Annotated in this window: 222 protein-coding genes and 1 pseudogene (2 of these 223 running past the window's edge); 110 read left to right on the top strand and 113 right to left on the bottom strand. The window is 70.6% G+C overall.

What is annotated here, in order from left to right; all coding sequences use genetic code 11:
* On the bottom strand, window positions 1-157 hold the 5' portion of the coding sequence (locus tag AFR_RS29205; protein ID WP_023560415.1) for a FadR/GntR family transcriptional regulator. Its footprint begins 599 nt before the window's first position; the window shows 157 of its 756 coding nt (coding positions 1-157); its start codon is at window positions 155-157; its stop codon lies off the left edge, out of view.
* A gap of 61 nt (window positions 158-218) precedes the next feature.
* Between AFR_RS29205 and pdxY the strand changes: the two genes are divergently transcribed.
* Window positions 219-1070 carry a pyridoxal kinase PdxY gene (gene pdxY, locus AFR_RS29200; protein WP_023560414.1) on the top strand — a complete coding sequence of 284 codons (852 nt, stop codon included), beginning with the start codon at window positions 219-221 and terminating at the stop codon, window positions 1068-1070.
* Window positions 1071-1122: 52 nt separating this feature from the next.
* Here pdxY and AFR_RS29195 read toward each other — a convergent pair whose 3' ends face one another.
* Both AFR_RS29195 and AFR_RS47510 read right to left on the bottom strand, forming a co-directional pair.
* Window positions 1123-2562 (bottom strand): DUF1996 domain-containing protein, encoded by a 1440-nt coding sequence (locus AFR_RS29195; RefSeq protein WP_238547150.1) that lies wholly within the window; start codon window positions 2560-2562, stop codon window positions 1123-1125.
* A gap of 229 nt (window positions 2563-2791) precedes the next feature.
* Window positions 2792-4384, bottom strand: a complete 1593-nt coding sequence (locus AFR_RS47510; RefSeq protein WP_084298181.1) for a serine/threonine-protein kinase — start codon at window positions 4382-4384, stop codon at window positions 2792-2794.
* 41 nt (window positions 4385-4425) lie between these two features.
* Between AFR_RS47510 and AFR_RS29185 the strand changes: the two genes are divergently transcribed.
* Window positions 4426-6096, top strand: a complete 1671-nt coding sequence (locus AFR_RS29185) for a serine/threonine protein kinase (RefSeq protein ID WP_041841227.1) — start codon at window positions 4426-4428, stop codon at window positions 6094-6096.
* A 41-nt stretch (window positions 6097-6137) separates the two neighbouring features.
* Window positions 6138-7493 (top strand): BNR repeat-containing protein, encoded by a 1356-nt coding sequence (locus AFR_RS44075; RefSeq protein ID WP_158510581.1) that lies wholly within the window; start codon window positions 6138-6140, stop codon window positions 7491-7493.
* A gap of 149 nt (window positions 7494-7642) precedes the next feature.
* Here AFR_RS44075 and AFR_RS29175 read toward each other — a convergent pair whose 3' ends face one another.
* The gene (locus AFR_RS29175; protein WP_148308088.1) at window positions 7643-8356 is read right to left on the bottom strand and encodes a hypothetical protein; all 714 of its coding nucleotides are present in this window, start codon (window positions 8354-8356) and stop codon (window positions 7643-7645) included.
* A 167-nt stretch (window positions 8357-8523) separates the two neighbouring features.
* Between AFR_RS29175 and AFR_RS29170 the strand changes: the two genes are divergently transcribed.
* The 4 genes from AFR_RS29170 to AFR_RS29155 all read left to right on the top strand — a co-directional run bounded on the left by AFR_RS29170 (window position 8524) and on the right by AFR_RS29155 (window position 11786).
* Window positions 8524-9144, top strand: a complete 621-nt coding sequence (locus tag AFR_RS29170) for a DedA family protein (protein ID WP_238547149.1) — start codon at window positions 8524-8526, stop codon at window positions 9142-9144.
* 168 nt (window positions 9145-9312) lie between these two features.
* Window positions 9313-10947, top strand: coding sequence for a methyl-accepting chemotaxis protein (locus AFR_RS29165; protein WP_023560407.1), 1635 nt, complete (start codon window positions 9313-9315; stop codon window positions 10945-10947).
* Window positions 10948-10977: 30 nt separating this feature from the next.
* Window positions 10978-11265 (top strand): hypothetical protein, encoded by a 288-nt coding sequence (locus AFR_RS29160; RefSeq protein WP_023560406.1) that lies wholly within the window; start codon window positions 10978-10980, stop codon window positions 11263-11265.
* 2 nt (window positions 11266-11267) lie between these two features.
* A complete protein-coding gene (locus tag AFR_RS29155) occupies window positions 11268-11786 on the top strand; it encodes a GAF domain-containing protein (RefSeq protein WP_023560405.1) in 519 nt (172 codons plus the stop codon).
* Here the strand turns inward: AFR_RS29155 and AFR_RS29150 are convergent.
* Entirely contained in the window at window positions 11755-12660 is a 906-nt protein-coding gene (locus AFR_RS29150) for a tetratricopeptide repeat protein (RefSeq protein WP_148308087.1), read from the bottom strand. The two genes, AFR_RS29155 and AFR_RS29150, sit on opposite strands and share 32 nt — an antisense overlap.
* A gap of 12 nt (window positions 12661-12672) precedes the next feature.
* On the opposite strand from AFR_RS29150, the gene AFR_RS29145 reads away from it, so the two are divergent.
* Both AFR_RS29145 and AFR_RS29140 read left to right on the top strand, forming a co-directional pair.
* On the top strand, window positions 12673-13149 hold the full coding sequence (locus tag AFR_RS29145; RefSeq protein ID WP_084298179.1) for a glycosyltransferase: 477 nt from the start codon (window positions 12673-12675) through the stop codon (window positions 13147-13149).
* A 66-nt stretch (window positions 13150-13215) separates the two neighbouring features.
* Window positions 13216-14124, top strand: coding sequence for a YihY/virulence factor BrkB family protein (locus AFR_RS29140; RefSeq protein WP_023560402.1), 909 nt, complete (start codon window positions 13216-13218; stop codon window positions 14122-14124).
* Window positions 14125-14128: 4 nt separating this feature from the next.
* Here AFR_RS29140 and AFR_RS29135 read toward each other — a convergent pair whose 3' ends face one another.
* Window positions 14129-14602 carry a MarR family winged helix-turn-helix transcriptional regulator gene (locus AFR_RS29135; protein WP_023560401.1) on the bottom strand — a complete coding sequence of 158 codons (474 nt, stop codon included), beginning with the start codon at window positions 14600-14602 and terminating at the stop codon, window positions 14129-14131.
* Between the two features lie 90 nt (window positions 14603-14692).
* Between AFR_RS29135 and AFR_RS29130 the strand changes: the two genes are divergently transcribed.
* Window positions 14693-15562, top strand: coding sequence for an alpha/beta fold hydrolase (locus AFR_RS29130; protein WP_023560400.1), 870 nt, complete (start codon window positions 14693-14695; stop codon window positions 15560-15562).
* 6 nt (window positions 15563-15568) lie between these two features.
* Here the strand turns inward: AFR_RS29130 and AFR_RS29125 are convergent, their stop codons facing one another.
* Window positions 15569-16372, bottom strand: coding sequence for a class I SAM-dependent methyltransferase (locus AFR_RS29125; RefSeq protein WP_023560399.1), 804 nt, complete (start codon window positions 16370-16372; stop codon window positions 15569-15571).
* A 186-nt stretch (window positions 16373-16558) separates the two neighbouring features.
* Between AFR_RS29125 and AFR_RS29120 the strand changes: the two genes are divergently transcribed.
* Window positions 16559-17482: an SDR family NAD(P)-dependent oxidoreductase gene (locus tag AFR_RS29120; RefSeq protein WP_023560398.1), complete on the top strand. Its 924-nt coding sequence runs from the start codon at window positions 16559-16561 to the stop codon at window positions 17480-17482.
* A 9-nt stretch (window positions 17483-17491) separates the two neighbouring features.
* Here AFR_RS29120 and AFR_RS29115 read toward each other — a convergent pair whose 3' ends face one another.
* The 6 genes from AFR_RS29115 to AFR_RS29090 all read right to left on the bottom strand — a co-directional run bounded on the left by AFR_RS29115 (window position 17492) and on the right by AFR_RS29090 (window position 22365).
* A complete protein-coding gene (locus AFR_RS29115; protein ID WP_023560397.1) occupies window positions 17492-18304 on the bottom strand; it encodes an SLAC1 family transporter in 813 nt (270 codons plus the stop codon).
* Between the two features lie 198 nt (window positions 18305-18502).
* Window positions 18503-19471 carry an alpha/beta fold hydrolase gene (locus AFR_RS29110; protein WP_023560396.1) on the bottom strand — a complete coding sequence of 323 codons (969 nt, stop codon included), beginning with the start codon at window positions 19469-19471 and terminating at the stop codon, window positions 18503-18505.
* Complete coding sequence (locus AFR_RS29105) at window positions 19468-20202, bottom strand: alpha/beta fold hydrolase (RefSeq protein WP_023560395.1); 735 nt, start codon at window positions 20200-20202, stop codon at window positions 19468-19470. The genes AFR_RS29110 and AFR_RS29105 overlap by 4 nt, the downstream gene beginning before the upstream one ends.
* Window positions 20203-20224: 22 nt before the next feature.
* Entirely contained in the window at window positions 20225-20584 is a 360-nt protein-coding gene (locus tag AFR_RS29100; protein WP_023560394.1) for a cupin domain-containing protein, read from the bottom strand.
* 15 nt (window positions 20585-20599) lie between these two features.
* Window positions 20600-21508, bottom strand: a complete 909-nt coding sequence (locus AFR_RS29095) for an alpha/beta fold hydrolase (RefSeq protein WP_023560393.1) — start codon at window positions 21506-21508, stop codon at window positions 20600-20602.
* 11 nt (window positions 21509-21519) lie between these two features.
* Window positions 21520-22365, bottom strand: coding sequence for an alpha/beta fold hydrolase (locus AFR_RS29090; protein ID WP_023560392.1), 846 nt, complete (start codon window positions 22363-22365; stop codon window positions 21520-21522).
* A 173-nt stretch (window positions 22366-22538) separates the two neighbouring features.
* Here AFR_RS29090 and AFR_RS29085 point away from each other — a divergent pair, with 173 nt between their 5' ends.
* From AFR_RS29085 to AFR_RS29075, 3 genes are read left to right on the top strand one after another with little or no spacing between them, the layout of a single operon-like run.
* Complete coding sequence (locus AFR_RS29085; protein WP_023560391.1) at window positions 22539-22913, top strand: response regulator; 375 nt, start codon at window positions 22539-22541, stop codon at window positions 22911-22913.
* Complete coding sequence (locus AFR_RS29080) at window positions 22900-23586, top strand: response regulator transcription factor (protein ID WP_023560390.1); 687 nt, start codon at window positions 22900-22902, stop codon at window positions 23584-23586. The genes AFR_RS29085 and AFR_RS29080 overlap by 14 nt, the downstream gene beginning before the upstream one ends.
* Window positions 23587-23595: 9 nt before the next feature.
* Entirely contained in the window at window positions 23596-25737 is a 2142-nt protein-coding gene (locus AFR_RS29075; RefSeq protein WP_023560389.1) for a GAF domain-containing protein, read from the top strand.
* On the opposite strand, the gene AFR_RS45410 is transcribed toward AFR_RS29075, so the two are convergent.
* Window positions 25703-28195: a GAF domain-containing protein gene (locus tag AFR_RS45410; protein ID WP_052359496.1), complete on the bottom strand. Its 2493-nt coding sequence runs from the start codon at window positions 28193-28195 to the stop codon at window positions 25703-25705. The genes AFR_RS29075 and AFR_RS45410 overlap by 35 nt on opposite strands.
* A 459-nt stretch (window positions 28196-28654) precedes the next feature.
* Between AFR_RS45410 and AFR_RS29065 the strand changes: the two genes are divergently transcribed.
* From AFR_RS29065 to AFR_RS48625, 3 genes and pseudogenes are all read left to right on the top strand, one after another.
* Window positions 28655-29044 (top strand): DUF4760 domain-containing protein, encoded by a 390-nt coding sequence (locus tag AFR_RS29065; protein ID WP_158510580.1) that lies wholly within the window; start codon window positions 28655-28657, stop codon window positions 29042-29044.
* A gap of 69 nt (window positions 29045-29113) precedes the next feature.
* Window positions 29114-30580, top strand: a complete 1467-nt coding sequence (locus AFR_RS29060) for an alpha/beta hydrolase (RefSeq protein ID WP_041841223.1) — start codon at window positions 29114-29116, stop codon at window positions 30578-30580.
* A pseudogene (locus AFR_RS48625) lies at window positions 30577-31242 on the top strand (CPBP family intramembrane glutamic endopeptidase); the annotation flags it as partial. The gene AFR_RS29060 and the pseudogene AFR_RS48625, both read left to right, overlap by 4 nt.
* 228 nt (window positions 31243-31470) lie before the next feature.
* Here the strand turns inward: AFR_RS48625 and AFR_RS48620 are convergent.
* Window positions 31471-32133 carry a PhzF family phenazine biosynthesis protein gene (locus tag AFR_RS48620; RefSeq protein WP_041841222.1) on the bottom strand — a complete coding sequence of 221 codons (663 nt, stop codon included), beginning with the start codon at window positions 32131-32133 and terminating at the stop codon, window positions 31471-31473.
* A gap of 122 nt (window positions 32134-32255) precedes the next feature.
* Here AFR_RS48620 and AFR_RS29045 point away from each other — a divergent pair, with 122 nt between their 5' ends.
* A complete protein-coding gene (locus AFR_RS29045) occupies window positions 32256-34988 on the top strand; it encodes a helix-turn-helix transcriptional regulator (protein ID WP_023560382.1) in 2733 nt (910 codons plus the stop codon).
* On the opposite strand, the gene AFR_RS29040 is transcribed toward AFR_RS29045, so the two are convergent.
* Window positions 34965-35909 carry a DUF5996 family protein gene (locus tag AFR_RS29040; protein WP_023560381.1) on the bottom strand — a complete coding sequence of 315 codons (945 nt, stop codon included), beginning with the start codon at window positions 35907-35909 and terminating at the stop codon, window positions 34965-34967. The two genes, AFR_RS29045 and AFR_RS29040, sit on opposite strands and share 24 nt — an antisense overlap.
* Window positions 35910-35997: 88 nt before the next feature.
* Window positions 35998-36603, bottom strand: a complete 606-nt coding sequence (locus tag AFR_RS29035) for a TetR/AcrR family transcriptional regulator (RefSeq protein WP_041841221.1) — start codon at window positions 36601-36603, stop codon at window positions 35998-36000.
* 107 nt (window positions 36604-36710) lie between these two features.
* Between AFR_RS29035 and AFR_RS29030 the strand changes: the two genes are divergently transcribed.
* The gene (locus tag AFR_RS29030) at window positions 36711-37478 is read left to right on the top strand and encodes an SDR family NAD(P)-dependent oxidoreductase (protein ID WP_023560379.1); all 768 of its coding nucleotides are present in this window, start codon (window positions 36711-36713) and stop codon (window positions 37476-37478) included.
* 9 nt (window positions 37479-37487) lie between these two features.
* On the opposite strand, the gene AFR_RS29025 is transcribed toward AFR_RS29030, so the two are convergent.
* The gene (locus AFR_RS29025) at window positions 37488-38246 is read right to left on the bottom strand and encodes a helix-turn-helix domain-containing protein (protein WP_023560378.1); all 759 of its coding nucleotides are present in this window, start codon (window positions 38244-38246) and stop codon (window positions 37488-37490) included.
* Window positions 38218-38664 (bottom strand): MarR family winged helix-turn-helix transcriptional regulator, encoded by a 447-nt coding sequence (locus AFR_RS29020; protein WP_023560377.1) that lies wholly within the window; start codon window positions 38662-38664, stop codon window positions 38218-38220. Before AFR_RS29020 ends, AFR_RS29025 begins: the two co-directional genes overlap by 29 nt.
* Before the next feature lie 98 nt (window positions 38665-38762).
* Here AFR_RS29020 and AFR_RS29015 point away from each other — a divergent pair, with 98 nt between their 5' ends.
* A complete protein-coding gene (locus AFR_RS29015) occupies window positions 38763-39671 on the top strand; it encodes an alpha/beta hydrolase (protein WP_023560376.1) in 909 nt (302 codons plus the stop codon).
* Between the two features lie 42 nt (window positions 39672-39713).
* On the opposite strand, the gene AFR_RS29010 is transcribed toward AFR_RS29015, so the two are convergent.
* The 4 genes from AFR_RS29010 to AFR_RS28995 are packed head-to-tail and all read right to left on the bottom strand — an operon-like array spanning window position 39714 to window position 42648.
* Window positions 39714-40022 carry a GNAT family N-acetyltransferase gene (locus AFR_RS29010; protein WP_023560375.1) on the bottom strand — a complete coding sequence of 103 codons (309 nt, stop codon included), beginning with the start codon at window positions 40020-40022 and terminating at the stop codon, window positions 39714-39716.
* Window positions 40023-40044: 22 nt separating this feature from the next.
* Window positions 40045-41040 carry a zinc-dependent alcohol dehydrogenase family protein gene (locus AFR_RS29005; protein ID WP_023560374.1) on the bottom strand — a complete coding sequence of 332 codons (996 nt, stop codon included), beginning with the start codon at window positions 41038-41040 and terminating at the stop codon, window positions 40045-40047.
* Window positions 41037-41756 carry an ABC transporter permease gene (locus AFR_RS29000; protein ID WP_023560373.1) on the bottom strand — a complete coding sequence of 240 codons (720 nt, stop codon included), beginning with the start codon at window positions 41754-41756 and terminating at the stop codon, window positions 41037-41039. Before AFR_RS29000 ends, AFR_RS29005 begins: the two co-directional genes overlap by 4 nt.
* Before the next feature lie 10 nt (window positions 41757-41766).
* Window positions 41767-42648 carry an ABC transporter ATP-binding protein gene (locus tag AFR_RS28995; protein WP_238547148.1) on the bottom strand — a complete coding sequence of 294 codons (882 nt, stop codon included), beginning with the start codon at window positions 42646-42648 and terminating at the stop codon, window positions 41767-41769.
* Between the two features lie 205 nt (window positions 42649-42853).
* Here AFR_RS28995 and AFR_RS28990 point away from each other — a divergent pair, with 205 nt between their 5' ends.
* The 6 genes from AFR_RS28990 to AFR_RS28965 all read left to right on the top strand — a co-directional run bounded on the left by AFR_RS28990 (window position 42854) and on the right by AFR_RS28965 (window position 47759).
* The gene (locus tag AFR_RS28990; RefSeq protein WP_023560371.1) at window positions 42854-44449 is read left to right on the top strand and encodes an alpha/beta hydrolase; all 1596 of its coding nucleotides are present in this window, start codon (window positions 42854-42856) and stop codon (window positions 44447-44449) included.
* A gap of 101 nt (window positions 44450-44550) precedes the next feature.
* Window positions 44551-44862, top strand: coding sequence for a MoaF-related domain-containing protein (locus AFR_RS28985; protein ID WP_023560370.1), 312 nt, complete (start codon window positions 44551-44553; stop codon window positions 44860-44862).
* A 2-nt stretch (window positions 44863-44864) separates the two neighbouring features.
* A complete protein-coding gene (locus AFR_RS28980) occupies window positions 44865-45260 on the top strand; it encodes a nuclear transport factor 2 family protein (RefSeq protein WP_023560369.1) in 396 nt (131 codons plus the stop codon).
* A 16-nt stretch (window positions 45261-45276) separates the two neighbouring features.
* The gene (locus tag AFR_RS28975; protein ID WP_023560368.1) at window positions 45277-45741 is read left to right on the top strand and encodes a MarR family winged helix-turn-helix transcriptional regulator; all 465 of its coding nucleotides are present in this window, start codon (window positions 45277-45279) and stop codon (window positions 45739-45741) included.
* 95 nt (window positions 45742-45836) lie between these two features.
* Complete coding sequence (locus AFR_RS28970) at window positions 45837-46541, top strand: alpha/beta fold hydrolase (protein WP_023560367.1); 705 nt, start codon at window positions 45837-45839, stop codon at window positions 46539-46541.
* A gap of 18 nt (window positions 46542-46559) precedes the next feature.
* Window positions 46560-47759, top strand: a complete 1200-nt coding sequence (locus tag AFR_RS28965; RefSeq protein ID WP_023560366.1) for a low temperature requirement protein A — start codon at window positions 46560-46562, stop codon at window positions 47757-47759.
* On the opposite strand, the gene AFR_RS28960 is transcribed toward AFR_RS28965, so the two are convergent.
* The 8 genes from AFR_RS28960 to AFR_RS28925 all read right to left on the bottom strand — a co-directional run bounded on the left by AFR_RS28960 (window position 47754) and on the right by AFR_RS28925 (window position 54380).
* Window positions 47754-48131, bottom strand: coding sequence for a MerR family transcriptional regulator (locus AFR_RS28960; protein WP_023560365.1), 378 nt, complete (start codon window positions 48129-48131; stop codon window positions 47754-47756). The genes AFR_RS28965 and AFR_RS28960 overlap by 6 nt on opposite strands.
* A 38-nt stretch (window positions 48132-48169) precedes the next feature.
* Window positions 48170-48826 (bottom strand): response regulator, encoded by a 657-nt coding sequence (locus tag AFR_RS28955; protein ID WP_023560364.1) that lies wholly within the window; start codon window positions 48824-48826, stop codon window positions 48170-48172.
* Entirely contained in the window at window positions 48823-49977 is a 1155-nt protein-coding gene (locus AFR_RS28950; protein ID WP_238547147.1) for a sensor histidine kinase, read from the bottom strand. Before AFR_RS28950 ends, AFR_RS28955 begins: the two co-directional genes overlap by 4 nt.
* Before the next feature lie 15 nt (window positions 49978-49992).
* Window positions 49993-50742, bottom strand: a complete 750-nt coding sequence (locus tag AFR_RS28945) for an ABC transporter permease subunit (RefSeq protein ID WP_023560362.1) — start codon at window positions 50740-50742, stop codon at window positions 49993-49995.
* The gene (locus AFR_RS28940; protein WP_041842862.1) at window positions 50739-51638 is read right to left on the bottom strand and encodes an ABC transporter ATP-binding protein; all 900 of its coding nucleotides are present in this window, start codon (window positions 51636-51638) and stop codon (window positions 50739-50741) included. The genes AFR_RS28945 and AFR_RS28940 overlap by 4 nt, the downstream gene beginning before the upstream one ends.
* A gap of 90 nt (window positions 51639-51728) precedes the next feature.
* Window positions 51729-52370 (bottom strand): hypothetical protein, encoded by a 642-nt coding sequence (locus AFR_RS28935; protein ID WP_041842861.1) that lies wholly within the window; start codon window positions 52368-52370, stop codon window positions 51729-51731.
* 5 nt (window positions 52371-52375) lie between these two features.
* Window positions 52376-53851 carry an alpha/beta hydrolase gene (locus AFR_RS28930; protein WP_148308085.1) on the bottom strand — a complete coding sequence of 492 codons (1476 nt, stop codon included), beginning with the start codon at window positions 53849-53851 and terminating at the stop codon, window positions 52376-52378.
* Window positions 53852-53924: 73 nt separating this feature from the next.
* Window positions 53925-54380: a response regulator transcription factor gene (locus AFR_RS28925; protein ID WP_023560358.1), complete on the bottom strand. Its 456-nt coding sequence runs from the start codon at window positions 54378-54380 to the stop codon at window positions 53925-53927.
* 86 nt (window positions 54381-54466) lie between these two features.
* Here AFR_RS28925 and AFR_RS28920 point away from each other — a divergent pair, with 86 nt between their 5' ends.
* Window positions 54467-54922 carry a hypothetical protein gene (locus AFR_RS28920; protein WP_023560357.1) on the top strand — a complete coding sequence of 152 codons (456 nt, stop codon included), beginning with the start codon at window positions 54467-54469 and terminating at the stop codon, window positions 54920-54922.
* A 9-nt stretch (window positions 54923-54931) separates the two neighbouring features.
* On the opposite strand, the gene AFR_RS28915 is transcribed toward AFR_RS28920, so the two are convergent.
* From AFR_RS28915 to AFR_RS28905, 3 genes are all read right to left on the bottom strand, one after another.
* Window positions 54932-55309: a hypothetical protein gene (locus tag AFR_RS28915; RefSeq protein ID WP_041841217.1), complete on the bottom strand. Its 378-nt coding sequence runs from the start codon at window positions 55307-55309 to the stop codon at window positions 54932-54934.
* A 111-nt stretch (window positions 55310-55420) separates the two neighbouring features.
* Entirely contained in the window at window positions 55421-55645 is a 225-nt protein-coding gene (locus AFR_RS28910) for a hypothetical protein (protein WP_023560355.1), read from the bottom strand.
* Between the two features lie 109 nt (window positions 55646-55754).
* Entirely contained in the window at window positions 55755-57143 is a 1389-nt protein-coding gene (locus AFR_RS28905; protein WP_023560354.1) for a serine/threonine-protein kinase, read from the bottom strand.
* A gap of 255 nt (window positions 57144-57398) precedes the next feature.
* On the opposite strand from AFR_RS28905, the gene AFR_RS44065 reads away from it, so the two are divergent.
* From AFR_RS44065 to AFR_RS28890, 3 genes are all read left to right on the top strand, one after another.
* Window positions 57399-58568: a sensor histidine kinase gene (locus tag AFR_RS44065; protein ID WP_023560353.1), complete on the top strand. Its 1170-nt coding sequence runs from the start codon at window positions 57399-57401 to the stop codon at window positions 58566-58568.
* A complete protein-coding gene (locus AFR_RS28895) occupies window positions 58565-59227 on the top strand; it encodes a response regulator (protein ID WP_023560352.1) in 663 nt (220 codons plus the stop codon). Before AFR_RS44065 ends, AFR_RS28895 begins: the two co-directional genes overlap by 4 nt.
* 63 nt (window positions 59228-59290) lie before the next feature.
* Window positions 59291-60388 (top strand): acyltransferase family protein, encoded by a 1098-nt coding sequence (locus tag AFR_RS28890; RefSeq protein WP_023560351.1) that lies wholly within the window; start codon window positions 59291-59293, stop codon window positions 60386-60388.
* On the opposite strand, the gene AFR_RS28885 is transcribed toward AFR_RS28890, so the two are convergent.
* From AFR_RS28885 to AFR_RS28860, 6 genes are all read right to left on the bottom strand, one after another.
* Window positions 60360-61775 carry a sugar porter family MFS transporter gene (locus AFR_RS28885; protein WP_023560350.1) on the bottom strand — a complete coding sequence of 472 codons (1416 nt, stop codon included), beginning with the start codon at window positions 61773-61775 and terminating at the stop codon, window positions 60360-60362. The two genes, AFR_RS28890 and AFR_RS28885, sit on opposite strands and share 29 nt — an antisense overlap.
* Before the next feature lie 86 nt (window positions 61776-61861).
* Window positions 61862-62092 carry a hypothetical protein gene (locus tag AFR_RS28880; RefSeq protein ID WP_148308084.1) on the bottom strand — a complete coding sequence of 77 codons (231 nt, stop codon included), beginning with the start codon at window positions 62090-62092 and terminating at the stop codon, window positions 61862-61864.
* Window positions 62093-62106: 14 nt separating this feature from the next.
* Window positions 62107-62700 (bottom strand): hypothetical protein, encoded by a 594-nt coding sequence (locus tag AFR_RS28875; protein ID WP_023560348.1) that lies wholly within the window; start codon window positions 62698-62700, stop codon window positions 62107-62109.
* 10 nt (window positions 62701-62710) lie between these two features.
* Window positions 62711-63850, bottom strand: a complete 1140-nt coding sequence (locus AFR_RS28870) for a zinc-dependent alcohol dehydrogenase (RefSeq protein ID WP_238547399.1) — start codon at window positions 63848-63850, stop codon at window positions 62711-62713.
* Window positions 63851-63880: 30 nt separating this feature from the next.
* Window positions 63881-64342, bottom strand: coding sequence for an EVE domain-containing protein (locus AFR_RS28865; RefSeq protein ID WP_023560346.1), 462 nt, complete (start codon window positions 64340-64342; stop codon window positions 63881-63883).
* Window positions 64339-64878 carry a hypothetical protein gene (locus AFR_RS28860; protein ID WP_023560345.1) on the bottom strand — a complete coding sequence of 180 codons (540 nt, stop codon included), beginning with the start codon at window positions 64876-64878 and terminating at the stop codon, window positions 64339-64341. Before AFR_RS28860 ends, AFR_RS28865 begins: the two co-directional genes overlap by 4 nt.
* Window positions 64879-64974: 96 nt before the next feature.
* Here AFR_RS28860 and AFR_RS28855 point away from each other — a divergent pair, with 96 nt between their 5' ends.
* Entirely contained in the window at window positions 64975-65409 is a 435-nt protein-coding gene (locus AFR_RS28855; RefSeq protein WP_023560344.1) for a hypothetical protein, read from the top strand.
* Complete coding sequence (locus AFR_RS28850) at window positions 65406-65708, top strand: transcriptional regulator (protein ID WP_023560343.1); 303 nt, start codon at window positions 65406-65408, stop codon at window positions 65706-65708. The genes AFR_RS28855 and AFR_RS28850 overlap by 4 nt, the downstream gene beginning before the upstream one ends.
* Before the next feature lie 30 nt (window positions 65709-65738).
* Here the strand turns inward: AFR_RS28850 and AFR_RS28845 are convergent, their stop codons facing one another.
* The gene (locus tag AFR_RS28845; RefSeq protein ID WP_023560342.1) at window positions 65739-66614 is read right to left on the bottom strand and encodes a helix-turn-helix domain-containing protein; all 876 of its coding nucleotides are present in this window, start codon (window positions 66612-66614) and stop codon (window positions 65739-65741) included.
* A 148-nt stretch (window positions 66615-66762) separates the two neighbouring features.
* Between AFR_RS28845 and AFR_RS28840 the strand changes: the two genes are divergently transcribed.
* The 8 genes from AFR_RS28840 (at window position 66763) to AFR_RS44055 (ending at window position 76849) form a co-directional block, all read left to right on the top strand.
* Complete coding sequence (locus AFR_RS28840) at window positions 66763-67602, top strand: SDR family oxidoreductase (RefSeq protein ID WP_023560341.1); 840 nt, start codon at window positions 66763-66765, stop codon at window positions 67600-67602.
* 247 nt (window positions 67603-67849) lie between these two features.
* Window positions 67850-68935 (top strand): metallophosphoesterase, encoded by a 1086-nt coding sequence (locus AFR_RS28835; RefSeq protein WP_238547146.1) that lies wholly within the window; start codon window positions 67850-67852, stop codon window positions 68933-68935.
* Between the two features lie 95 nt (window positions 68936-69030).
* On the top strand, window positions 69031-72108 hold the full coding sequence (locus tag AFR_RS28830; RefSeq protein ID WP_023560339.1) for a hybrid sensor histidine kinase/response regulator: 3078 nt from the start codon (window positions 69031-69033) through the stop codon (window positions 72106-72108).
* Between the two features lie 283 nt (window positions 72109-72391).
* Complete coding sequence (locus AFR_RS44060) at window positions 72392-72769, top strand: ATP-binding protein (RefSeq protein WP_023560338.1); 378 nt, start codon at window positions 72392-72394, stop codon at window positions 72767-72769.
* 18 nt (window positions 72770-72787) lie between these two features.
* On the top strand, window positions 72788-73033 hold the full coding sequence (locus AFR_RS28820) for a metallophosphoesterase family protein (protein WP_023560337.1): 246 nt from the start codon (window positions 72788-72790) through the stop codon (window positions 73031-73033).
* Between the two features lie 80 nt (window positions 73034-73113).
* Window positions 73114-74400: an NYN domain-containing protein gene (locus AFR_RS28815; protein ID WP_023560336.1), complete on the top strand. Its 1287-nt coding sequence runs from the start codon at window positions 73114-73116 to the stop codon at window positions 74398-74400.
* Window positions 74401-74565: 165 nt separating this feature from the next.
* Window positions 74566-74934: an effector-associated constant component EACC1 gene (locus tag AFR_RS28810; protein ID WP_023560335.1), complete on the top strand. Its 369-nt coding sequence runs from the start codon at window positions 74566-74568 to the stop codon at window positions 74932-74934.
* A complete protein-coding gene (locus tag AFR_RS44055) occupies window positions 74921-76849 on the top strand; it encodes a caspase family protein (RefSeq protein WP_023560334.1) in 1929 nt (642 codons plus the stop codon). Before AFR_RS28810 ends, AFR_RS44055 begins: the two co-directional genes overlap by 14 nt.
* Before the next feature lie 48 nt (window positions 76850-76897).
* Here the strand turns inward: AFR_RS44055 and AFR_RS28800 are convergent, their stop codons facing one another.
* Window positions 76898-77656, bottom strand: coding sequence for a FadR/GntR family transcriptional regulator (locus AFR_RS28800; protein WP_202963959.1), 759 nt, complete (start codon window positions 77654-77656; stop codon window positions 76898-76900).
* Window positions 77657-77670: 14 nt separating this feature from the next.
* Window positions 77671-78525, bottom strand: coding sequence for an alpha/beta fold hydrolase (locus AFR_RS28795; RefSeq protein ID WP_023560332.1), 855 nt, complete (start codon window positions 78523-78525; stop codon window positions 77671-77673).
* 113 nt (window positions 78526-78638) lie between these two features.
* Here AFR_RS28795 and AFR_RS28790 point away from each other — a divergent pair, with 113 nt between their 5' ends.
* From AFR_RS28790 to AFR_RS28775, 4 genes are all read left to right on the top strand, one after another.
* Window positions 78639-78974 (top strand): 2Fe-2S iron-sulfur cluster-binding protein, encoded by a 336-nt coding sequence (locus AFR_RS28790; protein ID WP_023560331.1) that lies wholly within the window; start codon window positions 78639-78641, stop codon window positions 78972-78974.
* A gap of 7 nt (window positions 78975-78981) precedes the next feature.
* Window positions 78982-79896 (top strand): catechol 2,3-dioxygenase, encoded by a 915-nt coding sequence (locus AFR_RS28785; protein ID WP_023560330.1) that lies wholly within the window; start codon window positions 78982-78984, stop codon window positions 79894-79896.
* Between the two features lie 61 nt (window positions 79897-79957).
* A complete protein-coding gene (locus tag AFR_RS28780) occupies window positions 79958-80353 on the top strand; it encodes a DUF3592 domain-containing protein (RefSeq protein WP_023560329.1) in 396 nt (131 codons plus the stop codon).
* 41 nt (window positions 80354-80394) lie between these two features.
* Window positions 80395-80679 (top strand): hypothetical protein, encoded by a 285-nt coding sequence (locus tag AFR_RS28775; protein WP_041841215.1) that lies wholly within the window; start codon window positions 80395-80397, stop codon window positions 80677-80679.
* Between the two features lie 26 nt (window positions 80680-80705).
* Here AFR_RS28775 and AFR_RS48055 read toward each other — a convergent pair whose 3' ends face one another.
* Both AFR_RS48055 and AFR_RS28765 read right to left on the bottom strand, forming a co-directional pair.
* Window positions 80706-80981, bottom strand: coding sequence for a hypothetical protein (locus AFR_RS48055; RefSeq protein ID WP_238547145.1), 276 nt, complete (start codon window positions 80979-80981; stop codon window positions 80706-80708).
* A 135-nt stretch (window positions 80982-81116) separates the two neighbouring features.
* A complete protein-coding gene (locus tag AFR_RS28765) occupies window positions 81117-81623 on the bottom strand; it encodes a helix-turn-helix domain-containing protein (RefSeq protein ID WP_023560326.1) in 507 nt (168 codons plus the stop codon).
* Between the two features lie 366 nt (window positions 81624-81989).
* Between AFR_RS28765 and AFR_RS28760 the strand changes: the two genes are divergently transcribed.
* The 4 genes from AFR_RS28760 to AFR_RS28745 all read left to right on the top strand — a co-directional run bounded on the left by AFR_RS28760 (window position 81990) and on the right by AFR_RS28745 (window position 85975).
* Window positions 81990-82964, top strand: coding sequence for a glycosyltransferase family 2 protein (locus tag AFR_RS28760; RefSeq protein WP_023560325.1), 975 nt, complete (start codon window positions 81990-81992; stop codon window positions 82962-82964).
* Window positions 82961-84169: a mannosyltransferase family protein gene (locus AFR_RS44050; protein ID WP_023560324.1), complete on the top strand. Its 1209-nt coding sequence runs from the start codon at window positions 82961-82963 to the stop codon at window positions 84167-84169. Before AFR_RS28760 ends, AFR_RS44050 begins: the two co-directional genes overlap by 4 nt.
* A 62-nt stretch (window positions 84170-84231) precedes the next feature.
* Window positions 84232-84894, top strand: a complete 663-nt coding sequence (locus AFR_RS28750) for a response regulator transcription factor (protein ID WP_023560323.1) — start codon at window positions 84232-84234, stop codon at window positions 84892-84894.
* 28 nt (window positions 84895-84922) lie between these two features.
* Window positions 84923-85975: a sensor histidine kinase gene (locus tag AFR_RS28745; RefSeq protein WP_023560322.1), complete on the top strand. Its 1053-nt coding sequence runs from the start codon at window positions 84923-84925 to the stop codon at window positions 85973-85975.
* A 25-nt stretch (window positions 85976-86000) separates the two neighbouring features.
* Here AFR_RS28745 and AFR_RS28740 read toward each other — a convergent pair whose 3' ends face one another.
* Entirely contained in the window at window positions 86001-87749 is a 1749-nt protein-coding gene (locus AFR_RS28740) for a sensor histidine kinase (RefSeq protein ID WP_023560321.1), read from the bottom strand.
* Window positions 87746-88438, bottom strand: coding sequence for a response regulator (locus AFR_RS28735; RefSeq protein ID WP_041841214.1), 693 nt, complete (start codon window positions 88436-88438; stop codon window positions 87746-87748). The genes AFR_RS28740 and AFR_RS28735 overlap by 4 nt, the downstream gene beginning before the upstream one ends.
* Before the next feature lie 101 nt (window positions 88439-88539).
* On the opposite strand from AFR_RS28735, the gene AFR_RS28730 reads away from it, so the two are divergent.
* The 5 genes from AFR_RS28730 to AFR_RS28710 are packed head-to-tail and all read left to right on the top strand — an operon-like array spanning window position 88540 to window position 93343.
* Window positions 88540-89601 carry a peptidoglycan-binding domain-containing protein gene (locus AFR_RS28730; RefSeq protein ID WP_023560319.1) on the top strand — a complete coding sequence of 354 codons (1062 nt, stop codon included), beginning with the start codon at window positions 88540-88542 and terminating at the stop codon, window positions 89599-89601.
* A 32-nt stretch (window positions 89602-89633) separates the two neighbouring features.
* Window positions 89634-90278, top strand: coding sequence for an ABC transporter ATP-binding protein (locus AFR_RS28725; protein WP_052359836.1), 645 nt, complete (start codon window positions 89634-89636; stop codon window positions 90276-90278).
* The gene (locus AFR_RS28720) at window positions 90275-91444 is read left to right on the top strand and encodes an ABC transporter permease (protein ID WP_023560317.1); all 1170 of its coding nucleotides are present in this window, start codon (window positions 90275-90277) and stop codon (window positions 91442-91444) included. The genes AFR_RS28725 and AFR_RS28720 overlap by 4 nt, the downstream gene beginning before the upstream one ends.
* A gap of 17 nt (window positions 91445-91461) precedes the next feature.
* Window positions 91462-92016, top strand: coding sequence for a hypothetical protein (locus AFR_RS28715; protein WP_023560316.1), 555 nt, complete (start codon window positions 91462-91464; stop codon window positions 92014-92016).
* A gap of 28 nt (window positions 92017-92044) precedes the next feature.
* Window positions 92045-93343, top strand: coding sequence for a PP2C family protein-serine/threonine phosphatase (locus tag AFR_RS28710; RefSeq protein ID WP_238547144.1), 1299 nt, complete (start codon window positions 92045-92047; stop codon window positions 93341-93343).
* Window positions 93344-93388: 45 nt separating this feature from the next.
* On the opposite strand, the gene AFR_RS28705 is transcribed toward AFR_RS28710, so the two are convergent.
* A complete protein-coding gene (locus tag AFR_RS28705) occupies window positions 93389-94267 on the bottom strand; it encodes an alpha/beta fold hydrolase (protein WP_023560314.1) in 879 nt (292 codons plus the stop codon).
* A 49-nt stretch (window positions 94268-94316) separates the two neighbouring features.
* Between AFR_RS28705 and AFR_RS28700 the strand changes: the two genes are divergently transcribed.
* Entirely contained in the window at window positions 94317-94946 is a 630-nt protein-coding gene (locus tag AFR_RS28700; RefSeq protein WP_023560313.1) for a TetR/AcrR family transcriptional regulator, read from the top strand.
* Between the two features lie 242 nt (window positions 94947-95188).
* Window positions 95189-96358 (top strand): non-homologous end-joining DNA ligase, encoded by a 1170-nt coding sequence (gene ligD, locus AFR_RS28695; protein WP_023560312.1) that lies wholly within the window; start codon window positions 95189-95191, stop codon window positions 96356-96358.
* Window positions 96359-96374: 16 nt separating this feature from the next.
* Here ligD and AFR_RS28690 read toward each other — a convergent pair whose 3' ends face one another.
* Window positions 96375-97010, bottom strand: a complete 636-nt coding sequence (locus AFR_RS28690) for a TetR/AcrR family transcriptional regulator (RefSeq protein WP_023560311.1) — start codon at window positions 97008-97010, stop codon at window positions 96375-96377.
* A gap of 94 nt (window positions 97011-97104) precedes the next feature.
* On the opposite strand from AFR_RS28690, the gene AFR_RS28685 reads away from it, so the two are divergent.
* Window positions 97105-97578, top strand: coding sequence for an ester cyclase (locus AFR_RS28685; protein WP_023560310.1), 474 nt, complete (start codon window positions 97105-97107; stop codon window positions 97576-97578).
* A gap of 15 nt (window positions 97579-97593) precedes the next feature.
* Here AFR_RS28685 and AFR_RS46300 read toward each other — a convergent pair whose 3' ends face one another.
* Window positions 97594-98340: a hypothetical protein gene (locus AFR_RS46300; protein WP_148308083.1), complete on the bottom strand. Its 747-nt coding sequence runs from the start codon at window positions 98338-98340 to the stop codon at window positions 97594-97596.
* A gap of 63 nt (window positions 98341-98403) precedes the next feature.
* Here AFR_RS46300 and AFR_RS28675 point away from each other — a divergent pair, with 63 nt between their 5' ends.
* The 4 genes from AFR_RS28675 (at window position 98404) to AFR_RS28660 (ending at window position 101476) form a co-directional block, all read left to right on the top strand.
* Window positions 98404-99357, top strand: a complete 954-nt coding sequence (locus tag AFR_RS28675) for an AraC-like ligand-binding domain-containing protein (protein ID WP_023560308.1) — start codon at window positions 98404-98406, stop codon at window positions 99355-99357.
* A gap of 14 nt (window positions 99358-99371) precedes the next feature.
* Window positions 99372-99833, top strand: coding sequence for a cupin domain-containing protein (locus tag AFR_RS28670; protein ID WP_023560307.1), 462 nt, complete (start codon window positions 99372-99374; stop codon window positions 99831-99833).
* Window positions 99830-100744, top strand: coding sequence for an NADP-dependent oxidoreductase (locus tag AFR_RS28665; protein WP_023560306.1), 915 nt, complete (start codon window positions 99830-99832; stop codon window positions 100742-100744). The genes AFR_RS28670 and AFR_RS28665 overlap by 4 nt, the downstream gene beginning before the upstream one ends.
* 147 nt (window positions 100745-100891) lie before the next feature.
* Entirely contained in the window at window positions 100892-101476 is a 585-nt protein-coding gene (locus AFR_RS28660) for a transglutaminase-like domain-containing protein (protein ID WP_023560305.1), read from the top strand.
* A gap of 140 nt (window positions 101477-101616) precedes the next feature.
* On the opposite strand, the gene bluB is transcribed toward AFR_RS28660, so the two are convergent.
* The 5 genes from bluB to AFR_RS28635 all read right to left on the bottom strand — a co-directional run bounded on the left by bluB (window position 101617) and on the right by AFR_RS28635 (window position 104684).
* Window positions 101617-102273 carry a 5,6-dimethylbenzimidazole synthase gene (bluB, locus tag AFR_RS28655; protein ID WP_023560304.1) on the bottom strand — a complete coding sequence of 219 codons (657 nt, stop codon included), beginning with the start codon at window positions 102271-102273 and terminating at the stop codon, window positions 101617-101619.
* A 94-nt stretch (window positions 102274-102367) separates the two neighbouring features.
* Complete coding sequence (locus tag AFR_RS28650) at window positions 102368-102934, bottom strand: dihydrofolate reductase family protein (RefSeq protein WP_023560303.1); 567 nt, start codon at window positions 102932-102934, stop codon at window positions 102368-102370.
* On the bottom strand, window positions 102931-103419 hold the full coding sequence (locus AFR_RS28645; protein WP_023560302.1) for an SRPBCC domain-containing protein: 489 nt from the start codon (window positions 103417-103419) through the stop codon (window positions 102931-102933). The genes AFR_RS28650 and AFR_RS28645 overlap by 4 nt, the downstream gene beginning before the upstream one ends.
* On the bottom strand, window positions 103416-103760 hold the full coding sequence (locus AFR_RS28640; protein ID WP_023560301.1) for an ArsR/SmtB family transcription factor: 345 nt from the start codon (window positions 103758-103760) through the stop codon (window positions 103416-103418). The genes AFR_RS28645 and AFR_RS28640 overlap by 4 nt, the downstream gene beginning before the upstream one ends.
* A 42-nt stretch (window positions 103761-103802) precedes the next feature.
* Window positions 103803-104684, bottom strand: coding sequence for a S1 family peptidase (locus tag AFR_RS28635; protein ID WP_023560300.1), 882 nt, complete (start codon window positions 104682-104684; stop codon window positions 103803-103805).
* Between the two features lie 144 nt (window positions 104685-104828).
* On the opposite strand from AFR_RS28635, the gene AFR_RS28630 reads away from it, so the two are divergent.
* A complete protein-coding gene (locus tag AFR_RS28630; protein WP_023560299.1) occupies window positions 104829-105488 on the top strand; it encodes a response regulator transcription factor in 660 nt (219 codons plus the stop codon).
* On the top strand, window positions 105485-106597 hold the full coding sequence (locus tag AFR_RS28625; RefSeq protein WP_041841210.1) for a HAMP domain-containing sensor histidine kinase: 1113 nt from the start codon (window positions 105485-105487) through the stop codon (window positions 106595-106597). The genes AFR_RS28630 and AFR_RS28625 overlap by 4 nt, the downstream gene beginning before the upstream one ends.
* Window positions 106598-106610: 13 nt before the next feature.
* On the opposite strand, the gene AFR_RS28620 is transcribed toward AFR_RS28625, so the two are convergent.
* Window positions 106611-107069 carry a hypothetical protein gene (locus AFR_RS28620; RefSeq protein ID WP_023560297.1) on the bottom strand — a complete coding sequence of 153 codons (459 nt, stop codon included), beginning with the start codon at window positions 107067-107069 and terminating at the stop codon, window positions 106611-106613.
* A gap of 168 nt (window positions 107070-107237) precedes the next feature.
* Between AFR_RS28620 and AFR_RS28615 the strand changes: the two genes are divergently transcribed.
* The 5 genes from AFR_RS28615 (at window position 107238) to AFR_RS28595 (ending at window position 117758) form a co-directional block, all read left to right on the top strand.
* The gene (locus tag AFR_RS28615; RefSeq protein ID WP_023560296.1) at window positions 107238-109310 is read left to right on the top strand and encodes a PQQ-dependent sugar dehydrogenase; all 2073 of its coding nucleotides are present in this window, start codon (window positions 107238-107240) and stop codon (window positions 109308-109310) included.
* A gap of 20 nt (window positions 109311-109330) precedes the next feature.
* Window positions 109331-111538, top strand: coding sequence for a glycoside hydrolase family 97 protein (locus AFR_RS28610; RefSeq protein ID WP_023560295.1), 2208 nt, complete (start codon window positions 109331-109333; stop codon window positions 111536-111538).
* A gap of 83 nt (window positions 111539-111621) precedes the next feature.
* Window positions 111622-116316 carry a diguanylate cyclase gene (locus AFR_RS28605; protein WP_023560294.1) on the top strand — a complete coding sequence of 1565 codons (4695 nt, stop codon included), beginning with the start codon at window positions 111622-111624 and terminating at the stop codon, window positions 116314-116316.
* A 9-nt stretch (window positions 116317-116325) separates the two neighbouring features.
* Window positions 116326-117291, top strand: a complete 966-nt coding sequence (locus AFR_RS28600; RefSeq protein WP_023560293.1) for a sigma-70 family RNA polymerase sigma factor — start codon at window positions 116326-116328, stop codon at window positions 117289-117291.
* 74 nt (window positions 117292-117365) lie between these two features.
* Window positions 117366-117758 carry an SgcJ/EcaC family oxidoreductase gene (locus tag AFR_RS28595; RefSeq protein ID WP_023560292.1) on the top strand — a complete coding sequence of 131 codons (393 nt, stop codon included), beginning with the start codon at window positions 117366-117368 and terminating at the stop codon, window positions 117756-117758.
* On the opposite strand, the gene AFR_RS28590 is transcribed toward AFR_RS28595, so the two are convergent.
* On the bottom strand, window positions 117743-118081 hold the full coding sequence (locus AFR_RS28590) for a hypothetical protein (protein WP_041842846.1): 339 nt from the start codon (window positions 118079-118081) through the stop codon (window positions 117743-117745). The two genes, AFR_RS28595 and AFR_RS28590, sit on opposite strands and share 16 nt — an antisense overlap.
* 81 nt (window positions 118082-118162) lie before the next feature.
* On the opposite strand from AFR_RS28590, the gene AFR_RS28585 reads away from it, so the two are divergent.
* Window positions 118163-118558 carry an Imm1 family immunity protein gene (locus AFR_RS28585; RefSeq protein WP_023560290.1) on the top strand — a complete coding sequence of 132 codons (396 nt, stop codon included), beginning with the start codon at window positions 118163-118165 and terminating at the stop codon, window positions 118556-118558.
* Between the two features lie 59 nt (window positions 118559-118617).
* Window positions 118618-119079 (top strand): hypothetical protein, encoded by a 462-nt coding sequence (locus tag AFR_RS28580; RefSeq protein ID WP_023560289.1) that lies wholly within the window; start codon window positions 118618-118620, stop codon window positions 119077-119079.
* 66 nt (window positions 119080-119145) lie between these two features.
* Here the strand turns inward: AFR_RS28580 and AFR_RS28575 are convergent, their stop codons facing one another.
* The gene (locus AFR_RS28575) at window positions 119146-121950 is read right to left on the bottom strand and encodes a TIM-barrel domain-containing protein (protein ID WP_041841208.1); all 2805 of its coding nucleotides are present in this window, start codon (window positions 121948-121950) and stop codon (window positions 119146-119148) included.
* Between the two features lie 118 nt (window positions 121951-122068).
* Between AFR_RS28575 and AFR_RS28570 the strand changes: the two genes are divergently transcribed.
* Window positions 122069-123751 carry a CocE/NonD family hydrolase gene (locus tag AFR_RS28570; protein ID WP_023560287.1) on the top strand — a complete coding sequence of 561 codons (1683 nt, stop codon included), beginning with the start codon at window positions 122069-122071 and terminating at the stop codon, window positions 123749-123751.
* Here AFR_RS28570 and AFR_RS28565 read toward each other — a convergent pair.
* On the bottom strand, window positions 123734-124141 hold the full coding sequence (locus tag AFR_RS28565; protein WP_023560286.1) for an SRPBCC family protein: 408 nt from the start codon (window positions 124139-124141) through the stop codon (window positions 123734-123736). The two genes, AFR_RS28570 and AFR_RS28565, sit on opposite strands and share 18 nt — an antisense overlap.
* Before the next feature lie 81 nt (window positions 124142-124222).
* On the opposite strand from AFR_RS28565, the gene AFR_RS28560 reads away from it, so the two are divergent.
* Window positions 124223-124579 carry a PRC-barrel domain-containing protein gene (locus AFR_RS28560; protein WP_041842843.1) on the top strand — a complete coding sequence of 119 codons (357 nt, stop codon included), beginning with the start codon at window positions 124223-124225 and terminating at the stop codon, window positions 124577-124579.
* Window positions 124580-124645: 66 nt separating this feature from the next.
* Window positions 124646-126118 carry a sulfatase family protein gene (locus tag AFR_RS28555; RefSeq protein WP_041841207.1) on the top strand — a complete coding sequence of 491 codons (1473 nt, stop codon included), beginning with the start codon at window positions 124646-124648 and terminating at the stop codon, window positions 126116-126118.
* An 11-nt stretch (window positions 126119-126129) separates the two neighbouring features.
* Here the strand turns inward: AFR_RS28555 and AFR_RS44045 are convergent, their stop codons facing one another.
* A complete protein-coding gene (locus AFR_RS44045) occupies window positions 126130-126666 on the bottom strand; it encodes a DUF2267 domain-containing protein (protein WP_023560283.1) in 537 nt (178 codons plus the stop codon).
* 154 nt (window positions 126667-126820) lie between these two features.
* On the opposite strand from AFR_RS44045, the gene AFR_RS28545 reads away from it, so the two are divergent.
* Window positions 126821-127117, top strand: a complete 297-nt coding sequence (locus AFR_RS28545; protein WP_023560282.1) for a hypothetical protein — start codon at window positions 126821-126823, stop codon at window positions 127115-127117.
* Here AFR_RS28545 and AFR_RS28540 read toward each other — a convergent pair.
* A complete protein-coding gene (locus AFR_RS28540) occupies window positions 127099-127962 on the bottom strand; it encodes an MBL fold metallo-hydrolase (RefSeq protein WP_052359492.1) in 864 nt (287 codons plus the stop codon). The genes AFR_RS28545 and AFR_RS28540 overlap by 19 nt on opposite strands.
* A 126-nt stretch (window positions 127963-128088) precedes the next feature.
* Between AFR_RS28540 and AFR_RS47015 the strand changes: the two genes are divergently transcribed.
* Both AFR_RS47015 and AFR_RS47010 read left to right on the top strand, forming a co-directional pair.
* Window positions 128089-128568 (top strand): hypothetical protein, encoded by a 480-nt coding sequence (locus AFR_RS47015; RefSeq protein WP_023560280.1) that lies wholly within the window; start codon window positions 128089-128091, stop codon window positions 128566-128568.
* Between the two features lie 4 nt (window positions 128569-128572).
* Complete coding sequence (locus AFR_RS47010; RefSeq protein ID WP_023560279.1) at window positions 128573-129025, top strand: hypothetical protein; 453 nt, start codon at window positions 128573-128575, stop codon at window positions 129023-129025.
* A gap of 7 nt (window positions 129026-129032) precedes the next feature.
* Here the strand turns inward: AFR_RS47010 and AFR_RS48050 are convergent, their stop codons facing one another.
* The 5 genes from AFR_RS48050 to AFR_RS28505 are packed head-to-tail and all read right to left on the bottom strand — an operon-like array spanning window position 129033 to window position 135163.
* Window positions 129033-129323 carry a hypothetical protein gene (locus AFR_RS48050; protein ID WP_023560278.1) on the bottom strand — a complete coding sequence of 97 codons (291 nt, stop codon included), beginning with the start codon at window positions 129321-129323 and terminating at the stop codon, window positions 129033-129035.
* A gap of 30 nt (window positions 129324-129353) precedes the next feature.
* The gene (locus AFR_RS28520) at window positions 129354-129947 is read right to left on the bottom strand and encodes a TetR/AcrR family transcriptional regulator (RefSeq protein ID WP_023560277.1); all 594 of its coding nucleotides are present in this window, start codon (window positions 129945-129947) and stop codon (window positions 129354-129356) included.
* Window positions 129934-131871: an acetyl/propionyl/methylcrotonyl-CoA carboxylase subunit alpha gene (locus tag AFR_RS28515; protein ID WP_023560276.1), complete on the bottom strand. Its 1938-nt coding sequence runs from the start codon at window positions 131869-131871 to the stop codon at window positions 129934-129936. The genes AFR_RS28520 and AFR_RS28515 overlap by 14 nt, the downstream gene beginning before the upstream one ends.
* Window positions 131872-131876: 5 nt before the next feature.
* Window positions 131877-133475 (bottom strand): acyl-CoA carboxylase subunit beta, encoded by a 1599-nt coding sequence (locus AFR_RS28510; protein ID WP_023560275.1) that lies wholly within the window; start codon window positions 133473-133475, stop codon window positions 131877-131879.
* On the bottom strand, window positions 133472-135163 hold the full coding sequence (locus tag AFR_RS28505; RefSeq protein WP_023560274.1) for an acyclic terpene utilization AtuA family protein: 1692 nt from the start codon (window positions 135161-135163) through the stop codon (window positions 133472-133474). Before AFR_RS28505 ends, AFR_RS28510 begins: the two co-directional genes overlap by 4 nt.
* Window positions 135164-135242: 79 nt before the next feature.
* On the opposite strand from AFR_RS28505, the gene AFR_RS28500 reads away from it, so the two are divergent.
* Together AFR_RS28500 and AFR_RS28495 are read left to right on the top strand one after the other, a co-directional pair.
* Complete coding sequence (locus AFR_RS28500) at window positions 135243-136388, top strand: acyl-CoA dehydrogenase family protein (RefSeq protein WP_041841206.1); 1146 nt, start codon at window positions 135243-135245, stop codon at window positions 136386-136388.
* Window positions 136389-136473: 85 nt separating this feature from the next.
* A complete protein-coding gene (locus AFR_RS28495) occupies window positions 136474-136779 on the top strand; it encodes an STAS domain-containing protein (protein ID WP_052359491.1) in 306 nt (101 codons plus the stop codon).
* A 40-nt stretch (window positions 136780-136819) separates the two neighbouring features.
* Here the strand turns inward: AFR_RS28495 and AFR_RS28490 are convergent, their stop codons facing one another.
* The 10 genes from AFR_RS28490 to AFR_RS28450 all read right to left on the bottom strand — a co-directional run bounded on the left by AFR_RS28490 (window position 136820) and on the right by AFR_RS28450 (window position 147270).
* Window positions 136820-138100: a cytochrome P450 gene (locus AFR_RS28490; RefSeq protein ID WP_052359490.1), complete on the bottom strand. Its 1281-nt coding sequence runs from the start codon at window positions 138098-138100 to the stop codon at window positions 136820-136822.
* A gap of 43 nt (window positions 138101-138143) precedes the next feature.
* A complete protein-coding gene (locus AFR_RS28485; protein ID WP_023560270.1) occupies window positions 138144-139553 on the bottom strand; it encodes an NADP-dependent succinic semialdehyde dehydrogenase in 1410 nt (469 codons plus the stop codon).
* A 10-nt stretch (window positions 139554-139563) separates the two neighbouring features.
* Window positions 139564-140010, bottom strand: a complete 447-nt coding sequence (locus tag AFR_RS28480; protein WP_084298171.1) for an STAS domain-containing protein — start codon at window positions 140008-140010, stop codon at window positions 139564-139566.
* A 136-nt stretch (window positions 140011-140146) separates the two neighbouring features.
* Window positions 140147-140311, bottom strand: a complete 165-nt coding sequence (locus AFR_RS46885; protein WP_158510579.1) for a hypothetical protein — start codon at window positions 140309-140311, stop codon at window positions 140147-140149.
* Between the two features lie 110 nt (window positions 140312-140421).
* Window positions 140422-140967 (bottom strand): hypothetical protein, encoded by a 546-nt coding sequence (locus tag AFR_RS28475; protein WP_023560268.1) that lies wholly within the window; start codon window positions 140965-140967, stop codon window positions 140422-140424.
* A 95-nt stretch (window positions 140968-141062) separates the two neighbouring features.
* The gene (locus AFR_RS28470; RefSeq protein WP_023560267.1) at window positions 141063-142232 is read right to left on the bottom strand and encodes a hypothetical protein; all 1170 of its coding nucleotides are present in this window, start codon (window positions 142230-142232) and stop codon (window positions 141063-141065) included.
* Between the two features lie 66 nt (window positions 142233-142298).
* Window positions 142299-145118 carry a helix-turn-helix transcriptional regulator gene (locus AFR_RS28465; RefSeq protein ID WP_158510578.1) on the bottom strand — a complete coding sequence of 940 codons (2820 nt, stop codon included), beginning with the start codon at window positions 145116-145118 and terminating at the stop codon, window positions 142299-142301.
* Window positions 145119-145217: 99 nt separating this feature from the next.
* Window positions 145218-145871 carry a beta/alpha barrel domain-containing protein gene (locus tag AFR_RS28460; protein WP_148308081.1) on the bottom strand — a complete coding sequence of 218 codons (654 nt, stop codon included), beginning with the start codon at window positions 145869-145871 and terminating at the stop codon, window positions 145218-145220.
* Window positions 145868-146344, bottom strand: a complete 477-nt coding sequence (locus AFR_RS28455; RefSeq protein WP_023560264.1) for a GNAT family N-acetyltransferase — start codon at window positions 146342-146344, stop codon at window positions 145868-145870. Before AFR_RS28455 ends, AFR_RS28460 begins: the two co-directional genes overlap by 4 nt.
* Window positions 146345-146361: 17 nt before the next feature.
* Window positions 146362-147270 (bottom strand): serine hydrolase domain-containing protein, encoded by a 909-nt coding sequence (locus tag AFR_RS28450; protein ID WP_158510577.1) that lies wholly within the window; start codon window positions 147268-147270, stop codon window positions 146362-146364.
* A 59-nt stretch (window positions 147271-147329) separates the two neighbouring features.
* On the opposite strand from AFR_RS28450, the gene AFR_RS28445 reads away from it, so the two are divergent.
* A complete protein-coding gene (locus AFR_RS28445; RefSeq protein WP_023560262.1) occupies window positions 147330-147962 on the top strand; it encodes a TetR/AcrR family transcriptional regulator in 633 nt (210 codons plus the stop codon).
* Here the strand turns inward: AFR_RS28445 and AFR_RS28440 are convergent, their stop codons facing one another.
* Window positions 147963-150983 carry an EAL domain-containing protein gene (locus tag AFR_RS28440; RefSeq protein WP_023560261.1) on the bottom strand — a complete coding sequence of 1007 codons (3021 nt, stop codon included), beginning with the start codon at window positions 150981-150983 and terminating at the stop codon, window positions 147963-147965.
* Window positions 150984-151169: 186 nt separating this feature from the next.
* On the opposite strand from AFR_RS28440, the gene AFR_RS28435 reads away from it, so the two are divergent.
* Complete coding sequence (locus AFR_RS28435; RefSeq protein WP_023560260.1) at window positions 151170-152780, top strand: chitinase; 1611 nt, start codon at window positions 151170-151172, stop codon at window positions 152778-152780.
* Here AFR_RS28435 and AFR_RS28430 read toward each other — a convergent pair.
* On the bottom strand, window positions 152770-154122 hold the full coding sequence (locus AFR_RS28430; RefSeq protein WP_023560259.1) for a sugar efflux transporter: 1353 nt from the start codon (window positions 154120-154122) through the stop codon (window positions 152770-152772). The two genes, AFR_RS28435 and AFR_RS28430, sit on opposite strands and share 11 nt — an antisense overlap.
* Before the next feature lie 214 nt (window positions 154123-154336).
* On the opposite strand from AFR_RS28430, the gene AFR_RS28425 reads away from it, so the two are divergent.
* On the top strand, window positions 154337-155251 hold the full coding sequence (locus AFR_RS28425) for an SPFH domain-containing protein (RefSeq protein WP_158510576.1): 915 nt from the start codon (window positions 154337-154339) through the stop codon (window positions 155249-155251).
* A 16-nt stretch (window positions 155252-155267) separates the two neighbouring features.
* Here the strand turns inward: AFR_RS28425 and AFR_RS28420 are convergent, their stop codons facing one another.
* Together AFR_RS28420 and AFR_RS46880 are read right to left on the bottom strand one after the other, a co-directional pair.
* Window positions 155268-156488 carry an outer membrane protein assembly factor BamB family protein gene (locus AFR_RS28420; RefSeq protein ID WP_023560257.1) on the bottom strand — a complete coding sequence of 407 codons (1221 nt, stop codon included), beginning with the start codon at window positions 156486-156488 and terminating at the stop codon, window positions 155268-155270.
* Between the two features lie 661 nt (window positions 156489-157149).
* Window positions 157150-158535, bottom strand: a complete 1386-nt coding sequence (locus tag AFR_RS46880) for a hypothetical protein (protein WP_023560256.1) — start codon at window positions 158533-158535, stop codon at window positions 157150-157152.
* A gap of 223 nt (window positions 158536-158758) precedes the next feature.
* On the opposite strand from AFR_RS46880, the gene AFR_RS28410 reads away from it, so the two are divergent.
* Both AFR_RS28410 and AFR_RS28405 read left to right on the top strand, forming a co-directional pair.
* The gene (locus AFR_RS28410; RefSeq protein ID WP_023560255.1) at window positions 158759-159754 is read left to right on the top strand and encodes a DUF8094 domain-containing protein; all 996 of its coding nucleotides are present in this window, start codon (window positions 158759-158761) and stop codon (window positions 159752-159754) included.
* A 64-nt stretch (window positions 159755-159818) separates the two neighbouring features.
* A complete protein-coding gene (locus AFR_RS28405) occupies window positions 159819-160676 on the top strand; it encodes a hypothetical protein (RefSeq protein WP_162181497.1) in 858 nt (285 codons plus the stop codon).
* 4 nt (window positions 160677-160680) lie between these two features.
* Here AFR_RS28405 and AFR_RS28400 read toward each other — a convergent pair whose 3' ends face one another.
* The 3 genes from AFR_RS28400 to AFR_RS28390 are packed head-to-tail and all read right to left on the bottom strand — an operon-like array spanning window position 160681 to window position 164033.
* Window positions 160681-162360, bottom strand: a complete 1680-nt coding sequence (locus AFR_RS28400; protein WP_023560253.1) for a protein adenylyltransferase SelO — start codon at window positions 162358-162360, stop codon at window positions 160681-160683.
* A 16-nt stretch (window positions 162361-162376) separates the two neighbouring features.
* Complete coding sequence (locus AFR_RS28395; protein ID WP_023560252.1) at window positions 162377-163522, bottom strand: hypothetical protein; 1146 nt, start codon at window positions 163520-163522, stop codon at window positions 162377-162379.
* Window positions 163515-164033 carry a SigE family RNA polymerase sigma factor gene (locus AFR_RS28390; protein ID WP_023560251.1) on the bottom strand — a complete coding sequence of 173 codons (519 nt, stop codon included), beginning with the start codon at window positions 164031-164033 and terminating at the stop codon, window positions 163515-163517. The genes AFR_RS28395 and AFR_RS28390 overlap by 8 nt, the downstream gene beginning before the upstream one ends.
* A 140-nt stretch (window positions 164034-164173) precedes the next feature.
* Here AFR_RS28390 and AFR_RS28385 point away from each other — a divergent pair, with 140 nt between their 5' ends.
* The 3 genes from AFR_RS28385 (at window position 164174) to AFR_RS28375 (ending at window position 168110) form a co-directional block, all read left to right on the top strand.
* Window positions 164174-166198: a cellulose binding domain-containing protein gene (locus tag AFR_RS28385; RefSeq protein ID WP_023560250.1), complete on the top strand. Its 2025-nt coding sequence runs from the start codon at window positions 164174-164176 to the stop codon at window positions 166196-166198.
* Between the two features lie 52 nt (window positions 166199-166250).
* Window positions 166251-166610: an MmcQ/YjbR family DNA-binding protein gene (locus tag AFR_RS28380; RefSeq protein WP_023560249.1), complete on the top strand. Its 360-nt coding sequence runs from the start codon at window positions 166251-166253 to the stop codon at window positions 166608-166610.
* Window positions 166611-166691: 81 nt separating this feature from the next.
* Window positions 166692-168110: a hypothetical protein gene (locus AFR_RS28375; RefSeq protein WP_023560248.1), complete on the top strand. Its 1419-nt coding sequence runs from the start codon at window positions 166692-166694 to the stop codon at window positions 168108-168110.
* Here AFR_RS28375 and AFR_RS28370 read toward each other — a convergent pair.
* A complete protein-coding gene (locus AFR_RS28370; RefSeq protein WP_023560247.1) occupies window positions 168073-168699 on the bottom strand; it encodes an MFS transporter in 627 nt (208 codons plus the stop codon). The genes AFR_RS28375 and AFR_RS28370 overlap by 38 nt on opposite strands.
* 131 nt (window positions 168700-168830) lie before the next feature.
* Between AFR_RS28370 and AFR_RS28365 the strand changes: the two genes are divergently transcribed.
* The gene (locus AFR_RS28365; RefSeq protein ID WP_023560246.1) at window positions 168831-169130 is read left to right on the top strand and encodes a winged helix-turn-helix transcriptional regulator; all 300 of its coding nucleotides are present in this window, start codon (window positions 168831-168833) and stop codon (window positions 169128-169130) included.
* On the opposite strand, the gene AFR_RS28360 is transcribed toward AFR_RS28365, so the two are convergent.
* From AFR_RS28360 to AFR_RS28350, 3 genes are read right to left on the bottom strand one after another with little or no spacing between them, the layout of a single operon-like run.
* On the bottom strand, window positions 169115-169768 hold the full coding sequence (locus tag AFR_RS28360; protein WP_023560245.1) for a response regulator transcription factor: 654 nt from the start codon (window positions 169766-169768) through the stop codon (window positions 169115-169117). The genes AFR_RS28365 and AFR_RS28360 overlap by 16 nt on opposite strands.
* Before the next feature lie 4 nt (window positions 169769-169772).
* Entirely contained in the window at window positions 169773-170396 is a 624-nt protein-coding gene (locus AFR_RS28355; RefSeq protein ID WP_023560244.1) for a helix-turn-helix transcriptional regulator, read from the bottom strand.
* On the bottom strand, window positions 170393-172024 hold the full coding sequence (locus AFR_RS28350) for an AfsR/SARP family transcriptional regulator (RefSeq protein ID WP_023560243.1): 1632 nt from the start codon (window positions 172022-172024) through the stop codon (window positions 170393-170395). The genes AFR_RS28355 and AFR_RS28350 overlap by 4 nt, the downstream gene beginning before the upstream one ends.
* A 70-nt stretch (window positions 172025-172094) precedes the next feature.
* Between AFR_RS28350 and AFR_RS28345 the strand changes: the two genes are divergently transcribed.
* The 6 genes from AFR_RS28345 to AFR_RS28320 are packed head-to-tail and all read left to right on the top strand — an operon-like array spanning window position 172095 to window position 180061.
* Window positions 172095-172745, top strand: coding sequence for a response regulator transcription factor (locus AFR_RS28345; RefSeq protein ID WP_041841203.1), 651 nt, complete (start codon window positions 172095-172097; stop codon window positions 172743-172745).
* Window positions 172742-173989, top strand: coding sequence for a sensor histidine kinase (locus AFR_RS28340; RefSeq protein WP_023560241.1), 1248 nt, complete (start codon window positions 172742-172744; stop codon window positions 173987-173989). Before AFR_RS28345 ends, AFR_RS28340 begins: the two co-directional genes overlap by 4 nt.
* A 51-nt stretch (window positions 173990-174040) precedes the next feature.
* The gene (locus AFR_RS28335; protein ID WP_202963957.1) at window positions 174041-175930 is read left to right on the top strand and encodes a fibronectin type III domain-containing protein; all 1890 of its coding nucleotides are present in this window, start codon (window positions 174041-174043) and stop codon (window positions 175928-175930) included.
* On the top strand, window positions 175927-176883 hold the full coding sequence (locus AFR_RS28330; RefSeq protein WP_023560239.1) for an AAA family ATPase: 957 nt from the start codon (window positions 175927-175929) through the stop codon (window positions 176881-176883). Before AFR_RS28335 ends, AFR_RS28330 begins: the two co-directional genes overlap by 4 nt.
* A 2-nt stretch (window positions 176884-176885) precedes the next feature.
* Complete coding sequence (locus tag AFR_RS28325; RefSeq protein ID WP_023560238.1) at window positions 176886-177995, top strand: DUF58 domain-containing protein; 1110 nt, start codon at window positions 176886-176888, stop codon at window positions 177993-177995.
* Window positions 177992-180061, top strand: coding sequence for a transglutaminase-like domain-containing protein (locus tag AFR_RS28320; RefSeq protein ID WP_023560237.1), 2070 nt, complete (start codon window positions 177992-177994; stop codon window positions 180059-180061). The genes AFR_RS28325 and AFR_RS28320 overlap by 4 nt, the downstream gene beginning before the upstream one ends.
* Here the strand turns inward: AFR_RS28320 and AFR_RS44040 are convergent.
* Genes AFR_RS44040 through AFR_RS28305 form a run of 3 tightly spaced genes read right to left on the bottom strand, consistent with a single transcriptional unit; the run spans window position 180034 to window position 182138 of the window.
* A complete protein-coding gene (locus AFR_RS44040; protein ID WP_023560236.1) occupies window positions 180034-181305 on the bottom strand; it encodes a protein kinase domain-containing protein in 1272 nt (423 codons plus the stop codon). The two genes, AFR_RS28320 and AFR_RS44040, sit on opposite strands and share 28 nt — an antisense overlap.
* A 30-nt stretch (window positions 181306-181335) precedes the next feature.
* Window positions 181336-181803, bottom strand: a complete 468-nt coding sequence (locus AFR_RS44035) for a hypothetical protein (protein WP_023560235.1) — start codon at window positions 181801-181803, stop codon at window positions 181336-181338.
* A complete protein-coding gene (locus AFR_RS28305) occupies window positions 181800-182138 on the bottom strand; it encodes a DUF805 domain-containing protein (RefSeq protein ID WP_023560234.1) in 339 nt (112 codons plus the stop codon). The genes AFR_RS44035 and AFR_RS28305 overlap by 4 nt, the downstream gene beginning before the upstream one ends.
* Before the next feature lie 256 nt (window positions 182139-182394).
* Between AFR_RS28305 and AFR_RS28300 the strand changes: the two genes are divergently transcribed.
* From AFR_RS28300 to AFR_RS28270, 7 genes are read left to right on the top strand one after another with little or no spacing between them, the layout of a single operon-like run.
* Window positions 182395-184626, top strand: a complete 2232-nt coding sequence (locus AFR_RS28300; protein ID WP_148308080.1) for a hypothetical protein — start codon at window positions 182395-182397, stop codon at window positions 184624-184626.
* The gene (locus AFR_RS28295; RefSeq protein ID WP_023560232.1) at window positions 184623-185768 is read left to right on the top strand and encodes a hypothetical protein; all 1146 of its coding nucleotides are present in this window, start codon (window positions 184623-184625) and stop codon (window positions 185766-185768) included. The genes AFR_RS28300 and AFR_RS28295 overlap by 4 nt, the downstream gene beginning before the upstream one ends.
* The gene (locus AFR_RS28290) at window positions 185765-186553 is read left to right on the top strand and encodes a hypothetical protein (RefSeq protein ID WP_041841201.1); all 789 of its coding nucleotides are present in this window, start codon (window positions 185765-185767) and stop codon (window positions 186551-186553) included. The genes AFR_RS28295 and AFR_RS28290 overlap by 4 nt, the downstream gene beginning before the upstream one ends.
* Complete coding sequence (locus AFR_RS28285; RefSeq protein ID WP_023560230.1) at window positions 186529-186921, top strand: hypothetical protein; 393 nt, start codon at window positions 186529-186531, stop codon at window positions 186919-186921. Before AFR_RS28290 ends, AFR_RS28285 begins: the two co-directional genes overlap by 25 nt.
* Before the next feature lie 8 nt (window positions 186922-186929).
* A complete protein-coding gene (locus AFR_RS28280) occupies window positions 186930-187277 on the top strand; it encodes a hypothetical protein (RefSeq protein ID WP_023560229.1) in 348 nt (115 codons plus the stop codon).
* 2 nt (window positions 187278-187279) lie between these two features.
* The gene (locus AFR_RS28275) at window positions 187280-188689 is read left to right on the top strand and encodes a hypothetical protein (RefSeq protein WP_041841200.1); all 1410 of its coding nucleotides are present in this window, start codon (window positions 187280-187282) and stop codon (window positions 188687-188689) included.
* Complete coding sequence (locus tag AFR_RS28270) at window positions 188679-190181, top strand: GGDEF domain-containing protein (protein WP_023560227.1); 1503 nt, start codon at window positions 188679-188681, stop codon at window positions 190179-190181. The genes AFR_RS28275 and AFR_RS28270 overlap by 11 nt, the downstream gene beginning before the upstream one ends.
* Before the next feature lie 4 nt (window positions 190182-190185).
* On the opposite strand, the gene AFR_RS28265 is transcribed toward AFR_RS28270, so the two are convergent.
* Genes AFR_RS28265 through AFR_RS28245 form a run of 5 tightly spaced genes read right to left on the bottom strand, consistent with a single transcriptional unit; the run spans window position 190186 to window position 195122 of the window.
* Complete coding sequence (locus AFR_RS28265) at window positions 190186-191139, bottom strand: ABC transporter substrate-binding protein (protein ID WP_023560226.1); 954 nt, start codon at window positions 191137-191139, stop codon at window positions 190186-190188.
* A 26-nt stretch (window positions 191140-191165) separates the two neighbouring features.
* Window positions 191166-191783: a GTP-binding protein gene (locus AFR_RS28260; protein WP_084298164.1), complete on the bottom strand. Its 618-nt coding sequence runs from the start codon at window positions 191781-191783 to the stop codon at window positions 191166-191168.
* A complete protein-coding gene (locus AFR_RS28255) occupies window positions 191764-192165 on the bottom strand; it encodes a DUF742 domain-containing protein (RefSeq protein WP_238547143.1) in 402 nt (133 codons plus the stop codon). Before AFR_RS28255 ends, AFR_RS28260 begins: the two co-directional genes overlap by 20 nt.
* 32 nt (window positions 192166-192197) lie before the next feature.
* On the bottom strand, window positions 192198-192623 hold the full coding sequence (locus AFR_RS28250) for a roadblock/LC7 domain-containing protein (RefSeq protein WP_023560223.1): 426 nt from the start codon (window positions 192621-192623) through the stop codon (window positions 192198-192200).
* Window positions 192624-192653: 30 nt separating this feature from the next.
* Window positions 192654-195122 (bottom strand): sensor histidine kinase, encoded by a 2469-nt coding sequence (locus tag AFR_RS28245; RefSeq protein WP_023560222.1) that lies wholly within the window; start codon window positions 195120-195122, stop codon window positions 192654-192656.
* A gap of 276 nt (window positions 195123-195398) precedes the next feature.
* Between AFR_RS28245 and AFR_RS48490 the strand changes: the two genes are divergently transcribed.
* A complete protein-coding gene (locus tag AFR_RS48490) occupies window positions 195399-195533 on the top strand; it encodes a hypothetical protein (RefSeq protein WP_274519438.1) in 135 nt (44 codons plus the stop codon).
* Between the two features lie 6 nt (window positions 195534-195539).
* Here AFR_RS48490 and AFR_RS28240 read toward each other — a convergent pair whose 3' ends face one another.
* Window positions 195540-196499: an ABC transporter substrate-binding protein gene (locus AFR_RS28240; protein ID WP_023560221.1), complete on the bottom strand. Its 960-nt coding sequence runs from the start codon at window positions 196497-196499 to the stop codon at window positions 195540-195542.
* A gap of 283 nt (window positions 196500-196782) precedes the next feature.
* Here AFR_RS28240 and AFR_RS28235 point away from each other — a divergent pair, with 283 nt between their 5' ends.
* Both AFR_RS28235 and AFR_RS47325 read left to right on the top strand, forming a co-directional pair.
* Entirely contained in the window at window positions 196783-199320 is a 2538-nt protein-coding gene (locus AFR_RS28235) for a M14 family zinc carboxypeptidase (RefSeq protein WP_023560220.1), read from the top strand.
* Between the two features lie 70 nt (window positions 199321-199390).
* On the top strand, window positions 199391-199903 hold the full coding sequence (locus AFR_RS47325; RefSeq protein ID WP_023560219.1) for a hypothetical protein: 513 nt from the start codon (window positions 199391-199393) through the stop codon (window positions 199901-199903).
* Here AFR_RS47325 and AFR_RS28225 read toward each other — a convergent pair.
* Window positions 199874-201001, bottom strand: coding sequence for a hypothetical protein (locus AFR_RS28225; protein WP_148308078.1), 1128 nt, complete (start codon window positions 200999-201001; stop codon window positions 199874-199876). The two genes, AFR_RS47325 and AFR_RS28225, sit on opposite strands and share 30 nt — an antisense overlap.
* A 66-nt stretch (window positions 201002-201067) precedes the next feature.
* Here AFR_RS28225 and AFR_RS28220 point away from each other — a divergent pair, with 66 nt between their 5' ends.
* Window positions 201068-202027 (top strand): hypothetical protein, encoded by a 960-nt coding sequence (locus tag AFR_RS28220; protein ID WP_063749636.1) that lies wholly within the window; start codon window positions 201068-201070, stop codon window positions 202025-202027.
* A complete protein-coding gene (locus tag AFR_RS28215; protein ID WP_023560216.1) occupies window positions 202024-203730 on the top strand; it encodes a peptidase M16 family protein in 1707 nt (568 codons plus the stop codon). The genes AFR_RS28220 and AFR_RS28215 overlap by 4 nt, the downstream gene beginning before the upstream one ends.
* A 336-nt stretch (window positions 203731-204066) precedes the next feature.
* Here AFR_RS28215 and AFR_RS28210 read toward each other — a convergent pair whose 3' ends face one another.
* The 8 genes from AFR_RS28210 to AFR_RS28175 all read right to left on the bottom strand — a co-directional run bounded on the left by AFR_RS28210 (window position 204067) and on the right by AFR_RS28175 (window position 210825).
* Complete coding sequence (locus tag AFR_RS28210) at window positions 204067-204252, bottom strand: hypothetical protein (protein ID WP_023560215.1); 186 nt, start codon at window positions 204250-204252, stop codon at window positions 204067-204069.
* Between the two features lie 45 nt (window positions 204253-204297).
* Entirely contained in the window at window positions 204298-205089 is a 792-nt protein-coding gene (locus AFR_RS28205) for a DUF1684 domain-containing protein (RefSeq protein WP_041841198.1), read from the bottom strand.
* 15 nt (window positions 205090-205104) lie between these two features.
* Entirely contained in the window at window positions 205105-205563 is a 459-nt protein-coding gene (locus tag AFR_RS28200; protein WP_023560213.1) for a hypothetical protein, read from the bottom strand.
* Between the two features lie 90 nt (window positions 205564-205653).
* The gene (locus AFR_RS28195) at window positions 205654-206769 is read right to left on the bottom strand and encodes an alpha/beta fold hydrolase (protein ID WP_023560212.1); all 1116 of its coding nucleotides are present in this window, start codon (window positions 206767-206769) and stop codon (window positions 205654-205656) included.
* Window positions 206770-206856: 87 nt separating this feature from the next.
* A complete protein-coding gene (locus AFR_RS28190) occupies window positions 206857-208038 on the bottom strand; it encodes a serine hydrolase domain-containing protein (protein WP_023560211.1) in 1182 nt (393 codons plus the stop codon).
* A 1-nt stretch (window position 208039) separates the two neighbouring features.
* Entirely contained in the window at window positions 208040-208948 is a 909-nt protein-coding gene (locus AFR_RS28185) for a hypothetical protein (protein ID WP_023560210.1), read from the bottom strand.
* Window positions 208949-209076: 128 nt separating this feature from the next.
* Window positions 209077-210102 carry an SMP-30/gluconolactonase/LRE family protein gene (locus AFR_RS28180; protein WP_023560209.1) on the bottom strand — a complete coding sequence of 342 codons (1026 nt, stop codon included), beginning with the start codon at window positions 210100-210102 and terminating at the stop codon, window positions 209077-209079.
* A gap of 39 nt (window positions 210103-210141) precedes the next feature.
* Entirely contained in the window at window positions 210142-210825 is a 684-nt protein-coding gene (locus AFR_RS28175; RefSeq protein ID WP_023560208.1) for a hypothetical protein, read from the bottom strand.
* 279 nt (window positions 210826-211104) lie between these two features.
* Here AFR_RS28175 and AFR_RS28170 point away from each other — a divergent pair, with 279 nt between their 5' ends.
* Complete coding sequence (locus tag AFR_RS28170) at window positions 211105-213321, top strand: MMPL family transporter (RefSeq protein WP_041841197.1); 2217 nt, start codon at window positions 211105-211107, stop codon at window positions 213319-213321.
* A gap of 91 nt (window positions 213322-213412) precedes the next feature.
* Here the strand turns inward: AFR_RS28170 and AFR_RS28165 are convergent, their stop codons facing one another.
* Window positions 213413-214384 (bottom strand): hypothetical protein, encoded by a 972-nt coding sequence (locus tag AFR_RS28165; protein WP_023560206.1) that lies wholly within the window; start codon window positions 214382-214384, stop codon window positions 213413-213415.
* A gap of 52 nt (window positions 214385-214436) precedes the next feature.
* Complete coding sequence (locus AFR_RS28160) at window positions 214437-216689, bottom strand: putative bifunctional diguanylate cyclase/phosphodiesterase (protein WP_023560205.1); 2253 nt, start codon at window positions 216687-216689, stop codon at window positions 214437-214439.
* Between the two features lie 71 nt (window positions 216690-216760).
* On the opposite strand from AFR_RS28160, the gene AFR_RS28155 reads away from it, so the two are divergent.
* Window positions 216761-217648 (top strand): LLM class flavin-dependent oxidoreductase, encoded by an 888-nt coding sequence (locus AFR_RS28155; RefSeq protein ID WP_023560204.1) that lies wholly within the window; start codon window positions 216761-216763, stop codon window positions 217646-217648.
* On the opposite strand, the gene AFR_RS28150 is transcribed toward AFR_RS28155, so the two are convergent.
* The gene (locus AFR_RS28150; protein ID WP_023560203.1) at window positions 217593-218225 is read right to left on the bottom strand and encodes a TetR/AcrR family transcriptional regulator; all 633 of its coding nucleotides are present in this window, start codon (window positions 218223-218225) and stop codon (window positions 217593-217595) included. The two genes, AFR_RS28155 and AFR_RS28150, sit on opposite strands and share 56 nt — an antisense overlap.
* 60 nt (window positions 218226-218285) lie before the next feature.
* Between AFR_RS28150 and AFR_RS28145 the strand changes: the two genes are divergently transcribed.
* Window positions 218286-219416 (top strand): FAD-dependent oxidoreductase, encoded by a 1131-nt coding sequence (locus AFR_RS28145; protein ID WP_041842817.1) that lies wholly within the window; start codon window positions 218286-218288, stop codon window positions 219414-219416.
* Here the strand turns inward: AFR_RS28145 and AFR_RS28140 are convergent.
* Entirely contained in the window at window positions 219413-220306 is an 894-nt protein-coding gene (locus tag AFR_RS28140) for a restriction endonuclease (protein ID WP_023560201.1), read from the bottom strand. The two genes, AFR_RS28145 and AFR_RS28140, sit on opposite strands and share 4 nt — an antisense overlap.
* 76 nt (window positions 220307-220382) lie before the next feature.
* Window positions 220383-221060: a laminin G domain-containing protein gene (locus AFR_RS28135; protein ID WP_169739460.1), complete on the bottom strand. Its 678-nt coding sequence runs from the start codon at window positions 221058-221060 to the stop codon at window positions 220383-220385.
* Between the two features lie 237 nt (window positions 221061-221297).
* On the opposite strand from AFR_RS28135, the gene AFR_RS28130 reads away from it, so the two are divergent.
* From AFR_RS28130 to AFR_RS28120, 3 genes are all read left to right on the top strand, one after another.
* Window positions 221298-222506, top strand: a complete 1209-nt coding sequence (locus tag AFR_RS28130) for a cytochrome P450 (RefSeq protein ID WP_023560199.1) — start codon at window positions 221298-221300, stop codon at window positions 222504-222506.
* Complete coding sequence (locus AFR_RS28125) at window positions 222503-222727, top strand: ferredoxin (RefSeq protein ID WP_023560198.1); 225 nt, start codon at window positions 222503-222505, stop codon at window positions 222725-222727. The genes AFR_RS28130 and AFR_RS28125 overlap by 4 nt, the downstream gene beginning before the upstream one ends.
* Window positions 222728-222918: 191 nt before the next feature.
* On the top strand, window positions 222919-223701 hold the full coding sequence (locus AFR_RS28120) for a hypothetical protein (protein ID WP_023560197.1): 783 nt from the start codon (window positions 222919-222921) through the stop codon (window positions 223699-223701).
* Between the two features lie 4 nt (window positions 223702-223705).
* Here AFR_RS28120 and AFR_RS28115 read toward each other — a convergent pair whose 3' ends face one another.
* The 3 genes from AFR_RS28115 to AFR_RS28105 form a co-directional block, all read right to left on the bottom strand.
* The gene (locus AFR_RS28115) at window positions 223706-225079 is read right to left on the bottom strand and encodes an acyl-CoA synthetase (protein WP_023560196.1); all 1374 of its coding nucleotides are present in this window, start codon (window positions 225077-225079) and stop codon (window positions 223706-223708) included.
* Complete coding sequence (locus AFR_RS28110; protein WP_023560195.1) at window positions 225070-225648, bottom strand: ANTAR domain-containing protein; 579 nt, start codon at window positions 225646-225648, stop codon at window positions 225070-225072. Before AFR_RS28110 ends, AFR_RS28115 begins: the two co-directional genes overlap by 10 nt.
* A gap of 77 nt (window positions 225649-225725) precedes the next feature.
* Window positions 225726-226278, bottom strand: partial view of a GAF and ANTAR domain-containing protein gene (locus AFR_RS28105; protein WP_023560194.1) — the 3' portion only. Its footprint extends 167 nt past the window's final position; the window shows 553 of its 720 coding nt (coding positions 168-720); its start codon lies off the right edge, out of view; the stop codon is at window positions 225726-225728.

Below are 226278 nucleotides of genomic sequence, written 5' to 3'. Positions count from 1 at the left end.
CGAAGTGATCGCTGAGCGGACCCTCCGGAGGCAGCATGGTGCCCTCGGGAATCTCCCCGGTCACGATGAGCTCGACAAGTTCGTGCGTCACCGCCACCCCGAGCCGCTCGGAACGGCGGCGCGGCGGAAAGGCGAACTTGTCGGACCCGGCTGTCATGAGGGCAATATACGTCGTATCTTTCGGCGCCCGGTGTCACTCCGGTCCTTAGGCTGGGGGCATGAAGATCCTGTCCATCCAGTCGGCGGTCGCCTACGGCCACGTGGGTAATTCCGCGGCCGTCTTCCCGCTCCAGCGCATCGGTGTCGAGGTCATCCCGGTACCCACGGTCAACTTCTCCAATCACACCGGGTACGGCGCCTGGCGAGGCCCACTCATCCCGCCGCCGGACGTGGCCGAGATCATCCTCGGTGTGGAGGAGCGTGGTGTGTTCCCGCAGATCGACGCGGTGCTGTCCGGGTACCAGGGTGGGGTCGGCATCGGCGACGTCATCGTCGACGCCGTACGCCGGGTGAAAGCGGCGAACCCTTCAGCGCTCTACGCGTGCGACCCGGTCATGGGTAACGCCAAGTCCGGCTGTTTTGTCGCCCCCGAGATTCCCGACCTGCTCCGGGACCGGGTCGTGCCGGTGGCCGACATCATCACGCCGAACCAGTTCGAGCTGGGCTATCTGACCGGCACCGAGCCGGCGAGCATCGAGTCGACCCTCGCCTCGGCCGACCTCGCCCGTGCCGCTGGTCCCTCGACCGTGCTGGTCACCAGCGTGGAGCGACCGGACCGGGAGGAAGGCACGATCGAGATGCTCGTCGTCGACCCCACCGGCGCCTGGCTCGTGACCACCCCGCACCTGCCGTTCAAGGCGAACGGGTCCGGTGACGTCACGGCCGCCCTGTTCACCGCCCACTACGTGGCGAGCAGGAACGCGGCGGTGTCGCTGGAGCGGACCGCCTCGAGCATCTTCGACCTGATCGACACCACCTACCGGTCCGGCGAACGGGAACTGCAGCTGGTGCAGGCCCAGGAGTTCTACGCCACGCCGCGCCTGCAGTTCAGCGCCCGGCAGGTGCGCTGAAAAAGCGTCGTGGCCCCCGGCGGATGCCGGGGGCCACGCGTGTGGTTCTGGGTCAGTTGTTGCCGGCGGAGTTGCACTTCACGGACTGGTCGATGCAGTTGCGGACCCGGGCGGCCTGGGCGGCGGGCTGCCAGGCGTTCATGAAGTCGCCGTGCATCGACGACGCCATTCCGGAGGCCAGGGTGAAGCCGGCCGGGGTGCCGTGGACGGGGTAGTCGATGACGAAGGACAGCGACGGGATCGTCACCGGGAATCGGCCGCTGGCGCAGGTGCCGTCCGGGCCGGTGGGTCCGACGTGGTCCTTGTGGTTGGGGCTGTCGAGGTGCACGCCGTCCCAGCAGTCGGGGAAGACGAGCTGGTAGGTCAGGTTGGCGGTCTGGGCGCAGATCGGCCAGTTGCCGTCGGTGCTGCGGCCGGTCTGGCCGCCGGGGCCGGCGCACCAGAACTGGTTGCCGCTGCTGGGGACCTGGAGTTTGGCGTCACCGGCGATCATCCGGAAGCCGGGCGGGAACGGCTGGGTCTTGCTCGGGTCCTGCAGGCGTGAGCCGTAGTAGACGGTGACGCCGGCCGGGTCGATGACCGTGCCGTTCTGCAGCAGCGAGGGGATCCAGTACGCGGAGAGGTCCTCGGCCGGGGCGCAGGTGGTCACGGTGTGCCCGAGCAGGGACTGGTTGGTCGAGTTCGCGTTGGTGCTGGTGTTGCCGAAGAACGTGTGTGCGTGCGACGCGCCGGCCATCCCGGGGAAGATGATCGGGTCGTCGTTGAGGTGGTGGCTGACCGTGCAGCCGGCGTTGAACTCCGGCACCCGCACCACGGGGCCGGTGATCGGCCGGGGTGTGAGGGCGAAGAACGCCGCCGTGTCGGCTGCCTGCTGTGCCGCGTTCACGGTGGGCCAGCCGGGCCCGGATGTTCCGGTGGGAGCCGGGGTGGTGGGGGTGGTGCCGCCGCCCGAGGTGACCGAGAACCAGTTCAGGTTGGCGAAGTTGCCCGCCTGCGAGCTGGCCAGGGTGAGGAAGACGGTCTGCGCGCCGGTCGGGTGCGTGTTGGCCACCGCGGTCGAGGTCCTCCAGGTCTGCCAGCCGCCGGTCGAGGTCACCGGGATGCTGGCCAGCACGGTTCCGGTCGCCGATCCGGTACGGACCTGGATGCTGCCGGTGGTGCCGCTGTCGGACGCCACCCGCGCGCCGAGCGTGATCGCCCCGGACGCGCCGAGGTCCACGTTGTCGTACCGCAGCCAGTCGCCGTTGGCCAGGTAGCCGACGTTCTGCCCGCCGCCGGTGTCGGCGGTCGTTTCCAGCTGGGCTCCGGACTGGGCGGCGTACGACTCGGCCTGGACGGTGACGGTGGTGGCCGCCGAGGCGGACCCCGAGGCGGCGGCGAGGCCACCGGTCACGAGGGCGCCGGTGATCGCCACACCGAGAGCGGCACGGCGTACGGTGCGGCCCCGTCCGGCGGGCGCGGGTTGCGCTGGTGGGTGCTGGGGGGATCTCACGAGGCTGCTCCTTGGGGGATCGGGGATGTGTCGGAGCTGTTGCAGAAGTTGAGCGCCATCGGGGGAAGCGCTTCCTATGCGGCTCACTGTGAACTGTCTGTTAACGACTGTCAATGCCTGGTGTCGGCCGGGGAAGCGCTTCCCCATGGGGCCGGCGCGCGTCTGTGCAGTTCACGGCCTCGGGTGTGGATCGCCGACCCCGGTGGGCCGGTCCGTCAGCAGATTGCTGTCACTTCACCGTGATGCGGGCGTCGCGGAAGGTGACCTTGATCGCGGGGCCGCCGCCCCCGGAGGCGCCGAAGGTGACCTTGCCCTTGGTGTGGCGGGCGCCGGCGGGCTTGCCGCGGGACAGGTCGCTGGTCAGCACCGTCTTACCGTCCACCGAAAGCTTGGCGGTGCTCTTGACCACGTCCACTCCGAGCAGGTGCGAGCCGTCTTCCTCGATATCGAGCGGTTTCATGGTGCCGTCGACCACGCTGCGGTTGTCCGTGTCCTCGAGGAAACCGTTCAGAAAGGCCACCGCCACCTCGCGGGCGCAGAACTCCGCGAAGTAGCCGTTGCTGCCGTCCTCGCTGAGGCGGAAGTAGACGATCGCGCACGACCGCAGGCTCAGCTGCGCCTCGACCCGGATCTTCAGGTCACCGGCGAAGATCTGGTCGGGCCCGTTCGCACAATCGATCATGAATTCGGTACGCACGACCAGGCCACCGTCGAAGTCGCAGCCCTCTTCGGCCGGCCCCGAGGGCGCCCACAGGCTCGACGAGGTGAGGGGGTCGAAAAGTTCCTTCTTGGACTGCCGGGCCAGCGCCGGGTCCGGGGCGGCGGCAGACGACGACGCACGGGGAGCGACCGCTGCGGCCGGCTGGTCCTGTCCCTCGGCGCCGAGTCGAGCGCCGGCCCAGACCCCCGCGACGGTCAGGAGCACAACGGCGGCCGCGGCGGCGGCCACGGCGGGCCGTCGACGGCGGCGCGGGCGCACCTTGGCCGCGACCGCTGCGGTGGTGCCCGTACCGGAGACCAGCTCGAAGAGCAGCTCCTGCGCCGTCGGCCGCTGCTCGGGGTCCTTGGCCAGGGCACGACCGATGATCCCGGCCAGCTCCGCGGGTACGCCGTCCAGCTGCGGCGGCTGGGTCAGGATGCGGCCCGCGGTCGCCGCGGGGCTGTCCGCCGCGAACGGCGTGCGGCCGGTCGCCGCGAACGCGATGACGGCACCCCAGGCGAAGATGTCGGCCGCCGGAGTCAAGGTGCGGTTCGCGTCCGCCGCCAGCCGCTCCGGCGCCATGTAGGACACGGTGCCGACCGTGTCCTGCGTACGGGTGTGGTGGGTGGTGGCTTCGAGGGCCTTGGCGATGCCGAAGTCGATCACCTTGGGGGAGCCCGCCGCGAGCAGCACGTTGCCCGGCTTCAGGTCGCGGTGCACGACACCCGTGCTGTGGATGGCCGTCAGCGCCGTCGCCACCCCCACCGCGATGCTGTGCAGGCTGCCGCCGCGCAACGGCCCCTGCTCGCGGACGAGTTCGGCCAGGCTGGGCCCGTCGACGTACTCGATCACCAGGTACGGGGTCCGGTGGTCGGGATCGGCGTCGAGCACCTCGGCCGTACAGAAGGCAGGAACCTCCCGGGCCCGGTTGACCTCGCTGCGGAACCGCGCCCGGAAGCCCTCGTCGCGGGCGTACTCGGCTTTGATGATCTTGACGGCGACGAGCCGGCCGGCCGGCTCGCGGCCGAGGAAGACCGCGCCCATCCCGCCCTCGCCGAGGCGGCCGACCAGCTCGTAGCGGCCGACAAAGCGGGGATCGCCAGGACGCAGAGAAGAAGCCACGCGGGCACTGTAATGCCGATAGGGTGTCGCGGTCGTCCACCATGGATCGCGGAGGCGAGTTGAACGTGCCCGGCACCCGGCTGTTACCGCACGACCCCTCGCGCATCGGGCCGTACGAGCTCGTCCGGCGGCTCGGCTCGGGCGGCATGGGAGTGGTGTACGAGGCGCGGGACCGCGACGGCCGCCGGGTGGCGGTCAAGGTGGTGCACGCCGAGCTCGCCGGCGACCAGCAGTTCCGGGCGCGGTTCCGCAGCGAGGTCAACCGGGCCCGCCAGGTGCCACCCTTCTGTACGGCCGAGGTGCTCGACGCCGACCCGGACGCCCCGTGGCCCTGGCTCGCGGTCGAGTTCGTGGACGGGCCGTCGCTGGCCGAGGAGGTCGCGCGGTACGGGCCGCTGAGCCCGGCCAACCTGCACGGGCTGGCGATCGGCGTCGCCACCGCGCTGGTCGCGATCCACGATGCGGGCGTCATCCACCGCGACCTCAAGCCGGGCAACGTGCTGCTCGCGGCCGGGGCGCCCAAGGTGATCGACTTCGGCATCGCCCAGGCACTGGACCCGACGTCGCAGCACACGCGTACCGGTCACATGGTCGGGACCGTCAACTACATGGCGCCGGAGCGCTTCGGCGCCCCCGGCGCACCGGTGACCTCGGCGGCGGACATCTTCGCCTGGGGTTGTGTGGTCGCGTACGCGGGTCAGGGCCGTGCGCCCTTCGACGCCGACTCCCCGCTGGGGGTCTTCGGCCGGATCCTGCACGGCGAGCCCACCCTCGACGGGTTGAGCGGACTGCTGCGAGTGCTCGTGCTGCGGTCGCTCGACCCGTCACCGCAGCGGCGGCCGACAGCCCGGGAGCTGGTCGACGCGCTGCTGGGCCCCGGACCGGACCGTCCGGCGGTGCCGGACGACGTGCTCGAGCGGCAGCCCGAGATGCGTACCGAGGACCGGCGGATGCCGACCCACGCCGTGGTCGCCCCGGACCCGGTGGACCGCCCGAAACGTAGATCCAGGGCCCTGGTCGCCACGGTCGCTGTCCTGGCGCTCGCGCTCGCCGGCGGTCTCGGGTTTGTGGTCCGCACGAGCGGCTGGCTCGGCCCGGCCGCCCAGGACAAGCAGACGGTCGTCCAGAAGGAGGAACTTCCGGCTCTCGTGGTGCCCGGCGGCAGCGTGAAGCTCACCGACCCGCTGACCGCCGCCGACAACTGGGAAGCCTACGAGGTCGAGAACAACCGGACCTACTGCCGCTACGCCGGCGGCAGGCTTCAGGTCCGGAACTTCCAGGACGGCCTCTGGCAGTGCGCGGGGCCGAGCCCGGACGTGGGAGGGAGCTACGCCGTCCAGGTCAACGGCCGGATCGAGAAGGCCGGCAGCTGCCTGGTCGTCTGGTTCGCCGAGTCGGCGCAGTGGCGGTACTCCCTCGAGGTCTGCGAGGACGCCTGGCGGCTGAACGTCGAGGATCAGGGCGAGGGCGAACCTCGTGTCGTCCGCCAGTGGGCCGACAGCGGGACCGACGCGGGCCAGGACCTGCGCCTGCAGATGGTGGTGCAGGACGGCACGGTCCGCGTGGGCCACGACGGCATCCTCATCGGCGAACACCGCATGGGACCGGATTTTGCCGGCGTCTTCACCCTCGGCGTGGCCAGCGCTCCCGCCACCGAGCAGGGTCCTTTCCACGTCTCCTACAAGGACATCGAGATCCGGGCGATCCGGTGACCGGCCGTGTTCACACTTCGAAGGGGTTCGCGATGGCGGTTATGAAACGTTACAGAACAGCGGCGGCACTGGTGGGGCTCCTGCTGGTCGTCGCCGGAGGCTCGCCGGCCTCGGCTGCGTCCCCGACGGTCAATGCGCCGGCCACGACCACGCTGACCACCGCAGGACGCACCGCGGAGAGCTACACCGGACTGATGAACGGCGAATCGTTCCAGCAGGACGGCATCGTCTCGCATCGCCGCTGGCAATACGCGGCGTTCTGGGACGACGAGGGCTACATCAACGTCTCCCGCCGCCCGACGAACGGCACGTGGCAGAACATCCGCCTGACGGACTACCGCACCACGACCACCGACTCGCACAACGTCATCAGCATCGGGCTCTCGCACGTGGACGGCAGCATCCACCTCTCGTTCGACATGCACGCCCAGCGTTTCCGCTACCGCAAGTCGGTGGCCGGCATCGCGACCGCACCGGACACCGCCACCTGGTCACCGTCGATCTTCGGCGCCGTGCAGAACAGCCTGGCCGGCCGCGACATGGCCGTCATGACCTACCCGCAGTTCGTCACCATGCCCGACGGCAACCTGCAACTGACCATCCGTACGGGCGAGAGCGGGAACGGCAACCAGGTCCTGTTCGAATACCGGGGCGGTGCCTGGAGTTTCGTCGGCAAGATCATGGACGGCACCACCCTGGGCAACAACGCCTACCTGTTCGGCTTCCAGTACGACAACCAGGGCCTGCTGCACATGACCTGGACCGTCCGGGAGACCTTCGACGCCAGCACCAACCACGATCTCTTGTACGCCTACAGCAGCGACCGGGGTCGGACGTGGCGCAGCGGTGCCGGCACGCTGATCGGCACCGCCGACGCCAGCCCGATCTCCACGACCGTCGCCGCGGCACGGTTCTGGACCATCGGACAGAACCGGGGCCTGATCAATCAGGAATCGCAGACCGTCGACTCGGCGGGCAACGTCCACGTCCTGGCCTCGCACCTGCCGCCGTCAGCACCCAGTGACGCGGTCTTCACCCATGCCCGCACCAGCGCGGTGCTCGTCCACTACTGGCGTGAGGCCGCGACCGGCCAGTGGCGCCAGCGGATCCTCGGCTACCAGGCCGGCGTCAGCCGCGGCGACATCGGCGTCGACTCCCGCGACAACCTGTTCGTGGTCAGCGCCGCCTCGAACACCGGCGTACTGCAGATCGCGACCGCGTCCCGGGCCTCGCTCTGGTCGGACTGGGCCGTGCGGTACCGCTCCACCCCGACCTTCACCTCGGATCCGCTCCTCGACCACCGCCTGCTCAAGTCCAACAACATCGCCAGCGTCTTCGCACCCCACAACGGCGGCAGCCGCATCGACGTCCTCAACTTCACCAGCGCCGGAAACTGATTGGGGTTCGCCACGGGCGGGCGCAGCACTCCGGCAAGCAGTGCCGGAGATGCCCTCCCGCGTCGGGCCGACGCCGTTCCCGGCCGGAAGACCATGGCGCCCCGGACCGACAAGCCTCGGAACCTCCCGGCTGCCTTCCATCCAGACTGCTATCCGAAGAGGAAGACGAGGTCCTGGGCTTTGGTCAGCTCGATCGAGGTGATTTTCGAGACGCCGAGCTGATCGCCGTACTGGATGACCAGGAACGCGGCGGCCGACCCGTTGGTGGATCCGAGGAAGGCGGCATACGTGTCACTGGCGGGACCGAACGTCCCGACCGGGGTGTCCGCGTGGTCGCGATCCCAGCGGAGCCAAAACATGACGTCTTCGGTGTCCGAGCCGCGGGCCTGCTGGCGCTGCAACCTCTTCAGTCTCGGCAGCGGACCATCGCCGCGGACCCTGCGATGAACCAGCAAATACTGATGAAAATAGATGTCGGCATTGGTGAACGGGTCGACGGGCCTGCCGTCTTTCATCACCCGGCCGTTCTGCCAGGACAGCAGAACGCCCTCGTCGGGAACGGGTGTGTTCTTGTATCCGTGGTCTGCGTATTCGTACGGCTTCTTCCAGGTGGTCAGTAAAGCCGAATTAGTCGGCGAATCGTTGTTCTCCACCTCGGCGGTCCCGTACTCGGCCAGGAAGTCTTCATGGCTCTTCGGTTTGCGGATACCGGGATTTGCTATCAAAGCAAGGCGGTCGTGTCCCGCCTTCAGGCATGTGGCGTACACATCGGCGACGCGGCAATAGTCCTGGGAATTCTTCCGCAGCTGGCGATACGACGGGTGGGGCATCGGCACGACCGGACTCGCTTGCGCTGGCTGCATGGCCACAGCATCATCGGGTTCCGGCGTCGTGCTCCATCATGTGTCGCCTATCTGCCTGCATGTACCTCTTTCGGGATTCACGGACGATCCGAGGCGGTCCGGCGTCGGTTTCGCCGCGGCTGAGGCGGGCACAGGTCGGGTACCACGATCTGAGAGGCATGCCCTTCATGCCGTCATTCCTCGACCCGCAGCACCTGATCTCCACGTTCGGGCTGATCGGTATCCTCGCGATCGTCTTCGCCGAGTCCGGGCTGCTGATCGGGTTTTTCCTGCCCGGCGACTCACTGCTGTTCACGACAGGGCTGCTGGTCGCCGACGGCACCTATCTCCACCAGCCGCTCTGGCTGATCTGCTTGCTGGTGTCGGTGGCGGCGGTGCTCGGCGACCAGACCGGCTATCTGTTCGGCCGCCGCTTCGGCCCGGCCCTGTTCCGCCGGCCCGACTCCAGGCTGTTCAAGCAGGAAAATCTGACCCGCGCCCGGAACTTCTTCGACCGCTACGGCGCCCGGTCGATCGTCCTGGCCCGGTTCGTGCCGATCGTGCGGACCTTCACCCCGATCGTGGCCGGTGCCAGTCGCATGCGGTACCGGACCTTCCTGAGCTACAACGTGCTCGGCGGCTCGCTGTGGGCTTGCGGTGTCACCATCCTCGGGTATTTCCTGGGTCAGGTGGCCTTTGTGCGCTCGAACATCGAACTCATTCTGATCGGCATTGTTCTCGTTTCGGTGGTCCCGGTCGCCGTGGAGGTGCTGCGGGCGCGCCGCCGCTCCCAGGCCGGACAGCACTGACTGCTCAGTGCGTCCACGGCGGAGCCGGATCCTGCGGTTGATTTCGGGCTCAGTGTTGCCGGGAGGTTGCCGATAGTTGCAGTGCGGGAGGCGGGGGCTGCCCGTGGGACACGGCTGTGCCGGTTGATCCGGACAGACTGTTTCTTGTGGCAAAGATCGGACAATTCTATGAGTGAGACACGCATTGCTGACGGACAGGTCGCCACGCTCAGGAGACGACGTTCGTTCGTCGACCTCAGCGTCAACGTCAAGATCCTGGTGGCGGTCACGATGGCGGCCGTGGTCGCGCTGGCGGTCGGCATCGTCGGCCTGATGGCGCTCAGTCGCGCGAGTGCGGCGGCGCAGCTGATCTATCAGAGCAATCTTGCCAGTGTCGATGTTCTCGGCCGGCTTCAGGCGGCGATGGTGCAGACCCGCCTTGATCTGGCCAACCACGCAATTTCGCGGGACGAAGGCTCGAAGGCCAAGTACCGGGCGGCTTTCACAGCGGACCTGCAAGCGGTCACCGCGGAAATTGCCGCCTATCGCGGCACTGATCCGGCGGGCGATCCCACCACCATTGCCGACCTGGAGTCGGTGTGGCAGAAGTACGCGGACATTGCGCAGAACCAGCAATTGGCCGCCAGTGAGAGCGGCGATCTCACCGGATGGGAGCGGACCCGGGACACCGCCATCGCGCCGCTGCTCACCGAGATCAATCAGCACCTGAAAGAGCTGGCCGCCGCCGAACGCAGCAGCGCGGCGTCCACCGCCGGGTCGGCTCGCTCGGATTACCGGACGAGTCGTCTGGTCTTCATCACCCTGCTGGTCGTGGGTCTGCTGACGGCCCTGGGCCTGGGAGTCTGGGTGGCCAGGCAGATCGTCCGGGCACTCCAGAAGGTGAAGAGTGTGTGCGACAGTCTCGCCGCCGGTGATCTGACCCGGTCCGCCGGGCTGACCTCACGCGACGAGCCCGGGCAGATGGCTGCCGCGCTGGACACCGCGGTGGCGAAGTTCCGGGAGACCGTGACGACGATCGGCGGGTCGGCGGCGACACTGTCGGCAGCCTCGGAGGAGCTGTCGGCGGTCAGCACCCAGCTTCAGTCCGGCGCCAACGATGCGGCGACGCAGGCCACCAGTGCCAGCGCCGCCACCGAGCAGGTCAACGCCGGTGTGCAGACGATCGCAGCAGGCGCGGAGCAGATGAGTGCCTCGATCAGCGAGATCGCCACCAACGCCTCCCGCGCTGCCGAGATCGCCCGTCAGGGTCTGGTCGTCGCCGAACGCACCAACGGGCAGGTCGCCGAGCTCGGTGTGGCCAGCTCGGAGATCGGCGACGTCGTCAAGCTCATCACCAGCATCGCCGAGCAGACCAACCTGCTCGCTCTCAACGCCACCATCGAGGCCGCCCGCGCCGGTGAGCTCGGCAAGGGCTTCGCCGTTGTCGCCGGTGAGGTCAAGGAGCTCGCTCAGCAGACCGCGAAGGCCACCGAGGAGATCACGAGCAGGATCACCAACATCCAGGTCTCCAGCGGGTCGGCGGCCGAGGCCATCGGAGAGATCACCTCCGTCATCGGGCAGATCGGCGACTACACCACGACCATCGCTTCGGCGGTGGAGGAACAGACCGCCACGACCAGCGAGATGAGCCGTTCGGTGGCCGAAGCCGCCAACGGCAGTGGAGAGGTAGCCCGGACCGTCTCCGGGGTCGCCGAGGTCGCCGGCGCCACTGCCGACGGCGCCAAGGCCACCCAGCAGGCCGCCACCGACCTGACCCGCCTGGCGTCCGATCTGACCACCGTTGTCAACGGATTCCGTCACTGAGACATGCCGCCGCGCCGTCAGGAGAGCCTCATGCCAGCCGCCGACGTCACCCGTCCTTACGGACTGTCCCGGCCCACCATGCAAGACGCCCGCGAGGCGATGCACCGTGTCCACGGCCCCGGAGGGCCCGCCGCCTGGTCCCGGCTGCTCACTTCGGCCGGGATCCCTGCCACCAATCTCGGCGACGCCGATCTGCCCCGGCTGCTGGAAGCGATGGCGCGGCTCGATCCGGTCAGCAAGCTCTGCGCCCAGGCGCTGAACATCCGGCTGACCTCGCACACGCACCTCAGCGCCGCACACGACCTCACAAGGAGATGACTGTGGTCACCCAGGGCCTGACCGACCTTTTCACCCGCCTCGGCACACCGGAGCGGATGCGGCAGATCGCCGCCTACGACCTGTTCCACCCCGAGCTGAAGACCCGTCTGGACGCCGTTGCCACCCGCAGTGCCGAACAACTGCAGGCCCCGGTGTCACTGGTCTCCGTGATCCTGGACAGCTCGCAGTTCATCCTCGGCGGCCACGGCGTCAGCGGGTGGGTCGCCCAGGCGCAAGGTACGCCGGCGGAATGGTCGCTGTGCACCAACACCGTTCTGGGCGGCCGCCCGTACTGCGTCGGCGACAACACCACCGACCCGCTGCACGCGGACAACCCGTTGCTCACCATGACCGGGCTGCGCAGCTACGCCGGTGTTCCCCTGCGCGACGACAGTGGCCACAACCTGGGCTCGCACTGCGTCCTGGCCCCCGAGCCACGGGACTTCACCGACGACGACCTCGCCGTCCTCCAGCAGGGCGCCGACGACATCATGGAGATCCTGGCCGCATACCGTCACTGACGTCCTGGGCCGGCTGCCGGTGCAACAGCCGCTGCAGGTCCGTGCCGAGCCGAACGGCACGCGGGTCGCGGGTCGCGGCCACCAGATCAAATGCCAGCCGGTACGCGTGTCCGGCTTCGGCGTCGCGGCCCGCGTCCTGGCGTGCATCCCCGAGCGCCCGCCAGACTTGCGCCTCCAGGAAGGTCGCGCCCTGTTGGTGGTAGATCTGCGCGGCCCGCCGGTAGCTGTCCTCGGCAGCGTCGACAAAGCCTTGACCCGCCTGCGCGGAGCCCAGGGTGTCCCACAGGTCGGCCGCGGTGAAGGGGCGCAGCAGCGGGACGAGGGCGACGGCCTCGCGGGCGTGAGCCACCGCTTCGTCGAACCGGCCGAGTTGGCTGCAGAGCCAGCTCACCGTGTTGAGCGCGTGCGCCCGCTGCTCCGGTCCGGTGCCGGGCAGGGACTGCGCCAGCTCGGCTTCGGCCAGCTCCAGGGCCGCGCCGAAGTCGTCCTGCTGGGTCAGCACGTAGACGATGCGGCGGCGGGTGAAGGCGATCGACAGCTGGTCGCCGGCCGCGGTGAAGATAGCCAGTGAGCGGAGCAGGTGAGCGTGCGCGGCCTCGTACCGTCCGAGGTTTGCCTCCGCCAGGGCGACACCCCACAGCACGCGGGCGACCACGGGCGGGGTGCCGCTGCGCTGCGCCGCGGCCAGGGCGGCGAGCTGCGAGGTCTGCAGGTGGTGCCACAGGCCGTGCCGGTTGAGATAGTCGCGGACGAGCCAGGAGAGCTGCCAGACGTGGGTGTCGAAGCCCTGCTGCGCGGCCAGGTCGATCGCGGCCAGCAGCGCGGGGTGTTCGGTGTCGAACCAGACGGCGGCGTCGGCAACCTCGGTACGCACCCCGTCCACCGGATGCCCGGGCTCGATCCGGTGCCGCGGCTCGAACAACTGGTGGGCCGCGGGCCAGGACGTGTGCAGATAGTGGTGACGGTCGTGGCCGCGCTGGGCGGCGCCGATCCCGGCTCGCTGGCGATCGAGATCCCGGCCAATGCCCGGGTGGCGAGCTACATCCCGTTCGACGCGCTGCTGCCGAAGGCCGACGTCCTGATCACCAACGGCGGCGCCGGCGGCACCCACCGCGCCCTGTCCAGCGGCGTACCGGTGATCATCGCCGGTGTCACCGAGGACAAGCCGGCCAACGCGGCCCGCGTCGCCTACCACCGCCTCGGCGTCAACCTGGGCACGGCGACACCCGCCGCACAGGCCGTCGCGGACGCCACCAACTCGGTGCTCGCCGACACGGAGATCCGGGAGAACGTCGCCCGGCTGGTGAAGGTCTACGCGGGGCACGACCCGATCGCCGCGATCGAACGCCTGACCCTCGCCTGACCGCAGGGCGCCCGGCGCGGATTCCGGCGACGGGTAAAGCTGTGGCGTACGGGTAATGGCGCTGGCGTGACGGGTGCAGGTGGCGCAGGAGCGATCGCGGCGGCCTGGCAGCGGTGGCGCGACCGGTTCGGCTGGCTGGACCACCTGGCCCGGGCCGCACTGCGCTACGACGCGGCCGACGGCGGCCGGCTCGCGGCCGCCGTCACGTACTACTCGTTCTTCGCCACCTTCTCGCTGGGCCTGCTGGGCTTCGCCGTTTTTGCGTTCGCCCTGGACGACCCGGCGGTACTGCAGTCGGTGGAGAGGTACGCCGCGGAGAACCTGCCCCACGTCGACCTGCAGCAGTTGCGCGCCGCCCGGAACACCGCGGGTGTCATCGCGTTCCTCGGCCTGCCGATCTCGGGGTGGTTCTGGGTCGACGTGCTGCGTTCGTCGATCCGCAAGATGTGGGGGCTGACCGAATATCCCGGCAAGCTGCTCCTCCGCGTGCTCGTCGACATGGGTGTGCTGGCGGGGCTCGGCGTGCTGCTGGCGGCTTCGGTGTCGGTGGCCTACGTGACGACGACCGTCGCCAACCGGGCGGTCGACGCGGCCGGCGCCGACGCTCCGCCGTCGCGGTGGCCGCTGGCCGTACTCGGGCTGGTGGTGGGCCTTGCGGTCAACATGGTGCTGGCCGCCGGCATGCTGACCGGGCTGCCGCGCATCCGGATGCCGCTCCGCCGGGTCCTGGTCCCGGCGCTGCTGGTTTCCGTGGGGCTGGAACTGCTCAAGACCCTCGGGCGCCTCTACGTACGGGCGACCGAGGCCAATCCGGCCTACCACCTGGTCGGCGGCTCGGTCGGACTGCTCGTGTTCCTGAGCGCGGTCAACCAGCTGGTCCTCTTCGCCGCCGCGCTGACAGCGACCAGCGCCGCCGGACGGCCGCTCGATCTCGCCGAGGGCGACCGCCTCGACACCCCTGCGGACGAGGCCTGATCGATCAGCCGAGCTCCTGCGCCGCCCATCCGGGGGCGTTCAGGTCGATGGGCGAGTCGCCGACGAACTGGGCGAGTTGTGTCTCCAGCCGGGCGAGTTCCCCGGCACCGAGCCGCTCCTCCCAGCGTGCTCGCACCTCGTTGAAGATCGCCTCTCCCTCACGCATCAGCGCGAGCCCGTGCTCGGTGAGCTGGATGTGCTTGCGGCGGGCGTCGGTGGAGCTGGTCGCGGTGGTGACGTAGCCGCGCGCGACCAGTGCGGTGATCGTCTTGGCCGCGGCCTGCTTGGTGATGGCAAGCCGGCGACCCAGCTCCGTGGCGTTGTCGGCGCCTGCCTTGATGGCCCGCATCGCGTACTCGTGGGACGGGCGTGTGTCGGGATAGCCCCGTGCCGTCAGCTCCCTGACCACCTCGTCCACCAGGTTGCGGTAGCTGCCCAGGAGCAGCAGGGCCAGGTCGGCGCCGGGTCGAGAAGTCATGGCAGAAGTTTAGGGACTCCGCTGTTGACACGGACAACCTGGTTGACCAATGATTGAGTCAACCTGGTTGTCTATCTCGGGAGTCACCGCATGACCAGCACGTTCGAGGGCATCACTCACCACAACGCCAAGATCAACGGCACCGATCTGCACTACGTCTCAGCGGGTACCGCCGGCTCTCCGATCCTGCTGGTGCACGGCTGGCCGGAGTCGTGGTGGGCCTTCCGCGCCGTTGTTCCGCTGCTCGCCGCCACCCACCGGGTGTTCGCCGTCGACCTGCGAGGCTTCGGTGACTCCGGCACCGACACCGGCGATTACGACATGGCCACGATGGCCGAGGACCTGCACCAGCTGGTCGCCCACCTCGGCGTCGGGCCGGTGCACGTGACCTGCCAGGACATCAGCGGCGGGCCGGTCTTCGAGTTCGCGGCCTCACACCCCGCCGACACCCTCAGCTTCACCGGCGTCGAGACAACCCTCCCCGGGTACGGGTTGGAGATGCTGGCCGACGTGGTCAACGGAGGCTCCTGGCACGTGGGTTTCCTCGCTGCTACAGGGATCCCGGAGCTGTTCCTGGCCGGGCGCGAGCGCGTGATGCTCGACTGGGCCGTCTCGGTGATGAGCGCGGTGCCGGGTGCCGTCACCGAGGCTGACCTCGAAGAATTCACCCGCACGTACGCCCGCCCAGGCGGATGGCGGGGGACCGAGGGCCTCTACCGCTCCTCGCTGACCAGCGCCGGCCGCATCCGGGCACTGGCCGAGTCGCGGCCTCTGACCGTCCCCGTGCTCGCGGTCAACGGGATCAACGCCCCCTTCACCGAACGAACACTGCGCCAGGTCGCCGCCAACGTCACCGCAGTCACGATCCCGGACGTCGGCCACCTCGTCGCCCAGGAAGCACCGGCCGCATTCGCAGCCACGGTCGGCGAGTTCGTCGACCGTGTCGACCAGGGCGCCTGATGGAGGTCATCCAGCCGTGGCGAGGGTTGAGCGCACCTGTTGGTGCAGGTGGATGCGGCCGTCGGCGCCGCGGGCCTGCTCGAGGTGATCGGCGGCGGTGGCCTTGACGGTGTTGTGGTCGGTGGCCGCGATGGCGTCCCACATCGCCCGCTGGCCGTGTGAGCGGCTGAACGTGTACCACTCGTCGACGTCGGCGAAGGTCACCTCGATGTCGACGTGGGACGTCCGTACGCCGGTGTATCCAGCCGCCGCGACCAGTTCCTCGACACCGGCGTCGCTGGCGAAGGGTCCCGCGGCGCCTGTGGTCCGGGCGTCGAGCATCCCCGCCGGCAGGTAGGGCTGGAACGTCGCGTCGACCGTCTCCCACACCTGATCGCGGCCGCCGAAGGTCGAGATCGCCAGCCGGCCGCCGGGCACGAGCAGGCGCTTCCAGGCGGTGAGGGCGGCGAGCGGATCGGGCAGGAAGAACACCACCAAGGACGCCACCACGAGGTCGTACGCGGCGGCCGGTAGCGATGGTGACGAGGCGTCGAGGACCTGAACGTCGACGTTTGTCAGGCCGAGGGCGGCGATGTCGGCCGCGCACATCTCCGCCATGCGCGGCGACAGGTCGACGCCCGTCACGTGACCGCCCGGGCCCACCGCCCGGGCCAGGGCGGCGGTGGCCGCACCCCGTCCACATCCGGCATCGAGGGCCCGCTCCCCGTTCGTGGGTGCTGCGAGCCGGACCAACTCCTCCGCGATGGGGGTGAACCACGGCACGCCCACGTTGTCGTAGACGCCGGCAACCTGGTCGAACACCGCCGCCACGCGCGCGCTTCTTGCTGCTCGTTCTCTCGGGTCCATGGGGGTCAGTCTCGTCCCCGGGAGCACCAACCTGTGCGTGCCGGTTGATCTGGTTGGCCGGAAAACGAATACGGCTGGCCCGGTAGTGGCCGCCCGCCGGCTTTGCGAGCTTCGAAAGGTCAGCCGCAGCACCAGCCGTCAGGAGTAGACATGCGCGTCACCACGCCTTATGGGGCCAAGTCGACAGCCGATGAGGTTTCGGAGGGCATCGATCTGACCGGCAAGCGGGCTGTGGTCACCGGCGGGGCTTCCGGCATCGGCGTCGAGACGGCCCGCACGCTGGCTCGCCGCGGGGCGTCGGTCACGCTTGCGGTGCGCGACGTCGAGCGTGGCCGCAAGGTGGCCGACGACATCGGCCCTGGTGTCGAGGTGCGGCCGTTGGAGCTGACCGACTACGCGTCGATCGCCGCGTTCGCCGAGGGCTGGGAAGGCCCGTTGCACCTGCTGGTGAACAACGCGGGTGTGATGGCCCTGCCGTCGCTGACACCGGACCCGCAGGGGTGGGAGTTCCAGTTCGCGACCAATCACCTCGGCCACTTCTGCCTCACCACGCGGCTGCACTCCGCGCTGGCCGCGGCCGGCGGGGCCCGGGTGGTCAGCCTCAGCTCGTCCGCTCACCTGTTCTCACCGGTCGTCTTCGACGACATCAACTTCAAGTTCCGTCCGTACGACGCCACGCTCGCGTACGCGCAGTCGAAGACGGCGGTGAACCTGTTCGCTGTGGCGGCCACCGAGCGCTGGCGCAACGACGGCATCACCGTGAACGCGGCCAACCCCGGTGCCATCGTGACGCCGTTGCAGCGCCATGTGGGCGGCAAGCTCGCCACCCCGGTGGAGCTGCAGAAGACCACCGAGCAGGGTGCCTCGACGTCGGTGCTGCTGGCCGTCTCGCCGCTGCTGGCCGGGATCGGCGGGCGCTACTTCAACGACAACCAGGAAGGCGTACCCACCGATCAGCGGCCCGCCGAGGTCGAGGAGCTGGTCCGGAGCGTGGCGCCGTATTCGCTGGACCCGGAGAACGCCGAGCGGCTCTGGGTGTTGTCCGCCGCAGCCGTCGGCCGCACCGGCTCGTGAGGAGACAGCTCAGGAACGCTGTGCCGGCTCCCTGGCCGTCGATGGCAGATACGAGCCTTGTGCGAGGCGCCGGACGGTGGGGATGCTCAGTGCGACGACGGCGACGGTGAGCACCCCCAGCAGGACGGCGATCCAGGCGGTACGGCCCGGGACAGGCTCCGCGCCCAGCCAGCCGACGGCCAGGGTGACCACCGCCGCGTACGAGAAGGAGTAGGCCCACCAGCCCGGTCCGAACGGAACCTGGCGGTAGACCGGGATCATCCGCAGTTGCACCAGAACCATCAGGACGGCGTATCCGGCCAGCCCGGCGCTGATGGCGTCGAGGTGCCCGCCGTTGATGAGGAACCAGGCGTTGCCCGCGACGGCCGGCGGTGCCACCTCGATCGCGATCGTCGGGCGCAGTGCCATCGGCAACGTGGGCGCGGTGAAGAGCCGGAGCAGGATGATCGAGCCCAGGACGAGCCAGCAGATGACGCCGTAGCCGAACATCAGCATGGCCAGGGTGCCGTGTCCGAACGCCGCGCTGCCGCCGGCGGCGATCAGGCCGCCGGCGACAGTCGGCAGGAAGTATCCGGGGTGCCACTGGGCGAGCTGCAGGTCGGCGATGATCCATTCGCCGGAGAGCCAGCCGCCGAGTGCCACGGTCAGCACCAGGGCCACCAGGAAGACGGCTTCACCGGCCGCCCGGGCATGGCCCCCGAGGGCCACCCCGAGCAACATCGGCACGATCACGACCAGTGCGGTGAACGGCGCGAAGACCGGGTCCTTCAGTTCGGTTCTGAGCCGGCCGCCTCGTACGACATCTCTGGCGTACCAGATCACGGTGGCCAGCCAGACGCAGGCCGCGGCGATCCAGAGTGCGTCCGCCGGCCATCGGGGATCCCGGAAACGGTGTGCGCGACCGACCAGGCCTGGGCGAGTCCACAGACGCCGAAGGATGTCGCCAGCACGTTCGGGGTCACCCGGTACGCGGGCCGGCCGGCCGAAGTCACGATGTTTTCCCTTCGATGGCGCCGGTCGTCAGCGGATGAACGTGAGCAGTTCGGCGTTGAACTTGTCGCGTTCGTCCACGTAGACGGCGTGCCCGGCGGTGGCGAAGGTGATCAGGCGTGCGTCGCGGATCCCCGCGGCGAGTGCCTGACCGTGGTCCAGGGGAACGATCTTGTCGTTGATGGCGTGGAAGACCCGGGTCGGCACCTTCACCCGGGCCATGTCTGCGGTCAGGTCGTCGTCGCGCAGGGCGATCAGACCGGCCCGGCTGGCCTGCAGCGAGGCCTGATCGAGGCACTGGCGTTCGAAGAACTGCAGGAACGGGTCTGTGGTGATGTCGGTGTGGGTGGAGAAGAAGTTCGCCGTCAGGCCACGGATCGTCGCCGCCCGGTCGGTGGCGTAACCCGAGATCAGGCCGTTGATCCCGGCGGCGAGGTCGGCGGACTGCGGTCCGTACACGTAGCGGGGAGCCGACGCTTCGGCCAGCACCAGCTTGCCCACCCGGCTGCCGAAACGGGCGGCGTGACGAAGCGCGATGGCGCCGCCCATCGAGTGCCCGACCAGCGTGACGTCACGCAGCGACAACGCCTCGAGAACTTTGAGGATGTCGCGCGCCCACACGTCGTAGGTGTACGGGCCGTACGGGGCGTCGGACAGCCCGAAACCCCGCAGGTCCAGCCCGATGGCCCGGTACCCGTGGTCGGCGAGGAACAGGTAGTTGTACTCGAAGGTCGTCGAGGCCAGGGGCCAGCCGGGAACGAACACGACCGTGCCGCGGCGCCCGCCGTCGAGGTCGGAGACGTTGACCTCGACGCCCGGGGCCACCGGGATGCGGGTGCCGCTGCGGCCACCGCCGGCGTGCGGAGCGGCGTTCGCCGGTGACGACCCGGTCCCGACGACGGCCGCCGCGGTCAGCGCTGCTCCCGTGCCGGCGCCCAGCACGGTGCGACGGGAGGCGCCGCGCCGGCCGGCCGGGTGGTTCTCGTTCTGCTCGTTCATGGGGTGCGCTGCCCTTCGCTTTCGGTTCCGCTGCTTCCGGCGGCTTCGAGGATGATTTGTGCGGTCTCGGCCGGATGGGAGATGCCGACCACGTGCGAGGCACCCGCGATCTCGACCGTGTTGCGGGCTTTCGCCCGGGCGGCCATGATCCGGTGGGCGCCGGCCGGGATGTTGTGGTCGAGCTCGCCGAACAGGAACCAGCTGGGCACCGACTGCCACAGCGGCTGGTCACCCGACGGTTCGGCCAGGGCCCGGTCGGTGACCGGGCGCTGGGTGATCGCCATGAGCCGGGCCTGCTCGACGGACAGATCCGCGGCGAACTGGTGGTGGTACTTCTCAGCGGCGATGTAGGTGTCCGCGCCGCCGGCGGCCGACGGCACGGGTACGAGAGTCTCGGCCAGGGTCGACCCGGGTGCCAGCGCGGAGGCGTCGGCGCAGCTCTCTCCCGGCTCGAGCGCGAAGCCGGCGATGTAGACGGCGCCGATCACGTGCCCCGGATCGGCCGTGATGTTGGTGATGACCGCGCCGCCGTAGGAGTGGCCGGCCAGCAGCACCGGTCCCTCGATGGTGGCGACGAGTTCACTGAGCAGCGCCGCATCGGTTGCCACCCCACGCAGCGGGGTGGCGAAGGCGATCACCCTGTGCCCGGCGGTCACCAAGGGTTCCAGGACACCGGTCCAGCTGGACGACTCTGCGTAAGCGCCATGAACGAGGATCACCGTGGGTTTCATGTCGGTCCTTTCTGACAGCGGATCAGTGCACGAAGGTGGCCAGGGGCTGTCCGGTCTCGACGAGGTACGTCGAGAGCATCAGCCCGGTGTCGGGGCCGAGGTCGGTGGCGTTGTGCGGGGTCCGCGGCGGGATCAGGAAGCCGTCACCCGGGTGCAGGGTGAGCGTGGGCTGGTCGCGGATCTCCATGCGGACCGTTCCGGCGACGATGTAGCCGACCTCCTCGCCCGGGTGGATGTGCCAGCCGGACTCGACACCGGCGGGGATCTCGGTGCGGACCTGGACGATGTCGCGGCCGGGGATGGAGGAGCCCCGGCGCAGGGTCTCGGTGCGCTTGAGCTTGGCGGCGAGTTCGTCGGCCTGCTCGACAGCGTCGGACGACATGACGGAACCTCCGGGTCAGGGGATCGGGAAAGCTGACGGCTTGCGCAGCAGGAACTCCGTGAGGGCCTCGGCGGTCGCCTCCGGCTGGTCCTCGACGACGAAGTGACTGGCCGGCATCGCTTGCCCGGTGACGTCGTCGGCCCAGGGCCTCCAGACGTCGAGCACGTCGCCGTAGAAGCGGGGCAGTGCCCCGTTCGCGCTCCACAGGGCGAGCAGCGGGCACTCGATCCTGCGGACGCCCCGGTCGGCGTCGTCGTGCTCGCGGTCCACGCCGGCGCCGGCCCGGTAGTCCTCGCAGATGGCCTGGACGGTGCCCGCGTCATCGAGCAGTGCGCGGTACCCGGCCATCAGGTCGGCCGGGTACCGGTCCGGTGCGCGCCCGAGACCGAGGGCCCTGACGTGGAAGTCGAAAAAGGCGTCCGGGTCGGCGGCGATGAGACGCTCGGGCAGCGGCGCCGGCTGGGCCAGGAACGCCCAGTGCCAGTAGCCGAGGGCCATCTTCGCGTCGGCGCGGGCCCACACGTCACCGGTGGGCACAACATCGATGACCGCGGCGGCGGTCACCCGGTCCGGGTGGTCCAGAGCCATCCGGTACGCGACCCGGCCGCCCCGGTCGTGTCCCGCCACGGCGAACCGCTCGTGACCGAGTAAGCCCATGGCCTGGACGAGGTCCACGGCGAGCGCCCGCTTGGAGTGCGGCGTGTGGTCCGCCGCCGGCACGGGCCGAAACGATTCCCCGTACCCGGGCAGGTCCGCCACGACGACGGTGAAGTGCTTTTGCAGCAGGTCCGCGGCGGTGTGCCACATGACGTGGGTCTGGGGATAACCGTGCAGCAGGAGCACCGGCGGCCCCTGCCCGGCAACCCGGGCGAAGATCGGTCCGCGGGAGGTCTGCAGGTCGTGCCGCGCGAACCCGTCGAACATCGGTTCTCCGTTCACCGCGCCGCCACGGTGGCGAGGAAGGCGAGCAGTTCGCGGTTGACCTCGTCGGCGTGGCTCAGACACATCAGGTGCGGTCCGCCCTCGATCTCGACGTAGTGCGCGTCGGGCAGGGCCGCGTGCATGCGCCGTCCCTGGCCGTCGATCGACAGGATGCGGTCGGCGGTGCCGTGCAGCACCAGCGCCGGGACGTCGACCCGCTTGATGTCGTCGTGGAAGTCGTCCAGCCAGGTCTGCGGGCAGGCCCAGGTCGCCTCGGGGGAGGCGTCAGCGCCGGCGTTCCACAGGTTGCGGACGGCTTCCTCGCTGACGCGGCTGCCGAGCAGGTCGTCGAGGTTGAGCATGTCGCCGAGCAGGCCGGTCAGCCAGGCCGGCCGGTCGTGCAGGATGGCCTGCTGGACGCCGTCGACGCCGGCCTGGTCGACACCGTTCGGGTTCTCGGCGGACTTGGCGAACGAGGGTGCGAGGCTCTCGATGAACACGCACGACCTGAGCCGTCCGGTGCCGTGGACGCCGATGTAGCGGGCGACCTCGCCGGTGCCCAGCGACAACCCGACCAGCGTGACCTCGCGCAGGTCGAGTGCGGTGAGCAGCTTGTCGAGGTCCGCGGCCAGCGTGTCGAAGTCGTAGCCGCCGACCGGTCGGCTGGACCGGCCGAAACCGCGCCGGTCGTAGACGATCACCCGGTGGCCGGCGGTGAGCAACGGGTGGATCTGCGATTCCCAGGAGCGGCTGTCGAACGGCCAGCCGCTGATCAGCACGACAGCCGGTCCGCTTCCGTGATCTTCGTAGTAGAGGTCGATCGACGTCGTGTTCTCGGTGCCGACAGAGATGGTGGACATGAACGCTCCTCGATTGTCCGTCTCGGTCGACCCTGGCAAAGGACGCAGGAGCTGACCAGGACGGTCAGCCGGACAACCGGGGGAGTGTTCACCGGAGGAAAAGTCCGGGCCACCCGTCAGATTTCCGGTCAGCCCTACCGCCACGCCGGGTGCCGCGCTGAGACCATGAGCGAATGCCCGGCTCCATCCTCGTCGTCGACGACGACGCGTCCGTCCGCGGACTCGTCGTGCGCATCCTGCGCAGCTGGGGCCACACCGTGATCGGTGAGGCCGGCACGGTCGCCGAGGCCCTCGCGTTTGCGCTGGCCCGGCAGCCCGGCGTCGTTCTGGTCGACATCGGCCTGCCCGACGGCGACGGGTTCGCCCTCACCCGGCAGCTGCGGGTCGATCATCCGGCGGTGCGCGTGGTCATCTTCTCCTCGGACGCCGACCCGTCGAACAGCGCGGCTGCCGCCCGGGCCGGCGCGATCGGCTTCTTCCCCAAGGACGAGCTGCTGAGCCCGGCTCTGCAACGACTCATCGAGGACCGGACCGATGACGAGCACTGACGCCGGCCGCCCGCTGCGGGTGGCGATCGGGGAGGACGACGTCCTGCTGCGCGAGGGTGTGGCCCGCATCCTCACCGACGCCGGTCTCGAGGTCGTCTCCCGGTCCGGCGACGCCGACGACCTGCTGCACCGCACGCTCGCCTATCGCCCGGACGTCGTCGTCGCCGACGTGCACATGCCTCCCGGGTTCACCGACGACGGCTTGCGCGCGGCGATGGAGCTGCGCCGGCGCTCACCGGGGATCGGGGTGCTGATCCTGTCGCAGTTCTGTGAACCCGCGTACGTGATGGACCTGGTCGGTGAGCGGCCCGAGGGGGTCGGCTATCTCCTCAAGGAACGGGTGGGTGACGTGACGGCGTTCGTTGATGCCGTCACCCGGGTCGCGGCCGGCGGCAGCGCCCTGGATCCGGAAGTGGTCGCCCGGATGCTCGGGCGCCGTACCAGGGAAGGTCCCCTGCAACAGCTGACACCCCGCGAGCTGGCCGTGCTCGCGGCGATGGCCGAGGGACTGTCCAATCTGGGAGTGGCGGAGAGCCTGCTCATCAGCCACGCCTCGGTCGAGAAGCATGTGACGGCGATCTTCCGCAAGCTGCGCATCGCTCCGCTGGACAGCGAGAACCGTCGCGTCCAAGCCGTGCTGACCTACCTGCGCACCGATGATCGCCGACGGTGACCCGCCCCCATGATCTTGCCGCGTCGCATTCGGCTGGTGCGCTCCGTCGGCACGCCTTCTCCTGCCGACGGCCAAGCCGCCCTGCGGCGGATCACCTCGCTGGTGGCCGCCGGTGAAGGACCGCAACGGGTGTTCGAGGCCGTCACCACCGAGGCTTCCGCGTTGCTGGGCGACGCCCTCATCGCGCTGACGAGGTTCGAGGGAGGGGGCACCGACTCCGTCGTGGTCGCGCAGACCGGCGACCACGTTCCCGTCGGCGCCCGGCTGCACCTGGAGGGCGCTGACGGTGTCGCCGCCCGGATGTGGAGGTCGGGCCGCGCCGAGCGCATCGACGACTACACCGGCATTGCCGGGACGACGGCAGCAGATCTGGGCGTACGGGCCGTCGTGGCCGTTCCGGTGATCGTGGACGGAAGCCTGTGGGGCGCACTGAGCGTGAGCTCGAGGACCGGTCCGCTACCCGCCGGCACCGAGGCTCGCCTGATGACGTTCGCCCAGCTCGTCGCTGCCGCCGTGGTGAGCGCGGCCGCCCGCGAGAGCTTCCTGACCCTGGCCGGCGAGCAGGCGGCCCTGCTGCGGGTCGCGGCCCTGGTCGCGCACCAGGCCGGCCAGACCGAGATCTTCGAGGCCGTCGCCACCGAGGCCGCCCGCCTCATCCAGGACGAGGCGACCACCCTGGTCCGCTACGAGGGCGACCGCACCTTCACGGTGCTCGCCCACTGCAACGGTCCCGTCCCGGTCGGCACCCGATACACGGTCCCCGTCGACGACGGCGGCACCTCCAACGAGATGATGCGTACGCTGAAACCCGCGCGTCTGGACCGCTACGACCTGTTCCCCGACCGGAGCTACTACTGCCAGGATCTCGGCATCGGGTCGAGCGTCTCGGTTCCCATCATCGTCAACGGTCGGCTGTGGGGCGCCCTGGGCGCGGTGAACGAGGGCCGGCGGCTGCCGGCGAACACCGAGGAGCGCCTCGGCAAGTTCGCCGAGCTGGTCGCGTCGGCCCTGGCCAACGTCGAGGCGCGCGCCGAGCTCGAACACTTCGCCGCCCGGCAGGCCGCTCTGCGCCGCGTCGCCGAGCTCGTCGCCCGCGGAGCGGTCCTGGCCGAGGTGTTCGACGCCGTTGCGACCGAAGCCTCGAACATCCTCGGCGAATCACCGGCCGACCTCTTCCGGTACGACGGCACCCACTGCACGGTCGTCGCCACGTGCCGCAGTTCCGTACCGGTGGGTTTCCGGAGCCGGGCCGACGGCGACTCGGCCGGCGCACGGGTGATGCGGGCCCGGCGGCCGCTGCGGTTCACGACCCTGGACGATACCGAGTCGGCCGATCACGCGCGGGAGTTCGACGTCGGTGCGCTGGTGGCCGTGCCCATCGTGGTGGAAGGGCGATTGTGGGGAGGGCTGGCGACCGCCACCCGCGGCGAGCCGCCGCCGGCCGACGCCGAGGACCGGCTCGCCGAGTTCGCCGAACTCGCCGCCGCCGCCATCGCGAACGCCGAGAACAAGGAGAAGCTACGGGCATCGCGGGCGAGAGTGGTGGCGACGGCCAACGAGGTACGACAGCGGTTGCAGCGCGACGTGCACGACGGCGCCCAGCAGCGGCTCGTGCAGACCGTCCTGTCGCTCAAGCTCGGCCTGGACGCGGCGGACCGCGGCCAGGACACCGTCGAGATGATGCGGGAAGCACTCGAGCACGCCGAACGGGCCACGGTGGAACTGCGCGACATCGTGCACGGGATCCTTCCGGTGGCCCTGGCCCGCGGCGGCCTGCGCGCCGGGATCGACTCACTGGTCACCGCGGCCCCGATACCCGTGGACCTGGACCTGAGCGCCCAGCCGCAGGAGAGACTGCCCAGTGACGTCGAGGTGACCGCGTACTTCGTCGTCGCGGAGGCGCTGACCAACGTCGTCAAGCACGCGGGAGCCACGCGGGTGCGGGTGACCGTCGCGGGGGCAGCGGATCAGCTCGTGGTTGCGGTCATCGATGACGGCGTCGGTGGCGCCGATCCCCGGGGAGGCTCGGGTCTGACCGGCCTGGCCGACCGGGTCGAAGCGCTGGACGGCACCCTGACGCTTCGCAGCGCCCGTGGGGCGGGCACGACAGTGCAGGTCATCCTGCCGACGCGTACCCGGGCAGGCTCTTGACGTCCGTGCCGGGAAGCGGCAGTACGGCCCGCACCGTGGTGCCCCCTCCGGCCGGGCTGATCAGCGCCAGCGTTCCGTCGGCGGCCTGGATGCGGTCGGACAACCCGGTGAGCCCACTACCGCCGGACGGATCGGCGCCCCCGATCCCGTCGTCGCGGACCTCCGCCGCCAGCAGGGTGCCGTCCACCTGGACCGTGACGCCGGCGCGGCTCGCCCGGGCGTGCTTCACCACATTGGTCAGCGCCTCCGCGACGAAGAAGTAGACCGTGATCTCGGTCTGCGCGGGCAGCCGCGGGGCAGTGAACCGCAGGTCGACCGGGATGCTGAGGTCATCGATCAGCGACTCGAGGCCGGTGCGCAGCCCGCCCTGCGCCAGACCGGCGGGCAGGATGCCGTGCACGAGATCACGCAACTCGGCGTTCGCCCGTTCGGCGTGCTGCAGCGCCTCGCTCACCTCGGCACCGGGCATCTCACCGCGGGCGATGGCGGCGCGGGCCAGCTTCAACGCGATGATCGTGTGGACGAGTCGCTGCTGAGCACCGTCGTGGACATCGCGTTGCAGCCGCCGGCGCGTCTCGTCGGCGGTCGCCACGACCCGGGCGCGCGATGCCGTGAGATGCGCCTTGTTCTCGGCGTTGGCGATGGCCGCGGCCGCGAGCCCGGCGAACTGCCGCAGCCGCTCCTCCATGCTCTCCGGCAGCGCCCGCCCGGTGGTGCCGGCCGTCAGATCGCCCCAGACGCGCCCCTCGACCACCACCGGAACGGTCACCTGCTGATCGGCGCGCAGGGTCGTCTCCGCTCCCGCGTCGTAGGCGGCAACAGTGACCGTGGTCCCGTCGCGTTCGTACCGTTGCAACCTCGCGTGGTCACTGCCCAGCAGCTTCGCGGCTTCGCCGGCCACCGCCTGGAACACGTCGTCGAGGGCCGTGCCGATGGCCACCAGTTCAGCGACGCGGCGCAGCGCGGCCTGTTCGTCGGCCAGAGCACGAAGATCGTTGCGGGCCTGGGTCGCGGAGATGGCGGTGCCGGCAAGCTCGGCGAAGCTGGTGAGATCGTCCTCCACCGACGCGGGCAGCGGCTCGGTCCGCCCGACCGCGACCAGAGTGCCCCAGAGCCGGCTGTGCATCCGAATCGGAACGGCGGTGCCGGCGGAAAATCCGGCGTCGCGGGCGATCTGAGCCCACGGCCCTCCGACGTCGTCGAGGCCCTCGACCCGGGCGGTGCGATTCGTACGCCAGACGCGACCGGTGGCACCGTCGTTGGCGGGTGTGCGCATACCTGGTCGCAGGCCGGCCGGAGCACCGCTGAGCGCCATGATCTCGCGGGACCCGTCGGGTTCGAAGCGCAGAATGGCCGTGAACTGAACACCGGTGAGCTTCGCCGCCTGCACCGTGATGGCCTCCAGCACCTGCTCGCCCGGGGCGTCCCGGGCCGCCAGCTCGGCGATCCGGCGCAGCGCCGACTGATGACCGGCCAGCTGCTCGGCCCGGGCCCAGGCCTCGCTGGTGGCCACGGCCGTCGCGACGAGCTCGGTGAACTGTCCCAACCGGCGTTCCGTGTCCGCCGGCAGCTGATGCCCGGTGGTGCTCACGCCGAGCATGCCCCACAGCCGGTCCTTCACCATGATCGGCACGGCGACGCTTGACCCGTCACCCGCTCCGGCCTGCTCAGATCCGGGTCCGCCGGACGTGTCCAGGCGCACCGGCAGCCGTGTCCGGAGGATCGCAGCGACCGCGTCCTCCGCAATTTCGACCGCCGGGCCCACCGTAGCGATGACCGACGCACGTCTCCCGGAGAAGCGAACCAGCGTGGCCCCCTCGGCTCCGAGTAACGCGCTGACCTCCTCGGTGACCGTGTCGAACAGTTGCTGCTCCGCGCCGCCGTGTGCCATGGCCTCCGCCACCCGGCGCAACGCCGCCTGCTCCGGAGCGATCAGGCGCAGCCCGGCGCGCGCCTGGGCGCTGGCGATCGCCACCGCCGCGACCTCGGCGAACTCCACCAGGCGGTGCTCCAGGCCCGGGACGACCGGACCCGACTGTGTCATCGCCGTGAGCACACCCCAGAGGCGTCCGTCGACCCGGATCGGCGCCGCGGCCCCGGCGCTGATGCCCAGCTCCCGCATGCGGGCGAGCCCGCGATCAGGCAGGTCGCCGTACGCCTCGACCCGGGCCGGCCGGCCCGAGCCGAAGACTCGCAGAACCAGGCCCTGCGGAATGTACGGAGCACGCTCACCGACCAACAGGCCAGGCGGGCCGTGATGTACCGCCACGATCGACGCGGCGCCGCCCGGCTCGTACCGGAGAATCGCGGTGAACTCGACCGGAAACAGGCTGTAAGCCTCCGCAACAACGGCATCCAGGACGGCCGTCCGTCCGGCTCCCCGGGCAATCAGTTCCGCCACACGCCGCAGAGCATCCAGTTGACCGTCGGTCGCGTCGTCGCCGGCGGGGACAGTCACCGGAGCGCCGTCCCCCATGGAGGTGTCGCGTCCCCGACCCGAGCGAACATGTCCATGCGGGCAGCCTCACACAGCGGCTCACCGTCCCGCCACTCCACCAGGAGTGACCGCCACCCACCCTCCTAGGACGCCTCAGACAAAGTGACTCAAGATGTTGCTCATACAGAACTGGCGAGATGGAGGGTTCTTGGTGAACGCGGCGGTGGCGGCGAGTCGGTTGCACGAGACTTCCCACGTCGACATGCGTATGCGACCGTAGGTGGACGCGCTATTCCGGATCTGCAGGCCGGGCAATTCGTCGATTGGACCGCGTTGGGAACTGCACTCGCTGTTTCGCAGATTGTTTCCACGGTGTTCGTTGCCATAGCTCTGCTCGTCAATGGCCGCCAAGCAAGACATGCGGGTCGGCAAGTGGAGACGGCCCAGAGTGGGCAGCTTGCGCAGGGGACCATGGAGGTCGTGAAACTCCTCACGACGCCGGAGATGAGATCCGCTGCTGTGGTGCTGCGGGACATGGGCGAGATCCCCTACGGGGCGTGGAGCGAGGAACAGAAATCGGCGGTTTCGCTTCGCTGCAACAACTTCGATGTGGCCGGGATGTTCGTCCAGTCGAAGATGGCCAGCGAGGAACTGATAGCCGATGGCTGGACGTCGTCCATCCAGGAGACGTACCGGATTGCCGGTCCGCACATTGCCGCGTTGCGGGAACGGTTCAAGAACGACACTCATTGGCGTTACTTCGAGCAGCTGGCGATCGGGTCGGGTGCAATTGGCCACACGCAGCCGGAGGTAGCCAGCGCTGAGCCAACTTCGAGCGGCGGCGCCGGCATCACAGCTCCACGACCTTGACCTGGTTGCGAGGACAGGGTTTCCACTGGGTTCGCCTATTCGTCCGGCGAGCTTCAGTGGGGATGTCAGATGCGGAGAACCTTGTCGGCCGTGCTCGTTTCGGCGGTCGCGGCGATGTCGATGGTGTCGATCATCGGGGTGTCGCAAGCAGCGGCACAGAGCGGTCTGAAGTGGGGACCGTGCCCGGCCGACAGCGCACTACCCGGCCTGCAATGCACCACCGTCCAGGTCCCCCTGGACTACCGGAAGCCACAGGGGCGCCACATCGACGTCGCGGTCTCGCGCCTGGCCAGCAAGGACCCGTCGCAGCGCCGCGGTGTGCTGCTGACCAACCCGGGCGGCCCCGGCGCCGGAGGGCTGATCTATCCCGGTCTGCTCGCCAGCAACCTGTCGCCGCAGCCTCTGCCCAAGAGCGTCCAGGACCGCTACGACGTGATCGGTTTCGACCCGCGCGGTGTCGGCCACAGCACGCCGGTTACCTGTGACGTGACGCCGGAGCAGATCGCGCGGCGCAACCTCCCGTACCCGGAAAGCGCCGCCGACGTGCGGAAGGACGCCCGGATCGCGAAGGCGATCGCCCGGCAGTGCGTGACGTCGGAGACGGCCGCGCTGCTGCCGCACATCACCACCGCGAACACCGCCCGGGACATGGACCGAATCCGCGAAGCGCTGGGCGAGCCCAAGATCTCCTACCTCGGTACGTCGTACGGCACCTACCTCGGTGCGGTCTACACGACGCTGTTTCCCCAGCGCAGTGACCGGTTCGTGCTCGACAGCAACTTGGGCCCCGGCGGGTACGACCGCACTGCGCAGCGCAGGTTCGGCCGCGGCCTGGAGGACCGGTTCCCGGACTTCGCGAAGTTCGCCGCCGCCAATCCGCAGTACGGGCTGGGTACCACGCCGAAGCAGGTGCGCGCGAAGTTCTTCGAGCTCGCCGCCCGGCTGGAGAAGGCGCCGGTGCAGGGGATCGACGGGTCGTTGTTCCGCGGGACCACCTTCGACCTGCTCTACAGCGACGCGGGCATGCCCACGCTGGCCGCGGTGTGGCAGGCCCTCGACACCGACCAGCCGCTGCCGGCCGAGCCGCCGTTGACCAACATCGACAATACGATCTCCAGCCGCCTGCACGTCATCTGTGGTGATTCGAGCTGGCCGAGGTCGGTGCGGACGTACCAGCGCGACGTTGCGGTGCAGCGGGTGGCGCACCCGTTGATCGGTGCGGCTGCGGCCAACATCAACCCGTGCGCGTTCTGGCCGTCGCCGGTCGAGCCGCCGGTGCGCATCGGTGACCGCGGGCCGTCGAACGTGCTCCTCGTGCAGAACCTGCGCGATCCGGGAACGCCGCTGGTCGGAGCCCGCGAGCTCAGGAAAGCCCTCGGCAGCCGGGCACGGATGGTCACGGCCGACCAGGGCGGTCACGGCGCCTACCTGCTGTTTGCCGCGAACATGTGCGCCAACACCACGGTGACGACCTTCCTGACCACCGGGCACCGTCCGCACCGCGACCTCGCCTGCGCCGCCGAGGCCGGTCGATGAGTTCGACCGACCCGACCGCTTCGCTCGATGACACCAGGCCCTTCGGTACGCACATCCGGATGGCGTGGTGGAAGTCCCTGATCGTCATCGCCGTGCTGCCCCTGACGCTGCTCCTGCTGCAGCTCGTGCTGTACCTGCTGGCCGGTCTTGTCGAGGGCGGCGACCCGCTCGAGTCGACGCTCACCCCGCTCAAGCTTCTGGCGGCCAATCTGAGCACCGGCCTGACCGCGCTGCTTGCCGTGGTGCTGGTCTCCCGGTTCGCGAAGGTCCCGTGGCGCCGCATCTTCAGCTCTCCGGGGCGCTTCGCCCTGCGGCGCCTGGCGACCTACTTCGCCGGATCGGCGGTGCTCGTCGGCGTTGGTGTCGCCGTCGTGGCGGTCGTCGTACCCGATGGTCCGGGATGGATGAGTTTCGGTGTCAGCGGAACCACCGTGGCATTGCTCGCCGTTGTGCTCCTGTCCACGCCGATCCAGTCGGCCGGCGAAGAGGTCATCTTCCGGGGCGCGGTACTCCCGGCCGCGGGGTCGTGGGTCCGCGCCGTGCAGCCGGCGTTCCTGACCGGACTGGTGGTCTCCAGCCTCCTGTTCGCCGCCGTTCACGGCGCGGGCGATCCCTGGCTCATCAGCTACTACGTCCTGCTCTCGGTGTGCACGGCGCTGATGGGACGCATCAGCCGAAGCCTCGAGGCGGCCACCGGTTTCCACGTGGCGAACAACCTGGTCACGACCACGGTCAACGTGCTCCTGGCCGACGGCGGCTCCCTGGTGGTCAACCGCACCGAGGGCGCCGGCGGCGGTCCGTCGCTGCTCGTCCTGGCCGCGGTGAATCTGGGGGTGCTTGCCTTCGTCTGGCTCCGCGAGCGGGCGAACCGATCACGCTCCCGCGGGTTGTCAGTCGTCGGCGACTACCCGGCCGCCCACGTCGACGGTGCCGTCCGGGCCGAGGCGGGTCAGGATCTGCGATCCCCGGCCCTGAGTGATGTCGAGCGGCCGGCCGAGAGCCGCGGTGAGCACCACGGCTGACGCCCCCGTCGCCTCATCCTCGGTGATCCCGTCACCGCGGCGCGGAAATCCCCGGGTACGCACACAGCCGGCGGCCCGGTCCTGCCACGCCCACACGTACAGCCAGCCGTCGCCGGGCGGTGGTGAGGTCAGCGCTTCGACCGCGGCGGGCGAGGGGTACTCCTGCAGGAGCCGCCCGGGCGCCCACTCGGCGCGCCCGCGGATCCAGGTGAACTCGCCCTCGTCCCAGGTGGGCACGGCACCGGCCGGCGGCTGCAGGATCTCCGGCCGTACGCCGCGCCGGTGCAGGAACCAGGAGACGCCGACCAGCGGGTGGCCCGCGAACGGAAGCCGCACGCTCGGCGTGAAGATGTCGACCGAGCCGGTCCGGGCATCGTCGACGAAGACGGTCTCGCTGTACCCCAGACGAGCCGCGAGCGCCTGCCGATCGGAGCGGTCCGGCACTTCACCACCGTCGGGGACGATGCCGAGCTGGTTCCCGTGCACGCCCCCGGGCCCACAGAAGACACGCACCACATGGATCTCCGGCATGGGCGGCAACGCTAGCACCGTGATCGGCGACACCAGCGTTCACGACTGACGCCCCGTTCAGTGTCCGGCCCTGAGCGCGGCTGAGGGTCGTAGAGTTCGGGGCGAGCTTGGGGGGCGTGACGATGGAGCTGTTCGGGCGGCGTGCCGAGCTCGCCGTGCTCGACGGGCTGCTGGCGCGGGCGGCGCACGGCTCGGGGTCCGGCCTGGTGCTGTGGGGTGAGCCGGGCATCGGCAAGAGTGCCCTGATCGAGTACGCCGTCGCGGCTGCGTCCAATGCCGTTGTCCTGCGGTGCCGGGGCACGCGGATGGAGTCGGAGCTGCCGTTCGCGGCGTTGCACGAGCTGCTGTGGCCGGTGGTGGACCGGCTGGAGACGCTCGCCGCCCCGCAGGCCGCGGCGTTGCGCGGTGCGCTGGGGATGAGCCGGGATCAGGCCGGTCGATTTCTCGTCGGGGCGGCCGTGCTGTCGCTGGTGTCCGGCCTGGCCCGGGACCGTCCGGTGCTCGTGGTCGTGGATGACGCCCAGTGGGTCGACGAGGCAAGCGCGCAGTGCCTCGGTTTTCTCGCGCGGCGGGTGGCGGCCGAGCCGGTTGTTGTCCTGCTCACCGAGCACGAGGATCCCGCCTCCGGACCATGGGAGACGCTGCCCGCGCTGGCGGTGACGGGTGTGGCCGAGGACGACGCCCGCAAGCTCGTGGCCGCGGCAGTGCCGGGTGCTGACGAGGCGCTGGTCGACCGTACGGTCCGCGCGGCCGGGGGCAACCCGTTGGCGCTGCAGGAGCTGGCCACGCTGGAGCACGGTAGCGATGACCACGCGCCGCCCGAGGTGGGGCCGCGGTTGCGGCGGGCGTTCCGTGACCGGGCTGCCGCCATGACGCCGCCGGCCCGGGCGTTGTTGCTGCTGGCCACGGCCGAGGACCGAGGCGACCGGCATCTTGTGCAGCGTGCCGGGGCGCAGTGGGGTGCCGGGTCGTCCACCTGGGACGAGGTGCTGCGCTCCGGTCTGATCCGTGCCACCGGCGACCGGCTGGAGTTCCGGCACCCGCTGATCCGGGCCGCGGTGTACGACGGCGCCTCTTTCCCGGACCGGCAGGCCGCGCACCGGGCGCTGGCTGCGGCTCTGCCCGGGGATGCCGTCGCCGAACGTGCCTGGCATCTGTCCGCCGCCGCCGACGGGCCGGACGAGGAAGTCGCCGCCTTGCTGGAGGAGGCCGCCGAGCAGTGCCTGCGGCGCAGTGCGGGTCCGGTGGCGGTACGCACGCTGCGCCGGGCGGCGGAGCTCTCGCCGACATCGGCCGACGCGGGGCGCCGGTTGGCCGCTGCCGCCCGTGCCGCGTGGGACGGCGGCCGCGCCGGGGCCGCGCGACAGCTGCTCGACGAGGCCGAGGGACTGTGCGGCGAGCGGGCCGTCGTGCGGTTGAGCGGCGGGTTGCGCGGCCTTCTCGAGTTCGCCGACGGCATTCCCGAACGTGCCCACCGCTACCTGGTGTACGACATGGCCGAGGTCCCCGACGCCGTTCGCGCGATCGAGCTGGGAACGGTGGCGGTCCGTGCGGCGTGGTCGGCCGGCCGGCCCGATCTGCAGCAGGAGGCGCTCGAGCAGGTGCGGGCGGTACGCACCGACGGCGAGGACGCGCTGGCCGAGCTGGTGCCGGTGCTGCGGAACTGGTGGTCGTGTTACGACGAGAGCGGTGAGATCACCCCGGCTTCTCTGGACCTGGACAGCCGGACGGTCGGCCGGCTCGGTACGGCCGCGTGGACGCTGCTCCCGCCCGTGCCGCTGGTCCAGGCCTGGGGGATCGAGGGCGGACTGCTCGATGTGCTGCGCGTACAGGCGGCGCAGCTGCGGCGGCGGCACGAACTCGCCGCCCTGGCCATGGTGCTGGCCCAGACCGCGGTGCTCGACCTCGCCGCGGGCCGGTGGGCCGCCGCGGAGGCCTCGGCGGCCGAAGGGCTGCAGCTGGCCGGCGAGGCCGGGGCGGATCACGTGGCGGCGCAGTGTCACTCGTGTTTGGGACTGCTGGCCGCTGCCCGGGGCGACAGCCGCGCCGTCGCCGAGCACACCACGCAGATCCTGGAGGTCTCGGTCCCGCGGGGAGTGCGAGCGCTCAGTGCATCGGCGTACTGGCACCGCGGGCGGGCGGCGCTGTTCGACGGCCGGCCCCAGGAGGCGCTGAGCGACCTGCGATGTCTCGCCGACCCCGTCCACGAGGCCGCCCACCCGACGTTTGCGCTGTTCGCCGCCGTGGACACCGTCGAGGCGGCGGTGCAGGCCGGTGACACCGGCCTCGTCGAGGCTCAGGTGGACAGGATGGAGCGGTGGGCCAAGCGTACGGACGCGCCGTGGGTTCGGACGGCTTCCCACCGTCTGCGCGCCCTGGCCCACGGCAGGACACCGGCGGCCGAGGACTCGTTCCGGGCCGCCCTGGACGGGGTCGGGGCGGACCCGTTCGAGTACGCCCGTCTGCGGCTGTTGTACGGCGAATGGCTGCGGCGCGCACGGCGCCGGGCTGACGCGCGGTACCAGCTCGCCGAAGCAGCCGAGATCTTCGACCGCCTGGGTGCGGTGGCCCTGCGGTCGCGGGCGCTGCGCGAGCACGCCCTGACCGAGCGGCCGGCCTCTTCCCGGGCGCCTGGTCCCGCGGCGGCGGCCGGCCTCACTGCGCAGGAGCTGCGGGTCGCCGCGCTGGCGGCGGACCGTCTGACCAACCGCGAGATCGCGGAACAGCTGCTGATCAGTCCCCGTACGGTCGGCCACCACCTGGCCAGCGTCTACCCCAAGCTGGGCATCACCTCGCGGGCCGAGCTGGCCCGGATCGACTTCGCCGCGGGTCTACGGCTCCGACCGGCCGACTGACCATCGGGCGGGGTTGTCCTCCAGTGCGGCGCGGTCCCATTGCCCGAGATCTGCGGCGGCCTCGTAGGTGCTGCGGAGGAACTCGGCGACGGCGCGGTCCGGGTCGGGTGCGGCGCGCGCGGCCTCGTACGGGAACAGGAACTGCTGGAATTCCTTGCTGTAGAAGGCTCCCTCGGGAAGGACCGTCTGATCGGCGAAGCCGTCAGGGGTGGGGTAGGCGTAGGAGTAGAAAGCGCCTTCCTCACCACCGCCGGGCCAGAAGCCGCAGCTGGACAGCTCCTGCGAGTAGCCCTCGACCATGACCCAGTCCCCGCAGTTCGGGGCCCCGCCGGGATGTGCCGGCGCGGGACGCCCGGAGAAGCGGGTGCAGGCCAGGTCCATCGCTCCCCAGAAGAAGTGCACCGGGCTGACCTTGCCGACGAAGTGCGACCGGAACTCGCTCATCACGCGGTTGGCCTGCAGCAGTTGCCGCCAGAACAGCGTGACCGCAGCAGCGTCGTAGGAGGCGTGCTCGTAGTCCTCGGCAAAGGGGATCGCCGGGTCCACCTCGTTGGGGTGCGGCCGGATCGTCGCCTCGATCCCGAGCTCGCCGAGCATCGCCAGGATCCGGGTGTAGAACTCGGCGACCGGCATCGGCCGCAGCGGCAGGCTCCGCGTGTCGCCGGTGCTGCTGCGGACCTCGAGCTGGTGGCCGACAAAGTCGAATTCGATCTCGAAGGCTCCCGTACGGTGCGGGATGGCCGAGGTCGTCAAACCGCGGGCACTGACGTACAGGGTCACCTGCCACCAGTGGTTCAGCAGTGGCGTGTGGGCCATCCGGATCTTGCCCACGATCTGGGTCCACATGTGCAGGGTGTCGCGGGTGGCGGTCCAGTCCGAGACCCGCAGGCTCGGCCAGCTCGGTGTTGCAGGGCTGGTCATCCGGTTTTCACGTCCTTCACGCGCCACCCGGGCGGCGGCGCCTCACGCCCCGATTGTCCGGTGTTGCGGCCCTCGGTGGATCGGTCGGTCAATCGGTCGGTGCCGGCCAGGCGGCCATGGCCAGTTCCGCGGTGTCGGTGAGTTCCGCCGCCGTGGCGCCGTCGCGGGCACGCTGGGACATGCCGTGGATCACGGCGGTGAAGTACGCGGCCAGCTTGCGAGGTTCGGCCGTTGCCGGTAGTTCGCCCTGGTCCTGGGCGGTCTTCAGGCGCTGCTCGAAGGTGGCGACGCTGGCGTTGCGCAGGTCGCGCATGTAGGTGGCGACGTCGGTGTCGGCCGCGGCGGCGCTGCAGAGCAGGTTGCCGGCCGGCGTTTCCGGGTCGGTGTACATCGCCGCCGCGTCGAGCAGGATGCGGTGGAAGGCGTTGAAGGCCGTGGGCTCCCTGGCCATGGCGGCCCAGATGAACTCTCCGGCGGGGGAGCGGCCGTACGCCTCGACGACCTCGTTGAAGAGCGCCCGCTTGTCGCCGAAGGCCGCGTAGAGGCTGCCGGGCCGGATGCCCATCGCCCGGGTGAGGTCGTTGATCGAGGTTGCCTCGTACCCGTTCTCCCAGAACAGACGGGTGGCAGCCGCCAGCGCCGCCGCCCGGTCGAAGGTCGGTGGGCGGCCTCGCCGCACCTCTGAAGTCTCCACGCCGCCATTCTAGAGCGATCGCTCAAAAGTTGCCCACCGGTTGTTGGACGATCACTCAACAACGCGCTACGGTGCCTGTTGAGCGATCATTCAACAAAGGAGCGGTCATGTCAGCAGCACTGCAGGACAAAGTTGCGCTCGTCACCGGCGGCAGTCACGGCATCGGCCGGGCGACCGTCGAACGGTTCGCCCGCGACGGCGCCACCGTCGGCGTCGGCTACGGCCACGACGAAGAGGCGGCCCGCGACACCGTGGAGCGCATCCTCAAGGACGGCGGCCGCGCCTTCGCCGTGCGTACGGAACTGGGCGTGCCGGGCGATGCGGCTCGCTTCTGGGAAACCTTCGACGAGGCGGGTCGGGAGTTCGTCCCCGACGGCAAGATCGACATCCTCGTCCACAACGCCGCCAAGGGCAGCTTCGCCCGGCTGGCCGACCTTCCCGAGGACGAGTTCGACCAGGTGATCGCGGTGAACGTGAAGGCGCCGCTCTTCATCACCAAGCTCGGGCTGCCGCGACTGCGCGACGGCGGCCGGATCATCAACATCTCCAGCCTCGCGGCCACCGTCGGGAGCCCGGAACTGCTGGCCTACGGCGTCAGCAAAGCGGCACTGAACACGTTCACGCTGGATCTGGCTCTGGATCTGGGCCCGCGGGGAATCACCGTCAACTCGGTGTCACCCGGCGTCGTCATGACCAGGAACAGTCAGTACCTGCGTGACAACGCGGAACTCGCGGCGCAGCAGGCTGCCCGGGTCGCCCTCGGCCGGCTCGGCGAGCCGGAGGACGTGGCGAGCATCATCGCCTTCCTCGCCTCCGACGAGGGGCGCTGGGTGACCGGCCAGGTCATCGACGCCTCGGGCGGCACCGCGCTCTGAGCCGGCCGGTCAATCGACGTCGGCGTCCTGCTCGCCCGCCCGGGTCCGGCGCACCTGCTCATGCGCGAGGAGGCTGGCCCGGGTGAGCACGTCGAGCTGTGCGGCGTTGTAGAGCGTGGACACCGCATCGACGAACGTCTTCTGGGTGACCTGCTCGCTGTTGGACAGGTGCGCGGCCGGATCGCTGAGCCAGGGATAATCGAGGAGGTTCTGGGCGATGACCGGTGCGAGCCTCTCGGCGACGCTCTGCCGGGTGGCCTCGTCCGCGTCCACGGGCAGGGCGTTCATCTCCGCGTTGACGGGGTCGGTGTCGGTCTCCACCATGCGCACGAGGTCCTTCATGGCGTCGTCGTCGTAGAGCCGGGAGTAGACGTGGATGAGCGAGGCGTCGGCCGTCGACAGCCGGGGCGCGACCGACTCGAAGCCGGCGGGGGTGTCGGCCGGTGCGCCGTCGCGCAGAATGACGGCGATGTCGGCCCGGGCCCTGCTCAGGCGCTCGATCTCGGCGGCCAGCTGAGCATCGACCTGGCGCAGCACCTCCGGCGGGACGTCGCCGGCCGACCTCGCCACGCCCACCTCGGACAGCGGCACACCGAGCTCCACGAGGCGCCGGATCCGCAGCAGGCAGACCAGATGCGAGACGTCGTACTGCTTGTACCCGTTGTACCGGCGGTCCGGGTCGTCGAGCAGGCCGAGCCGGTGGTAGTGCCGGATGGTGTTCACCGTGGTGCCGGCGAGTTCAGCGAGCTCCCGAGTGCTCCAGGTCATGGCCGGCCCCTTCCTCGAGCAGGGCGAGGAGGATGCGCTGCAGCTCGGAGCGGTCGGCGGGCGTGATTCTGGCCAGCCTGAGCTCGAAGCCGGCCGCGAGCGCCTTCAACGCCTGGTCGCGCGCCGTCACGCCCTCGGGGGTCAGGATGAGGCGTTGGCGGCGCAGGTCCGCGTCGTCGATCTCGCGCCGCAGGAAACCCTTGGCGACGAGGTTGCGCACGTAGCCGGTCATGCTGGCCTTGGAGATCACCAGCTTCGCGGCCAGCTCGGCCGGGTACGGCGACGCGGCCACCTCGGCCAGCACGAAGAACTCCTTGGTCTCGAGTCCCAGCTCGGCCAGCTCGGCCGTGCAGGAGTCGAGCACCACGGTCAGCAGGCGGTGGTTCAGCGTCCACAGCCGTGCGGCATCCACCACCACGCAAGTCCCTCCGTCAGGTGGTACAGTCTCGTACTAGTTTAGTTTCGAACTAGAACAAGAAAGTACCAATACGGATTTTACGTGAAGGGTGCTCTCCGATGCACATCACCATCCCGCGCGGGCCGATCGAGCTCGCCGCCGAGCTGCACCTGCCCGCTGACCTCGACGAGGCCGCACCGCTGCGCGTGGTTGTTCTCTCCACGCCCGGCAGCAGCGTGAAGGAGCAGATCGGCGCGAACTATGCGTCGCGCCTCGCCGCCCGCACCATCGCGGCCCTCGTCTTCGATCCCGCCAACCAGGGTCAGAGCGGCGGCGAGCCCCGCGACCTCGAGGACCCTTACCGTCGCGGTGAGGACATCTCGTACGCCATCGACGCGCTCAGCACGATCCCCGGCATCGACCCGCACCGCATCGGTGTCCTGGGCATCTGCGCCGGCGGCGGTTACGCCATCCACACCGCCCGCACGGACCACCGCATCAAGGCGGTCGGCGTCGTCGACCCCGGCAACATCGGCATGGCGTTCCGCGGCTTCCAGCCCGACGGCCCAGCAGCTGCGCTCGACGCCTTGGCCGAGGCGCGCCTGCAGGAAGCCCGGACCGGCGTGCTGACCCGGGACAACTGGCTGCCCGACACCCTCGAGGACGCCGCCGCGGCTGGTGTCACCGACGTCGACGTCCTGCAGGCGATCACGTACTACCGCACCGGACGCGGTGGCAACGAGCACTCGACGAACCGGCGGCTCTCCCGCGGTGACTCGCTGCTGCTCGGCTACGACGCCTACCACCTGGTCGACCAGCTCATGACCCAGCCGCTGCAGCTGGTCCTCGCCGAACACCTCGAGGGCACCGGCTTCGACGAGTCGGCCCGGCGGCTGTGGGACCTGGCCCCCAACCCCGTCGACCGCCTGGTCGTCGCCGGCGCCCGCCACTACGAGATGTACGACGTGCCGCAATACGTCGACGCCGCCGTCGACCGCCTCGCCACCTTTTACGATAAGAACCTGTAGCCGAAGAACCGCCCCTGATCGGGGCGGGCCGTGACCGGCGGTTCAGTCATTGACTTTGCTGCGCGACTGGTACAGCAGGTCCTGGTACTCGGGGTGCCGGGCGATCCATCCCGCGAAGAAGGGGCAGACGGGCAGCACCCGCAGGTTCGCCGTACGTGCCTCGTCGAGGGCCGCGCGGACCAGTGCCGCACCCACGCCCCGCCCTTCGTACTCCGGCGAGACCTCGGTGTGGACAAACGCGACCAGCTCCGTCGTGCGGATGTACTGGGCGAGACCCGCGACCTTGGACTCGCCGTTCTCCCGGGCCTCGTACCGTTTGGCGTCCGGGACGTCGTTCACTTCGATTGTCATGTGTCCTCCATGGGTGATCGCGTCAGGGGCGGCGCGGTGGAAGGGCAACGGTTTCGCCCGCCACGTCGATCGCGATCTTGCCGCGCAGGGCGTACGACCGCCTGTTCTCCAGGAGCTCGTGGGCCTCGCCCATGCGGGCGAGCGGCAGGGTCGCGCCGATGACCGGCTTCACGAGGCCGCGCTCGACGAGCGTGGTGAGCGCGTCGAGCTTTCCCCGGTTCTGCCGGGCGAAGACGAAGTGGTAGGCGGCGTTCCTGCCCCACGCCTCGATGAGGTTCTGCGGCTGTGTGATGTCGACGATGCTGACGACACGTCCGGCGTCGGCGAGGGTCAGCGGGCTCCGGGTGAGCGTGTCGCCGCCGATCGTGTCGAAGACGACGTCGACGCCCTTGCCCTGCGTCATCCCGGCCACGGCGTCGACGTAATCCGTCGAGGTGAAGTCGATCGCCGCGTCCGCTCCGAGCGAGTGCACGAACTCGTGGTCGCCGGCTCTGGCGGTGGTGATCACCCGTGCGCCGATCGCCCTCGCGATCTGGATCGCGATCGTGCCGACCCCACCCGAGCCTCCGTGGATCAGGATCGTCTCGCCCACGGTGAGCTGAGCTCGTGTCACCAGCGACTCCCAGACCGTTCCGCCGACGAGTGTCAGGCTCGCCGCCTCCAGGTGACTGAGGTTCTCCGGCTTGCGGCCGACAAGCTCGACGTCGGCGACGTGCTGCTCGGCGTACGAGCCGGGGCCGCCGAAGATCAGGGGCGTGTAGTACACCGCGTCGCCGGCGCGGAACTCGGTCACGTGGGATCCGACTTCCTCAATCACTCCGGAGACGTCGTGCCCGATGATCGCCGGAAGCGGCACCAGATCCGCGTAGTCGCCGCGACGGATCTGATAGTCGAGCGGGTTGACGGCGGTCGCGTGCACGCGCACCCGTACCTGGCGGGGCTCGACCTTGGGTACGGAGACGTCGCGCAGCTCGAAGGCATCGACCCCACCGAAGCGGGTGAGCACGACGGCCTTCATCGGCGGGGTTCCCAGCGGAAGAGGCGCAGGGCGAGCACGATCGCCACGACGACCCAGCCGAGCGTCGGCGCCAGCAGCGGCAGCGACTCGGCGAGCGGCACACCGCCGTTCCAGGTGTTCACGATCAGCTCGGTGGCCGACCCGCCGGGCAGCAGCCGCTTGAGCAGGGTGAGGCTCTCCGTGCCGGTGATGCCGACCCAGCTGGCCACGGCGATGACCAGCAGGCTGATCGGCAGCGTGGTGACCTGGGCCTGCTCGGGCGAGCCGGTGACGCCGGCGGTGGCCAGAGCCAGGGCCAGCATCATGACGAAGGTCGCCAGGATCGCCACGGCCAGCAGCACCACGTCGGCGGGGCCGCCGCTGACCACCGCGAAGATCACCAGAATGGCCACCACCTGAACGAGGGCGGTGAGAGCGACCGGCAGGGTCAGGCCGGACAGGATCGCCGGGTCACCGGCCGCCGTGGACCGCAGCCGCTTGAGGAACAGGTCCTGGCGACGGGCGGACAGGGTGGTCACCGCCGTGGTGTAGAGGCTGAACGCGCCGACGGTGAAGACGAGGACCGCGGCGATGTACCCCAGGCTGCCGATCTGAGCGAACGAGTCGCGTTGGTAGATGAAAAACGCGCTGGCCAGCAACGGCATGACGAGGTTGGAGATGAGCACGGCGCGGTTGCGGAAGATCTGGGCGAATTCGCTGTACGCGATGGGAAGCATGGTTCTGCCTTCAGCGGGTCGGGGTGGGGACCGGGTCGGTCTCGATGGCGCGGAAGACGTCGTCCAGCCGGGTCGGTGCGGCGGAGAGCCCGTGCAGGTCGACGTCGTGCTGGTCCGCCCAGTCGAGCAGCCGCTTGAGATCGGCCTGCAGTTCGAACGTCTCGATCTGGTAGGCCAGGCCCGCCGGCTGAGCGGCGCCGAGGGGCGGCACGGGCGCGCCGGGGGAGAGCGAGAACTCGATCGCCGCCGGCAGCGCCCGGGTCAGTTCGGGCACCGTTCCCTGGGTGCGCAGCGTGCCCCGGTGCATGAGCCCGATGCGGTCGGCGTGCTGCTGCGCCTCTTCGAGGTAGTGCGTCGTCAGGACGACGGTCGACCCGTTGCCGCGCAGTTCCTCCACGGCCTCCCACAGGGCGTCCCGGGACTGGATGTCCAGCCCCGTGGTGGGCTCGTCCAGGAAGATCAGCTCCGGTCGCCCGTAGACGGCGGTGGCGAAGTCGAGCCGCCTCTTCTCGCCGCCGGAGAGCTGACCGACCCTGGTCGCGGCCTTGCGCGTGAGGTCGACGATGCCCAGGACACGGTCGACCGAATCGGAGCGGCCCGACAGCCGGCCGACCAGCCGGACGGACTCCTCGGCGGTGAGGTCGGCGGAGAACCCGCTCTCCTGCAACATGATCCCCATCCGGGGCCGCACCGCCCGGCGGTCCGCCGGACTCTCCCCGAAGACACGCACGGTGCCCGAGGACGCCTTGCGATGCCCCTCGATGACTTCCAGCGCCGAGGTCTTGCCGGCCCCGTTGGTGCCGAGCAGGGCGTACAGCTCACCTTGCTCGACCTGGATGCTCAGCTCCTTGACGGCCTGGAAATCACCGTACGAGACATTCAGTCGGTCCACTTCGATGACGGGTTGCCCCATGTCGGTCCTGCCTCCGCTGAACGGTCGTCGTTGATCCGGCGTGCACCAGTGCAGACCGTGTTCCGGGAACACAGTCAAGGCAGGAGTTGTGAAGCTCACCAGGCTTGACTGTGTTCCGACGACACGGTGTTCGCTCGACCGGCAACCTCCGATGAGCGGAGGCCCGAGCCGGAAGTCCACAGCCGTGATCCGAACGAACCGCAGTACGTCCGTTCCCGACACCGGCCGCCGTATCCTGCGGCGACTCGGCCTCGCGGTTGTCACTCTCGTGGCCGGCGGAGTGTCGATCGCGGCGTGCACGACCGGCGACGATCCCGATCCCGATCCCGGCGCGCTGCAGCGCTTCTCCACGCAGAAGCTGGAGTGGCAAGGATGTACCGACTTCGCCACCAGCCCGCGTGAGACGGAGATCCTCGCCAAGGCTCCGGCGCAGTGTGCGTGGCTGACCGTGCCGTTGAACTACGACAAACCCCAGGGCGCCACCACCACCGTTGCGGTCCTGCGCTTCGCCGCTCGCGGGCAGGCGCAGGGTTCACTGGTGTTCAACCCCGGCGGTCCCGGCGGCGCCGGCCTCCTCGGGGCGCTGGGTGTCGGGGCTCAGCTGACGAAGAGCCGCATCACCGAACGGTTCGACGTCATCGGCTTCGACCCTCGTGGTGTCGGCGCGACCAAGCCTGCAGCCGACTGTTACACCGAGGGCGGCACGACCCGGGGCGACAAGGTCTTCCCGTCGATGACCATGACCAGCTCGCTGACGGAGGCGGACACCCGCGCGGTGCTCGATCGCTGTGCCCAGGGATCGGGCGGCGCCGAGGGCCTCACCCAGATGGGTACGCGCACGACCGCCCGCGACCTGGACGTGCTGCGGTCCGCGCTGGGCGAGGAGAAGCTGACGTACCTGGGCCAGAGCTACGGCACCCGGCTGGGAGCGGTGTATGCCGAGCAGTTCCCGCAGCGGGTACGCGCGATGGTCCTCGACGGCGCGTTCGACCCGAACCTCGGCACGATCGAGCGGCGCCTCTCGGCGTACGGGGGTTTCCAGGCCGCCTTCGAGGCGATGGCTGCCTCGTGCGCAAAGGCAGCCAAGTGTCCACTGGGGATGGACGCAAAGGCGGCGACATCGGTGTTCCAGTCGATTGTCCGGCCGTTGCGTGACAAGCCCGTGCCTGCGCTCGATCAGAAGCTCGACTTCGACACCGCGGTTGCCGGGGTCATGGCCGGCCTGTACAGCCCGGACAAGTGGCCGACCATCATCAGCGGTCTCACCCAGCTGCGGCAAGGGCGCGGCGACACGTTGCTCGAGCTCACGTTCGACCTGGCCGGCGGCGACCCCAAAACCGTGGTCAACCCGAACTTCACCGAGGCCGCGTTCGCGATCAACTGCATGGACGAGCAACGGCTTACTCCGCAGGACGCCACCCGGCTGCGCGCCCAGGCCTACGAGGTCGCACCGTTCATGAATCCCGGCGGAGACCCCGCGGCGGGTGCCCGTGACGCCTGCGAGTTCTGGCCGGCGCCACCGACGCTCGGCATCCCGTACGCGCAGAACGTCAAGGACCTGCCGGGCACGCTGGTCATCTCGATCACCGGCGACCCCACCACTCCGCACGAGGGCGCCATCAGTCTCGCCGGCAAGCTCGGCAGCGCTCTGCTGACCGTCAAGGGCGAGGGGCACACCGTCGTCTCCGCCGGAACGAACACGTGTGTCGACACCATCGCCGCGGACTACCTCATCGACCTGAAGCTGCCGGCGGAGATGCCCACCTGCTCCGTGGCGTGAGTGAACTACGTCCCAGGTACTTGCGGAAAGAACCGCCTGAGTTGAGACTTCAACTCAAAGCTGAGTTGAGAGTTCAACTCAGAGACAAGGGAGGACAGGCGATGATCACGCAGTTGACAGGCCGGAGCTACCGCTTCGACCTCGGCGATCTGCTGGTGCGGTTCACTTTCGACTCGCCGACGCAGGGCAGCTTCGTCGTGGTGCAGGGCGCGGGTCTGGCCCCCGACGGTCATGCCGAGACGGTGGCGCTGAATCTGCAGGAGATCCGCGAGGGTGTCTTTCTGAACTCGTGGACCGAGGCCAGCGGGGCGACGGTGACCCACCTGGAGGACTTCGAGAACGGCAAGCTCTATTCCAACGTGACCGTCGACGGCACACTCCACCACTTCGTCGGAACGATCAAGGAAGCCTGACCATGACTCAGCAACCTGCCGTGCCGGCCGACCAGGCCGAGCGGAACACCGCGATCGTGCTCACCGCGATGCGGGAGCTGTTCGCCGACAAGGACCTGACCGCGATCGACCGTTACTGGGCCGAACCGTACGTCCAGCACAGCCCGCAGATGCCCAGTGGCCTGGACACGCTGCGCCAGGTCGTCCCGGGGCTGGAAGGCTTCTCGTGGCAGCCGCAGCGGGTCGCCGCTCAGGGCGATCTGGTCTTCACCCACAGCATCGTGCACGGCTGGGCGCCGGACCCGGTGGTCATCGTCGACATCTTCCGGCTGGAGAACGGCCGCATCGTCGAGCACTGGGACGTCGTGCAGAACCTCGTCGCCGCCGAAGCCTCCGTGAACGGCAACGCCATGGTGTAGGCGCAGAATGGGAACGGTGACGACGCACCAGGACGACAACCCCGACCGGGCCGCCGTGTGGCACGACCTGGTGCTGGCCGGCCATCTGCTCGAGGTCGCGCTGGAACGGCAGTCGCAGCGCGACGGCAACATCGCCCACGGGCACTTCAAGCTGCTGGTCCTGCTCAACGAGGCGGAGAATCAGACGCTCGGCCTGAAGACGATCGCCGGGATGCTGTGTTACTCGCTCAGCCGCGTCAGCCACACGATCGCCGTTCTGGAACGTGAAGGACTGGTCACCCGCGGGCGCGTACCGACGGGTCGACGGGCCTACGAGGCCACCCTGACCCCGCAAGGCCGGAAACTCGTGGTGCGCGTCCTGCGCACCCAGCGCACGGAGATCCGCGACGTGCTGTTCGACAGCCTGAGCGCGTCCGACGTCGCCGCGCTGGGCAAGATCAGCGCCCGCCTGGTCGAGATGCTCGACCAGCCCGCCGACTGAGGCTGTCTTACCCGCAGTGCATCACCGCGGCGTCCTGTGGACGCCGGGGTCACTGCGTGCTGCCCACATGTTCACCACCGAGGAAAGGAACAGCCATGAAACCCACCATCGTCCTGGTCCACGGCGCCTTCGCCGAGTCGGCCAGCTGGAGCGGCGTGATCCAGCGTTTGCACACCGACGGCTACCCGGTTGTCGCCGCGCCCAACCCGTTGCGCAGCCTGTCCGGGGACGCCGCTGTGGTCTCCAGCCTCCTGGCCACGATCGAAGGGCCGGTCGTGCTTGTCGGTCACTCCTACGGCGGGGCGGTCATCTCCAACGCCGCCGTCGGCCACGAGAACGTCAAGGCGCTGGTCTTCGTCGCCGCCTTCGCACCCGAAGCCGGCGAGAGCATCGGCGAGCTGTCCGGCAAGTTCCCCGGCAGCACCCTCGGCGAGACCGTCCACGAGGTGCCCCTGGCCGACGGAACGGTCGACCTGTACATCGAGCAGGCGAAGTTCCATCAGCAGTTCGCCGCCGATGTCCCGGCCGAGCAGGCCGTGATCGACGCGGCCGTGCAGCGCCCGCTGAACACCACGGCGCTGAACGAGGGCTCGGGCGAACCGGCCTGGAGGACCGTGCCGTCCTGGTTCGTCTACCCGGAGCTCGACCGCAACATCCCGCTCGAGGCGCACCGCTTCATGGCCGAGCGCGCGAGCTCCCACCTCGGCGTGGAACTGCCCGGTGCGTCGCACGCGATCCCCGCCTCGGAGCCCGCAGCGGTGGCCGGGGTCATCCTCGCCGCCGCCACCTCGAACGCCTGACGTCCGAAGGGAACAGACATGAGTGGGCAGCGGCACCGCAGCTGGCACACCCCGATGCAGGCGCGGTCGGCGACGGAGGCGCACCGCGCGGCGACGCCGCTGGAGCTCTTCTTCGACCTCTGTTTTGTCGTCGCCGTCGCGCAGGCCGCGTTGCCGCTGCACCACGCCATCTCCGAGAACCACATCGCGGAGGGCGTCGGCACGTACCTGATGGTGTTCTTCGCGATCTGGTGGGCCTGGGTGAACTTCACCTGGTTCGCCTCCGCCTACGACACCGACGACGACGTCTACCGGATCACCACGCTGGTGCAGATCGCCGGCGTCCTGGTGCTCGCCGCCGGTGTCGAGACGGCCTTCGAGGACGGGACCTTCACCGCCATCGTTCTCGGTTTTGTCATCATGCGGCTCGCCCTGGTGGCCCAATGGCTGCGGGCCGCCCGCAGCGATCCGGACCACCGCAAGGTCGCCCTCCGGTACGCGGTGGGCATCAGCGTCACGCAGGCGCTCTGGTTGGTCTGGCTGACTGTGCCGGAGTCCTGGTCGGTGCCGCTGTTCCTGCTGCTGGCGCTGGCCGAGCTGCTGGTCCCGGCGCTCGCCGAGTACGCACCGGGCGGGCCGACCACCTACCACCCGCACCACATCACCGAGCGGTACGGGCTGTTCACCATCATCATGCTGGGCGAGGCGGTCGCGGCGACGACGATCGCCGTCAAGACCGGACTGGACGAGGGCAAGTACCTGCCCGACCTGGTTGTCGTGGCCGCGTCCGGCCTGGTGATCGTGTTCGCGCTGTGGTCGCTGTACTTCGAGCGGTCCGCCCATCGCCTGCTGAGCACCCAGCGGACCGCGCTCGTGTGGGGGTACGGGCACTACCTGATCCTCGGTGCGGCAGCGGCCGTCGGCGCGGGTCTCGGGGTCGTCGTGGATCACACCACCCACCACGCACACATCTCCGGTGTGGTGGCCGGATACGCGGTCGCGGTGCCGGTCGTGGTCTTCCTGCTCGCCGTCTGGCTGCTGCACGTGCGGCCGGTGCAGACCGGTGCGCGGCTGGCCGCGTACCCGATCAGCTCTGTGCTGGTTTTGCTGGCACCGCTCGGACCCGCTCCGGTCACGGTGATCGCCGTGCTGCTCGCGATGCTGGTCGTGGTGACCGTGGCCGGCAGCCGCCGCGGCGTCCCGGCCGCGGAGGCCCCGCAGGCGACATCGCTGTTATGACGCCTGGCTGCCGGCCGCGCACAGGCGGGAGGCGACGGCCGCGGCCGGTGCACCGTCGCGCAGGATGGCGGCGATGTCGGAGCGGGCCCGGGCCAGGCGTTCGATGTTGGCCGCGAGGTCGGCGTCGACCTGCCGCAGCGTCTCCGGGGGCAGGGTCCCGTCCGTGCCGGCCTCGCCGATGCGGGCCAGCGGTACGCCCAGCTCGACCAGCCGCCGGATGCGCACCAGACGGTCGAGTTCCTCGTCCCCGTACTGCTTGTAGCCGTTGGACGAGCGCTTCGGCTCGTCGAGCAGGCCCAGCCGGTGGTAGTGCCTGATGGTGTTCACGGTCGTGCCGGTGAGCTCGGCAAGTTCACGGGTGCTCCAGGCCACGGTCGTCTCCTCATGTGTTGCAGGATGGGATGAAGGGCTCAGGCGCGGGGTTGGACCAGGCCGTTGTCGTACGCGAAGATCACCGCTTGGATGCGGTCCCGCGCTCCGATCTTGGCCAGGACGCGCCCGACGTGCTTCTTCACGGTGGATTCGGAGAGGGTGAAACGGTCGGCGATCTCGGTGTTGGTGGCACCCCGGCCGATCGCCTGCAGGACCTCGCGCTCCCGTTCGCTGAGCGCACTCAGGCGGGGGTCCGTGTCCGCGGCCGGTGCAGGGTCCTGGAGGTAGGCCTCCATCAGCTTGCGGGTCAGGCTCGGGGCCACCACCGAGTCGCCGCCGGCCACGGCCCGGATCCCGGCGATCAGCTCGTCCGGCCGGGCGTCCTTGAGCAGGAAGCCGCTGGCCCCGGCCCGCAGTCCGGCGTAGACGTACTCGTCGAGGTCGAAGGTGGTCAGGATCAGCACGCGGGTGCGCGAGCCGGCCGCGGTGATCCGGCGGGTGGCCTCGATGCCGTCCATGCCGGGCATCCGGACGTCCATCAGCACCACGTCGGGGTGGGTCTGGTCCACCATCCGCACCGCCTCGGCGCCGCTGGAGGCCTCGCCGACCACGACCATCCCGGCGGTGCCGTCGAGCAGCATCCGGAAACCCAGGCGCTGCAACGGCTGGTCGTCGGCGATCAACACGGTGGTCACGAGGGCTCCTTGAGGACGACGTCGACCAGCCAGCCCCGCTCGGCCGGGCCGGCGGTCACCGTCCCGTCGTACATGGCGGCACGTTCGCGCATGCCGAGCAGGCCGTGGCTGGGGGCGGCGGGTCCGCCACGGCCGTTGTCGCGGACGGTGACGCGTACCTCTCCGTCGCAGGCAGTGAGAGTGACGGTGGCAGCGGCGCCGCGTCCCGCGTGTTTGAGGGTGTTGGTGAGCGCTTCCTGCACGATGCGGTAGACCGCGAGCTGCAGGCCCTTGCCCAGGGTGTGCAGCTCACCCGACGTCGAGTAGGTCACCGCAAGGCCTGCCCCCCGGATGCTGGGCAGCAGCCGGTCGAGATCCTCGATGCCGGGCTGGGGCCTCAGCTGCGGATCGGCGTCCTCGCCGCGCAGCACGCCCAGCGTCCGGCGCAGCTCCGCGAGCGCCTGCCGGCCGGTCTCGCCGATGAGCCGCAGCGGCTCGGCGGTCTGCTCCTCCCGCGATCTTGCGAGGGCGGCGCCGCCGTCGGCGAGACCGACGATCACCGACACGTGATGCCCGACGATGTCGTGCATCTCGCGGGCCACCCGGGCCCGCTCGTCGGCGACGGCGAGGCGGGCCCGCTGGTCCCGCTCGATCTCCAGGCGGTCGGCACGGTCCTCCAGAGCGATCAGGTACGCCCGGCGCGTGCGCACCGCGACGCCGGACGCGACCGCGGCCACCGCGATGCCGAGCGCCAGGGACATCGTGAGGGTCGGGGTTTCCGTCACCGGCCCGAGGAAGTAGATTTCGGCGGTGAGCAGCGCGACGGTGAGCACGGAGGCCGTGGCGAGCGATCGCCACGACCCCCGCGAGGCGACCCCGAAGAGCATCACCAGCAGGATCACCCCGGCGCCCACGCCGACGTCCAGCAGGACCTCGATCAGGTCGATGACCACAACGGCGAGGAAGGCCAGGAACGGGTACCGCCGCCGCCAGTACAGCGGGGGCAGCAGCACCAGGGTCGCGATCGTGGCCGAGACGGGCTTCTCGATCACGTTCGGGATGCTGGAGAGCACGATCGGGACGGCCACCAGGGTGTCCATGGCCCACGGCCGGTGCCGGTCGAGCGCTCGCAGCGCTGTCTGCCGGTCGACCAGCCATCCCTGCACGCTCATCGCCTGATTCTCCACTTACGCGTCGGTCTTTTTGAGGCGATAGGCCGTCGCGGCCAAGGCCACGGCGACGTAGCCGGCAAAAACCGCAAGACCGGTCCACGGCCCCAGAGTGCCCTCGCCCGGGGTCAGCGCCATCACGGCGCTGCCCGCGTTGCTCGTCAGGTACGGCGTGATCGTCTCCGAGATCGAGTCCGGCAGCAGCGCGGCCAGGCCGGGCACGATCAGCAGCAGGCCGGCCAGGATCGCGATCGCACCGGCGCTGGAGCGCACGAGCATGCCGAGGGCAACACCGAGCACCGCGACCAGGCCCAGGTAGAGACCGGCGCCGAACAGGGCGCGCACCACGCCGGCGTCACCGAGACCGACGCCGCTGACGCCGTCGTTCAGCACGGCCGAGCCCAGCGCAAACGCGGCGAAGGCGCCGGCCGTCATCGTGATCAGCGCGGCGAATCCGGCCACCAGGCTCTTGGACCACAGCACCGGCAACCGGCGCGGCACGGCGGCCAGGGTCGCCCGGATCATGCCGGTGGTGTATTCGCCGGCTCCCAGCAGCGCGCCGAGCACACCGACGGTGAGGGCGGCCAGGGAGCTGCCGGACAGAGCCAGATCGACGGCCGACAGGCTGTCGTCCGAGATCGACGCCGAGGCGATCACGCCGAACGCGATCAGGAGCACGACCGAGATGCCGGTGGTGATCCAGGTGGAACGCAGGGAGGAGAACTTGGTCCACTCGGCGGCGACAACGCCACCAGGGGTGATCTTCATCGGGTGGCCTCGTATTCGACAGCGTTGTGGGTCAGTTCCATGAACGCCTCTTCGAGCGAGGCGTTCTGCGGGGTGAGCTCGAACAGCGGGATGCCGCGGGAGGCCGCCGCCAGCCCGATCTTGCGGGCGGTGGTGCCGGCGACGAACAGCTCCTCGGCACTCCCGGTCGACGTGACGGTGACGCCGGGGCCGGCGATCAGCCCGCGCAGCTCGTCGGGGGCCGCGGTGACGACCCGGACGCCCTCGGCGGTCATGAGGTCGGCCACGGTGGTGTCGGCCAGCAGCCGGCCCTGCCCGATGATCACCAGGTGGTCCGCGATCAGCGAGACCTCGCTCATCAGGTGCGAGGACAGCATCACGGTGCGGCCCTCGGCGGCCAGGCCGGTCAGCAGGTTGCGGACCCACAGGACACCGTCGGGGTCGAGCCCGTTGACCGGCTCGTCCAGCATCACCACGGCCGGGTCGCCGAGCAGCGCGGCGGCGATGCCCAGCCGCTGGCCCATGCCGAGAGAGAAGGCACCGACCCGCTTGTGGGCGGCGGCCGAGAGCCCGACCAGGCCGAGCACCTCGTCGACCCGCGAACGGGAGATGCCGTTCGTGCGGGCGATGGCGAGCAGGTGGCTGACCGCCGTACGGCCGGGGTGCATGGCCCTGGCCTCGAGCAGCACCCCGATCTCGTGCAGCGGTGCCTTCGACGACACGTACGGCTTGCCGTTGACCAGCACGTCGCCCGAGGTCGGCGCATCGAGACCGACGATCATCCGCATGGTGGTCGACTTACCGGCGCCGTTGGGCCCGAGGAAGCCGGTGACCTGACCGGGCTTCGCCGTGAACGACAGCTGGTCGACGACCGTCTTCGCGCCGTACCGCTTGGTCACTTCGCGTACTTGAATCATGCTCACCACGCTAGGCAGCCGGTACGCCCGGATCGTGGTACCGCGGGCGACAATCGAGCGCTCCCGGTGGTACCCGGGTACACCGGAGTTTCAGTCGGCCATGCCATCGAGCAGCCAGCTGTATTTCAGCCGCAGTCCGCGCTCCATGCTGCCCAGGACCGCCGCGGCCCCGAGGGCGACGTTCAGCCAGACCGGCAGGGAGACAGGGGACTCGAACGTGCCGAAGCGCTCCTGCACGGGCGGGATCGCCGAGAGCGGCTCCAGCAGCTGGATCAGGTTCAGCCCCACGCCGACAAGGAGCACCGCTATGGAGACAGCGCCGATGATGCGGCTCGCCTGCGGGTGCTCACGCTCGTAGCGCAGGCGGCGCCCGATGAGGGACGACGGATCAGCGACGAGCTGGTGTTCGACGTTGTCGTCGCTGACGAAGCTCGCTCGTTTCAGCCCGAAGTTGCTCTTGGCGATCTCGATGGTCCCGTGGGCGACCGGAATGACCGCTGGTAGCGGCGCCTGCGCATGATGTCGGCCGTTGAGGAAGACGTGCGCCATGGTTCGCTCCGATCCTTGGCGCACCTCCACGGCGTACTCGATGGTCTGTCCGTCCTGCTGCACGCGCAGGGAGAAGAGCTTGCGTCCGGTGAACGTCTGCCACCACCGGAAGGGCTTCAGCGGGTGGCCGTCGCCGGCCTTCACCCGCCCGATGGCCCACTGCTTTTTCCACTGCTTGAACATGCTGGTCACGACCGGCACGAGAGGTCCCGCGCGGGCATCTTCCCGTCGACCAGATAGGCGGTGGCCAGGTCCAGCGCGCACGCGTTGCCGCCGAGAACGTAGACGCCGTGCCCGCTGTCGTCGACGGTCACCAGCCTGGCCCGCTGGCCGAACTTCTGGCGCAGCAGCTGGGCGTTGATCGCGGGAGTGACCGGGTCGTGCCGGTTCTGCAGCATCAGCACGTCGGCCGGACCCCGGTTGTCGACCTTGACCGGCGGCTCGGACGGCTCGTGCTCCCAGTAGGCGCACGGCGTGATGTTGGCGGTCGCCGCGCCGAACATCGGGTACCTCTTGCGGTCCTCGGCGACACCGCGCCGGTAGGTCGCCAGGTCCTCGGGCCAGTTCACGTCGTTGCAGGTGACGGCCAGGAACACGGTCAGACCGTTGTCGATCGGGGTCGCCGGGGGCGCCGCTTTTGCTCGCGCGGCGCCGGGGTCCAGCAGCGTCTGCCAGATCCGGGCCAGCGGGCCGTACTGGATGTCGCCGTAGAGGTAGGCGAAGGTGAGGTACCGGAAGATGGCGCCGGTGGTTCCGTCGGAGGCCGGGGTCCTGTCGAGCCGTTCGGCGATGGCGAAGTAATTCTTGCGCACCTGTGCGGGCGTACGGCCCAGGCCGTAGGAGGCGTGCCGTGCCGCCGCCCACTTCGCGAAGTCCGGGAAGGTCTCCTCGACACCGCGGGCGAACCGGCGCAGGCCGTCGCGGTCGAGGTGGGTGTCGGCGAGGTTGCTGTCGAGCACCACCCGGTCGGTCGTGCCCGGGAACAGCGACACGTACGCCGCACCCAGCGCCGAACCGTAGGACGCCCCGTAGAAGCTGGCCTTCTGCTCGCCGAGGGCGGCCCGGATCCGGTCCAGGTCGCGGGCCATGTTCGCCGTCGTGAGGTGCTTCAGCCACCCGCGGGAGTCGTTGGCGGCGCACGTCTGCGCCACCTTCTCGGCGATCTTCGCCTGCGCGATCACGGCTGCGTCGTCCGCGGCGTACGGCGGCACGTTGGCCCAGTAGCCGAGCTCCTCGGGCAGGCCGCAGTACATCGGCGTCGAGTGGCCGACGCCCCGGGTGTCCATGCCGATCAGGTCGTAGGAGTCCGTCACACTCGCCGGCAGGCCCTTGTTCATCAGGAAGGCCGCCTGGTCGAGCCCGGAGCCGCCCGGCCCGCCCGGGTTCAGCAGCAGGATGCCGCGCCTCTGCTGCGGCTTGGTGCTCGCGATCCGCGACACCAGCAGCGAGATCTGGGTGCCGCCGGGGTGGCTGTAGTCCAGCGGCACGGGCACGGTGGTGCACTCGGCCGTCAGCGGCGCGGTCTTCGCGTTCACATCCGCCGGGCAGGCGGCCCAGGTCAATGGCGCTGCCGCGGGCTCCTCCGCTCGCGCGGGAAGCACGGCGATCAGCGTCCCGACCATACCGAGTGCTGCCACCAGGGCAGCGCTGTGCCGTCGACTCATGTCCGACTCCATCGCTCGTCGTCTTCGCGGTCCGATCGATGGGACACCATGTCCTCGGCACACAGTCAACGTTTCATCGCACCCGGACCAGCCCCTGCTGGTAGGCGATCACCACCAGTTGAGCGCGGTCGCGCGCGCCCACCTTCGTCATCGCCCGGTGGATGTGGGTGCGTACCGTCAGCGGGCTCACCACCAGACGCTGGGCGATGTCCTGGTTGGACAGGCCGTGGGCGGCCAGCGCGGTGATCTCGCGCTCCCGGTCGGTCAGGACGGCCAGCGACTTCAAGGACAGGTCATCGACGCTGCCCGGACCGGACAGGAAACGGTTGATCAGCGAGCGGGTGGCCGACGGCGAGAGCAGCGCGTCACCACCGACCACGGTGCGGATCCCGGCGAGCAGGATCTCCGGCGTGACGTCCTTGCCGAGGAACCCGGCGGCGCCCGCCTCGAGCGCGCGGGCCACGTACTCGTCGGTCCCGCCTCTCGGCCGGGACCCGGTCGCGTCGTCGTGCAGGTGCAGGCTCCGCACACGAAGATCGCAGTACGCCGGGAGCAGGGGTGTCCGCTTCAGGCCAGGCCGGCCGGAGCGGGGCAGGAACTGCCTACCGTGATGTGATGTCTCGTTCGCAGTGTTATCTGGCCATCGTGATGTCAGCCCTGATGGTGGGCGGCTGCGCCGACGGGAACAAGAGCCGCACGCCGGAGCCGCAACAGCCCAGCTCCCCGGTGCCCGCCTCGACGCGGGCGTCGGCGTTCTGCCTGGACCTGGGCACGTTCCAGTTCGCCGTCGTGGTCTACGTGGGCGAGGCCGGGAAGGCGATCGAGGGCAAGCCCCTGGATTTCGAGGAACTGCGGCGCCAGAGCGACAACATCGCCCGGATCGGAAAACCGATGCGGGCCGACGCGCCGGCCGACATCCGCAAGGAGTTCGGCATCGTTCTGGATGCCGTGGCCACGTCCAGGAAGGCGTTGCGGGCCGGCGGAAGCCCCAAGGACCTGGTGGATCCGTTGTACGGCTCCGAGAACCGGCCCGCCTTCGACGCGGTGAACAAGTACGACTGCGCGAAGTAGGGGAGACCCCTACTCAGGCAGGCGGTCGGCCGAGCCCCGGCCCAGAGCGGCCCAGATCTCGGTGACGGTGCTGTAGGTGACACCCTCCGGCAGGCTGTCCAGGTCGGCCAGCACGTCGTCGGGAGCCAGCAGCGCCACCGCGCTGCGCCGCAGGGCTTCGCGGTCGCCGGGCAGGGCGGACAGGCCGACGAAACGCCCGAAGCGGCTCAGGTCGTTGGCTGACTCGGCCTCCAGCGTCCGGGTCGGCTCGGGCTGGTCCTCGCCCGGCGGCTCGGCCATCTTCCACTCCTCGGCCCGGCCACCGGCGATGCCCTGAACCGTACCCAGGACTTCCTGACTCATCTGCTCGTCCACACGGGGACTGTGCTTGCTGCTCCCTCGTTCCATGGCCGCCGCGTTCCCCGCTGATCGGCCGGTAAACGGGGTGTGGACCCGGTCGCGCGGCCGTCGCTGCCTCGTGAGCCTTTTCCCATCACCCGCGGTTGATGCCCATGGTGATCAGCGGGCGGCGTCGGGGTGGCCCGGCATGCTGGAACCGCCGCCGGTGCTTCCGGAGGCGCCGCCTGCTGTGCCCGAGCCGTCCGGTTCGGTGACGATGTCGCTGTCGGCCACACCGGGCGGCCGGCGGTCCGTCTCGACCTGGGTGAGCGGTGCGCCCTGCTCAGGCTTGGCCGCCGGGTCGATGGGCAGTTCACCGTCGCGATTTCCGTGCTGTGTCGTCATGCCCCGGCGCGTACCCACCGGAGCGGGAACAACGCGTGGCAGAACGCCCGACGTTTGCCCGGCTCGCGGCGGGTAAGCACGCCACCGACGAGCAGGAAGGGGGAACCGCTCAAGCCCCAGGACTGAGACCGGCGAGCACGACGCTCTCGTCCGCCGGGGGCGGGTCCTCCGGGTCCGGGTCCGCGGGCGGCGTTTCCGTCGGCTCGGCCGGGGGTTCGGTGGTGGCCGGGGGATCGGTCGGTTCCGGTTCCGGCTCCGTTGTTGTCGGTGTCGGGTCACTCGGTACGGGTCCCGGCGGCCGCGTGGTCGGCTTGGTGCTCGGTGCGGCACTCGACGGGGTCGGCTTCGGCTTCACCGGGCGTACCTGCGACGTGGCCTCGCGGGTCGGGGTGTCGGTGACCCGGCGGACCGGGCGGTCGTTGTCCCCGTCGCTGATGGGCACCACCCGCGTCGAGGTCGGTTTCGGGGCCGGTGTGGTGATCGGCTGCGGCGCCTTGGTTGCGGGGGCACCGTCGACGGCGGCCTCGGCCTCGCGTCCGCCCGGCGTCGAATAGCCGTTGGCGACCTGGAGGCCGATGATGCTGACGAACGCCGCGGCCACGGCGATGGACGCCGTGATGGCAGCACGACTGCGGGAACGCTTCGGGCGTACCGGGGCGATCGTGCGGGTGATGACCGTCGACGATCGCAGGGCCGGGATCCGCAGGACCTGGACGACCTCGAGCGCCGACGGGCGGCGGGCCGGGTCGTCGGCGACGCAGGACTCGTAGAGGCGGACGATCGAGCGGGGGAGCCCGGGGATGCTGGGCAGCCGGGGCGCGCGCTGCTGGTGGCGGGCGGCGAGGATCTCGCCGACGCTGGTGCCCGGCCAAGCGCGGTCGCCGGTCAGGCATTCGAAGAGCAGCAGGCCGAGCGCGTAGATGTCGGCCGCCGGGTAGGTCGGCTCGCCGCGCAGCTGCTCGGGCGCGAGGCTGGCCGGGGTGCCCCACAGCTGGCCCTGGGAGTCGAAGCCGTCCTGGCCGGCCATGGCCGCGATGCCGAAGTCGAGGACCTTCGTGCCGGACGGGGTGAGCATGACGTTGCGGGGCTTGACGTCACGGTGCACCAGGTCGCGGGCGTGGGCGGCGGCCAGGGCCGCGGCGACGTCGGCGCAGATCTCCGCGGCGCGGGGCCAGTCGAAGGCCCCCGTCGTGGCGAGCTGGTCGGCGACGGTGTCGCCCTCGAGGAATTCCATGACCAGGTACGGGACGCGCTTGCCGTCCTCGGTCGCCTCGCCGTAGTCGTAGACCCGCGCGATGTTCGGGTGGCTCAGCGCCGCCGCGGCCCGGGCCTCGCGCAGCACGTCGACCGACGGTGCGGGGCTGTCCGGGCGGTACGGGGTGAAGAGCTTGATCGCGACGCGGCGTTTGAGGGTGCGGTCGTAGCCGCTGTGCACGACGGCGCTGCCGCCCTCACCGACCGGCTGCTCGACCCGGTAACGCCCTGCCAGAGATCGCACTTCTGATCCCTCCCAGTCGTCGCGCGGACCCGCCACCCACAGTCTGGATCTTCGACGGCGCTGATCCTGCGTTGAGTGTCGCAGTTCATACTGCCGTTCGACCAGGTGGGCGAGGTACGTTCCCGAGCCGTTTACCCGCTATGTGCTTCATTGAGACATCACTTTTTGATCACCGCGGATCCCGGTACCCGAGGACACCTCACCGGTACCTGAGGATGATGCCGCTGTTGACACTTCCCGCGATCATTACCTGCTATGACCCTGCCCAGCCGGGAGACCTGGTGGTGTGCGGTGGCCGGGCTCGCCGTGCTGTTGTCCGGCATCGTCGAGTACGCCACCCAGCAGTTTCTGCAGAGCTTCGACAAGGGCCCGTCGATCACCCTGGCCGTCCTCGGCACGGGGCTGGCCGTCGTCCTGGTCCGCCGCCTGCCCTGGGCCTCGCTGGCCCTGGTATGGATCGTCCCGATTGTCCAGACCGCCACCGGTACGCCGTTCGTGGTCACCCAGGCGGCGTTCGCCGGCGTTGCGTTCGGCCTGGCCCGCTGGGGTGGCACGGTGGTCGTCTGGCTGAGCGCGCTGTCGATCGCCGCGGGGTCGGTGATCGCGGTGGTCCTGGTCGCGATGCAGGCGGTGTGGGTCAACTTCTCGTACTCCTCGTGGGACCTGGCCTCGCAGGCCGTCGACCAGCTCGGTGTCGGCTGGCGGATCGGGCTGGTCCTGGTGTTCGCGGCGGTGCTCGGCACCCCGTGGCTGGCCGGGCTCACCCTGCGGATCTCCGACCGGGCCCGCATCGACCTGGGCGTGGCGTCCCGGGACCGCGTGCGCGCCGAGGAGACCGCGCGGCTCCGTGACGCCCAGGCCCGCCTCGCCCGCGACGTGCACGATGTTGTCGGCCACTCGCTGGCTGTCATCCTGGCGCAGGCCGAGTCCGGGCAGTACCTCCCCGACGACGATCCGGCCGCCCTCAAGTCGGCGCTGGCCACGATCGCCTCCTCGGCGCGGACCTCGCTGCGGGACGTCCGCGGGGTGCTGACCGCCACGCAGGACTCCACCGACGACCTGGACAAACTGATCGACAACCTGCGCGAGCGCGGCCAGGAGGTGGTCTTCCGGCAGGAGGGTCTGCCGCGGCCGCTGAGCGAGGAGCAGCAGATCACCGGCTACCGCGTGCTGCAGGAGATGCTGACCAACGCCATCCGGCACGGCCGGCGCGGCGGGGCGCTGATCGTCCGGCGGGCCTGGCTGCCCGGCGCCGTCGAGGTCGAGGTCCGCAACGCCGTCGACCCCGGCGCGCAGGATCGGGCGGAGTCCGCCGGCTCGGGTGTCGAGGGCATGCGGGAGCGGCTCACCGCGGTCGGCGGCAGCCTGTCGGCTCGCGCCGACGCTGACGTCTACGTCGCCACCGCGAGGATGCCGTTGCCGTGAGTGACGACATCACGGTGCTGGTCGTCGACGACCAGGAGCTGTTCCGCGCCGGTGTTGCGGTCATCCTCGACGCCCAGCCGGGCATCCGGGTGGTCGGTGAGGCCGGTGACGGTGCGGACGCTGTCCGCCAGGTCGACGAGCTGCACCCCGACGTCGTCCTGATGGATCTGCGGATGCCCGGGACCGACGGGGTCGTGGCCACCCGGCAGATCTACGCCACCGCACGGCCGCGCCCGGTCCGCGTCCTGGTGCTCACCACCTTCAACCTCGACGACCGGGCCGCCACCGCGATCCGGTACGGCGCCAGCGGTTTCCTGCTGAAGGACACCACTCCCGCACAACTGACCGACGCCGTCCGCGGGGTCCATGCCGGCAACGCGGTGCTCGCCCCGGCCGATCTGTCGGCGCTGCTGCTGACACAGTTCCCGGAACGCCGTCCGGTGCCGGACGCGTACCTGGCGCTGACCGGCAAGGAACGCAGCGTCTTCCGGGCGGTGGCCCGGGGCCTGTCCAACACGGAGATCGCGGCGGAGATCTTCGCCAGTGAATCGACCGTGAAGACGCACGTCGGGGCGATCCTGCGCAAGCTGGCCCTGCGGGACCGGGTGCAGATCGTCGTTTTTGCGCACGAGCACGGCTTGCTCTTCGGCGGTACCTGAGGACACCGCCGCGGCACCTCAGCACGATGTGGGCAGGCCGGCCCGTCGACGATCTTTTGTCACGTGCATCCCCTCCTGGCAGCAACCAGCGCCGACCGGCGGCAGCCCCGGCTTTTTGCCCTCGATGGCCTGCGACTGATCTGCGCGCTGGCGGTGGCCGGTTACCACTTCGCCTGCTCGTGGCGGCTGGACGGCGTCCGGCTGCCCGCGCACTTCCTGCCGCACGGTGCCCCGGTGCTGATCTACGGCTTCCTCGGGGTCGAGGTCTTCTTCCTGATCAGCGGATTTGTCATCTGCATGAGCGCCTGGGGCCGGAACGTCCGCAGCTTCGTGGCTTCCCGGGCGGCCCGGCTGTACCCCGCGTTCTGGGCGGCGGTGCTGATCACGGCCGTCGTGGTGGCGGTGCTTCCGGTGACCACCGGGGTGCCTGTCTCGGGCGTACCGTCGGTGGGCGGGGTTGCGGTGAACCTGACGATGCTGGCCGAACCGCTGAACGTTCCGCTGGTCGACACCGTGTACTGGACCCTCTGGGCGGAACTGCGCTTCTACCTGATCATGGCGTGCCTCGTCGGCGCCGGGCTGACCGACCGGCGGCTACGGCTGTTCGGCACCGGCTGGCTGATCGCTGCGGTGGTCCTGCCCGCGTTCCCCGGTGCGGCCTTGCAGCAGGTTGTCATCCCGGAGTTCGCGCCGTACTTCATCGCCGGGATGACGATGTTCCTGCTGCGCCGCTCGCCGTCCGACCGGTGGCTGTGGGCGCTGCTGGCCGGGTGCTGGCTGGTCAGCCTGCACCACGTCCAGATCCGGGCCCTCGAGCTCCGGCCCGGCTTCGAGGTCCCCGCCCGGCCGGCGATGGTCCTGCTCACCCTCGCGTACGGCGTACTTCTCGCGATCGCTCTGGGGGCGACCGACCGGCTGAGCTGGCGGTGGCTGGGCACCGCCGGTGCGCTGACCTACCCGTTCTACCTGCTGCACCAGCGGATCGGGTACAGCCTGATCCGCACCGCCCACACCCACACCGCGCTACCCGCCTGGGTGCTGATCAGCGCAGCCGTGGCCGTTCTGCTGGCAGCCGCCTGGCTGGTGCACCGCCTGGTCGAACGGCCCCTGGCTCCGCTGGTGCGACGGTGGATCAGCGGGAGGCGAAGTCCGCGGGTGTGAACTTCTTCCGGGCCAGGTGGTCCTCGATCTGCTCCAGGCTGCGGCCGGTCAGCTCCGGCATCTTGCGGTACAGGAACACGAACGCGATCAGGTTGAACACCGCGTACAGCCAGAAGGTCTGACCGGTGCCGATCAGCCGCATGATGCTCAGCAGCGACAACGTGATGAGGACGTTGGTGCCCCACAGCGACGCGGACTGGGCCGCGGCGCCGGCGGCCCGGGTGGCCAGCGGGTAGATCTCCGAACCGGTCAGCCAGCCCATCAGCTGGATCCCGCCGGCCGTGAGCGCCATGAAGGTGATGAGCGTGGCGATGATCCACGGCACCATCGACTTGCCGTCGTTGCCCGAGACGAAGAACCAGCCCAGCACGAACAGCGCCAGCGCGGCGAACGGGAGGGTCACCAGGGTCAGGCGGCGCCGGCCGACACGGTCGATGATGGACAGCCCGATGAGCTGGGCGATCAGGTAGGTCAGGCCCAGGGCGACGGACACCCGCAGCGCGGTCGAGTCCGAGAAGCCGTTGTCGGTCAGGATCGTGGGGGAGTAGTAGACGATCATCTCGATGCCGGACAGCTGGGTGAAGATCGCGAGGCCGCAGCCGACGACCAGCGCCGGGCGCACCCAGGCCGCCTTGAGCCCGGCCCACCCGCGGGTGTCGGCCCGCTTCTCGTCCCGGACGTTCTCCTGGATCTCCCGGAACTCCGCGGTCAGGTCGCTGCCCGCGTGCCGCACCCGGGCGAGCGCCTCGCGGGCGCGGTCCTCGTGGCCCTCGCGGGCGAGCCAGCGCGGGCTCTCCGGCAGCCGCAGCATCAGGGCGAACATGATCGCGGCCGGCACGGCGGCCAGCCCGATCGAGACCCGCCAGTCGATGACCTCGGTCGCGCCGACGATGGTCGCGATGACGATGCCGACACCGATCGCGATCTGGAAGAACAGCACCAGGCGTCCGCGGTGGGCGGTCGGCGCCAGCTCGGCGACGTAGACCGGGGCGGTCTGCGTCGCACCGCCGACCGCGAAGCCCAGCACCAGACGGCTCAGCGACAGGGTGATCGGGTCCGGCGAGATCGACGCCGCCACCGCGCCGACGACGAAGATGATGCCGATGAGCAGCAGGGTGCCGTGCCGTCCCCGGCGTTCGGCCAGCCTGCTGCAGGTCAGCGCGCCGATGACCGCGCCGACCAGGATGGACGCGGCGATCACCTGCTCCCACACGTGCCCGATCTTGAAGTCGTCGCCGATCTGCAGCAGCGCGCCGGAGATGATGCCTGTGTCGTACCCGTAGAGCAGGCCCGAGATGGCCGAGACGAGAGCGACCACGACGATCGATCCGGTGAGACGGTCGTTCTGCGGTTGTGTTCCTGACTCGTCCTGCTGGGCCTGGCTCAAGGGGGACCTCCCGGACGGCGTGGACTGCCTGTGGCCGGGAGGTACCCGAGATCGTCTGCGCTACACCGCAGGCCGGAGCGGTCAGGTCAGTCAGGGCGATAGATCTCCGTGTCTCCGGACACGGCCTCGGTGTCGTAGCCGGCTCCGGGTGAGCCACCGACGGGGTCGTCGCCCGCCGGTGCCGCATCCGGTGCGATGTCGTCGTCGGTCGGCTCGGGCGGGTGCGCCGGCCGGACCGAGTCGCCGGGTGCGTGCAGCGACGCGGCGTACGCGGGGGTGCCGTCGGGTTCGTCGGACGGTGCTCGTTCGGTGGTCATCATCGCCGCCTTTCTCATCGATCGGTTGTCTGCTCGCCGCGTCGTCCGCGGGTCAGCCGGCGGATCGCCGCGTAGGTGACCGCGGCACCCAGCACCCACGGCGCTGCCACGATGACCGGGTCGAGCGGGTGGTGCACCACGTCGGCACGCTTGCGCCCGACGCGCGAGGAAAGGCCGCCGCGGGTGAACTCGGTGCGGATGCCGGTCTCGGTGAGCGGGTTGTCGGGTCGGCGGCTCACGAACGAGCGCAGCGTGCTCTCCACCGTGTCCACCCGGTCGGCGGCGATCAGCAGCAACCAGTGGGCGGCGCGGGCCTCGCTGTACTTCGCGTACGCGTACCGGCGGATCTTGCCCGAGGCGCCACGCGGCGGGCACGCCGTACCGAAGACGGGGGTGAGGAACTGGTGTTCGATCGAGCGTTCCCGGGGCCACTTCTCCGGCTGCCGCTCGGGGAACTCCCAGTGGGCGCCGCTCAGATCGGGGTCGAGACGCTCCTGCGGCACGGCCGGCCGGAACTTCGGGTCCAGGTCGGCGCCCCAGCCGGGGATGGTGGCGCGCAGCTCCTCGATCGAGCGCGGGAGTGCCGGCTTCTCCGGGGTGTAGGTCATGATCTTCCCCTCACGCCGCGTTCGGGACGATGATCGGCTTGATGCAGTCGTCGAGCTTGGCCGAGAAGATGTGGTAACCCTCGGCAATGTGTTCGAGCGGAATCCGGTGCGTGATGATCTCGCTGGGCTTGAGGTATCCGGCCTTGACGTGCTCGAACAGCCGCGGCCACTGGCGCTTGACCGGGCACTGGTTCATCCGCAGCGTGAGGCCCTTGTTCATGGCGTCGCCGAACTTGATGGCGCTGAAGATCGGCCCGTACGCGCCCATGACCGAGATGGTGGCGCCCTTGCGGACCGAGTCGATGGCCCAGTTCAGCGCGACGGGTGAGCCGCCCTGCCGTTTGAGCTTGGCCGCGGTCACGTGCTGGAGCAGGTTGCCGTCGGCCTCGGCCCCGACGGCGTCGATGGCCACGTCGGCGCCCAGATAACCGGTGATCTTCTTCAGATGCACGACGATGTCGTCGTACTCGGTGAAGTTGCAGGTCTCGGCGTGCGCGAACTCCGCCGCCTTGGCCAGCCGGTAGTCGAGGTGGTCGATGACGATCACCCGCCCGGCGCCCATGAGCCAGGCGGACTTCGCGGCGTACAGGCCCACCGGTCCGGCCCCGAAGACCACGACCACGTCACCCTCGGTGATGTCACCCAGCTGGGCGCCGAAGTACCCGGTGGCGACCGCGTCGGTGAGCAGGACGGCGTCGTCCTCGTCCATCCAGTCGGGCAGCAGGCTCGGGCCCACGTCGGCGAACGGCACCCGGACGTACTCCGCCTGAGCGCCGTCGTAACCGCCGGTGGTGTGCGAGTAGCCGTAGATGCCGCCGACCGCGGTGGCGTTCGGGTTGACGTTGTGGCAGTTGGCGTACATGCCGCGGGCACAGTAGAAGCAGGTGCCGCAGAAGATGTTGAACGGCACCATCACCCGGTCGCCGGGCCGCAGGTGCTCGACCGACGGCCCGACCTCGTCGACGACGCCCACGAACTCGTGCCCGAAGGTCATGCCGACCCGGGTGTCCGGCATCATCCCGTGGTAAAGATGCAGGTCGGAGCCGCAGATGGCGGCCCGTGTCACCCGGACGATCGCATCGTTGGGATGCTCGATCGACGGACGGTCCTTCTCCTCGACCCGCACACGGTAGGGCCCGCGATAGACCATTGCCTGCACAGCTGCCTCCCCAAGAGTAGGTCAGCGGCTACCCGCCGGATCGCCCGACAAACAACGGATCACGGCGTACTGCGCGACGGTCACGAAGGACGGGTTCGCCGCCTGCGGCTGCCGCAGCACCTCCAGCTCGGACAGCCGGGGATCGGCTCGCAGCTCCTCCCGCGGCAGGCGGTCGGCCGGCCCGGCGATGACCAGATCGAGCGGCACCCACCAGCCGGCGTCACCGTCCCGCTCCGGCGTCCCCGCCAGCTCTCCCCGGCCCCAGATCCCGTACGCGGTATCGCGGCGTCTGCTGCCACTGGCCCAGAACAGCACCGGCTGACCCGCCCGCATGAGCTCGAGGCGGTAACTCGGCTGCAGGCACCACCGGGTGACGCGGGGATCGCGGGCGAAACGTCCCGCCAGATCGGACTGGTCGGCGTTGCCCTTGAGCAGCCAGGCGCCCAGGTCGTCGAGGCGTACCCGCCGGTCGGGCCGGGTCACCGCCGCACGGCACGGGCCAGCGCCCGCGGCAGCGGTCCGGCACCCGAACGCCGCCCCGGCCGGGCGTCGGCGTGCACCTGCCCCGGCCCCCGCCCGTCGCGGGCGGCGAGCGCGTCGGCGACGGCACCCGTGGCGAAGCCGTAGACCGCCTTGTGCAGCACGTCGACCGCCAGCTCGCGGCGCGGCCAGGTCTGCGGCGGCGCGCCCACACCGGTGGCGTTCTCCAGGATCTGATCGGTGGTCAGCCGGGTCACCGTGAACATGCCGGACGCCCACGGGCCGCGCAGGCCACTCTGGGCCATGACACTGCGCAGGACCCCGACCAGGGCACCTTGGCCGAAGTGCATCGTGAGGTTCAGCCACGGCGGCTGCTTCCCGGGCCGTTCCGGGAGTCCGCTGAGACGGGCCAGGACGCGCGCGGGCACGTACGAGTCGGGCCGCTTGGTGAACCGTTGCTCGGTCTTCTCCGCGAGGGTCATCACGGCGGCCCCGCTCAGCCCGGCCACCAGCCCCTGCCAGATCGCTCGCTTCAGCATGACGACCGGCCTACCCCCAGCGCGGTCTTGTACACCACATGGTTTCCGAGGAGTTGAAAGTTGCCATGGAGGAAAGTATCTGCGATAGTTTCCGCTATGGAAAACAACCTCGACGTCCCGGACGCCGCCGAGGCCCGTGAGGCCCTGGCCGGCATCGACTCGGTCCAGCGCGCCGTGCGCGACACGCCCTGGCCCACCTGGATCTACCCGGTCAACGCCCTCCTGCTGGCGGCCATGACGCTGACCTTCCTCCTGGGCGACGACGGCTTCATCCCGCTCCTCGCCGTCAGTGCCACGGTCATCGCGGTCAACCTGCTGGCCGGCTACAAGATGGGCACGCCCTACACCCTGCCCACCAGCCGCGCCTTCCTCGCCTCGGTCGTCGCCTCCGGCGCGTGTGTCTTCGCCGCATTCATCGTCGCCGAGTTCACCACCCAGGCCTGGCCGTTCATCGTCCTCGCCCTCGCGGCGGCCGCGTCCTACCTGGCCGGCGGCGTTGCCCACCGTCGGTCGACAGGCGCACCCCGGTGACCGCGGGCCTCGACCCGATCATCCACCCGACCCACCGCCTGCGAATCTGCGCGATGCTCGTCGCCGGCAAAGCCCTGGAGCTGTCGGTCATCAAGGAACACCTCGACCTGAGCCCCTCGGCCCTGAGCAAACAGGTCGCCGCCCTCGTCGACGCGGGCTACGTGAACCAGGAACGTCTCGGTTCGGACACCCGGCGGGTCTGGCTGTCGATGACCCGCCAGGGCATGAAGGCCTACCAGGGCCACGTCGCTGCCCTCCGCGAAATCGTCAACACAACAGGCGTCCCCAGCGCCGGGTAGGGCGAGCGAGCGCCGGCCCTGCCTGCTTGGTCACCGGGACTCGGGGGACGCCGGAGCCTGGTCGCGGGTCGCGGCCCAGCTCGCCAACACCCGCAGCGCGTCGTCGTCGGCGGATCCGGCCGGGGCGCTCAGCAGGGTCATCGACAGGCCGGGGTCCGCCGCCAGCTGCATCGTCTCGAAGTTCAGGTCGATCTCGCCGACGACCGGGTGGCGGAACTGCTTGATCCCGGTGCTGTGCAGCCGGACGTCGTGGGCGGCCCAGCGGCTCCGGAACTCCTCGCTGCGCGTGCACAGCTCGCCCACGAGATCGGTCAAGGCTTTGTCGTACGGGTCCCGGCCGGCCTCGGACCGCAGCATCGCCACAGTCGTGGTGGCGATCCGTTCCCAGTCGCGCCAGAAGTCCCGGGCACGGGGGTTGAGGAACGCGAACCGGGCGTGGTTCGCCGGCCGGGTGGCATCGTCGAACATCGGTGCGTACAGGGCCCGGGTCAGCGGATTCGCGGCGATGACGTCACCACGGCCGTTGTTCACAAACGCGGGGATCTCGGTCATCAGCTCCAGGGCACGCGCCACGCTCGGGCGGACATGCTGCGCGGCGGGCTTGCGGCGGATCCGGGGGGCCGGGCCGGCGGCGCGGGCCAGAGCGGCCAGATGCTGCTGCTCGGCCTCGTCGAGATGCAGAGCCCGGGCCAGAGCCTCCAGGACGCTGTCGGAGGCGCCGGCCAGGTTGCCGCGTTCGAGCTGGGCGTAGTACTCGACGCTGACCCCGGCCAGGTCGGCGACCTCGCTGCGGCGCAGCCCGGGCACACGACGGTTGCGGTTGAAGTGCTGCAGCCCGGCCTGCTCGGGAGTGATCTTGGCCCGGCGGGAGCTGAGGAAAGCCTTGACCTCGTCTCGGTTGTCCACGCAGTCCAGGCTAGGCCGCATCGGCGGGCCGAGTGGTGGGCTGTCGGTACACCCTCCAGCAGCATCTTCTCCGGATCCGCGGAACCCCGTTCCCTGGTGTTCGGCGCCGTGGGACCCGACGGTGTCACCGAACCTGTGGAGGACACCCATGACGGAGAAGAAGGTTCTGCTGGTCACCGGCGCGGGCCGTGGCATGGGCGTGGACATCGCCCAGGCGGCACTGGCTGCCGGGTACGCGGTCGTCGCGACCGGCCGGGACCCGCTGAAGGTCGAGAAGGCTCTCGGCGCCGCGGAAGACCTGCTGACCGTACGGCTCGACGTGACCGACCGTGCGAGCGCCGAGGCCGCAGTGCAGGCGGCAGTGGACCGGTTCGGTCGCATCGACGTCCTGGTCAACAACGCGGGCAACTTCATCGCCGGGTTCTTCGAGGAGATCAGCCCCGAGGACTTCCGGGCCCAGGTCGAGACCAACCTGTTCGGCCCGCTGACCGTCGCCCGCGCGGTCCTGCCGGTGATGCGCCGCCAACGTTCCGGCCTTGTGGTGTCGATCTCGTCGGTGGCGGGTTTCCTCGGCGCCGAGTTCACCTCCGCGTACGCGGCGGCGAAGTTCGGCCTCGAAGGCTGGATGGAGTCCCTGGCGCCGGAGGTGGCCCCGTTCGGGATCCGCACCATGATCGTCGAGCCCGGCTTCTTCCGCACCGACCTGCTCACCCCTGAGTCGACCACCTTCGCCGAAGCGAGCATTGCCGACTACGCCGAGCGCACCGAGCAGACCATCACCGCGTGGACCGGCATGAACGGGCTCCAGGGCGGCGACCCCGCAAAACTCGCCGCGGCACTCGTGCACCTCACGTCCTCCGGAGAGCCACCGGCGCGCTGGGTCGCCGGCGCCGACGCCGTCGGAGCCCTGGAGCAGAAGGCCAAGACCCTGCTGGAGCAGGCCGGCGCCCACCGGCAGCTGTCTTCCTCACTGGACCACGACGCCTGAACACCGATCGTTCACCACGGTGTTGGGACGTGCCGCACGGCATTTTGTGCGTACGGGCGAGCCGCAAAGTTTCTGGTAGGAACAAGGTGGCCGATGACCGAACGGAGCCCTGATGAAGTCCTTCGACCGGGCCTCGCCGTTCGATCAGCCGGGGCGGTAAACGCTGATCGTTCTCGTCGCTCTTGTTCTGGTTCTCCTGCTGCCGCCTGCCTTTTTTGCCCTGCACTGGTACGCGTGGCGGCGCCTGGTGCGCGACACGACCACGCCTGGTTCGGCGATGCGGCGTACCGGCTCGGTCATGTTTGTGGTGGGGCCGCTGCTGTTGGTGCTCGCACTGCCGCACGACCTGCCCGGAGTCCCGTTCCGCGCCGAAGGGGTCGTGGACTGGCTGGGCTTCATGTGGCTCGCCCTGTTCCTCTACCTGCTTCTGGCGCTGGTGGTGGGAGAGGCGGCGCGTCCACTGCTGCACCGGCTACCGGCGGCAGTGGACGCACCGCGCGAGCCCGTGCTGTCGCGCCGTGTTTTTGTCTCACGCGTGGTCGGCGGGGGCGCAGCCGCCGTGGCGCTGGGAACGGTGGGCTTTGGCGCGTACGGTGTCCTGCGCGGACCCCGGGTCAAGCGGATCACCGTGCCGCTGGCCAAGCTGCCCCGTAGCGCGCACGGCTTCCGCATTGCGGTGGTCAGCGACCTGCACCTGGGCCCGCTGCTCGGCCGTGGCTTCGCCCAGCACGTGGTCGACACGATCAACAGCACCCAGCCGGATCTGATCGCGGTCGTGGGCGATCTGGTCGACGGCAGCGTTCAGGATCTGGGTCCGGCCGTGGCGCCGCTGGCTCAGCTGCGGGCCCGGCACGGCAGCTTCTTCGTGACCGGAAACCACGAGTACCTCTACGACGCCCGGCGGTGGATCGACGTGGTTCGTGACCTCGGTGTGCACCCGCTGGAGAACGCCCTGGTCGAGCTGCCGGGCTTCGACCTGGCCGGCGTCAACGACGTGGAAGGGAAAAGGCAGGAGCAAGGCCCGGACTTCGCCCGTGCGCTGGGCGACCGGGACCGTTCCCGCACCGCCGTCCTCCTCGCACACCAGCCCCGGATGATCGACGAAGCCGTCGAACACGGCGTGGACCTGCAACTTTCCGGCCACACCCACGGCGGTCAGCTCTGGCCCGGCCCGTACGTCGCCGAGCTGGTCATGCCGACCGTCGCCGGCTTGCACCGCTACGGCGACACCCAGCTGTACGTCACCCGCGGCGCCGGCGCGTGGGGGCCACCGGTACGGGTGGGCGCCCCGTCCGACATCACCGTCATCGAGCTGGCCTCCCGCCAGGCCTGACCCGGGGCATTTCCCCGATTCCGCCGGACAAGCATGTCCGATAATGGTACGTATTGGTCAGATATCGGGCTGCCTGTCGGCGGGACAGAGGTGTCATGGCGCTGATCCTGGTCACTTCGCTGTTCGCGTTCATCCTGGTGTGGGTGTCCTGGCGATATCTGCGACGCCGGGACCCGTTGCTGCGTGACGTGATGTGGATGTTCGCTTCGGTCGCGATGCTGTTCGTACTCGGGCTCGTCCGCCTGTTCGTGGGCGCGCCGCCGCAATCGGTGATGATGCTCGCGCTCGGGTTGCTGCTGGCCAAGCCGGTGTTCACGTTGCGGTTGGTCAGCCGGCTGCGTCCGTTGCGCTCCTGGTGCCTGCCTGCGGCGGTCATGGTGTGGGTGCTGAGCGCGCTGCCGGTGCTGGCGTCGGCGGCACGGCCGATCCCTCGCCCGTCCATCTGGCCGGCGGCGTTCGTGTTCTTCATCATGGAGGTCGTCGCGGCCTGGCTGCTCGCCGTCGACGCGCAGCGACGTGGTGGTGCGGCGCGGGTCCGGTTGTGGTGCGCTGCCACCGGGACCGGCGTGTTCGGCGCAGCGGTGCTGATCTCCGCTACCGGCGCCGCGGTGGGATCGCGAGTGCTCGCCGTGATCTCGGGTGTGCTGTATCTGTTCGCCTTCGTTCCGCCGCGTGCGCCGCGCCGGATGTGGGCCCTGAGCGCCACGCAAGCGCCGATGCGCCGGTTGCTGGCCGTGCCGGCCAACGAGCCGACCCGGACGTGGCAGAGCTACTGCCGGGACGCCACCGCGGTACTGGGCGCGGACACGGTGGTGGTGTTGATGCCGGCACCGGATGGATCCGTGCAGGTTGTCGGGTGCGCCGTCGAGCCGGTGAGCACGATCGAGTGCACGCCGGCCGGCCTGGACGAATTACTGGCCGCCGATCGTCCGATCGACGCGCTCGCGGGATGGACCCACCCGCCCGTCGTGGCGGTGCTGTTCGCGCAGGCCACCGATACCCGGTTCGTGACCGCGAGGCCGGTGGACGCGCCGGGTGGACGCGGCGCGCTACTGCTGCTCAACCGCTATCGCAGCCTGTTCGCCGAGGACGACGTCGAGGCCTTCACCGAGCTTGCCGGTCACGCCGCAGCGCTGGCCGGGCGGGCCCAGACCCTGGCGGAACGCGAGAGTCTCGCCGCGATCGTCGATTCGTCACACGACGCGATCATCGGCAAGAGCCTCGGCGGGGTGATCACCAGTTGGAATCCCGGGGCCGAGCAGCTCTACGGCTACCAGCGTGACCAGGTTCTCGGCCGGCACGCGTCCATGTTGTTCCCGCCCGGACAGGAGCTGGCCGAGCAGCAGTTGATACAGCGCCTCACCGCCGGTGAGGACATCGACCAGTACCGCGTCACGCGCCGGCGGCGGGACGGGACCACGATCACCGTGCTGCTGACCCTGTCACCGATCGTCGACGCCACCGGGGCGATGACCGGAGTGGCGTCGATCTCCCGCGACATCACCGAACGGCAGCGCGCCGAGACGATGTTCGAAGGGCTGCTGGAAGCCGCGCCGGACGCGATCATCGGCGTCGTCCGCGACGGCACCATCGCGTTGATCAACGCGCAGGCCGAACGGCTGTTCGGCTATCCCCGCGAAGAACTGCTCGGCCGGTCGGTCGACGTTCTTGTCCCCGAGCGGTTGCGCCCGACCCATGTGCAGCACCGCGACAGCTACTTCACCCATCCTCGTAACCGGCCGATGGGCGCCGGTGCGGCGCTGACCGCCGTACGGAAGGACGGCACCGAGTTTCCCGCCGAGATCAGCCTCTCCTCGGTCGACACCGACAAAGGCATGATCGTGACGACCTCCATCCGTGACGTCACCGACCGGCTGATCGCCCAGGCGGAACGGGAACGGTTGATCGCCCAGGCTGAACGCGACGCCGGTGAACGCCGCCTGCAGCACGCCCGCCGGTTGGAGAGTCTCGGTGAACTCGCCGGTGGTGTGGCCCACGACTTCAACAACATCCTCGCCGTGATCAGCAACTACACCGAGATGGTCCTCGATACCCTCGACAGCCCAGGCCTGGACCCCGCCGCCCTGGCCGAGGTCCGCAACGATCTCGGCCAGGTCAGCCGGGCCGCGGAACGTGCCACCCGGCTGACCAAACAACTGCTGGCTTTCGGCCGGCGCGACATCACCCAGGCGACCGTGCTCAGCCTCAACCATGTCATCGGCGACGTCGAGCAGATGCTGCGCCGTTCCCTCGGTGAGCACATCCACCTGATCACCGGTCTCGACCGTGAGCTCTGGCAGATCCACGCCGACGCCGGTCAGCTCGAGCAGATCCTGCTCAACCTGGCCGTCAACGCCCGCGACGCCATGCCCAGCGGCGGCACGCTGTCCATCGACACCAGCAATGCCGACATCACCGCCGACGACAGCGCCGGCGGCACTCTTCCACCCGGCCGGTACGTACGTCTGCGCGTCAGCGACACGGGTAGCGGCATGCCCCCCGAGGTCATCGAACGAGCCTTCGAGCCGTTCTACACCACCAAACCGAAAGGCTCCGGTACGGGACTCGGCCTGGCCACCGTCTACGGCATCGCCAGCGCCGCGGGCGGCGACGTGCGCCTGTACTCCGAAGCGGGCATCGGCACCACCGTGACCATTCTCCTGCCCGCCGTCGACATCTCCACCGATGCCGGCACCTTGCCCGCGGCGCCACCCGCCGCCGCCATCGCCACCGGAACGCCGCCCCACGAGACCATCCTCATGGCCGAGGACGAGGACGACCTGCGCCAGATCACTGCCCGGATCCTCACCCGCGCCGGATATCACGTGCTCGCCGCCACAGGCGGCACCGAAGCCATCCATCTTGCGCAGACACATCCGGGTCCGATCCACCTTCTCCTCACCGACGTGATCATGCCGAGGATGATGGGCAACGAGGTCGCCGCCCAGGTCAGGAAGCGCCGGCCGGGCATACCCGTGCTGTACATGTCCGGATATGCCGAACCCGTCCTCACCGAGAACGGCACCCTGCCGGACGGTGTTGTCCTCGTCGAGAAGCCCTTCACCAGCCGCGAACTGCTCGACGGCGTCCGCACCGTCCTGCACCTGGCCGGCACATCGGCAGAATCCTCACCGGCACCGCACCATGCCGCGAAACCCGGTCCCGGCAGCTGACGAACCGCCCACGACCGTCGTACAGGCTGCTGTGGGTCAGCCGTGAGACCGGTCGGGTAAGCGGGGCGGCATGGACCCGTTGGAGCCCGCACCCAGCGAGGCAGTCAACGAGGTCGACCTCCCCTGGCCGAGCCGGCTCGTGGCGGGCTGATGCAAAACTTCTCCGCCGAGGAGCTTCCCTCTCTGCGGCACGCGGTTCACGACAGTGCCCGCACTTTCGGGCTCACCGGCGACCCACTCGACGACTTCGTGGTAGCGGTCCACGAGATCGCCACCAAACGCGGTGCGCCACGGCGGCGGCCACGGCCGCATCGAACTGCGCCGCGACGGTGACACCCTGCTCTGCGACATCGTCGACCACGGACCGGGCTTCCCCGGCGGGGTGCCCGCACCCGCGGGCCCGCCGTCACCACAGACGCCCGGTGGACGGGGTCTCTGGCTGGCCCGGCATCTCACCGACACCCTGCTGATCAGTGACGGCCCCGGCGGGGTGACGGTTTCTGTCACCGCCTGCCTGCCGGTCACCCCCACCCCGGCGGCCGATGCCCAGATCGAGATCTCGCCCGGCGTGCTCATCCAGGCCACCACGGACCCTCTTCCAGCACCACCTTCTGCTCCGGGAAAGGGTCAGGCCGAGCGGGGACGCCTGTCTCCTGAGTGACAGGATCTGCGCCCGGCCGTGGCGCCGCTGGCTCAGCTGCGGGCCCGGCACGGCAGCTTCTTCGTGACCGGCCACACCCACGGCGGTCAGCTCTGGCCCGGCCCGTACGTCGCCGAGCTGGTCATGCCGACCGTCGCCGGCCTGCACCGCTACGGCGACACCCAGCTGTACGTCCCCCGCGGCGCCGGAGCCTGGGGTCCACCGGTGCGGGTCGGCGCCCCGTCCGACATCACCGCCATCGAGCTGGCCTCCCGGCCGACCTGAGCGGATTTCGCCTGGCAGCGGGGGATGACGAATGTCCGGGAGGCGACGGTGTGCTCGCCGAGCGTTGGTAGGTTGCCCGCATGGGTCACGTCCGGGCAGCGCTCTACCTCGACTTCGACAACGTGTTCAGCGGGCTCTACAAGCTGGATCCGGAGGTGGCGGTCCAGTTCGCCAGCGATCCGCGATCCTGGCTGCTCCGATTGTCGACGGCACTGACGACCGACGGTCCCCGTCGGTGGCTGGTTCTGCGCTGTTACCTGAACCCCGCCGGCTGGGTGCCCAACTCGGACACGACGGCAGGGCAGGACCGTTTGTACTTCTCCAGGTACCGGCCCTGGTTCGTCCGCGCCGGCTTCGACGTGATCGACTGCCCCCGGTACGGCGGGACGAAGAACGCCGCCGACATCAGGATCGTCGTCGACGCCGTCGATGCGTTGTCAGCCGACGCCCGGTACGACGAGTTTGTCATCGCGTCCGGTGACTCCGACATGACGCCGTTGCTGCAACGGCTGCGCCGCGCCGACCGCCGAACCATGATCGTGTCCCCGGCGGATGCGGCCGAGGCGTTCACCGCGATCGCCGACCAGGTTGTCGACAGCCAGCTGTTGCTGGCACTCGTTCAGGGCGAGCCGGTCAATCTCGACGAGGATGCGGACAGCGAGGTGGACAAGGAGTTCGCCGCTGAAGGCGCTCCTGGTGACCAGAGCGAGGCCTACGAATCGTTCCGATCGGTCGTCACCCGTGACTACAACGAGGCTTCCGAGCCCTTGAACATGGCCTCGCTGGCTTCGCGGTTGCACAATCAGCTGGGTTCTTCGGTCAGCGAGAGCAACTGGTTCGGATTCGGCAGCTTCGCCCGTGCCGTTGCCAGCCTGGACCTGCCGAACCTGCAGATCTCGCAACACCTGCTGTGGGACAGCAGCCGCCACCCGGCGCTCGAGAACGCCACCGCTGCGCAGCAGCGCATGGCACTTCCCGAGCCCGTGGAGCGCCTGGTCCAGCAACTCGACCTACCCCGGCTGCCGCAGTCGTGGTGGCCGGCGATCTACCAGACACTGTCCGATTACGCCGGTTCCCACCAGTTCAACCTGACACAGTGCACCGGCTGGTCCCGAGACCGGCTTCGCGACCAAGGACTGCCTGTCAGCCGCGGTGCCGTGGCGTTTGTCGTGCGCGGCACATCGTTCGGCGGCTTCCCGCTGCACCGCCAACCACCCCCGACACCCGCGGAGATCGGCGACGCCTTCGCCGGCAACGTCCTCAGCCGCGCCGAGTCGGCGGAGGTCTCCTTCACGGACGACGACGTCGCAGCGGTCCGAAGCTGGCTGGGAGCCCTCTCCGACAATGCCGAGGCATCGACAGCCTGAACGGCCGGCGCGGCTGTCACACGACCTTGGATCTACTTGGCACACGCGAGGGCTTCGCCGCCTCGGCTGCTTCGGCAGCCGCTGTACCGAATCGGACGATGCGCCGTGTAGAGGCAGGCAGCGGACAATAGGCCCGACTGTTGCGAGATCCTCACTGGGAGCGACATGAACGTCTTTCTCACCGCCTCGGGCGACGACGACCAGGTACGCAGCATCGACGAGGTTCAGGACTGGCTCGACCACGAGCCAGACCTCCAGGGCCGGATCTCCCGCACACCGGCGAAGCCCCGACCCGGCGAGCTCGGCGCCGGCTGGGACACGCTGACGGTGGCAGTCGGCGCCGGTGGGGCCCTGTCTGTTCTGGGCGCGTCACTCAAGGTGTTCTTTGCCCAGCCACGGCGTACCGACCTGAAATTGACGGTCCGTGCCGCCGACGGCAGGTCGGTCGTCCTCGACGCCAAGCGGGTGAAGGAAGCCGACGTCGTGACCGTTCTCCGCGAGACGCTCGGTGGTGCGACCAGTGACGGGAATTGACCGCCGACGCTCTCGCCTGGTTCTGGCCGGGATCCCCCGGTATGACGACGAGGCCCTGGCTGACGTCCCCCAAGCCGCCCAGAACGTGGCGGACTTGCGCGGCGTACTCACCGATCCTGAGATCGGCGGTTTTGCGGAGGAGCACTGCCTGGTGGTGCCGGCTGACGTCAACAGGTCGGGCCTGGCTCGGGCGGTGAAACGTGCGTCGGAGGAGGCAGAGGATCTACTGATCTTCTACTTCAGTGGGCACGGGCTCCTTGATGACCACAACCTGCACCTCGGGCTGCAGGACAGCACCTTCGAAGACCCGGGGATCGAGTCGATACCCTTCGACCTGATCCGGAGGATCTGTCTGCGCAGCAGCGCCCGCAACAAGGTCGTCATCCTCGACTGCTGTTTCGGCGGGCGTGCCCTTGGAAGTCCGCTTGCGGTCTCCGACGAGGTTGTCCTCGCCGATGTCGAGATTTCCGGTACGTACACTCTCACCGCGGCACCGGGGAACAAAGCCGCCGTCGTGTTGCCAGGCGAAGTGAACACGGCCTTTACAGGGCGGCTGCTGCGGTTGCTGCACGAGGGCGTTCCCGGACCGATGAAGACGTTGACGATGGGCATGATCTTTCGGCATCTGGACCGAAAATCGCGTGCCGAAGGGCTGCCCCTTCCGCAGCAGCGCAACATCGGGATGGCTGACCAGATCGGTCTGGTGGCCAATGTCGCCTATGCGCCAGTGAGCCATCCACTGGCGACGGCCGAGACTGGTGAAGTGCCGGTACCTGTCGAGCTGCCGCACGTCGACCCCAGCCCGGCTCGCGCTGAAACCTTGGCAGAACGGGTTCGTCATGGTCAGGCCGCAAGCGTCGCCGCGGATCTGCGCGCGATCGCCGAGTATCGTCCCGATGATCAAAAGCTGTGGCACGGCCGGCTGGAGCAGGCCGAACGCGCTGTAGATCTCCTCGGAGCAATCGTCGCGACCGCGACCGACGGACCCCAGCTCGCCGCCGAGGTGATTACGGAGGTGATAGCCGGGGACAGGCCTCCGAGTCTCCTGTTGGCCGGCTTGGTCAGGGGCGCCAACGATTCGCCTGTTGCCCGAGCATTGGCTCTGGTGCCGCCGGAGACCGCGCGAGACCTTCTCGTCTATCTCACCCTGGAGAAGTACGGGGAGTCGTCGCTGCAGGAATATCTCGGCCGACTGATCGCCTCCGATAAGCTCGCTGAGGTGCTGACGGCCGCCGTCAAGACCTATCAGTATTCCGTGCCCGTCGCCGGAGTCCTGGGAGCGGTGCGGCTACCCGACCTCCTGCGCCAGCTGCTCGACCTCGGCCATCTGGAGGCCGGCATCGTCCTGACTTGGGCTCTCGCGCCCAACGATCTGTCCGACGACGAGCTGAAGAACAGCAGGACTGCCAAGACTCTCGCGCTGGCTTGCCAAACGCTCAGCGGCACGCGGCTCGCGAGGATGAGCCGGGTCGTGGCGCTCCAGCTCCGGACCCAGCCGAAGTCCGCCGCGATGCTGCTGTACCACCTGGATCGGCACGCCCCTGAGGCCGGCACATTGCTGCTGGTCCGGGCAGTCGACGGCGACAACCGACTCGGCGAACATCTCGGGCGGTTGGCTCGCGGAACGCTGCCATTACCGATGGCGATCATCGCCCGAATCACGGAGCACGAGCCGGCCACGGCAGATCTGCTCGCGTCGGCCCTCGTCTTCACCGACCCCTGCTCGGCGAAGAAGTTCCTCGACGTCAGCCTTACTTCGCAGTTCTTCTTCACCCCGCCCGGCGCGCCGGCGTTCGGGCGGCTGATCGCCGAGAAGTTCGAGGTCGCCGCGCACGCCTCAGGCTGGGACGAGGTGCGCGCCGCGATCGAGACCGGCAATCTGGAGCTGGCTCGCTCCCTGGCGCAGGCCACGTAGCGAGCATGGTGCGGACCGGCCCGACGAAGAGTGCGGACGTGGCTCCGCTCAGGGGGTCGGGCGGGTGCGGCCGGGGGAGCGGGACGGGTCGGTGAGGCGTACAAGGTCGGTGCGGTGGGCCAGGATGGCGGCGGAGAGTGCCTCGTGGTCGCGGTGGCGGATGGCGGTCGCGATTCTGGCGTGGACCGTGATGTTCTCGTCGATGACCTTGGCCGCGTCGGGCCCGGCGAACTCGGCGCGGACCAGGGTGGCGCGGATCAGGGTGACGAGGGATTCGTACATGCCGGCCAGCACCGGGACGCGGGCGGCGCGGGCGATGGTGCGGTGGAAGCGGATGTTGGCTTCGAGGTAGCCGCGGGGGTCGGCGCGGCTGTCGCGCAGGCTTTCGACGGCCCAGTCCAGGTCGCGGCAGTCCTCCGGGGTGGCGCGTTCGGCGGCCACCGCGGCGAAGCTGTCCTCCAGCATGGTGCGGGCCTCGAACAGGTCGACGGCATCGACCAGCAGGCCGCGGAACCACACGTCGATGATGCCGAGCCGCAGCTGCGGGGGTGGCTGGGCGACAAAAACGCCGCCCTGGACGCCGGGTTTGACCTCGATGATCGAGCGTTCGCGCAGGATGCGCAGGGCCTCGTTCATCGCGTTGGCGCTGACGCCGAACCGGTCGATGAGCTCGGTCCGCAGGGCGAGCCGGGCACCGGCGCCCAGCCGTTGCTCGAGGATCTCCTCCTCCAGCTCGGCGGCGATCCGTTCGGCGACGGACGGCATCAGAGCGGCCTGCGGGTCGACGGCATCCCCGTATCTTGGCACGGCCCGCAGCCTGGTCACGTCCGGGTGAGCAGGGCGGGGACGTGCTCCTCGAGGAGGAAGTCGCGGACCAGGGCGCTGAAGCGGGCCGCCTGCTCGATCTGCACCCAGTGACCGCACCGGCCGAAGACGTGCAGGCGGGAGTCGCCGATCAGCTCCAGCAGCCGCAACGAGGTGCTGAGCGGGATGACCTGGTCGTCGCGGCCGTGCACGATGAGCGTCGGGTGACGCAGGGCGGCGATCCGGTCCTCGTCGACGGCCAGGACGTCGACCATGCGCTGGCGGGGCGCGGGGAACATCGAGGCGTACGCCTCCTGGACCCCCGGCCGGGTGGCCGCGGCGAGCCGTAGTTCGGCGAGGTCGTCGCCGAGGCGGGCGCTGTCGTAGGTGAAGACGCGCAGGAGCCGGCGCATGGCCGGCAGGGACGGCTCGAATCCCCACACCGATTCCAGGCCGGCGGTGATCGGGAAACTCACCCCGGCGCTGCCCATCAGGACCAGGCGGTCGACACGGTCCGGGGCGACCGTGGCGAGCCGCAGGGCGAGCGCGCCGCCGAAGCTGTTGCCGACCACGGAGACTTTGGGCAGGTCGAGGGCGTCCAGGAAGCCCAGCAGGTGATCGAGCCACTGCCCGGGACCGTAGGCGGCGCCCCGGGGGCGTTCGGTGTAGCCGAACCCCAGGATGTCCGGCGCCACGACCCGCATGGTGCACGACAGCTCGGGAAGCACGGTGCGCCAGTTGGCCCAGGCGGAGACGCCGGGCCCGGAGCCGTGGATCAGCAGCACGGGGGAGCCGTCACCGCGATCGTGGTAGTTGGTCGCGACGCCGCCGACGGCGATCGTCCGGTCTTGTTCGGGGTTGTCGGATCGCATGGGCCAATACTTCCATAACTTTCCGAAAGATTCAGTACCCGCTACCTGGTAGATGTCGTCACGCTGGCATAACCTGCTCGTAATGTAGCGATACTTTAGGCCGAGGAGGTGACATGGTTGCCGTCACCGTGCTGCCGGACGGGATCCGGGTCGAGGCCCGGCCCGGCGAGTCGATCGTCGACGCCCTTCGTCGTTCGGGCTGGCGCAGCCGGTACAAGTGCCGCCGTGGTGGCTGCGGCAGCTGCAAGTCCCGGTTCACCTCGGGGCGGATCGTCTACGACCACGCCGTCGCGGCCTCGGTCCTGAGCGACGCCGAGCGGGCCGCGGGGATCTGCCTGCCGTGCCGGGCCGTCCCCGTCACCGACGTGGTCATCGAGCAGCCGGACCGGCCGATGCGTCCCGCTCTCTCCAGTGAGCGCCGCTCCCACCCGCATGAACCTACGAATTGAGGCAGGCATGTCCGTCATGAGACTCGGCTACGTCCACGTTCGCGTCACCGACCTGGCGCAGGCCCGGAAGCACTACGAGCAGACCCTCGGCATGGACGCCGTGCACGAGGAGGGTGGCCGGGTCTACCTCAAGTCCTGGGACGAGGACGATCACCACTCCGTCGTCCTCGAGGAGGGCGGGGTGGGCCTGGTCAAGTTCGGTTACAAGGTCACCAGTGACGGCTCGCTGGAGGAGCTGGAGTCGCGGGTGGCGGCGTTCGGCGCGCACAGCGAGCGGATGAGCAAGGGTGAGAACGCCGGGATCGGCGACGGCCTGCGGGTGACGCTGCCCTCCGACCACGTCCTGGAGCTCTACGCCGACGTCGAGCGGCTCGGCACCAAGGTCGGCAAGCTCAACCCCGACCCCTGGCCCCGGCACGGTCTGCGCGGCATCGGCGTCCCCCGGATCAACCACGCCCTGATCACCACCGAGGACCCGGCGCTGCTGGAGCGGTTCTTCGCCGATGCTCTCGGCTTCCGCCCGGCCGAGCGGCTGGTGGGCGGCGACGAGCCGAAGGACCTCGTCGGCTCGTGGATGTTCTGCGGCGAGAACCCGCACGACATCGCCTTCGTCAACGGGCCCAACGGCAAACTGCACCACTTCGCGTACGAGATCGAGGACTGGAGTGCGTTGCTGCGGGCCGGTGACCTGATGTCCATGGACGACGTGCCGATCGACTTCGGCCCGGCCCGGCACGGCATCACCCGGGGCGGCACCATCTACTTCTTCGACCCCTCCGGCAACCGCAACGAGGTGTTCTCCGGCGGGTACCGCACCGGGCCGGACTTCCAGCCGATCACCTGGACCATGGACCAGGCCGCGCGGGGCATCAACCACACGCACCGCGAGATCGACCAGGACTTCCTGCAGGTGGTGACCTGACCGGCGGCCGGACGGCACCCCGTGGCAGCCACGGAGTGTCGTCCGACGGCATCATGAAGCCGTGATCTTCGATGGTGTGCTCATCGTGCTGGCCGGTGCCGGGGTGAGCTGCGTAGGGCTGGTGCAGTTGGCGAAGGCCCGGCGACTGCGCCGCACCGGCGTCAGGTCCGTCGGCACCGTGGTGAGCCACGAGGAGACCACCGACGACGGCTCGCTGTACGCGCCGGTGATTGCCTTTGTCGACGAGCACGGCTCCGAACGCCGGTTCACCTCGGCGACTCGAACCAGCTGGCGGGTCCACCCGGTCGGCCGGAAAGTCCCGGTGATCTACCCGTCGGGGCGTCCGGACACCCCGCGACTGATCTCGTTCGGGCACGACGTCCTGGCGGTCGGTCTGCCGCTGGCCCTCGGGGCCCTGTTCGTCTTCTTCGGCCTGCTGGCGTTGATACAGGACTGAGTGGTCAGCCGCCGTGCAGGTGCCTGGGTAGTCTCGCACCCGTGTCTGACAAGTCGGAGCGACGCGCAGCACGCGCGGTGATCGCCGAGTACCACGAAACCGAGCTGGGGAAATTGGTGGCCCGCTTCGGTGAGGCGGTCGATCGCTACCGGGCCGGCGAGTTGGACGCGTTCGAGGTCGATCAGGTGGCGTTCCAGTACTCCCGAGCGGCGAAGGAACTGTGGAAGTACTGCAACTTGCTCCAGGCGGAGATCGCCGCAGCGATCATCCGTGAAGACCCACCACGCGATTGGTGGGACCGCGGTGCGCCCAGAAGGCACAGCTGACCTGACCACGCGAATTGCCGGCCCACCTAGCGGTACATGCCAACCCAGGCCCTGAGACGCTTCAGCACTGCGGGGTGAACGTGCGGGTCGAGGGTCAAGCCCCGTCCCGGATGGGTGCTCCGGCTTTCGACCACCACCAGCCGATCGCGCCATCCATCCGGGAGCGTCGCCGTGGTCACGCTGACACCCTGGGCGTAGTAGCCGTTCATCTCGTGGAACGGCGACAACTCTCCTATCGCACCGTCAACCTGATCAGCCTTACGGTCGCCCGGGTCGTCGAAGAATGCGACGTCGACTTCCATGGATGCGGTCGCTTCCAAGGGCAGCCGCTCCTCCGGGATGGAACCCCAGCACGGACTGGCTGCCGATGACCAGCACCTCCGGATCGCCGGCGATCTGGCAGGCGGACCGCAGAACGTGTTCCAGTTGCTCGCGCCTCATGCTGCCCGCACCCGTCCGCTTCGGCTGAAGGCGCCAAGAACTTTCTGTCGCTGCTCCTGCGGAAGTACGCCGGCGAAGGGCGAGTTCTGCCGCAGCTCGACCGACTCGGAATCTTGCGCGGTCAGCGCCTTCAGCACTGCGTGAGGACCATCGTTGATCTTTGCTTGCCACTTCGTCAGCCAGATCTCGGTCATGGTTCCCCGGTGTTGGGTGAGCAGCCGTTCCAGGTTGTGCCTGGCCTTGTCCAGAACAAGGTCAGGGTCGGCGACGAGGGTGCCGGCCACCGCCTGATGCAGCCACAGCGACTTCAGCTGATCACGCGTCAGCTCCAGCCTCGGTCGCAACAGTGCCTCCACCTCGGCACGCTCGATGCGGCGATGCTTGCCGACCATGACAAACGGCAGGTCCCCGCGTTCGCACAGGTTGACGACCTGCTGGCGTGACGTGCCCAGGAGCTGGGCAACCTGACCCGTGGTCAGGGGTTTGTCGGGTGGCGTCGTCACACTGTCGAGCGTAACGCTAAACGCTAAAAACACAAAGCCTGAAGCGGTGAGGCGGGCACAGGCGAAACCCACCGGCGCCTCCCCGAGGTAGAACGTGGTCAGCTGCCCGCTCGGCAGGCTCAGGTAGGCAATCAGACGCTGGGCGCACTCCGAGCTGACCGATTGAATAGCCGGGAAAACCGTTCAGGATAAGTAGTCGTGCGCGGGACTCCGTTCGGTTGCACGCGAGAAGAAGAACGAGAGCTACTTCACGGCACGCACTTTTGAATATCCCGGATCCGTGCCACCTCGGCCGCTTTTTATCCCGGCTTTACGGACACCACGATCAACATATCTCCCGTGAACCTCACTTCAGGGAGAGCTCAGATGAGTGTCGATGTCTTGCCGCGGCTGTCGGTGGTTGTTCCTGTTTTCAACGAAGAAGACGTACTCCCGTTGTTCGCCGAGCGTATGCGGCCCGTGCTCGACGCTCTCGACGTGTCGTACGAGGTGCTGGCCGTCGACGACGGCAGCCGCGACGCCACGCCGGCGGTGCTGGAGCAGATGCGCCGCGCCTGGCCGCAGCTGCGGGTCGTCCGGCTGCGCCGTAACGCCGGGCATCAGAACGCGCTCACCGCCGGCCTGCACCGCGCCCGCGGCCGGTACGTGGTCAGCATCGACGTCGATCTGCAGGATCCGCCCGAGGTCATCGCCGACATGCTGATCCTGGCCGAGGCCGGGCAGCTCGACGTCGTTCACGGTGTGCGCACCGATCGCAGCACCGACAGCCCGTTCAAGCGCTGGACGGCAGGGTTGTACTACCGGCTGATCCGGCGGGTGGTCGGTACGGCGGTGCCGCACAACGCCGGTGATTTCCGTCTGCTGAGCCGTACCGCCGTCGACGCCCTGACCGAGCTGCCGGAGCAGTTGCCGGTCTACCGCCTGCTCGTGCCCTGGCTGGGCCTGCCGAGCGGCGAGGTCGAGTACGCCCGGGAGAAGCGCGCGGCCGGCCGCTCGAAGTATCCGCTGGCCAAGATGATCCGGCTCGCCCTGGACAGCATCACCGGTTTCTCGGCCGCTCCGCTGCGGGTAGCGACCTGGTTGGGCAGCGCGGGTGTGGTCCTGTGCTTCGTGCTCGGTGCGGCGGTGCTGGCGGCGTACCTGTGGGGGACCGTCGTTCCTGGATGGACCTCGATGTTCGTGGCGCTGGTGTTCCTCGGTGCGTTGCAGTTGCTCTGCCTGGGCCTGCTCGGCGAGTACGTGGCCCGGATCTTCACCTCGAGCCAGGGCCGCCCGGCGTACGTCGTGACCTTCGACTCCGCGGTGACCGGCACCCGCCGCCCGGCCGGGGTGCCGTCATGACCGCGGCGACGATCACCGCCGTACCCGAGCTGGACGTTGTCGAGGAGACCGAGCCGGAACCGGTCCGCAAACCCTGGCGATCGGCCCTGCTGGCGGCCCTCGCCGTGTGGTCGGCCTCGGTGGTCGTGCACCTCATGGTGGGTGCGCTGGCCTGGCTGACCTACCGGGGCAACGGGCCGGCTCCCGGGCTGGGGTCGATCGCCCTGGGCTGGAACGGGTGGGACGCCGGGCACTACGTGCGGATCGCCGAGAGCGGTTATCACCTCGGACCGGGATTCCCGGCGTTCTTCCCGCTCTACCCGATGCTCATCCACGCTTTCGACCCGGTGCTTCCCGGCGGCGGGCTGGTCAGCGCCCTGGTGGTCGCCAACGCCGCCGCGTTCGGTGCTCTCGCTGTGCTGTACCGGCTGGCCGACCACGAGTTCGGGCCGCGGGTGGCCCGGCGCGCCTCGTGGTACCTGGCCGCGTTCCCGATGGGGTTCTTCCTGTTCATCGGTTACAACGAGTCGCTGTTCCTGCTGCTGACGGTCGGAGCGCTCTACGCCGGGCGCCGCGGGCACTGGTGGCTGGCAGGGGCGCTGGGTGCGTTGTCGTCGGCCACCCGGCTCTTCGGCCTCCTGCTGCTCGCACCCCTGGCCGTCGAGTACCTGCGTCAGGTCGGCTGGCGGCCACGTCTGATCCGGCGGGACGTGCTGAGCCTGGCCCTGGTGCCCCTCGGGGTCGTCGCCTACAGCATCTACTGCCTGGTGGAGCTGGGCAGCCCCGTCCAGTTCAGCATCGCCCAGGACCAGTGGGGGCGGCGTTACACGGTCCCGGGCCAGGCCTGGCTGACCTCGGTCCAGCAGATCGCCGGGCACGGGCCGCTCGACAAGACCACCCTCAGCGCGATCCTGGACGCCGGCACCGTCCTGGTCGCCGTGCTGTTGCTCGTCCTGTGCGTGAAAGGCCCGTTCAAATTCCGGCCCGATCAGAGATATCTCGTGGTGCACGGCGCAATCACGCTTGTCCTGCTGATGTCGACCGAAGTTGCGGGCCGTTCCATGCAGTCAGCGGCGCGTTACTCCATGGAAGCGGTAGCTATTTTCCTGGTGCTGGCGCGCATGGGTGCGAATGAGGTGGTCGACCGCACCGTGCTGATGATCGGCGTCGCCCTGCAAGCCGTATTCCTCGTCATTTTCATGGCCGGCACCTTCCTTGTCGCATGAATGCGGCGCCGGAAACCGCGACCTTATCCACGCCTTATCCCGGTCGTGGCAGCATGGCCTGCGTGCGAGTGCTGGTGGCGGATGACGAGCGGCTGTTGGCCGAGACGATCGCGGTGGGCCTGCGGCGTGCGGCCATGGCCGTCGACGTCGCCTACGACGGTGAGCAGGCCATCGAGAAGATCCAGATCAACCGGTACGACGTGGCGGTGCTCGACCGTGACATGCCCGGCGGAACCGGCGACGACGTGTGCCGCTGGATCGGTGAGCACCAGGTCGGGACGCGGGTGCTGCTGCTCACCGCGGCGTGCGGCGTCTACGACCGGGTCGAAGGGCTCGGGCTCGGCGCCGACGACTACCTGACCAAGCCGTTCGCGTTCGCCGAGTTGATCGCGCGGGTGCAGGTGCTGGCGCGGCGTACGGCTCCGGCCCTGCCGCCGGTCCTGCAGCGTGACGGGGTCGTGCTGGAGGTGGCGACGCGCACCGCGAGCCGGGCCGGCCGGCCGCTGGCGCTGACCCACAAGGAGTTCGGCGTCCTGCACACGCTGATGCGTGCCCAGGGGCAGGCGGTCACCACCGAGGATCTGCTGGAGCAGGTCTGGGACGAGCACACCGACCCGTTCACCAACGTGGTGCGGGTGACCGTCTCCACGCTGCGCCGCAAGCTCGGCGAACCGCAGGTCGTGCAGACCGTGCCGCGAGCCGGCTACCGCCTCGGCCTGCGATGAAAGGTCCTGCGATGAAGGTCCTGATCTGATGGGACTGCGCGCTCGTCTGGCCGGTGCGGTGTTCGCCACGGTGACCTTTGTTTTTGTCGCCGCATTCCTCTATTGGAAGCTGCCCTGGACACCGCCGGTCTACGACCCCTGCACCGAGGCTGTCGACGGCATGGCCTGCCGGATCACCCAGAAGATCCCGGTCGACGACCCGATCCAGTACGCGATCGTGCTCGCTGCCTCGGTGCTGCTCGTGCCTCTGCTGGTGTGGTGGGTGCTGGCACCCCTGCGCCGGATGCTGCCGGTCATCGACCAGGTGGGCCCGCAGAATCTCGGCCACCGGATCCGTCCGGGCCGCGGGCGCGACGAGCTCAAAAGATTGGGCCGGGCGCTCGACACGATGATGAACGGCATCGCCGCCGGGTACGAAGGCCAGCGCAGTTTTGCGGCGAACGCCTCCCACGAGCTGCGCACCCCGCTCGCCCTGCAGCGCACGCTGATCGAGGTCGGCATGGCCGAACCGCTGACGCCGGAGCAGTCGGCGCTGCTCGCCGGACAGCTGCTGGAGACCAACGCCCGCAACGAGCGCCTGATCGAGGGCCTGCTGGTGCTCAGCCAGGCCGACCAGGGGCTGACCGCACGGACTCCGCAGGCGCTCGACACCATCGCCGCCGGTGTCACCGACGCGCACGTGCGGGCCGCCGCGGACGCCGACGTGAAGATCACGACCGACCTGAGCCCGCTCACGGTCGAGGGCGACGGCGTGCTGCTCGAGCGTCTGGTCCGCAACCTGGTCCACAACGCCGTCAAGTACAACCGGCCGGGGGGCACCGTCACGGTCACCGTCGGTACGGCGGGCAGCGCGCTGATCGTGGAGAACACCGGCCCGATGGTCCCGGCCGAGGAGGTGGCGCGGCTGTTCGAGCCGTTCACCCGCCTGGCCACCGGCCGCATCGACCACAGTGGCGGCAGCGGGCTGGGCCTGACGATCGCCCGGTCGATCGTGCGGGCCCACGACGGCACGATCGCCGCGACCTCACTGGACGACGGCGGCCTGCGCATCGCCGTCCGCCTGCCCCGTCCCCACGCCTGAGCCGCCGGGCCTCAGGGCGGCGATCTCAGCCGGGGCCGGGCGCCGGCAGCCGTACGGTGAAGACGCTGCCGACGCCCACCGTGCTGAACGCGGTGAGCTCGCCGCCGTGGGCCTGCGACAGGCGCCGGGCGATCGACAGGCCCAGGCCGCTCCCGCCGGTGGCCCGGCCGCGGGCCTTGTCCGCACGCCAGAAGCGGTCGAAGACGTGCGGCAGGTCCGACGCGCCGATGCCTTCACCGCTGTCGGCCACCTCGACCAGCAGATCGCCGGTCTCCAGGCGGGCCCGGACCTCGACCGCGCCACCCGCCGGGGTGTGCCGGATCGCGTTCGCGAGCAGGTTGCCGACGATCTGCCGGAAGCGGACCGGGTCGACCACCGCCCGCGTCCCCGCCGCGACCGTGACGCGCAGGTCGACGCCCCCGCGGTCGGCCGCCGCCCGGTGCGCCTCGGCGACCTGGGCCAGCAGATCGGCGATCGGGTGGTCGCCCGGCGTCAGGGTCAGGGTGCCGGCGTCGGCGTCCGCCAGGTCCGCGAGGTCGTCGACGATGTGCTGGAGCAGGCCGGACTCCTCGAGCAGCAGGCGTACCAGGTCCTGGTCCAGGTCGGCGAGGCCGTCCTGCCCGGCGGTCAGCCAGCCGCGGATGATGGTGAGCGGGCTGCGCAGCTCGTGGGCGATGTCGTTGACCATGGTGCGGCGCTGGTCCTCGCCGCGTTCGCTGCGTTCGGCGAGGTCGTTGAGGGCGGTGGCGAGCCGGCCGATCTCGTCGTTGCGGGCGATCGTCACCGGGGCCGGACGGTGGGTGGCGCTGTCCGCGGCGGCGGTGAGCGCGCGCAGCGGCCGGACCAGGCGCAGCCCCACGAGCAGCGTCGCGGCGACGGCGACGAGCAGGACAAACGCCGTGGCTCCGGCGATGCGCAGGGTGCTGGCCGCCGACAGATCGAAGACCGGGGTCGGCGCGCGGGCCGGGATGCTCAGATAGAGGCGGGCCGGCGGCGCGACGTACGGCCGCAGCTGCATCCGCCGGGCGTTGTCCACGCAGTCCTGGATGTCCTGGGTGCTCCCGCCGATGTTCTGCGCGTGGTACTGCCACGTGAAGTCGGCGCTGTAGAAGTCGATCTCGGGCAGGTGACGGTCCTTGAGGCACGGGTTGACCAGGTATTTGAGCTTTTCGAGAGCTTCGCGTTCGGTGGTGGTGGGTGAGTCCTCGCGAAACGAGCACTCCTCGGACAGCCGCGGGTTGCGGTCGGCCATCCGCACGACCGAACGCCCGCTCGGTGTCGTCTGCAGGGTCGCCTGGAAGCCCTGGTCCCGCAGGCAGTCCAGGCGGTCCTCGGCCAGGTCGCGCTGGGCGGCCCGGTCCCTCTCGGGGAGCCGGTACGGCCCGACCGCGCGCGCGTCGATCACCCCGGTGCCGCCGCCGAGCGGATCGACGACCGCGGTGGGCCGGTCCGGCAGGGCGACACCCGGGTGCGAGGCGGCGATGGGTGTGCCGTCGACCCTGGTCAGGGTGATCTGGCGGCCGGTCTCCTCGCTCAGCGACCGCACGGTCAGCTCGATGCCGTTCCAGCTGCGGTGGCCGGCCGCAAAGCCGAGCAGCGTGTCGTAGATCTGCGAGTCGCCGGCCAGTGACTGGCCGCGTTCCTCCTGCACCGCCCGGGTCGCGGTCTTGGCGGCCAGCCAGGCGGCCGTCGCCACCGCCAGGACGACGATCAGGACCGAGGTGCCCAGCAGGCGGACGACTAGGCTGCGGTGCACCGGGACCGAGCGGCTCATGCCGCCGACCCGTCGACCAGCTTGTACCCGACGCCGTGCACCGTCAGCAGGTACGCCGGGTGACGCGGGTCGTCCTCCAGCTTGCGCCGCAGATTGACCACGTGCATGTCGATGCCACGGTCGGTGGCGTTGCGGTCGAGGCCGCTGATCCGCTCGACGAGCTGCCGGCGGGTGAAGACCCGTCCCGGCTCGGCGGCCATCGCCGCGAGCACCGCGAACTCGCCGCGGGTGCAGGTCACGGCGGTGTTGTTCCTGCGTACCGTGTGGCCCGCCGGGTCGACGGTGAGCGCGCCGACCCGCAGGAAGGAGCCCGCCCCGGGTCTGGGGGCGGCCCGGCGCAGCAGGGCGCGGACCCGCGCGACCAGCTCGCGCGGGTCGTAGGGCTTGCTCAGATAGTCGTCCGCGCCGAGCTCGAGGCCCAGCACCCGGTCGTCGGCGCTGGAACGGGCGGTGAGCATCAGGATCGGCAGGTCGTAGTCGACGCGCAGCACCCGGCACACGTCCCGGCCGTCGATCTCGGGCATCAGCACGTCCAGGATGAGCAGGTCGGGCACGCGCCGGCGGACCGCCTCGATCGCGGCCCGGCCGTCGCCGGCGACCACCGGGTCCCAGCCGGCCGCCTGCAGGTAGCGGCGGACGATCTCGGCCTGCCGGGGGTCGTCCTCCGCGATCAAGATTCTGGCTGGCACCGCATGACTGTAGGACGCGCGTTCACGACCGCCGGGAAACCTGACAATCGCTCGACAAATCGCTGACGAGGCGCCGACGAATCGTCGCCACGGTGGGATCCATGAGAAAGCGGCAGCTGTCCGTGCTGGTCGCCGCGGTCGTGGCGGCCGGCGGCGGCATCGTGGTGTGGCAGCGCGACGACACCCCGGTGCGGTCCCGCCCACCGGCCACGACCGTGGCGACGGTGGCGGTCGAGCGCACCGACCTGTCCACGGCCCGGACCATGCCCGGCACCCTCGGGTACGGCGCACCGAAGGCGATCAAAGCGCCCGAGGGGACGGTGACGTGGCTGCCGGCGGTCGGCGCGACGGTGAAACGGGGCCGGCCGCTCTACCGCAACGACGACCACCCCGTGGTGGTGCTCTACGGCTCGACACCGCTGTTCCGCAAGCTCGACACCGCCGGGCTGAACGGCCGCGACGTCCGCGTGGTGGTGGACAACCTGCGCGCCCTCGGCTACCGGACCGGCGACCAGCCGGTGCACAAGCCCCGCCCCGGCGACGCCGTCTACACGGCCGGCACCATCCAGGCGGTCAGGAAATGGCAGCAGGAAGCCGGGCTGGCGGTGACCGGAACGATCGACCCGGCCGACGTTGTCGTGCTGCCCGGACCGGCCCGGGTCGGGCAGATCACGGCGCAGCTCGGCGATCCCGCGGCCGAGGGCGTGCTCACCCTGACCGGCAGCGCAAAAGCCGTCACGGTCCCGGTGGCGACGGCCGAGCTCGACACGATCCGCGCCGGGACCGCCGTCCAGGTGGAGCTGCCCGGCGGCCGTACGACACCCGGCACGGTCACCCGGATCGACCGGGACGCCCGCGAACCCGAGCAGGGTGCGGACGAGGGCGCCGCGGCGGAGGTCGACGTCACGGTGACGATCAAGGACGCCAAGGCGGTCCGGAAACTCGACTCCGCGCCGGTTCAGGTGTCGTTCCAGGGGGAGTCCCGCGACGACGTCCTGGCGGTGCCGGTCGCGGCGCTGCTCGCGCTGAGCGAGGGCGGCCACGCCGTGCAGATCGCAGGCGGGGCGCTGGTCGCGGTCGAGACCGGGATGTTCGCCAAGGGCCTGGTCGAGGTCAGCGGCGACGGCCTCGACGAAGGCACCCTGGTGGTGACCGCCTCGTGACCACCGACGTCCTGGCCGTCGACGACGTCAGCATGGTCTACCGCGGCGGTGTCACCGCCCTCGACCGCGTCTCGCTCACCGTCGCCGCAGGCGACCTGCTCGCCATCGTCGGCGCCTCCGGCTCCGGCAAATCCACCCTGCTCAACGTCATGGGCACGCTCGATCGGCCCACTCACGGCACGGTCACCGTTCAGGGGTACGACGTGAGCACGCTCTCCGATCGCCGATTGTCCGCACTGCGCGGGCGCAGCATCGGCTTCGTCTTCCAGCAGTTCCACCTCACCGACGGCTTCACGGCCACCGAGAACGTCGCGACCGGGCTGCTCTACGCGGGCGTACCCCGGCGCAAGCGGCGTGCGGTGGCCCAGGAAGCGCTCGACCGTGTCGGTCTCGGTCACCGGCTCGAGCACCAGCCGCAACAACTGTCCGGCGGGGAGAAACAGCGCGTGGCCATCGCCCGCGCCCTCGCCACCCGGCCCGCGCTGGTGCTGGCCGACGAACCCACCGGCGCCCTCGACACCGCGACCGGTCACGCCGTGCTGGACCTGCTCGTCCGGCTCCACACCGAAGGGACCACCATCGCGGTGATCACCCACGACCGGGACATCGCCGCGGCCCTCCCGCGGCGGGTCGAACTGCGCGACGGCCGCATCATCGCCGACACGAGGCAGCGGTGAAGACCTCCCGGTTGTCGGTCCTCGACCTCGTCTCCCTCGGGCTCGTGGGCCTGCGGGTACGCCGTATGCGCGCCGCGCTGTCCGCACTCGGCATCTCCATCGGCATCGCCACCATGGTGGTGGTGATGGGCATCCCCGCCTCCAGCGGGCAGGCCCTCAGCCGTGACCTGGCCCTGCTCGGCACCAACCTGCTGCAGGCCAGCGCCGTGCCCGACCAGCAGCCCCCGGTCGCCTTCGACGAGCACGCCGCCGCGATGGCCGCCCGCATCGCCCCGGTCACCGCCGCGTCCGCCGTGGCCAACACCCACAGCACCATCGCCCGCAACGAACGCGCCGACAACTCCGCCGCCACGACGGTGCTGGCCGCCGACGAGGGAATCCTCACCCTGCTCGACGGGACCGTCCGCGCCGGACGCTGGTTCGACCCCACGTTCCCCACGGTGGTCCTCGGCGCGGAGGCCGCCGAGCGGCTCGGCATCCAGGAGCCGGCCGGTGGCCCCCAACTGTTCGTCGGCGGTCGCTGGTTCACCGTCACCGGCATCCTCGACCCCGTTCCGCTCGCCCCCGAGATCGACCGCGCGGCCCTGGTCGGCTGGCCGGCCGCCCGGCGCGAGCTCGGCTTCGACGGCCGTCCGACCGTCGTGTACGTGCGCAGCCACGAACCCTCCGTCGAGGCGGTCCGCGAGGTGCTCCCGGCGACCGTGCTCCCCAACGCGCCGGGCATGGTGCGGGTGACACGGCCGTCGGACGCGCTCGCCGCCAAACGCACCACCGACACCACGTTCAGCGCACTGTTCCTCGGCCTGGCCGGCGTCGCCCTGCTGGTCGGCGGCATCGGCGTGGCCAACACGATGGTCATCTCGGTGCTGGAACGCCGCCGCGAGATCGGCCTGCGCCGGGCCCTGGGCGCACACCGCGGCCAGATCCGCACGCAGTTCCTGGCCGAATCCGTGGCCCTGTCCCTGCTCGGCGGGATCGCCGGCACCGTGCTCGGCGCGGCCGCGACCGTCGCCTACGCCCTGCACCAGCACTGGCCACCGGTGATACCGCCGGCGGCGCTGGCGGCCGGCACCGGGGGAGCGCTGCTCGTCGGCATCGTCGCCGGCGTCTACCCCTCGATGCGGGCCGCCCGTCTCACCCCCACCGAAGCCCTCGCCACCTCCTGACGAAAGGTCACTTCTCCATGCGTACGCCGATCATCGCTGTTGCAGGTCTGTCCCTTGCCCTGTTGACCGGCTGCTCCGGCAGCCCGGAGGCGGAAGAAGCACCCAAGGTGGTGTCGCTGCAGGCACCCAGCGCTTCCGCCGCCCCGAAGGCCCCGGCCGCACCGGTCATCCGGCCCGACACCACCGCGCTGGAGGTGCGCCAGATGCAGCAGCCCTGGATGAAATGCCTGAGGGAGAACGACGTCCCGATCAAGACCCGGGAGGGCCTGCTCGACATCGACGCCCGCGGGAGCGGGAAACTCAACGGCCGCATCATGGCGACCTCGGACCAGAAAGTGGTCAAGGCCTGCGGAAAGCTGATGCCGGTGTACGCCCCGGAGCTCGACGAGGACAAGAACCCGTACTGGGCCGACGACAACGACAACTACCACGAGTGCCTGGTCGAGGCGGGCGTCCCGCTGGTCAAGAAGGACGGCAAGTGGTGGCCCGGCCCCGGCTGGGGCGAGATGGAGCCCAACGAGCCGCTGGAACTGAGCTGCCAGGCCAAGGCCTTCGACGGCAAGAAGGGCTGAGCACCCGGTCACGCCTATGCTGCGTCGTGTGAGTGACAGTGCGGTGAGCGGAACGGCTCTCGACCATGTGCTTCTCGCGGTGGAGAAGGCAGCCCCGGTCGACGCGGTCGAGGCGGTGACCCGCACCATCGGCGACCATCTGAACGCTGACTGGGTGTCGTTCCTCGTCGCCGACATGAGCGGCCGGGCCCTGGTGCGGCTGGTGCACATTCCGGTCGACCAGGTGTCCCGGGGCCGGCGGCAGGACCAGGACGTCGCCGAGGTCCTGGCCTTCGACGGCGGCCCCCAGGAGCAGGCGTTGCGCTCGCAGCAGGTGCTGGTCGAGCAGGTCGGCGACCGGTTCGTGGTGCGAGCACCGGTCACCCAGCGCGGGGAGGCCATCGGGCTGCTGGAGCTCGCGCTGTCGGCCGCGCCGAGCGAGGCGGCGGTGGAGCGGGTGTCGCGGGCCGCGCACACCCTGGCGTTTGTCGTCATCGCCAACCGCCGGCACACGGACCTGTTTGAGTGGGGTCAGCGCACGACGCCGTTCACCCTGGCCGCCGAGATCCAGCGACGGCTGCTGCCCGAGGCGTTCACCTGCGAGGCCGACTCGTTCACGCTGTCGGCGTGGCTCGAACCGGCGGCCAGCATCGGCGGGGACACCTTCGACTACAGCCTGGCCCGCGAGGTGCTGCATCTGAGCATCACCGACGCCGTCGGCCACGGTGTGGACAGCGCGTTGACCGCGACCCTGTGCGTCAGCGGGCTCCGCAACGCCCGCCGGCGCGGCGCGACCCTGGTCGAGCAGGCCCAGGCCGCGAATCAGGCGGTCGCCGGCAACCGCCCGGCCGGGTCGCTCTTCGCCACCGGGCTGCTCGGCCGTCTGCACCTGGCCACCGGACTGCTCGCCGTGGTCAACGCCGGGCATCCGGCACCCCTGCTGGTCCGCGACGGGACCGTCCGGCCGGTGACGCTGGCCGTGAACCGGCCGTTCGGCCTGCTGGCCGACAAGCCCTACCGCGCGGACGAGCTGCAGTTGCTGCCCGGCGACCGCCTGGTGCTGCTCACCGACGGCATGCTCGAACGCGGCGCCGCCGCCCTCGACCTGCCCGCCCGCCTGCAGGACCTGACCCGCCTCCACCCCCGCGAAGTCGTCCGCGTCCTCGGCGACGTCGTCCTCGAGGTGGCCGGCCCCGCCCTGCCCGACGACGCCTGCCTGCTCGTCCTGGACTGGTACGGCGGCCACGGCGGAACCCGCTCCACCACCGCCGGCGCCGACCCCAGCCGGGCCAGCACCTCCGATCCATCGGTCACGGCTTCGGACCGTTCCCCGCGCGAGCCGCAATGAGCTTCTCCAGGAGCTGATTTGAGGCTGTGGGAGGTCAGCGGCCTGTCAGGCCGGGGCTGAAGCGTCCGCGGCGAAGGCCACCATGCGCGCGGCGAGTTCGTCGGGATGCCAGAGGACCAGGTCGTGGCCGGCCTCGGGGATGACTTCGGCGACGGCGTGCGGCATCCGGGTGGTGACCCTGGTGGCGACCGCCCGGGCGTCGTACAGCTGGCTGTGACCGCCGACCAGCAGCAGCGTCGGGGCCGTGATTCGTTCCAGGTCGTCGTCGGTCAGCGGGGTGGGCGGGATGTGCTTGCGCCGGAAGCCGAAGGAGGCTTTGACCAGCGGCATGAGGTCGTCTTCCCGCAACGAGGCGTTGCGGAGGGGCCGCGCCAGTGCGTGCCGGACCGGCCTCGGTGCAAATCCGGTCAGCCCGCAGGCGATGATCCAGGCTACGAATTTGCGGCTGACCTTGCCGAAGCCACCCGGGTCGAGGAGCACCAGACCGGCAACGGCCTGCGGTGACCGCAACGCGTGACGCAGGGCGATCCACCCGCCGTAGGAGGTCCCGACCAGGTGGGCGCGGCCGACGCCGAGACCGGCGAGGACCTCGCCGAGCCAGCAGGACCATTCGTCGCCGCTGGTGATGGCGCGGGTCTGCACCGACGGGCCGGGCTCACCCACGGGGTCGATCGTGATCACCGGGCGGTCCGCGGCGAGCCGGCCGACGTAGTCGTGCCACATCAGCGACGGCCCTCCCGAGCCCGGCAGGAGCACGAACGGCGTCCGGTCGCCGGAGCCCAGCCGGTGGACGCGGGTCGTGCCGAAGCTGGTGACCACATCGGAGTCGACCGACGAGGACGGCCAGAGCCGATGGACAGCATCGTCGTAGACGGTCAGAAAACGATCGCGGGCCTGATCGCTGCGGAACTCGCCGATCGGCATACCGGCCTCCGTTCAACGCCGTTTTGTGATACGACCGTATCATCATGGGATGCCGAAGCGGGTGGACCATGAGCATCGACGGCGGCAGATCGGCGAAGCCCTGCTGCGGATAGCAAGCACGCGCGGCCTGCAGTCGGCGACCATGCGCGAAGTGGCCGCTGAGGCAGGTGTCTCCCTCCGCCTCGTGCAGTACTACTTCCACACCAAGGAACAGCTGCTGCTGGCCGCGCTCGCCTACCTCGGCGAGCAACTCACGGAACGGGTGTCCGCCGGCATCAGGGCGCTCGGCCCGGTCACCCCACGCACCGTCATCTACGGCACGCTCACGGCCGTCCTGCCGACCGACGAGGAGAGTGTGCGGCTGACGCGGGCCTACACCGGCTTCTACACCCTGCTCTTCAGCAGCGAGGCCGAGATGGCAACCCGGCACGGCGCCACCTACCCCGACAAGCTGGAGTCCCTGCTGGCCGCGCAGATCGCCACGGCTCAGGAGGCGGGCGAGGTCGCCGCCGACGTGGATCCGGCGCTGACCGCGGCCGCGCTGCTCGCGCTGACCAACGGCCTCGGTTCGAGCGTGCTGGGCGGCCAGCGGGACGGTGCCGCGGCGCAGCGGATCCTCGAGGACGAGCTCGACCGGTTGTTCCGGCCCGGAGAACCGTCACGCGCGACCGGTCACTGATCGAGGGCGATCCAGTAGCGCCTCACCGAGCGGCGAAGCTAGCCGGTGGCGAATCGTCCGGGTGTCTCCCGAACTTCATTGGTGTAATTTGCACCATTTTTGGCGGTGCGGTTGACCCGGGCGCCGATCGGGTGATCACTGGAGATCGTGGGCACGGGCGAGGGCGCGCGGTGGCGGATCGAGGCGGTTCAGCTCGACCGTCGTACGGGCCTGCGTTCCGGGGCCGGGCAGGACGGGTGCGCATGAGCGCCGGCGAGGTGATCGAGCCGATGCTGGCCACGCTCGGGGAGCCGCCGGCCGGGGACGACGTCGCGCTGGAGTTCAAGTGGGACGGCATCCGCTGCCTCGCCTACGTCGACGACGGCGTGCGGTTGTTCTCGCGGAACGGCCGGGACATCACCACCGGTTACCCCGAGCTGGCCGAGCTGGTACCCCTCGCGGCCGGGCATCGTGTGGTCCTCGACGGGGAGCTCGTCGCCCTGGATTCCGCGGGGGTCGCCTCGTTCGAGCGGCTGCAGCAGCGCATGCACCTCAGCGCACCTGCGCCGGCGCTCGTCACCGCCGTACCGGTGGTCTATGAAGTCTTTGACCTGCTGTTTCTTGACGGTGAGGCCACGACCGCGCTGCCTTATCTCCAGCGTCGCGAGCTGCTGGCCGGTCTTGATCTGGCCGGTGATGCGGTGCGCGTCCCGGCGCATTTTGTGAACGCCGACCCGGCGGCGGTGCTGACCGCCGCCCGCAGCCAGGGCCTCGAGGGGATCGTCGCCAAGCGGCTGGGGTCGACCTACCAGAGCGGCCGGCGCTCCCGCGACTGGATCAAGGTGCCGTTCAACCAGACCCAGGAGATCGTGGTCATCGGCTGGAAACCCGGCGGCGGACGCCGCTCCGGGACCATCGGTTCGCTCCTGACCGCGGTCACCGGACCTGACGGCAACCTCGCGTACGCCGGGGGAGTGGGCACGGGCTTCACCCAGGCGATGCTCGAGCAGCTCCAGGGCATGCTGGCGCCGCTGAGCCGCCCCACACCCGCGGTGGCGGGCATACCGCGTGTCGATGCGCGGGGTGCCCGCTGGGTGGAACCGGTGATCGTCGGTGAGGTGTCGTTCCGGAACTGGACCGGCGACGGCAAGATGCGCCACCCGTCGTGGCGTGGTCTGCGGCCGGACAAGAGCCCGGCGCGGGTGCCCCGGGTGACACCACCGGTCGAGACGATCGACGGTGTCATGCAGACCCTCGGCGGCTCGTGGCGGGTCGAGGTGGTGCGCCGCGGCAGCGTCACGTCGTACCGGATCGTGCACGGTGAGGACGTGATCGACTGGCTGCCGGACATCGCCGACGTCGAGCGCATCCTGACCCGCGCCGGGGTGGCAATGGAAGCTCTGCAGCCCGCCCAGCGCCGGACATCGGCTTAGAACCCCGGCGGTGAGGTCACTCGGTCAGTGCGTCGGTGAGGGTCCGGGCGAGCCACTGCTCGTACTGGTCGGGTGTCCAGCCACGGTCGGTGATCAGCAGGTCGTACAGCTCGGGCGAGATCAGGGCCCAGACGATGTCGCGGGCTTGTTCGGGTGACAGGCCGGCGCGCAGGCCTCCGGTGTCGGCGAGGTGGCCGACTATCCCGGTCACGCCGATCAGGCGTTCCCGGTTGACGGTCTCGCGGAAATCGGCGAGGTCGGGATCGCCGCTGCGGGAGCCGGCCAGCAGCTTCGACACCAGCGGGCCGGTCCGATCACCGAGCACTCGGGCGACGGTGGCGTAACGGGCCAGCTTCTCCCGCGGCGTGGTCGCCGCCAGGATCGCCTGGATCTCAGGACGGTCGACCATGGGTACGGGTTCGTCGTCCCCGGCCAGCGTCACATCGTAGGTCTCCTTGAGGAGCGCGGCCTTGGTGCGGAACGTCTTCTGGACCGTCTCGGCCGACACGGCCGCGTGCACCGCAACCTCGCGCATGGTGACCGACGTGGGTCCGCGCGCCACGATCAGCTCACGTGCGGCGTCGAGGATCCGGCGCCGGGTCAGGCGGGCCTGCTCGGCGCGCCGGGTGTTGTCGTAGGTGCGACCATTCATTTGACTACCAGTCATCGGTATTGAATACTACTCGCCTGTATCCAAGCAGGGGGTCCGCGTGGCGATCGAGGATATCGAAACCTCCGTTCGAGCTATGAAGATCATGGCTTCGGGCGAACTGACCGAGCTGCACGAGGTAATCCATCCCGACGCGGTCAACCGTGAGGCCACAGCAGAGCCACCCGACTGCCGGGTCCAGGGTCCGGCCGCGTTCGCCGCGACCGCGCGCTGGTTGCGGTCGGCCTTCGCCGAGCTGGCCTTCGACATCCACGAGACCGCGGCGTCCGACGACCTGGTTGTCGTGCACTGCACGATGTCCGGACGCCAGGTGGGCCCGTTCGTCACCTACGACGAGCACGGCCGCGTCGCCCAGGCGTTCCCCGCGACCGGACGTCAGATGGCCGTGACGCACACCCACTGGACCCGGATGCGCGATGGTCTGGTCTTCGAACACTGGGCCAACCGCGACGACATGTCCCAGGCCCTTCAGCTGCGCTGGGTGCCACCGACGCCGCTCTACCTGTGCCGGATGGCCCTCGCCAAGCGGCAAGCCTCGCGCCGGCAATAACGATCCGGTGCGCTCTCACGGAAGTGCTGGTGAATCTGGTGGGGGTTCCGGTGGCGAAGCGGGGTCCTCAGCCGGTCGCCCGGCTCGGCGTCGGCTCACGACGGTCGCCGTGCCCGTGGCCACCGCGGCCCAGGCGAGCAGGATCGCCGGCATCAAGAGCGCGGTCGGGCCGGCGTCGGCGACCGTCGCGACCGCCATCGAGTGGCTCGACGGCGGCGCGACGACTCCCACCGTGAAGATGAGCGTGACGGGCTGGCAAAGAATCGCCGCGACGACGGCGAGCAGCGCGCCCCGGCGAACCAGCCGTGTGATCGCTGCCCCGATGAGAGTCCACAGCGGGAAGCACGCCAGGCTCGCCAGGAGGCACCAGCGCACCGCGGGATCGGACAGCATCGTCGGGTCGGGTGCCACACTCGGGTACCCGTTGGCGCGCATGGGGCGTATGCCGGCGGCGATCGCCACCGCACCGGTGCCGAGACCGAGCACCGCACCGGTCGCGGCCGCCCGGAGGACCGTCGCAGGGCGGTACGCCCCCGAGCGGGCGACCCACCAGACGCCGAGGAGTGCCGCGACAAGTTGCCCGAACCAGTGCCCGGCCGTGTAGACATGCGCCGCCAGGTCACGGTGGTACTCCAGCCGTTCCGGGTCTGACTGCGGGTCGTAGTAGGCGAAGTACTCGCCGATCGCGACACTCAGCGGCGTGGCCAGCGCGGTCCACACGAGCAACCCGCCGACGACGGCCGCAGCAGCCCATCGACGCATGTCAACCATGATGCGGCATAAAGGCAGAAGGCCGGGCGGAGGTGTCGCCGCTATCGTTGAGCGGTGATCGGCAACCTTGAGACGTTCCAGGACGAGCTGGCCGCCAGCGGGTTTCCGCCGCTGGTCAACAAGCTGGCCGGGGCCGGCTTCCGGGGGCGGATCACCACCCGTGACCTCGGGCCGCTGCGGCTGGTCTCCCTCGAAACGCCCGAGAGCGACTGTGCCGGGTGGGAGCGTGACGCCTCCGACGGCGAGAACATGGCGATCAAGGTGATGATCCGGGGCCGCACGCGGATCGAGCAGGGGCGCGGCGACGCCGACCTCGGGCCGGCCGACCTGGTGCTGCTCGATCCCACGCGGACGTTCCGGTTCGAGAGCACCGCCTCGGCGCACGTCACCATCCTGGTTCCGCGCCGGGAGCTTCGAATCCGGCCCGCGCAGATCGACCGGCTCGTCGGCCGGCGCATCGACGGCAGCCACGGACCCGGCGCTCTCGTCTCCGTGCTGGCTCGCGAATCAGCGCGGTCGGCGACCGAGTTCCGTGAGGCGGAGGCGCTGCGGTCGGCAGCGGCCGTCATCGAGCTGATCACGGTTGCGCTGGAGGCCCGGCTGGGCGACGAACAACCCGCCCCGGACGAGTGGCTGCGGAACCGGATCGCCGGGTACATCGAGGCCCGGCTGGCCGATCCTGATCTGTCCCCGCTGGGCATCGCCGCCGCCCATCACATGTCCGTACGCCGGCTGCACAAGCTGTTCGAGGACCAGCCGCTCACCGTCGCGGCCCTGATCCGGCGCCGCCGCCTGGAGCGCTGCCGGGCCGAGCTGACCGCGGGCGGACGTACGGTCACCGCCGTGGCCGCCCGGTGGGGATTCCCCGATCCCACCCATTTCAGCAAGCTCTTCAAGACGACGTACGGCTACAACGCCCGTGCACTGGTGACCAACAACCGTGCGCGGACGACCAGGACGCGCACGGCCGGACCGGAACAGGATGGTGGTGACCAAGGCACGCGATAACGATGGGAGAAGTCGTGGCGAAGGTAAACATCGTCCGCCCCGGTGAGGGCGAGATCCTCGGCAGCGGAGCGCAGCAGATCCGCATCCTGGAGAACGGCGAGCACACCGACCACCGGCTGGGGTTCGCCGAGGTCACCATTCCGCCGGGCACCCCGAGCCCGTTGCAGCACCGCCATGCCCAGCACGACGAGGGCTTCTACGTGCTGGCGGGGACGTTCCGGTTCACCGTCGGCGAGGACCAGTACGACGCCGGGCCGGGCACCTGGGTCATCGTCCCGACCGGGGCGCCGCACACGTTCGCCAACGTCGGCGACGAGAACGCGGTCATGCTGAACACCTTCACACCGGACCTGTACGTGCAGTATTTCCGCGACTTCAAGGCCATGATCGATTCGGGGCAGCCGGTCAACGCCGAAACCATGAAACCGCTCTGGAAGAACTACGCCACCGAGATCTCCAGCGAATACGCCTCGTGAAGCGCCTTCAGTACGACCGCTACGGCGGCCCGGAGGTGATGCGGCTCGCCGAGTTCGAGCCACCACGCCCGGGCCCGGGTGAGGTGCTCGTCCGCGTCCGGGCGGCGGCCTCCAACGCGCTGGACTGGAAGATGCGCAACGGCGAGATGAAGCTGCTGACCGGTCGCTCTTTTCCCCGGGCGATGGGGCACGACTTCGCCGGAGTCGTCGAGGCGGTCGGCGCCGGCGTCACCCGCTTGCAGGCCGGCGACGCCGTGCTCGGCGGGGCTCGTTTCCGGCAGGCGGGGGCGTTCGCCGAAATGGTGACGGTCCCGGAGAGCGCGGTCGTCCTCAAACCGGTGGACCTCTCGTACGAGCAGGCCGCCGCGCTGCCGACCGTGGGCGTGACCGCCTACCAGGCCACGGCCGGCATCCGTCCCGGGCAGGCGGTCTTTGTCAACGGGTGCCTGGGCGGGGTGGGCCGGGCCGCCGTCCACTTTGCCCGGGCGCGGGGCGCCTCGGTCGCCGGAAGCTGCCGCGACACTACGACTGACGAGGCCCGCGAGCTCGGCGTCGACCCGGTCGTGGGTTTCGGTTTTGCCCCGGCCGCCCTCGCCGAACGGTTCGATCTCGTCTTCGACACGCCCGGCATGCTTCCCTTGGCCACGGCCCGGACGCTGCTGAAGCCCGGCGGAGCCATCATCGACATCGTCCCGACCCCGGCCAAAATGATCCGGAGCGTCCTGCCCGGACCGTTCCGGACGATGACGGGCCGGCCGGTGACCGCCGACCTGGAGGAGGTCGCCCGGACCCTGCGCCTGCCCATCGCCCGTACGGTCGGGTTGGCCGAGGCGATCCCCGCCCTGACCGAGCTGGAACGCGATCAGCGCCCGAAGGGCGGCAAACTGGTCATCACCATGGCCGGAGCCTGAACCGGGCCGGGCAACCGCCGGCCGGACACAGCACGAGCGAGACACACCACGTACGGGCGGCGGCGATGAGTATGGTCGTTCGGAGGCCGTGACGGGTCCACGGCGCACTGGTGCCTCGATCCGACCGGCGCGGGTGAAGGGACAGTTGTGCAACTGGTCGCGGGCGAACCGACGGAGTACCTGGTCGGTGACATGGTCGTCGAGGTGGACCATCCGGCAGTGCGGGCGTTGTCCGGTGAACTGCGCGCGGCGCATCCGGATGACGTCGACTTCACACGGGCCGCCTTCGAATGGGTTCGTGACCGGATCCGGCATTCCGTGGACGCCCAGGATCCGCGGATCACCGTCACCGCCGGCGAGGTGCTCAGCGCCGGTGTCGGCCTCTGCTATGCCAAGTCACACCTGCTGGTGGCGGTGGTCCGGGCCGCCGGTGTTCCGGCTGGGTTGTGCTACCAGCAGCTGAACGACGGGGGAGAACCCTTCCTGCACGGCCTCGTCGCCGTGTACCTCGAGGGCCGGTGGCATCGCCAGGATCCGCGCGGCAACCGCACCGGGATCGACGCCCAGTTCCGGCTCGGGCAGGAGCAGCTGGCCTACCCGATCACCGAGGGATCAGCCGGCCGCGATCTTGCCGAGGTGCACGTGCAGCCCTCGCCCAATGTGATCACAGCCCTGCGCGGTGCTCAGGACGCTCTCGAGCTGTGCCGTACCGGGCTACCCGCTACGCCCTGAGCCCGGGACAGTGGGTGCCGGCCGTAGGCGGCAGAATCGGTCGCCGCTCGTCGGGCGAGGTGAGCGGTGACGATCGCTTCCGCGGCCGAGCAGCACAAATCCTTCGAGACCCAGGGCGGCCTCACTGTCCAGCCAGCCGATCATCGCTGCGCCGAGCCGCCGGTCGAGGGACGGTTCCCCCACCCGTCGTCGTGCCGGGCCTGGTGCAAGGGCCGGCGGCCACTCCACCCGTGTCGCTCCAGGTCGGGCACCTTCTGCAACTCGCTGACCGGGCCCAGGCAGAGCCACGCCACCGGCCGGACGCCGGCCGGGATGCCGAGCAGACCCTGCAGGAAATCCTCACGGTAGAAGGAGACCCACCCCACGCCCATCCGTTCAGCGGTGGCCGCCAGCCAGAGGTTCTCGATCGCCAGACACACCGAGTAAAGACCGGCGTCGGCGATCGCGTGCCGGCCCAGCACCGCGGGACCACCGCGCTGCTGGTCGTACGTGACCACGATCGACAGCGTCGACTCCAGCACCCCGTCGATCTTGATTCTGGCGAACCGGGCGGCCGCCTCAGCGTCCAACGTGGCCGCGAACACCTCGCGCTCGCTGCGCACATGATCGTGGAACGCCTCCCGCAGTGCACGATCCCGCACGACGATGAAATCCCACGGCTGGGACAACCCGACGCTGGGCGCGGCGTGCGCGGCGCTCAGAATCCGATCGAGGACGGCATCCGGCACCGGCGCGCCGGTGAACTCGCCGCGCACGTCCCGCCGGCGGTGGATGATCTCGTACAGGTCATGCTTCACAGCCAGGCTCCCGCAGCTCATACCCCGGACACGCGTCTCCGGACTTCCGGATCATCACCTCACCGCGGCGCAAGACTTCATACCGGCCCGCACGCTACCCGTGGGCGCCACTCAGCGCCCGCGCGGCGGGGCGGAGTACGTGCGCGACGGCACCGCCACTGAATGCCTTTGTGGCGACCGTTGTCAGGTCCATCGGATCGAGGAAGATCCGTTCGCCCTCTCCGAGGATCACCGGATGCACGAGGAGCCGTATCTCGTCGATGAGACCGGTTCGACAGAGTGACCGTACGAAGCCGGCGCCGCCGTGGGCCAGCAGGTAGTCGGGAGCACGGTCCTTCTTGAGGGTCGCGATGCCCTCGGCCAGCTCGCCGGAGATGAAGTGGGTGTCGCCCCATTCCGAGGCCGTCATCGTCTCGGAGAAGACCACCTTCGGGGTGTCGTTCATCGGTGCTGCGAAGTCGCTGGTGTCGTGTGGCCAGTGGGCGGCCATGGCCCGGTAGGTCACCGAGCCCATCACATGTGCACCGGCGCCGCGCAGGGTCTCGACGGTCCATGCGGTGGCGTCCGGGGTGTAACTGGGAAAGATCCAATCGTTGCTGCCGTCCGGGCGAGCGACGTATCCGTCCAGCGATATGGACATCTTCAGGACGAGCTCGGTCATCGCGGTGGTCCTTTCCGGAACGTTGCCAGGTGTTCTGCTTGACGTTGGTACGACGCGGTCAGGCCGGGTGATGCGCCGGCTTGTGCGTGGGCGTTACGTGCCGCCACCGACGAGTGGACCGTCCGGCATCGCACGAGGGTGTCGTCGCCGACGGGTTCGAAGGTGAACGTGTCGGTCGCCTCGTTGTCCGGTCGTCCCTCGTAGACAAAGGTCTTGACAAGCCGGTGTGGGCGTTCGATGGCGAGGTAGGTGCCGTGGAACCCGAACTCCTCGCCGTCGGGTGCCCGCTGGACGAGCCGGTAGCGGCCACCGACGCGCAGGTCGATGTCGCAGGTCGTCAGGATGAGGTGGCGAGGGCCCCACCAGTGACGCAGGTGCTCCGGTTCGGTGTAGAGCCGGAAGACGAGGTCGGGTGGCGCTTTCACGAGCCGCCGGAACGCGATGACGGGTTCGTCGGGAGGCATCTCGATGTGGAGTTCACTCACTTCGCATCCTCGTCGCCGAGTGATTCGACGTACGAGTCGAGGCGGGTGAAGCTGTCTTCCCAGAACTCGCGGTAGGTGCCGAGCCAGTCGACGACGTCTTTGAGGCGGCTCGGCTCGAGGCGGCACAGATGGTGCTTCGATCGGCGGTGGCGCGACACGAGGCCGGCCGATTCGAGCACTTTCAAGTGTTTGGAGATGGCGGGCTGGCTGATGGGGAACGGCTCGGCCAGCTCCAGCACCCCGGCCTCGCCCGTGCGCAGCCGGGCGAGGATGGCACGACGTGTCGGGTCTGCAAGGGCAGCGAAAGCACTGTCGAGTTCCGTGTCGCTGAGACTTCGCATAACCAGAAGGTTATGCGACGGGACAGTAGCCGTCAACGGAAGTCACTGGGCCTCCGCGGTCACCAGGCGTCGCCGCACCGCTGTGATCGTGACGATCAGGGCTGCGAGCAGCGCAAAACCTCCGAGACCCAGGGCGGTCCTGCTGCCCAGCCAGCCGGCACCGTCAGCGTCGGTCGTTGCGGCGATCCAGGCGGCGAGGTTGTCGACGCGGGCGCCGAAATCGGAGCCGGGGTGCGGACAGCCCGGCCCGGTGCTGACCACGGCGACCAGCGCGGGACCACCCTCTGCCCGCTGCTCGAAGTAGGGACCGCCCGAGTCGTGCAGGCACGGGCTGGTCCACTCGCTCGGTGACCGGCCGGAGGCTGCCACCGTGGAGTCGCCGATGCGGTCGACGGTAAACTGGCCGGTCTGCAGCCGTCGGGTCGCCGCGGCGGTGGTGTCGTCGGTCAGGCCGTACCCGGTCAGTCTGATCACCGAGCCCACGGCGGGCGGCCCGGATTCGATCGGCAGCGGGACGATGTCGGTGACAGCGGTCTTGATCCTGGCCAGGGCGACGTCGGCGGTCGACGACTGTTCGACCTCGACGACCTCGACCTCGTGACCGTCCCGGCCGTTCAGGTCGGTCCGTCCGATAGTGGCGGTGGTCCGGGCCGCCACCGGTCGGCTCACCCGCCGGCCGTCGCGGTCCCGGAAGCAGTGCCCCGCGGTGATCACCCATTCGGGTGCGACGAGGGCGCCGGAACACCAGCTGTCGCGGGTGCCGTGATCGGCGGTGGGTAGCCCGGTCATGGTCAGCCGGACCGAGAACCGGTACGCGCCGTCGGGCGCGTTCGTGCCGTGGGCGATCGCGTACGCCGGATGCGCGCTCAGCAGCGTGAACGCCAGGGCGGCGAGCGCCGGAAAGCTTCGTACCGTGGTCCGCAAGGTGACACCGCCCGTACGATCGGGGACTGGGAGTGATCAGCGTGCGCGGGCGGCCGTCAGGGGTGCGTCAGCGCCGGACTTATGAATCTTTTATCTGCGTCGTGCGAGCCTGGCAGCTGATCCGACGACCGGAGGAACACGGCTGTGCGAGTGCTGGTGGCTGAGGACGAGCGCGTCCTGGCCGACATGGTCGCCAAAGGGCTGCGCCGGCTGTCGATGGCCGTCGACGTCGTCTACGACGGCGAGAGTGCCCTGGAGAAGCTCGGCATCAACCGCTACGACGTGGCCGTCCTCGACCGTGACATGCCCGGCCGGACCGGCGACGAGGTGTGCCGGCACATCGCGGGCTCCGGCTCCGGTACGCGGGTGCTGATGCTGACCGCGGCCGCCGGCATCCGCGAACGTGTCGAGGGCCTCGGGCTCGGCGCCGACGACTACCTGACCAAGCCGTTCGCGTTCGCGGAGCTCGTTGCCCGGCTGCAGGCCCTGTCCCGCCGGTCCGTGGCGGCGCTCCCACCGGTGCTGGAACAGGACGGCATTGTGCTGGACGTGACCCGGCACACCGCCTCGCGCGACGGTCTGGCCCTGTCCCTGTCGCCGAAGGAGTACGCCGTCCTGCACGTCCTCCTGCGCGCCGAAGGCCGGGTGGTCAGCGCGGAAGACCTGCTCGAACAGGCCTGGGACGAGAACACCGACCCCTTCACCAACACCGTACGCACGACGGTCATGACGTTGCGCCGCAAGCTGGGCGACCCGCCCGTCCTGCACACCGTGGCCCGCATCGGCTACCGGCTCGGAGAATGAGGGCCCCCTCGCCGGCGCGGCGGATCCTGGTGCTCTGCGTGATCGTCCTCGTCGGCGCGCAGTTCGTGCCGGACGCGGCGGAGTTCCTGCGCGAGCTGTGGCGGGAGTTCGGCCCGTCCTGGTGCGCGGTGCCCGACCTGCGGGCGCCCGGCACCGACACCTCCTTCGTCTGCGCGCAGGTCTTCCGGCGGCCCAGCCTGGTGACGATCGGCACGCGCGGGCTCATCCTGCTGATCTTCCTGGCCGCGTGCCTGCCGCTGGTCCGGTGGTGCCTGCGGCCGCTGCGGGAGCTGACCCCGGTGATCGCCAACGTCGGCCCTCAGAACCTCGGCCACCGTCTGCGCCCCGGCCCCGGCGGTGACGAGCTGGCCGTGCTCGGCCGCACCATCGACGAGATGATGGACCGCATCGCGGTGGGTTACGAGGCCCAGCGCCGGTTCGCCGCCGACGCCGCCCACGAGTTGCGGACACCCCTGGCGGTGCAGCGCATCCTGATCGAGGTCGGCATGGCCGGCACCCTCACCGAGGACCAGCTCACCCTGCTCACCGCGCAACTGCTGGAGACCAACGAACGCAACGAGCGGCTCATCGAAGGCCTGCTCGTGCTCAGCGAGAGCGACCGTGGTCTGCTGTCGCGAACGCCGCTGCGGCTCGACCTCATCACGGCGGAGGTCCTCGACGCCCACCGCTCGCTGGCCGCTGCGGCCGGCATCACGATCACCAGCGCGCTGCTGCCGCGGGTGGTCATGGGCGAGCAGGCGCTGCTCGAACGCCTGGTCACCAACCTCGTGCAGAACGCCGTGAAGTACAACCGCCCGGACGGCACACTGGACGTCCGGGTCGGCGACGACCCGGCTCTGATCGTCGAGAACACCGGCGACGAGGTCCCGGCCGACAAGATCTCCGGCCTCTTCGAACCGTTCCGCCGCCTGTCCGGCACCCGCATCGACCACAGCGGCGGCGCGGGCCTGGGCCTGGCCATCGCCCGCTCGATCACCCGCGCCCACGACGGCATCATCGCGGCCTCCCCCCACGGCAAGGACGGCCTGCACGTCCAGGTCTCCTTCCCCGCCCCGGACGAGGCGGCCGGCCCGGCCACCCGGTCCTGAACCCGGGTCTGCGTCACGCCGGCGGCTGCGGGCCGACCATCGCCGACAAGCGCGGGTAAGCCCAAGCTTTGTTCAGAACCTCGGCCCTGATCGCGGTGGAGTTCGCCAGGAGGTGCTCGCAGTATTGTGCCCACGCGCTCTCCGGCCTCGCCGTGCTGACGGCCGACAGGTTGTACAGGCCGATGTTGAGCACGTCGCAGTACATGGCGGCGACCATCTCCACCTTGCCCGCATCAGCATCCTCCAACGGCAGACGGCTGCGTTCGGGCGCAAAATGTGGGATGAGGCTCGGATCCTCGACGAGGTAGTGCTGAACCTCCCGAAGGCTGGTGAGGGCCTCCTGGAGCGTGGCCACTCCGTCCCTCGTGGCCTGATGGCCGACCTGCGTGGCCAGCACGCGCGCCTGCCAACCGGCGAACAGCAGAGATCCGATGATGCCGAGCGCTCCGAGGAGCGAAAGCAAAGCAGCCATACCGTTCTCCGCTGTGCTGAAGGGATTTCTTCCAAGCTAGGCAGATCGAGCAAGGCGTTGTCGAGGGACGGTGGGGCAAGTTTTGGCCGCTCGGCAATACATCGAAGAACAACTATGTAAAACTGACCTTCCGCCGTCGTCGGACGTGTGGTTCGGACAGGAGAGCTGATGCTCACACGGGTCAGGGCGCTGGTTGCCGGAGCCGCAGTGGTTGTGGTGGCGGCCGGGGCGGTGGTGGCAGGGACGGTGCAGGCTTCCGCGGCCGCGGGGTCGACAGTGGTCGGTGTCGCCTCGGGGCGGTGCCTGGATGTTGTCGGTAACCGGGCGGAACCGCAGACCGGCATCAATATCTACGACTGCAACGGACAGGCCAATCAGGCCTGGCAGTTAACCGCCGCCGGTGAGCTGCGGGTCTTCGACGGCGCCCTGTGTCTCGACGTGGTCGGGCAGGACACCAGCGCGCCGGCCGCCGTGCAGACCTACGCCTGCACCGGCGGGGCCAACCAGCGCTGGCGGGTCGGCACCGACGGGACCGTTGTCGGGGTTCAGTCCGGGCTGTGCCTGGACGTGACCGGTGGCGCGACGGCCAACAGCACCCCTGTGGGCTTGTGGACGTGCAACGGGCAGAGCCACCAGAAGTGGACGACGGCGCTGGGCAGTGCCGACACCACCGCGCCGACGGTGCCGGGGAACGCGCGGGTCAGCGACCTGGTCTGCGATTCGGTGACCTTCGCCTGGGACGCGTCGACCGACGCGGTCGGGGTGGCGTTCTACGACGTCTATCACGACGGTCAGCTGATGAAGTCGGTGAGCGGCACGACGCTGTCCACCAGCCTGACAGTCGTCGGTGGTGTCACCTGGGGCCTGTACGTCAACGCCCGCGACGCCGCCGGCAACGTCTCGCAAGCGAGCCGGACCGTGCCGATCACCCCGCCGCAGTGCCAGGAGGACACCCAGCCGCCGAGTGCACCGGCCCGGCTGACCGGTGCGGTGAGCGGCACGACCGTCACGCTGAACTGGGACGCTTCCAGCGACAACATCGGTGTGCGGGCCTACGACATCTACCGCGGCGGCGCCAAGATCGGCGCGGTCACCGGCACGGCGTCCGCGCCTCCGGCCACCGGGTTCATCGACAGCGGCCTTTCGGGCACCGTCCGGTACGAATACTTCGTGGTGGCCCGTGACGCCCAGGCGAACGTCTCCGCCCGCAGCAACACGGTGGCGGTGACAACCGGGTCGAGCTGCACCAACCCGGTGTGCGAGGTGAGGCAGGTCGGCGCCGACACCGACATCCCGTGGGGTCTGGTCACCCTGCCCGACGGCTCGATCCTCTACAACCGCCGCGACGCGCACGACATCGTCCGCCTCGACCCGGCCACCGGGGCCAGGTCGACGGTCGGGACCGTGCCCGACGTGCAGAGCACCGACGGCGAGGGCGGCCTGACGGGTCTGGCGATCTCGGCGTCGTTCGCGAGTGATCGCTGGCTCTACATCATGCACACCTCGGCGACCGACAACCGCATCGTACGGATCAAAATGGTCGATGATCGCCTGGACCTCGCCAGCAAGCAGGTCCTGGTCAGCGGCATCCTGCGCAACAAGTTCCACGACGGCGGCCGGTTGCGTTTCGGCCCCGACGGCAAGCTGTACGCGAGCACGGGCGACGCGCAGAACGGTGACAACGCGCAGAACAGGGCGAGCCTCAACGGCAAGGTGCTGCGGCTGAACCCCGACGGGAGTGTTCCGTCCGACAACCCGTTCGGCAACTACGTGTGGAGTTACGGCCACCGCAATCCGCAAGGGCTGGCCTTCGACTCGCAGGGGCGGCTCTGGGAGCAGGAGTTCGGCAACGCGATCATGGACGAGACCAACCTGATCACCAAGGGCGGCAACTACGGCTGGCCCGCGTGTGAGGGCACCTCGGGCACGTGCAACACGGCCGGTTTCCTGGCTCCGAAGAGGACCTACCCGACCTCGGACGGTTCGTGTGCGGGCATCGCCGTGGTGCGCGACGTGCTCTACATCGCCTGTGAGCGGGGTGAGCGCATGTACCGCGCGGTCATCAGCGGGACCGAGCTGACCGGCGTGCAGGCGTACTTCACCGGGATCTACGGGCGGCTGCGCACCGTGGAACCGGCCCCGGACGGTGGGCTGTGGCTGACCACCAGCAACGGCGGCGACAAGGACAGCATCCCGAACAACACCGACGCCAAGATCCTGCACGTCACCCTGAACGGCTGAAGCACTCGAAGGGCATCCCCATGCTGCGCTGCGCTCTGGCCTCGCTGCTGTCGGCGGCGGTTGTGGTCGTCACTCCCGCACCCGCGTCCGCGGCGACTACCTGGACGGTCACCGGCCCGTCCACCGGTTCGCCGACCGCGGCCCAGGTGACCCTGAACGACAACGGCACCCTGTCGTTCGGGGTGTCGAGCCAGGGCCGTGCCGTGCTGTCACCCTCGGCCATCGGCATCGAGACCAGCACCGCCGATCTGACCCGCAACCTCACCTTCACGGGCCGGTCCGACCGTACGGTCACCGAGGCGTACACGATGACCACCGGCAAGCAGCGCAGCCGCTCGACGGTCTACAGCGAGACCACACTGTCGTTCACCGGCACCGGCGGGGCCCGGCTGGACGTCGTGGTGCGGGCCTCCGACACAGGGGCCGCCTACCGGTACGTGCTGCCCGGCAGCGGATCGGTCACGGTACGCCGCGAGGCGACGTCGTGGACCGTGCCGGCGTCCTCGAACGCCTGGCTGCTCCCGGCCCACCCGGAGGACCAGGGTTACCCGGTGCAGACGACCGCCGGAGCCGCGGCGAGCGGCACCTTCCGGGTGCCGGCACTGTTCGAGTCCGGCGGGGCCTTCGCGCTGGTCGCCGAGACGAACCTCGACGGGCGGTACGCCGCGGCCAGCCTGACCCACTCGTCCGGGTCGGGCACGTACGGCACCGTGCTGGACGGGGCGATCACCACGACGCTGCCGCTGGCGACGCCGTGGCGTACCGCGGCGGTCGGCAGTCTCGCCTCGGTCACGCAGTCGACGCTGGTCGACGACCTCTCCGCGCCGTCACGGATCGCGAACCCGTCCTGGGTGCGGCCCGACACCGTGGCCTGGTCCTGGCTGACCGAGCACGCCAGCCCGTCCAGCGAGAGCCGGCAACGGCAGTACATCGACTTCGCCGCCCGCAACGGCTGGGGGTACGTGCTCATCGACGAGGGCTGGCAGGAGAGCTGGGCCCCCGGCGTGATCGCCTACGCGAAGTCGCGCGGTGTGCAGGTGATCCTGTGGTTCAACTCCAGCGGTCTGTGGACCGCGGCGCAACGCGAGACCTGGTTGCCGCGGATCAAGAGCTGGGGTGCGGCCGGCATCAAGGTCGACTTCAGCTACGAGTTCACCCAGCCGACCCTGCAGTGGTACGACGCGATCCTGGCCCGGACCGCCGAGCTGCAAATCATGATCAACTTTCACGGCTCGGCCACACCGCGCGGCATGCAGCGCACCTGGCCGCACGTGCTGACGGCCGAAGCGGTCCACGGCGCCGAGCAGTACCTGCGCGCGGCGAAGAACACGATCCTGCCGTTCAACCGCAACGTCATCGCGAGCATGGACTACACCCCGGTCATCTTCAGCCCGTTCAACCGCGACACCACCCCGGCGCACGAGCTCGCCACCGCGATCGTCTTCGAGTCCGGGTGGCAGCACCTCGGTGACAACCCGGAGAGCTACGAGTCGCGGCCCGAGGCGCTGCGCATCCTCAACCAGCTGCCGACCACCTGGGACGAGAGCAGGCTGCTCGGCGGCCGGCCCGGCCAGGACGCGTACTTCGCCCGCCGTAACGCCGGCCGGTGGTACCTCGGCGGCATCTCCGCCCAGTCCGCCCGGACCTACGCGACCCCGCTGAGTTTCCTGGGCAGCGGTCAGTGGCTGCTGGAGACCGTCCGTGACGGATCGAACTCCTCTCTGGTACGCGAGACCAGCGTCGTCACCAGCACCTCCACCCTGTCCGTGGCGATGCTGGAACGCGGCGGCTTCGCCTCGGTCGCCTGCCCGTACACGGCCGGTCTGACCACCTGCGGGACGCCGATCAGTGTCCTGCGCGGTCAGGCCTCCGGACGCTGCGTCGACGTGCCGTTCAGCACCGAGGTCAACCGCACCCGGGTCGAGCTGTTCGACTGCCACGGCAGCGCGAACCAGACCTGGACGGCGACGGCCGCGCGGGAGTTGAAGGTCTACGGCACCAAATGCCTGGACGTCGACGGCGGCGGCACGGCGGACGGGACGCCGGTGACCATCTTCGACTGCACCGGCGGCACCAATCAGCAGTGGAACGTCACCACCGACGGCGCCGTGGTGAGCGTGGCCTCCGGCAAGTGCCTGGACGCGGTCGGCGCCGCGACGGCCAACGGCACCCAGCTGCAGATCTGGCCCTGCACCGGCGGCGGCAACCAGCGGTGGTCGCGCTCCTGACACCTCCGGGATCCGATCGGTCAATCGGCGGCACAGGTCAGCCACACCTGCAATGATCGGGAGGGGGACAGGGAGGCACGGGGTTGCTCTACCGCAGCGAGCGGACTCGCGTGCTGCGGGTGGCAGGCGCGAACGGCCGGACCGTCGTCCGCAAGGAGTACGCCGGAGCCGACGCGGTGATCCGCGCCCGGCGTGAGGCCGACGTGCTCGATCGTCTCGCGGGCACCCCGGGTGTGGTGCAGCGGGCCGGCCCCGCCGAGCCCGGCGTGCTGCTGCTCCAGGACTGCGGCGACACCACTCTGGCCTCCGCGGTCCGGGCACCCGGACTGCACGAGCTGGGGCGGCGCCTGGCCGAGGTCGTGGCCTCGGTCCACGCGGCCGGCGTGGTCCACAAGGACATCAACCCGGCCAACGTGATGCTCGTGGACGGCGCACCGGTCCTGATCGACTTCGAGCTGGCCACCACCGCGGCCGAGGAACGACCCGGCTTCACCCACGAGAGCATGATCGCCGGCACGCTGGCCTACCTCGCGCCGGAGCAGACCGGGCGGACCGGCCGGGCGGTCGACCACCGCAGTGACCTCTACGCGCTGGGTGCGACCCTTTACGAGCTGGCCACCGGGCAGCCGCCGTTCGGCCGCCACGACCCGCTGCGCCTGATCCACGATCACCTGGCCCGGGTTCCCGAGCCGGCCGCCGCGATCGAACCGGCGACACCACCGGCGCTCTCCGCCGTCATCGCCCGGCTGCTGGAGAAGGAACCGGACCGGCGTTACCAGAGCGCCGAAGGTCTCGCGTACGACCTCGCGCGGGCCGGCGGCGACCTGATCACGCTGGGGGAGAGGGACTTCGCCGCCCGCCTGGCGCCGCCGTCGCGGCTGGTCGGACGGGACAGCGAGTGCGACCGTCTGCGCGAGATCTTCGCGCAGGCCGCCTGCGGTGGCAGTGGGGCCGTGCTGGTCTCCGGCCCACCCGGTGTGGGCAAGAGCAGCCTCATCGACGAGCTGCGACCGCCCGTGACCGCAGCCGGCGGCTGGCTGATCAGCGGCAAGTTCGACCAGTACCGTGCGGACGCCCGCAACGCTGTCACGCAGGCGCTGCAGGGCCTGGGCCGGTTGCTGCTGGCCGAGCCTGAGGAGTCGCTCGCCGAGCTGCGCGACCGCCTGAGAAGCCGCACGGGCGCGGACGCCTCACAGCTCGTCGCGATGGTTCCCGAGTTCGGGGCGCTGCTCGGTGTGGAGGCGGCGGCACCGCCGGACGACCGCGCCGAGGGCCAGGCCCGGTTGTTCGCGGCCGGGCTCGGGGCGTTGCGGGCCGTCGTCTCGGCCGAACGACCGGTCGTCATGATCATCGACGACCTCCAGTGGGCCGCTGCCACCCCGGTCGCCTTTGTCGAGAAGCTCGTCGAGGAGCGTGTGCCCGGGCTGCTCGTCGTCGGGGCGTACCGGGAGGCTGATCTTGATCCGGCCCATCCTTTCGCGCGGCTGCTCGACCGGTGGTCCCGGGGGCCGGACGGGCCGGCGACGCTGAGGCTGGCTAACCTGCCGCCCGGCGACATCGCGGCCCTGCTCGCCGAGATGCTGCGACTCCCGGCGGACCGGGCCGCGCAGCTGGCGGACGCGGTCGGCGCGCACACCGCCGGCAACCCGTTCGACACGGTCGAGTTCGTCAACGCGCTGCGCCGCGACGGTCTGCTGGTCGCCGAGGACGGCGGGTGGAACTGGGACGCCGCGGCTGTGCGTACCTATGTGGGTGACGGTGACGTCGTGCACCTGCTGGCGGCCCGGATCGCGCGGTTGCCCCGTCCGGCACGGCAGCTGGTCAAGGTGATGGCCTGTCTCGGCGCCGAGGTCGAGCTCCCGGTGCTGCTCACCGCGTACCCGGTGCCTGACGAATGGCTCGGAGGCCGTCTGGAACCGGCCCTGCGGGACGGGCTGATCACGACCGACGACGCCGTGGTGCGGTTCCGGCACGACCGCGTGCAGCAGGCCGCGCACGACAGCCTCGGGACGACCGGGCGCCGGCTCCTGCACCTCGTGCTCGCCCGCCGGCTGCGGGCGGCGGGGGAGAGCTCACTCGCGGCGCAGCAGTATCTGGCCGCGTACCCGGTGGTCCAGGACCGGGACGAACGGCTGGAGGTCGCCCGGTTGCTGGCCACGACGGCGGCCGGGCTCAAGGTCGTCAACCAGGTGACGGCGGAGCGCTATCTCGCGGGCGCGCTCGCCCTGGCCGGCGACGATGATCAGGAGCTGCGGTCGGCCGTGCTGATCGACCGGCACCGGACACTGTGCGACCTCGGGCGGCTCGCCGAGGCCGACGGGCTCTACCGCGAGATCGTGCAGCGCCCGGACCCGCTCGACCTCGCCACGGCGACACCCGCGCAGATCACCGGCCTCACCGTACGCGGACGCCCGCGCGAGGCCGTCGACCTGGGCCTGGCCGTGCTGCGCCTGCTCGGCCTCGACGTCCCGGCCCCGGAGACGATCGAGGCCGAGGTGGACCGTGGCCTCGAAGAACTCCGCGACTGGGCAGCAGGCGCCGACAGGCGATCGGACGCCGCCCGCGCCGAGCTCAGCGACCCGCACATGATCGCGGCCGCGGCGATCATCCTGAGGATGATGCCCCCGTCGTTCTTCGGCGCCCAGACGACGATGAGCTGGCTGGTGGTCACCGCGCAGCGCGTCTGGCACGACCACGGCCCGAGTCCGCAGCTCATCGGCTCACTCGGGCACGCCGGCATCGCGGCGATCGTGGCCCGGTCGGATTACCGGACCGGCTACGAGACGCTGCGGCACGTCACTGCGGTCGGCGAGGCCCGTGGCTGGGCGCCGGAGACCGCGGTGGGCCGGTTCCTCGCCTCGGTCAGCACCACCCACTGGTTCGAGCCGGTCGAGAACGCCGTCAGCCTCGCCCGCCAGGCCCGCGAGGAGCTCCTGCGCTCCGGTGACCTGCAGTTCGCGGTGGCCACCTTCCACACCTCGGTGCCGTCGTCGATCGACTGCGCACCCGACCTCGTGTCCTACGCCGCCGAGGTCACGGCGGGCGTCGCGCTGGCCGCCCGCAGCGGCAACGAGCAGGCGGCGGCCACGACCTACCAGTTCCGTCACCTGGTCAGCGTCCTGCAGGGCCAACCGGTGTCTCCGGGCTTCGACGCGACCGCCTACGAGCGGGGCAGGAGCACCAATCCCATGGCGGTGGCGTACGAGCACACCACCCGGGCCCTGGCCGCGGCGATCTTCGGCGACCGCTCCGGCCTGCGCGAACACTCGGCGGCCGCGGCCGGCCTGAGCACCTACATCGGAGCGAGCTACTCCACCTCCACCGTGCACCTGCTGCTCGCCCTGGCCGACGGCCCCGAGCAGCACCGCCGTACCGCCCGCGACTGGCTTGCCGCACGGGCCGCGGACGCGCCGGACAACTTCCGCCACCTGGTCCACTTCGCCGACGCCGAGCTGGCCTGGACCGCCGGTGACCACCACGCCGCGTTGCGGGCCTTCGACGCCGCGCTGAACGACCTGGGCAACCGCTGCCGTCCCTGGCACCGCGCACTGATCACCGAGCGCGCCGCCCTGCTGCACCTGCAGGAGGGCCGGGAATTCCACGGCCGCCGCCTGCTCGCCGACGCCCACGACCTCTACGGCACCTGGGGCGCCACCGCCAAACTGCGGGCTCTCGAGCGTGCCCACCCGTTCCTGCGGACCGTCACCCCGTCGCGGACCAGCGTGAACGTCGGCCACACCACCACGCTGGCGGCGCAGGACGTGGACCTGATGGCGATCCTGACCGCGTCCCGGGCGCTCAGCTCCGAGACCCGGCTCGATCGTCTGCGCGACCGCGTCACCGACATCCTCGGTACGCTCACCGGCGCCAGCCACATCCGCATGCTCGTGCGCGAAGGCACCGAATGGGTCCTGCCGGCCGAGACGTCACTGCCGCTGACCGCCGTCCGGTACGTACAGCGCACCCGCGAGCCGTTGCTGGTCGCCGATGCCGCCCGGGACGACCGCTTCGCCCGTGACCCGTACCTGGCGGGCCTGGAATTCTGTTCTCTGCTGGTCATCCCGGTGCTGATCCAGGGCACACCGCTGGCGATCCTCGTCCTGGAGAACAGGCTGGCCCGGGCCGCCTTCACCGCCGACCGCCTCGACGCCGTCCTGCTGATCGCCGGCCAGCTCGCCGTCTCGATCGAGAACGCGCGGGTCTACGCCTCGCTGGAAGCCACCGTCGCCGAACGCACCGAGGAACTGCACCGCGCCAACGAGCAACTCCAGATCCTGAGCAGCACCGACGCCCTCACCGGCCTGGCGAACCGCCGCCAGCTCGACACCCGCCTGGCCACTGCCTGGCACGACGGCGCCGAACGCCACGAACCGCTGTCCATTGCCATGATCGACGTGGACCACTTCAAGCTCTACAACGACCGCTACGGCCACCCGGCCGGCGACGCCTGCCTGCGCCGGGTCGCCGCGGCCCTCACCGGCGTGATCCGCACCAGCGACCTGGTCGCCCGCTACGGCGGCGAGGAGTTCGCCCTGATCCTCCCGGGCGCCGACCCCGCCACAGCCCTGGCCATCGCCGAACGCGCCCGCTCAGCGGTCCTCGCCCTCACCGAACCCCACGCCGCCGCCCCCGCCGGCCTGGTCACGGTCAGCATCGGCGTCGCCAGCATCGTCCCCGGCCCGGACAGCGGCCCGCAGCTCCTGGTCGACTCCGCGGACGCCGAGCTCTACCAGGCCAAACAACACGGCCGCAACCGAGTCATGTCCGATGCGTTGTAGGGTTCCGCCGTGGACGAGTTCGATCGCAGGCTCGATCCGTACCGGCCCGAGTTGCTGGCCCACTGCTACCGGATGCTCGGCTCGGTCCACGACGCGGAGGACCTGGTCCAGGAGACCTGCCTGCGGGCCTGGCGCGCGAAGGACCAGTACGACGAGAGTCGCAGCTCCCTGCGGACCTGGCTGTACCGCATCGCGACCAACGCCTGCCTGACCGCGCTCAAGGGCCGCAGCAGCCGTCCCCTGCCCTCCGGCCTGGTGACCGAGAGCGACCCGCGCCGGCCGTTCGTGCACGGCGGGGAGATCACCTGGCTCCAGCCGCTTCCCGACTCGTCGTTGCGCCGGGTCGAGCCGGAGACCGCCACGATCGACCGGGGAAGTCTCCGGCTCGCCTTCGTCGCCGCCGTGCAGCACCTGTCCGCGCGGCAGCGTGCGGTGCTGATCCTGCGTGAGGTCCTCGACTTCTCCGCGCTCGAGGCGGCAGAGATCCTCAGCACCACGACCGCCTCGGTCAACAGCTCCCTCCAGCGGGCCCGCGCCAGGCTCAAAGAGGTGGGAATCTCGGAGGAACAGGTCGCCGAGCCCTCCGAAGCCGAACAGCGCGCCTGGATCGACAAATACCTGAAAGCCTTCGAGAACGCCGACGTCGAAGGCCTCAAACAGCTGCTCACCGACGACGTCATCATGGAGATGCCCCCGATGGTCAACTGGTTCACCGGGCGCGAGAACTACGGCGTGTTCATGGACTGGGTCTTCGCCGCGAACGGCACCCAGTGGCGCTTCCTGCCGGTCGGCGCCAACGGGCAACCGGCGTTCGCCGCCTACAACCTCGGCCCGAGCGGCACGTACGAGCTGCACACCCTGCAGGTCCTCACGGTCACGAGGAACGGCATCAGCCGCACCTCGGTCTTCCGCGACGCCGAGGTGTTCGCCTCCTTCGAGCTCCCCGCCGTCCATCCTTTTCCCGGGGCGCGATGAGTTCCGGCCCCACCGCCGGTATGTACTCGCGAGCTCGCCGGAACACCCGGCAGCCGGACGCGAGGGAGAACACAATGTCGGACCAGGCCGCCATCCAGGCCGTACTGAACGACTCCTACCAGGCGTGGGAGGCCGGCGACGCCGACGGCATGGTCGCCGATTACACCGAGGACGCGACCGCCGTCATGCCCGGCTCGCTCCGCACCGGCCGCGACATGATCCGCGACAACATGGCCCAGGCCTTCGAAGGGCCCCTCAAAGGCAGCTCGACCTGGAACAAGCAGCTCAGCTTCCGCCTCGTCGGCCGGGACGCCGCCATCGTCATCAGCGAATCCGGCATCCTCTTCCCCGGCGAGACCGAAGTCCCGGACGCCCGCAAGGTCCACGCAACCTGGCTCTTCGAGAAGCGTGACGGCCGGTGGCTGATCGCCGCCTACCACAACAGCCCCGCTCAGCCCCTGGAGTAGCCACACACGTCGTGAACCCAGTAGTCCAGGTATCGCTCGACGGCGGCCCGGTCGGCGGGATCGAGCGCCAGCCACTCCTGCGCTGCGCGCCGCATCTCGTCCCGGGCCTGCCGCCCCTCCTCCGGCTTCAACTCCACCCGGTCGGTCAGCGCGCCCCAGATCAGCTGCATGTTGACAGCCAGATGGCCCTCAGCCCGCGCGGAACAGCCCCAAAGCTCATAACCCACCTCGTACGGATCCGGGGCGGTCAGGACCTGCTTCACCAGCGCAGTAACCGTCACCAGATGCTCCGCGTCCACGCCATCCCAGGTTCGCCCGCTCACCACCGGGACCCTCCCACGCAGCGAAGCCCGGCGCCAGTTAGAGACTTTGCCCCTCACGACTGTGATCCCAGGAGACCCATTTTGCGCGCCAAGATCACGTGGCGAAGTGACGAAGACGGCCACCTCGTCACCTGCGAGGAAGAGTTCCGGCACGCTCTTGCGGAGGCGGAGCAGGATGCGGCCCGCCTTCCGTTGATCGCCGACATCACTGTCGGCGATGGCGACTGCCTCTCCATCGGATTGGGCCGTGCGATCTCGGTGTTGAGTTATGTCCGTGCATCCAAGGAGCCGCCGTACCTCATCAGCCAAGGGTCCGCACGGGTGCAGGACAGCGAAGGCGTGGTGTTCCACTACTACGGGCACTGGTCGGAGTTTCCTCCGTCCGCCGCGGTGCGGGTGAAGGATGCCGTCGAAGCAGTCCGGCACTTCTGCGAGCACGGCGAGTTGTCCTCGCTTCTGACCTGGGTCGAGGTATGAGGCTGCTCTCGACGCCATGAACCTGCCGTCGTGCTCGAGCGGCCATGATTATATTGCCGGTGGACATCGATCGGCTGGACCTGCGCTGGACCTTGAGTGAGACCGGGTGGGCCTGGCTCACCTGGAGCGCCGACGACGTCGTGATGAAGGTGCGCACGTCCTACATCGACCACGGGTTGCAAAGCCTCATGCGGGCAGCAGCCGACCTGCGCCGAGGATCGAACGCGACGATCGCCTGGGTGTCCGACGAACCCTCAGCGCACGTCTTCCTGTTCAGAAACGCCGCCGAATATGTCGGCGTCGATATCGTCGTATTGGCCTCCGAGACCGCGGAGGACCCGTGGAAAGCCGCGGAACGCCGTTGGTCGGGACGGATCCGTGTCGAGGTGCTGACTCAGGCCGTGCTGCGGATGGCTCAAGCCGTGTGGGACGAGCACGGCGCCGCCGGCTACCAGCAGCTGTGGGACGGCATGGCGTTCCCGGAGAAGGAACTGCTCATCCTGCGAGGCGAACGTCCCTGACCCCGCAGCCGCTACCGAGACGCGTGGTCGAGGGTGCCGGGCCGGGGAGGCCCGGCACCCTCGCTGTCATGGGCGTTTGGCGGTGGAGCGGACGAAGACCGGCATGGTGTCGAGGGTCGTCGCGATCGAGGCGGTGGTGCCGCCTGCGTACCGCTTGCCGGTGAAGTAGTCCGTCCAGGTGTTGCCCGGCGGGAACCACACCGTGGTCGACGCCGTGGGGCCCGGGGTGGTTACCGGGGCGACCAGCAGGTCCGGGCCGTAGAGGTACTGGCTGCCGGCGGTCGAGTACGCCTCCTGCTCGCCGGGATACGCGAGGTACATCGCGCGGACGATCGGGGTGCCGGTGCGGGTGGCTTCCGCGGCGGCGGCGTACGTGTAGGGCTGGAGTTTTTTGCGGAGGTTGAGGAACTTCTTGGCCGAGGCGTTCGCGGCCGCGCCGTACTGCCAGGGCAGGCGGTCGCTGTGGTTGGAGTGGAGGCGGTCGATGGGCTGGAAGGTACCCATCTGGACCCAGCGGGCGTAGAGGTCGTCCGGGAGTTTGGTGCTGCCCGGTTCGGAACCCGGCTCCTGGAGGCCTCCGGTGTGGCCGCCGATGTCGTGGCTGACCGCGGCCAGGCCGGTCGCGGCCGACTCGCCCGGGGTGTAGCCGACCTCGTAGCGCAGGGTTTCCCAGTTGGAGATCGTGTCGCCGGTGAAGTGCAGGGTGGTGCGTTTGTCGGCCCAGGGGCCGGTCGCGACCGGGCCCGGGTTGCCGTAACCGCCGGCCTGCAGCGACCCGTACGCGCGGGAGAACGCAAAACCGGTCTGGTCGGCGTACTGCTGGTTGATCCAGGCGTCGGGGGTGACGCCGGGCAGGGTGGAGCGGGAGGCGTCGCAGCACCAGTCGAGCCACCAGAAGTCGAGGCCCTCGGCGCCCATCTGGTCGTGGAGCCAGAGGTAGGCCTTCAGCTGGTCGGCGTCGCCGAAGTCGAAGACGTAGCAGTCGGGGCCGCCGTTGCAGCCGGTCTTCTGGAGCTTGCCCTTGGCGATCTGCTGCGCCCCGGCGAAGTGCGGGTCGGAGCCCAGGATGCTCGGGTGGATGTTGAGGCCGGTGTGGACACCCTGGGAGCGCAGGCGGGCGGCGAACGTCTTCCAGTCCGGGATGCGGGTGGGGTCGATCGACCAGCCGTTCCACTTGTCGGGCGCCTTGAAGTCGGTGTCGACGACCAGGGCGTCCAGGGGTACACCTTCGCTCTTGAAGCGGGCCACGATCGCCTCGAACTCGGCGGCCGTGCGGTCGAAGTACTCCGAGTACCAGACGCCGTAGGCCCAGCGGGGGAGCAGCTTGGTCGGCCCGGTCAGGGTCGACAGCTCCCGCAGACCGCGGCGGTAGTCCTGGCCGTAGGCGAAGACGTACCCGTCCTGACCTGCGGTGGGGCGCTGTGTCACCGTCCGGGTGGCCGGGCGGTAGAGCGCGGAGGCCGAGTCGTCGAGCAGCGACCAGCCGTCCTGGTAGAGCAGCCCGCCGTAGGTGCGCGCGCCGCCGTTGACGTTGTCCAGGCCACGCCGGTACCCGCCGAGCGGTGCGTGCGGGGCGAGCAGCGGCGCGTTCTTCGCGGCGACCGCCACCGTGTCCAGGTTGACGTTGCAGCTCTGGTCGGTCGGGCAGCCCAGCGCCACGGTGTTGGTCCCGGCCTTCAGGGACACCACGACCGATTCGGTACGCCAGTAGTCCCATCCACTCGTCGGCGGCAGGGTGGCGGTGACGGGTGCGGCATCGTTCGCGGTCACGCTCATCGTCCGGGTCTGCACCGGCTGGGCGCCGGCCGGCCCGTTGGCGTAGCGCAGTTGCACGCGGTAGTCACCCGCGGCGGGCACGCCGGTCACGGTCAGGGCGACCCCGGCCCCGGTACGTTCCATCCCGGCCACGAACCCGTCGCCGGAATACCCGTTGTGGTCGTCGGCGAGCCGCGAGCCACCGGTCAGGGTGCCGGTGTCGGCCTCGCAGACGGCGCCGAACGCGCACGGCTGCGGGCTGGGCGGCGTGGGTGCGGGGTACGCGGCTCCGGGCGCGAGCACCGCCAGGCTGTCCACGTTGACGTTGCCGGAGTCGGTCGCCGTCCGGACGAGACTGATCTCGTGGCGGCCGGCCGTCAGGGTCAGCGGCACCGTGGCGAGCGCCCAGGTGTCCCAGTTCGCGGTCGGCGGCAACGTCAGCGTGCCGGACGCGACGCCATCGACCGTGACGGTCAGCGTGCGGGCGACGTTCTGGCCGTCCCCGCCGGTGCTGTTGGCGTAGCGGACCGAGAGCTGCTGAGCGCCCGCGGCGGCGGGGGTGACGGCAAACGTGAGCGACGTGCCGGTGCCCTCGAAGCCGGCCGCAAAGCCCCGGCCGGTGTAGTCGCGGTGGTCGGTTCCCACGCTCAGACCGTTGAGGGCGAGCGCCTCGGCCTCACACAGAGCACCCGGTACGCAGTCAGGGGCGCCCAGTCCGGCCCAGGGTGCGGCGGTCACGGTCTGCTTGCCGGACTTCAGCCGTACCGTGAGGTTGTCGTCGGTGAACGGCCCGGACCCGAGCCGGTAGCGCAGGGTCGCCGCGGCCGTCTCGATCGTCAGCCAGCCCTGCGAGACCCGCTTGGTGAAGCGTGTGGGTGAGAAGCCGTTGCGGCCGATCACGTTGAAGGTGGAGCCGTCGGTGAACTTGCCACCGGGGGAGTACTCGGTCCTGATCAGCGTCGGTGAGAGCACCTGGAAGCGGGCCTTCCCCGCGCTGATCGTCTGCAGCTTCTTGGCGGTGGCCTGGGCCGGTGAGGAGGGGGACAGCACCACGCCACCCGTCACCAGGGCCAGGGCGGCCACAGCGGCGACCCTTCGCCGAACAAAATCGCGCACAGTCGCACCCCATCGGTAGCGAATGAAACTTTTCGATGACAACGCTGACACCCGGCGGCAACAGAAGTCAATGGATCAAGAGCCGGGTGATCAAGGAAGGGGGCGTTATGTTCGACTCATGACCAAGTTGACCCGGGTGGCAGGGCTGGCCGCGGATCTGGCGCTGGGGCTGCCCGCCCGAGCGGTCCCGTACGAGGTCCGGCGGGACGTGGCGGTGCGGATGCCCGACGGTGTCACGCTGCTGGCGGACCACTATCGACCGGCCGGGCCCGAGCAGGCGCTGCCGGTGGTGCTCATCCGCGTGCCGTACGGCCGCGGTGGTCTCTACGGCCAGATGTTCGCCGCCCCGCTCGCCCGCCGCGGTTTCCAGGTGTTCACGCAGGCCACGCGGGGGACGTTCGGGTCGGGCGGGCAGTTCCGGCCGTTCACCACCGAGCACGACGACGGCCTGGCCACGGTCGCCTGGCTGCACGAGCAGCCGTGGTGCGACGGGCGCGTCGCGATGACCGGCGCCAGCTACTTCGGGCACACCCAGTGGGCCGTCGCCCCGTACGTCGATCCGCCGCTGACCTGCGTCTCGCCGCACATCACCTCGTCGCGGGTGACCAGCACGCTGTTCTACGACCACGGTGCACCGCAGATCCACACCGGTCTGAGCTGGTCGGCCTCCATCGGCCGGCAGGAGCGCGGCGGGCTGCTCGGTGGACTGCCCGATCCCCGCGTCCGCGCCAAGGTCAGCCGGGGGCTGCGCCGGCTGCCGCTGCAGGCCGCCGACGTGTCCGTCGCCGGTGCGCCGGTGCCGTTCTGGCGGGACTTCGTCGCCCACGGCGAGCCGGCCGACACCTTCTGGTCGCAGGCCGACCACAACGGCGCCGACCTGACCCGGATGCCGCCGGTGAGCATGGTGACCGGCTGGTGGGACCTGTTCCTGGCCGGCCAGCTCACCGATTACACCGCGCTGCGGGCGGCCGGCGTCCCGGCGCGGATCGTGGTCGGGCCGTGGCTGCACGGCGAGCCCGGTGAGCTGCGGATGATCGCCCGCACCGACGTGAAGTGGCTGGACCACCACCTGCGCGGCGGCCCGGCACCCTCCGGCGCCCCCGTGCGCGTCTTCCTGCAGCAGGCCGGGCGGTGGCTGAACTTCGACCAGTGGCCCCCGGCGACGACGCAGGAGCAGGTGCAGCACCTGCGGGCCGGTGGCACGCTGAGCCCGTCACCCGAGGGCGGCGAGGTCGCGCCGGCCCGCTTCACCTACGACCCCGCCGACCCCACGCCGACGGTCGGCGGCCCGCTGCTGCAGCCGCCGGGCAAGCAGGCCGACAACGCCGAGGTCGAACGCCGCCCCGACGTCCTGGTCTTCACCGGCCCGCCGCTGAGCGCCCCCCTCGACCTGGTCGGACCGGTCAAGGCCCGGATCCACGTCCGGACCGAGCTCCCGTACGCCGACGTGTTTGTCCGGCTGTGCGACGTCGACGCCAAGGGTGTCTCCCGCAACGTGGTCGACGGCATCCGGCGCCTCGACCCCCGCACCGTCCCGGCCGACGACGTGACGGCCGGTGACGACGGCGTGCTGACCGTCGACGTGGCGCTGTTCCCGACCGCCTACCGGGTCCGGGCCGGGCACCGGCTCCGCGTGCAGGTCAGCGGGGGTGCGTTCCCCCGGTACGCCCGCAACATGGGCACCGGCGAGCCGTTCGGCACGGCCACCACGGGTCGCACGAACGCCTTCGAGGTCTTCCACGACGAGGCGCACCCGTCACAGATCGTCCTGCCCGTGCTGGGCTCAGCGCACCAGGCGTGACAGGGCGAGCCGGGCGAGCGGCAGGTAGGCGAGCACCACGGGTCCGAAGCCGACGATCGTCAGCCGGGTCCGGGTGCCGCCCGCCGTCGCCTCGACCGTGTGCAGCAGGGCCAGCCGCACCCCGGCCGCCGACGCGGTCCAGGACCAGGTGCGGACCGGGTCGGTGTCGTGGACGGCGAGGATCTGGAAACGCACCGGCAGACCACCGGGCCCGCGAACCACACCCGAGGTGCCCGGCGCGAGCCGCTCGCCGGCATAGTCGACCGAGCGGATCTGCGGTGACCATTCCGGCCACCGCCGGGGCCGGACATAGCGGTCCCAGACCTCCTCGACGGTACGCGGCCCCGCGACGCTGATCTCGCGCCGCAGCGCCGGCCAGCCGGGCTTCACACCTGCACCATGCCCGCAGCGTAGTCGTCCCGCCTGCTCAGTGCTGGTTTGCGCACCCACGGCCACGGGCACCCCGGTGACATGTTCCCTGCAGAGAATCTCCGTGACTGGCGTGGCGAGAAGGTCATCGATCCCGACGGCGACAAGATCGGCAGTCTGGAAGCGATCTACTTCGACACCGCCACCGACGAACCCGCCTTCGTCACGGTGCAGATCGGCATCATCGGCCGCCACCGCCTCGCTTTTGTCCCCCTCGCGGGCGCCACGGTCACCCCGTCCGCGGTCCGCGTGCGCTTCGACAAGAAGCTCGTGGGCGACGCGCCGACCATCGACCTCGACGGCGAACTCACGGCCGCCGACGAGCCGGCGGTCTTCGCCCATTACAACCTCCCGTACGCGACCGGTGCGGCCGGCGAGCGCCGCCTGGCCCGCCGCTGACGTCCCTTACGGAGCCCGAACGTCGCCCTGACGTTCCTCCAGCGCTGCGTCCCTAGCGTCCGGGGCATGACTTTGCTCCGGCGTACCACCGCAGTGCTCTCCGCGATGACCGTCGTTGCCGGGCTGTCCGCGTGCGACCCACGCCTGCCCGGCTCCGGCGACGGCGGCCCGGACACCGACCGGCCCAACATCGTCTTTGTCCTGACCGACGACCTGGCGTCGAACCTCGTGCAGTACATGCCGCACGTCCAGGCGCTGGCGAAGAAGGGCACCTCGTTCGCCAACTACACGGTCACCGACTCGCTGTGCTGCCCGTCGCGGTCGTCGATCTTCACCGGTCGTTACCCGCACAACACCGGGATCTTCACGAACGGCGGCAAGGACGGCGGCTTCACCACGTTCAAGAAAAACGGCGAGGAGAAGTCGACCTTCGCCACGTCGCTGCAGCAGGCGGACTACCGCACCGCGATGATGGGCAAGTACCTCAACGAATACCTGCCGAAGGACAAGTACGTCCCGCCCGGCTGGACCGAGTGGGACGTCGCGGGCAACGCCTACGGCCAGTACGACTACAACCTCCTCGAGAACGACCAGGTCAAGCACTACGGCAAGGCGCCCGGGGACTACCTGACCACGGTCGTCAGCGGTAAGGCCACGAAGTTCATCACCGACTCGGTCGCTGCGAAGAGCCCGTTCCTGCTCGAGGTGGCCACGTTCACGCCGCACGGCCCGTTCACCCCGGCGCCGGAGGACAAGGACAAGTTCCCCGGGCTGACCGCGCCGCGCGGACCGGCCTTCGACAAGCTGCCTGCCGACCCGCCGAAGTACCTCGCCGGGCGTGAGCCCCTCACCGCCGACGAGAAGAAGAAGATCGACACGGACTTCCGCAAGCGGGCCCAGGCGGTGCAGTCGGTCGACCGGATGATCGGCTCGATCCAGGACACCCTCGAGAAGGCCGGCGTGGCCGACAACACGATCATCGTGTTCAGCTCCGACAACGGGTTCCACATGGGGGAGTACAGAATGACCCCCGGCAAGCAGACGGCGTTCGACACCGACGTGAACGTGCCGCTGATCGTGGCCGGCCCGGGTGTCGGCGCGGGCCGGACGGTCACCGAGGCCGCGGAGAACGTCGATCTGCGGCCGACCTTCGAAGCCCTGGCCGGTGCGACCACACCGTCCGAAGTGGACGGCAGCAGCCTGGTGCCGTTGCTGCGCGGGGAATCCAGCGCCGGGTGGCGTACGACCTCGCTGGTCGAGCATCACGGCCCGAACACCGACCCGGCCGACCCGGACCGGCCGGCGAAGAACGGTGGCAACCCGGCCACCTACGAGGCCATCCGGACCAGCACGTACACCTACGTCGAGTACGCGGACGGGACCAGCGAGTACTACGACCGCAAGGCGGACCCTGACATGCTGAACAACATCGCCGGCACGCTGGCGCCGGACACCCGGACGAAGCTGGCGGCAACGGTCAAGGGCATGAGCGTCTGCCAGGGCCGGCGGCAGTGCTGGACCGCGGCCGGCGGCAAATAGCAAGTCCTGCGTTACGACTCGGCTGACGAGGTGAGGGCGGCGTTGGGCAGCGCCGCCCGCACCTTGCGGCGTACCGGCTGGGGCGTGGGCTCCCGGTCCGGTGCCTTCAGGGTGAGCGTCGCGACGGCCGGCGCCAGCAACAGCACGAACTGCCGGGGCCGCTGTGCCGGGTCGGCCGAGCGGGCGGACAGCAGACCCCGCAGGTCGCCGGGCAACAACGCGGCGAGCTGAGCCGGGGTCACGCCGCGGCAGAAGGCGTTGAGCTGCTCGAACGTCACGCGCAGGTAGAAGGCGGCGTCGGGCTCAGGGACGTGCAACTCCTCGGCGACCTCACGGATGAGCTGCTGGGCGGTGCACTGATCGATGTGCCGGCCCGACATCGTGACACCGATGTCAGCCGGCAGCTGTGCGGCCAGCTCGGCGAATGCGGTGGGGGAAAGACGTTTCTCCAGCGCCTGCATCACCGCCCGGACGACGCGTCTGGCTTGATTGCGGCCGTGCAGGCGGGCGCAGATCCGAACCTGGGTCAGCAGGTCGTCGCGGTGCATGGGTCACCGTCTTTCCTGATCCACTTTTGGGTCCAATCGACTACCCGCGGAAAAAGCACCTAAACCATCCCGGCGCCGACTGTTCAAAAGGTGTGAAGCAGCCGGCTGGGGGAAAACAGCGCCCGGATCCGCGTACCAGGAGAAGGAGCGCAGAATGCAGCCACAGGAACTGACCCACGTGAATGTCGGCATGACCGTCGTCGACGTGGACGGCGCGGAGGCCGGGGCGGTCACGGCCGTTCAGCAGCCGGGCACGGACGTGCGCCCGGACCTCGCCGCCGGCATCGCCGAGCGGCTGATGGGCTCCGGATATCTCCGCGTGGACGGCACCGGACTGCTGTCGAACGACGTGTACGCCTCCGGTGACCAGATCTCCGGAACCGTCGAGGGCCGGCCCGGAGTGGTGAACCTCCGCGTCACCCGCGACGAGCTCTACCGATCCGAGTCCTGAGCCCCGGACGCGAGACCCGGCCGGCTGACCTGGCCGGCCGGGCGCACCGGCAGCTCGAGGGTCGAACCACGCTCGATCGGCTGGATGCCGGTCAGGCCGTGCTCCCGGGCCCGCTCGACGAAGTCACTCAGCGGCGACGTGAAAACCGTGTAGTCGTCGTGGTGCACCGGCACCGTCAGACGCGGCCGGATGAGCTCGGTCAGGTCGACACCCTGACGGGCGTCCATCGTGAGCAGCATGCCGAACACCCGGGTGCCACCGAGGTGCACGATCATCGCGTCGATGTCACCGCAGCGCTCGGGCACCTGAGCCAGGAACGGCCGGTTCAGGGTGTCGCCGGTGATGTAGACCCGCAGCCGGCACACGTCGTCGACCCGCAGCTCGATCACCGACCCCATGACGTCGGGCAGGAGCCACTCGGCCGGTCCGGGACCGTGACGGCCGGGGACCGCGGTGATGCGCAGCCGCTCACGGCCGCGCGCCCAGTCGTAGCTCTCCCAGGTCGGAAGGCCTCGCACCGCCCGGAATTTCCACTGCCGCAGCTTCCGGCGCGCCTGCGGTGTCGTGAAGATCGGCGTCGCGGACGGCAGCTCCGCCTTGGCCACCCCGTCGAAGTGGTCCCCGTGCAGGTGGGACAGCACCACACCGTCCAGCGGCGGCAACTCGCCCATCGTCATCGCCGGGTCGAGCAAGCGGCGGGTCCAGGCACCCTTACCGAGATAGACCCGGGTCCCCGCCGGTACGAAGTTGGGGTCGGTCAGCAGGGTGAACGACCCCAGCCGCAGCAGGGTCGTGGCGTTGCCGACAAACGTCACGCCGGCCTTCACATCAGGATCATCCAGCACGGATTGCCACCTCCGCCGCGCGCATACCCCCGGAAACGCGACTCACACCCCCTGCACCTCCTCCGGTACGCGAGCACCTGAACAATGGGCTGGTCGACTCCGGCCGTACAGGAAGAGGGTTTGATCATGGGTTGGAACACGTCGGTGCTCTTCCGGCAGGGAATCACGGCCGACGAGGCCGTCGACGACCTGGCCATCACCGAGTTCAGCGGCGAGACCGTCGAGGCGGAGCAGGCCACCAGCGCCCTCAAGCCCGACGCGCTCTACGCGGCCGAGTCCGGCGGGTGGGCGCAGGTCTGGAACCCGATGATGGACCTGGTCATGGGCTGGGAACCGACCGACACCGCCACCGCCCTGATCGCGTTCTTCAGCAGCGTCTCCAGCACCTACGGCTTCTCGCTCTTCACCGACGGCGAACGCACCCGCCACTTCGTCTACGCCGAGGGCGAGATCGTCGAGGACGAGGGCACACCCCTGGCCAGCGAAGCCGGCATCGAGGTGCCGTCCTGGGGCCCGGACGAGAACTACATCTGGGCCGTCATCACCGCGGTCACCGGCCTGACCTACGACGAAAGCCTGCAGTACCGCGTCTACCCGGTCGGATGACCGCGTGCGCGCCGACCTCCTGCGCCGGGTCCGGCTGAACCAGGCCCGGCTCCTGGTCGACCACCTCGACCCACCCGAACTCGTCCTGCTCGCCTGCGACCTCCTGATCGACGGCTCCGACGCGGCCGTCGCTCTCGCCACCGAGTCGCCGTCGCGGCTGGAGGAGCGGGAGGCCGCGCGCCTGTTCGAAGACCTGGTGCGGGAGCTCGGCCTGCCCGACCTCGCCCTCGCCACGGCGGTGTCCCTCGTCGCTACGGACACCTGCCGTCACCTGCTCGACGGCACCCTGCCACCCGAAACCGCCGGCCATCGGCTGCTGGTCATCGGGCACGAGGGCGCGCCGCCGTTCGGGCTGCTGCAACCGCTCCTCGCCCTCCTCGACAACAGCGCCGACCCGGCCTTCGCTGCCCGCCTCAAGTCCCTGGCCCGAGACCTCCTCACAACCCTCGAAGGGTGACGGCGGCTCAGTCGCCGCAGAACCACAGGTAGAGGTGCTGACCTTGCTCGACTACAGCCGCGAGCCGGCGGATCTCTCTGCGAGCGGGGTCGGGGATCAGGGTGGCCGGGAGCCGGTCCAGCTCCGCCAGCAGGAGGGGGATCTGGCGCTGGTTGAAGATGGTGTCGAGGTAGGCGCAGAGCCCGGCCAGCATCGGAAACTCCGCCGGCTCCAGGTCGATGAGTTCCTGGGTCCATTCGAAACCCGATGCGTGCGCCACGACGTCGCCGGAGTCGTCCCGGACCTGAAGATCAATCACTGGGCGACGGTAGCGGACACCGCGGTCGTGTCACGGCTTTGGGAGGGCGAGGGCCAGGTGGGTGGACCAGGTACGGACGACGTGGGCGCGGCGGCGGGAGTCGTCGGTGAGGATGTCGGCGAGGGCGAGGCCTCGGGCCAGGTCGAGGGTGGCCTGGATGAGGCCGCGCATGTGCGGGTCGGTGTCGTCGACGCGGAGGAGGCGGACGGCCCGGCGGTGGACCTCGCGGGCGAAGTGGCGTTCCAGGGGGACCACCGCTGAGCGGAGGTCGGGGTCGGCGGCGGCCACCGTCCAGACCTGCAGGGCGGCGCGGAAGAGTTCGCCGCCGATGGCTTCGACCAGGCCGGCGACCACCGTGTGGATGCGGTCGGGGTCGGTGCCGGAGGGGTCGGGGAGGGCGTCGAGCAGGGCCGCGCGGTCGGCGAACATGTGTTCCAGGGCGGCGATGATCAGAGCTTCGCGGGTGGGGAAGTGGTGCTGGACGGCGCCGCGGCTGAGGCCGGCTTCGGTGGCGATGAGGCCGACTGTCGAGGCTTCCCAGCCGTGGGTGGCCAGGCAGCGGATGGCTGTTTCGAGCAGGCGCCGGCGGGTGGCGCGCGAGCGGTCCTGTTTAGGTGCGGTCATCGGTGACCACGGCCAAGGGCGTGCCCTGGCTGACCTGCCGGCCGATGCTGACCGGCAGCTCCGTGACCGTGCCGTCGGCGGGGGCGGTGACGACGTGTTCCATTTTCATCGCCTCCAGCCAGACCAGGGGCTGGCCGGCCCGGACGGTGTCGCCGACCTGCACGCCGACCCGGATCACGGTTCCGGGCATCGAGGCGATCAGTGCACCGGCCGTGAGTCGCGTCGACGGGTCGGTGAAACGCGGGACTCGTCGCAGCGTGACCGAGCCGGTCGGGCCGTCGACCACCACGTGGTTGTCGTAGCGGCCCACCGACCAGCTGCGCCGCACGCCGCCGAGATCAAGAACCACCCGATCGGCGCCGGCCGAGACGACCACCTCGCCGGTGGCGACCTCCATTCCGGTACGCCCGGAGCGGTAGCGCACGGCGATCTCGTGCTCTCCGGCCGCGTAGGTGCGGGTGCGGTAACCGACGGGGATGTTGCGGAAGCCGCGTGCGGGGCCGCTGGTCAGCGCCGCATCCGACAGGGCGGCGACCAGGGCGCCCAGTTCCGGCTCCAGGGCTGTGCCGGCGGTGAGGCCGCCCGGTGGGTTCAGGTCGTAGAAGTCGGTGGCGGCAGTGCCGGCCAGGAACGCGGGGTGGAGCAGGCTTGCCACCAGCAGGTCGCGGTTGGTCGTGACGCCGTGGAGGCGGGACCGGCGCAACGCCGCTGCGAGCTGGCGCGCGGCGCCTTCCCGGGTGGCGCTGTAGGAGATGACTTTGGCCAGCATCGCGTCGTAGTAGGTGCCGACGACACTGCCGGTCTCCACACCGGAGTCCACGCGGATGGTGTCGATCCGGGGCCGGTCGAACCACGTGGCGGCGGGAACCTCGAAGCGGGCCAGGACACCGGACTGCGGGCGCCAGTTGTCGGTGGGGCTCTCGGCGTACAGGCGGGCCTCGATGCTGTGGCCGGTCATGGCCGGCTCCGGGCCGGTCAGGGGGAGGCCCGCGGCGATGTCGACCTGCAGGGCGACCAGGTCGGTGCCGGTGACACATTCGGTGACGGGGTGTTCGACCTGCAGGCGGGTGTTCATCTCGAGGAACCAGAAGCGGCCCTGTTCGTCGGCGAGGAACTCGACGGTGCCGGCGCCGCGGTAGCCGACGGCGGCTGCGGCGGTGCGGCCCGCCGCGAGCAGGCGGTCGCGCAGGTCGCCGCCGATGCGGTCGACGAGCGGTGCCGGTGCCTCCTCGATGACCTTCTGGTGGCGGCGCTGCAGTGAACATTCCCGGTCGCCGAGGGCCCAGACGGTGCCGTGGTCGTCGGCCAGGATCTGGACCTCGAGGTGGTGGCCGGCCTCGAGGTAGCGCTCGCAGAAGACCGTCTTGTCGCCGAAGGCCGCGGCTGCTTCGCGTTCGGCGGCGGCCACCGCGTCCGGCAGGTCCTGCAGCGTGCGGACGATGCGCATGCCCCGCCCGCCGCCTCCCGCCGAGGCCTTGACCAGCACCGGGAGGTCGGCGTCGGTGAGGGTGGCCACGTCGAGCCGGTCGAGGACGGGCACCCCGGCGGCGGCCATCAGCTGCTTCGACTCGATCTTGGAGCCCATCGCCGCGATCGCTTCCGGTCCGGGACCGATCCAGGTCAGACCCGCTTCGCGTACGGCCGTTGCAAAGCCCGCATTTTCGGACAGGAAGCCGTAGCCGGGGTGGATCGCGTCGGCACCGGCGCGCAGGGCCGCCGCGATGATCAGATCGCCCCGCAGGTAGGTCTCGGCCGGTGCGGACCCGGGCAGGTGCACCGCCGCGTCGGCTTCGGTGACGTACGGGCTGCCGGCATCGGCGTCGGAGAAGACGGCCACGGTGGCCAGGCCCCGGCGCCGGCAGGTCGCGAAGATGCGGCGGGCGATCTCGCCGCGGTTGGCGACCAGGACACTGGTGATGGTCATGGTCCTCACATCCGGAAGACGCCGAAGGCGTCGGTGCCCTGCACCGGCGCGGTGTGGATCGCGGACAGCGCGAGGCCGAGGACGTCGCGGGTGTCGCGCGGGTCGATGATGCCGTCGTCGTAGACGAGCCCGGACAGCACCAGCGGCATCGCCTCGGCGGTGATCTGCTGCTCGATCGCGTGCCGGACCACCTGGGCGCCCTCCTCGTCGAACGGCCGGCCCTGCGCCAGCGCGGACGCCCGCGACACCATGATGCTGACGTCGGCGAGCTGATGGGCGCCCATCACCGCGGACCGGGCGCTCGGCCAGGTGAAGACAAAACGGGGGTCGTACGCGCGACCGCACATGCCGTAGTGCCCGGCGCCGTAGGAGTTGCCGATCAGCACCGAGAGGTGCGGGACGGTCGAGTTCGACACCGCGTTGATCATCATGGCGCCGTGTTTGATGATGCCGCCCTGCTCGTACTCCTGGCCGACCATGTAACCGGTCGTGTTGTGCAGGAACAGCAGGGGAGTGTTCGAGCGGTTGGCGAGCTGGATGAACTGCGCCGCCTTCTGGGCCTCGGCGCTGAACAGCACTCCGCGTTCGTTGGCCAGGATGCCGATCGGGAAGCCGTGCAGCTGCGCCCAGCCGGTGACCAGCGAGCTGCCGTACAGCGGTTTGACCTCGTCGAAGTCGCTGTCGTCGACGATGCGGGCGATGACCTCCCGCGGGTCGAACGGCGCCTTCAGCCCGGGTGGCACGATCGCGAGCAGGTCGTCCGCGGCGTACCGGGGCGGCCGGGGTGTGGTGGTCGCCGGGCCGGCGGCCTTGTGGTGGTTGAGGCGCGCGACGATGCGGCGGCCGATCCGGATGGCGTCCTGCTCGTCGGTGGCGTAGTGGTCGGCCAGGCCGGAGATGCGGGCGTGCATCTCGGCGCCGCCCAGCGACTCGTCGTCGGACTCCTCACCGGTGGCCGCCTTGACCAGCGGCGGGCCGGCCAGGAAAACCTTCGACCGCTTCTCGATCATCACCACGTGGTCGCTCATGCCGGGCAGGTAGGCGCCGCCGGCCGTGGAGTTGCCGAAGACCAGCGCGATCGTGGGGATGCCGGCGGCGGACAGCCGGGTCAGGTTGCGGAAGACCGCGCCGCCGGGGATGAAGACTTCCTTCTGCGTGGGCAGGTCCGCGCCCCCGGACTCGACCAGCGCGATGACCGGCAGCCTGTTCTGCAGGGCGATCTCGTGCATCCGCAGCGTCTTGCGCAGCGACCACGGGTTGCTCGCGCCACCCTTGACCGTGGGGTCGTTGGCGATGATCAGGCACTCCACACCGCTGACCTCGCCGATCCCCGCGACCACACTGCCGCCGACCGCGAACGAGGACCCGTAGCCGGCCAGCGGGGCCAGCTCGAGGAACGGCGCGTCGAGGTCGAGCAGCAGCTCGATGCGTTCGCGGGCGGTGAGCTTGCCGCGGGCGCGGTGCCGGGCGACCGCCTTCTCGCCGCCACCGGCGACCGCCTTGGCGTTCTCGGCCGCGACCTCGTCGAGGGCGTCGAGCATGGACTGCCGGGCGGCACGGGCGTCGGCGCTCTCCGGGTCCAGGGTGGACCGCAGGACGGTCATGAAACCTCCAGCAGGGCGACGGGGATCTCGACGTGCCGCGACCGCAGCCACTCACCGAGCCCCTTGGCCTGCGGGTCGAAGCGGGCGTTGTAAGCGACACCCTGACCGAGCAGGCCGTCGATGACGACGTTCACGGCGCGCAGCGCGGGCAGCCGGATGATCCGGACCGCCAGGCCGGCGGTCTCCGGGAGCAGATCGCGGATCGTCTCCTCGGTGATCAGGGCGGCGAGCCACGGGTACGCCGCGTCGTCGCGCACCCAGAGGCCGACGTTGGCGCTCCCGCCCTTGTCACCCGACCGGGCCCCGGCGACGGTCCCCAGCGGAAGGCGGCGGGTCGGACCCGGATCGCCGGCAGCGGGCGCAACCGGGCCGGACAGCGGCCGGAGCGGCGCGGTGACCAGCGGCGGGGCAATGCTGTCGACGGTCCCGTCGTCCAGCACCACCTCGTGCACCGGCACGTCCTGGGGGACAAAGGCCGGAGTGAAGACACCGTACGGGTGCGCGCGTCCCGGGGGCGTGGTGCTGAAGAAGCCCGGGTAGGACCCCAGCGCGACCTCGACGGCGGCGTTGGTGAACGCGCGGCCCACCACCTTCTCGGCCGGGTCACGGGCGACGACCGTGAGCAGCGCGGACGCCTGCTGCTGCGTCGGTGCGTCCGCGGAGTCGAGGCGAGCCAGGGTCCAGGTGACCTCGGCCGGTGCGGTGGGGCAGGCGGCGGCGAACTGGCGCCGGAACAGGTCCGCCTTGGCCTCGATGTCGAGACCGGTCAGCACCACCGTGACCTCGTTGCGGAAGCCGCCGACGGCTACACACGAGACCTTGAGGTCGGGCGGGGGCGGCTCACCGCGTACGCCGGTGATCTCCACCCGGTCGGGCCCGGACCGGTGCAGGGTGATCGTGTCGAGCCTGGTCGTGACGTCGGGGCCGGCGTAGCGGGCATCGCCGATCTCGTAGACCAGCTGGGCCGTGACCGTGCCGACCGTGACCGCGCCGGACGTGCCCGGGTGCTTGGTGATGACGCTGGAACCGTCCCGGTGCAGCTCGGCGATCGGGAAACCCGGGTGGACCAGATCGTCGATCTCGGTGAAGAACGGGTAGTTGCCACCGGTGGCCTGCGTGCCGCACTCGATCACGTGACCGGCCACGGTGGCGCCGGCGAGCGCGTCGAGGTCGTCGTGGCTCCAGCCGAAATGGGCGATCGCCGGGCCGACGGTCAGCGAGGCGTCGGTGACCCGCCCGGTGACCACCACCTCGGCCCCGGACTGCAGCGCCCGGGCGATCCCGAACGCACCGAGATAGGCGTGCGCGCCGAGTGGGGAGCCCAGCCCGAGGTCGGTGGCGCGGGGCGTGAGGTCGTCACCGCGTACCAGAGCGATCTTGGTCTGGCCGAGCTCTCGCAGGGCGGTGACCAGGCCGGAAGGGTTGACCCCGCCGGCGTTGGCGACGATGCGGACACCGCGGTCCCGGGCCAGGCTCAGGCAGTCGCGCAGCTGGGCCAGGAAGGTCCGGGCATAACCGGTGGCGGGATCGGCAGCGCGGTCACGGGCCAGGATGAGCATGGTCAGCTCGGCCAGATAGTCGCCGGTGAGGACGTCGAGCTCGCCGCCCTCGAGCATCTCGCACATCGCGGAGAGCCGGTCGCCGTAGAACCCGGAGCAGTTGCCGACACGCAGCGGATCGGGGCTCATGCCCGCTGACATTGGCACAGCGGCGAAAAACAAGCAAGCGTGCTTGTTTCTCCGTGTCGCCGTTCGTTACCGTCGGCGGATGCGGCTCAACGAGGACCATCGCGCCTTCCGGGACAGCGTCCGCCGGTTTGTCGACGCCGAGGTCAACCCGCACGTCGACGCCTGGGAAGCCGCCGGCCGGGTGCCGCTGCACGATCTCTTCCCCAAGGCCGCGGCCCTCGGCCTGCTCGGTCTCGAGTACGCGGAGACCTACGGCGGTGAGGGCGCCGACCACAGCTTCCAGCTCGTCGCCGCCGAGGAGTACGGCCGCATGCACGCGACCGGCGTCGGCATGGCGATCGGCGTCCAGTCCATGATGGCCACCCCGTCGCTGCACGAGTTCGGCTCACCCGAGCTCAAGGAGCGCTACCTGGCCCCGGCGATCGCGGGCACGGCGGTCGCGGCCGTCGCCGTCACCGAACCCGACACGGGCAGCGACGTCGCCCGCCTGCGCACCCGTGCCGTCCCCGACGGCGACGACCTGATCATCACCGGTCGCAAGACCTACATCACCAACGGCGCCCAGGCCGACTGGATCTGCCTGCTCGCCCGCACCTCCGACGAGGCCGGCCACCGCGGCATGTCCCAGATCATCGTCCCCACGTCCCTCCCGGGATTCAGCGTGGCGCGCACGTTCGACAAACTCGGCAACCGCTGCTCCGACACCGCCGAACTCGTCCTCGACGAGGTCCGCGTCCCCGCCGCCAACGTCGTGGGCCAGGTGGGACGCGGCTTCCAGCAGCAGATGCAACAGTTCGTGATCGAGCGCATGTTCGCCGCGTACACGACGGTCGGCGGCTGCCAGTACGCCCTCGACCGCACCCGCAAGTTCGTCCTCGACCGCACGGTGTTCGGCCGCCCCCTCGCCGACCGGCAGTACGTCGCCTTCCGCCTCAGCGAACTCCAGGCCGAAGTGGATCTGCTGCGCAGCCACAACCTGGTCACCTGCGAAACCCTGATGGCCGGCGAGGACATCACCCGCATGGCAACGGTCGCGAAGCTCAAGGCGGGCCGGCTGATCCGCGAGGTGGCCGACTGGTGCCTGCAACTGCACGGCGGCATGGGCTACCTCGAGGAGACCTGGACCGCCCGCCTCTACCGCGACACCCGCCTGACCTCCATCGGCGCCGGCGCCGACGAGGTCATGCTCCAGATCCTCACCCGCCTCGACGGCCTCCCGGCCTGACCCCGGTCCGAGCCCAGGCAAACGTTTTCCTGCGACCTTGGCGGGTAGGCGGCGCTGACCCGGTTCGCCGTCCGAAGAGGCTCACATGCTGGAAATACTGGTCAGTGGCTCCGGGAAGGCGTGTGTGTCCGTGCACGGCGAACTTGTCATGGAGGAGGCGCCGCGGCTGCGGAACCTGCTCACGGCCCTGCTCAACCGTGGTGATGTCACCGCGGTCGAGCTCGATCTGGCCGACGTGACCTTCATCGATGCTTCCGGGGCGGGGACGCTCATCGTGGCGCACCGCATCGCCGCCAACCTGCGGGTCGACCTGCGCCTGAGTGCGGTGAGCGCGCCCACGGCGCAGGTCCTGATCCTGATGGCTGCCGCGGATCTCATCCCGGTCCTGTGACAGCGCGGGCTCAGCCCATACCCGTCCACCGCGCCGACGGCTACCGGGAGCGTGTTCCTTGCCGGGCCGGCGGCTGGTCGGCGGCGGTGGACGGGGTGGTGGCCGGGACGATGACGACGCCGCTGGCCGGGCGGGCCGGGACGCGTTGCAGTGAGATCTCCAGGTCCTGAGCCGGTACGTCGTAGTCGAGGTCCGCGAGCCGGGGGACCAGCGCCTCGAGCAGCGCGATGGTGATCTGCTCGCCCGGACACCGGTGACCGGTACGCGGATCGCCGCCGCCCTGCGGGACGAGGTCGTACGCACCGATGTGCCGGTCGAGGAACCGCTCGGGTGCAAAGCGGTACGGGTCGGGCCAGAGCAGGTTGTCGTGGTTCTGCCCGTACAGGTCGAGCAGGACCAGGGTGCCGGACGGGATCGGCTGCCCCTGCCAGGTCAGGTCGCGCACGGCACGGCCGCCGATGAACGGGGCGAACGGGTAGAACCGGCGTACCTCGTGGGTGAAGGCCTCGGCGTATCCCGGACGGCGGGCCTGCAGCGCCTCCCGGTGCTCCGGCCACAGGTGCATCGCGTGGGCCGAGTACGCGACGAACCAGCACACGGCCACGGTCGGGCGTATCACGTTGAGGACCTCGACGGCGGCGACGCGGCTGTCGAGCGGCTCGCCCGAGGCGTCGCGGTGCTCGGCGATCGTGGCCAGCGCCGACTCCGGTGGTGCGGCTGCGGCCCCGGACCGTACCTGGTCGATCAGTTTTGCGATCCGCCGTTCCAGCCCGGCGCGGGCGCGGCGGGCCCGCCAGTGGCGTGGTCCGGCGGTGGCGAAGCCGTCGACCAGCGCCACCAGGCGCGCGGCCACCTCGGGCACCTCGGTGTCCTCGAGCGGCAGTCCGGCCCAGCGGCAGACCGCACGCGTGATGACCCGGCTCGCCTCGTCGAAGAGCACCACCCGCTGCCCGGGTGACCAGGATGCGACGGCGTCGTCCCAAGCCGCCTCGGCCTGCTCGACCAGACCGGCGACACCCGGGCCCGTCAGCAACGTCATGAACATCGTCTTGCGGACCCGGTGCGCCTCACCGTCGAGGGTGTGCACGGCGCCGTGACCGAACAGGGTGCTCTGGACCGGTTCCGGGATGGCGGTGCGCCGCGTGACGTTGTTCTCGTCGTAGAAGAAGCGGGCCGCGTCGGGGCCGCACAGACCGACGGCCCGCTGGCCCAGCACGCGGGCTTGCACGACCCCGTCCCGGCTGCGTCGGCGCTGGTCGGGCAGCCAGCCGTAACCCTGGAGCGCCACCATGAGAGTCTGATCGACAACAGGCATCCTCATGGCGGCTGCATTCCCAGGTCGTCCCGCGCGAAACGGGGTTCGATCACTCGGTGGCGGAGTCCACGCCCGCGTCGTCACCGGCGCCGACCCAGACCGCCTTGAGGTTGCAGAACTCGCGGATACCGGCCGCGGACAGTTCCCGGCCGTACCCCGAGTTCTTCACCCCTCCGAACGGCAGCTGCGGGTACGAGGTGACCATGCCGTTGACAAAAACGGCGCCCGCGTCGAGCTCGTTGATGAAGCGTTCGCTCTCCGGCGCGTCACTGGTCCAGACATTGGAACCCAGCCCGTACGGGGTGCCGTTGGCGATCTTGATGGCTTCCTCCACGGACTCGACCCGGTAGACGCCGGCGACCGGCCCGAACACCTCCTCGGCGTACATCCGCATGTCCGGGGTCAGGTCGGTGACCACCGTCGGCGGGTACCACCAGCCGGCGCCGTCACCGCGCTGCCCCCCGCACCGGACCGAAGCGCCGTGGGCGACCGCGTCGGCGACCTGCGCCTCGACGTCGTCACGTCCCTGCTCGGTCGCCAGGGGCCCGACGTCGGTGCCGTCCAGCAGGGGATCACCCACGGTCAGCGCGGACATGGCGGCCACGAAGGCGTCGACGAACCGGTCGTAGACGTCGGTGTGCACGATGAACCGCTTGGCCGCGATGCACGACTGACCGTTGTTCTGGGAGCGGGAGGTGGTCGCGACCTGCGCCGCACGCTCCACGTCGGCGGACGGCAGCACCACGAACGGGTCGCTGCCACCCAGCTCCAGGACGGTCTTCTTGAGCTCCCGGCCGGCGACGGCGGCGATCGACCGGCCGGCGTTCTCACTGCCGGTAAGCGTGGCCGCGCGTACCCGGGGGTCGGAGAGGATGTGCTCCACCGCGTCCGAACCCACCAGCAGCGTCTGGAACGCGCCCTCGGGAAAACCGGCACGGGCGAACAGTTCACCCAGGTAGAGGGCGGTCTGCGGCACGTTCGAGGCGTGCTTGAGCAGACCGGTGTTACCGGCCATGAGCGCCGGGGCGGCAAAACGCATCGCCTGCCACAGCGGGAAGTTCCACGGCATCACCGCCAGGACCGGACCGAGCGGCTGATACCGCGCGTACGCCCGCAGGGCGCCCACAGCGTCGGCATCCGCGGGCTCGTCGGCGAGGAACCCCTCGGCGTTGTCGGCGTAGAACCGGCAGGCCTTGGCGCACTTGACGACCTCGGCCTTGGCCGCGGTGAGCGTCTTGCCCATCTCGAGCGTCATCAGCCTGCCCACGTCGTCCTGCTCGGCCTCGAGCAGGTCGGCGGCCGCCCGCATCCAGGCGGCCCGCTGGTCGAAGGACGTCTCCCGCAGGGCCCGGAAGCCGGACACCGACCGTCCGATCGCCGCGTCGATCTGCTCCGGCGGCAGCGGGTCGAACTTCTTCAGTACCTCGCCGGTGGCCGGGTTGATCGTCGCAATCGGCATGGTTACCACCTCATTCGCGTGTAGTCCTCTCTCCGCTACCCGCGATGCCCGTACCTAACCCGAGGCTGTGGTCACGTGGCCGCAGTCGCAGCGACTGCTGCTCGACGACACCGAATTGGTCCAGCAGCGCGGTGATCTCCAGGACCTGGTAGACGGGCTTGGACACCTCTATCAGCGTGAGGTCGCAGCCGGCACGCTGCGCCGCGGCCCGGCAGCGGAGCAGCGCCCTGATGCCACCGGAGTCGAGATAGGTGACGAGGTGGGCATCCATCTCGACGCTCGCGGGCCGGTACCGGCGCAGAACATCGGAGAGTGAGGCCTGCAGATCCTCGACGTTCAAACCGTCCAGGTCACCGCAGAGGATCATGCGCGTAGGCGCCGGAGGTGGTTCGTGCTGCACGTCCACGACCGGACCGTGCTCGGGACGCCGTGTCGAATTCGACGGGGAGAGACTCATGGAAGACTCCGCTGCAGGAGAGTAACCAGTGACGGCGGACCCTCGCTGCTGAAGGCGACCCCCACCATAACCCGCTGCTGAGCGCCGGCCACCACGTGTCAGCCGATCAGGTCGCGTTCCAGGCCATCAACCGGGCTCAATCGCCGCCGCCGGGACGGAGCCGTCGCCGCAGGACCAGGAGATCGACCGCCGCGATCAGGCCGAGCACACCGAAGACCCACACCAGCGCGTCCAGCCCGGCCCGCAGCGTGATCACCCCGAAGACCGCACACGTGGCCAGCCCGAAGGCAGCATGCAGCATACGAGGACGCGCTCCGGAGCGACGGGGCATCGCCGCCGCGTACCCCTCTGACAGCACCCGAACCCCGCTCCGCCGGAGATCCGGCGGAGCGGGGTGACGGACCGTGTCGGTCAGGGGCAGACCACCACGCAGCTGCCACCGCCGTCGGAGCCGGCGACGAAGCTGTGGCGGACCGTTCCGGTGCGGTGGGTGACGTTGAGGCCCACGTGGTAGTCGAAGTAGGTGATCTCCGCGTACAGCTCGTCCTCGTCGCCGCTGCCGGGGTCCTCGTTGAGCACGGTGACCGGCAACCGCCGGACGAGTTCCACGCCGAGGCCGTCCGGGCCGGCGGCCGGCCAGCCCGGCTTGAGCTCCAGGTCGGCGAGCCAGGTACGCCGGGAGCCGTCGTCACCCCAGAGGGTGGCCCGGAACTGCCCGCCGTGGTCGATGATCTCCTGGGCGTACCGCGGCGACATGATGGCGTCCTGGCCCGCGGTGACCTCGTACTCGTTGAGGGTGCTGGTGGAGGTGACCGTCAGACAGGCGTTGAAACTGATGCCGCCGTCGTTGGCACATCGTTGCTGGGGCAGCGGGGCGGCCTGGGCCGAGGCCGCACCGAAGGACAGGATCAGGGCTCCGGCGACAGCCGGTACGAGCGGCAGGCGGGACAACTTCATGGGTGGAACTCCGTTCTCGATGGCTGATGCTTGCCCCGGGAACGCTGCCAGCGGGGACCGGGTGTCCACATGGGTACGCGGCCCCCGCATTCACCTCAGCGAACACCCGTGTCCCGGTGCAGCACCCGTGTGCGGTCCCCGTGGCATCCGATGGCCCAGAGCCCGCCCGTGCCCGGGGTGGCGGTGATGCCGGCCATGGCCGTGCCCGCGACGTTCAGGGCCTCCGGCGGTGACGGCGGTGCCTCCTTCACGAAGCCGGTGTTGTCATAGGTCATCACCAGGGCGTTGTCGACACCGTCGACGAGGTAGTAGCCGACCGCCCAGACGCCCGCGGGCACGGCGACCACACTGCGCAGCTGAGTGCCCTGCTCGTCGACCCGGACGGGCACCTGCTGCCACCGCCCGGCCGTGTGGTGCAGCGCAAAACCCGTCCGTTTGCCGGCGGCCCAGGTGTACCCCACCGCCCACACGTCACCGGGGGCGCGGGCGGACACGCTGAACAGCGCCGACTGCACACCGGGATCGATGTCGAGGGGGGACTGCTGCCATTTCTCGCCGTTCCAGTGCAGAACGACGGCCTCCGCGGCCGACCCGAGGGTGCCGAGATAGCCGACCGCCCAGACGTCGTCGGTGCGCGTACCGGTGAGGCCGGTGAGGTGCAGCGGCCGTGAGCCGAGGTCGGGCGGCGGAACGTGCTGCCAGCCGGCTCTCGTCCGGCGCAGGATCAGGCCCTGCGGCACGGCACCCTCCTGCGGGACGTAGGAGCCGACCGCCCAGCCGTCGTCGGCGGAGATCATGTCGACGGCGGACAGGTGACCGGAGACGCCGACCGGGTCCAGGTCCTCGAAAGCCCAGGTGATGCCGTCGCTGCGCATGATCAAAGGCCGGCCCTGGTCCGGATCGGCCGGCTTGTCCGGATCGTGCTTCGACCGCGCCGTGAAACCCACGGCCCACAGGTCGGCCGGCCCGCTGCCGGCGATCGCGGTCAGGGAGTCATGTCCGGTACGCGTGGCCGGCGCGTCGACGTTCTGCCAGGTCGCGCCGTCCCAGCGCTGGATCAGCGAGCGCTGCCGGCCGGTCAGGTTGTCCTGCCAGGTGCCCACCGACCACGCGGCGCGGTCACCGATCGCGGTCGTGCCGAGCAGACGGTTCGTGGCCATGCTCGGGTTCGGGGTCGGAACTGGGGTCCACGGGCTGTCACGTTCGGCGACGACCGGTTGCCCGGTCAGCAGCAGCGCCAGCAGGACCGTCGATAGTGAACTCATCCTGCGGAGTCTGGTCGAGGCACCGGCGGCGACGGCCGAGTCGATCCACCCATGTTCCGGCCCGGACTACCCGGATTCCCGCTCCCGCACGGCAAAGCGGGCCAATCCGGTCCGGTCGTCGTGACCGGTCTTGAGCAGCAGACTCGCCACGTGCTTCTCCACCGTGCGTGGCGACAGGAACAGCCGGCCCGCGATCTCCTTGTTGCCGAGGCGGTCGACGAGCAGCTCCAGCACCTCGTACTCCCGCACGGTCACCCCCATCCGGCGCAGGGCCGGCGGGATCCGGTCGCTGCCCCGGCGTCGCTGCGCCACCGGTACGCCCATGTCACGCAGCTGGGTGCGGCACGCTGCTGCCAGGCGTACCGAATCGGTCCGGTGGAAGTAGGTCTCGGCCGCGGTGAGCCAGTCGCGGGGCCGGCCCCAGCCGTCGGCGTGGGCGCGCTCACCGATCAGGCGCAGGCCGAGATGATGAGCAAGGGGGTACGGCGTGGCCAGCTCCTCGAACTCGGCGACCGCGGCGACGGCCTCGTCGCCGTTGCCCTCACAACCGTCCAGGACGGCACGGCTCAGCGTCACGAACTGCCGGTTCCACCGGGCCTGCCCGTGCGCGGAGGTGGCCAGCTCGTCGTGCTCGGCCCGCCCGGCCTTGCCCGCGAGTGTCGCCAGCAGCAGGTACGGCCCGCGGTTGAACGACAGGTAGTGCGGCGGGTGGTTGTCCTCCCGGGCGATCGCCCGGTCGAGGTCCTGCCACGCGCGTTCCGGGTTGTCCTCCAGCAGCGAGCAGAAGGCCAGGCCCAGGCCCTGCACCGCCGCCGCGTGGTCGATGTCGTCACCGCCGAGCGCCCGGTACCGGTCGTACAGCACTTCGGTCTGCTCGCGGGACCCGCGATGGGCCGCGACGCACACGCGCAGCGCCAGAGCGATCAGGCGGGTCTCGGCCAGGCGCAACCGGGCGGCGGCCGTCTCGGCTGCCTGCGCACAGCGCTCGGCCGCGTCGTGGTCGCCGCGGGTGAGATGCACGACGGCCAGCTCACACCCGATCACCAGGGCGGTGACCACCGCACCGGACGCGACGGCGGTGTCGTGGGCCAGGATCAGGCGGGCCGGGTCGGCGTCGTGGATCGCGTCGAGGACACCCAGGTGGAACAGGAAGCGGACCCGCCAGGTGGTCAGGCCGTGATCCTCCGCCACCGCGAGCGCCCGATCGCACCACACCCGGGAGGCTTCCAGGTCGGTGGTCCGTGCGCAGCTGGCCAGCACCTCGAGGGCGGCGCACAGCACCTCCGGCCGGCCGTTCTCCAGCGCACGGCCGGCGAGCTGCCGCGCCCGGAGCATGCGGTCGGGTGCGGGCCGCAGGAAGGTCAGCCACGCCTCGACCGCGTCGACCTCGGCGTCCGGCCCGGCGAGCCGTCGTACGCCCGCGATCTGGCGCAGTCCCTCGGCCCACTGCCCGGCGGCCGCGGCGGCCCGGGCCAGGCGCAGATGCACGGTCGCCCGGCGCGCGGTGGTCGTGTGCAGGTCCAGCCAGGTGCCCAGCTCGACCGCGCGTTCGACCTCGCCGGCGTCGATGAGCGCGTCGAGCAGGACCTCGCGCAGCTCGCCGAGCACCGGCTCGCCCGCCGACTGGTCCTTTACCAGCTCCAGGCCGCGTTCGGCCTGCACGATCGCGGTCGAGACGGCACCCTCGGCCAGGGCCCGGCGGGCCAGCCGGCTCCTCGACCCGGCGGCGCGCCGGAGATCACCGGCCCGGCACCAGAGCTCCGCGGCCAGGTCCTCGTCCCGCTCGCCGATCACCTGCGCCGCACGCCGTGCCAGCCTCGCCGCCTCGGCCGGGATCATGCCCCCGCGCAGAGCCTCAGCGGTCAGGGCGTGCCGGAACACGTACACGTCGGGTTCGCTGCCGGGCCGGACGAACTGCGCGTCGGCGGCGAGCCGCAGACACGTGGCCAGGTCATCACCGGTGACACCGGCGGCCTCACCCGCGACGGTCGCTGCGAACCGGCGGCCCAGCAGCGCCGCGGCCTGCACCAGCGCCCTGCCCTGCGGCCCGAGCTGATCGGCGCGCGCGGCCACACCTTCACTGAGCGTGCGCGGCACGCCGTTCCCCCCGTCGGCGAGGAGCTCCTCCACATGGAACGGCACACCGTCGGCGACCTCCAGGAGCCGGGTCAGGATCGGCTCCGGCACCCGGTCGCCGGGAACCTCCAGGCACAGCGCCGCGAGCTCCCGCACCTCGCCGTCGTCGAGGCGGTCCAGCTCCAGGACGGTGGCAGCACGCCGCCGGCCCGCCGCCCGGACCAGATCCGCCCCGGCGCCCGGCCCGGACCGCACGGTCGCCACCACCAGCACCGGCTCCTGCCCGAGGTTGTCGACCAGATAATCAACCACCGCGAGAGTGTCCGCGTCCGCGTCGTGAAGATCCTCCAGTACGGCCACACACCCGTGACCGCCGCCGAGCGAGACGAGCAGCCGCAACACGGCCTCGGCCAGCACCACCGGCGCATCGTCCACACCCGGTGGACGCGTCAGCTGCCACTCGGGCACCAGCCGCGACAACGCGGCCCTGTACGGCACCAGCTGCGGATCGCCGGGCGGCCCGGTCCGCCGCAGCGTCGACATGAACGCCTCCCGCAACGCGCGGTACTGCGCAGAGCTGGTCGTCGCCCGCCCGCGCACCACACACTGCCCGGCCCCGGTGGCCAGCCGGGCCGCCTCGGCCGCCAGCCTGCTCTTCCCGATGCCGGCCTCACCGACGACAAAGAGGACACCACCGCACCCCTCGCCCGCCGCGGCCACGGCAGCACGGATGACGGCCTGCTCCTCCCGCCTTCCGACCAGAGCATGCCCGCCGAGCCGCACCGTCCTCGCGGAGGTCAGCCGAACCACTCCCCGCCCCACCCGGGCATCCAGCACGGCAAGCGGACGCGATGCCCGGACCATAGGTCCCCCGGCCACCCCACCGAAACAACCCCGTCGGGTACGCGACTATCCGCCGACCGCCCCCAGCACGCGCACCGCATCCCCGCGCGTGAGGGCAATTCCCCGTACCCAGGGAAGCGCGGCGATGATCTCCCGCACGTTGCCGGTCGTGAAGTCCAGGCCGACCACGAGCGGCCGTTCGCGACCGAGCGCGTCGAGGTCGGCGATCTGGAACTCCGCCGCGAACTCCGGGGACTCGTCGCGCAGGAACGCCCACGAGCCGGTGTACTCCGGCAGCACCTCGACCTGGAACAGTGCCGCGTTCAGATCCGGCACGTCCGTGAAGGCCCCGAACACCCAGCCCGGATCGTCGTCGTGGTTGATCTCCAGGCCGCTGTAGACGATGCCGACCCCGGCTTCGCGGAGCGCTGCCCGCACGTCGGGCGGCGGGATCGATGCGGTGATCGTCTGGACCAGGCCTGCGCCGGTGGCCGCCACGCTGCGCAGCACCTGGTTGCGGTCGGTCAGCTCCATGCTGGTGACCAGGACGGCGTGGATCAGGGCGTCGGCGATCGTGGCTGCTTGCTCTTCGGTGAGCACCGGCGTGCCGGGGGACCGGGGGTTCGGGCTGAGCGCAACGCCGATCAGGTCGGCGCCCAGTGTCTCCAGGGTGACCGCTTCCTGGGCCGAGCGCACCCCGTCCACTTTGATCGTTGTCACAAGGGTTTGCGCATCTGCTGGGTGACGACGGTGTATCCGGCGGTCTCGTAGAGGTGGACGGCCCGGGTGTTGGCGCCGAAAACGTTGAGTTCGAGGGAGGACAGTCCGCGGGCGCGGACCGCTTGCTCGCCGGCCTGCAGCAGGGCGCGGCCGTAGCCCGAGCCGCGGTGGGCTTCGGTGACTTCGATGAAGTAGAGGAAGGCGCAGTCCTGCACGCCGCGGGGGTGTTTCAGGCCGATCCAGAGGAAGCCGATCGGGGTGCTGTCGGGCCGCAGACCCAGGAGGAACAGCATGTCGGCGGTGTCGACGCCGTCCGGCAGCCGCTCGAGGCGGGACTGGCGGGCCCGGTCCACGGCCTCGTCCGCGGGCCAGTTGCCGGCCGCGACGTTCACCGCGGCCAGTTCGTGCACGGTGGACTCGTTCCAATGGTCGAATTCGGCGGGGGTCATCGCACGCACGGAGATTTCGGGCATGGAGCCCATGATGGGCCCTACGGGGTGAGTGCCTGCAGCATGGCCTCGGCGAGGGCGGCCGTGCGGTCCTGGTTGTTGTCGAGCGCGAGGACGACAAACCCCGAGCGCCGCGACGGGATGCGGACGAGCTGGGCGGTCACGCCCGGCCAGCTGCCGCCGTGGCGATGGATCCGATCATTTCCCCGGGTACGCACACCGACACCCCACGCGTAGTCGAGCGGCGTGCCGTCGTCGAGGTGGCCCGGTGTGTGCAGCAGCGCCGAGATGCCCAGCTCGTCGTGGTCGAGGGCCTGGTTCCAGCGCAGCAGGTCGGGGGTTGTCGACCAGACACCGCCGTCGCCGAGGGAGAGCGGTGCCGGGTGACGGTGGTCGGTCGGTGCTGCGCCGGGTGGGTGGGGTGCCGGTCCGGACCAGTAGCGGGTGTCGTTCAGGGCGAGCGGGGCGAACAGGTGATCCTGGGCGAAGCGGGGTAGCGGCTGACCCGCGGCGCGTTCGACGACGGTAGCCAGGCAGACGTAGCCCGCGTTGCTGTACCGGAACTCGGTTCCCGGCCGGCTGTCGAGGTGGTCGAGGGCGGCGAGGACGCCGGCGGTGGTCCGGTCACACTCAGCGTGCCGGGCCTCGTCGAAGGACAAGCCGCTCGTGTGGTGGATCAGGTGGCGCACCCGCACGGTGGCCGCCCACGCGGGCAGTTCGGGCATCCACCTCGCCAGGCTCGACTCGACGTCGAGGCGTCCCTGCCGGACGAGCAGAGCCGCGCAGGCGGCCGTGAACTGCTTGGACAGCGACGCGATGTAGACCAGGGGCGCCCGGCCGCCGGGGAGAAGGACGGGCGGTGCGTCGTCGAGCTGCGCGCCGACCAGTACCGGATCTCGCGGGCCGTAGCCGGCGAGCCGGACCAGAGACGCGACCTGGTCCGCGTTCACCACCGCAAGGTATCCGGGCGGTGGTAGGAACGGGGGAACCGGTGGGGGAGGATGGTCGGATGCCGCGGATCCGGGGAGCCAGCATCTCCCAGCACCACGAGCTGGTCTGGTCCGAGCTCGCCGGGGCGATGCGTCAGCTGCTGCTCGAACGCGACTACGACTCGATCACCATGGGGCATCTCGCCGCCCGGACGGGGCTCGCCCGCAACACGCTCTACAACTATGCGGGTGACAAGAGTGCGCTGGTCGTGGCCTTGACCGAGCGGTTGGGCCGGCCGGCGGTCGAGCGGGTGGCCGTCGTCGCCGCGCGGACGGCGGATCCGGCCGGGGAGCGGCTGCGGGAGATCATCGAGGTGGTCCTGGAGGCGTTCACGGACCCGGTGATGCAGCTGATGTTCCGGCCCGGCGCGGCTCTGCCGCCGGTCGGGGAGCCGAAAGGGCCGGGCAGCCCGTTCCACGAGGTGGTGGTCGAGACCGAGCGGGTCGTGCGGGACGGCATCACCGGCGGAGAGTTCCGCCAGGTCGGCGACGTACAGCTGGTGGTGGAGCTGTTGTCCGGGGTCATGCGCTCGGGCGCCGAACGCATCGGCCGGGACCCGGCCGCTCTGGCCGTCACCGTCGATGCGGCACGAGAGATCATCATCGCTTCGCTGGAGCGTGGGGCGGACCAGGATCGGCCCGCCCCAGCTTGATCAGCGGCCGGCGGCGTCGGCCAGGGCGCGTTCCACCGGGACCGGGCGGCCCAGGTAGAAGCCCTGGCCGAGCGGTACCCCGCACTCGGCGAGCGCGTCGCGCTGCTGGGCCGACTCGATGCCCTCGGCGATGACCGTGCAGTTGTTCTCCTTGGCGAACTCGACCAGCGAGCGGATCGAGGCGCGGCGGGCGCCCTCCTTCTCCACCCCGGCCAGCGACGCGCGGCCGAGCTTCAGGAACGCCGGCTTCTGCGACTCCAGGCGGGCCAGCGTGTCGTAACCCGCGCCCGCGTCGTCCACGGCGATGCGTACGCCGGCAGGCAGGTTGTCGAGGTCGGCGCCGTCGGGGTCGGTGATCTCCAGGACCAGGGGGCGCGTGCTCTCCGCCAGCAGCGGCTCGAGCTCGCGCGGGCGGCGCAGCAGATCGCTGGAGACGTTGACCGCGAGCCAGGTGCCCTCGGGGAGGGCGGTGGACGAGGCCAGCGCGGCACGGATCAGGGCCGCGTCGAGGTCGATGTGCATGCCCTTGGCCTCGGCCGCCGCCAGACCGCGCTCGGGGCGGGTGCCGTCCGCGAAACGGGTCAGCGCCTCGTAACCGACCACCTCGGCCGAGCCCAGTTCGAAGATCGGCTGGAAGACCGTGAAGAAGGTGAACTCCTCGAAGGAGTTCGAGCGGGACTGCGGGCTCTTGCGACCCGCGGCCGGGGCCTGTGTCGAACGGACCGCGACCAGGCCGGACGAGCCGCGCTCGGAGCGGTAGTGCAGCACCGACGCCCAGTCGCCGATCGCGCCGGTCGGCGCCAGGGCCTGGCCCTCGGCGTGGTTGGTCTGCGCGGGACGCGGGGCGACGGCGCGCTTGGCCGGGCGGGCCGGGCGGTAGAGCCACTGGCGCAGGTGGGTGAACAGGTCGACGATCGTGTTGCCCACACCCACGAAGGCCACCATCGCGTACGTGGCGAGCACCAGGTTCAGGCCGGCGAAGACGAGGTTGTCCCACTGCTGCAGCTGGATGTCACGAACCGCTGTGTACGCACAGAGCGCGATCAGAGCCAGCGGGGCGAGCAGGTACGACGTCGCGGCTGTCGTGCGGTTCCGTACCTTGGGGGTGCGTTTGAACTGGCTCTTCTCGCCGGTCAGGAGCTGGAGGATCGACGCGAAGCTGCCGGACAGGTTGACCGGGAGCAGGATCAGGTTGAATCCGTAGACACGCAGCACGTCGAGGCGTTTGTACCCGACGGACTTCAGGTCGGCGCTCATCATCAGGAAGTACGGCACCGACACCAGCAGCAGGATCGGGTTGAGCAGGTCGGCGTTGAACGGGTACACGAGCATGATCACGAGGCACACGGAGCTCCAGAAGATGGAGGCCATGTAGTTGACCCGCAGGAAGAGCTCGCCGAAGCGATTCTTCCGGCCGGCCGCGGTCCGCGCGCGGAACTGGTCCTTGAGCCGCGACAGGATCAGCAGACCACCGTTGGCCCAGCGCTGACGCTGGATGGCCAGCGAGCCGAAGTCCGGCGGGGTCGCGCTGTACGCCATGCGCTCGGGATAGTTGTAGAGCGTCCAGCCGTGCACACCGAGGTCGATCGTCGACTCGGTGTCCTCGATGACGGTCCGGTCCTGGATGTACCGGCGGATCTCCCAGTCACCCTCGTACGAGACCTCGCGGATGTCGTCCAGGGCCTTCTTGCGCAGCACGGCGTTGGCGCCGACCCAGAACGTGGCGTCGTAGTGCGTCATGCCCTGGTGCACGATGTGCTGGATGTCGGTGGTGGCGCCGGAGATGCGTTCGATGCGGGTCGCCCCGCCGGGGAACGCGCTGTACGGCGTCTGTGCCACGGCGTCCCGTTCGTGGGCGCCCTGCTCGAGCAGGTGCACGAGGCGCAGGGCGTACTCCGGGAGCAGCACGCTGTCGGCGTCCAGGGTGAGGACGTAGTCCGGGTCGGGGATGGTCAGCTCGGCCTGGCCGGGGCCGGCTGGCACCAGGGCGACGCCCAGCGGGGTGCCGACCTCCTGGTAACTGCCGCCCATCAGCCCGATGTAGCTGTTCAGGTTCATGGCCTTGTTCGGCTCACCGGACAGCGACACGTACCGCTTGCGCTCGAAGCTGCTCATCGTCACGTCGAAGATCGCAACCAGGCGCCGGTGGAGCTGGATCAGCCGGTCGACCGGCAGGGCCGTGTTGTCCTCGGCGCCACCGTCGAGCGCCTCGGCGATCGTGCCGAGGTCCTCGCCGAGCGCGTTCACGATGTGCTCGACAAAAAAGACGTCGGTGTGGTCGATGATCTCCTGGCGGTGGCCGAGGCCGAAGAGCCAGCCGGCGGCGACGCGGTACTCGTCGGCCAGGTCGCGCATGTCGGCGGTCGTGGTGACCCGCTCGTCGCGCTCGTCGAGGGACTGCTCGAAGCGCTCGTAGGCCGCCTGCACCCGGGTGAAGGGCGCGGCCAGCTCGGCCTCGATCGCGCCCGGCAGCGCCCGTGCGGCCAGGAGCAGATCACGGGCTGCCCGCGTACGCGGATTCTGGGGGTCGTCGATCAGCAGGGTCACCCGCAGGCCGGGGTATTCCTGCAACGCCGCGGAGAGCAGCGTCGTACGGATGACCCGCTCGTCCTCCTGGTAAGAGGGCACGATGACCGTGACCGACGGGGTCTTACCCTGCAGGAACGTGTCCAGGACGATGCGCGGCGCCCGGTGGTGCGCCCGGCTGCGGTAGAAGAAGCCGATCCGGGTGATCAGGTACGCCGTGGCCGAAGCCGCCAGCCCGGTGACGACGATCATGTAAACGATCGCCTCGATGGCCAGCCGCGCCGTGTTCGCGTGCCCGGCGATGAACTGCTGGATCACCGTGCCGACGATGTAGCAGGCCCAGACGGTGATGGTCAGCACGATCGCGAGCCGGCCGCGGTTGATGCGGCCCTCGGACACGGCGGGAGGCACGAGCGGGTGCGGCTTCGACCGCCGGTCCGCACCCCACTGCCGCTGGGCGTCCGGCTTGCGCTGGTCCACCGAGTTGCGCTGCATGGATAGCCCTTCACTGAGTGTGCGGCGTACCTGGCGAGGACCACCCACGCCCGTTCGACTCCCCATCGGCGGCAGCGGGACGCCGCTTGAAGGTTTCGGGGCCGCCGTCCTTCAGTCGCCGGTGCGTCTGCCGATCCGACTGCTGAGGTCGAGCCACCGCTGACGACCCACGACGGAAGGGCCCCCATGCTCACCGACCGCGCCACCCAGCAGGCCGTGCGGCCGGAGGACGACCCCCTCGCCGACCTGGAATGGCAGGAACCGGAGGCGCCGGCGGAGCGGCTGTCGTGGCTCAGGCTCGGCTTTCTCTTCCTGCTCGTCGCCGGTCTCGGCGCCGGTGGCACCGTCGCCGTCCTGCACCTGCGCGACACCGCCGGCCCGACCGCGAAGTCCTGGGCCGTCCCGTACGTCGATGTCACGCTGACGCCGACGTTCGAGTTCCAGGACCCGGAGGCGAACCCGGCGAACGACGTGGCCCTGGCCTTCGTCGTCGCGGACCCCAAGGACAACTGCGCGCCCAGCTGGGGTGGCGCCTACAGCCCCGACGAGGCCGCTGCCTCGCTCGAGCTGGACCGCCGCATCAGCCAGCTGCGCGCCGCGGGCGGCAGCATCATGCTCAGCGTCGGCGGCCTCACCAACACCGAACTCGCCGTCGCCTGCACCGACCAGGCCAAACTCACCGACGCCTACCGCACGCTCGTCGAGCGTTACGACATCTCGACCCTGGACCTGGACATCGAGGGTACGGCCACAGCGGACGTCGCCTCGCTGCAGCGCCGCGCCCTGGCGCTCAAGACCCTGCAGGCGGAGCGTGAAGCCGCCGGCAAGCCCCTCACGGTGTGGCTGACGCTGCCCGTGGCGCCCCAGGGCCTGACCGTCGACGGCCTCGGCGCGGTCCGCACGACCCTCGAAGGCGGCGTCAAGCTGCGCGGCGTCAACGTCATGACCATGGACTTCGGCTCGGCGCCGGGCTCGAACCCGGACATGCTCGCCCTGAGCACCCAGGCCCTCCAGGCGACCCACAAGCAGCTCACCGACCTGTACCTGCGCCTCGGCGTCCAGCTCACCTCACCGCAGGTGTGGTCCCGCATCGGCGCCACGCCCATGATCGGCCAGAACGACGTCGACGCCGAACGCTTCACCGTCGCCGACGCCCGCGGCCTGGCCGAGTTCGCCGTCGAGAACGGCCTCGGCCGCGTCTCGATGTGGTCACTCAACCGCGACGCCCCGTGCCGCGGCACGTTCGCCAACGTGGTCGTCCACTCGAACACGTGCAGCGGCGTACCTCAGGAGCCGTTGGCCTTCTCCGCCGTCTTCGCGGGCCTGCCCGGCGGCGCGGTCGGCACCTCGGGCCGCGAATCCGTCGCGATCCCCGACCAGGCCCCGACCGTCGACGACCCCGCCACCAGCCCGTACCCGGTGTGGCGCCTGACCGCCCAGTACGTCAGCGGCTACAAGATCGTCTGGCACGGTGTGGTCTACGAGGCCAAATGGGCCAACCAGGGCGTCGACCCGTCCGCGGCCGGCGACGGCAGCAACCCGACCCCGTGGTCGGTGATCGGCCCGGTCGGCCCGGCGGAGAAGGCCCCCAAACCCACCCCGACGGTCACCGACGTGACGGAGGCCTGGAACCCGAACGACATGTACGTGCGCGGGGACCGGGTCATGTTCGAGGGCCTGCCGTACCAGTCCCGCTGGTCCAACAAGGGCGACGCACCCTCGACCGAGTACCCGATCGGCCCGGACGAGCCCTGGCAGCCCCTCTTCACCGTCCCCGGCGAGCCGGTCACGAACTAGGAGAGCCCGCCTTGTCGGGGCTGGTGTTGTCCGGGCCGGCCTGGTCCGGGCTCATGGTGGCGGGCTGGTCCGCCGGATCTCGGTCGCCGTCGCCGAGCTGGGCCTGACCGCTGTCCGGGCTGGTGTTGTCCGGGCCGGCCTGGTCCGGGCTCATGGTGGCGGGCTGGTCCGCCGGATCTCGGCCGCCGTTGCCGAGCTGGGCCTGGCCGCTGTCCGGGCTGGTCCCGCCCGGGTGGTGGCGGGAGCCGAGCGCGAAGGTGAGGCCGCCCAGGGCGGCGGCCACACCGCAGAGCAGGAGGGTGGTCCGGTAGCCGAGGTGCTCGACGGCCAGGCCGGACAGGATGCCGGAGACCAGGAGACCGGCCGTGGACGCGTTCGCGAAGAGCGTGGTCGCACGGCCGGTCGCCGGTGCGAGAAGGTCCTGGAAGTAGCGGATGCCGGCCGCCGCGACGATCGCGATCCCGACGCCCCGCAGGACCTGCGCCATCACCAGCATCAGCATGCCCGTCGACACCACCGTCAGGGCGTAGTAGCCGACAAAGGACACAAAACCACCGAGGATCACGGTCCGCTGACTGACGCGGCCGGGAACGAGAGCCAGCCCCAAGGTCGCCACGACCTCGACCGCCGCGCAGACGCTGAAGAGCACACCGATCGACGTCGGCGACTGATCCAGCTCCCGGGTGACGAAGAGCGGCAGGGCCAGACCACCCGCGAACATCGCCGCGAAGAACAGGGTCACACCCACGGTGAGCAGCACCGGAGTGGGCCCCGGCGCCGAGTCCGTCACGATGGCGGCGCCCGGCCGCGGCACGACCAGAACGGTCAGCGCGGTAGCGAAGAACACGCCCGCGGCCGTCCACATCAACCACGAATAACCACCGTGGGACAGCACGAGAGCACCCAGCAGCGGCCCGACGGCCCACGCGAGGGACCACGCCGAACGCAACACCGGCGCCGAACGCTGCCCGGCGGCGCCCTCACCGAGCACGGACCGGGCCAGCGAGAACAACTGCGGGAACGCCGCGCCCATCGCCCCGAGCACCGTCGCCGCCATCAACAGCAGCACGAAGAAGTTCGACACCCGAGGCAACAGCAGGTAGCCCGCCGAGCCGAGCAGGATCACCACGATCGCGTACGCCCGGGCGGGCCGCCGGTCGAACAACCGGCCCAGCCACCAGCTGATCGTGATCCCGCCGAGCGCAAACACCGACGTCCACACGCCGATCTGCAAAGGCGTCAGGCCCACCACATCCGCGCCGAAGAGCACGATGTAGGAGTTGACCATCGCGTCTGCGATGCCCAGCAGCAGGACGGCGGCAAAGAGCACAAAGATGGGCACGCGATCTTCGTACCCGCTCAGGCCGCTCCGACGACACCCATTTAATCCCGATTCCGATCAGCACAGGGTCGGCACGACATGTCGCCGAACGTCGGCCGGAGCCGCATCGAGGTCTGGAACCCGCCACCTCGCTGTCCGGTTGTTGCCACGCTGCCCGGTTGCTCAGCCGGATGCCGGATTCTGAGGATCAGCAGTCGGGCGATGGGGGGCGATGATGCTGCGCAGGACAAAGAGCATCGCGATGGTGGGTGCGCTTGTGCTGATCGGCGCGGGTGTCGGTGGCTGCACCACGGTGAGCACGGATTCGGATCAGGTGGCGCTGCACTACGACGCGGGCGCCTTGTCCAGCACCACCTACCAGGAGTGCGTGAAATCCAACAACCGGTCCTGGGACGGCCTCGGCGAGCAGTACTACAAATATCCGGCCGGGCAGCGGAACTTCGAGTTCAGCGGCAACGAGGACGCGGAGTCCCCGGCGTTCACCGTGGTGTCGAAGGACAACCAGGAGCTGAACATCACCGGCGGGCTGACCTTCCACCTGGACACCTCGTGCGACGACAACGGCGGGGCGCTGCGCGCCTTCCACGAGGAGATCGGCCTGAAGTTCCAGCCGGTGCTCGACGACGACGGCAAGACCACGGACACCTGGCTGGAAATGCTGCGCTTCTACATCGGGCAGCCGCTGGCCAAAGCCCTCACCACCGAGGCGCAGAAATACGACTGGCTGGCGCTCTACAACGACCCGGTGACCAGGCAGAAGTTCGAGACGGCGATCAACGCCAGTCTCGGCGCATCGGTCCAGGCCACCACCGGCGACAAGGCCTACTTCGAGAAGTTCAGCCTGACGCTGCAGAATCCGGAGCCGCGTAAGGAACTGGTCGACGGGCTGGCCGCGGTGCAGGTGGCGATCACCCAGCGGCAGGCGCTGGTCGAGCAGAACGCGACGCTCGACGAAAAGCTCAAGCAGATCCGCAAGCTGGTCGGCGTGCTCGGCCCGGACGGCTACATCCTGTACGACACGTTGCAGCGCTGCCTGACCGGCGAGGCACCGAAGGGCTGCCCGTCCTTCCTGCCGCTGCCACCGGGCGGCACCGTGGAGGCGCCCGCGCCGGCACCGGCGGCAAGCTGATCGATGTGGTCTCTTCTCAGCGCAGGGCCAGGATGGCGACCTTCTTGGTGACCGGTTGTTCCAGGGGGAGGAAGAGGATCGTGCCGGCGGTTTCGTGGGCGTCGGCGCTGGAGGGCACGTCCAGGCTTTCGGCCTTGGCGCCTGTGGCCAGGGTGGTGGTGGCACCGGTGGCCGGGTCGAGGCGGACCAGGCGGGGGCTCTGCTCGAAGCGGCCGTCCTCGAAGCCGAGCACACCCGACTCGTCGGCGCGGATGGTGTGGAATTGCATGGTGCTGCCTCGGGAGCCCCATTTGAGTTTGCCGGTGGTGAGGTCGACGGCGACGATCTGGTTGTCGGGCTTGCTGGTCAGCCAGGACATCGTCGGGGCGTAGAGGGTGGTGCCGACGATGTGGAAGGCGTAGCGGCGCTGGCCGTAGTGGTCGCCGATGCGGGCTGTCAGGTTGTAGTCGATCATTTCCAGGCCGTCGAGCTTCTGGGGGATCTCGGCGAGTTTGGTGCCCTTGGCGTCGAAGCTGAGCAGGACCGGGTCGAGGCCGGGCGGGCTGATGCGGGCCAGGGCGGGGGAGGCCGAGAAGATGTCCGTGATGTAGGAGCCGCGCGGGACGGTCGCCGCCCACTTGGGGATGCCGGTGCCCGCGTCCACGGCGATCAGTTTGTCGCCCTTGCCCAGGCATTTCTCCGAGACCAGCACGATGCCGTTGCCGGCTGCCATCTGAGCGCCGGTCGTGCAGCCCAGGCCGCCCGTTCTGGTCCAGCGGCGTTTGCCGTCGGCCACCTCGTACGCGGTGACCTTGTCCTCCATCGACACGACGACGTACTTGCCGACGATGTTCAGCAGGGGTGCCTTGGTGTCGAAGCGGCCCTTGGTGTCCTCCGCCTCGATCTTCGCGGTGAACGTCTCCTTGCCGGTCCGCAGATCGATGCCGGCCACCGAGTCGCACTTCTTGCTGCTGCCGTACGTGATCGCGGCGAAGCCGTCCTGCTGCGTGAGCGTCGCGCCGCACATGATCGAGCCGGACGGGACCGGTGTGCCCCAGACCTGGGAGCCGTCGCTGATGCTGTAGCCGACGACACCGTCGCTCTGGGCGCGGACGACCACGTCGCCGACCAGCCAGCTGGCGTAGAGGCGTTCGGTGTCGGTGTCCTTGCCGTTGGCGTCGCCCGGATATTCGAGCTGCCACGCGACCGAGAACTGTCCCGAGTTGCCCTCGTCCTTACCGGAGACCAGCTTGGCCACGCCGAAGGCCGTGCCGGCGCCGACGAGCAGCAGCGCCGCGATGCAGCCCGCGATGATCAGGCCGAGCTTCCTGCCGGACCTGGCCCGAGGCGGCGTCGGCGCGCCGGCACCGGCCGGCCCACTCGGCGCAGACCAGCCGGTCGGGCCGGACTGCCCCTGCGGCGGCCCCGGCTGCGGCCACCCGGGCTGCGGCGTCCCTGACCCGTAAGGCTGGGGCCACCCCGGCTGCTGCGCTGCTCCGGAGCCCGGGTGCGCCCACCCCGGCTGTTGCTGTGACCCCGGATCAGGTTGCTGCCAGCCGGGGTGCTGCGATCCTGGGGTTCCCTGCTGCTGCGGCCAGCCCGACTGCTGCCCCGGCCCGGGATCCGGCTGCGGCCAGCCGGGCTGCTGCGGCGCTGGAGCTCCCCGCGGCGGCCACCCCGGCTGTTGCGCCGATCCAGGCCCCGGCTGGGGCCAGTCCGCCTGCTGCGGTGCCGGTACTCCTTGCTGTGGCGGCCAACCCGGCTGTTGCGCCGAATCGGGCCCCGGCTGCTGTGGTGGTTGGGCAGGCGGCGGCGCGTGGGTGGGCGGCGCCTCGTACCCGGGCTGCGGGTTCTGCTCCGGAGGGCGGGCCCACGGTGAGGGCTGCTGGTCGGACGGTGGGTGGGTCATCGTGGGGTCCTCAGTGGTTGCGGGCGTCGGTGCGGACGAAGGACGCCCACTGGCTCTCGAAGGCCGATCGGCTGGTGCCGAGCACCTTCTGGAACACCTCGTCGAGGCTCTGGCCGCCCCGGTAGTAGGTGGCGGTGAACTCGAAGACCTTGTTGCTGCCGTACTTCTTCGCCATGAAGCGGAACGCCTGGTGGCCCAGGTAGTAGTGGTAGTTCATGACGGCGGAGTCGGGGACGTCCCAGGCGACCGCCGCGGGCAGGGTGCCTTTGAAGTCGCTGCGGACGAGCTTTGCCGCGCTGGGGCCGCGGATGCCGACCGTGGGCCGGCCGCGGTTGGCGACGTACTCGGCGAAGCCTTCGATGATCCAGCGTTCGGGGCCCCAGATGCCGGCGTCGGGGTTGTCGTTGGCGTTCAGGGCCTCGACGGCGGCGTGGGCGTACTCGTGGCGGAAGATCTCCGCGGTGTCGCCGCCGCTGAAGAAGCCCGAGCCGGCGTCGAACAGACTGCGGGTGCCGCCGACGCGGCGGTCGGAGCCGTACGTGCTCATCGGCATCATGCGGCCGGCTTCCGTGGTCTCGCCCTTGATGACCTGGTAGAGCGAGCCCAGCTGGGCGCGGGTCGGCACGAGGGAGGACACGAAGCGGTCGAAGACGGGTGCGTCGACGCCGCTCGCCTTCCAGTCGGCGAGCACCCGGCGGGCCGCGGTCTCGGCGACGGGTGCGTACTTGCGGGTCTTGCCGAGCATCGGCTTGTCGACGAGGAACAGCGTGTGCTCGGTCTTCACGACCTGCATGTCCGGCCACTTGTCCCACGGCGCGGGGTACATCACCGACTCGGAGTTGGAGACGGCGTCAGCCGGCGCGGGGCCGATCGCCGTGATGACCAGGGGCGCCTTGGCGTCCTTCTTGACGACCGTCCACCTGTACCACTCCTCGACCGGGTCGGTGTCGAAGCCGTCGATCTGGTGCACGAACGCCACGTCGAGATTGACGGTGACGGCGCGGCCGAAGCGATCGGCGGTGCGTCCGACCTGGTCGAACGGCGCGTACTGGGCGCGGGCGAACTTGATCTTCTTGAGGTTGGCGAAGAGCTGGCGTTCCTTGGTGATCATGGTGGTGGCGGCAGGGTCGAGCGGGGCCAGGAAGTCGTCGAGATCGCCTTTGACCAGGGCTGTGCTGCGGTCGTTGGCCAGCGTGTCGAGCTCGCGCTTGTCGACGCGTACCGAAGTGGAGTCCTGACCGAGCACGGCCGTTTTCGGGCCGGTCGCGGCCGGTCCGTCGTCCTTGCCGCCGACCACGACACCCACCGCGACACCGGCGCCGACCACCACGACCAGGGCGGCGGCCGCGAGGCCGATGAAGAGTCCCGTGCGGGAGCGGTGCGGCGTCTCGATCAAAGTGTCCCCATAGCTCGTTGCCGGGGCCCGAAGGCTCCGGCGGTCCCCGTTGCGCCCGACATAGAACCACGGCCCACCGACAAGTTTCGATCCCCACAGGACAAATCGGATGGGCCCCCGGGTACGCCCGGACTTCGCTATCGTCGGCCCCCGTCGCACCGCCGCCGCGGTGCCTCGACACGGGGAGATTGTTGTGCGAAGTGACCTCCGACCAGGCCGGACCATGCCGCGGTTGCTGACCGCGGGCGCGCTGACGGCCGTGCTCGCCACCGCGGGCTGCGGTGGCGATCCGGCTCCGGAGCAGCCCGCCGCGCCGGCTCCGCAGGGATCCAGCGCGGCTGCTCCCGAGGTGGTTTCGGGCAAGCCGCTCATCACCGAGGCCGAAGTCACGGCGCTCGTGAGCCGCATCACCGACGACAACAACAAGGCGAACGCGGCACAAGATCCGAAGCTGCTGGACAAGTACGAGGTGGAGGCCAGCCGCGCCACCGACGGCCCGTCCCTGGCAACCCACAGCGGCGGCCCGATCAAGCCGTTCACCTACGAGCCGCAGGGTTCACGGGTGCCCTCGGACACCGGCGGTGCGAAGTGGTTCGTCGCCGATACGCAGACGCCCGACGGTGACAACTGGCCGCTGATCATGACGGCGGACGGTCCGGGGTGGAAGCTCGCCCACGCCGTGCCGCTGCAGGTCACGCTGCCCGAGTCCAAGAAGGACGCTGCGGGCAACGCCGAGGTCGTCGCGGCCGACGATCCGGGCCGGACCCTGATCGCGTCGCCGGCCGACGTCGCGAAGGCGCACGCCGCGTCGATCGCGAGCGAGGGGGCGCCGAGCGGTCTCTTCGCCGGTGACACCGCCACTGGCGAGGCCGTTCGCAAGGACGACGTTCTCGCGGTTATCAAGTTCACCAGCGGCGGCCGCAAGGTCCCCGGCAAGAACCTCAAGGTCGCGGCCAAGGTCGAGCCCTACCCGGTACGCGCACTGCGCACCGCCGACGGGGGAGCGCTGGTGGCGTACACGACGCGGACGGACTTCAGCGGCGAGCTGCCGGGCGCCAAGCCGGCGGTCAAGGTGAGCTTCCTGCGGCTCGGCCGGCCGGGCGTCGGCAAGCTGACGCTCTCCACGCTGCACATGTGGTGGGTGCTGGTGCCGGCGAAGGGCGCGGGCGAAACGGTGACGGTCCTGGGCGGCACCAACCAGCTGGTCAAGCTCTCCTGACCAGCTCGGAGGGCGTTCGCGGTGGTGGGATACAGTCCGCCGCGTCGATATGGGGGAGAGACACGTGACTGACACGGGGCCGCAGGATCCGAACGGTGCTCATCCGGCGCCGCCGCCGAACGGTGGCTATCCAGTGCCGCCGCCGAACGGTGGTTACCCGGCGCCGCCACCGGCGTGGAACATGCAACCGCCGAAGAAGTCGCCGTACCGCTGGGTCTGGCGGTTCGGGCTTCCGCTGCTGATCCTGGCCTCGTGTTTCGGCCTGGCCGTGACGTTCGGTCCGGGACCCAAGGACGATGACGACGCCGGCAACTCCTCCGCGCGCCCGGCGGCCGGCAAGGGCGGGCAGCCACCCGTCACCGGCGGCGGCGACGGCGCGTCCAAGGTCAAGGGCACGGTGCCCAAGGGCTCCAAGGCCAGCTCGTACGCCGTGCGCAAGGTCGAGGACCTCAACCGCGTGTGCGACGGCCGCTTCTACCCGAAGTCGCCGAAGTACACGGGTGTCGCCCCGCACTCGATCGTCATGGGCGTCAAGAACCAGAAGGAGTCGGACACCCGGCTCGCCGAGACGCGCATCGAGCTGCCCTACCAGGCCGCATCCGAGATCAAGGAGGCCTGGAACCCGCCGGACCCGGCCAAGGTCCAGCTGATGGCCTGTGTCGACCAGGTCTCGGTCGGCGCGAAGGTCAAGACCTGCCAGGTCGACGACCCGAAGCCGGAGAAGGTGCCGATGAAGGTCAGCACCTACCAGGTGACGCTGTACGAGGTGGCCACCCGGCGCCGGCTCGCTCAGGTGCGCATGACCGGGGAGAAGGAGGACTGCGGGCCGCTGTTCATCTTCGTGGGCTCGGACGGCGCGACGTACACCGAGCTGGAGACCCGGCAGCTGGTCGAGGGCCTGCGCCGCTACGTCGAGCAGTGACGGCTCACGTGCCGCAGAAGGTCTGGTAGGGGCCGAAGTCCTTCGGTGCGGGCGCCGCGTAACGCTCGAGGCCGGGCCGCTCCTGGAACGGGTCGGTCACGGCCTCGAGCAGCTGCTCGAGGGGTTTGAGGTCACCGTCGTCCGACGCGGCGGTCAGGGCTTCCTCGACGAGGTGGTTGCGCGGGATGTAGACGGGATTGACCCGGTCCATCGCCTCGGCGTCCGGCTTCAGCGCCAGCCAGCGATCCAGCCACCCACCATCCGCAGCGACGCCGGCCTGCTCGTCGCCGAGCGCGGTGCTGGCTGGCGCGGTGCCACTCGGCTGGGTGTCGCCTGGCCTGGTGCCGCCGGGCCCGGTGCTGGCCGGCGCGGTGCCGCTCGGCTGGGCGTCGCCCTGCCTGGCATTACCCGGCGCGTTGCTGCCCGGCTCGGTGGTGCTCGGTTCGGAGTCCTCGCGCTCGGTGAGCGGACTGTTGGCGGCGAGCCGGTCGCGGCCGGCGAGCAGGCTGGGCGCGCTGAGCGTGTCCGGCCCGCTGAGCAGGGTGCGGGCCGGTTCTGTGGTGCCGCGGGCGGCGGCGCTCAAGGCGCGGAAGAAGGACGTGTAGTCGACGCTGTTCTGCTTCAGCAGCGGAAGCAGCTCGTTGATCAACGCGTCCGTTTCCGGCCCCTCGGGCACGCCGAGCTTGGCGCGCAGGCCGGTCAGGTAGGCGTCGCGGTACCGGTGGCCGAAGGTTTCCAGTGCCGCGACCGCGAGGGTGACGGCCTGCTCCTCGTTGTCGTCGATCAGCGGGAGCAAAGACTCCGCGAGGCGGGCGAGGTTCCACTGGGCGATGGCGGGCTGGTTGCCGTAGGCATACCGGCCGCCGGTGTCGATCGAGCTGAAGACCGTCGCCGGGTCGTAGGTGTCGAGGAAGGCGCACGGGCCGTAGTCGATGGTCTCGCCGGAGATCGTCATGTTGTCGGTGTTCATGACGCCGTGGATGAAGCCGGCGAGCATCCAGCGGGCGATCAGGGAGGCCTGGGCAGCCAGCACCGATTCGAACAGAGCCAGGTACGGGCGTTCGGCGTCCGCGGCAGCCGGATGGTGCCGGGTGATCGCGTGGTCGGCCAGGCGGCGGAGCAGGTCGAGGTTGCCGGTGGCGCGGGCGTACTGGAAGGTGCCGACCCGGAGGTGGCTGGCCGCGACCCGGGTGAGGACGGCGCCGGGCAGGGGGGTGTCGCGCTGGACGGTGCGGCCGGTGGACACCACGGCCAGGGAGCGGGTCGTGGGGATGCCGAGGGCGTGCATGGCCTGACTGATCACGTACTCGCGGAGCATCGGGCCGACCGCGGCCAGGCCGTCACCGCCGCGGGCGAACGGGGTGCGGCCCGAGCCTTTGAGGTGCAGGTCGCGCAGGCTGCCGTCGGGGGTGGTGAGCTCGCCGAGCAGCAGTGCGCGGCCGTCGCCGAGCCGGGGTGAGTAGCCGCCGAACTGGTGTCCGGCGTAGGCCTGCGCGACGGGCGTGGCGCCCTGCGGGACGTCCGTGCCGGCGAGCAGGCCGCTGCTGAGGTCGGCGGGGTCGAGGCCCAGTTCCAGCGCCAGGGGCTCGTTCAGGACGAGGATCTGCGGCGCCGGGGCCGGGTCGGCCTGCCACGTCAGGGCCAGCTCGGGCAGTTCGCGGGCGAAGCGGTTACCGAGGATCACACCGTCCAGCGTACGGTCACCGGCAGCGCCAGACGACCGGGCGGTTGCGTTCGCCGTCCAGGATCGAGCCGCCGACGGTGGTGCCGTCCGCGCTGATCGTCGTGGCCGTCGCGAACTCGCCGTCGGGGCCGGTCAGCGGGTCGGTCCGGCCCGCGAGCAGGATTCGCAGCGCGGGCTTCTCGAGACCGTCGCCGGCCATCAGCGCCGTGCCGTCGGCGGTGCCGTCGCGGGCTCCGAGATCACCGGAGTCGGGCAGGACGGAGACCGAGTAGACGTCCAGGTCCCAGCGGATCTCGATGTCGTCGGCGTTGCCGTACGCGTACCGGCCGGCGACCGCCCACACGATGCCGCTCTCGGCGCCGTACGGGGACGCCATCACCTCCGGTTTGCCGTCGGGGCGCCACACGACCGGGAAGCCGTGCACCTCGCCGCCGATCTTGCCGTCGTCGCTGATGGCACGTGCGGTCGCCGATCCGGTGTCCGGGCCGCCGGGCAGGGCCGGCAGGCGCAGCTTGTGCACCTTGCCGTCGGGGGTCCAGACGACGGGCAGGGACTCGTCCAGCGCCTCGCCGTGCACCCAGCCGGCGATGACCCCGGCGGCGTTGATCGCGCTCGGGTTGGTCCACCGGTAACCCTTGACCTTCGCCAGCGTGGTGACCTTGCCGTCGCGCCAGACCCAGCCGGTGCTCTCGTCGGACTCGGTCGCCGAATAACCGACGACGGTGTCGCCGGACACGTCGACGATGGTCCCGGTCGCGCCGGGCGGCAGGTCGACGACCTTGCCGTCGCGCCACAGGATCGCCTGCGCCGGGTCGGTGCTGAGCTGACCGGCGATCGTCGTGCCGGTGTGATCGACGGCGGTGATCCGTCCGGGCACGCCGCCGGGCGTCTCCAGCACAGCCGGCACGCAGGCGTTCTTCGACACCGGAGTCGCGGTGGGGCCGGGTGCCGCGGGGCCGGGTGCTGCGGGCGGGCCGGACCGCAAAGGCTGGATCGCCACGAAAGCGCCCGCCGCGATCAGCACCGCCGCCCCGGCCTTCGTGGCCAGCACGACCTGTCCGCGCCGGCGCCGCCGGGCGGTGTCCATCGCCTGCCGCACGTCGGCGCCGCTCGGCGGCACCTCGACGGACAGCATCAGGCCTCGGAGTTCGTTCTCATCCATGTCCGCGCTCCTCAATCGTCGCCAGCATCGACCGCAGCGCGTCCAGCCCGCGCGAGCTCTGGCTCTTGACCGTGCCGACGGAGCAGTCCAGCGCCTCGGCGACCTCGTCGATCGGCCGGTCCAGCAGGAACCGCATGACCAGCACCGCTCGCTGCCGGGGCGGCAGCGAGCGCAGGGCCGCGACCAGGCTGCCCCGCTCGTCGACCCCGGCGTGCGGGTCGTGCCCGGTGGCCTCCGGCGGCCGACCGACCAGCTGCACCCGTGACCAGGAGTGCCGCTTGGAGTCGATGACCGCGTGGACCAGCATCCGGTGCACGTACGCGTCGACGTTGTCGCTGCGTGACACGCGTTTCCAGTGCTGGTAGAGCCGGGTGATCGTGGCCTGGACGACGTCGTCGGCCTGGTGGGCGTCGCCGCCGCACAGCAGGAACGCCGCACGCTGCAACGCCGGCAGCCGTGCCGTCACGTACCCGACGTAGGGCTCGTCGCCGGTCCGGGAGTCTCCCCGCATGCTCGTCCCTCCGGTAGCCGTCACCCAACCGACGGGCCCGGCACCGCAAAAGGTTGAGCGGGCCGGAGCTTATTGACAGCTGTCTCTTCCTGAGCCGACTATGGGAGCGCTCCCATCGCTTCTCTCACCCGGAGAATCCCGTGAAGATCCTGCGTCGTGCGCTAGCGGGCACCGTCCTGCTCGCTGCGCTCACCGCCGTCGCGCCACCCGGTGCGAACGCCGCTGCCGCCCCGGACACCACTATCGACGTCGACGTGCGGGCGGGGCTGGCCACCGTCCCCGACACCGCGCTCGGGGTCAACCACGCCATCTGGGACTCCGAACTCGGCTCCACCGCCGTGTCGGGGCTGCTCGAGGACGCCGGCGTGCAGATGGTTCGTTATCCGGGCGGGTCCTACGCCGACATCTACCACTGGAAGGACCACACCGCGCCCGGCGGTTACGTCGCTCCGGGAACTGACTTCGACACCTTCATGGCCGGCGCCCGGCGCACCGGCGCGCAGCCGATGATCATCGCCAACTACGGCACCGGTACGGCGCAGGAGGCCGCCGACTGGGTGCGGTACGCCAACGTGACCAAGGACTACGGCGTCGAGTACTGGACCATCGGCAACGAGAACTACGGCAACGGGCACTACGGCTCGGCGTGGGAGGCCGACAACCACGCCGACAAGAGTCCCAAGGAGTACGCGTCGCACGTGGTCGCGTACGCGGAGGCCATGAAGGCTGTTGACCCTGACATCAAGATCGGTGCTGTGCTGACCATGCCCGGCAACTGGCCCGACGGGATCGTCGCCGCAGGTGATCAGGGCACGTGGAACCAGGAGGTGCTCTCGCGGGCGGGTGACGCCATCGACTTCGTCGACGTGCACTGGTACCCGGGCGGTGGCAACGCCGCCGAGGCGCTCACCAAGTCCGAGCAGATCGTCGACGCGGTGCAGGTCCTCCGCGACCAGCTCGACAAATACGCAGGTCGCGACGTCGGCATCAGCCTGACCGAGACGAACGTCGGTGTCGGCCCGAACACCCAGCCCGCCGCCCTGTTCCTCGCGGACGTCTACAGCGCTCTGCTGGAGAACGGCGTGTTCACCGTGCACTGGTGGAACGTCCACAACGGCATCGGCACCGTCTCGACGGTCGCCGGGCAGACCGACTACGGCGACTTCGGGCTGCTCTCCAGCGGTGGTTGCACGCCCGACAACTCCGTGTGCGAGCCGCCGATGAACACGCCGTTCGCGCCGTACCACGCGCTGAGCCTGATGGGGGACTTCGCCCGGACCGGCGACCAGCTCGTGCAGACGGGCAGCGACAATCCGCTGGTCACCGCGCACGCATCGCGCCGGGCGAACGGTGACCTGGCGGTGCTGGTGATCAACAAGGACCCGGACAACGCGCACACGGTCGCCCTGGACTACCACGGGTTCACCCCGGCGGGCGGTGCTCCGAGCGTCTCGACCTTCACCAACGGCGCCGACGGGGTGCGGACCGGTGCCTCGGGTACGGCCACGGAGCAGACGGTTCCGGCGTACTCGCTGACTCTGGTGACGGTGCGCTCCGGGCGTACCGGAGGGGCTCTTCCGCAGGCGCCGGGAGCACCGGTGGCCGGGACGATCACGGACCGGACCGCGACGATCTCCTGGCCCGCGGTCGCGGGAGCCGGCAAGTACGAGGTCTACCGGCAGCACAACGGGGTCAGCGAACTCCTCGGCGAGACCACCGGCACGTCGTTCACGGCACGCAACCTCGAACCGGGACGCCGCTACACGGTCAACGTGCTGGCCCGCACCAACGCCGGCGCGCTGTCACCGTCGTCACCACCGCTGACCTTCACGACCGGGAGCCCGGCCGACGCGAGCTGCACGGTGCGCCTGGCGGACACCAGCGACTGGGGCAACGGTTTTGTCGGCTCGATCGACGTCACCAACAACGCGGCAGGACCGGTCTCGGGCTGGACCCTGGCCTTCACCTGGCCCACCACGTGGCAGACGGTGAGCAACGGCTGGGGCGCCACCTGGACGCAGACCGGCACCAAGGTACGCGTGACCAGCGACGCGACCCTGGCCGCCGGTGGGACGACCAACGTCGGCTTCGTCGGCGCCTACAGCGGCCCGAACGTCCTCCCCGGCGTGTTCACCCTCAACGGCACGGTCTGCACGACCGCCTGACTTTCCGGGGACGCCGGCCGCGCGGCCGGCGTCCCCCGCGTAACCTCGTCGCATGCCGACAGGGTCCGACGCCGACGACGTGCGGCGGCTGGCGCTCGCGCTGGCCGGCACGGTGGAGATCGCCAGTGACGGCTTCGACTTCCGGGTCGGCAACAAGGGCTTCGTCTGGTCCTATCCGGAGCGGGTGCCGGGCAAGCCCCGGGTGATCCGCACGGACATCGCGGTGCTCTACGTCGGTGACGAGGCCGAGAAACAGGCGCTGCTGCTCGGTGAGCCCGACCTGTTCTTCACCACGGCCGGTTACGACGGCCTGCCCCTGGTCATGGTGCGTCTCGCCGCGGTGTCACCCGGCCGCCTGGCCGAGCTGATCACCGATGCGTGGCGGATGCGGGCGCCGGAGGAGTTGGCCTGATCCGGCCACGGGTCACCGTGGGGCCGCGCGGGCGGTGACCCTGGGAGCCGGCATCCGCCGGCACTCCGGGGAAGGACCGGCATGACTCCTCCTGCGTACCGTGATCCGCTCGCTGTTGCGATCGGCAACGCCTCACTGCTCGGCGTCGGCTACTTCATGCTGCGCCGGCGCCGGCTCGCCATCTGTACGGGAATGGTCACGCTGATCCTCCTGCTCCTGCTCGCCGGGATCAGCCGTACGCGGTGGCTCGAGATCGTCGTGCTGTCGTGGTGGGCGCTGATGATCGTGCACGGGTTCTTCCTGGCCCGGCGTGGCGGCGCGGAGGAGCAGTGGGGACGGCTGATCGCGACGGCCCGCGGCAACGGCGCGGGCCGGCAGCGGGTGACCGCGCTCGCCCTGACGGTGCCGGTGCTGGTGGCGTTCGGGCTGCTGCGCTTCGAAGCCTCCAGGATCTCGGAAACCGTTGCGGACGCCCGTCGCAGCGGGGACTGCGGGGAGGCGACGGCCGCGCTCGACCGGGTCTGGCTGGGTCTGCGGGTGGCCGACGCGCCGTCGACCCTCCGCGGTGAGAAGACCGTGGAGGCGTGCCGGCGGCTGCGGTTCGCCGGTGACAAACTCGCCGAAGGGCTGACCGGTGTCACGAACGATCTCGACTCCGGGTTCGACACGCTCACCTCGGTCCTGACCGAGCTGCCCGGCCACGAGCGGATGGTCGACACCGTGCTGGACGGTTTCCTCGCCGGACTGCCCACGCCCAACCCGTGCCTGACCCTCACGATCACGGACTGGCTGACCGAACGCCCGCCGAGCAACAACGCGCTGGACCGGTCCACCGCAGCCGTCACGCGGACAGCTCCGGCGGCGCTGGTCGGCTGCGGTGACAAGAAGATGTCCGCCCGGGACTGGCAGGCAGCGCGGGGGAACTACCAGCAGCTGCTCAAGTCCTATCCCGGGGATGCGCTCGCGGGACGGGCCCGGCAGGGCATCAGCAAGGCGACCGTCGAGCTGGAGCTGAAGACCGTCCGGGAGCGCCTGCAGGGGTCCGATCCCGAATACTGCGGGAAACCGGCGAAGTACAGCGCGGCCCCGCCGTACCGCAAGGGAACCAACCGGGCGCTGTTCTACGGCAACGACGAGTACACCGACAAGCTGCCCGGTGGCTGGCGGGCGCCCGACGTCACCAAGGCGGTGCTGATCGTCTGCGCGGGGGAGACGAAGTTCGGCAAGTCCGTGCAGAGCTGCCCCTACGAGAACAAGAAGATGCCCCGGTTCCCCACCTACGTGTCGTTCCACAAGATCGCGATCCCGGTCAAGGCCTACGAGCTGCGCACCGGCCGCCTGGTGGCCAACCGCACGGTGCAGATCAACGGGACGAGCTGCCCGCGGATCCTGCGGTACACGACCTACCTGACCGACTTCGGCCCGCCGTCACAGGTCTACGTCAAGACGACCACCGCCAAGGTCAGGTCCGTGTTCGCACCGATGATCGTGCGACGGTGAGCAGGGCCACGCCCACCCCGAGCACGGCTGCCACCACCGGGACGACCAGCGCGGCGCGAATACCGGCCGCGACCAGCACGGCGGTGACCACGGCCAGCCCGATCGCCGCACCGAACTGGAAGGACATCGTCAGGATGCCGCTCGCCAGTCCCTGCTCCTCCTCCGCGACGCCCTCGGTCGCGGCGATCGTCAACGGCCCGTACGCGAGCGCGAACGCCAGCCCCAGCAGCAGGAACGACGGCAGCATCGCCGCGAACGCCCGGTCCGCGACCAGTGACAGGAAACTGGCGTAGGCGGCCACGGCCAGCACCGTTCCGCCGAGGACGACCTTCGGCGTCCCGAAGCGCTGCACCAGCACGGGGGTCAGGGTGGGTGCGAGCACCGCGTCGATGCCGATGACCGCCAGCGCCAGACCGGTCTCCACCTCGGACCATCCGCGCTGCTCCTGCAGGTGGAGCACCACGGCGAACTGGAAGCCCGTGAACGAGCCGACCAGCAGCAACGCGCCCACGTTGGCCCGCAGCAGTGCCGCCGAGCGCAGGATGCCGAGCCTGATCAGCGGCGCGGACGACCGGCGTTGCCCGGCCACGAACGCCGCGAGCAGGACCAGCGCCGCGAGGAGGTAACGAGGGCTACGAGGACGCGTTCCAGTGGGACACGCGGGAGGACTGCGAGGTCCGGCAGATCCTCGACCGCATCGCGGACAAGTGGTCGCTGCTGGTGATCGCGCTGCTCGAGCACCGGCGGCTGCGCTTCAGCGAGCTGATGCGGGAGATCGACGGCGTCAGCCAGCGCATGCTGACGGTCACGCTGCGGCAGCTCGAACGCGACGGGCTGGTCGAGCGGACCGTGCACGCGGTGGTCCCGCCCAAGGTCGAATACGAGCTCACGCCTCTGGCCGTGACCCTGCACCGGACCATCCAGACGCTGGTCACCTGGACGGAGGACCATCAGCGCGAGATCGTCGCGGCGCGGCAGGCCTACGACGCCCGGGCGGCGGTGGATCAGCTCAGCAGGTAGCCCGTGCCGCGGACGGTCTGCAGGATCGGCGGGCGGCCGAGCTTGCGGCGCAGCTGGGCGATCAGGACGTCCAGGACGTTGGTCGAGGGCGGGACGAGCTCGTCCCACGCGGCGGCGATCAGCTCGGCGCGGGGCACCGCCCGGCCCTGCGCCGCGATGAGCCGGTGCAGGACCACAAATTCCTTGGCGGTCAGCGTGAGGCGGCGGCCGGCCCGGTGGACCTCGTAGCGGCCCGGGTCCAGGGCCAGGTCGGCGTGCCGCAGCACCGGCGCCGCGCGGGGCTCGCCGCGGCGGCACAGGCTGCGGACACGGACCACGAGTTCAGGCACGGCAAACGGCTTTCCGAGGTAGTCGTCGCCCCAGGCCAGGCCCTGGACGCGGTCGTCGGGGGCGCTGCGGCCGGTCAGGAACAGCACCGGGACGTGCCATCCGGCCCGGCGGCGTCCGGCCACGTACTCCAGCGCGTCACCGCCGGGCAGGAGCCGATCAAAAACGGTGCAGTCGTACGTGTTGACGGCCAATGCCTCGTCGGCGGCGGGCAGATCCGCCGCAGTGTCCACGGCAAAGCCGGCACCGCGCAGAGCGGTGTCGACAGCCAGCCGCAGGTTCCCGTCGTCCTCGGTGACCAACACGCGCACCCGCCTACCGTAGCGGCATCAGCAAACCTCGATCCGCCGCCCGGAGTCCGGCCTGGAAGCGGCTGCGGGCACCGAGCCGTCCCATGATCACGGACATCATCCGCCGGACGGTCCGCACCGACACGCCCAGCCGCGCCGCGGCGGACTCGTCGGTGTACCCGGACGACAGCAGGGCCAGCAGCTCGCGTTCGCGGGCGCACAGCTCGTCGGTGGAGGTCAGCGGGGCGGCGACCTCCCACTGCCGGGCGAAGAGGGCGACCACGGTGTCGACCACCGCGGGCAGGTGCACCACCGCGACGTCGGCCGCGGACCGGTCGAGGGACATCATCGCCACCGTCTCGTCGACGACCGTCACGTCGGCCGGGACCTGCGCCACCGTGCGGATCTCGGCGCCGGCCGCGACCAGGCGCCCGAGCCGCAGCACCACGGCGGGGTGGGCGCGGACGCTCTCGGGCAGCAGCACGCGGTAGCGCACGCCGCGGCGCAGGTTGTCGTGATCGGCGCGGCGCAGCGGCTCACCCGGCCCGGTACGGGCGACGAGCACCTCCCGGCCGGCGTTGGCCAGGGCGGCGTCGATCGCGGCGGGCGTCGACAGCAGAAGGGGGTGCGGCGGGGTCACGGTCGTCACAGCGGTCCTCCGATCGGGGGCGTGGCCAGGGCGAGCAGGCGGTGGCGCGGCGTCCGGGCGGGACGGCACGCCGCGAGGTGCCGGAGCACCGGGTGGCTGCGGTAGCGGTCGGGTCCGGTGGAGTCGAGCAGTCCCTTGTCGACCAGCGACTCGTACGCGGCGCGGGTGCCCGGTTCGGCGCCGAACTCCGCGGGGGCCGAGCCGAGCGCCCGCCACGCGGACTGCTCGGTGACGCTGAGGCCGGCCAGCGCCGCGCCGACCGATTGGCGTACGGCACCGGAGAAGACCTGGCACGGGTCCTCGGCCAGCTCGTCGGCCAGCCGTTGTGGTGTCCAGTACGGACGGGTCAGCAGGCGTGCGGCGGCATCGAGCAGCGCGGCCGGCAGCCCGCCGCAGCCGTGCAGCACCCGCCGGTCCAGGGTGCGCGTCGCGGCGGCCGAGGCGAAGAGTGCCGTGGCGTCCTCCTCGCCGAGCGGCTGCAGGCGGATGCGGACCGCGCCGTCCAGGTGCCAGCCGCGGTGCGCGGTCGTGATCAACATGCGGGAGCCCGGCGTCGCGGGCAGCAGCGGACGCACCTGGGCGGCGTCGCGGGCGCCGTCGAGCACGATCAGCAGGCGGCGGCGGGCGACCTCCGAACGCCACAGCGCGGCCTGTTCCTCGGGGTCGGACGGCACGTCGGTGCTGCCCACGGCACGCAGCAGCCGCTGCGCCACGGGTTCGCTGCCTCCCAGGGAGACGAAGAGCTGCCCGTCGGGGAAGCCGGGCACGAGCCGATGGGCCGCGTGCACGACCAGCGCGGTTTTGCCCACGCCGGGCATGCCGTCGACGATCACCACCGGGGCGGGTTCCTCCAGCCGGGCCAGCTCGGTGTCGCGGCCGATCAGGTGGACGTCGCGGGGCAGCTCACGGCGCGTGCTGCCCAGGGCCAGGCGGTGCGCGGCGGTGAGGGCCGGACCCGGCTCGATCCCCAGCTCGGCCCGGAACACCTCGGCCGCCTCCCGGTACGCCACCAGTGCCTCGGTGCGCAGGCCGCTCGTGTGCTGTGCGCGTACCAGCAGGGTCCAGGCGGTCTCGCGCAGCGGGGCGTCGGCGACCACCGAGCGCAGGGTGGCGATCGCGTCCGGGCCCCGGCCCAGGGTGAGCTGCACCTCGCCGAGGTGTTCACGCAGGTCGAGATGCAGCTGCTCGAGCTGTGCCACCGGCTCCGGCTCGACCTCGACACCCTCGAAGGGCCGGCCACGCCACAGGCCCAGCGCCTCGTGCAGCAGCCCGAGCGCCTCGGTGCCACGGGCCGAGCGCGCGGCCGCGCCGAGCTCGGCCGCCCGCTGCGCGTCCAGCTCACCGGGCCCGACCCTGATCCGGTACGCGTCAGCGGTCCGCTCGATCCGGGGGCCGTCCTGGTGGTCCGGCAGCATCCGGCGCAGCTGCCACACGTACGTGCGCAGGTTGGCCTCGGCGGACGCCGGCGCCGCCCGGCCGGGCCAGACGGCCTCGACGAGACGGTCGACGCCGACCCACGCGTCCGGGCGCAGCAGCAACGCCGCCAGCACGGCGGCCGGCTTGCCCGCACCGGGACGGCAGGGGATTGTCGTGTGCACCTCGAGTGGGCCGAGGACGTGGAAGAGCATGGGCAATACCATCCACCGGTGTAGATGAGGTTCCGATGACACGAGCACGGCGGAGGCAGCAGTGCGGGTGATGGTGGTCGAGGACGACGAGGATCTGCGGCTGGCGGTCACCACCGAGCTCGCCGGCGCCGGTCTCACCGTGGATCAGACCGGTGCGATCGGGGCGGCCGACGCGGCTCTGTCCACCGGGGACTACGACTGTGTGGTGTTCGACCGGATGCTGCCCGACGGCGACGCCATCACCTACGTGCACCGGCGGCGGCAGGAGGGCTGGGCCGTGCCCGTGCTGTTCCTGACCGCCCGGGACAGCCTGGCCGACATCGTCGCCGGTTTTGAGCACGGCGGCGACGACTACCTGGTCAAACCGTTCGCCGTGGCCGAGCTGACCGCCCGGGTGCTGACCCTCGGCCGGCGGGCGGGCACCGGCCGGCCGTCGGTGCTGCGGCACGGCGACCTGGAGATGGACTGCGCGCGGCGGCAGGTCCGGCGGGCCGGTGTGCTGCTCGTCCTCACGAGCAAGGAGTTCGCGGTGCTGGAATATCTGCTGACCCGGCCGGAGCAGGCGGTGCCGCGCACCGAGCTGATCGAGCACTGCTGGGACAGCTCCACCGATCCCATGTCCAATGTGGTCGACGTGGTGGTGGGCCGGCTCCGGGCCAAGCTGCGCAAGCCGGATCTGATCCACACCGTGCGGGGCCGCGGCTACCGGCTGGCGTCATGACCGGCTCGCCGCTGGACCGGCTGCGCCGGCTGCCGTGGTGGCTCGCGGGCTGGCTGACCGCGATCACCGCCGTGGGCACGATCGTCCTGGCGGCGCTGCTGATCCAGGCCGACACGGCCCGCGGCGAGGCCGAGCTCGACGGCCGGCTGGGCCGGGTCACCGCCGCCGTCACCCGCCTGATCAGCTACGACGGGACGATCGTCACCGCCGCGGTGGGCACCGACGAGGTGAACACCGGCTGCCCGGAGTTCGCCGTCCTGCCCGGGCCGACCGAACGGTTCGCCGGCCACGTCAGCCGCCGGGACTGCGTACCGGTGGATCCCGGTGTTGCCGCCCGGCTCGCCGCGGAATCGGTGGGCACCGGCCGCGAGCTCACCGGGTATGTCCGCGACGCCAACGGCGACCGGGCGCGGGTCCGCGTCGAACCGTTCCGCAACACCCGGGGGCAGTACGTCGGCGCGGTCGTGGCCATGGACGACCCGGCCGAGTTCCACGCCGAGCACCGCCGGTTCGTGCTGCTCGTGTGCGCCGGTGGGCTGCTCTTCCTGGCCGCGGTGGCTTTCGCCGGATATGTGCTGGCCGACCGGGCCGTACGCCCGGCGAGCGCGGCGCTCGAACAGCAGGAGGTGCTGCTGGCCGACACCGCCCATGACCTGCGGACCCCTGTCGCGGCGCTGCGTGCCCTGGCCGAGACGGCCCTGCTGCAACCCGACCAGCGCACCGAGCTGCTGCCGCGCGCCGTCGACCTGGCCCGGCGCATGGGAACGATCATCGACGGCGTGCTCATGCGGGCCCGCCTGGCCGCCGGGGTCGAGTCGCTCGAGGTCGAGCCGCTGTGGCTGGACCAGCTGGTCAGCACCGTGGTCGAGGAGACCCTGCCCGGCGGCGCCGAGATCACCCTCACGGCCGCGCCCAGCAAGGTGCAGGCCGACGCCGGCCTGGTCCGCCGGGCGATCACCAACCTGCTCGACAACGCCTTGCGCCACGGCCGGGTGCCGGGGCAGCCGGCGATCGTGCACATCACCGTGGCCGGTGGGCGGGTGACCGTCGCCGACCACGGCCCCGGCATCGACGCGGCGACGGCCGGGGAGAGCTTCGAACGGTTCAAGAGCTCCGGTGGCTCCAGCGGGCTCGGACTGTCCATTGTGCGCTGGGTCGCGCAGGCCCACGGCGGCACGTTGCGGGTCTACAACGCCGAGGAGGGCGGAGCAATTTTCGAGCTGGAACTGCCGCTCACGGCTTGATCCTGTATCGACGGTGGACCGATCTTGTACGCGGTCTTCTATGCTCCCTGCGTGACCAACTCGGGGGTTGTGCGCCGCTTTGCCGCGCGGTTCCGTCGCCGTGGGCGGATTCCGCTCGCTCTTGTCGTCGCAGCCGCCCTGGTGGCCGTCACCGCCGCGGTGTCCGGGGCGTCCTCGGCCACACCCGGCGTGCGGTTCGCCCAGGCCGGTCGCTGGTTCGCCAGCCCCGCCGACGATCTGATCTACCACGTCAACGGCTCGGCGCGGACCGTCGACGCACAGACCCGCATCGAGGGCCTCGAGCCGGGCAGTGAGGTCGTGCAGGGCGAGACCTCGGGATATGTCATCGGCAGCTCCCGGATCACCGAGTTCGGCAAGTCCACCCTGAGCGTCGAGCAGACGCTGACCGCGCCCGCGGGTGAACGTCCCGTCGCGCTCGAGGCCAAGGGCGGGCCCTACCTGGTCTACCGCGAGACCGGCACGGTCGTGCGGCTCGGACCGGAACCGAAGACCATCCCCGCGGGTCAGCCGCTGGGCGAGCCGGTCGTCACCCCGGACGGCACCCTGTGGCTGCACCGCACCGACACCAACGTGCTGTGCCGGCTGCGCCCCGACAGCGACGTGCTGTCGTGCCCGGCCTCCGCCCCCGTCGGCCACACCGGCGCGCTGACCGTCGCCGACGACCGGCCCGTTTTTGTCGACACCTCCACCGACACCCTGAGCCCCGTCACCGGCGACGGCCTCGGGCCGTCGACCTCGATCGGGGTGGACCTGCCGGCGGATGCCGAGGTCGCGGCGGCCGACGTGCGGGGCCGCCTCGCCGTGCTCGATCCGCGGCAGCACCGCATGCACCTCGTCGACATCACCGCGGCCGCTGCCCCGGTCACGGTGGACCTGCCGGCCGGCACCTATGCGCCGCCCTCCGCCGGACGGTCCTCGGTCGTGCTGCTCGATGTCGAGCGCCGGTCGGTGCTCACCTACGACAGCGACGGCCGCCGGCAGAGCGTCACGCCCGTGCCGCCGGAGAGCGGCGACCCGCGGCTGAGCCGGGGTGAGGACGACCGGGTCTACGTCGAGGGTGGCGAGGGCAAGCAGGTGCTGGTCGTCGACGACCGCGGCCGGGCCGGTGCGGTGACCCCGGTCGCCGCGGCGGCGCCGTCACCGAGCAGCAACAGGCCGCAGCCGCCGTCGGCCGGTCCCACCCGGCCGGTGCCGCCCGTGCGCCCGCCGTCGATCCCGCCGTCGATCCCGCCTTCCCGCGGCACGTCCGGGCCGACCGGCCCCGTCGCGACGTCGCCCGTCACCACCGCCACCGGGCCGGCGACGAACCCGCCGGCCCGCAAGGTCGTTCCGGCCAGCCCGCCCGGCATGCCTCCCGGGGTGCGCGCGAGCGCCCGCGGCAAGGACATCGTGGTCAGCTGGTCGGCCGCCGCCGCCAACGGCGCTGCCGTCAGCGGATACCGCGTGAGCTGGGCACCGGCGTCCGGCGGCGCCGCCCGATCACAGGACCGGGCGGGCGGCGCCCGCTCGGCCACGCTGACCGGAGCCACCGTGGGTGTCGCCTACCGGATCACCGTCGCGGCCTCGAATTCCGCGGGCCGCGGTCCGGCGGCCACGGTGCGCGCGACCGTGCCCGTGCCCAGGCCGGTCCGGTCGGTTGTCGTCTCGCGCGGCGAGACCACCACCTACGAGCACGGCTGCGAGCCACCGGAGTGTGCGTTCATCAAGGTCACCATGACCGGCTTCAAGCCGAACAGCGCCTACCAGATCACCCCCCACGCCTCCACCTACGGCGACTTCAACCCGGGAGCCGAGCTGACCACCGACGACAAGGGCAACCTCACGGCGCGGCACCGGTTCCCGTTCAACGGTGTCGGCCAGCGGGTCTGGGTCACCGTCGACGGCCTGACGTCCAACCGCCTGCTCTGGACCGCCGGGTGAGGCCCGCCGAGACGGCCCGCATCGCCGCGCTGATCATCCGCAACGTCGGTCAGGTCGTGCGGGGCAAACCCGAGCTGGTCCGGCTGGCGGTCGCCGGGCTGCTCGCCGAGGGCCACCTGCTGATCGAGGACGTGCCCGGTCTGGGCAAGACGACCCTGGCCCGGTGCCTGGCGCGGAGCATCGGCGGCCGGTGGAGCCGCATCCAGTTCACTCCCGACCTGCTGCCCAGCGACATCACCGGTGTCAGCGTCTACCACCAGCGCGACGAGAGCTTCGCCTTCCACCCCGGTGCGGTCTTCGCCCACGTCGTGATCGCCGACGAGATCAACCGCGGCACACCGAAGACCCAGTCGGCGCTGCTCGAGGTCATGGCCGAGGGCCAGGTGACCGTCGACGCCGAGACCCACCGGGTGCCGAGGCCGTTCCTGGTCGTCGCCACGCAGAACCCCATCGAGATGGAAGGCACCTACCGCCTGCCGGAGGCCCAGCTCGACCGGTTCCTGATGCGGCTGACCGTCGGTTATCCCGACCAGGAGGCCGAGGTCGACGTGGTGCTCGGCAGCACCGGCGGGCGCAGCGCAGACGACCTCAAGGCCGTCGTCGACCCCGACACCCTCGCCACGGCTGTCGACGCCGTGCGCGGGATGCACGTCGACCCGGCGGTCGCGGCCTACGCGGTCCGGCTCGCCGCCGCGACGCGGGAGCACACCGCCGTCCGCTTCGGAGCCAGTGTCCGCGGCAGCATCGCGCTGGTCCGCGCCGCGCAGGCCCTCGCCGCGATCGACGGCCGCGGGTTCATCACGCCCGACGACGTCAAGGAGGTGGCGGTCCCGGTGCTGACCCACCGGCTCGTGCTCACCCCCGACGCCGAGCTCAACCTGCGCGGGGCGGGCGAGGTCGTCGAGGACGTGCTCGCCGCGACCGCCACGCCGATGGCGAGCGCGGGCGGCTGATCATGCGCGTGACCCCGCGCGGTTACGCCCTCCTCGTGGTCGCGGTGCTGCTGCTCGTGGCCGGCTTCCGGGGGCGCTATCCGCTGGCCGGTGTGCTCGGCGCGACCCTGCTCGGTGCGGTGCTGAGCGCCGTGGTGACCACCCGCGGCTCGCTGCGGATCACCGTGCGGCGCACGGTCTATCCGAGCCGGGTCACCCGTGACCGGCCGGCGCTGGCCCGGCTCGAGGTCACCAATCCGGGCACCCGCCGGCAGGCGCCGCTCACCGCCACCGATCAGGCCGGCCCGGTCACCCGTACGGTCCAGGTGCGCGCCCTGCTGCCCGGTGCCGGGGCGGTGCTGCACTACGAGCTGCCCACCGGCGTACGCGGCAAGTGGCCGGTCGGCCCGCTCACGCTGGAACGCCGCGACGCGTTCGGGCTGGCCCGCAACACCCTGACGGCGGCGGGGGAGACGACCACCCTCTGGGTCCACCCCCGGCGGGTGCCGGCCCGGGTGCTGTTCGGCGGCCAGCGGCGGCACCACCACGAGGGCGCGGTCACCGACAGCGCCCTGCGGGGGTCGGTCGAGCTCACCGACGTCCGCGAGTACGTGCCCGGCGACGAGGTGCGGCTGCTGCACTGGAAGGCCACCGCGCGGACCGGCCGGCTCATGGTCCGTGACCTGGCCGACCCGCAACGCAGCCGGTTCACGGTGCTGCTGGACACCCGGTCGCCGGCCTCCGGCGCGGACCGGTTCGAGGAGCTGGTCGAGACCGCCGCGTCGTTGCTGGGTGCGTCTGTCGGCGCCGGTCAGCACACGAGCCTGCTGACCTCCTCGGGCCTGCGGCTGACGGTCGAGGGGACGGCGGAGGGGGCCCGGCGGCTGCTCGACGCGCTCAGCGAGGTGGCCCGCGACGACCGGCCGGTCGATCTGCCGGAGTGGCGCGGCGGCACCCTCGTGGTCGTCTGCGGCGCGGGTCCGGGTCTCGTGCCCGCCGGCTGGCTGCGGCACCGGTTCACCCAGGTCCACGTCGTGGCGATGAACGGGCCGCTCGACGTGCCCGGGGCACGGATGCTGCGGGCGGAGACGGCCGGCGACGCCGTCCGGCGCTGGAACGAGGCGACCGGGTGAGGCTCCGGACGACCGGTGTGGTCCTCGCCGCCGCCTGCGCCGGGATGCTCTTCGCGCCGGTGTTCGGTGTCACCGCCCTGCTGCTGCCGGTCGGGGTGCCGGCCACGGCGGTGCTGGTGGTGGCTCTGCTGTGCACCACGCCGCGGCTGCAGGAGTGGCGTCCGGTGCTGGCCGTCCTGGCCGGACTCCTCGCCGTCGTGGAGACGCTGCTGTGGCCGACCACGGTCGCGGGCCTGCCGACGACGACCACGCTGCGGGCGCTGGTCACCGGCGGCACCGACTCGTGGCAGCTCGTGCTGCAGTCGACCTGGCCCGCGCGCTCCGATCCGGCGCTGCTGCTCTTCGTGCCACTGCTCGTCGTCCTGGTCGCCGTGCTCGGGGTCGAGCTGCTGCACCGGCTGCGCAGCCCGCTGCCCGCCCTGCTGCCCAGCCTGGCCCTGGCCGGGCTGACCCAGCTCTACGCCAGTCTCGCCCCCGGCCCCGCGCTGATCGCCGCTCTCGTCTACGCCGCGATCGCCGGGACGCTGCTGTTCCGGGGTTCCTGGCCGCGGATCGTCCCGGCGGCCGCGGTGGCGTCGGTGGCCGCCGTCGGCGCGGCGCTGCTGGTCCCGGCCGGCGAGCCACGCTTCTCCCTGGCCCGCAACCAGGCGGCGCCGTTGCCCGACACCGGGCTGGCCAGCCCGCTCGACGAGCTCGCCGGGCGGCTGGGCGACCCGTTCCGGCCGGTCTTCCGCGTCCGGGGTGCGACCGACGTCGACCGCTGGCCGGTGGTGGTGCTCGACGGCTTCGACGGGGTGAACTGGGTGCCCGCCGGCCGGTTCCGCCGTCTCGGCGCCGAGCTGGCACCAGGTCCGGCGGTGACCGTGCCGGCCGGTGAGCGCACCGCGACGATCGAGCTGCCCGCGGGACAGGGGCCGTGGCTGCCGAGCCAGACCTGGCCGTCACGGGCCGAGGGTGTCACCCCGCTGGTCGCCGAGCACCAGGGCACGCTGCTGCTGCCGGAGTCCACCGGTGCGGTGACCTACGACCTGAGCTGGTGGCAGCCGCAGACCGCCGTGGACACGCTGGCCGAGGCGGCGATCGACCCCTCCGCGCCGGGCGGTCTGGGGGAGATCGGCACGATGCCCCCCGAGGTCGAGGCGCTCGCCACCACCGCCGTGCGCGGCAACCGGCCGTCCTTCGCGACCGCCGCGGCCCTGGAGAACTGGTTCCGGGACAACTACAAGATCGCGATCGGCTCCCCGCTGCCGGCCGGGCACGGCTGGCCGCAGCTGACCGACTTCCTGCTCACCACCAGGCGCGGGACGAGCGAGCAGTTCGCGGCGGCGTACGTCGCCCTGGCCCGGTTCCTGGGCATCCCGGCCCGCCTGGCGGTCGGCTACCGGATGCCGGTGCAGGCGGACCCCGACGGGTTTGTCACCGTCCGCAACGGAGACGTGCTGGCCTGGCCGGAGGTGGCGGTCCGCGGTGTCGGCTGGGTGCCCCTCGACCCGACCGGCGGCGCCGCGGCATCCGGGGCCACCAGCGGCAACGGCCTGGCCGCCCTGGCCGAACGCGCCCGGCAGTCACTGCCGCCGCCGGACCAGCTCCCGGCACCGCCCGTGGCGTCGCCGCCGGCACCGGCCACGTCGTCGGATTCGGGCCGGCCGTGGCTGCTGGTGCTGCTCGCCCTGCCGCTGGTCGCCTGGCCGCTGGGGGTGCCCCTGACCTGGGGTGTGCGCTCGTGGCGGCGCCGGCGGCGGCCGGGTGCGGGTGCGGTTGTCGGCGCCTGGGAGGAGATCCGCGACCGGCTGCGGGCGTACGGGGTGACGGTGTCCGCCGGGATGACCGTGCGCGACCTCGCGGCCGCCGCGGGCCCGGTCACCGACATCGGAACCGTCACGGAGATCCGGCGGCTCGCACCGATCGTCGACGAGGTGCTCTGGTCCGGGGCCGCACCGCCCGAGGAGCGGATCGGCGAGGCCTGGTCGCTGGTCCGCACGGTCCGGCGTGGACTGGCCCGGTCCGGCGGCCGGCGCCGGTGGTGGGCCTGGATCGATCACCGCGGGCTGCGGCCACCGGGCTGATTCTCCTTGCACACCGCACCGCGGATCGACCTCGGCGCGGTGGTGAAGATGTCGACGCCGTTGGTCGCCTGCACCAGGAAGCAGTACTTCCGGACCGGGTCGATCGGCACCGAATAGGTCGTGGCCTGCTGGGCGATGATCGTGCGCGACGGCCGGCCCTCACCGGCGACGATGATCGCGAAGCTGAGCGGCTCACTGCTGCGCCAGGCCAGGTCGGCGACGTTGCCACGGTCGGTGACCTCGGCCAGCTCCAGGCGTACGGTCGGGGCGCTGGGTGCCGCGGCCGAGGCGACAGCCGGTGGCGGCAGCGCGGGCATGTCGAGGTCGTCCGGCCGGTTCACCCAGAACAGCAGGCCCGCCGCGGCGACGAGAGCGAGCGCGACGGCAACCTTGGGCGGCATCCGCAGAGGTGACCGCCGGCCCGGCCCGAACACCAGCAGCGGCTCACCCCGCGGCTGCGGTGCGGTGGTGGTGCCACCGATCCGCTGCACGACGGTCGCGGCATCGGCCGGGCGCCGGTCGGGGTTGCGGTCCAGCAGGGCCCCCACCAGCTCGGCGACGGCCGCCGGCAGCCCGTCACGGTCGATCGGCGGCACCGGCTCGGTCAGCACCCGCAGCAGCCGTTCACTGTCCGGCTCGCCGGGCCGGCCGGGGTGCGGCGGGGCACCCGTCAGGGCCAGGTGCAGGACGGCGCCGAGGCCGTACAGGTCGGAACGCTCGTCGAGCGTGCCGTCCCGCAGCGTCTCCGGGGCGACGAAGCCCAGCGCCCGCGCGGGGTCGGCCGGGAAAGCGCGGCGCAGCACCAGGCCGAAGTCGCTGAGGACCGCCTCCCCGGAGGCGCGGAACAACACGTTGCCGGGTGTCACCGCGCCGTGCACCACGCCGGCCCCGTGCGCGGCCGCCAGGGCCTCCGCCAGCGACCGGCCCAGCGCCACCGCGTCCGGGACGCTCAGCGGGCCGAACGCCGCGACCAGCTCCGCCAGCGACTGGCTGCACAACTCCATCCGCAGACCCGGCCGGCCGTCGGCGAGATCCTCGACCCCGTCGGCGGCCAGGATCGGCGCACGCTCGCGCAGCCCGGCGAGCGTGCGCAGCTCCGCGTCCAGAGCGGTCCGGGTCCGCCGGTCGGGCCGGCCCGGGAGGAGCTTCACCGCGTACGCCTCACCGGTGCCTGCGTCGACACCGGCCAGCACCGTGCCGGCCGGGTCGTCGCCCAGCGGCACCAGCTCCGTGTCGGTTGTCATCCGCGTCCCTCGGTCCTCCCCGTCAGCCCGTCAGCCGGACCACAAGGAGAATCCCTCGGTACCCGTGCCAGTGTGATTGTCCGGGTCGTTCTTCGCCGGTGCCACCCGCAGCACCGCACCCGCCGGCCCGGTCTGCTCCACCGTCAGGGTCAGCCCGTACGCCAGAGCCAGCTTCCCGGTCCCCTTGACGGTCGCATGCAGGTCGTCCCCGTCCTGAACGCTCACGTCGAACTCCACCTCCTTCGGCGCGGTGAAGGTGATCAGGATGCCGTCGCAGTTGAACTTCCCGTCGAGGGCGAAGTCGCTCTGCTGCGCGACGAGGATCTGACACCGGCCGTCCTCACACGCCTTCGCATCGGTCCCGTCCGCCGCGGCCACGGCGTCCACCGTGGACGGGCTCGGACTGATGCTCGGCGCGGGTGCCGGCTGCTGCTGCTGCTGCGTGCACCCCGAGACCAGTGCGGTGGTGATCAGCAGGGCCGGGCCGAGGCGCTTCACGCCGGTGGCCCGTACTGGTTCGGTCCGGGCGTACCGGGAAGGGCCATGAAGATCAGGACCACGATGAAGCAGAACGGCAGCAGGCTGACGAGCTGCAACCACCCGGTGTAACCCACGTCGTGCAACCGCCGCGCGATCAACGCCGTCAACGGGATCACCGTCGCGAGGTAGTAGACGAGGGCCAGACTGAAGATCTCCTCGAAGACGGTCGCGCCCAGCGTGATCAGGGCGGCCAGCACCAGCAGGTGGAAGACCAGGAACATCCAGTACTCGGCCCGGCGCGCCCGGCCCCGATAGTCGGCATAGTGCCGAAACGCCGAAAGATAGTGCTGCATCGCGCCCCCCGGGTCTCCGGCCACCCGCACCTCGGGCAGCAGCGAAACGCTAGAACCGCGACAACGCCACCGGCGGCCGGTGACCTGATCCGGCCAACCGAACGGCTTACCCCGGACGTGTCGCTGATTACTCAAACCCGCCGGTAGTTCCACCTTTCGTGCGTCCTCATTGAACTTCTGGGCTCGTTTGATCGGCCCTGCCTACCGCACTCACAGTGGAGGTGCGGGCTCCGGCCGACGCCCTACGGTCTCCGGCATGAGTGATGCCAGTACGCGTATCGCGGCCGTTCTGGAGGAACGCCGACGGCGGCTGCCGACCGTGAACTTCGAGATCGAACGGTGGGAACGGGTCCAGCAGTCGCTCGGCCGGCTCGGCGGGGCGCTGTCGGCGGTCCGCGAGGCACCGGACGAGAGCCTCGCGGCGCTCGGTCTCGACACGGTTGACGTGACAGCCCTCGAACGCCGGGCCGCCGAGGTGCTGGCCGCGCTGGCGACCGTCCGGGCCCGGGTCAGCCGCCACACGATGAACATCGGCGTGAGCGGCCGCGCCCGCAACGGCAAGAGCACGCTGCTGCAGTCGCTGACCGGGCTCGGCGACGACCAGATCCCGGCCGGTGCCGGTGCGCCGGTCACCGCCGTCCGCAGCCGCATCTTCCACTCGACCGAACGGCACGAGGCGCGGCTGACCATGCACACCGAAGAGTCCTTCTGCTCCGAGGTGCTCGCCGGATATCACGAGGAGCTGCGGCTGGGACCACCACCGCGGACGATCGGCGAGTTCGCCGGGCAGGCGTACCCGGCCTCCAAGGACGACCTGGCGCTCGAGCCCGCGGAGCAGACGCGGCTGGTGCCGATGCTGGTCCGGTTGCGCGTGATTCAGTCGTCCCTCGACTCCTACCGCGGCCTGCTGGACGGCCGGACCCGCAACGTCGAGTTCGGCGAGCTGCGGCGCTGGGTGTCCTACCCCGCCGAGGGCGAGGACCGGCCGGACCGCCGCTACCTGGCGGTGCGCGACGCCCGCATCACCTGCCGTTTCCCGGTGGTGGAGATCAGTGACCTCGGGCTCGTCGATCTGCCGGGCCTGGGCGAGACGGTGCCGAACGCTGAGAAGCACCACATCGCCGGTCTGGAGAACGACGTCGACTTCGTGCTCAACGTCAAGCGGCCCGACGGGACGAACGCCTACTGGGACACGCACGACTCCGCCGGTCTCGGACTCATCTGCCAGGCAGCGGGTGCGGCGCCGGTCCGCGACTTTGCCGCGATCCTGGTCAACAACGGCGCCCTCCCGCAGGCCAACGTCGACGCACTCCTGACCGCCGTCCGGGAGAACGTCAACGAGAACGGTGCCGACGCGGCTTTCCCGGTGATCGTCGCGGACGTCAAGAAGCCGGAGACCGTGCAGGCGGAGGTCCTCGGCCCGGTTCTTGACCACCTCGCCTCGGCGCTTCCCCGGATGGACGCCGCGGTCGTCGACCACGCCGTACGCCTCAGCGTGGCTGCCCGCGAACAACTGCTCGCGGTGGCCGGCGCGATGCTGGCCTCCCTGCGCTCGGTGCTCGTGCCGACCGCTGTCGACGAGCTGATCGCCCGATCCGGCGAACTGCGCGCGCAGACCGCCGTGGCGATCCAGGAATGGGTCGCCGACCTGGAACAACGGGCGGACGAGGCGTACGAGGACAAGGAGTTCTACGATCGCGCCGATCAGCTGCAGAGCACCGTGCACAACTGGATCCTCGACGGCTTCGGTGAGACCACCGAGGTCTGGCGCAAACGGGCCGTGGCCCGCATGCGCGTCGACAACGCCTCGGCGCCGTTCGTGGTGAACGAGCTCAACGGCATCCGCGTCGAGGTGGCCCGCCGCTTCAGCGCCATCGACGACGTGCTCGAACGGCGCCGCGAGGAGTTCTGGGGTGGGCTCGCCGCGGCCCTCGGCGCCCGGCTGGTGCCTTTCACCGAGGGTGACGATCCCCACCGCGCCCTGACCGACCTGGCCGTACGCCTGCGCGAGGCACCCGACCCGTGCCCGGTGCTGGCCGAGGCGATCGACTTCGTCCTCGACGTGCGCCTCGACTACCGCACCCGCGTCCTGCCCCGCATGCGCACCGCCCTGATGATGCTGCGCGCGGAGTCCAGCGGCGTACCCGGTGACACCCCGGTCGCCCACACCGACGACGGTGCGCAGCAGCTCTTCGTCCACATCTCGAACCTCGCCCGGCAGGCGAACTACGGTGCCGCGCAGACCCTCAAGGAGGAGCCGGCGACCACAGCACAGGTGCTGCTGGCCTTTGCCGGTCAGTTCGAGGACCAGTTCATCCGCTCCTCGGCCTCCGAGGCGGAGTTCCGCCGGGTGGCCGAGGCGTTCCGCGATCAGCTCTGGCCGGACGAGCTGAACGGCCCGGCGCTGGCGACGGCCCGCGTCCAGCACTTGCGCAGCGTGCTCAACGACCTGATCGCCCACCTGAACGACCAGAGGAGCCCTCGATGACCCCGGCGTTCAAGGTGGCGGTGGTCGGACCGTCCCGCGTGGGCAAGACGACCTTGCTGACCGCGATCCTCGACGAGACCAAACGACTGCTGACCGGGACCGGTGTGGTGGTCGAGCTCGACGAGCTGACGGCCAGACGGGTCCGCAAGCAACGTCAGGAACTGCGCCAGGCACTGCGGGAGGGTGAGTTCGATTCCGCGGCCCTCAAGGGCAACCAGGACGAGGCGTATTACCACGTGACACTGCAGTCGGTGGCGGACGAGAGCGTGCAGATCCCGTTCAGCATGCTGGACTTCCCGGGCAAGTGGCTCGACCCCGACTATCTCGACCAGGTGCCCGACGGCAAGCGTAAATGGGCCGAGTGCCTGGAGCACATCAAGTCCAGCGTCATGCTGCTGGTGCCGATCGACTCGGCCGTCCTCATGGAGGCGTCGACGCCGTCCCAGCGTGGCGCCGTGCAGATGCTCCTCGGCTTCGAGGACGTCGAGGAGGTCGCTCGCAAGTGGGCGATCACCCGCAACCTCGAGGAGCGCCGCGACGAGCCGGCCGTGCTCGTCCTGGCCCCTCTGAAGTGCGAGAAGTACTTCGACGACAACGGTGGCTGGGGCCGGCAGGCCGATGAACTGCGCCGCCGCGTGGCCGACTGGTACGCCCGGATGCTCAAGATCGTCCAGGACGAGGCTCCCGACCGGGACATCAAGATCGTGTACGCCCCGATCGACACCTACGGCGTGGTGGAGCTGATGGAGGCGTACTGGCCGGACCACGGCCAGAGCCACCTCGACTTCCAGGCGAACTACCGCATCCGGGGCAACCCGAGCGAGACCTCGGTCAAGGCGGCCGGGGCGGTCATGCAGGAGCTGTGCCAGTGCATCGTCGACGGCTGGGACGTCGCCGAGGGCCGGACCCTGTCCCGCCGCCGGGCCGAGTACACCGGGCTCGTCGCCCGGGACCAGGAGGCCAAGGGCTTCTGGGGCACGATCGGCTACTACCTCGGCGGTGAGGCGTCCCGCAACCAGGCCGGTCAGGAGAAGACCGTGGCCGAGATGAACATGATCGAGCAGCGCCGCCAGCAGCTCCACGAAAGCGTCGCGAAGCTCGCGGCGACGGCCTACGACCCGAGGGTGGAACAGTGGTCATGATCGCGAATGCCTACCTGATGACCCGTGGCACACCGCGGCGCAACGACTACGCCTTCCTCGGTGCGGTCCCGCCCTCGCGGTGGTGGGACCGGGTGAACCCGTACGTGTTCATGGAGAGCCCGGAGGTTGTCGTCGCCCGTCACCCCGGCGGTGTCGGTGTGCTGATCTCGGGTCTGCCGTCCGCCCGCAGAGACGTCATCGGCACCGCGATCCGCCACACCGTGGTCATCGACGATCTGCGTGACCAGCCCGAGTTGCTGTGCCGCATCGTCGCCGCGGGGCTGGACCCCCGAACCCGGACGGCGCTGGGCGAGCATCTCGACGAGGAGTTCGACGCGGGCCGTGTCGACGCGATCATGGACGGCGGTGACGCTGGGACTGATGTCCCGCAGCGGGTCGCCGAGATCCTGGCGACCGTGTCCGCCGACGTGCCGGGTCCCGGCCGGGACCCGGAGGGCTCCTGGGTCGGTGGCGCGGACGACGAGGGTTCCCGGCGGGCGTTCCTGGCTCGGGTGCGGCGGCTCGCCGCGGAGGAAGCGTCCGGATTCGCCTTCACCAGTCAGGCGATCGCCACGGCCAGGGGCGCCGGGGAGGCGGCCGGGAGGCTGGGGGCACCGGTGGCGATCCTGCTGGTCGACGGTGACGTCGACGGGGTGCAGCCACTGGGAAAAGATCGGCCGCTCCCGCCGGAGCGGCGTTCCCCCGCGCTGCTGATGACCGGTCTCGCCCTGACGGGAGTGGCGGTGGCCGTGATCCTCTGGTGGATCGCGCGGCGCGTGCTCTGATCGGCAGCCGTCCCTTCCCGCTGTCGGTCCGCTGGGGGAAGGCCCTCTGGCACGGCGAGTTGGTCTTCACGGAGAAGGGGCCGGCGGGGACACTCTGGGCCGATCGCCGGAGCCTGCGGGTGCGAGGTGATGTCCACGAATGGCGGGTGACCGGTGCAGGCGCATTCGCGGAGCCCGACAAGATCGTTTTCAGACTTCCCGACTACCAGGGCCGGCCGGTCAGGCTGACCTGCCGATTCCGGGACTCACACGTCACGGGGGCCGAGGTGACCTGCCCCGAGCTGATCGCCGCGCCGGTCGAGGTCTCGGCGGACGAGTTGCTGCAGACGATCGCCGCCGAGGTGCGGCGACAGCATGAATCGGCCTGAGGAGCTTTGTGGACGTCAAGGAATACTGGGATCGCAGCGACGACGATCTCTACGAACTGCTCGGTGCCGCGCTGCTCGGTGAAGGCAGGGGACTGTCACCCGAGGAGCAGGACGATCAGCGCCGCTTCGGGCGGCAGTGGTTCGCCCGGCAGCACGACGAGTTGCAGCGCCGGATCTGCCGGGACAAACGTGTCCGGCAGCTGATCGGCACCACCGCGTCGGACCGCTTCATCGACGCAGTCACGATCTCCGAGATCCTCAGCTCGCACGACGACCTCGGCCTGAACGCCGCGCTGCTCGCCGTTCTGGTGGCGCGGGTCGGCCTCGGCACCTTCTGCGCGAACACCGGTGCCTGAGCGTGGTGACGCAGGCCGAGCTCGCGTACCGGCGGCTGGAGCCGATCACCCTGGGAAGTCACCGCGAGTTCTTGGAGCGCCGACTGGCGAAGATCGGTGCCCCGGTGCCGCGGTACCCGTCGATGTTCGATTCTCCGCTGCACGAGGCGCTCGGTGAGGTCACGGCCGACGTGCTGGCCGCGCTGGTCGACCTGGGTTTCGCCCCGGGCCGGGTGGCCGCGCTGACAGTAGGCCTGACCGGCAACGACGGCTTCACGGCCCGGTACCGCTCGTTTCCCGGGGACGGGTCGGGTCTGGTCCTGGTCTCCGACTCCATGGTCAGCCTGTGCTACTCGTACTGCGAGTTCGAAGGGCGCGCGCTGCAGGCCATGGTGTCCGGCGGCCTGCTCCGCATGGCCGCCAAGGTCTTTCTCACCCGGTTCACCGGGACGATCGGCGGTGATCCCCGCTCGCTCGCAGGGATCCTGCGCTACCACAACGTCAACCGCCGCGTGTACGGCGTACCCGCGGTCCTGAATCTTGTGCCCGTCCCCGACGACCCCGGCATGGACGAGTTCCTGCTCGACTACGGTTTGCGGTTCGTCGTCGGTCACGAGGCCGCCCACCACGTCCTCGACGACGGGCACAGCGAACTGGACGCCGACACCCTGGCTCTGTTCACGGCCGCGGAGGCGTTCGCCCGCTATCAGGCCGAGAACATGGACTTCCTGCCCGAGCGGTACCGCCGGGAAGCGGCCGAGTTCCACGGGCTCATCGGCGCGCTCATCACCATGCTGGCGTTGCAGACCTCCGAACGCGCGCTGTTCCTGCGCCGCGGCCACAGCCATCTGCCGGCGCAGGACCGGGCCACCCGCCTCGTCGAGCACGTTCTCAGCCCGGCACGGCAGGAGACGCTGGACCGCCTGCTCGGCGGACGCGATCCGCGGATGGCCCTACGTTTCGACAAGGACCGCGGCAACCTCGGCGTCTACGTCGGCGCCCTGGTCCGTGCGACCGCTCAGGCCTCGGACTTCAGTGCGGGCGCGACCCCCTTCGACTGGGCGGCCCTGGCCGGGGTGCCGGAGATCGAGCAGCTGGCGGGGGCGGATCTGGACGAGATCGCCGCCCTCGACCGGCTCATGTGCGGGCCGGATCCGGTGCTGACCGATCGGCTCGACCCTGGTACGCGGCACATCCTGGCCGGTCGGCTCAAGGAAGGTCTGTCCGCCTGGGGCCTCGCGGCGGACCGGGTCGAGGCACTGCTCGACCCGTCGCGGGTTCTCGCCTTCCACACCCTGGTCGAGGACCTGCAGAACACCGCGAAAGACCTGCATACGGCGGTGGCCGCGGCCACGCTGGTGGCCCGACGCCTGCCCGGGACCGAAAGCTCAAGTCCGGGCGCCGGGGTGCCGATGGGGGGTCGTGGCCGATGAGCGGGCAAGCCTGGGCCGGATCTCCGGTGCGGTAGCCGGCTCCGCGCTGCTCTGGTTCGCGGTCAACGCTGTGCATCCGGTCGGGCCCTCGTTGCTGTTGTGGCTGCCCACCCTGGCCGCGGGTCTGGTGCTCACCGCCGCGCTGCTGCGGACCTCGCGGGTCGAAGGGCTGCCGCTGCCGACGCGGCTCTTCTGGCGGAGGCTCTCCATCGCCGCCGGGTCGGCTTCCGTGGCGCTGGCCGCGCAGGCCTACGACGTCTGGCGCAATCCGGACAGCGGGGGAGCGCACGTCACTCCCGTGCTGATCGCCGGGGCTGCGCTCGCTCAGCTGTTCATCGTCTACGCGCTCCTGCGGCTGCCACTCGGTGACCGGCAGCCCGGTGCGCTGCTGCGGGTCGTTCTCGACGCCGGCACCGTCATGCTCGCCGCCGCCGTTTTCCTCTGGCACTTCCAGACGCGTCACCTGGTCGGTGCCGAGGGTTTCGGTCTGATCGGCTCCCTGATCCTCACGGTCACCGGGATGGTCGCCGTCTTCTCGGTGGTCAAGGTCGTTCTTTCCGGCCACCGGTACGTGGACAGAGGCTCGTTACGGCTGCTCGCCACGGCGGTGCTGGTCGGCACGCTGGCTCCCGCGCTGCAGCCGTACCTGCAGGAGTCGTTCCCGCACCTGTTCGCCACCATGGTCGGCAATCCGGCCTGCTTCTTCGTGGCCGTGCTCGCCGCGGAGAGGCAGCGGCGGGGCAGTTCTCAGCCCGGCGCCGACCGCGACCGGCGGCCGTTCAGCCTTTTCCCGTACGTCGCAGTGGCGGCCGTGGACGTGCTGCTGGTCCAGGTCGCCTTCGATGCCGGTCTGGCCGACGACGTGGTTGTCGTGCTGGCGGCCGTGGTCCTGACCGCTCTGGTGGCGCTGCGGCAGGTGACCGCGCTGATCGACAACGGGGAGCTGGTGCGGCGCCTGGACCACAGCGCCACCCACGACGCGCTCACGCAGCTGCCCAACCGGGTGCTGTTCCACCGGCGTCTGGAGGCCGCGCTGGCCTCGCCGTCGACCGCGCCCGTCGTGGTGGCGCTGCTCGACCTCGACGGGTTCAAGCAGGTCAACGACACGCTCGGGCACGACGCCGGCGACCGGTTGCTGATCGTGGTGGCGCGGCGGCTGGGTGCGTGTGTCCGCGAGGGTGACACCGTGGCGCGGCTCGGCGGTGACGAGTTCGTCGTCGTGATGGGGGACGCCGGGGCCGAGGTGGCCGAGGACGTCGCGCGGCGGATGCTCGACGCACTCGCCGAGCCGGTGCTTCTCGGCGACGCCGAGGTGCCGATAGGTGCCAGCATCGGTCTCGCCGCCGGCCACAGCGGCGCCGACGCGGGTGAGCTGCTGCGCCGGGCGGACATCGCGATGTACGCCGCCAAGGCCGCCCCGGGCAGCGCGGTGCGGCACTTCACCGAGGAGCTGACCACCGCGGACCGGCTCGTGGTGAGCCGGCCCGGGTAGCTCGTCAGCGGGGGAGCCAGGCCTGCCAGGTCGAGCGGTGCGAGTCCAGCCAGCGTTTCGCGGCGTCGTCGCGGGACAGCTTCTTGACGGTGATGTCGCGGGCCACGGCGTTCTGGTCGTCGTTGGTCCAGCGGAAGTTCTTGATCAGGTCGGCCGCCGGGCTGCCCGAGTCGACGAACGCCTTCCGCGCGATCTTGTCGAGGTCGTACGGCTGGTAGTCGCAGGCCACGGTGTCCGGGTCGGCGTCGCAGCCGGGTTTGTAGATCGGCAGCGGGATGTGCACCAGATCAATCTCCGACAGCAGCCACTGCGGCGTGTAGAAGTACCCGATCAGCGGCTTCTTGTCCTTCTCGGCCTTGCGGAACGCGGCGATGAGCGCGTCCTCGCTGCCGGCGTACACGACGCTGTAGTTGAGTTTGAGGTTCTTGATCAGGGCGGCGTCGTTGGTGACGAACGACGGGTCGCCACCCAGCAGCTGGCCCTTGCCGTCGGACTTCGCCGTCTTGAAGCGGTCGGCGAACTCGTTGAGGTTCTTCCACTTGGTGATGTTCGGGTATTCCTTGGCCATCCACGGCGGCACGTACCAGCCGATGACACCCTTGTTGCCGGTCAGGCCCTGCTCGACGGCGACCTTCTTGTCGTCGATGTAGGTCTTCTTGAGGTCGTCGTGGCCCCAGTTCTCCAGGATGGCGTCGACCTCGCCGCTGGCCAGGCCCTTCCACGACTCGTCCTCGGTGAGGTCCTTCTCGGCCACCGTGCAGCCCAGCTCCTGCTTGAGCAGATAGCTGACCACGGCCACGTTGGCCTCGTAACCGACCCAGGGGTTCACGGCGATCGAGACGTTGCCGCAGGGCGTGCGCTCGACCCCCGGCGGCGCGACGATCGCGGTCGCCGAGTCACCGCAGGCAGCGAGGGCCAGCACGCTCAGGAGGGCCGCCAGCCGGCGCGTTCTCAGCATCGTCGTCCGTTTCTGTGGGGAGGCGGCTACCACGTCGGCACCGGCCGTTCGCGGCTCAGCCGCTTGGTGAGAACCTCCTCGGTCAGGGCGACCAGGACGTTCTTGACCGACTCACGGTGCCGGGCGTCGCAGTCCAGGATGGGCACGTCCGGCCCGATGCCCAGCGCGTCGCGGACCTCCTCGAGGTCGAAGCGCTGGGACCGGTCGAAGGTGTTGACCCCGATCAGGAACGGGATCTCATGTTCCTCGAAATAGTCGATCGCGGGGAAGCAGTCCTCGATGCGGCGCACGTCGAGCAGCACCACGGCGCCGAGCGCACCGTCGACCAGGTCGTCCCAGAGGAACGCGAACCGGTCCTGGCCGGGGGTGCCGAACAGGTACAGCAGCAGCGCGTCGTCGAGGGTGATGCGGCCGAAGTCGAGCGCCACGGTCGTGGTCGTCTTGGCCGACACCGCCGAGGTGTCGTCGATGCCGATCGACCGCTCGGTCATCTCGGCCTCGGTGACCAGCGGCTCGATCTCCGAGATCGCGCCTACGAAGGTCGTCTTGCCCACGCCGAAACCACCACTGATCACGATCTTGACCGCCACCGGCGGCAGCGGCGCCGGCGTCGGCGCCGGTTCACTAAAGCGCCCGTACACGATCCCTGATCCTTTCGATCAATGCGATGGGCAGCTCGCCGAGCTGCTCCTCGATGCGCAGATAACCGTCGGTGACCAGGTCGGCGACGATCACCCGGATGACACCGAGCGGCACCTTCAGCGCCACGGCGAGGTCCGCGATGGACATCGGCGCCTGGCACAGCTCGACGATGCGCCGCGACTCGAAACGCAACGGTGCCGACAGCGCCGCGGGCGAGGCGTGCAGCAGCGTCTCGATGCGCAGCCCGTCGTGCAGCGGACGGGTCCGCCCGCCGGTGAGCATGAACGGGCGCACCACGAGGTCGTCCTCGGGCTCTGGAGCACGAGGACCCGGCGCGGGTGGCGTCCACGCGGGCGGCGGCTGCTCGGCGGTGTACGGGATCATGCGGGGGTCCGGGCCCCACTCCCCCCGATGGCTCATCGCGGGAGGTACTGGCGGGACTCGGATATCAGCGCCGGGGTGAGCAGGGCGCCGAACCGGTCGGCCAGCATCGAGATCTCGTACCCCACCAGGCCCACGTCGCTGTCCCCGCCGGCGACCACCCCGAGGCAGCTGCCCCCGGCGATGACCGACACCAGCAGGAAGCCGCGCCGCATCTCGATCATGATGAGCTTGAGGCCGTCGAAGTCGTAGCGCCGCGACGCGCTGCGGGCGACACTGGCCAGGCTGGAGACGATCGCGGCCAGGTGGTCGGCCTCGGCGCGGTTCAGGCCGTCCGAACTCGCGATGAGCAGGCCGTCGGACGACACCGCGACCGCGTCGCGGACACCGTCGGTCTGGTGGACGAAGTTGCCCAGCAACCAGTTGAACTGGTGCCGGTCGGCAGACGTGTCAACGCTCATGGTTCGACCTCGTTGCGGGGTGGGGGGCGGTCACGGGCGGTCGGTCGAGTCGGTGCTGCCCCGCTGGACGCCGCTGCGGAAGGCGGTCAACCGGGCACGTACCTCCTCCGGTGAGTCGGCGACCGGCGCCGGGCGCTCGGCGGTGCGGGTGGGGGCCGCACCTGCGCCCGCCGCGGCACCGGAGTTCGCCGCTTTCCGGGTACGGGGGTTGCGTTTGCGCAGGCCGTTCGGCGTACGGTCGGCGTCGTCGGGTGGCGGGGCGAACGTGTACATGTCCATTCCCAGCGTCGGCGCGGACGCCGGCTGCTCGGTGTGGTCCGCCCGGACCGCGGGGCTGCCTGCCGCGGTGACGTACTCGATGGTCGTCGGCCGGATGCGGCTGTCGGTGGCCGGCGGCTCGGCGCCCGGCAGGTGGATCACCTGGGTGATCGCCGGGTCGGACGACTCCAGTGCCCGCGGGCGCTCCCGGGCGCGGACGGGCTCGGGAGCGGGCTCCGGGGGTGCCAGGCGCTGCGGCTGCGGGGCCGCCTGCGGGGCGCCGACCGACTGCGGGCCGGCGAGGATCGACGGCGGCAGCACGATGCGGGCGGTCACGCCGGTCACCGGCGAGGGTGCCAGCTGCACGTCGATGTCCATGTCGGTGGCCAGGCGGCCGACGACGTAGTGGCCGAGGAACCGGGTCGGCGCGGTGATGAAGTCACCCTCGCCGCGCAGGCGCTGGTTGGCCAGCTCGAGGTCGGCGCGGTTCATGCCGATGCCCTGGTCGGTGATCGCGATCAGGTAGTTGTCGCCGATGCGGCGGCCCTGGATCTCGACGTCGGCGTCCGGCGGGGAGAAGGCGAGACCGTTCTCCACGAGCTCGGCGAGCATGTGCGCGACGCCGCTGACGACCGCACCGGCGACCAGGGCCTCGTCGACCCGGCGCAGCTGCACCCGCCGGTATTCCTCGACCTCCGAGACGGCGGCGCGGATGACGTCGGCGATCGGCAGCGGCTCGGACCACTGGCGGGGGCTGGCCGCACCGACGAGGACCAGCAGGCTCTCGGCGTTGCGGCGCATGCGGGTGGCGAGGTGGTCGAGCTCGAACAGGTTGGCCAGACCGGTCGGGTCCGACTCCTCGCGTTCGAGGCTGGTGATGAAGCCCAGCTGGCGCCGCAGCAGGTTCTGGTTGCGGCGGCCCAGGTTGGCCAGCGACTCGGTCGTGCTGCGCCGCAGCATCGCCTGCTCGGTGGCCAGGGAGTACGCGGTGGCCTGCACCCGGTCGAGGGCGTCGGCGACCAGGCGGACCTCGTCGCTGGCGCCGTCCGGGATGCGGACGGTCGGCGGTGGTGCGTCGTCGTCACCGGCGGTGGCCCGGCGCACGGCCTCGGGCAGCTGCTCACCGGCGAGGCGGTTGGCCTCGTCGGCCAGGGTCGCCAGGGGCCGGGCGATCGAGCGGGACGCCACGGCGGCCAGGTAGACCGAGCCGGCGAAGCACAGGATCACGGCACCGATGAGCAGGCCCATGCGGGTGGTGGCCTGGTCCTGCAGGGTCGCCGCGCGGGCCCGGATGACCGAACCGACGTGCTGCTGCAACTGCCGCATGTCGTCCAGGACCGTGGTCTGCGAGGACCACCAGGACTGCGGGTTGACCTGGAGGTTGCGGCCGTCGCCGGCGTTCAGCGCGACCTGCTCGAAGTAGGCGGCGGTCTGCGCGGCACCGGTGCCCAGCACGTAGTCACGGGCCTCGAGCTGCGTGTCCGTGGCGTACCGGGTGAACTCGGCCAGGGCGGCGTCCTTGGCCGAGCGCATGGTCACGAACTGGAGGAACTCGCCGCGGTTGAAGCCGCTGGCGGAGAAGACACCGTTGAGGAACGCGCGCTCCTGGGCCGTGCTCTCCTTGGCGTCGCCGAGCGCGCCGAGGGCCGAGACACCGCGGCGCAGGGCCGGGTCGGCCGAGCTGTCCAGGCCGTAGTCGACATTGCTCAGCTCGGCGATGCGACCGGTGTAGAAGGTGAAGGTGGGTGCTCGGTCGGCGGCACCGGCGTCGGTGCCGGCGCGGACACCGGCCAGACCGTCGAGCTGGGCGACAGCGGTGGCCACGCGGTCCTGCGCGGTGCCGCCGGGGGCGATCAGCTCCTCGACCTTGGTGCGCTGGTCGTCGACACGCTTACGGGCCGGGCCGAGCTCGGCCTTGAAGCCGACGTTGCCGCCGAGCAGACCGGCGGTCAGGCCACGCTCGGTCTGCAGCTCCTGGACCAGGTCCTGGACCGCCAGCACGAGGGTCACGGCACGGGCGGACGCGGCCGCGTTGCGGTAGTTGTCGACCTCGATCACCGTGATGACGCCGAGCAGGACGAGCACGGCGGCGACGGGGAGAGTCAGGGTGCGGACGACACGGCGGCGGATGGTGCCGCCGGTGCTGCGGGCCGCGGGTGCGCCGGCCGGGGGACCGGCCTCGCTCGTCGCGGCGGTCGGGTCGGTGTCGTGGTGGGCTTGCCGGGGACGCGGGATTCTCACGGGTGAACCGCCTCCGGAGTGGTGCGGCAGGCGGTGGTGCCGGGTCCGGGCCGGACACCGATCGTGATCGGGCCTGCGACCGGACGACTCCGTGCGGGCACGCAAACTCTCCTTAGGCCTTGGGGACGGCTTGGCCTTGCCGTGGCATCCCGGACCATAGCGATGAGCCGACCGGTAGTCCACGATGTACTACTAATGAACGCGAAAGTTACTCAGTCCGGCCGGGAAGCAGGCGAACTGTCAGGTTTTGTCGGCGGACACCAGGTGAGTCGATCGATGATCGGGATCATCGTGTCGCCGCAAGATTGCGAGCAGATGTCGTACCCGGCGCAAATCCGAAATTCGTCCACTGCGCCGGAGGCAAAGGCGCCGGGGACGGTGGTCGCCGCGCGGATGCGCGGCGACCGGTGACATCCGTCAGCTCTTGGCCGGGATCCACGGCTTCCAGGTGGCTTCGTGTTCCTTGGCCCATTTCTCGCCGGCGGCTTCGGCGGTCATGCCCTGGTTGGTGATGTAGTCCGAGACGAGGTTCTGGTCGTCGTTGGTCCAGGTGAAGTTCTTGATGAGCTGGTACGCGGGGCTGTTGGTGTCGGCGAACTTCTTCGACGCGATCTTGTCCAGGATGTAGTCGGGGTAGTCGCAGGCGACCTTCTTGGGGTCGGCGTCGCAGCCGGCGGTGTACGCGGGGAGTTTCACGCGGGCGTACTTCTCTTTGGCGAAGAGCCACTGCGGTTCGTAGAAGTAGAACAGCAGGGGTTTTTTCTGGGCGGTGGCTTGCTGGGCGGCCTTGATGATGGCGGCCTCGCTGCCGGAGAAGACGACTTCGTAGTTCAGTTTGAGGTTGGCGACCAGGGCTTTGTCGTTGGTGACGAAGGAGGGGTCGCCGTCGAGGAGCTGGCCTTTGCCTTTGGATTCGGAGGTTTTGAAGAGGTCGGCGTACTTGTTGAGGTTCTTGCCGTCGGTGATGTCGGGGTACTTGTCGGCCATCCACTGGGGGACGTACCAGCCGATGACGCCTTTGTTGCCGGTGGGGCCGAGGTCGACGGCGGTTTTTTTGTCGGTGATGTAGGTCTTCTTGAGGTCGTCGTGGCCCCAGTTCTCGACGATGGCGTCGACTTCACCGGTTTCGAAGCCTTGCCAGGCGATTTCCTCTTTGAGGTTCTTCTTGTCGACGGTGTAGCCGAGTTCGTGTTCCAGGAGGTATCCGAGGACGGCGGCGTTGGCTTCGTAGCCGACCCAGGGGTTGATGGCGAGTTTGACGGTGCCCTTGGATCCGGCGGCGGGTTTGTCGTCGGTGCCGGCATCGGAGGTCGCCCCGCCACAACCGGCGATGCTCAGAGCCAGGATCGCCGCTGCGGCGGTGAGCCGATATCTCATGGGGTGAATCCCTCGCAGAGTGAAAGCGTGCAGCGTGAAAGCTTGAAGTGGGGCCGTGCCCGGGGCCGAGAAGGGGCACCACCGCCGAGTCGCCGCCATAGATTGGTGCGTCGGGACACAATGGTCAATGGGGCGGCGATAGTTTTACCAGAGCGCAATGAGTATGTCGGGGGTCCCCGATGGAGTACGCCGGCCGCCGGCGCGATGGAATGAGCACTTCGGTATGCCCCCGCAGCAGCGGAAGTTGTTGCGTCGCGCCCGTCCGCACGAGAGGGTCGGAGGCGTGGAAAAGTCGCGGATTCTCGCCGGACTCGGCGCGGTGCTCCTGACCACCTCCCTTGTCGCTCCGCCGGCGTCGGCCGCACCGGGAGACCCGGGGATGCCCTCGACCCGGGACTTCGGCAACGGCCCCGAACGCAACCAGGTCGCCGCCGAGACACCCGGGACGAGCCGCATCACCACCGGGCTCGACGCCGCACCGGACCAGCGCTGGAGTCCTCGCCGGCAGGGCTATCCGCGGCAGACCGAACTGCCCGTGTACCCCGAGAACCCCGCCGACAAGTCGATCAAGCTGGGACTGGTGCCGTACCACGGGATCGCACCGAAGCTGAACGCGCTGCAGGAGGTCTCGGACCGGGTGTCGGCGGAGGTGGCCGGGCACTCGGCGCTGGGCCGCGACCTCTACCTGGTCACCGTGACCGCGCCCGAGACCAGGGCCGAGGCGGCCCGCCAGGACCGCTGGCGGGCGCTGATCGAGGACGACCCGGCGGCGGCGAAGCGCGACCGGATCCTCCAGCGTGACTACAAGGCGCCTGTGTGGATCAACGCGAACATCCACGGTGACGAGTGGGAGGGCACCGACGGCGCCCTGCGGGTCATCGAGCGCCTCGCGACCGCCACCGACGCGGCCACGGCACGCCTGCTCAGCCGTACCCGGGTCTATGTGACGGTGACCAACAACCCGGACGGGCGGATCGCCGGGACCCGGGCCAACGGCGCCGGGTTCGACATCAACCGCGATCACGCGACCAGCTCGCAGCCGGAGTCCCGGGCAGTGCGCGACGTGGTCATCGCGACGCAGCCGTTCGTGATGCTCGACGAGCACGGTTACACCGGCACGACGCTGATCGAGCCGGCCACACCGCCGCACGGCCAGAACTACGAGTACGACCTGTACATCAAGCACGCCCTGCCGAACGCCGAGGGCATGGAGGCGGCGATCCAGCGGCTCGGCTACCCGGAGACCGCCCGCGCCGACATCCCGTTCCGCGACTACGCGCCCGGCGACTGGGACGACTGGCCGCCGATCTTCACCCCGATGTACGCGATCTACCAGGGCGCCGTCGGGCACACCGTGGAGATTCCGTGGCAGGTCAACCGCAACGCCTACGAGACGCTGCCGGTCGAGGAGCTGCGCCGCCGCTCGGCGGTCAACACCGACGTCGCCGCCGCCACCATCGAGGCCGCGGTCGGTTATGCCGACACCCACCGCGGTGCCCTGCTGGCCGACCAGATCGAGCAGTTCCGGCGCGGCTGGGCGGGCGCGCCGTCGCCGCAGATCCCGGACGGCTTCGTCGAGGGTTTCGGCCCCGAGGACCGCTACTCGACCACGTTCCCGCGCGCCTACGTCATCCCCGCCGGTGCCGGCCAGCGCTCACCGGCCGCGGCGGCCCGGCTGGTCGACCACCTCGCCGCCCACGACGTACGCGTGACCAGAGCGCGCCACGACTTCTCGCTGGCCGGCAAGCGGTACGCCCGCGGCAGCTACGTCGTCGACATGCACCAGCCCAAACGCGGCCTGGCCAACGTCCTGCTCGAGGCCGGCCGCGACATCTCCGACCTCGTGCCGCAGATGTACGACATCTCCGGCTGGTCCCACCGGCTGCTCTGGGGCGCGTCGGTCGACATCAGCGCCACGGTCGCCCCGCGCGTGGCCACCACACCCGTGACGATCGCGGCGCCGACCGGTGCCGTGCCCGCCGCGAAGGGTCGCGACCTGGTCCTGACCCTGCGCGACGGTGCCGATGTCCGCGCCGTGAACGCCCTGCTCGACCTCGGCGTCAAGCTGCGCCGCACCGACGCCGCCACCGTCGTGGTCCCGGCCGTGGCGCGCCGCGACGCCCAGGTGGTGGCCGACCGCTTCGGCGTACGGTTCAGCACCGCACCCCGCGGCACCGGGGGCACACCGTTCGAGGCGCCGGTGCTGGCCGCCGCGGTGTCGGCCGACGAGTTGTTCGCCCTGCGCGAGATGGGCTTCGAGGTGCGTACCGTCTCGACCGCCCTGCTCAGCGCGGGCGCGGACCTCTCGGCCGTCGACACCCTCGTGGTGTCCTCCGGACTGTCCTACGCGCAGCTCAACCCCGTGGGCAAGGCAGAGGTCGACGAGTTGCTGGCCCGCGGCGGCGTGGTCACCCGCGGCGCCACCGGCGCGGCGTTCAACGCGGCGACCGGTCTGCTCCCGGCCACGGCGGTGACCGGGCGCGGCGACGCGAACGGTGTGGTCGCCGTGCAGAACACCGGCCCGGTCGTCGGCGCCGGCTCGCTGCCGCACTCGTTCGTCTACTCGCCGATCTGGTTCACCGGCACCGGTTTCACCGTCGAGCAGCGGTATGCCGCCGACCCGCTGGTCGCCGGGCACTGGCTCCCGTCGGCACCCGGCGCGGGCGGCCCGGAGCAGGCGGCGGGCCAGGCCTCGGTGATCTCGGGCGCCACCACCCGCGGCGGCCGGGCGGTGCTGTTCGGGACCGAGCCCCTCTTCCGCGCCCACCCCAAGGGCCTCTACGCGCAGTTCGCCCGCGCGCTCTTCTGGACTTCCTCGTAGCCCCTGCTCAACCCTGGTGCGCGGGGCGCTATCCTGCGTTCCCGCGCACGGGGGAGGAGCACCACCAGTCATGTCCGAGCAGCAGCAGCCCGGCTATCCGCCGCAGGGCACCGCGATCGCCCTGACCCTGAAGTACAACCCACTGGCGTTCCTGCTCGGCCTGTTCAAGCCGCGCGTGGAGATCAACGGCCACCAGGTCCAGGCCGGCTGGAACCGTACGGTCCTGCCGGTGCAGCCGGGTCAGTACCACGTGCACGTCCACGTGCCGTACCTGCTGCCGCCCCGCATCGGCGTCGCCGACCAGGGTGTCACCGTGCACCCGGGCCAGACCGTCGAGCTCGAGTACCGCGCGCCGATGATCGCCTTCCTCGGCGGCGCGCTCGGCCCGCCCCCGCAGAAGTACCCGGGCATGGTCGCCTCGATCATCCTGCTCGCCGTGAGCCTGCTGATCCTCCTCTGCGTCTGCGGCGGCTTCATCCTCGCCGCGGCCAACAGCGGCACCGACGACCCGTACGGCCTCGCACCGCCGGCCGACACGGTCGCACTGACGCTCTCAGCCTTCCTCGGGAGCTTCGGCCGCTGACGGAACGGCACCGGACAGCTCCGGGTCGGTGTGCAACGCCTCGCTGATCCGCGCGATGTGGGTGAAGGCCGCGGTCACCAGCGACTCGACCACGGCGCTCTCGGACACCCCGACCGGAACCTCGAGCGGCCGCGCCACACCGAGGCGGTCGAGCCGGGCCCGCCGCGCGGCGACAACAGCCGGGTCGTGCCGTGCCGGGCTCACCGGGTTGTACCAGCGGTTCATCCAGAACGGGCTCGGCGCCGGGCCGGCGTCGGGCCCGCTCTGCGGTTGGTCGGGGTCGCCCGGGGTCAAAGCCCACTGCTCGGCGTCGTAACCGACCCAGAGCTGATGCTGCAGGATCGTCACCAGGGTCCAGCAGGACCAGCTCCGGTACTGCCGGGCGCCCACCGAGTCGACCTTGACCGAGGACGCCTCGAGCCGCAGTTTGAGCTCGTAGGCGACCTGTTCGGCGATCCGGCTGATCTGCCGTACCAGGACGCCGTTGGCCGTGTCCTGCACCGCGGAGGTGAAGGGGACGAAGTCGGTCACGCCCTCGATCGCGGCCTCCAGCGCGGCGACCTCGTCGAACGGTGTGCCCGCGGCCGTGACCACGCTGCCGAGCAGGCGGGACCAGGAGAGCACCAGCACGTCGCGGCCACCCCGGCCACCGCGGTAGACGCCGTCCTCCGGCTCCAGCGGCAGGCCCAGCTGGGCCGACGCCGCGGCGGCCAGCCCGGACAACAGCGGCGTCCGCGTGACCAGGATCAGGACGCCGTCCGGCAGCAGCTGGGAGAAGTACCGCTCGGCCTGGTCGCCCGAGGTCAGCGACGAGTCGACCTTGGTCTCGACGATCGCCCGCGAGCCCGCCGTGCTCGACAGCAGGAAGTCACGCCGCGAGGGTCTGCCGGTGACGGGATCGACGGTGTGAGCTTCCCGGGTGATGTGACAGTCGCCGAGGTCACGGCGGCTCAGCCGGCCCACGGCCGCGAGGAAGGCGGCACGCAGACCCCGGTCGTCGTCGAGCAGGGCCATCAGGGTGTTGTTGGCGGCCACCTCGGGATGCCGGCTGTCGCGGAGCAGGAACCGGAGCGCGCGATGCGCCACTGGGTTGGTCACACCGCTGACCCTAGCGGCCGGGAACGGGTACCCGGGGACCATCGGAGATCCCCTATGATCCGCGCCATGTCCGTCGCCTCCGCCCAGCCACGACCCGTCTTCGACCTGCCCGCCGCGTACCCCGAGATGGGCCGGGTGCGGGAAGCACTGCAGGCTGCCGACTGGGCCGGGGCGCGTGCCGTGATCGAGGCCGCGCCGGATCCCGCGGCCCGCACGATGCTGGTCGGGTTCGCCGCCGACACCGACGGGATCGAGCTGCTGCTGCGGGAGGCGCTCGACCGCGACCCCGGGGACGCCCTCGCCGGTGCGGTGCTCGGCGGCCATCTGGTCAGGACGGGGTGGGACGTCCGCACCGGCGCGCGGGCCGGGGACGTCAGCGCGGAACAGTTCCGCGTCTTCCACGACTATCTGCGCCGGGCCGAGCAGGTTCTCATCGACGCCGCCGCCCGCAACCCCGCGGAGGTGTCCATCTGGTGCCAGCGGCTGACCAGCGCCCGGGGGCTCCAGCTCGGGCTCTCCGAGGTACGTCGGCGCTACGACCGGCTGGCCGCGTACGACCCGCATCACCTGCCGGCGCAGTCGCAGCTGCTGCAGTCGCTCTGTCCCAAGTGGAGCGGGACGTGGGAGCAGGTGCACGGGTTCGCGTACGAGCGGATGCTGGCCGCACCGAAGGGTGCCCACAACGCCGTCCTCGTCGTCACCGGCCACCTGGAGCGGTGGCTCGACGCCGACGGCGGCCCCGCGGGCGCGCATTATCTGGGCAGCCCGTTCGCCCGCAACCAGATCTACGAGGCGGCGGCCCGGTCGGTCTGGGATCCGGGCTTCCGGCACACCTACGGCTGGGTCTGGGTGCGCAGCAGCTTCGCCATGATCTTCAGCCTGCTCGGTGACGAGCCCGCGGCGGCGGCACAGTTCGCGGCGCTGGGCCACCTGGCCAGCGAGGACCCCTGGCACTATCTCGGCGACCACGTCCAGGTCGTCACCGACCGGCGGGCCCGGGCGTACGCGAAGGCGGGTGCACGATGATCCGGCACACCGAGGTCGACGGTGTCCCCACACTGATCGCCCCCACCTCCGGGCCGATGACCGCCGGGCTGATGTTCCGGGTCGGCCGGGCCGACGAGACGCTGCCGCGCACGGGCATCACCCACCTGCTCGAGCACCTCGTCCTGCACCCGCTGGGCCAGGCGGACTATCACTACAACGGCGCCACGGCCCCGGTCACGACGTACTTCCACATGCAGGGGCCCGAGAAGGACGTCGCCGGGTTCCTGTCCGGAGTGTGCGACGCCCTCAACGACCTGCCGCTGCACCGGCTCGAGACCGAGAAGGAGATCCTGCGCACCGAGGGCAGCAGCCGCTCGTCGCACGTGACCGAGCCGATGGCCCTGTGGCGCTACGGCGCCCGCGACCACGGCCTGGTGAGCTACCCCGAGTGGGGGCTCAACATGATCACCCCCGACGACCTGCTGGCCTGGTCGGCGCGCTACTTCACCCGCGACAACGCCGTACTCTGGATCGCCGGCCGCGACGTGCCCCCCGGCCTGACACTGCGCCTGCCGGGTGGTGAGCGCCGGCCGGTGCCCGCGCCCTCCTCGGCGTTGCCGCGTACGCCCGCCTACTTCGCCGGTGACTCCCGTGCCGTCGCGCTGGAGGCGGTCGTCCGCCGCCGCACCGCCGCGTCGGTCTTCGCCGGGGTGCTCGAGCGTGAACTGTTCCGGGGTCTGCGCCAGGAAGGTGGCCTGTCGTACACCGCCGGCACCGACTACAACCCGCGCGGCGACGGCAACGCCGTCATCACCGCGCTGGCCGACGCCCTGCCCGAGAAGCAGGACGCGGTGCTCGGCGGGTTCATCGACATCCTGGCCAAGATCCGGGTCGGCCGCATCGAGCAGACCGACATCGACGCGGTGGTCGCCAAGACCGTCGACGCCCTGGACAACGCCGAGGTGTACGCCTCCCGGCTGCCGTCACACGCATTCTCGCTGCTCACCGGCGACCGGCAGGTGCCGGTCGACGAGCTGGCCGGCGAACTCCGAAAGGTGACGGTCGCAGACGTGCACGAGGTCGCCCTGGAGGCGTTCGGCTCGGCGCTGCTCATGGTGCCGGAGGGCCGCAGCGCGGACTGGGCCGGCTTCACCGAGGCACCCACGACGTCCGACCGCGCGGTCAGCGGCACGGTCTATCCCCACCTGGAAAACGGCGCTGTCCGGCTGATGGTGGGTCCGGAGGGTGTCAGCGTGGCGGGCATCCAGGACGTGGTCACCGTCCGATACGACCAGTGCGCCTGCGTCCTCGGCTGGCCCGACGGCCGCCGCATGCTGATCGGCACCGACGCGGTGACCGTCGCAGTCGAACCAACCATGTTCGGCGGCGCCGCGGCGGCCCTGCCGTTCATCGACGCGGCCCTGCCGGCGCAGCTGCGCGTGGTGATGCCGGCCCGCGACCCGCAGTCGATCCCGCAACCCGATCCGCAGCGCCACCACGCGGCCGTCGCCGGCCCGGCCGGCGCCACCGGCAGCAGGTCGTGGTCGATCGCCGGGATCGTGGTGCTGGTACTGATGTTCCTGCTCTTCGGATGTCTTTCCGGCTCACTCGCCCTCGGGCTGCTCGTCGAGGACAAACCCGACAACGACCTGTGGGTGATCGTCGGGGGAGGAACCCTGCTGGCGGGCTACCTCGGCTACGCGGTCGTCCGCAACATCCAGCGCTTCCGCCGCACGACCTGACCTCACCCGGTCGGGCGCCGGGGCGGGAGACCGACGGCCGGACGCCCGACGGCCGGACGCCCCACGGCCGCGGCGGCGTCACGAAGGCCCGACTTCAAGGATGTTGGGCGTGGGGTGCCCGCCGCGTTGCCGGGTTCGTGCAACGCGGGCCCGACTTCAAGGATGTTGGATCTGGGGTGCGTGGCCCCGTGCTGCCGGGTTGGTGCGATGAAGGCCCGACTTCAAGGATGTTGGGTCTGGGCTGCGTGCCCCCGTGCTGCCGGGTTGGTGCGATGAAGGCCCGACTTCAAGGATGTTGGGCCTGGGCTCCGCGCTGCCGGGTTCGCGCGCGGTTGTTCAGCCGGGGGTTGTGGCCCGGTCGATGCCGCTGCGGTCCGCATCGGCGGCGACGATCCGGGAGGCGAGCTGCGACAGCACGCGCCGCTCGGCCGCTGACAGGTCGGCGGCGAGCGTCGCGATGCGCTCGGCGAAGCGAGCGGCGACCTCCGCGGCCAGCTGCCGCCCGGCGTCGTTGATCGACACCTGGAACGCGCCCCGATCGGACGCGCTGACCGTACGCGTGACCAGCTAGGCGGCCAGGCGCTCGTACGGGATCTTCTCGCCGGCCTCGACCGCGACCGGCAGGCGGTTCTCGGCCGGGGGCAGCGGGCAGGTCGCAAAGTCCGTGTACGCACACACGAGGTTCGTAGCCCGGTTGAAGTCGAGGACCACGCTCCCGTCGGCCGCCGGGGCGTCGATGGTCAGGCTGCGGTTCGCGGCGTAGGTGGTGACGCCGGACGTCTTGTCGGTGAAGAGGGCGAAGAGTGACCCGGGGGTGCTGCCGTTGAAGACGGTCAGCGCCAGCGGCACCCCACCGGCCTCGAACTCGACGCGGCCCGGCGATTCGTAGACGTGTTCGAGCCCTTCGACCGCGGCGCCGACCGTGACGTCCCGCGGCTGGTCGAACGCCACGTAGCGACCGGTGATCTGCCATTTCTCGGTCGGCTCGTACGCCGGGACACCGCGGAACTGCGTCCGCAGGGGGTTCTCGGGGTGGCGCGGCCGGACGATGTCGAAGCCACCACGCCGGGCGATCTCGATGACCGCGTCACCGGCGACGGCGTCGACGCCGCTGCGCTCGGCCAGCGGGCCGAAGTGGTGCAGGCCGGTGACGGTCTGCCCGCGGACGGTCAGCGTCTCGCCGTCGGCCAGGTCGACGGTGACGCCGTCCGGGCCGGTGCTCCAGGACCCCGGGGCGTCGGGGAACCGCTGCGGCTCGGCGGTCAGGAAGTTCAGGCTGGTGATGGCCAGGAACCCGTGCGGGTCGGCCAGCCGGCGTTCGTGCCCGGCGTGCCACGTCTCCCACTGCTTCTCATCCATGACCACAGCCTATCCCTACTTACGGGATGGGATATCGCCTGTGTCGGAGCCCTCGAGATAATTGAGCAGGGCCTCGCGGTCGCCGGGGTCGAGATCGGCGAAGGCGGCGTGGGCGGTTGCCCAGCAGCGTTCGGTGTGCGCCGCGAGCAGGCCGATGATCGCCGCCCAGGACATCGAGACCAGGTGGAACACCCGGTCCTCGCGCAGCCACGGCAGGCGGCTCAGCTCGCCCAGCGCGTCGGTCGCGGCGTCGTCGGTCCGGGCTCTCCGGACGAGCTCGAGGACCGCCCGGGCCCGGAACGTTCCGCGGCCACGGGCCAGGGCGTCCAGCTCGGTCACGGACATGTCGTGCATCGGCGGCTCGGGCAGGCGGGTCTCCGTCGCGGGCGGGTTCTGGCGCGGGTGCCGGGGCACCCGCGGCCCGCTCGTGCGGGCGGCGAAGGAGTGCGCCGGCGGTCGTACCGTGAAGTTCATCGGATGGGCCTCACTGTGCGGGTCGGGGTGGTGGCGGCATCCCGCGCGGGGGTGGTCACGCGGGATGCCGCCGGTCGGGGGAGCCTGCGATCAGGCGAAACGGGCCGCGATCCACGTGGCGACCTGGCCGGTCGTCGCGAACACCGCGCCGTCGTGGTTGGCGCCGTCGACCGACACGAAGTCGACGGGCTGTGTGCCGTAGGCGGTCAGTTCGTCCAGCAGCGGTCCCGCGGTCAGGCCGTACGGCACGGCCTCGTCGTCGGTGCCCTGGATCAGCAGCACCGGCGCGGTGGGCGCCGACCGTGCGGGGTCGACGTAGTTGGCCAGCTTGGTGACGACCGACTCCGGCAGGGCGCCCCCGACCAGCAACTGCTCGGGCGTCAGCGGCGCGTACGCGTCGAGGATCTCGTAGAGGCACCCGTTCTGCAGGACCGGCGCCTTCTGCTTGGCCGGCGCCGCCAGCACGGAGTTGGGGTCGAAGGTGGGGTCGGCGGCGTTCAGGCCGTACAGGGCCATCACGAGGTAACCCTGGCCGGGCGTGCCCGGGACCAGCGGCGCGAAGATCTGCGCGTTCGACACCGGCGCGATCGACGCGACACCCTTGAGCACCAGCGAGCCGTCGTACGAGGGTGCGATCTGACCGGCGAAGAGGGCGCCCTGGCCACCCTGGGAGTGACCGTCGAGGGCGTACTGGGTGGTGAGTTTGCTGTCCAGGCTGCGGGCCGCCTTGACACTGTCGATCATCGAGCGGGCCTCGCTCAGGCCGATCAGGTACGGGTGGTTGCCGGGGACGCCCAGGCCCGGGTAGTCGGGGGCGGTGACCGTCCAGCCCTTGTTCAGCAGCGCCGCGACGGCCTGGCGCGCCTCCGGCCAGAAGACGTTCTGGCTCGCCGACGGCGCACATTTGTCCGCCAGCCCGGTCGTGCCGTGGCCCCACACCACGGTTTTGTTCTTCTTGTTGGTCTTCGGTGTCAGGACCAGACCGGTGGCGGTCAGAATGGCGCCGTTCGGGGCCGTCGTCACGTACGCGATGCGCTTGCCGGTCGCCAGGGGAGCCAGCTCCGGCGGCAGGGTGGCCGTCGTGGTGACCAGGACCGTTCCCGGTGCGACGGTTGCGGCCGCCGGGCCACCGGCGAACAGCAGAATGGCGGCGCAGACCAGCGCGACATTGACGGCGGCCACCCATTTGAGCAGGGCAGAGTTCATCTATGGATCCCTTTCAGGGTGGGTGATTCCGGGCATGCGGGTACCCGGATGAAATGACAGAAGGAGGAAAAGGAAAGGAGAAAAGGGTCAGGCGAAATGATCGGCGATGCGGCGCAACGCGGTGATGGTCTCGCGGTCGCGGCGTTCGTCGTCCTGGGTGGGCCAGGCACTGCACTTGACGATCACGACGTCGGCACCGGGGTCGACGAAGAGGTACTGCCCGTGGACACCGACGCCGGTGAAGGCCTGGAAAGCGCTGTCGCCGAGTGTCCACCACTGGTTGGAATATCCGTAGTGGTCGTAACCGCTCGGTCCGAGAGAACCGACCCCGAGCTGGGGCTGGTCGCTGCCACGACTGCGCCGGACCCAGTCGCGCGGCACGATCTGCTCGCCGGCGACCATGCCGTCGTTGGCCATCAGCAGGCCGATGCGGGCGAGATCGCGGGGAGTGGCGTTGAGCGAGCCGGCACCCAGCGCCGTGCGGGGCCGTCCCCGGGTGAGCCAGTAATAGGCGTCGCGGTCGGCGCCGAGGTGCTGCCACAGCCGCTCGGACGCGTACGCGGCCAGCGACCGTCCCGTCGCGGCCTCGAGCACCCAGCCCAGGATCTGCGCGTCGAACGTCGAGTAGTTGAAGCGCTCACCCGGCGCGGCCCGGCGCGGCGCCGAACGCACCACGTCGGTGACGCTGCCACCGCCCATCACGGCCTGCTCGAAGCGTTTGATGCCGCTGTCGGGCACGTCCCACACCTCGGCGTCGCCGACACCGCTGGTCATGTCGAGCAGCTCGGCCAGGGTGGTCTCCTCGTAGGCGGTACCGAGGAAGTCGGGCCGGTAATCGGTGACGCGGTCCTTGATGCTGCCGATCGTGCCGTCGGCCAGGGCGATGCCGACCAGCAGCGAGGTCACCGACTTGGAGACCGAGAACAGCTGCATGCGGGTGCGCGGGCCGGCGAACGCGCCGGGGTAGGTCTCGTGCACGATCTCGCCGTGGTGCAGCACCACGAACGCCGTGGTGAAGGTGCGGCGGTGCAGCTCGGTGAGGGTGTGGTCGGCGTCCTCGAAACGGTAGGTGAGGTCGAGCGGGCACGGGCTGAGCGGCAGCGGCAGGTGCGCACCACCGCGGGAGACCCGCTCGGTCGGCATCAGCCAGCTCATGTGGGTGAAGGTCCACTCGTTGAACGGCCGGCGCATGATCAGGTCGCCCTGGCGGTCCCACCAGGAGGGTTCCGCGGCGGCGCGGATCGGTGTCTGCTCCGTCGTGCTGGTCATGTCAGTCCCCGCAGTCTTCGGTGCGGTCGGCCGGTCGGGCCGCGGCCGACTTCTGCTCGAACTCCTCGCGCAGCGACAGGCCGTTGGGGTCGTTGATGGGCTCGAGGTAGCTGTTGAGGATGCCGATGACGGCCATCCCGGCCAGGTGACCCCGCGGGTCGTCGCCGATGATGCCGGCGGTCGGGTCGCCGAGGTTGCGGATGGCAAAGCCCTCGGTGATCGCGGCCAGCGTGTCGGCGAAGTCGTCGAGGGTCACGCCCTTGCGCAGCTGGAAACCGCGTCCGGCGATCGTCGACTCGTAGATCTTCTTCCAGGGGGCCAGGGCGCCCTCGTAGTTGCTCGAGATCGCGGCGTGGATGCCGTCGTTGCGGTGCGCGGTCGCGACCATCAGCAGCTGCAGCCGGAACAGCGGCATGCGGCACATGACGAGCAGCTCGTCGTAGATCGCGCCGTCGAGCACATCACCGAAGGCGCCGTCGGTGCGTAACCACCCGCCGCGCGTCTCGACCTCCGCGCTGTACTGCGGGTCGTAGTTCATGTCGTGGAACAGGAACGCCAGCAGGTCGTTCAGGTAGTCGTCGTGGCTGGCCCAGGTGGAGCGGTAGGGCCCGTCACCCTTCTGACGGAGGAAGGGCGGCTCGAGATTCTCCATCTCGCGCGACAGGGCACGCTCGGTGAGGAACCGGATGCCCGACCAGTACGGCTTACGACCACCGTCGGCGGGCGCGGCGTTGTCGTCGCTGCCGAAGTGCTGCTCGATGAGGTTGGCGCCCGCCTTGAGGTAGCTCGCCACCTTCGTCGAGTTGACGAGTGCGACCCGGGTCGCCTCCCTGATCCCCTTGACCCGCGTGACGATGCCGGAAAAGTCCTGATCATAGGGGAAGGGGAGGTCCTTCTTGCCGTACGTCATGTGTCGATTGTTGTCCAGCGGCGCGACGATTCAAGTGCGCACGTGCGTAGTACTCGGAGTCTAGGCCTTGCGCTTTTGCCATAAGCCGAAAATGTGACATTGAGTAGGCGCAGAGTTACGGAAAGGCATCAGTTCGCCAGGCTCGTCCGGGCAATCGCACTCTCGGTGAGGCTGCCGAGCCAGAGCGTGTCACCGTGCTGCCGGACCCCCGTCGCCATGACGTACCGGCCCGCCGGACCGTGCAGGGTCCGCAGCACCGTCCCGTCGCCGTCCACGAGCGCGGCGATCGTGTACGGCAACGGCTGAGGCTGCAGCCGCGCCGGCAGCACGGCGGCGATCCGCCGCAGGTGAGGATGGGGGAGCAGCCTCTCGGCGATCGCCACCCGCGGGCTGGCCAGCGCGATCCAGTAGGTGCCGTCACCGACCGCCGACATGTTGTCCGGATAGGCCGGCAGGTCTCCCAGATCGGTGACCTTGCCACCGGGCAGCGACAGGCGCACCAGCCGGTGCGACACCGTCTCGCACAGCAGCAGCGCGTCCTCCTCCGGCGTCAGGGCCACACCGTTGGGGAAGTGGAACCCCTCGGCCACCACCTCGGTGCCGCCCGACGCCGGGTCGTACGCCAGCACCCGCCCGTTGGGGCGGTGCTCGAGCAGGTCACGACGCCAGTGCGAGACCGGGAAGCGGGTGGAGCTGTCGGTGAAGTAGACGACGCCGTCGCGGGCCACCGCGGCGTTGTTGCACAGCAGGATGCGGCTGCCCCCGACCCGGTGCGTCAGGTCGGTGATCGTGCCGTCCGCGGTCACCCGCAGCAGCCCGCGATAGGCGTCGCAGACGATCAGGCTCCCGTCGCGCGGGTCGGCCTCGATGCCCAGCGGCCGGCCGCCGGTGTCCGCGAGCAGCACGGGTGTGGCGCCGGCGTGCGCGTCGGGCGGCCAGCGCCAGATGCGGCCGTCCTCCGTACCGGAGAAGATCTGGCCGTCGGCGCCGACCGCGACATCCTCGGGACCGTGACCACCGGGGACCTCGATCTTCTCGACGTCGTCGAGACGCGTGTCATCGGCGGCCCACGGCCCGATCAGCGCCGGCGGTGTGGTCGCGGGCAGCTTGACCGGCCGGATGAGCCAGGGCGCGGGCGGACGCGGAACGGTCATCCGGACATGGTGTCCTGCCGGGCGCCCGGAGGCCAGAGCTCAGCGCCGCAGACCGACGGAGACGAGCACAGGCCGCAGCACCGCTTCCCGCACCCAGCGGCCCGAGGCCGAGATCATCCTGTACGCGGGGACAACCGTGTGCCGCCACACCCAGGCGATCGCGAGGCCGACCGGCCGCAGCAGCCACCGGTACGCCTGACGCAGCACCCAGCCTGCGCCGATCCACCCCGGGTGCAGCACCCACCGGTACGCAAGGACGGCTACCGCATCGATCCCGCGCCCGATCATCGTGAAGGTCCACACCAGCGCCTGCCCGAGAGCGGTCCAGAGCGGCTCGGTCACGGTGAAGAACCACACGACCGGAATCACGAGCAGATAGCGCACCAACAGACCGAACGGCCGCAGCGCCCACCGCCGCCGCGCCCAGAGCCACCGCCCCGGCACGACCAGCAGCCGGTGCGCCAGCCACTCCAGCGGCACGACGACCAGATGTCGCCACAGCCAGGAGATCGGCACGACAACCACGTAGTGCCACACCCAGGCGACGGGAACGACGACCGCGTGGTGGAAGAGCCACGCCAGCGGCCGCCCGACGTACCGGGCGAGGAACCGGCCGATCACCACCAGCAGCTCCCACAGCAGCCGGAACGGCAGCACGAAGATCACGGCAAGCACCCGGATCGGCCAGTGGATCCAGGCAGGGGGCGTCGGCGTCTCGTTCATGGCGGGCCTCACCGTAGCCGATCCCGACCACCGCCTGTACCCACCGTCACGGTCGGTCCGGCTCGGGGCGGGACCCGGGGGAACCCTGAGTGTGGCGTCGGGGGTATCGGAGCCAAATGTCCGATGGCCGCATTTTGTGCCGTCGGGGAGTCGTGTTTCTGTCCCGTGGGGGCCTGCCCGGGGATCAGGGTGGCACGCGGGTCCGACCCGGATGTTCCCAGCTCCGGCGCTGCCTACGTTCAGCTTCGACACAGAAATCTTCTGCTGGAGGAGACCGCGATGGCCAGGCGACCGGTGACCGTACGAGTGGCGCGCTGGAGTGCCGAACATCCGTGGCGGGCAATCGCGCTGTGGGTGGTTTTTGTCGCGGTGTGCTTCGTCGGGGGCAATGCCGCCGGGCTGAAGGAGGCCTCCGCCGAGGACATGGCGGTCGGTGAGAGCGGCCGGGCGACCGTGCTGGTCGAGGAGGGAAAGTTCGCCGACGAGCCGGAGGTCGACAATGTCCTGATCACCGCGCGGTCGGGCGCCCTGGACCCGAAGGCGGCCGCTGCCGCCGCCACCGACGCCGCCACCACGCTGCGGGGTGTGCCCGGTGTGGCCGAGGTCGGCAAGCCGATCCCGGCCACCGACGGGTCCGCGCTGCTGGTGCCGATCACCATGAGCGGTGACCCCGACACGGCGTCCGAACGCGTGGAACCTCTGCGCGCGGCGACGGCGCAGGTGCAGACCGCCCATCCGGGACTGCGCGTCGAGCAGGTCGGCGGGCCGTCGATCAACAAGGCGCTGGAGGACACCCTCGGGGCCGACTTCAAGCGGGCCGAGGTGCTCAGCCTCCCGGTCACCCTCGCCATCCTGATCATCGCCTTCGGTGCGCTGATCGCCGCGGGCATCCCCGTGCTGCTGGCCCTGTCGTCGGTCGCCGCGGCCATCGGCTTGTCCACGCTGGCCTCGCACCTGGTGCCGGCGAACGACTCGACGAGCAGTCTCATCCTGCTGATCGGCATGGCCGTCGGCATCGACTACTCACTGTTCTACGTCCGGCGTGAACGTGAGGAACGCGCCAAGGGCCACGGTCACGTCGACGCGGTGGAGATCGCCGCGGAGTCCTCCGGCCACGCCGTGGTCGTCTCCGGTGCGGCGGTGATCATCGCGATGTCCGGGCTGTTCCTCGCCAACGACGCTCTCTTCTCGTCGCTGGCCGTCGGCTCGATCCTCGTGGTCGCCGTCGCGGTCATCGGGTCCCTGACGGTCCTGCCGGCGATGCTGGCCAAGCTCGGCCGCTGGGTCGACCGTCCGCGGGTCCCGCTGCTGTGGCGCCTCAGCGCCCGTAACGGCAAGGGCCGCTTCTGGCCGGCGATGCTGCGTCCCGCTCTGCGCCACCCGCTGGTCACCCTGGTCGTGAGTGTCGGGCTGCTCCTGGCCCTGGCGGCTCCGGCGCTGGGCATGCAGCTCAAGTTCCCCGGCACCGAGGACCTGCCCCGCACGACTCCGGCGATGCAGGCCTACGACCGGCTGGCCGTCGCGTACCCGAGCAACGGCACCACCCACGACGTGGTCGTACGGGCCTCGGCGGAGCAGGCGGGCGCCGTCAAGGCGGCTCTGACCGCACTGGCCGGGACGGCCGGCAAGGACCGGTTGTTCTCGCCGGCCGAGAGCGCCGGGCCGGAGTTCGAGGTGTCACCCGACGGCCGCGTGACCGTGCTGTCGGTCGCCACCCCGTTCACCTCCCGCAGCGACGAGGCCGTGCAGTCCCTGCACCGGCTGCGCGACGACCTGGTCCCGGCGGCCCTGGGCAGCATCCCGGGCGTCGAGTACGCCGTCGGCGGTGGTGTCGCCGAGAGCGAGGACTACGCCGCCCACGTGTGGGACAAGCTGCCGATCGTCGTGCTGTTCGTGCTGGTGCTGACGTTCCTGGTGATGGCGTGGACGTTCCGGTCGGTCGTCGTCGCGCTGACCTCGATCCTGCTCAACCTGCTCTCGGCCGGCGCCGCGTACGGGTTGCTGGTCCTGGTCTTCCAAAGCACCTGGGCCGAGGGGTTGCTGGGCTTCACCTCGATGGGTGCGATCGTCACCTGGCTGCCGCTGTTCCTGTTCGTGGTCCTCTTCGGCCTGTCGATGGACTACCACGTGTTCGTGGTCAGCCGCATCCGCGAGGCGGTGCTGCGCGGTGTGCCCACCCGCCAGGCGGTGGCCGAGGGCATCACCGGCTCGGCCGGCGTGGTGAGCAGCGCGGCGATCGTCATGGTGGCGGTCTTCTCGATCTTCGCCACGCTGAGCACGATCGACATGAAGCAGCTCGGTGTCGGCCTGGCCGCGGCCATCCTGCTCGACGCGACGATCATCCGGGCGGTGGTCCTGCCGTCGCTGATGACGCTGCTGGGCCCGGCGAACTGGTGGGCGCCGCGCTTCCTGCGCGGACGGGGCCGGCACGCCGCACCGGGCCGCCCGGTCCCGCCGGCCGAGGACCGCGAGCCGGAGCTCGTCCCGGCGGGATGACCACGAGCCGCCCGGCGGGTCCGATCGCGGACCCGCCGGGCGGTGCCGTCAGCGCCGGTACGACCCGCGCGGCGTTCCGGACCAGTCGAGATCAGGCCGGCCGGGCGTAGACCGTGGTGTAGGGGCCGTCGCCCGTGTGCACCACGAAGGGGAGCGAACCGCCGTCGTCACGGGCGACGACGTTGAGGGTCCAGGTGCCGCAGCCGGAGCTCGGCAGGGTCACCAGCAGCTCGTTGTGGATGCGCAGGTGGTGCACCTGCTTGGACACGGTCACCGAACGAGGTGCCGACGCCTGGGAGGTGCAGGCGGCCGACGGGATGCTCGGCGTGGCCACGACGCGGGTGTAGATCTTCGCCGCGGCGCCGTCCGGGTAGGTGGCGCGCGGGCACGCGTTGCCCCCGTTGCCGTAACAACTGCTGGTTTGGAGGTCGCCGACGACCCGGAACGAGGTCGCACCCACCGGCGGGGTGTACCCGGGGACGTGGTGCAGCTGCCGGACCGGCGCGCCCAGGGCGAAATAGGTGGCGTCGCTGCCGGACCTGATCAGGCGCGCCGTCCGGTCGGCCGGGATGGCGCCGCTGACGTCACCGAGAAAGCCGCCTCGCATCGCGGCGGTCTCACGGCCGTGGGACAGCTCGTTGTTGAGGTAGACCCGCAGGTGACAGTCGTAGGAACCGGCGGCCGGCGCGACGAACATCATCCGGGTCATGAGCGTGACGTCCGGCTCGTCGGCCAGCAGGTTGCGGGTGTTCCAGATCTGTTCGCCGGGCAGGGTCGCACCCCCGGCCGGCTCGCAGGTGATCTTCTGGGCGGCGGCGACCGGTGACGGCTGCCCCTCGGCCCGGGCATTGCCCATGACCAGTTCGGCGCGCAGATTGCGGGCCTCGCCGGCCTGCATGCTCAGGTGCATGGTGGCCGCGATGGACCCTTCGCCGGTGCTGCTGTCGGTGATGGTGGTCGGACTGACGTCGACCTGCGAGACGTAGGCCTGGGCGGGACTGCCCGGAACGATCAGCAGTGCTGCCGCGGCGACGATGGTCGTGAGCTGGGCCGCTCGACGCATGTGCAAGGTGGACCCCCGTGTGGCGAATGAGCGGCCACCCTATCCGCCGGGGTCAATTGCTGGGCCACCAGTTGACCGCGGCGTCGGCCGGGTGGCGCAACAGGGCTTCGATCTCGGCGGAGGCCGCCGGGCGGGCGAAGAGGAAACCCTGGCCGTACGTGCAGCCGAGGTCGCTCAGCAGGGTGTGCTGGTCGGCGTTCTCGATGCCCTCGGCTACCGTCTGCAGGCGCAGTGCCTGGCCCAGATGCACGACCGCCTCGGCCAGCGTCGCGTCGTCGGGGTCGGTCGCGATGCCGTCGATGAAGGCCTTGTCGATCTTCAGGATGTCGATCGGGAACCGCCGCAGGTAGGACAGGGACGAGTACCCGGTGCCGAAGTCGTCGATCGCGATCTGGACGCCGAGCTCACGCAGCCGCCGCAGCGTGCTGATCGTCGCGTCGGTGTCCTGCATCAGCAGCGACTCGGTGATCTCCAGGACCACCCGGGACGCCTCGATGCCCGACGTGCGCAGCGCCTCGGCCACGTCCTGGACGAGGTCGGTGTCCTGGAACTGGCGGGCCGACAGGTTGATGCTGACCCGCAGCCGTTCCGCGCCGGGCACGTCGCGGTGCCACGCGGCGGCCTGGGTGCACGCCGTCGTCAGGATCCACTGACCGAGCGGCACGATCAGGCCGGTCTTCTCCGCCAGCGGGATGAACGTGTCCGGGCCGAGCAGTCCCAGCTCGGGGTGCAGCCGGCGGACCAGGGCCTCGACGCCGATGAGGTCACCGGACGGCAGGTCCACGATCGGCTGGTAGAAGACGACGAACTCGTTGTCGGCGAGCGCCTGTTCGAGGCTCAGGCGCGCCTCGGCCTCCTGGAGGGCGTCCGCGTACATCGACTCGTCGAAGATCACGTAGCGGTCGCGGCCGGCGGTCTTGGCGGCGTACATGGCCAGGTCGGCGTCGCGGAGCAGCTCGTGGGTCTCGGTCTCGGCCACCGTGCCGGTGACCTTCGCCGAGGCGATGCCGATGCTCGCGGTGGTGACCAGATCGCGGTTCCCCACGCGTACGGGAAGACGGACGACCTCGAGGATCCGTTCGGCGAGCGTGGCCAGTTCGAGGTCGTCGAGGCCCTCGACGAGGAGGGCGAACTCGTCACCACCGAGCCGGGCCAGGGTGTCCGACGGCCGGATGCAGGCGCCCATCCGCGTGGCGATCACGCGGATCAGCTCGTCACCGGCCGCGTGGCCGAGGGTGTCGTTGACCTTCTTGAAGTCGTCCAGGTCGACCAGCAGCAGCTCGACCCGGCCGCCGTTGCGCAGGTTGCGGGCGACCGCGTGGTTCATCCGGTCGCCGAGCAGCGCCCGGTTGGGCAGCCCGGTCAGCGAGTCCTCGAACGCCTGCCGGGTGAGCTCACCCTCGAGGGCCTTCTGCGCGCTGACGTCGCGGATGGTCAGCACGATGACACCGAGGTCCGGGTCGTGCACGCGGTTGGTGCCGATCACCTCGACGGTGATCCACCGGCCGTCGGCGTGCCGGCAGCGGGACTCGCGGCGCGACGTGTGGCCCGGTGCGGCCGCCCGCAGTTCCTGAACCCAGCGGGTGGCCTCGGCGACGTCGTCGGGGTGGGTCATGTCCATCAGCGTGCCGACGGTGAAACTCCCGGCGTCGTGGCCCAGGATGCGCCCGGTCGACGAGCTGGCGAAGCGGATGTGCCCGTCGGCCACCGCGAGCACCGCGTCGGAGCCGTTCTCCAGCAACGCCTCGGTCCGGCGCTCGGCGGCGGTCCGCTGTGTGTCCTGCAGTCCCCGGTTGTGCGCGGTCAGCACACACAGCCCGACGACCACCGACAGGATCATCGACAGCGACACCACCAGCACCGTGCTCGGCTGCGCCACGACGGCGGCCAGGCCGAAGTACCCCGCCAGCCCCAGGAGCCCCAGACCGAGGATGGTCCGCGGCCGGAACAGCGCGGACGCCGCCATGACGATCACCATCGCCCCGGCCGGATAGATCGCCAGCGCCTCGCTGTCGACCACGGTGAAGGCGAAGAGGAATACCAGGGCGGCTGCGTACCCGGCGGGCAGGAACCGCTGGACGGCCGGCCGGGCCAGCAGGCGGGCCAGCGGCAGGTTCGCACCGACGCCCAGAGCCACAAAAGCGAGCCCGAGCGGCACCAGGGCCCACCGGTACTGCGGCTCCCAGGCCACCTGGATCCGGATGGCACCCATCGCGGTCAGCGCGGCGATGATCCACAGATCGAGCCGCACCTGCCGCGCGTGATATTGCGCGACGGTGGCGTCGGTCCGGGTCCAGGGCTGCACGAGCCCAACAGTCGGACGCGGCCGCGAGGATCGGAGACAAAACCCCGCGCTTCTTCTGGCAGATTGTGCCCATGAACCTCGGCGTGATGCTCCCGCGTGATCTTCCTCCCGAGCAGGTCCTCCCGTACGCCCGCAGAGCCGAGGAAGCCGGCTTCGCCGAGCTCTGGGTGGTCGAGGACCTCGGCTTCCGCGGCGGCATCGCCCAGGCGGCGGCTGTGCTGGCCGCCACGACGAGCATCCACGTCGGCATCGGCGTCCTCCCCGTCGGCGCCCGCAACGTCGCCTTCGCGGCGATGGAGTGCACCAGCCTCGCCGAGCTCTTCCCCGGCCGCGTGACGATCGGCGTCGGCCACGGCATGCCGGACTGGATGCGCAGCGTCGGGGCCTGGCCCGCCAGTCCGCTCCGGGCGCTCGAGGACTACGTCCGCACCCTCCGCGACCACCTCCGCGGTGAGGCGGGCCCTGCTGTCGTGCCGGACGTGCTCACCGGCGTACGCGGTCCGAAGTCCTTGAAAGTCTCCGGTGCCGTCGCGGACGGCACCGTGCTCGCCGAGCCGGTGACACCCGAATACGTGCGCTGGGCGCTCGACCGGATCGCCGCCGAGCGGCCCCACCGGATCGTGGCCTACAACGCGTGCGCCGTGGACGAGGACGAGAACCGCGCGCTGGCGACGGTCCGGCCGGCCCTGGCCTGGATCGGCGAGCCGGACTGGGCGCCGCACCTCGCGCCGCTGCCGTTCGCGGCCGAGTTCGCCGCGCTGCGGGCCCGCTGCGCCTCCCGCGAGGAGTTCACCGACCGCCTCCCCGCCGGCTGGGTACGCCAGTTGTCGATCGTCGGCACCCCGGGTCAGGCCCGCACCCGCCTCGACGAGCTGGCCGCCGCCGGCGTCACCACCTCCGTACTCATCCCCGCGGCTGCGGATCCCCTGGCGGCGCTGGAGGGCCTGGCTGTTCGCTGAGGCCGCGCAGCACGGCCCGGACGGCGGTGGCCAGGTCGGCGCGGCTCTGCGGGGTTCCGGGAGTGGGTGCGGTCAGCGCGCCGGCGCCGATGAGGCGGTCGAAGAGGAGCCCGTCGACACAGGCGACGAAGTGATCGCCGGCCTGATCGGGGTGGGCCGCCCCGGCGGCGGCGAGCAGCGCGCGGGCCTGGACCCGTGACGACTCACCGTGGCCGAGGATGGTCCGCAGCTCGGGGTGGTGGGTCGCTTCGAGCAGGCAGGCGTACCGCGCCAGGGTGCGGTCGCGGCCCGTGGTCAGCCAGCTGTCGATGACGGCGGCGATCGACGCGGCCAGGGCGTCCGGGTCGGCGGGCAGGCGCTGGCCCTCCAGCTCGGCTCGTTCCAGGTCCGCGCGGTCGAGATCGGCCAGCCGTTGGACGAGCGCCTCGATGAGCGCCTTCCGCGTGCGGAAGTAGGCCGAGGTGGTGCCGGGCGGCAGGCCCGCGCGGGAGTCCACCGCGCGGTGGGTGAGCCCCCGCATGCCCAGCTCGGCGACAACCGCGACGGCGGCGTCCGTGATGACGATGAAACGCGTCAACTCTGATCCCTTCTACGGCTGTAGTATGACCTTCTACAGCTGTAGAAACCGGGAGGCATGATGCGGGCAGTGGTGATCGGTGCGGGCATCGGCGGGTTGTGCGCAGCCATCGGCCTGCGCCGGCGAGGCTGGGAGGTGACCGTCCTCGAACGCCGCGCCGCACCGGGCGCCGAGGGGTCCGGCGTCACCCTGATGGCCAACGGGCTGCGCGGACTCGACGCCCTCGGCGTCGGCGCGGCCGTCCGCGGGGAGGGCCGGGCCGGTACGCCGGGCGGTGCCCGCACCAGCGACGGCCGCTGGCTGTCCCGCATCGAGGGCGAGTCCATGAGCAGCCAGCTGGGCACCACAGCCGTCGGCATCCACCGCGCGACACTGCACCGGATCCTCCTGAACGCGCTGCCACCGGAAACGGTGATCCACGACGCTCAGGTGACCGACGTCGACCCCGGCCCGCCGCCCACGGTGGTCGTCCGCGGGCACGACGTCCGGCACCCGGACCTGGTGGTCGCCGCGGACGGCATCGGCAGCCGGACGCGCTCACGGCTCTGGCCCGGGCACCCGGACCCCGTCCCCAGCGGATCCATGGCCTGGCTGGGCGTGACCACCGGCCCCTGGCCCCACACCGCGGTCACGACCGTCACCTGGGGGCGCGGCGAAGAATTCGGCATGGTCCCGCTCGGCGACGGCCGCGTCTACTGGTGGGCCTCGGCCAACGCACCCTCAGCCGACGGCGACCTGCACCGCCGCTTCGGCGCCTGGCACGACCCGATCCCGGCACTGCTCGACGCCACCGACCCCGCATCGATCATCCGCGTCGACCTGCGTCACCTCGGTACGCCGCTGCCGTCGTACCGGAAAGGCTCGGTCGTGGTCCTCGGCGACGCCGCACACGCGATGACACCCAACCTCGGCCAGGGCGCCAACCAGGCGATCGAGGACGCTGTGGTGCTGGCCGCGATGTGCGATCCGTTGGCCGACCTTTCGGAGGCGCTGGACGCCTACGACCGCACCCGCCGCCCCCGCTCCCAGAACATCGCCCGCGCGGCGCTGCGCATGTCCCGCTTCGGCCAGCAACTCACCAACCCCCTGGCCGTCGCCACCCGCAACGCGGTGATGCGCTGGACCCCACCCCGCACCGCCCTGCGCACCATGTCCCACTACGCCGACTGGCAACCCCCGGACCCGCGCTAGAGGCTCTCGAAGAAGTCCTCGTCGAGCCGCTTGAGCTGGAACGAGGCCTCGGTCTGGACCCCGACGTTGTGAGTGACCAGCAGATCGCCGAGCTGCAGCCCGTCGATCAGAACGACACGAGCGGCAACGTGGCGGGCGAACTGGCGCGCCTCGTTGCTGAAGCGACTCGTGGTGATGAAAACACCGCGGTCCGCCTGCTGTCCCTGCAGAGCACCGACGAACGCCTGAATGTCCGGGCGTCCGACCGTGCGATTCTCGGCGTACCGCTTCGCCTGAACGTAGATCAGGTCGAGCCCCAGGGCGTCTTGACGGATCACACCGTCGACACCTTCGTCACCGGAACGACCGAGATGTTCGGGAGCGCCGTAACCCATCTCCTTGAGCAGCACGAGAACCAGGCGCTCGAAGAAGAGCGGCTCCCGCTGGCGGATCCGCGTAAGCAGATCGTCGGCCAGCGCCGCGTTGACCTCCTCGATCGCGCTCTCGACGCGGTCCTTGGGCGTCTCGCTGGTGGCAGTGGTGGGCTCCGGGTCAGCGCCCTTGCGCCGGGCCCGGTCCATGAAGCCGCGGAACTCCTCGAACCGCGTCAGCAGCTTCCGGTCAATGGTCGCCGGCCGCTCGTCGAGAAGAACTTTCCCCCGATCGGTGATGGCCACGACGCCCCGGCCGACCCGCGTCAGAAGTTTCGCCTGGCTCAGGTAGGTGACCGCCCAGTGCACCCGGTTGTCGAAGATCCGGGTCCCGCGAGGATGGGTGAGCGCCCGATCGGCCTCGCTGATGCCCAGCTCGCCGGCCACCTTCTCCCGGATGCCGGCAACGTCGGCCTCACCCGCCGCACCGACCACGGTCAGGACAGGCAACATCAACTTCTGATAGTCCGGGAGCGACATGGCGACAGGCTCCCACATCGACCGGCCGTGCTTTCCGGTCGATGCCGGGCCTCGTTCGTGCGGCGTGCGGGGTGGGTCAGTCGGCTTCGATCTCGACGTAGTCGAGGTCGCCGGCGTAGTAGTCGCAGCCGACGTCGACCTGGTCGCAGCTCGTCTTGCCGCCGATGGTGACCGGCCACGAGTTGGAGATGCGGCCCGTCCAGCCCGACCGCCGCGCCACCGTTGAGCCGTCCACCGTCAGGGAGACGCCTGAGCCTGTACGCGTGCAGCTCACCGTGTGCCAGTTGCCGTCGTTGAGGCGGCGGGGGGTGCGTACCAGGAGGGACTTCGACGAGCCGCGGTAGAGGCATTCGACGATGCCGTTGGGGATCTGGAGTTTGAAGTTGCCGCCGCTGACCGTTGCCTGGCCTTTTTGGATGATGTTGCCGAACTTGTGTGTGGTGCGGAGGCGGATCGTCACGGTGTAGTCGCGCGTACCCGGGTCGAGGTCGGAGGAGTCGCTCACGGTGACCAGGTGGCCGGGGTGGGTCGGCGGGGTGTCGGGTTCGAGGCGGTCGAAGCGGTAGCCGGTGGCGCCGTTGACGTACGTGCCGGTGCGGACCTCGCTGCCGATGCGGCCGTCGTGCCCGTTGCCGCTGCTGTCCATCATGGTCCGGGCGCCGGACCACTCGTTCATGTTCCAGGTGGCCACCGGGTGGTCCCAGGCGGCGTCAGCCGTCGCCGCCGTACTCACCAACACGGTTGCGACTGTCATGGCGACAGTCAACGAGCGACGACTCTTCATGGTTTCCTCACGCTTCGAAGCAGACTGGATCATGCTAAGCGGCATTGTTCCGGCAAAAGCGGGGTAAACCCGCGAATCGCCCAAGGGTGGTGGATCGCGGCCGCCATGATTCTTCGATGGTTATGGATGAATGGGTGTTGCTGTGCCCGTCGCGAGCACTACTATCCGTGTCTGTTGTGTTGCTCAGAGTCCGGCAGGAGTGCGGCGATGACAGACACCAGACAGACCGGCGCGGCGCGGTCGTACCCGTTCAGCGACCCCGACCGGCTCAACCTCGATCCGCTCTACGCGCGGCTGCGCAAGCAGGAACCGCTGACCCGCATCCGGCTGCCTTTCGGCGAGGACGCCTGGCTCGCCACCCGCTACCAGGACGTGCGCACGGTCCTCGGCGACCCGCGTTTCAGCCGCGCCGCGAGTGTCGGCCGCGACGAACCGCGCACCACCCCGCGGCAGGTCGGCACCGGCATCCTCGCGATGGACCCGCCCGACCACAGCCGGCTGCGGCGCCTGGTCGCCAAGGCTTTCACGGCCCGCCGGGTCGAGCTGCTGCGCCCGGCCACGGCCGGCATCGCGAACGAGCTCGTCGACACCATGATCGCGTCCGGCCCGCCGGCCGATCTCGTGGAGACCTTCTCCACCCCGCTCCCGGTACGCGTGATCTGCCGGCTGCTGGGCGTACCGCCCACCGATCAGGGGTTGTTCCGCACCTGGTCCGAGGCGATCGTGTCGACCACGTCGCTGCCGCCCGAGCAGATCATGGAGTACCTGGGGAACCTGCACGCGTACATGGCGGGGCTGATCGCGCAGCGGCGTGACGAGCCGTCCGACGACCTGATCGGCGCGCTGGTGCAGGCCCGCGACGCCGACAACGACCGGCTGACCGAGCAGGAGATGGTCGAGCTCGCGGCCGGTCTGCTCGCCGCCGGTCACGAAACCACCGTCACCCAGATCTCCAACTTCGTCTACGTGCTGCTCACCCACCCCGAGCAGCTCGCGCTGCTGCGTTCCCGCCCCGAGCTGGTACCCGGCGCCGTGGAGGAGTTGCTCCGTTACGTGCCCCTGGGTGCGGCTTCGGCGTTCGCGCGGTACGCCACGGAGGACGTGGAGCTCGGCGGCGTGCTGATCCGTGCCGGTGACCCGGTGATCAGCGCCCTGTCGTCGGCCAACCGTGACAGTGAGGTCTTCGCCGACCCGGACGAGCTGGACCTTGCCCGGGGCGCCAATCCGCACCTCGGTTTCGGTCACGGCGTCCACCACTGCGTGGGTGCGCAGCTCGCCCGGATGGAGCTGCAGGTGGCGATGGAGACGCTGCTGACCCGGCTGCCCGGTCTGGACCTGGCGGTCGCGGAGAAGGAACTGGTGTGGAAGTCCGGGCTGCTGGTCCGGGGCCTGCGGGCCCTGCCGGTGACGTGGTGACGACCTGGCGCCTGGCCGTCGACGCGGACACCTGCATCGGCTCGGGCATGTGCGCCGGGATCGCACCGGCGCTGTTCACACTGGTCGACGGGGTGGCGGCGCCGGTCGTGACGCAGGTGCCGCCGGACGACGCCGCGGTCGACGCCGCGGAGTCGTGCCCGGTCGAGGCGATCACGATCCGCGACACCGCCGACGACCACCTCGTCGCCCCGGAGCTCTGAGGGTCGGGCGGATCCGGGCGTCCGCAGGGGCTCTGACCTGCGGTTCGGCGCGGATCCGCCCGGCCGGACGAGGCCGCGAATCAGCCTCGGAAGTCCCCGAACGGCCCTCGCTTATCGGCTCGTCCCGTTGGTAACATGCCGCGGATCGTGGCCAGGGCCGCCGCGGTGAAACCCGCCAACGGAGGTCTCCTGTGACTGACAACCGGATGAAGGACCGTGTGAAAGTGATGCTGGGAACGTCGCCCGACGGGGCCACCTCGGAGCACGCCCTCGTCTCCACCACACCCGTTCCGGGCCTGCCCGCCGGACTGCCCAACCAGGCGCTCCAGGTGCTGACGATGGCCCAGCGCACCGCCGAGGAGCACGTCGCCACCGCGCACCAGCAGGCCGACAAGATCCGGACGGATGCGCTGGCCGCCGCCGAGCAGATCGCCCGGGACGCGCAGATCCACGCCCACAACGTGCGCCGCGAGGCCGACAAGGTGCTCTTCGACGCCCGCGCGGTCTCCGAGCAGAACGCCCGGGACGCCCGTGCCGCCGCCGAGGCCGCCCAGCGCAACGCCGACAAGATCGTCGCGGACGCCCAGGCGCGCGCCGACTCGATCGCCGCCGAGGCGCATTCCAACGCCGAGCACCTGCGCGGGCAGGCGCAGCAGCGGTTCGACGACGTCGTGGGCAGCCTCGGCACCAAGCGTGAGGCACTGCAGGAGCAGATCGAGGCCCTCGAGCAGTTCGACCGGGAGTACCGCGGCCGGCTCACCTCGTTCATGCAGGGCCAGCTGCGGGCGCTCTGGGTCGATCAGCCCCAGGTCACCGGCGAGCTGGAGAACCCCGAGGACTCCCGCCCCGGCCGGCACGGCACGGTGACCGCCGACGAGCCCACGCCGGCCCTGCGCCAGGAGGCCGTGACCGAGCCGCAGCCGCAGCCGCAGCCGCAGCAGGACGACGCGTCGCCGGAGTCCGAGGAGAAGTAACAGGTCAGCGGGCCAGCAGCCGCTTCTGCACCTTGCCCATCGCGTTCCGCGGGAGCTCCGCTACGAAGCGGATCTCCCGCGGCCGTTTGTGCGCCGACAGCGTGCGCGCGACAAAGCCGATCAGCTCGTCGGCGCTCACCGCGTCCCCCACGACGTACGCCGTGACCTGCTCGCCGAGGTCGTCGTGGGGAGTGCCGATCACCGCCGCCTCCCGGACGCCGGGGTGGGCGAGCAGCGCGTCCTCGACCTCACCCGCGCCGATCCGGTAACCACCGCTCTTGATCAGGTCGGTGGACCGGCGCCCGACGATCCGGTGCCGCCCGTCCGGCGCCACCGAGGCGATGTCGCCGGTCCTGAACCAGCCGGTGGCCGCGGGCCGGTGCAGGTAGCCGTCGAAGAGCATCGGGCCGCGGACCCACAGCTCACCGATGGACTCGCCGTCCGCGGGCACGTCGCGGTCCTCGTCGACCACGCGGGTCGCGACACCGGCGACGGGCGTGCCGACCTGTCCGGGCCGCCGGTCGGGGTCGTCGGCGCGGTTGCTCACGGTGATCAGCGTTTCGGTCATGCCGTACCGCTCGACCGGCCGGTGCCCGGTCAGCTCCCGCATCCGTTCGAACACCGGCACCGGCAGCGCGGCGCTGCCGGACACCAGCAGCCGTGCCTTCGCCAGCCGGGCGGCCAGGTCCGGCCGGGCGCACATCCGGGACCACACCGTCGGTACGCCGAAGTACAGGCTGCCGCCGGCTTCCGCGTACGCCTGCGGTGCCGGCCGCACGGTGTGGTGCAGGCGGTTGCCGACCCGCAGTGCGCCGAAGACGCCCAGCACGAGCCCGTGCACGTGGAACAGCGGCAGGCCGTGCACCAGCAGGTCGTCGGGGTGCCAGGCCCAGGCCTCGGCGAGCGCGTCCAGCCCGGCCTCGACGGCACGGTGCGAGAGCACGGCGCCCTTCGGAGCCCCGGTGGTCCCGCTCGTGTACATGATCAGCGCGGTTGCTTCCGGCGGCGGGGCGGGATAGGTCGTGGCCGAGGTGCGCCGCAGGTCGATCGGCACGGTCCGCACGCTGGTCGGCGGGTGCTCCCCGTGGGCCAGCAGCACCTGCGCCCCGGAGTCGTTCAGGATGTGCGCGGTCTCGGTCTCGCCGGAGTCGGGTGGCAGCGGCACGACCGCGGCGCCACCGAGCAGCGCGCCGATCATCGCGACGACGGTCTCGGCGGTTGCTGTCGCGTGCACCGCGACGACCTGCGCTCCGGCCACCTCGTCGGCGACGGCGGTCGCGGCGGCCAGCACCTGCTCGCCGGAGAGGGTCTGCGTACCGAACCGGATCGCCGCGCCGTCGGTCGGGGAGGGCCGGGTGAGACCGGCGATCAGTCGCATTCCGCGAGGTTACGCCCGGGGTGGACGATGCCTGCCGCGACGGAGGTCAAGCTGCTGCCGGGCTTCGTGACCCGCGAGCGCAGCAGGGCGTAGGCGCGGTCGGCGGTCGTGCCCTCGTCGGCGATGAGCATCCCGATCGCCTGCTGGATGATCGCCCGGACGTCGAAGGCGCCGGCCAGCCCCTCCACGAGTTCCACCGCGCCCGGGCACAGGCCGTCGTGGATCATCGCCGCAGTGTCGGGGAGATCGTCCTCGTAGGCCGCCAGGACCGAGGCGGTCAGTGGTGCCAGTCCGCCCGCGTCCTGGCTGCGCAGATCAAGTGCGGCCAGCGGCCGTCCGCGCCCGGCGAAGAGCGGGACCGACAGCGACGCGGTGCAGTTGTCCTCGGGACATCCGTCGATGGAGGCGCAGGTGACCGCGTCGATCAGGTACGCGGTCAGCTCGGCGATCTCGATCAGGCAGCGTTCGGTGGCGGGGTCCTCGTCCGGCGTCCCGGACAGGGTGATGAGGCATTCCTTCAGGCTGCGTTCGGAGGGACGAGCCGACGGTGGCAGCGGGTGGCGGGACATCGCGGCGGCTCCTCTTCTCTGACCGGAGCACTGCTCTACCCCCGAACGCCGCGTCGACACCCCCCCGGACGCACTTGTCATGAGCCGCCGCGGCCCTCGGCCCGGGCGACGACCGCCGTGGCGATGTCCCGCACGTCCCGATTGCGGTCCTGCGCGATCCTGGTCAGGATCGTGAAGGCCTGCTCGGCCGAACATCGCTGCCGGCCCATGATGATGCCCTTGGCCTGCTCGATCACGGCACGACTGGTCATGGAGGCCTGCAGGTCCCGGACGAGATCCGAGGTGCTGCCGTACCGCTTGGCGTTGGACAGGGCGACGGTGGCGTACCCGGCGAAGGTCTGCGCGAGCAGGATCGCGTCCTCGCCGAAGGCGTACCTGCGGGTGCTGTAGATGTTGAGCGCGCCGTCGATCTCGTCCTCGATCGGCAGGCCCACGGACAGGGAACTGCGGGCACCCGAGGACACGGCGTGCGCGCCCCAGTCCGGCCACCGGTCGTCGGAGGCGAGGTCCGGAACCGACACGGTCAACTTCTCGGCAGCGGCCTTCAGGCAGGGCCCGAGGCCTTCGCGGTACTGCCATTCGTCGAGCACCAGGGCGCGGTCACCGGTGGACACCGCGGTCTCCGCGGTG

It is taken from the genome of Amorphoplanes friuliensis DSM 7358, from assembly GCF_000494755.1.
Lineage (GTDB): Bacteria > Actinomycetota > Actinomycetes > Mycobacteriales > Micromonosporaceae > Actinoplanes > Actinoplanes friuliensis.
This window is presented reverse-complemented; position numbering and strand designations above follow the sequence as displayed.

Coding starts and splice junctions, on each gene's coding strand:
- pdxY (WP_023560414.1), top strand. CDS start 219: ATGAAGATCCTGTCCATCCAGTCGGCGGTCGCCTACGGCCACGTGGGT.
- AFR_RS29185 (WP_041841227.1), top strand. CDS start 4,426: ATGGATCGCGGAGGCGAGTTGAACGTGCCCGGCACCCGGCTGTTACCG.
- AFR_RS44075 (WP_158510581.1), top strand. CDS start 6,138: ATGAAACGTTACAGAACAGCGGCGGCACTGGTGGGGCTCCTGCTGGTC.
- AFR_RS29175 (WP_148308088.1), bottom strand. CDS start 8,356: ATGCAGCCAGCGCAAGCGAGTCCGGTCGTGCCGATGCCCCACCCGTCG.
- AFR_RS29170 (WP_238547149.1), top strand. CDS start 8,524: ATGCCGTCATTCCTCGACCCGCAGCACCTGATCTCCACGTTCGGGCTG.
- AFR_RS29165 (WP_023560407.1), top strand. CDS start 9,313: ATGAGTGAGACACGCATTGCTGACGGACAGGTCGCCACGCTCAGGAGA.
- AFR_RS29160 (WP_023560406.1), top strand. CDS start 10,978: ATGCCAGCCGCCGACGTCACCCGTCCTTACGGACTGTCCCGGCCCACC.
- AFR_RS29145 (WP_084298179.1), top strand. CDS start 12,673: ATGCCCGGGCTCGATCCGGTGCCGCGGCTCGAACAACTGGTGGGCCGC.
- AFR_RS29135 (WP_023560401.1), bottom strand. CDS start 14,602: ATGACTTCTCGACCCGGCGCCGACCTGGCCCTGCTGCTCCTGGGCAGC.
- AFR_RS29130 (WP_023560400.1), top strand. CDS start 14,693: ATGACCAGCACGTTCGAGGGCATCACTCACCACAACGCCAAGATCAAC.
- AFR_RS29120 (WP_023560398.1), top strand. CDS start 16,559: ATGCGCGTCACCACGCCTTATGGGGCCAAGTCGACAGCCGATGAGGTT.
- AFR_RS29110 (WP_023560396.1), bottom strand. CDS start 19,471: ATGAACGAGCAGAACGAGAACCACCCGGCCGGCCGGCGCGGCGCCTCC.
- AFR_RS29105 (WP_023560395.1), bottom strand. CDS start 20,202: ATGAAACCCACGGTGATCCTCGTTCATGGCGCTTACGCAGAGTCGTCC.
- AFR_RS29100 (WP_023560394.1), bottom strand. CDS start 20,584: ATGTCGTCCGACGCTGTCGAGCAGGCCGACGAACTCGCCGCCAAGCTC.
- AFR_RS29095 (WP_023560393.1), bottom strand. CDS start 21,508: ATGTTCGACGGGTTCGCGCGGCACGACCTGCAGACCTCCCGCGGACCG.
- AFR_RS29090 (WP_023560392.1), bottom strand. CDS start 22,365: ATGTCCACCATCTCTGTCGGCACCGAGAACACGACGTCGATCGACCTC.
- AFR_RS29085 (WP_023560391.1), top strand. CDS start 22,539: ATGCCCGGCTCCATCCTCGTCGTCGACGACGACGCGTCCGTCCGCGGA.
- AFR_RS29080 (WP_023560390.1), top strand. CDS start 22,900: ATGACGAGCACTGACGCCGGCCGCCCGCTGCGGGTGGCGATCGGGGAG.
- AFR_RS29075 (WP_023560389.1), top strand. CDS start 23,596: ATGATCTTGCCGCGTCGCATTCGGCTGGTGCGCTCCGTCGGCACGCCT.
- AFR_RS29060 (WP_041841223.1), top strand. CDS start 29,114: ATGCGGAGAACCTTGTCGGCCGTGCTCGTTTCGGCGGTCGCGGCGATG.
- AFR_RS48620 (WP_041841222.1), bottom strand. CDS start 32,133: ATGCCGGAGATCCATGTGGTGCGTGTCTTCTGTGGGCCCGGGGGCGTG.
- AFR_RS29045 (WP_023560382.1), top strand. CDS start 32,256: ATGGAGCTGTTCGGGCGGCGTGCCGAGCTCGCCGTGCTCGACGGGCTG.
- AFR_RS29040 (WP_023560381.1), bottom strand. CDS start 35,909: ATGACCAGCCCTGCAACACCGAGCTGGCCGAGCCTGCGGGTCTCGGAC.
- AFR_RS29030 (WP_023560379.1), top strand. CDS start 36,711: ATGTCAGCAGCACTGCAGGACAAAGTTGCGCTCGTCACCGGCGGCAGT.
- AFR_RS29025 (WP_023560378.1), bottom strand. CDS start 38,246: ATGACCTGGAGCACTCGGGAGCTCGCTGAACTCGCCGGCACCACGGTG.
- AFR_RS29015 (WP_023560376.1), top strand. CDS start 38,763: ATGCACATCACCATCCCGCGCGGGCCGATCGAGCTCGCCGCCGAGCTG.
- AFR_RS29010 (WP_023560375.1), bottom strand. CDS start 40,022: ATGACAATCGAAGTGAACGACGTCCCGGACGCCAAACGGTACGAGGCC.
- AFR_RS29005 (WP_023560374.1), bottom strand. CDS start 41,040: ATGAAGGCCGTCGTGCTCACCCGCTTCGGTGGGGTCGATGCCTTCGAG.
- AFR_RS29000 (WP_023560373.1), bottom strand. CDS start 41,756: ATGCTTCCCATCGCGTACAGCGAATTCGCCCAGATCTTCCGCAACCGC.
- AFR_RS28985 (WP_023560370.1), top strand. CDS start 44,551: ATGATCACGCAGTTGACAGGCCGGAGCTACCGCTTCGACCTCGGCGAT.
- AFR_RS28980 (WP_023560369.1), top strand. CDS start 44,865: ATGACTCAGCAACCTGCCGTGCCGGCCGACCAGGCCGAGCGGAACACC.
- AFR_RS28970 (WP_023560367.1), top strand. CDS start 45,837: ATGAAACCCACCATCGTCCTGGTCCACGGCGCCTTCGCCGAGTCGGCC.
- AFR_RS28965 (WP_023560366.1), top strand. CDS start 46,560: ATGAGTGGGCAGCGGCACCGCAGCTGGCACACCCCGATGCAGGCGCGG.
- AFR_RS28950 (WP_238547147.1), bottom strand. CDS start 49,977: ATGAGCGTGCAGGGATGGCTGGTCGACCGGCAGACAGCGCTGCGAGCG.
- AFR_RS28945 (WP_023560362.1), bottom strand. CDS start 50,742: ATGAAGATCACCCCTGGTGGCGTTGTCGCCGCCGAGTGGACCAAGTTC.
- AFR_RS28940 (WP_041842862.1), bottom strand. CDS start 51,638: ATGATTCAAGTACGCGAAGTGACCAAGCGGTACGGCGCGAAGACGGTC.
- AFR_RS28935 (WP_041842861.1), bottom strand. CDS start 52,370: ATGTTCAAGCAGTGGAAAAAGCAGTGGGCCATCGGGCGGGTGAAGGCC.
- AFR_RS28930 (WP_148308085.1), bottom strand. CDS start 53,851: ATGAGTCGACGGCACAGCGCTGCCCTGGTGGCAGCACTCGGTATGGTC.
- AFR_RS28920 (WP_023560357.1), top strand. CDS start 54,467: ATGTCTCGTTCGCAGTGTTATCTGGCCATCGTGATGTCAGCCCTGATG.
- AFR_RS28915 (WP_041841217.1), bottom strand. CDS start 55,309: ATGGAACGAGGGAGCAGCAAGCACAGTCCCCGTGTGGACGAGCAGATG.
- AFR_RS28910 (WP_023560355.1), bottom strand. CDS start 55,645: ATGACGACACAGCACGGAAATCGCGACGGTGAACTGCCCATCGACCCG.
- AFR_RS44065 (WP_023560353.1), top strand. CDS start 57,399: ATGACCCTGCCCAGCCGGGAGACCTGGTGGTGTGCGGTGGCCGGGCTC.
- AFR_RS28880 (WP_148308084.1), bottom strand. CDS start 62,092: ATGACCACCGAACGAGCACCGTCCGACGAACCCGACGGCACCCCCGCG.
- AFR_RS28875 (WP_023560348.1), bottom strand. CDS start 62,700: ATGACCTACACCCCGGAGAAGCCGGCACTCCCGCGCTCGATCGAGGAG.
- AFR_RS28870 (WP_238547399.1), bottom strand. CDS start 63,850: ATGGTCTATCGCGGGCCCTACCGTGTGCGGGTCGAGGAGAAGGACCGT.
- AFR_RS28860 (WP_023560345.1), bottom strand. CDS start 64,878: ATGCTGAAGCGAGCGATCTGGCAGGGGCTGGTGGCCGGGCTGAGCGGG.
- AFR_RS28855 (WP_023560344.1), top strand. CDS start 64,975: ATGGAAAACAACCTCGACGTCCCGGACGCCGCCGAGGCCCGTGAGGCC.
- AFR_RS28840 (WP_023560341.1), top strand. CDS start 66,763: ATGACGGAGAAGAAGGTTCTGCTGGTCACCGGCGCGGGCCGTGGCATG.
- AFR_RS28830 (WP_023560339.1), top strand. CDS start 69,031: ATGGCGCTGATCCTGGTCACTTCGCTGTTCGCGTTCATCCTGGTGTGG.
- AFR_RS28815 (WP_023560336.1), top strand. CDS start 73,114: ATGGGTCACGTCCGGGCAGCGCTCTACCTCGACTTCGACAACGTGTTC.
- AFR_RS28810 (WP_023560335.1), top strand. CDS start 74,566: ATGAACGTCTTTCTCACCGCCTCGGGCGACGACGACCAGGTACGCAGC.
- AFR_RS28795 (WP_023560332.1), bottom strand. CDS start 78,525: ATGCGATCCGACAACCCCGAACAAGACCGGACGATCGCCGTCGGCGGC.
- AFR_RS28790 (WP_023560331.1), top strand. CDS start 78,639: ATGGTTGCCGTCACCGTGCTGCCGGACGGGATCCGGGTCGAGGCCCGG.
- AFR_RS28785 (WP_023560330.1), top strand. CDS start 78,982: ATGTCCGTCATGAGACTCGGCTACGTCCACGTTCGCGTCACCGACCTG.
- AFR_RS48055 (WP_238547145.1), bottom strand. CDS start 80,981: ATGGAAGTCGACGTCGCATTCTTCGACGACCCGGGCGACCGTAAGGCT.
- AFR_RS28760 (WP_023560325.1), top strand. CDS start 81,990: ATGAGTGTCGATGTCTTGCCGCGGCTGTCGGTGGTTGTTCCTGTTTTC.
- AFR_RS44050 (WP_023560324.1), top strand. CDS start 82,961: ATGACCGCGGCGACGATCACCGCCGTACCCGAGCTGGACGTTGTCGAG.
- AFR_RS28745 (WP_023560322.1), top strand. CDS start 84,923: ATGGGACTGCGCGCTCGTCTGGCCGGTGCGGTGTTCGCCACGGTGACC.
- AFR_RS28740 (WP_023560321.1), bottom strand. CDS start 87,749: ATGAGCCGCTCGGTCCCGGTGCACCGCAGCCTAGTCGTCCGCCTGCTG.
- AFR_RS28730 (WP_023560319.1), top strand. CDS start 88,540: ATGAGAAAGCGGCAGCTGTCCGTGCTGGTCGCCGCGGTCGTGGCGGCC.
- AFR_RS28725 (WP_052359836.1), top strand. CDS start 89,634: ATGGTCTACCGCGGCGGTGTCACCGCCCTCGACCGCGTCTCGCTCACC.
- AFR_RS28715 (WP_023560316.1), top strand. CDS start 91,462: ATGCGTACGCCGATCATCGCTGTTGCAGGTCTGTCCCTTGCCCTGTTG.
- AFR_RS28705 (WP_023560314.1), bottom strand. CDS start 94,267: ATGCCGATCGGCGAGTTCCGCAGCGATCAGGCCCGCGATCGTTTTCTG.
- AFR_RS28700 (WP_023560313.1), top strand. CDS start 94,317: ATGCCGAAGCGGGTGGACCATGAGCATCGACGGCGGCAGATCGGCGAA.
- ligD (WP_023560312.1), top strand. CDS start 95,189: ATGAGCGCCGGCGAGGTGATCGAGCCGATGCTGGCCACGCTCGGGGAG.
- AFR_RS28690 (WP_023560311.1), bottom strand. CDS start 97,010: ATGAATGGTCGCACCTACGACAACACCCGGCGCGCCGAGCAGGCCCGC.
- AFR_RS28685 (WP_023560310.1), top strand. CDS start 97,105: ATGAAGATCATGGCTTCGGGCGAACTGACCGAGCTGCACGAGGTAATC.
- AFR_RS46300 (WP_148308083.1), bottom strand. CDS start 98,340: ATGCGTCGATGGGCTGCTGCGGCCGTCGTCGGCGGGTTGCTCGTGTGG.
- AFR_RS28650 (WP_023560303.1), bottom strand. CDS start 102,934: ATGACCGAGCTCGTCCTGAAGATGTCCATATCGCTGGACGGATACGTC.
- AFR_RS28640 (WP_023560301.1), bottom strand. CDS start 103,760: ATGCGAAGTCTCAGCGACACGGAACTCGACAGTGCTTTCGCTGCCCTT.
- AFR_RS28625 (WP_041841210.1), top strand. CDS start 105,485: ATGAGGGCCCCCTCGCCGGCGCGGCGGATCCTGGTGCTCTGCGTGATC.
- AFR_RS28620 (WP_023560297.1), bottom strand. CDS start 107,069: ATGGCTGCTTTGCTTTCGCTCCTCGGAGCGCTCGGCATCATCGGATCT.
- AFR_RS28615 (WP_023560296.1), top strand. CDS start 107,238: ATGCTCACACGGGTCAGGGCGCTGGTTGCCGGAGCCGCAGTGGTTGTG.
- AFR_RS28610 (WP_023560295.1), top strand. CDS start 109,331: ATGCTGCGCTGCGCTCTGGCCTCGCTGCTGTCGGCGGCGGTTGTGGTC.
- AFR_RS28595 (WP_023560292.1), top strand. CDS start 117,366: ATGTCGGACCAGGCCGCCATCCAGGCCGTACTGAACGACTCCTACCAG.
- AFR_RS28570 (WP_023560287.1), top strand. CDS start 122,069: ATGACCAAGTTGACCCGGGTGGCAGGGCTGGCCGCGGATCTGGCGCTG.
- AFR_RS28560 (WP_041842843.1), top strand. CDS start 124,223: ATGTTCCCTGCAGAGAATCTCCGTGACTGGCGTGGCGAGAAGGTCATC.
- AFR_RS28555 (WP_041841207.1), top strand. CDS start 124,646: ATGACTTTGCTCCGGCGTACCACCGCAGTGCTCTCCGCGATGACCGTC.
- AFR_RS44045 (WP_023560283.1), bottom strand. CDS start 126,666: ATGCACCGCGACGACCTGCTGACCCAGGTTCGGATCTGCGCCCGCCTG.
- AFR_RS28545 (WP_023560282.1), top strand. CDS start 126,821: ATGCAGCCACAGGAACTGACCCACGTGAATGTCGGCATGACCGTCGTC.
- AFR_RS47015 (WP_023560280.1), top strand. CDS start 128,089: ATGGGTTGGAACACGTCGGTGCTCTTCCGGCAGGGAATCACGGCCGAC.
- AFR_RS28520 (WP_023560277.1), bottom strand. CDS start 129,947: ATGACCGCACCTAAACAGGACCGCTCGCGCGCCACCCGCCGGCGCCTG.
- AFR_RS28515 (WP_023560276.1), bottom strand. CDS start 131,871: ATGACCATCACCAGTGTCCTGGTCGCCAACCGCGGCGAGATCGCCCGC.
- AFR_RS28510 (WP_023560275.1), bottom strand. CDS start 133,475: ATGACCGTCCTGCGGTCCACCCTGGACCCGGAGAGCGCCGACGCCCGT.
- AFR_RS28505 (WP_023560274.1), bottom strand. CDS start 135,163: ATGAGCCCCGATCCGCTGCGTGTCGGCAACTGCTCCGGGTTCTACGGC.
- AFR_RS28500 (WP_041841206.1), top strand. CDS start 135,243: ATGCGGCTCAACGAGGACCATCGCGCCTTCCGGGACAGCGTCCGCCGG.
- AFR_RS28495 (WP_052359491.1), top strand. CDS start 136,474: ATGCTGGAAATACTGGTCAGTGGCTCCGGGAAGGCGTGTGTGTCCGTG.
- AFR_RS28490 (WP_052359490.1), bottom strand. CDS start 138,100: ATGAGGATGCCTGTTGTCGATCAGACTCTCATGGTGGCGCTCCAGGGT.
- AFR_RS28485 (WP_023560270.1), bottom strand. CDS start 139,553: ATGCCGATTGCGACGATCAACCCGGCCACCGGCGAGGTACTGAAGAAG.
- AFR_RS28480 (WP_084298171.1), bottom strand. CDS start 140,010: ATGAGTCTCTCCCCGTCGAATTCGACACGGCGTCCCGAGCACGGTCCG.
- AFR_RS46885 (WP_158510579.1), bottom strand. CDS start 140,311: ATGCTGCATGCTGCCTTCGGGCTGGCCACGTGTGCGGTCTTCGGGGTG.
- AFR_RS28475 (WP_023560268.1), bottom strand. CDS start 140,967: ATGAAGTTGTCCCGCCTGCCGCTCGTACCGGCTGTCGCCGGAGCCCTG.
- AFR_RS28470 (WP_023560267.1), bottom strand. CDS start 142,232: ATGAGTTCACTATCGACGGTCCTGCTGGCGCTGCTGCTGACCGGGCAA.
- AFR_RS28455 (WP_023560264.1), bottom strand. CDS start 146,344: ATGCCCGAAATCTCCGTGCGTGCGATGACCCCCGCCGAATTCGACCAT.
- AFR_RS28445 (WP_023560262.1), top strand. CDS start 147,330: ATGCCGCGGATCCGGGGAGCCAGCATCTCCCAGCACCACGAGCTGGTC.
- AFR_RS28440 (WP_023560261.1), bottom strand. CDS start 150,983: ATGCAGCGCAACTCGGTGGACCAGCGCAAGCCGGACGCCCAGCGGCAG.
- AFR_RS28435 (WP_023560260.1), top strand. CDS start 151,170: ATGCTCACCGACCGCGCCACCCAGCAGGCCGTGCGGCCGGAGGACGAC.
- AFR_RS28425 (WP_158510576.1), top strand. CDS start 154,337: ATGCTGCGCAGGACAAAGAGCATCGCGATGGTGGGTGCGCTTGTGCTG.
- AFR_RS28410 (WP_023560255.1), top strand. CDS start 158,759: ATGCCGCGGTTGCTGACCGCGGGCGCGCTGACGGCCGTGCTCGCCACC.
- AFR_RS28395 (WP_023560252.1), bottom strand. CDS start 163,522: ATGGATGAGAACGAACTCCGAGGCCTGATGCTGTCCGTCGAGGTGCCG.
- AFR_RS28390 (WP_023560251.1), bottom strand. CDS start 164,033: ATGCGGGGAGACTCCCGGACCGGCGACGAGCCCTACGTCGGGTACGTG.
- AFR_RS28380 (WP_023560249.1), top strand. CDS start 166,251: ATGCCGACAGGGTCCGACGCCGACGACGTGCGGCGGCTGGCGCTCGCG.
- AFR_RS28375 (WP_023560248.1), top strand. CDS start 166,692: ATGACTCCTCCTGCGTACCGTGATCCGCTCGCTGTTGCGATCGGCAAC.
- AFR_RS28350 (WP_023560243.1), bottom strand. CDS start 172,024: ATGCTCTTCCACGTCCTCGGCCCACTCGAGGTGCACACGACAATCCCC.
- AFR_RS28345 (WP_041841203.1), top strand. CDS start 172,095: ATGGTGGTCGAGGACGACGAGGATCTGCGGCTGGCGGTCACCACCGAG.
- AFR_RS28340 (WP_023560241.1), top strand. CDS start 172,742: ATGACCGGCTCGCCGCTGGACCGGCTGCGCCGGCTGCCGTGGTGGCTC.
- AFR_RS28325 (WP_023560238.1), top strand. CDS start 176,886: ATGCGCGTGACCCCGCGCGGTTACGCCCTCCTCGTGGTCGCGGTGCTG.
- AFR_RS44040 (WP_023560236.1), bottom strand. CDS start 181,305: ATGACAACCGACACGGAGCTGGTGCCGCTGGGCGACGACCCGGCCGGC.
- AFR_RS28305 (WP_023560234.1), bottom strand. CDS start 182,138: ATGCAGCACTATCTTTCGGCGTTTCGGCACTATGCCGACTATCGGGGC.
- AFR_RS28300 (WP_148308080.1), top strand. CDS start 182,395: ATGAGTGATGCCAGTACGCGTATCGCGGCCGTTCTGGAGGAACGCCGA.
- AFR_RS28295 (WP_023560232.1), top strand. CDS start 184,623: ATGACCCCGGCGTTCAAGGTGGCGGTGGTCGGACCGTCCCGCGTGGGC.
- AFR_RS28290 (WP_041841201.1), top strand. CDS start 185,765: ATGATCGCGAATGCCTACCTGATGACCCGTGGCACACCGCGGCGCAAC.
- AFR_RS28265 (WP_023560226.1), bottom strand. CDS start 191,139: ATGCTGAGAACGCGCCGGCTGGCGGCCCTCCTGAGCGTGCTGGCCCTC.
- AFR_RS28255 (WP_238547143.1), bottom strand. CDS start 192,165: ATGATCCCGTACACCGCCGAGCAGCCGCCGCCCGCGTGGACGCCACCC.
- AFR_RS28250 (WP_023560223.1), bottom strand. CDS start 192,623: ATGAGCGTTGACACGTCTGCCGACCGGCACCAGTTCAACTGGTTGCTG.
- AFR_RS48490 (WP_274519438.1), top strand. CDS start 195,399: ATGATCGGGATCATCGTGTCGCCGCAAGATTGCGAGCAGATGTCGTAC.
- AFR_RS28240 (WP_023560221.1), bottom strand. CDS start 196,499: ATGAGATATCGGCTCACCGCCGCAGCGGCGATCCTGGCTCTGAGCATC.
- AFR_RS47325 (WP_023560219.1), top strand. CDS start 199,391: ATGTCCGAGCAGCAGCAGCCCGGCTATCCGCCGCAGGGCACCGCGATC.
- AFR_RS28220 (WP_063749636.1), top strand. CDS start 201,068: ATGTCCGTCGCCTCCGCCCAGCCACGACCCGTCTTCGACCTGCCCGCC.
- AFR_RS28215 (WP_023560216.1), top strand. CDS start 202,024: ATGATCCGGCACACCGAGGTCGACGGTGTCCCCACACTGATCGCCCCC.
- AFR_RS28205 (WP_041841198.1), bottom strand. CDS start 205,089: ATGGATGAGAAGCAGTGGGAGACGTGGCACGCCGGGCACGAACGCCGG.
- AFR_RS28200 (WP_023560213.1), bottom strand. CDS start 205,563: ATGAACTTCACGGTACGACCGCCGGCGCACTCCTTCGCCGCCCGCACG.
- AFR_RS28195 (WP_023560212.1), bottom strand. CDS start 206,769: ATGAACTCTGCCCTGCTCAAATGGGTGGCCGCCGTCAATGTCGCGCTG.
- AFR_RS28190 (WP_023560211.1), bottom strand. CDS start 208,038: ATGACCAGCACGACGGAGCAGACACCGATCCGCGCCGCCGCGGAACCC.
- AFR_RS28185 (WP_023560210.1), bottom strand. CDS start 208,948: ATGACGTACGGCAAGAAGGACCTCCCCTTCCCCTATGATCAGGACTTT.
- AFR_RS28180 (WP_023560209.1), bottom strand. CDS start 210,102: ATGACCGTTCCGCGTCCGCCCGCGCCCTGGCTCATCCGGCCGGTCAAG.
- AFR_RS28175 (WP_023560208.1), bottom strand. CDS start 210,825: ATGAACGAGACGCCGACGCCCCCTGCCTGGATCCACTGGCCGATCCGG.
- AFR_RS28170 (WP_041841197.1), top strand. CDS start 211,105: ATGGCCAGGCGACCGGTGACCGTACGAGTGGCGCGCTGGAGTGCCGAA.
- AFR_RS28165 (WP_023560206.1), bottom strand. CDS start 214,384: ATGCGTCGAGCGGCCCAGCTCACGACCATCGTCGCCGCGGCAGCACTG.
- AFR_RS28155 (WP_023560204.1), top strand. CDS start 216,761: ATGAACCTCGGCGTGATGCTCCCGCGTGATCTTCCTCCCGAGCAGGTC.
- AFR_RS28145 (WP_041842817.1), top strand. CDS start 218,286: ATGCGGGCAGTGGTGATCGGTGCGGGCATCGGCGGGTTGTGCGCAGCC.
- AFR_RS28140 (WP_023560201.1), bottom strand. CDS start 220,306: ATGTCGCTCCCGGACTATCAGAAGTTGATGTTGCCTGTCCTGACCGTG.
- AFR_RS28135 (WP_169739460.1), bottom strand. CDS start 221,060: ATGACAGTCGCAACCGTGTTGGTGAGTACGGCGGCGACGGCTGACGCC.
- AFR_RS28130 (WP_023560199.1), top strand. CDS start 221,298: ATGACAGACACCAGACAGACCGGCGCGGCGCGGTCGTACCCGTTCAGC.
- AFR_RS28115 (WP_023560196.1), bottom strand. CDS start 225,079: ATGCGACTGATCGCCGGTCTCACCCGGCCCTCCCCGACCGACGGCGCG.
- AFR_RS28110 (WP_023560195.1), bottom strand. CDS start 225,648: ATGTCCCGCCACCCGCTGCCACCGTCGGCTCGTCCCTCCGAACGCAGC.